228 protein-coding genes, 2 tRNA genes and 1 pseudogene (1 of these 231 only partly in view) are annotated in these 228780 nt (G+C 57.7%); 99 read left to right on the plus strand and 132 right to left on the minus strand.

Going from position 1 to position 228780, the window contains the following annotated elements; all coding sequences use genetic code 11:
- The 12 genes from PJL69_RS09330 to PJL69_RS09385 all read right to left on the minus strand — a co-directional run.
- Window positions 1-123: formate--tetrahydrofolate ligase (locus PJL69_RS09330; RefSeq protein ID WP_271309722.1), on the minus strand; the 123-nt coding region annotated here is incomplete at its 3' end.
- Window positions 124-310: 187 nt separating this feature from the next.
- Complete coding sequence (locus PJL69_RS09335; RefSeq protein ID WP_271309421.1) at window positions 311-907, minus strand: MOSC domain-containing protein; 597 nt, start codon at window positions 905-907, stop codon at window positions 311-313.
- A 185-nt stretch (window positions 908-1092) separates the two neighbouring features.
- Window positions 1093-3012 carry an ATP-dependent zinc metalloprotease FtsH gene (gene ftsH, locus PJL69_RS09340; protein ID WP_271309422.1) on the minus strand — a complete coding sequence of 640 codons (1920 nt, stop codon included), beginning with the start codon at window positions 3010-3012 and terminating at the stop codon, window positions 1093-1095.
- 124 nt (window positions 3013-3136) lie between these two features.
- Window positions 3137-4351 carry a tRNA lysidine(34) synthetase TilS gene (gene tilS / locus PJL69_RS09345; RefSeq protein WP_271309423.1) on the minus strand — a complete coding sequence of 405 codons (1215 nt, stop codon included), beginning with the start codon at window positions 4349-4351 and terminating at the stop codon, window positions 3137-3139.
- Complete coding sequence (ybgF, locus tag PJL69_RS09350; protein ID WP_271309424.1) at window positions 4342-5178, minus strand: tol-pal system protein YbgF; 837 nt, start codon at window positions 5176-5178, stop codon at window positions 4342-4344. The genes tilS and ybgF overlap by 10 nt, the downstream gene beginning before the upstream one ends.
- Window positions 5179-5184: 6 nt before the next feature.
- Window positions 5185-5694 carry a peptidoglycan-associated lipoprotein Pal gene (gene pal / locus PJL69_RS09355; RefSeq protein WP_271309425.1) on the minus strand — a complete coding sequence of 170 codons (510 nt, stop codon included), beginning with the start codon at window positions 5692-5694 and terminating at the stop codon, window positions 5185-5187.
- A gap of 113 nt (window positions 5695-5807) precedes the next feature.
- Entirely contained in the window at window positions 5808-7109 is a 1302-nt protein-coding gene (gene tolB, locus PJL69_RS09360; protein WP_441347478.1) for a Tol-Pal system beta propeller repeat protein TolB, read from the minus strand.
- Window positions 7110-7129: 20 nt separating this feature from the next.
- Window positions 7130-8224 carry a hypothetical protein gene (locus tag PJL69_RS09365; protein WP_271309427.1) on the minus strand — a complete coding sequence of 365 codons (1095 nt, stop codon included), beginning with the start codon at window positions 8222-8224 and terminating at the stop codon, window positions 7130-7132.
- 9 nt (window positions 8225-8233) lie between these two features.
- Window positions 8234-8734: a protein TolR gene (tolR, locus tag PJL69_RS09370; protein WP_271309428.1), complete on the minus strand. Its 501-nt coding sequence runs from the start codon at window positions 8732-8734 to the stop codon at window positions 8234-8236.
- Between the two features lie 3 nt (window positions 8735-8737).
- Window positions 8738-9415 (minus strand): protein TolQ, encoded by a 678-nt coding sequence (tolQ, locus tag PJL69_RS09375; protein WP_209100629.1) that lies wholly within the window; start codon window positions 9413-9415, stop codon window positions 8738-8740.
- Between the two features lie 112 nt (window positions 9416-9527).
- Window positions 9528-9914 (minus strand): tol-pal system-associated acyl-CoA thioesterase, encoded by a 387-nt coding sequence (ybgC, locus tag PJL69_RS09380; protein ID WP_209100630.1) that lies wholly within the window; start codon window positions 9912-9914, stop codon window positions 9528-9530.
- Between the two features lie 74 nt (window positions 9915-9988).
- A complete protein-coding gene (locus PJL69_RS09385) occupies window positions 9989-10615 on the minus strand; it encodes a hypothetical protein (protein WP_271309429.1) in 627 nt (208 codons plus the stop codon).
- 229 nt (window positions 10616-10844) lie between these two features.
- Between PJL69_RS09385 and PJL69_RS09390 the strand changes: the two genes are divergently transcribed.
- Both PJL69_RS09390 and PJL69_RS09395 read left to right on the plus strand, forming a co-directional pair.
- Window positions 10845-11228, plus strand: coding sequence for a DUF4345 domain-containing protein (locus PJL69_RS09390; protein ID WP_271309430.1), 384 nt, complete (start codon window positions 10845-10847; stop codon window positions 11226-11228).
- A gap of 8 nt (window positions 11229-11236) precedes the next feature.
- Complete coding sequence (locus PJL69_RS09395) at window positions 11237-12094, plus strand: DUF302 domain-containing protein (RefSeq protein ID WP_271309431.1); 858 nt, start codon at window positions 11237-11239, stop codon at window positions 12092-12094.
- An 11-nt stretch (window positions 12095-12105) separates the two neighbouring features.
- On the opposite strand, the gene PJL69_RS09400 is transcribed toward PJL69_RS09395, so the two are convergent.
- Together PJL69_RS09400 and PJL69_RS09405 are read right to left on the minus strand one after the other, a co-directional pair.
- The gene (locus PJL69_RS09400) at window positions 12106-13035 is read right to left on the minus strand and encodes a carbohydrate kinase family protein (protein ID WP_271309432.1); all 930 of its coding nucleotides are present in this window, start codon (window positions 13033-13035) and stop codon (window positions 12106-12108) included.
- Window positions 13036-13044: 9 nt separating this feature from the next.
- A complete protein-coding gene (locus PJL69_RS09405) occupies window positions 13045-13731 on the minus strand; it encodes a D-lyxose/D-mannose family sugar isomerase (protein ID WP_271309433.1) in 687 nt (228 codons plus the stop codon).
- 338 nt (window positions 13732-14069) lie between these two features.
- Here PJL69_RS09405 and PJL69_RS09410 point away from each other — a divergent pair, with 338 nt between their 5' ends.
- Window positions 14070-15425 carry a family 4 glycosyl hydrolase gene (locus tag PJL69_RS09410; RefSeq protein ID WP_271309434.1) on the plus strand — a complete coding sequence of 452 codons (1356 nt, stop codon included), beginning with the start codon at window positions 14070-14072 and terminating at the stop codon, window positions 15423-15425.
- A 36-nt stretch (window positions 15426-15461) separates the two neighbouring features.
- Here the strand turns inward: PJL69_RS09410 and PJL69_RS09415 are convergent, their stop codons facing one another.
- The 14 genes from PJL69_RS09415 to PJL69_RS09480 form a co-directional block, all read right to left on the minus strand.
- Window positions 15462-16712 (minus strand): glycerate kinase type-2 family protein, encoded by a 1251-nt coding sequence (locus PJL69_RS09415; protein ID WP_271309723.1) that lies wholly within the window; start codon window positions 16710-16712, stop codon window positions 15462-15464.
- Window positions 16713-16715: 3 nt separating this feature from the next.
- Window positions 16716-17723, minus strand: a complete 1008-nt coding sequence (locus PJL69_RS09420) for a LacI family DNA-binding transcriptional regulator (RefSeq protein WP_271309435.1) — start codon at window positions 17721-17723, stop codon at window positions 16716-16718.
- A 12-nt stretch (window positions 17724-17735) separates the two neighbouring features.
- Complete coding sequence (locus tag PJL69_RS09425; protein WP_271309436.1) at window positions 17736-18896, minus strand: dihydrodipicolinate synthase family protein; 1161 nt, start codon at window positions 18894-18896, stop codon at window positions 17736-17738.
- A 24-nt stretch (window positions 18897-18920) separates the two neighbouring features.
- Window positions 18921-19229, minus strand: a complete 309-nt coding sequence (locus PJL69_RS09430) for a Dabb family protein (RefSeq protein ID WP_271309437.1) — start codon at window positions 19227-19229, stop codon at window positions 18921-18923.
- The gene (locus PJL69_RS09435) at window positions 19226-20818 is read right to left on the minus strand and encodes a GMC family oxidoreductase (RefSeq protein ID WP_271309438.1); all 1593 of its coding nucleotides are present in this window, start codon (window positions 20816-20818) and stop codon (window positions 19226-19228) included. The genes PJL69_RS09430 and PJL69_RS09435 overlap by 4 nt, the downstream gene beginning before the upstream one ends.
- A gap of 9 nt (window positions 20819-20827) precedes the next feature.
- On the minus strand, window positions 20828-21589 hold the full coding sequence (locus PJL69_RS09440) for a 3-ketoacyl-ACP reductase (protein ID WP_271309439.1): 762 nt from the start codon (window positions 21587-21589) through the stop codon (window positions 20828-20830).
- Window positions 21589-22701: an ABC transporter ATP-binding protein gene (locus tag PJL69_RS09445; RefSeq protein WP_271309440.1), complete on the minus strand. Its 1113-nt coding sequence runs from the start codon at window positions 22699-22701 to the stop codon at window positions 21589-21591. The genes PJL69_RS09440 and PJL69_RS09445 overlap by 1 nt, the downstream gene beginning before the upstream one ends.
- A 6-nt stretch (window positions 22702-22707) precedes the next feature.
- Window positions 22708-23589: a carbohydrate ABC transporter permease gene (locus PJL69_RS09450; RefSeq protein ID WP_271309441.1), complete on the minus strand. Its 882-nt coding sequence runs from the start codon at window positions 23587-23589 to the stop codon at window positions 22708-22710.
- Window positions 23589-24482 (minus strand): carbohydrate ABC transporter permease, encoded by an 894-nt coding sequence (locus tag PJL69_RS09455; protein WP_271309442.1) that lies wholly within the window; start codon window positions 24480-24482, stop codon window positions 23589-23591. The genes PJL69_RS09450 and PJL69_RS09455 overlap by 1 nt, the downstream gene beginning before the upstream one ends.
- A gap of 87 nt (window positions 24483-24569) precedes the next feature.
- Window positions 24570-25820 carry an ABC transporter substrate-binding protein gene (locus PJL69_RS09460; RefSeq protein ID WP_271309443.1) on the minus strand — a complete coding sequence of 417 codons (1251 nt, stop codon included), beginning with the start codon at window positions 25818-25820 and terminating at the stop codon, window positions 24570-24572.
- Window positions 25821-25851: 31 nt separating this feature from the next.
- Window positions 25852-27387, minus strand: a complete 1536-nt coding sequence (locus tag PJL69_RS09465) for an aldehyde dehydrogenase family protein (protein WP_271309444.1) — start codon at window positions 27385-27387, stop codon at window positions 25852-25854.
- 3 nt (window positions 27388-27390) lie between these two features.
- Window positions 27391-28158, minus strand: a complete 768-nt coding sequence (locus tag PJL69_RS09470; RefSeq protein ID WP_271309445.1) for an enoyl-CoA hydratase/isomerase family protein — start codon at window positions 28156-28158, stop codon at window positions 27391-27393.
- The gene (locus PJL69_RS09475; RefSeq protein WP_271309446.1) at window positions 28155-29726 is read right to left on the minus strand and encodes an acyl CoA:acetate/3-ketoacid CoA transferase; all 1572 of its coding nucleotides are present in this window, start codon (window positions 29724-29726) and stop codon (window positions 28155-28157) included. Before PJL69_RS09475 ends, PJL69_RS09470 begins: the two co-directional genes overlap by 4 nt.
- Window positions 29723-30727, minus strand: coding sequence for a Gfo/Idh/MocA family protein (locus PJL69_RS09480; protein WP_271309447.1), 1005 nt, complete (start codon window positions 30725-30727; stop codon window positions 29723-29725). The genes PJL69_RS09475 and PJL69_RS09480 overlap by 4 nt, the downstream gene beginning before the upstream one ends.
- Window positions 30728-30929: 202 nt before the next feature.
- Here PJL69_RS09480 and PJL69_RS09485 point away from each other — a divergent pair, with 202 nt between their 5' ends.
- From PJL69_RS09485 to PJL69_RS09510, 6 genes are all read left to right on the plus strand, one after another.
- Window positions 30930-31838 carry a LysR family transcriptional regulator gene (locus PJL69_RS09485; RefSeq protein ID WP_271309448.1) on the plus strand — a complete coding sequence of 303 codons (909 nt, stop codon included), beginning with the start codon at window positions 30930-30932 and terminating at the stop codon, window positions 31836-31838.
- A 93-nt stretch (window positions 31839-31931) separates the two neighbouring features.
- Complete coding sequence (locus PJL69_RS09490; protein WP_271309449.1) at window positions 31932-34019, plus strand: hydantoinase/oxoprolinase family protein; 2088 nt, start codon at window positions 31932-31934, stop codon at window positions 34017-34019.
- The gene (locus PJL69_RS09495; RefSeq protein ID WP_271309450.1) at window positions 34016-35722 is read left to right on the plus strand and encodes a hydantoinase B/oxoprolinase family protein; all 1707 of its coding nucleotides are present in this window, start codon (window positions 34016-34018) and stop codon (window positions 35720-35722) included. The genes PJL69_RS09490 and PJL69_RS09495 overlap by 4 nt, the downstream gene beginning before the upstream one ends.
- Window positions 35722-36939, plus strand: coding sequence for an NAD(P)/FAD-dependent oxidoreductase (locus PJL69_RS09500; protein WP_271309451.1), 1218 nt, complete (start codon window positions 35722-35724; stop codon window positions 36937-36939). The genes PJL69_RS09495 and PJL69_RS09500 overlap by 1 nt, the downstream gene beginning before the upstream one ends.
- Window positions 36939-37715, plus strand: coding sequence for an HpcH/HpaI aldolase family protein (locus PJL69_RS09505; protein ID WP_333781873.1), 777 nt, complete (start codon window positions 36939-36941; stop codon window positions 37713-37715). Before PJL69_RS09500 ends, PJL69_RS09505 begins: the two co-directional genes overlap by 1 nt.
- 2 nt (window positions 37716-37717) lie before the next feature.
- Window positions 37718-38554, plus strand: coding sequence for an NAD-dependent epimerase/dehydratase family protein (locus PJL69_RS09510; RefSeq protein WP_271309452.1), 837 nt, complete (start codon window positions 37718-37720; stop codon window positions 38552-38554).
- 56 nt (window positions 38555-38610) lie between these two features.
- Here PJL69_RS09510 and PJL69_RS09515 read toward each other — a convergent pair whose 3' ends face one another.
- From PJL69_RS09515 to PJL69_RS09525, 3 genes are all read right to left on the minus strand, one after another.
- The gene (locus PJL69_RS09515; RefSeq protein WP_271309453.1) at window positions 38611-40053 is read right to left on the minus strand and encodes a methyl-accepting chemotaxis protein; all 1443 of its coding nucleotides are present in this window, start codon (window positions 40051-40053) and stop codon (window positions 38611-38613) included.
- Between the two features lie 198 nt (window positions 40054-40251).
- Complete coding sequence (locus PJL69_RS09520; protein ID WP_271309454.1) at window positions 40252-41151, minus strand: FAD:protein FMN transferase; 900 nt, start codon at window positions 41149-41151, stop codon at window positions 40252-40254.
- Between the two features lie 226 nt (window positions 41152-41377).
- Window positions 41378-41821, minus strand: a complete 444-nt coding sequence (locus PJL69_RS09525; protein ID WP_271309455.1) for an Lrp/AsnC family transcriptional regulator — start codon at window positions 41819-41821, stop codon at window positions 41378-41380.
- 129 nt (window positions 41822-41950) lie between these two features.
- Between PJL69_RS09525 and PJL69_RS09530 the strand changes: the two genes are divergently transcribed.
- Window positions 41951-42571 carry a LysE family translocator gene (locus PJL69_RS09530; protein WP_271309456.1) on the plus strand — a complete coding sequence of 207 codons (621 nt, stop codon included), beginning with the start codon at window positions 41951-41953 and terminating at the stop codon, window positions 42569-42571.
- Window positions 42572-42666: 95 nt separating this feature from the next.
- On the opposite strand, the pseudogene PJL69_RS09535 reads toward PJL69_RS09530, so the two are convergent.
- The 6 genes and pseudogenes from PJL69_RS09535 to PJL69_RS09560 form a co-directional block, all read right to left on the minus strand.
- Window positions 42667-43734, minus strand: a pseudogene (locus tag PJL69_RS09535) (ABC transporter ATP-binding protein).
- The gene (locus PJL69_RS09540; protein WP_271309457.1) at window positions 43734-44978 is read right to left on the minus strand and encodes an MGH1-like glycoside hydrolase domain-containing protein; all 1245 of its coding nucleotides are present in this window, start codon (window positions 44976-44978) and stop codon (window positions 43734-43736) included. Before PJL69_RS09540 ends, PJL69_RS09535 begins: the two are co-directional and overlap by 1 nt.
- Window positions 44979-44982: 4 nt before the next feature.
- Window positions 44983-46191 (minus strand): carbohydrate ABC transporter permease, encoded by a 1209-nt coding sequence (locus PJL69_RS09545; RefSeq protein WP_271309458.1) that lies wholly within the window; start codon window positions 46189-46191, stop codon window positions 44983-44985.
- Window positions 46192-47427, minus strand: a complete 1236-nt coding sequence (locus tag PJL69_RS09550; RefSeq protein ID WP_271309459.1) for a carbohydrate ABC transporter permease — start codon at window positions 47425-47427, stop codon at window positions 46192-46194.
- 71 nt (window positions 47428-47498) lie between these two features.
- Window positions 47499-48851 carry an ABC transporter substrate-binding protein gene (locus tag PJL69_RS09555; protein WP_271309460.1) on the minus strand — a complete coding sequence of 451 codons (1353 nt, stop codon included), beginning with the start codon at window positions 48849-48851 and terminating at the stop codon, window positions 47499-47501.
- Window positions 48852-48873: 22 nt separating this feature from the next.
- Window positions 48874-50019, minus strand: a complete 1146-nt coding sequence (locus PJL69_RS09560) for a LacI family DNA-binding transcriptional regulator (protein WP_271309461.1) — start codon at window positions 50017-50019, stop codon at window positions 48874-48876.
- 229 nt (window positions 50020-50248) lie between these two features.
- Between PJL69_RS09560 and PJL69_RS09565 the strand changes: the two genes are divergently transcribed.
- Window positions 50249-51184, plus strand: a complete 936-nt coding sequence (locus PJL69_RS09565; protein ID WP_271309462.1) for a sugar kinase — start codon at window positions 50249-50251, stop codon at window positions 51182-51184.
- A gap of 66 nt (window positions 51185-51250) precedes the next feature.
- On the opposite strand, the gene PJL69_RS09570 is transcribed toward PJL69_RS09565, so the two are convergent.
- The 4 genes from PJL69_RS09570 to PJL69_RS09585 all read right to left on the minus strand — a co-directional run bounded on the left by PJL69_RS09570 (window position 51251) and on the right by PJL69_RS09585 (window position 56541).
- Window positions 51251-53248: a TonB-dependent receptor gene (locus tag PJL69_RS09570; RefSeq protein WP_271309463.1), complete on the minus strand. Its 1998-nt coding sequence runs from the start codon at window positions 53246-53248 to the stop codon at window positions 51251-51253.
- A gap of 321 nt (window positions 53249-53569) precedes the next feature.
- The gene (locus PJL69_RS09575; protein ID WP_209098567.1) at window positions 53570-54358 is read right to left on the minus strand and encodes an ATP-binding cassette domain-containing protein; all 789 of its coding nucleotides are present in this window, start codon (window positions 54356-54358) and stop codon (window positions 53570-53572) included.
- Between the two features lies 1 nt (window position 54359).
- On the minus strand, window positions 54360-55484 hold the full coding sequence (locus tag PJL69_RS09580; RefSeq protein WP_271309464.1) for an ABC transporter permease: 1125 nt from the start codon (window positions 55482-55484) through the stop codon (window positions 54360-54362).
- A 106-nt stretch (window positions 55485-55590) separates the two neighbouring features.
- The gene (locus PJL69_RS09585) at window positions 55591-56541 is read right to left on the minus strand and encodes a sugar ABC transporter substrate-binding protein (RefSeq protein WP_271309465.1); all 951 of its coding nucleotides are present in this window, start codon (window positions 56539-56541) and stop codon (window positions 55591-55593) included.
- 184 nt (window positions 56542-56725) lie between these two features.
- Between PJL69_RS09585 and PJL69_RS09590 the strand changes: the two genes are divergently transcribed.
- Entirely contained in the window at window positions 56726-57757 is a 1032-nt protein-coding gene (locus PJL69_RS09590; RefSeq protein ID WP_271309466.1) for a LacI family DNA-binding transcriptional regulator, read from the plus strand.
- 18 nt (window positions 57758-57775) lie between these two features.
- On the opposite strand, the gene PJL69_RS09595 is transcribed toward PJL69_RS09590, so the two are convergent.
- From PJL69_RS09595 to PJL69_RS09605, 3 genes are all read right to left on the minus strand, one after another.
- Window positions 57776-58909 (minus strand): Gfo/Idh/MocA family protein, encoded by a 1134-nt coding sequence (locus PJL69_RS09595; RefSeq protein WP_271309467.1) that lies wholly within the window; start codon window positions 58907-58909, stop codon window positions 57776-57778.
- Window positions 58910-59023: 114 nt separating this feature from the next.
- Window positions 59024-59917: a sugar phosphate isomerase/epimerase family protein gene (locus PJL69_RS09600; protein WP_271309468.1), complete on the minus strand. Its 894-nt coding sequence runs from the start codon at window positions 59915-59917 to the stop codon at window positions 59024-59026.
- A gap of 20 nt (window positions 59918-59937) precedes the next feature.
- Complete coding sequence (locus tag PJL69_RS09605) at window positions 59938-61041, minus strand: Gfo/Idh/MocA family protein (RefSeq protein ID WP_271309469.1); 1104 nt, start codon at window positions 61039-61041, stop codon at window positions 59938-59940.
- 131 nt (window positions 61042-61172) lie between these two features.
- On the opposite strand from PJL69_RS09605, the gene iolD reads away from it, so the two are divergent.
- The 6 genes from iolD to PJL69_RS09635 all read left to right on the plus strand — a co-directional run bounded on the left by iolD (window position 61173) and on the right by PJL69_RS09635 (window position 68171).
- Window positions 61173-63041: a 3D-(3,5/4)-trihydroxycyclohexane-1,2-dione acylhydrolase (decyclizing) gene (iolD, locus tag PJL69_RS09610; RefSeq protein ID WP_271309470.1), complete on the plus strand. Its 1869-nt coding sequence runs from the start codon at window positions 61173-61175 to the stop codon at window positions 63039-63041.
- Window positions 63041-64021: a PfkB family carbohydrate kinase gene (locus PJL69_RS09615; RefSeq protein WP_271309471.1), complete on the plus strand. Its 981-nt coding sequence runs from the start codon at window positions 63041-63043 to the stop codon at window positions 64019-64021. The genes iolD and PJL69_RS09615 overlap by 1 nt, the downstream gene beginning before the upstream one ends.
- Window positions 64022-64032: 11 nt before the next feature.
- Window positions 64033-64890, plus strand: coding sequence for a 5-deoxy-glucuronate isomerase (locus tag PJL69_RS09620; protein ID WP_271309472.1), 858 nt, complete (start codon window positions 64033-64035; stop codon window positions 64888-64890).
- Window positions 64887-65720, plus strand: a complete 834-nt coding sequence (locus PJL69_RS09625; RefSeq protein WP_271309473.1) for a class II fructose-bisphosphate aldolase — start codon at window positions 64887-64889, stop codon at window positions 65718-65720. The genes PJL69_RS09620 and PJL69_RS09625 overlap by 4 nt, the downstream gene beginning before the upstream one ends.
- Before the next feature lie 315 nt (window positions 65721-66035).
- Complete coding sequence (locus tag PJL69_RS09630; RefSeq protein WP_271309474.1) at window positions 66036-66920, plus strand: LysR substrate-binding domain-containing protein; 885 nt, start codon at window positions 66036-66038, stop codon at window positions 66918-66920.
- An 81-nt stretch (window positions 66921-67001) separates the two neighbouring features.
- Window positions 67002-68171 (plus strand): winged helix-turn-helix domain-containing protein, encoded by a 1170-nt coding sequence (locus tag PJL69_RS09635; protein WP_271309475.1) that lies wholly within the window; start codon window positions 67002-67004, stop codon window positions 68169-68171.
- Here the strand turns inward: PJL69_RS09635 and PJL69_RS09640 are convergent.
- The gene (locus tag PJL69_RS09640; RefSeq protein ID WP_271309476.1) at window positions 68168-68542 is read right to left on the minus strand and encodes a hypothetical protein; all 375 of its coding nucleotides are present in this window, start codon (window positions 68540-68542) and stop codon (window positions 68168-68170) included. The two genes, PJL69_RS09635 and PJL69_RS09640, sit on opposite strands and share 4 nt — an antisense overlap.
- Window positions 68543-68615: 73 nt before the next feature.
- Between PJL69_RS09640 and PJL69_RS09645 the strand changes: the two genes are divergently transcribed.
- Complete coding sequence (locus tag PJL69_RS09645) at window positions 68616-69374, plus strand: alpha/beta fold hydrolase (protein ID WP_271309477.1); 759 nt, start codon at window positions 68616-68618, stop codon at window positions 69372-69374.
- A gap of 19 nt (window positions 69375-69393) precedes the next feature.
- On the opposite strand, the gene PJL69_RS09650 is transcribed toward PJL69_RS09645, so the two are convergent.
- Window positions 69394-69576 carry a CTP synthetase gene (locus PJL69_RS09650; protein WP_209098599.1) on the minus strand — a complete coding sequence of 61 codons (183 nt, stop codon included), beginning with the start codon at window positions 69574-69576 and terminating at the stop codon, window positions 69394-69396.
- 100 nt (window positions 69577-69676) lie between these two features.
- Window positions 69677-70429 (minus strand): YbaY family lipoprotein, encoded by a 753-nt coding sequence (locus PJL69_RS09655; RefSeq protein WP_271309478.1) that lies wholly within the window; start codon window positions 70427-70429, stop codon window positions 69677-69679.
- Between the two features lie 185 nt (window positions 70430-70614).
- Between PJL69_RS09655 and PJL69_RS09660 the strand changes: the two genes are divergently transcribed.
- From PJL69_RS09660 to PJL69_RS09680, 5 genes are all read left to right on the plus strand, one after another.
- Window positions 70615-71295 (plus strand): response regulator, encoded by a 681-nt coding sequence (locus PJL69_RS09660; protein WP_271309479.1) that lies wholly within the window; start codon window positions 70615-70617, stop codon window positions 71293-71295.
- Window positions 71296-71342: 47 nt separating this feature from the next.
- Entirely contained in the window at window positions 71343-72506 is a 1164-nt protein-coding gene (locus PJL69_RS09665; RefSeq protein WP_441347472.1) for an FIST N-terminal domain-containing protein, read from the plus strand.
- 3 nt (window positions 72507-72509) lie between these two features.
- Entirely contained in the window at window positions 72510-74723 is a 2214-nt protein-coding gene (locus PJL69_RS09670; protein ID WP_271309481.1) for a hybrid sensor histidine kinase/response regulator, read from the plus strand.
- Window positions 74724-74868: 145 nt separating this feature from the next.
- Window positions 74869-75438 carry a DUF4202 domain-containing protein gene (locus tag PJL69_RS09675; protein ID WP_271309482.1) on the plus strand — a complete coding sequence of 190 codons (570 nt, stop codon included), beginning with the start codon at window positions 74869-74871 and terminating at the stop codon, window positions 75436-75438.
- Window positions 75435-76136 (plus strand): CbiX/SirB N-terminal domain-containing protein, encoded by a 702-nt coding sequence (locus PJL69_RS09680; RefSeq protein ID WP_271309483.1) that lies wholly within the window; start codon window positions 75435-75437, stop codon window positions 76134-76136. The genes PJL69_RS09675 and PJL69_RS09680 overlap by 4 nt, the downstream gene beginning before the upstream one ends.
- Here the strand turns inward: PJL69_RS09680 and PJL69_RS09685 are convergent.
- Window positions 76133-77131 carry a LacI family DNA-binding transcriptional regulator gene (locus PJL69_RS09685; RefSeq protein ID WP_271309484.1) on the minus strand — a complete coding sequence of 333 codons (999 nt, stop codon included), beginning with the start codon at window positions 77129-77131 and terminating at the stop codon, window positions 76133-76135. The two genes, PJL69_RS09680 and PJL69_RS09685, sit on opposite strands and share 4 nt — an antisense overlap.
- Before the next feature lie 156 nt (window positions 77132-77287).
- On the opposite strand from PJL69_RS09685, the gene gap reads away from it, so the two are divergent.
- Genes gap through eda form a run of 4 tightly spaced genes read left to right on the plus strand, consistent with a single transcriptional unit; the run spans window position 77288 to window position 82252 of the window.
- Window positions 77288-78295 (plus strand): type I glyceraldehyde-3-phosphate dehydrogenase, encoded by a 1008-nt coding sequence (gene gap, locus PJL69_RS09690; RefSeq protein WP_271309485.1) that lies wholly within the window; start codon window positions 77288-77290, stop codon window positions 78293-78295.
- 5 nt (window positions 78296-78300) lie between these two features.
- The gene (gene zwf / locus PJL69_RS09695; protein WP_271309486.1) at window positions 78301-79755 is read left to right on the plus strand and encodes a glucose-6-phosphate dehydrogenase; all 1455 of its coding nucleotides are present in this window, start codon (window positions 78301-78303) and stop codon (window positions 79753-79755) included.
- A 35-nt stretch (window positions 79756-79790) separates the two neighbouring features.
- Window positions 79791-81605 (plus strand): phosphogluconate dehydratase, encoded by a 1815-nt coding sequence (edd, locus tag PJL69_RS09700; protein ID WP_271309487.1) that lies wholly within the window; start codon window positions 79791-79793, stop codon window positions 81603-81605.
- The gene (eda, locus tag PJL69_RS09705; RefSeq protein WP_271309488.1) at window positions 81605-82252 is read left to right on the plus strand and encodes a bifunctional 4-hydroxy-2-oxoglutarate aldolase/2-dehydro-3-deoxy-phosphogluconate aldolase; all 648 of its coding nucleotides are present in this window, start codon (window positions 81605-81607) and stop codon (window positions 82250-82252) included. The genes edd and eda overlap by 1 nt, the downstream gene beginning before the upstream one ends.
- A 5-nt stretch (window positions 82253-82257) precedes the next feature.
- On the opposite strand, the gene PJL69_RS09710 is transcribed toward eda, so the two are convergent.
- The 9 genes from PJL69_RS09710 to PJL69_RS09750 form a co-directional block, all read right to left on the minus strand.
- Window positions 82258-83646 (minus strand): MATE family efflux transporter, encoded by a 1389-nt coding sequence (locus PJL69_RS09710; RefSeq protein ID WP_271309489.1) that lies wholly within the window; start codon window positions 83644-83646, stop codon window positions 82258-82260.
- 3 nt (window positions 83647-83649) lie between these two features.
- The gene (locus tag PJL69_RS09715; RefSeq protein WP_271309490.1) at window positions 83650-85599 is read right to left on the minus strand and encodes a cation:proton antiporter domain-containing protein; all 1950 of its coding nucleotides are present in this window, start codon (window positions 85597-85599) and stop codon (window positions 83650-83652) included.
- On the minus strand, window positions 85596-86198 hold the full coding sequence (locus tag PJL69_RS09720; protein WP_271309491.1) for an NAD(P)H-dependent oxidoreductase: 603 nt from the start codon (window positions 86196-86198) through the stop codon (window positions 85596-85598). The genes PJL69_RS09715 and PJL69_RS09720 overlap by 4 nt, the downstream gene beginning before the upstream one ends.
- 155 nt (window positions 86199-86353) lie before the next feature.
- Window positions 86354-87577, minus strand: a complete 1224-nt coding sequence (gene nqrF / locus PJL69_RS09725; RefSeq protein ID WP_271309492.1) for an NADH:ubiquinone reductase (Na(+)-transporting) subunit F — start codon at window positions 87575-87577, stop codon at window positions 86354-86356.
- A gap of 13 nt (window positions 87578-87590) precedes the next feature.
- Window positions 87591-88199 carry an NADH:ubiquinone reductase (Na(+)-transporting) subunit E gene (nqrE, locus tag PJL69_RS09730; protein ID WP_209098630.1) on the minus strand — a complete coding sequence of 203 codons (609 nt, stop codon included), beginning with the start codon at window positions 88197-88199 and terminating at the stop codon, window positions 87591-87593.
- Entirely contained in the window at window positions 88199-88852 is a 654-nt protein-coding gene (locus PJL69_RS09735) for an NADH:ubiquinone reductase (Na(+)-transporting) subunit D (RefSeq protein WP_209098631.1), read from the minus strand. Before PJL69_RS09735 ends, nqrE begins: the two co-directional genes overlap by 1 nt.
- Window positions 88852-89661: a Na(+)-translocating NADH-quinone reductase subunit C gene (locus PJL69_RS09740; protein WP_209098632.1), complete on the minus strand. Its 810-nt coding sequence runs from the start codon at window positions 89659-89661 to the stop codon at window positions 88852-88854. The genes PJL69_RS09735 and PJL69_RS09740 overlap by 1 nt, the downstream gene beginning before the upstream one ends.
- Window positions 89654-90853, minus strand: coding sequence for an NADH:ubiquinone reductase (Na(+)-transporting) subunit B (locus tag PJL69_RS09745; protein ID WP_271309493.1), 1200 nt, complete (start codon window positions 90851-90853; stop codon window positions 89654-89656). Before PJL69_RS09745 ends, PJL69_RS09740 begins: the two co-directional genes overlap by 8 nt.
- 3 nt (window positions 90854-90856) lie before the next feature.
- Window positions 90857-92200 (minus strand): Na(+)-translocating NADH-quinone reductase subunit A, encoded by a 1344-nt coding sequence (locus tag PJL69_RS09750; protein ID WP_271309725.1) that lies wholly within the window; start codon window positions 92198-92200, stop codon window positions 90857-90859.
- Between the two features lie 229 nt (window positions 92201-92429).
- On the opposite strand from PJL69_RS09750, the gene PJL69_RS09755 reads away from it, so the two are divergent.
- Together PJL69_RS09755 and nqrM are read left to right on the plus strand one after the other, a co-directional pair.
- Window positions 92430-93452: an FAD:protein FMN transferase gene (locus tag PJL69_RS09755; RefSeq protein ID WP_271309494.1), complete on the plus strand. Its 1023-nt coding sequence runs from the start codon at window positions 92430-92432 to the stop codon at window positions 93450-93452.
- A 13-nt stretch (window positions 93453-93465) separates the two neighbouring features.
- A complete protein-coding gene (nqrM, locus tag PJL69_RS09760) occupies window positions 93466-93714 on the plus strand; it encodes a (Na+)-NQR maturation NqrM (RefSeq protein ID WP_209098634.1) in 249 nt (82 codons plus the stop codon).
- Between the two features lie 80 nt (window positions 93715-93794).
- Here nqrM and PJL69_RS09765 read toward each other — a convergent pair whose 3' ends face one another.
- On the minus strand, window positions 93795-93977 hold the full coding sequence (locus tag PJL69_RS09765) for a hypothetical protein (protein ID WP_271309495.1): 183 nt from the start codon (window positions 93975-93977) through the stop codon (window positions 93795-93797).
- 80 nt (window positions 93978-94057) lie between these two features.
- Here PJL69_RS09765 and PJL69_RS09770 point away from each other — a divergent pair, with 80 nt between their 5' ends.
- A complete protein-coding gene (locus tag PJL69_RS09770) occupies window positions 94058-94579 on the plus strand; it encodes a CBS domain-containing protein (RefSeq protein ID WP_271309496.1) in 522 nt (173 codons plus the stop codon).
- Window positions 94580-94751: 172 nt separating this feature from the next.
- Here PJL69_RS09770 and ctaD read toward each other — a convergent pair whose 3' ends face one another.
- Together ctaD and PJL69_RS09780 are read right to left on the minus strand one after the other, a co-directional pair.
- Window positions 94752-96425, minus strand: a complete 1674-nt coding sequence (gene ctaD / locus PJL69_RS09775) for a cytochrome c oxidase subunit I (protein WP_271309497.1) — start codon at window positions 96423-96425, stop codon at window positions 94752-94754.
- A 722-nt stretch (window positions 96426-97147) separates the two neighbouring features.
- Window positions 97148-97498, minus strand: a complete 351-nt coding sequence (locus tag PJL69_RS09780; protein ID WP_271309498.1) for a hypothetical protein — start codon at window positions 97496-97498, stop codon at window positions 97148-97150.
- Between the two features lie 150 nt (window positions 97499-97648).
- Between PJL69_RS09780 and PJL69_RS09785 the strand changes: the two genes are divergently transcribed.
- A tRNA-Gly gene (locus PJL69_RS09785) sits at window positions 97649-97723 on the plus strand.
- A 180-nt stretch (window positions 97724-97903) separates the two neighbouring features.
- Window positions 97904-97978 (plus strand) — tRNA-Gly (locus PJL69_RS09790).
- Window positions 97979-98052: 74 nt separating this feature from the next.
- Here the strand turns inward: PJL69_RS09790 and PJL69_RS09795 are convergent.
- The 3 genes from PJL69_RS09795 to PJL69_RS09805 form a co-directional block, all read right to left on the minus strand.
- Complete coding sequence (locus PJL69_RS09795; protein ID WP_271309499.1) at window positions 98053-99402, minus strand: 8-oxoguanine deaminase; 1350 nt, start codon at window positions 99400-99402, stop codon at window positions 98053-98055.
- A gap of 158 nt (window positions 99403-99560) precedes the next feature.
- Entirely contained in the window at window positions 99561-100352 is a 792-nt protein-coding gene (hisN, locus tag PJL69_RS09800) for a histidinol-phosphatase (protein ID WP_271309500.1), read from the minus strand.
- 54 nt (window positions 100353-100406) lie between these two features.
- Window positions 100407-100775 (minus strand): helix-turn-helix domain-containing protein, encoded by a 369-nt coding sequence (locus PJL69_RS09805; RefSeq protein WP_209098642.1) that lies wholly within the window; start codon window positions 100773-100775, stop codon window positions 100407-100409.
- 332 nt (window positions 100776-101107) lie between these two features.
- Here PJL69_RS09805 and PJL69_RS09810 point away from each other — a divergent pair, with 332 nt between their 5' ends.
- A complete protein-coding gene (locus PJL69_RS09810) occupies window positions 101108-102070 on the plus strand; it encodes an NADPH:quinone oxidoreductase family protein (RefSeq protein WP_271309501.1) in 963 nt (320 codons plus the stop codon).
- On the opposite strand, the gene PJL69_RS09815 is transcribed toward PJL69_RS09810, so the two are convergent.
- Window positions 102063-102956 (minus strand): LysR family transcriptional regulator, encoded by an 894-nt coding sequence (locus tag PJL69_RS09815; RefSeq protein ID WP_209098647.1) that lies wholly within the window; start codon window positions 102954-102956, stop codon window positions 102063-102065. The genes PJL69_RS09810 and PJL69_RS09815 overlap by 8 nt on opposite strands.
- A gap of 159 nt (window positions 102957-103115) precedes the next feature.
- Between PJL69_RS09815 and PJL69_RS09820 the strand changes: the two genes are divergently transcribed.
- On the plus strand, window positions 103116-103325 hold the full coding sequence (locus PJL69_RS09820) for a DUF1127 domain-containing protein (protein ID WP_271309502.1): 210 nt from the start codon (window positions 103116-103118) through the stop codon (window positions 103323-103325).
- Between the two features lie 240 nt (window positions 103326-103565).
- Complete coding sequence (locus tag PJL69_RS09825; RefSeq protein ID WP_209098651.1) at window positions 103566-104342, plus strand: Bax inhibitor-1/YccA family protein; 777 nt, start codon at window positions 103566-103568, stop codon at window positions 104340-104342.
- Between the two features lie 71 nt (window positions 104343-104413).
- On the opposite strand, the gene PJL69_RS09830 is transcribed toward PJL69_RS09825, so the two are convergent.
- The gene (locus tag PJL69_RS09830; protein ID WP_271309503.1) at window positions 104414-104941 is read right to left on the minus strand and encodes a GNAT family N-acetyltransferase; all 528 of its coding nucleotides are present in this window, start codon (window positions 104939-104941) and stop codon (window positions 104414-104416) included.
- 112 nt (window positions 104942-105053) lie between these two features.
- A complete protein-coding gene (gene rpmG, locus PJL69_RS09835) occupies window positions 105054-105221 on the minus strand; it encodes a 50S ribosomal protein L33 (RefSeq protein WP_007814563.1) in 168 nt (55 codons plus the stop codon).
- Between the two features lie 219 nt (window positions 105222-105440).
- Between rpmG and PJL69_RS09840 the strand changes: the two genes are divergently transcribed.
- Entirely contained in the window at window positions 105441-106472 is a 1032-nt protein-coding gene (locus PJL69_RS09840) for an alkane 1-monooxygenase (protein WP_271309504.1), read from the plus strand.
- A 39-nt stretch (window positions 106473-106511) separates the two neighbouring features.
- The gene (locus PJL69_RS09845) at window positions 106512-106913 is read left to right on the plus strand and encodes a hypothetical protein (RefSeq protein WP_271309505.1); all 402 of its coding nucleotides are present in this window, start codon (window positions 106512-106514) and stop codon (window positions 106911-106913) included.
- Window positions 106914-106916: 3 nt separating this feature from the next.
- Here the strand turns inward: PJL69_RS09845 and xseA are convergent, their stop codons facing one another.
- Entirely contained in the window at window positions 106917-108443 is a 1527-nt protein-coding gene (gene xseA, locus PJL69_RS09850) for an exodeoxyribonuclease VII large subunit (RefSeq protein WP_271309506.1), read from the minus strand.
- A gap of 83 nt (window positions 108444-108526) precedes the next feature.
- On the opposite strand from xseA, the gene purD reads away from it, so the two are divergent.
- Both purD and PJL69_RS09860 read left to right on the plus strand, forming a co-directional pair.
- The gene (gene purD / locus PJL69_RS09855) at window positions 108527-109789 is read left to right on the plus strand and encodes a phosphoribosylamine--glycine ligase (RefSeq protein WP_271309507.1); all 1263 of its coding nucleotides are present in this window, start codon (window positions 108527-108529) and stop codon (window positions 109787-109789) included.
- 75 nt (window positions 109790-109864) lie between these two features.
- Window positions 109865-110476, plus strand: coding sequence for a LuxR C-terminal-related transcriptional regulator (locus PJL69_RS09860; protein ID WP_209098659.1), 612 nt, complete (start codon window positions 109865-109867; stop codon window positions 110474-110476).
- A gap of 17 nt (window positions 110477-110493) precedes the next feature.
- Here PJL69_RS09860 and PJL69_RS09865 read toward each other — a convergent pair whose 3' ends face one another.
- Window positions 110494-111228, minus strand: coding sequence for an FG-GAP repeat domain-containing protein (locus PJL69_RS09865; protein ID WP_271309508.1), 735 nt, complete (start codon window positions 111226-111228; stop codon window positions 110494-110496).
- A complete protein-coding gene (locus PJL69_RS09870; protein WP_209098661.1) occupies window positions 111228-111551 on the minus strand; it encodes a 2Fe-2S iron-sulfur cluster-binding protein in 324 nt (107 codons plus the stop codon). Before PJL69_RS09870 ends, PJL69_RS09865 begins: the two co-directional genes overlap by 1 nt.
- Window positions 111552-111776: 225 nt before the next feature.
- Between PJL69_RS09870 and PJL69_RS09875 the strand changes: the two genes are divergently transcribed.
- A complete protein-coding gene (locus PJL69_RS09875; protein WP_247743507.1) occupies window positions 111777-112340 on the plus strand; it encodes a peptidoglycan-binding domain-containing protein in 564 nt (187 codons plus the stop codon).
- Between the two features lie 52 nt (window positions 112341-112392).
- On the opposite strand, the gene PJL69_RS09880 is transcribed toward PJL69_RS09875, so the two are convergent.
- The 5 genes from PJL69_RS09880 to PJL69_RS09900 all read right to left on the minus strand — a co-directional run bounded on the left by PJL69_RS09880 (window position 112393) and on the right by PJL69_RS09900 (window position 116486).
- Complete coding sequence (locus PJL69_RS09880) at window positions 112393-113817, minus strand: Do family serine endopeptidase (protein ID WP_271309726.1); 1425 nt, start codon at window positions 113815-113817, stop codon at window positions 112393-112395.
- 217 nt (window positions 113818-114034) lie between these two features.
- Window positions 114035-114532: a hypothetical protein gene (locus PJL69_RS09885; protein ID WP_271309509.1), complete on the minus strand. Its 498-nt coding sequence runs from the start codon at window positions 114530-114532 to the stop codon at window positions 114035-114037.
- 11 nt (window positions 114533-114543) lie between these two features.
- Complete coding sequence (hemP, locus tag PJL69_RS09890; protein WP_209099140.1) at window positions 114544-114699, minus strand: hemin uptake protein HemP; 156 nt, start codon at window positions 114697-114699, stop codon at window positions 114544-114546.
- Between the two features lie 240 nt (window positions 114700-114939).
- Entirely contained in the window at window positions 114940-115527 is a 588-nt protein-coding gene (locus PJL69_RS09895; RefSeq protein WP_209098665.1) for a transglycosylase SLT domain-containing protein, read from the minus strand.
- Between the two features lie 77 nt (window positions 115528-115604).
- Window positions 115605-116486 carry an AEC family transporter gene (locus PJL69_RS09900; protein ID WP_271309510.1) on the minus strand — a complete coding sequence of 294 codons (882 nt, stop codon included), beginning with the start codon at window positions 116484-116486 and terminating at the stop codon, window positions 115605-115607.
- 83 nt (window positions 116487-116569) lie between these two features.
- On the opposite strand from PJL69_RS09900, the gene hspQ reads away from it, so the two are divergent.
- The gene (hspQ, locus tag PJL69_RS09905; protein ID WP_209098669.1) at window positions 116570-116896 is read left to right on the plus strand and encodes a heat shock protein HspQ; all 327 of its coding nucleotides are present in this window, start codon (window positions 116570-116572) and stop codon (window positions 116894-116896) included.
- Window positions 116897-116947: 51 nt separating this feature from the next.
- On the opposite strand, the gene PJL69_RS09910 is transcribed toward hspQ, so the two are convergent.
- The 4 genes from PJL69_RS09910 to PJL69_RS09925 form a co-directional block, all read right to left on the minus strand.
- Window positions 116948-117334 (minus strand): rhodanese-like domain-containing protein, encoded by a 387-nt coding sequence (locus tag PJL69_RS09910; RefSeq protein WP_271309511.1) that lies wholly within the window; start codon window positions 117332-117334, stop codon window positions 116948-116950.
- Window positions 117335-117338: 4 nt separating this feature from the next.
- Window positions 117339-118916: a gamma-glutamyltransferase family protein gene (locus tag PJL69_RS09915; protein ID WP_271309512.1), complete on the minus strand. Its 1578-nt coding sequence runs from the start codon at window positions 118914-118916 to the stop codon at window positions 117339-117341.
- Between the two features lie 167 nt (window positions 118917-119083).
- The gene (locus tag PJL69_RS09920) at window positions 119084-119518 is read right to left on the minus strand and encodes an ATP-binding protein (protein ID WP_209098675.1); all 435 of its coding nucleotides are present in this window, start codon (window positions 119516-119518) and stop codon (window positions 119084-119086) included.
- A 33-nt stretch (window positions 119519-119551) separates the two neighbouring features.
- Window positions 119552-119881, minus strand: coding sequence for an STAS domain-containing protein (locus PJL69_RS09925; RefSeq protein WP_209098677.1), 330 nt, complete (start codon window positions 119879-119881; stop codon window positions 119552-119554).
- A gap of 188 nt (window positions 119882-120069) precedes the next feature.
- Here PJL69_RS09925 and PJL69_RS09930 point away from each other — a divergent pair, with 188 nt between their 5' ends.
- A complete protein-coding gene (locus tag PJL69_RS09930) occupies window positions 120070-121242 on the plus strand; it encodes a thiolase family protein (protein ID WP_271309513.1) in 1173 nt (390 codons plus the stop codon).
- A gap of 59 nt (window positions 121243-121301) precedes the next feature.
- On the opposite strand, the gene PJL69_RS09935 is transcribed toward PJL69_RS09930, so the two are convergent.
- From PJL69_RS09935 to rpiA, 5 genes are all read right to left on the minus strand, one after another.
- Entirely contained in the window at window positions 121302-121499 is a 198-nt protein-coding gene (locus PJL69_RS09935; protein ID WP_271309514.1) for a DUF2065 family protein, read from the minus strand.
- Window positions 121496-122383, minus strand: a complete 888-nt coding sequence (hflC, locus tag PJL69_RS09940; protein ID WP_271309515.1) for a protease modulator HflC — start codon at window positions 122381-122383, stop codon at window positions 121496-121498. The genes PJL69_RS09935 and hflC overlap by 4 nt, the downstream gene beginning before the upstream one ends.
- A 1-nt stretch (window position 122384) precedes the next feature.
- A complete protein-coding gene (gene hflK, locus PJL69_RS09945) occupies window positions 122385-123518 on the minus strand; it encodes an FtsH protease activity modulator HflK (protein WP_271309516.1) in 1134 nt (377 codons plus the stop codon).
- A gap of 83 nt (window positions 123519-123601) precedes the next feature.
- Window positions 123602-124957 carry a glutathione-disulfide reductase gene (gene gor / locus PJL69_RS09950; protein ID WP_271309517.1) on the minus strand — a complete coding sequence of 452 codons (1356 nt, stop codon included), beginning with the start codon at window positions 124955-124957 and terminating at the stop codon, window positions 123602-123604.
- A gap of 14 nt (window positions 124958-124971) precedes the next feature.
- The gene (rpiA, locus tag PJL69_RS09955; protein ID WP_209098690.1) at window positions 124972-125760 is read right to left on the minus strand and encodes a ribose-5-phosphate isomerase RpiA; all 789 of its coding nucleotides are present in this window, start codon (window positions 125758-125760) and stop codon (window positions 124972-124974) included.
- A gap of 226 nt (window positions 125761-125986) precedes the next feature.
- Here rpiA and PJL69_RS09960 point away from each other — a divergent pair, with 226 nt between their 5' ends.
- Window positions 125987-126694 carry a glutathione S-transferase family protein gene (locus tag PJL69_RS09960; protein WP_271309518.1) on the plus strand — a complete coding sequence of 236 codons (708 nt, stop codon included), beginning with the start codon at window positions 125987-125989 and terminating at the stop codon, window positions 126692-126694.
- Window positions 126694-128067, plus strand: a complete 1374-nt coding sequence (locus tag PJL69_RS09965; protein WP_271309519.1) for an L-serine ammonia-lyase — start codon at window positions 126694-126696, stop codon at window positions 128065-128067. Before PJL69_RS09960 ends, PJL69_RS09965 begins: the two co-directional genes overlap by 1 nt.
- 57 nt (window positions 128068-128124) lie before the next feature.
- On the opposite strand, the gene PJL69_RS09970 is transcribed toward PJL69_RS09965, so the two are convergent.
- Window positions 128125-128949 (minus strand): lytic transglycosylase domain-containing protein, encoded by an 825-nt coding sequence (locus PJL69_RS09970; protein ID WP_441347473.1) that lies wholly within the window; start codon window positions 128947-128949, stop codon window positions 128125-128127.
- A 347-nt stretch (window positions 128950-129296) separates the two neighbouring features.
- Here PJL69_RS09970 and PJL69_RS09975 point away from each other — a divergent pair, with 347 nt between their 5' ends.
- The 25 genes from PJL69_RS09975 (at window position 129297) to PJL69_RS10095 (ending at window position 152579) form a co-directional block, all read left to right on the plus strand.
- Window positions 129297-129506, plus strand: a complete 210-nt coding sequence (locus tag PJL69_RS09975; protein WP_271309520.1) for a Flp family type IVb pilin — start codon at window positions 129297-129299, stop codon at window positions 129504-129506.
- 85 nt (window positions 129507-129591) lie between these two features.
- The gene (locus PJL69_RS09980; RefSeq protein WP_271309520.1) at window positions 129592-129801 is read left to right on the plus strand and encodes a Flp family type IVb pilin; all 210 of its coding nucleotides are present in this window, start codon (window positions 129592-129594) and stop codon (window positions 129799-129801) included.
- Between the two features lie 84 nt (window positions 129802-129885).
- On the plus strand, window positions 129886-130089 hold the full coding sequence (locus PJL69_RS09985) for a Flp family type IVb pilin (RefSeq protein ID WP_271309521.1): 204 nt from the start codon (window positions 129886-129888) through the stop codon (window positions 130087-130089).
- 337 nt (window positions 130090-130426) lie between these two features.
- Window positions 130427-131296 (plus strand): Flp pilus assembly protein CpaB, encoded by an 870-nt coding sequence (cpaB, locus tag PJL69_RS09990; RefSeq protein ID WP_271309522.1) that lies wholly within the window; start codon window positions 130427-130429, stop codon window positions 131294-131296.
- Window positions 131297-131524: 228 nt separating this feature from the next.
- The gene (locus PJL69_RS09995; protein ID WP_209098702.1) at window positions 131525-132928 is read left to right on the plus strand and encodes a type II and III secretion system protein family protein; all 1404 of its coding nucleotides are present in this window, start codon (window positions 131525-131527) and stop codon (window positions 132926-132928) included.
- Window positions 132929-132942: 14 nt separating this feature from the next.
- Window positions 132943-133596, plus strand: a complete 654-nt coding sequence (locus PJL69_RS10000; RefSeq protein WP_271309523.1) for an OmpA family protein — start codon at window positions 132943-132945, stop codon at window positions 133594-133596.
- Between the two features lie 286 nt (window positions 133597-133882).
- Window positions 133883-135121 (plus strand): AAA family ATPase, encoded by a 1239-nt coding sequence (locus PJL69_RS10005; protein WP_271309524.1) that lies wholly within the window; start codon window positions 133883-133885, stop codon window positions 135119-135121.
- A gap of 14 nt (window positions 135122-135135) precedes the next feature.
- A complete protein-coding gene (locus tag PJL69_RS10010) occupies window positions 135136-136605 on the plus strand; it encodes a CpaF family protein (RefSeq protein WP_271309525.1) in 1470 nt (489 codons plus the stop codon).
- Between the two features lie 6 nt (window positions 136606-136611).
- Window positions 136612-137580, plus strand: a complete 969-nt coding sequence (locus tag PJL69_RS10015) for a type II secretion system F family protein (protein ID WP_271309526.1) — start codon at window positions 136612-136614, stop codon at window positions 137578-137580.
- 12 nt (window positions 137581-137592) lie between these two features.
- Window positions 137593-138564 (plus strand): type II secretion system F family protein, encoded by a 972-nt coding sequence (locus PJL69_RS10020; RefSeq protein WP_271309527.1) that lies wholly within the window; start codon window positions 137593-137595, stop codon window positions 138562-138564.
- Window positions 138565-138585: 21 nt separating this feature from the next.
- Entirely contained in the window at window positions 138586-139152 is a 567-nt protein-coding gene (locus tag PJL69_RS10025; RefSeq protein WP_271309528.1) for a tetratricopeptide repeat protein, read from the plus strand.
- Between the two features lie 30 nt (window positions 139153-139182).
- Window positions 139183-140031 (plus strand): tetratricopeptide repeat protein, encoded by an 849-nt coding sequence (locus tag PJL69_RS10030; protein WP_271309529.1) that lies wholly within the window; start codon window positions 139183-139185, stop codon window positions 140029-140031.
- A gap of 12 nt (window positions 140032-140043) precedes the next feature.
- Window positions 140044-140568 carry a prepilin peptidase gene (locus PJL69_RS10035; RefSeq protein ID WP_209098718.1) on the plus strand — a complete coding sequence of 175 codons (525 nt, stop codon included), beginning with the start codon at window positions 140044-140046 and terminating at the stop codon, window positions 140566-140568.
- Between the two features lie 119 nt (window positions 140569-140687).
- Window positions 140688-141995, plus strand: coding sequence for an ATPase (locus PJL69_RS10040; protein ID WP_271309530.1), 1308 nt, complete (start codon window positions 140688-140690; stop codon window positions 141993-141995).
- A gap of 84 nt (window positions 141996-142079) precedes the next feature.
- Window positions 142080-142337 carry a membrane protein insertion efficiency factor YidD gene (gene yidD, locus PJL69_RS10045; RefSeq protein WP_271309531.1) on the plus strand — a complete coding sequence of 86 codons (258 nt, stop codon included), beginning with the start codon at window positions 142080-142082 and terminating at the stop codon, window positions 142335-142337.
- 102 nt (window positions 142338-142439) lie between these two features.
- Window positions 142440-142943 (plus strand): hypothetical protein, encoded by a 504-nt coding sequence (locus PJL69_RS10050; RefSeq protein WP_271309532.1) that lies wholly within the window; start codon window positions 142440-142442, stop codon window positions 142941-142943.
- Between the two features lie 257 nt (window positions 142944-143200).
- The gene (gene ttcA / locus PJL69_RS10055) at window positions 143201-144070 is read left to right on the plus strand and encodes a tRNA 2-thiocytidine(32) synthetase TtcA (RefSeq protein ID WP_271309533.1); all 870 of its coding nucleotides are present in this window, start codon (window positions 143201-143203) and stop codon (window positions 144068-144070) included.
- A gap of 158 nt (window positions 144071-144228) precedes the next feature.
- A complete protein-coding gene (locus PJL69_RS10060) occupies window positions 144229-145686 on the plus strand; it encodes a putative bifunctional diguanylate cyclase/phosphodiesterase (RefSeq protein ID WP_271309534.1) in 1458 nt (485 codons plus the stop codon).
- Window positions 145687-145836: 150 nt separating this feature from the next.
- Entirely contained in the window at window positions 145837-147657 is a 1821-nt protein-coding gene (gene yidC / locus PJL69_RS10065; protein ID WP_271309535.1) for a membrane protein insertase YidC, read from the plus strand.
- Window positions 147657-148400 carry an MOSC domain-containing protein gene (locus PJL69_RS10070; protein WP_271309536.1) on the plus strand — a complete coding sequence of 248 codons (744 nt, stop codon included), beginning with the start codon at window positions 147657-147659 and terminating at the stop codon, window positions 148398-148400. The genes yidC and PJL69_RS10070 overlap by 1 nt, the downstream gene beginning before the upstream one ends.
- Window positions 148400-149053 (plus strand): ribosome biogenesis GTP-binding protein YihA/YsxC, encoded by a 654-nt coding sequence (yihA, locus tag PJL69_RS10075; protein ID WP_271309537.1) that lies wholly within the window; start codon window positions 148400-148402, stop codon window positions 149051-149053. Before PJL69_RS10070 ends, yihA begins: the two co-directional genes overlap by 1 nt.
- Before the next feature lie 3 nt (window positions 149054-149056).
- Complete coding sequence (locus tag PJL69_RS10080) at window positions 149057-149422, plus strand: DUF2946 domain-containing protein (RefSeq protein ID WP_271309538.1); 366 nt, start codon at window positions 149057-149059, stop codon at window positions 149420-149422.
- A gap of 72 nt (window positions 149423-149494) precedes the next feature.
- The gene (locus PJL69_RS10085) at window positions 149495-150895 is read left to right on the plus strand and encodes a PepSY-associated TM helix domain-containing protein (protein ID WP_271309539.1); all 1401 of its coding nucleotides are present in this window, start codon (window positions 149495-149497) and stop codon (window positions 150893-150895) included.
- A 43-nt stretch (window positions 150896-150938) separates the two neighbouring features.
- Complete coding sequence (locus tag PJL69_RS10090; RefSeq protein WP_271309540.1) at window positions 150939-151784, plus strand: NAD(P)-dependent oxidoreductase; 846 nt, start codon at window positions 150939-150941, stop codon at window positions 151782-151784.
- 99 nt (window positions 151785-151883) lie between these two features.
- The gene (locus tag PJL69_RS10095; protein ID WP_271309541.1) at window positions 151884-152579 is read left to right on the plus strand and encodes a CDP-alcohol phosphatidyltransferase family protein; all 696 of its coding nucleotides are present in this window, start codon (window positions 151884-151886) and stop codon (window positions 152577-152579) included.
- Between the two features lie 15 nt (window positions 152580-152594).
- Here the strand turns inward: PJL69_RS10095 and PJL69_RS10100 are convergent, their stop codons facing one another.
- From PJL69_RS10100 to PJL69_RS10110, 3 genes are all read right to left on the minus strand, one after another.
- Window positions 152595-153047, minus strand: a complete 453-nt coding sequence (locus PJL69_RS10100; protein WP_271309542.1) for a methylated-DNA--[protein]-cysteine S-methyltransferase — start codon at window positions 153045-153047, stop codon at window positions 152595-152597.
- 170 nt (window positions 153048-153217) lie between these two features.
- On the minus strand, window positions 153218-156145 hold the full coding sequence (ileS, locus tag PJL69_RS10105) for an isoleucine--tRNA ligase (RefSeq protein ID WP_271309543.1): 2928 nt from the start codon (window positions 156143-156145) through the stop codon (window positions 153218-153220).
- Between the two features lie 418 nt (window positions 156146-156563).
- Complete coding sequence (locus PJL69_RS10110; RefSeq protein ID WP_058239525.1) at window positions 156564-156761, minus strand: hypothetical protein; 198 nt, start codon at window positions 156759-156761, stop codon at window positions 156564-156566.
- 306 nt (window positions 156762-157067) lie between these two features.
- Between PJL69_RS10110 and PJL69_RS10115 the strand changes: the two genes are divergently transcribed.
- A complete protein-coding gene (locus PJL69_RS10115) occupies window positions 157068-157475 on the plus strand; it encodes a group III truncated hemoglobin (protein ID WP_271309544.1) in 408 nt (135 codons plus the stop codon).
- A 119-nt stretch (window positions 157476-157594) separates the two neighbouring features.
- On the opposite strand, the gene PJL69_RS10120 is transcribed toward PJL69_RS10115, so the two are convergent.
- Genes PJL69_RS10120 through PJL69_RS10130 form a run of 3 tightly spaced genes read right to left on the minus strand, consistent with a single transcriptional unit; the run spans window position 157595 to window position 160451 of the window.
- Complete coding sequence (locus PJL69_RS10120; RefSeq protein ID WP_271309545.1) at window positions 157595-158590, minus strand: YcjF family protein; 996 nt, start codon at window positions 158588-158590, stop codon at window positions 157595-157597.
- Window positions 158587-159042 carry a GNAT family N-acetyltransferase gene (locus PJL69_RS10125; protein ID WP_271309546.1) on the minus strand — a complete coding sequence of 152 codons (456 nt, stop codon included), beginning with the start codon at window positions 159040-159042 and terminating at the stop codon, window positions 158587-158589. The genes PJL69_RS10120 and PJL69_RS10125 overlap by 4 nt, the downstream gene beginning before the upstream one ends.
- A complete protein-coding gene (locus tag PJL69_RS10130) occupies window positions 159039-160451 on the minus strand; it encodes a YcjX family protein (RefSeq protein ID WP_271309547.1) in 1413 nt (470 codons plus the stop codon). The genes PJL69_RS10125 and PJL69_RS10130 overlap by 4 nt, the downstream gene beginning before the upstream one ends.
- Window positions 160452-160558: 107 nt before the next feature.
- On the opposite strand from PJL69_RS10130, the gene truA reads away from it, so the two are divergent.
- Both truA and PJL69_RS10140 read left to right on the plus strand, forming a co-directional pair.
- Window positions 160559-161323 carry a tRNA pseudouridine(38-40) synthase TruA gene (truA, locus tag PJL69_RS10135; RefSeq protein ID WP_271309548.1) on the plus strand — a complete coding sequence of 255 codons (765 nt, stop codon included), beginning with the start codon at window positions 160559-160561 and terminating at the stop codon, window positions 161321-161323.
- 150 nt (window positions 161324-161473) lie between these two features.
- Window positions 161474-162595 (plus strand): beta-ketoacyl-ACP synthase III, encoded by a 1122-nt coding sequence (locus tag PJL69_RS10140; RefSeq protein WP_271309549.1) that lies wholly within the window; start codon window positions 161474-161476, stop codon window positions 162593-162595.
- A gap of 403 nt (window positions 162596-162998) precedes the next feature.
- Here the strand turns inward: PJL69_RS10140 and PJL69_RS10145 are convergent, their stop codons facing one another.
- Together PJL69_RS10145 and PJL69_RS10150 are read right to left on the minus strand one after the other, a co-directional pair.
- Window positions 162999-163874: a helix-turn-helix transcriptional regulator gene (locus tag PJL69_RS10145; RefSeq protein WP_271309550.1), complete on the minus strand. Its 876-nt coding sequence runs from the start codon at window positions 163872-163874 to the stop codon at window positions 162999-163001.
- Window positions 163875-163877: 3 nt separating this feature from the next.
- Complete coding sequence (locus PJL69_RS10150; RefSeq protein WP_271309551.1) at window positions 163878-164333, minus strand: hypothetical protein; 456 nt, start codon at window positions 164331-164333, stop codon at window positions 163878-163880.
- A gap of 400 nt (window positions 164334-164733) precedes the next feature.
- Between PJL69_RS10150 and PJL69_RS10155 the strand changes: the two genes are divergently transcribed.
- The gene (locus tag PJL69_RS10155) at window positions 164734-165336 is read left to right on the plus strand and encodes a thymidine kinase (protein ID WP_209098764.1); all 603 of its coding nucleotides are present in this window, start codon (window positions 164734-164736) and stop codon (window positions 165334-165336) included.
- Between the two features lie 49 nt (window positions 165337-165385).
- On the opposite strand, the gene PJL69_RS10160 is transcribed toward PJL69_RS10155, so the two are convergent.
- Genes PJL69_RS10160 through PJL69_RS10175 form a run of 4 tightly spaced genes read right to left on the minus strand, consistent with a single transcriptional unit; the run spans window position 165386 to window position 168013 of the window.
- Window positions 165386-166339: a 2-hydroxyacid dehydrogenase gene (locus PJL69_RS10160; protein WP_271309552.1), complete on the minus strand. Its 954-nt coding sequence runs from the start codon at window positions 166337-166339 to the stop codon at window positions 165386-165388.
- A complete protein-coding gene (locus PJL69_RS10165) occupies window positions 166336-166674 on the minus strand; it encodes a tRNA-binding protein (RefSeq protein ID WP_271309553.1) in 339 nt (112 codons plus the stop codon). Before PJL69_RS10165 ends, PJL69_RS10160 begins: the two co-directional genes overlap by 4 nt.
- Entirely contained in the window at window positions 166667-167482 is an 816-nt protein-coding gene (gene proC, locus PJL69_RS10170; protein WP_271309554.1) for a pyrroline-5-carboxylate reductase, read from the minus strand. The genes PJL69_RS10165 and proC overlap by 8 nt, the downstream gene beginning before the upstream one ends.
- A gap of 30 nt (window positions 167483-167512) precedes the next feature.
- Window positions 167513-168013, minus strand: coding sequence for a YbjN domain-containing protein (locus PJL69_RS10175; RefSeq protein WP_209098773.1), 501 nt, complete (start codon window positions 168011-168013; stop codon window positions 167513-167515).
- A gap of 261 nt (window positions 168014-168274) precedes the next feature.
- On the opposite strand from PJL69_RS10175, the gene PJL69_RS10180 reads away from it, so the two are divergent.
- The gene (locus PJL69_RS10180; RefSeq protein WP_271309555.1) at window positions 168275-169099 is read left to right on the plus strand and encodes a PhzF family phenazine biosynthesis protein; all 825 of its coding nucleotides are present in this window, start codon (window positions 168275-168277) and stop codon (window positions 169097-169099) included.
- 61 nt (window positions 169100-169160) lie between these two features.
- Here the strand turns inward: PJL69_RS10180 and PJL69_RS10185 are convergent, their stop codons facing one another.
- On the minus strand, window positions 169161-169400 hold the full coding sequence (locus PJL69_RS10185) for an accessory factor UbiK family protein (protein WP_058239539.1): 240 nt from the start codon (window positions 169398-169400) through the stop codon (window positions 169161-169163).
- Between the two features lie 110 nt (window positions 169401-169510).
- Here PJL69_RS10185 and lgt point away from each other — a divergent pair, with 110 nt between their 5' ends.
- From lgt to PJL69_RS10215, 6 genes are all read left to right on the plus strand, one after another.
- Window positions 169511-170407: a prolipoprotein diacylglyceryl transferase gene (gene lgt / locus PJL69_RS10190; RefSeq protein WP_271309556.1), complete on the plus strand. Its 897-nt coding sequence runs from the start codon at window positions 169511-169513 to the stop codon at window positions 170405-170407.
- Window positions 170404-171462: a class I SAM-dependent methyltransferase gene (locus PJL69_RS10195; RefSeq protein ID WP_271309557.1), complete on the plus strand. Its 1059-nt coding sequence runs from the start codon at window positions 170404-170406 to the stop codon at window positions 171460-171462. The genes lgt and PJL69_RS10195 overlap by 4 nt, the downstream gene beginning before the upstream one ends.
- The gene (pgeF, locus tag PJL69_RS10200) at window positions 171459-172217 is read left to right on the plus strand and encodes a peptidoglycan editing factor PgeF (protein ID WP_271309558.1); all 759 of its coding nucleotides are present in this window, start codon (window positions 171459-171461) and stop codon (window positions 172215-172217) included. Before PJL69_RS10195 ends, pgeF begins: the two co-directional genes overlap by 4 nt.
- A 244-nt stretch (window positions 172218-172461) precedes the next feature.
- Window positions 172462-172602: a hypothetical protein gene (locus PJL69_RS10205; RefSeq protein WP_209098786.1), complete on the plus strand. Its 141-nt coding sequence runs from the start codon at window positions 172462-172464 to the stop codon at window positions 172600-172602.
- Between the two features lie 206 nt (window positions 172603-172808).
- Entirely contained in the window at window positions 172809-173300 is a 492-nt protein-coding gene (purE, locus tag PJL69_RS10210) for a 5-(carboxyamino)imidazole ribonucleotide mutase (RefSeq protein ID WP_209098788.1), read from the plus strand.
- On the plus strand, window positions 173293-174372 hold the full coding sequence (locus PJL69_RS10215; protein ID WP_271309559.1) for a 5-(carboxyamino)imidazole ribonucleotide synthase: 1080 nt from the start codon (window positions 173293-173295) through the stop codon (window positions 174370-174372). Before purE ends, PJL69_RS10215 begins: the two co-directional genes overlap by 8 nt.
- 114 nt (window positions 174373-174486) lie before the next feature.
- On the opposite strand, the gene PJL69_RS10220 is transcribed toward PJL69_RS10215, so the two are convergent.
- Complete coding sequence (locus tag PJL69_RS10220; protein WP_271309560.1) at window positions 174487-175653, minus strand: alpha-D-ribose 1-methylphosphonate 5-triphosphate diphosphatase; 1167 nt, start codon at window positions 175651-175653, stop codon at window positions 174487-174489.
- Window positions 175619-176491: a lipase family alpha/beta hydrolase gene (locus PJL69_RS10225; protein ID WP_271309728.1), complete on the minus strand. Its 873-nt coding sequence runs from the start codon at window positions 176489-176491 to the stop codon at window positions 175619-175621. The genes PJL69_RS10220 and PJL69_RS10225 overlap by 35 nt, the downstream gene beginning before the upstream one ends.
- 111 nt (window positions 176492-176602) lie before the next feature.
- Here PJL69_RS10225 and PJL69_RS10230 point away from each other — a divergent pair, with 111 nt between their 5' ends.
- On the plus strand, window positions 176603-177052 hold the full coding sequence (locus PJL69_RS10230) for an NUDIX domain-containing protein (protein WP_271309561.1): 450 nt from the start codon (window positions 176603-176605) through the stop codon (window positions 177050-177052).
- A gap of 6 nt (window positions 177053-177058) precedes the next feature.
- Here PJL69_RS10230 and PJL69_RS10235 read toward each other — a convergent pair whose 3' ends face one another.
- From PJL69_RS10235 to PJL69_RS10255, 5 genes are all read right to left on the minus strand, one after another.
- On the minus strand, window positions 177059-177910 hold the full coding sequence (locus tag PJL69_RS10235) for a DMT family transporter (RefSeq protein WP_271309562.1): 852 nt from the start codon (window positions 177908-177910) through the stop codon (window positions 177059-177061).
- 185 nt (window positions 177911-178095) lie between these two features.
- Complete coding sequence (locus PJL69_RS10240; protein WP_271309563.1) at window positions 178096-178650, minus strand: chalcone isomerase family protein; 555 nt, start codon at window positions 178648-178650, stop codon at window positions 178096-178098.
- Window positions 178651-178783: 133 nt separating this feature from the next.
- The gene (gene rsgA / locus PJL69_RS10245; protein WP_271309564.1) at window positions 178784-179872 is read right to left on the minus strand and encodes a ribosome small subunit-dependent GTPase A; all 1089 of its coding nucleotides are present in this window, start codon (window positions 179870-179872) and stop codon (window positions 178784-178786) included.
- 244 nt (window positions 179873-180116) lie between these two features.
- Window positions 180117-181001, minus strand: a complete 885-nt coding sequence (locus PJL69_RS10250) for an alpha/beta fold hydrolase (protein WP_271309565.1) — start codon at window positions 180999-181001, stop codon at window positions 180117-180119.
- Window positions 181002-181004: 3 nt separating this feature from the next.
- Window positions 181005-182504, minus strand: coding sequence for a malonate--CoA ligase (locus tag PJL69_RS10255; RefSeq protein ID WP_271309566.1), 1500 nt, complete (start codon window positions 182502-182504; stop codon window positions 181005-181007).
- Between the two features lie 242 nt (window positions 182505-182746).
- Here PJL69_RS10255 and PJL69_RS10260 point away from each other — a divergent pair, with 242 nt between their 5' ends.
- The 6 genes from PJL69_RS10260 (at window position 182747) to PJL69_RS10285 (ending at window position 187079) form a co-directional block, all read left to right on the plus strand.
- Window positions 182747-183034 (plus strand): co-chaperone GroES, encoded by a 288-nt coding sequence (locus tag PJL69_RS10260; protein ID WP_209098815.1) that lies wholly within the window; start codon window positions 182747-182749, stop codon window positions 183032-183034.
- Window positions 183035-183072: 38 nt separating this feature from the next.
- Complete coding sequence (groL, locus tag PJL69_RS10265) at window positions 183073-184710, plus strand: chaperonin GroEL (RefSeq protein ID WP_271309567.1); 1638 nt, start codon at window positions 183073-183075, stop codon at window positions 184708-184710.
- Window positions 184711-184886: 176 nt separating this feature from the next.
- Window positions 184887-185102: a DUF1289 domain-containing protein gene (locus tag PJL69_RS10270; RefSeq protein ID WP_271309568.1), complete on the plus strand. Its 216-nt coding sequence runs from the start codon at window positions 184887-184889 to the stop codon at window positions 185100-185102.
- A 68-nt stretch (window positions 185103-185170) separates the two neighbouring features.
- Window positions 185171-185911 (plus strand): helix-turn-helix domain-containing protein, encoded by a 741-nt coding sequence (locus tag PJL69_RS10275; protein WP_271309569.1) that lies wholly within the window; start codon window positions 185171-185173, stop codon window positions 185909-185911.
- Window positions 185912-185978: 67 nt separating this feature from the next.
- Complete coding sequence (locus PJL69_RS10280; RefSeq protein WP_271309570.1) at window positions 185979-186359, plus strand: VOC family protein; 381 nt, start codon at window positions 185979-185981, stop codon at window positions 186357-186359.
- A gap of 132 nt (window positions 186360-186491) precedes the next feature.
- Window positions 186492-187079, plus strand: coding sequence for an NAD(P)H-dependent oxidoreductase (locus tag PJL69_RS10285; protein ID WP_271309571.1), 588 nt, complete (start codon window positions 186492-186494; stop codon window positions 187077-187079).
- A gap of 255 nt (window positions 187080-187334) precedes the next feature.
- Here PJL69_RS10285 and PJL69_RS10290 read toward each other — a convergent pair whose 3' ends face one another.
- Window positions 187335-187859 (minus strand): GrpB family protein, encoded by a 525-nt coding sequence (locus PJL69_RS10290; RefSeq protein ID WP_271309572.1) that lies wholly within the window; start codon window positions 187857-187859, stop codon window positions 187335-187337.
- A gap of 124 nt (window positions 187860-187983) precedes the next feature.
- Complete coding sequence (locus PJL69_RS10295) at window positions 187984-188643, minus strand: DUF2161 domain-containing phosphodiesterase (protein WP_271309573.1); 660 nt, start codon at window positions 188641-188643, stop codon at window positions 187984-187986.
- Window positions 188644-188760: 117 nt separating this feature from the next.
- Here PJL69_RS10295 and PJL69_RS10300 point away from each other — a divergent pair, with 117 nt between their 5' ends.
- Entirely contained in the window at window positions 188761-189762 is a 1002-nt protein-coding gene (locus PJL69_RS10300) for a TraB/GumN family protein (protein WP_271309574.1), read from the plus strand.
- 103 nt (window positions 189763-189865) lie between these two features.
- Complete coding sequence (locus PJL69_RS10305; RefSeq protein WP_271309575.1) at window positions 189866-190780, plus strand: manganese-dependent inorganic pyrophosphatase; 915 nt, start codon at window positions 189866-189868, stop codon at window positions 190778-190780.
- An 88-nt stretch (window positions 190781-190868) separates the two neighbouring features.
- Here PJL69_RS10305 and PJL69_RS10310 read toward each other — a convergent pair whose 3' ends face one another.
- The 12 genes from PJL69_RS10310 to PJL69_RS10365 all read right to left on the minus strand — a co-directional run bounded on the left by PJL69_RS10310 (window position 190869) and on the right by PJL69_RS10365 (window position 204330).
- Window positions 190869-191765: an alpha/beta hydrolase family protein gene (locus PJL69_RS10310; RefSeq protein ID WP_271309576.1), complete on the minus strand. Its 897-nt coding sequence runs from the start codon at window positions 191763-191765 to the stop codon at window positions 190869-190871.
- The gene (locus PJL69_RS10315; protein WP_271309577.1) at window positions 191765-192226 is read right to left on the minus strand and encodes a MarR family winged helix-turn-helix transcriptional regulator; all 462 of its coding nucleotides are present in this window, start codon (window positions 192224-192226) and stop codon (window positions 191765-191767) included. Before PJL69_RS10315 ends, PJL69_RS10310 begins: the two co-directional genes overlap by 1 nt.
- Window positions 192227-192371: 145 nt before the next feature.
- Entirely contained in the window at window positions 192372-194309 is a 1938-nt protein-coding gene (locus PJL69_RS10320) for a beta-galactosidase (RefSeq protein ID WP_271309578.1), read from the minus strand.
- Window positions 194306-195166 (minus strand): SMP-30/gluconolactonase/LRE family protein, encoded by an 861-nt coding sequence (locus tag PJL69_RS10325; protein ID WP_271309579.1) that lies wholly within the window; start codon window positions 195164-195166, stop codon window positions 194306-194308. The genes PJL69_RS10320 and PJL69_RS10325 overlap by 4 nt, the downstream gene beginning before the upstream one ends.
- Window positions 195163-195768, minus strand: a complete 606-nt coding sequence (locus PJL69_RS10330; protein ID WP_271309580.1) for a 2-dehydro-3-deoxy-6-phosphogalactonate aldolase — start codon at window positions 195766-195768, stop codon at window positions 195163-195165. The genes PJL69_RS10325 and PJL69_RS10330 overlap by 4 nt, the downstream gene beginning before the upstream one ends.
- A gap of 4 nt (window positions 195769-195772) precedes the next feature.
- Window positions 195773-196663 (minus strand): 2-dehydro-3-deoxygalactonokinase, encoded by an 891-nt coding sequence (locus PJL69_RS10335; protein ID WP_271309581.1) that lies wholly within the window; start codon window positions 196661-196663, stop codon window positions 195773-195775.
- 3 nt (window positions 196664-196666) lie between these two features.
- Window positions 196667-197428, minus strand: coding sequence for an SDR family NAD(P)-dependent oxidoreductase (locus PJL69_RS10340; protein WP_271309582.1), 762 nt, complete (start codon window positions 197426-197428; stop codon window positions 196667-196669).
- On the minus strand, window positions 197428-199137 hold the full coding sequence (locus PJL69_RS10345) for an IlvD/Edd family dehydratase (RefSeq protein ID WP_271309583.1): 1710 nt from the start codon (window positions 199135-199137) through the stop codon (window positions 197428-197430). Before PJL69_RS10345 ends, PJL69_RS10340 begins: the two co-directional genes overlap by 1 nt.
- Window positions 199134-201200 (minus strand): alpha-galactosidase, encoded by a 2067-nt coding sequence (locus tag PJL69_RS10350; protein WP_271309584.1) that lies wholly within the window; start codon window positions 201198-201200, stop codon window positions 199134-199136. Before PJL69_RS10350 ends, PJL69_RS10345 begins: the two co-directional genes overlap by 4 nt.
- The gene (locus PJL69_RS10355; protein WP_209098849.1) at window positions 201197-202045 is read right to left on the minus strand and encodes a carbohydrate ABC transporter permease; all 849 of its coding nucleotides are present in this window, start codon (window positions 202043-202045) and stop codon (window positions 201197-201199) included. Before PJL69_RS10355 ends, PJL69_RS10350 begins: the two co-directional genes overlap by 4 nt.
- 1 nt (window position 202046) lies before the next feature.
- On the minus strand, window positions 202047-202973 hold the full coding sequence (locus PJL69_RS10360; RefSeq protein ID WP_209098851.1) for a carbohydrate ABC transporter permease: 927 nt from the start codon (window positions 202971-202973) through the stop codon (window positions 202047-202049).
- 100 nt (window positions 202974-203073) lie between these two features.
- Entirely contained in the window at window positions 203074-204330 is a 1257-nt protein-coding gene (locus PJL69_RS10365; RefSeq protein ID WP_271309585.1) for an ABC transporter substrate-binding protein, read from the minus strand.
- Window positions 204331-204477: 147 nt separating this feature from the next.
- On the opposite strand from PJL69_RS10365, the gene PJL69_RS10370 reads away from it, so the two are divergent.
- Both PJL69_RS10370 and PJL69_RS10375 read left to right on the plus strand, forming a co-directional pair.
- Window positions 204478-205272, plus strand: a complete 795-nt coding sequence (locus PJL69_RS10370) for an IclR family transcriptional regulator (RefSeq protein WP_209098855.1) — start codon at window positions 204478-204480, stop codon at window positions 205270-205272.
- Complete coding sequence (locus PJL69_RS10375; protein WP_271309586.1) at window positions 205269-206327, plus strand: ABC transporter ATP-binding protein; 1059 nt, start codon at window positions 205269-205271, stop codon at window positions 206325-206327. The genes PJL69_RS10370 and PJL69_RS10375 overlap by 4 nt, the downstream gene beginning before the upstream one ends.
- A 92-nt stretch (window positions 206328-206419) precedes the next feature.
- Here the strand turns inward: PJL69_RS10375 and PJL69_RS10380 are convergent, their stop codons facing one another.
- On the minus strand, window positions 206420-207607 hold the full coding sequence (locus PJL69_RS10380; RefSeq protein WP_271309587.1) for a helix-turn-helix transcriptional regulator: 1188 nt from the start codon (window positions 207605-207607) through the stop codon (window positions 206420-206422).
- A 174-nt stretch (window positions 207608-207781) separates the two neighbouring features.
- On the opposite strand from PJL69_RS10380, the gene PJL69_RS10385 reads away from it, so the two are divergent.
- Both PJL69_RS10385 and PJL69_RS20340 read left to right on the plus strand, forming a co-directional pair.
- Window positions 207782-208180, plus strand: coding sequence for a CBU_0592 family membrane protein (locus PJL69_RS10385; protein ID WP_271309588.1), 399 nt, complete (start codon window positions 207782-207784; stop codon window positions 208178-208180).
- 46 nt (window positions 208181-208226) lie between these two features.
- The gene (locus PJL69_RS20340) at window positions 208227-208676 is read left to right on the plus strand and encodes a PACE efflux transporter (RefSeq protein ID WP_441347474.1); all 450 of its coding nucleotides are present in this window, start codon (window positions 208227-208229) and stop codon (window positions 208674-208676) included.
- A gap of 111 nt (window positions 208677-208787) precedes the next feature.
- Here the strand turns inward: PJL69_RS20340 and PJL69_RS10390 are convergent, their stop codons facing one another.
- From PJL69_RS10390 to PJL69_RS10420, 7 genes are all read right to left on the minus strand, one after another.
- Window positions 208788-209345 carry an adenylate kinase gene (locus PJL69_RS10390; protein ID WP_271309589.1) on the minus strand — a complete coding sequence of 186 codons (558 nt, stop codon included), beginning with the start codon at window positions 209343-209345 and terminating at the stop codon, window positions 208788-208790.
- A 154-nt stretch (window positions 209346-209499) separates the two neighbouring features.
- A complete protein-coding gene (locus PJL69_RS10395) occupies window positions 209500-209853 on the minus strand; it encodes an H-type lectin domain-containing protein (RefSeq protein ID WP_271309590.1) in 354 nt (117 codons plus the stop codon).
- Between the two features lie 111 nt (window positions 209854-209964).
- A complete protein-coding gene (locus PJL69_RS10400; RefSeq protein ID WP_209098861.1) occupies window positions 209965-210360 on the minus strand; it encodes a F0F1 ATP synthase subunit epsilon in 396 nt (131 codons plus the stop codon).
- A gap of 11 nt (window positions 210361-210371) precedes the next feature.
- Entirely contained in the window at window positions 210372-211796 is a 1425-nt protein-coding gene (atpD, locus tag PJL69_RS10405; protein WP_209098863.1) for a F0F1 ATP synthase subunit beta, read from the minus strand.
- A gap of 16 nt (window positions 211797-211812) precedes the next feature.
- Window positions 211813-212685 carry a F0F1 ATP synthase subunit gamma gene (locus tag PJL69_RS10410; RefSeq protein ID WP_271309591.1) on the minus strand — a complete coding sequence of 291 codons (873 nt, stop codon included), beginning with the start codon at window positions 212683-212685 and terminating at the stop codon, window positions 211813-211815.
- 12 nt (window positions 212686-212697) lie between these two features.
- The gene (gene atpA / locus PJL69_RS10415) at window positions 212698-214236 is read right to left on the minus strand and encodes a F0F1 ATP synthase subunit alpha (RefSeq protein ID WP_209098867.1); all 1539 of its coding nucleotides are present in this window, start codon (window positions 214234-214236) and stop codon (window positions 212698-212700) included.
- The gene (locus PJL69_RS10420) at window positions 214236-214796 is read right to left on the minus strand and encodes a F0F1 ATP synthase subunit delta (RefSeq protein WP_271309592.1); all 561 of its coding nucleotides are present in this window, start codon (window positions 214794-214796) and stop codon (window positions 214236-214238) included. Before PJL69_RS10420 ends, atpA begins: the two co-directional genes overlap by 1 nt.
- 449 nt (window positions 214797-215245) lie before the next feature.
- Between PJL69_RS10420 and PJL69_RS10425 the strand changes: the two genes are divergently transcribed.
- Window positions 215246-216838 carry a hypothetical protein gene (locus tag PJL69_RS10425; RefSeq protein ID WP_271309593.1) on the plus strand — a complete coding sequence of 531 codons (1593 nt, stop codon included), beginning with the start codon at window positions 215246-215248 and terminating at the stop codon, window positions 216836-216838.
- Window positions 216839-216873: 35 nt separating this feature from the next.
- Here PJL69_RS10425 and PJL69_RS10430 read toward each other — a convergent pair whose 3' ends face one another.
- The gene (locus tag PJL69_RS10430) at window positions 216874-217614 is read right to left on the minus strand and encodes a class I SAM-dependent methyltransferase (RefSeq protein WP_271309594.1); all 741 of its coding nucleotides are present in this window, start codon (window positions 217612-217614) and stop codon (window positions 216874-216876) included.
- 61 nt (window positions 217615-217675) lie between these two features.
- On the opposite strand from PJL69_RS10430, the gene gloB reads away from it, so the two are divergent.
- The 3 genes from gloB (at window position 217676) to PJL69_RS10445 (ending at window position 222000) form a co-directional block, all read left to right on the plus strand.
- Complete coding sequence (gene gloB, locus PJL69_RS10435; RefSeq protein ID WP_271309595.1) at window positions 217676-218443, plus strand: hydroxyacylglutathione hydrolase; 768 nt, start codon at window positions 217676-217678, stop codon at window positions 218441-218443.
- 267 nt (window positions 218444-218710) lie between these two features.
- Window positions 218711-221038 (plus strand): ATP-dependent Clp protease ATP-binding subunit ClpA, encoded by a 2328-nt coding sequence (clpA, locus tag PJL69_RS10440; RefSeq protein WP_271309596.1) that lies wholly within the window; start codon window positions 218711-218713, stop codon window positions 221036-221038.
- Window positions 221038-222000 carry a M23 family metallopeptidase gene (locus PJL69_RS10445; RefSeq protein ID WP_271309597.1) on the plus strand — a complete coding sequence of 321 codons (963 nt, stop codon included), beginning with the start codon at window positions 221038-221040 and terminating at the stop codon, window positions 221998-222000. Before clpA ends, PJL69_RS10445 begins: the two co-directional genes overlap by 1 nt.
- Window positions 222001-222021: 21 nt before the next feature.
- Here PJL69_RS10445 and PJL69_RS10450 read toward each other — a convergent pair whose 3' ends face one another.
- The 3 genes from PJL69_RS10450 to PJL69_RS10460 all read right to left on the minus strand — a co-directional run bounded on the left by PJL69_RS10450 (window position 222022) and on the right by PJL69_RS10460 (window position 226135).
- Window positions 222022-224259: a peptidoglycan -binding protein gene (locus tag PJL69_RS10450; RefSeq protein ID WP_271309598.1), complete on the minus strand. Its 2238-nt coding sequence runs from the start codon at window positions 224257-224259 to the stop codon at window positions 222022-222024.
- 3 nt (window positions 224260-224262) lie between these two features.
- On the minus strand, window positions 224263-225516 hold the full coding sequence (locus tag PJL69_RS10455; protein ID WP_271309599.1) for a biopolymer transporter ExbB: 1254 nt from the start codon (window positions 225514-225516) through the stop codon (window positions 224263-224265).
- Window positions 225517-225610: 94 nt separating this feature from the next.
- Complete coding sequence (locus PJL69_RS10460; RefSeq protein WP_209098885.1) at window positions 225611-226135, minus strand: gamma-glutamylcyclotransferase; 525 nt, start codon at window positions 226133-226135, stop codon at window positions 225611-225613.
- Between the two features lie 69 nt (window positions 226136-226204).
- On the opposite strand from PJL69_RS10460, the gene PJL69_RS10465 reads away from it, so the two are divergent.
- Entirely contained in the window at window positions 226205-227203 is a 999-nt protein-coding gene (locus PJL69_RS10465; RefSeq protein WP_271309600.1) for a DUF2125 domain-containing protein, read from the plus strand.
- A 9-nt stretch (window positions 227204-227212) separates the two neighbouring features.
- Here PJL69_RS10465 and PJL69_RS10470 read toward each other — a convergent pair whose 3' ends face one another.
- Together PJL69_RS10470 and PJL69_RS10475 are read right to left on the minus strand one after the other, a co-directional pair.
- On the minus strand, window positions 227213-228013 hold the full coding sequence (locus PJL69_RS10470; protein WP_271309601.1) for an extensin-like domain-containing protein: 801 nt from the start codon (window positions 228011-228013) through the stop codon (window positions 227213-227215).
- Between the two features lie 44 nt (window positions 228014-228057).
- Window positions 228058-228780, minus strand: the 3' portion of a protein-coding gene (locus PJL69_RS10475) for a prephenate/arogenate dehydrogenase family protein (RefSeq protein WP_271309602.1). It continues 213 nt past the right edge of the window; the window shows 723 of its 936 coding nt (coding positions 214-936); the start codon falls outside the window, past its right edge; it ends in the stop codon at window positions 228058-228060.

The raw sequence follows: 228780 nt of genomic DNA on the forward strand, positions 1-228780 counted from the left end.
TTTGGCCTTGTCGTGGCCGTAAGGCAGCAAATCAGCGCTGCTGATGCCCAGCTTTGCACCAATCTCCTGGATCGGTTGTTTCTTGGCTTCGCGGGCAATTTCGATGTCGGTTTTGAAACTCATGGCGGGTCCTGTCACAAGAGTATTGACGCTTTCTGCCCCTCTTGTAGCGCTCACAATCAGAACACCGGCATGCAATTCCGACATTTTCCGCGCTTGTTGCGTCGGCATCAAACACGGCTGTTTCTTTTTGGAAACGCAACGTCAGCATCGGCGACACAGCGCACTGATACGCCGCGTTAGCGCTGCTTTACGCCCGGGCCTCATCCAGATGCGCCCAAACCGGCTGATCAGGGACAAAGAGCTGCACCACATCGCCAACGGCGAACTGTCCGGGCCGCTCGACCCACGCGGTCACGCCCCGGCGTCCTTCTGCGGCGGTTTTGAATTTCGGCCCATGCCCCGGATGACTGCCTTCAATCACCCGCCCCGGCAACACGCAGGGTCGGTTTTCCATATCAATCGTGATGGTGGCCCCATCAGGCCCTTGCAAGCGTGCATTGGGCGGGACATGCGTGAAATCAGGAATGCCTTCCAACACGATTGAGGCGCCAAGCCAGGCAGGATCCAGCGCCGCCAACCCCATATCCTGCGCAATCAAATCAAGCTCTTCTTTGGACAACACAGAGAGCTGGCGTACATTTGCAATCTCAGTGCCCTTTTCATACAGCGCCTTGACCCGCACACAGGAGGGACGGGTGATTCCACTGTGCGCTTCGCCCTCAGCCCCTCCGATGACAAGCGAGAGCGTCTCAACAGATGTCGCACTCAGGTCTTTCCCCGCCGGAGCAACCTGCCCCAGCCAGACAATTTTTGCGGAAAATTTCGTGGGTTTCAGCGCCGGCATTGAAGGCTCCCTAAAGTCGTTTTGCGCAGCCTACGCGGATGCCGAAAAAAGGGCAAAACAACCTTCTTGATGAGTCTCATCAGCAAAACACACGCCAAATGCGCGACGTCAGCGCGATAAGACACACGCAGAAAAAAGCCCGGAGCGTTTTCACACTCCGGGCTTTATTTCATCAGCGGATCTGATCACGCTGTTGGTTCTGGCTCCATGCCACCGTCACCGCTAGGTTTGCTGCGTGGCTTGGTTTTCGGAATGGCTGTTACGCTTGGCGCGTTGCCTTCATCCGTATCACTGCCGTCATCATCGCCGGACTGAGGCGGATCGCCATCCATCACGCGTTTGATTTCGTCACCAGTCAGCGTTTCGTATTCCAGAAGCCCCTGCGCCAGACGCTCCCACTCTTCGTTGTAGTCACTCAAAAGCTTGTGGGCTTTGTCGTAGCCATCTTGGATCAGGCGCTTCACCTCTTCCTCGATCAGCTCTTTGGTATGCGCCGACACAGAGAAACCACCGGTGTTGCCCTGATACCCTTCGTGGGCTTCGGCGTAATCGATGTTGCCAACCTTATCAGACATACCCCAGCGCATCACCATCGCGCGGGCCAGTTGGCTGGCTTGCTGAATGTCACCTGCTGGACCGTTGGAAACGTGATCGTCGCCATATTTGATGATCTCAGCAGCTTTGCCTGCCATGGTCATTGCAAGCTTCTGCTCACACTCAGACTTGTGCCAGTTCAGCCGGTCCATCTCTGGCAGGCTCACAACCATGCCCAAGGCGCCACCGCGCGGAATGATGGTCGCTTTATAAACCGGATCACATTCCGGAAGTTTCAGACCCACCAGCGCGTGGCCAGCTTCGTGATAAGCTGTTTTCTCTTTTTGATCCTGCGTCAGAACCATAGAGCGGCGCTCCGCCCCCATCATCACCTTGTCTTTGGCTGATTCGAAATCTTCCATAGTGACAAAGCGGCGGCCAACACGTGCGGCCATAAGAGCCGCCTCATTCACAAGGTTCGCCAGATCCGCACCGGAGAAGCCAGGTGTCCCCCGCGCAATAATGCGCAGGTCCACATCGGGGCCAAGCGGGGTCTTGCGCGCATGCACGCCAAGAATTTTTTCGCGGCCTTTGATGTCTGGGTTGCCCACAGTCACGTTGCGGTCAAAACGGCCCGGGCGCAGCAGCGCAGGGTCAAGCACATCGCGGCGGTTGGTGGCCGCGAGGATGATCACACCTTCGTTGGCTTCAAAGCCGTCCATTTCAACAAGCAGTTGGTTGAGCGTTTGCTCACGCTCGTCGTTGCCGCCGCCATAACCGGCGCCACGATGGCGACCCACGGCGTCAATCTCGTCGATAAACACAATACAAGGCGCGTTTTTCTTGGCCTGTTCAAACATGTCACGCACGCGGCTTGCACCCACACCCACGAACATCTCAACGAAGTCAGAGCCGGAGATGGTGAAGAACGGCACGCCCGCCTCGCCAGCGATCGCACGTGCAAGAAGTGTTTTACCAGTGCCGGGAGGGCCCACAAGCAGCGCGCCTTTAGGGATTTTGCCGCCAAGGCGGGAGAATTTCTGAGGATTGCGCAGGAACTCGACGATTTCTTCGAGCTCTTCCTTGGCCTCATCAATGCCCGCGACATCATCAAAGGTCACGCGGCCCTGCTTCTCGGTCAGCATCTTGGCTTTGGATTTGCCAAAGCCCATTGCACCACCTTTGCCACCGCCTTGCATGCGGTTCATGAAGTAAACCCAGACACCAATCAGCAGAAGGAAAGGCAGAAGGCTAATCAGGAACGCCTGAAAACCAGAGGTTTCCTGGCTCTCTGCGCGTACAGGAACGCCTTGGTCGATCAGAAGGTTCGTCACTTCCGCATCCGAAGGCATCACTGCCATGTAATTGGAGCCGTCCTTGGTGGTATAGCGCACTTTCTCGCCATCCAGCGTGACGCTGGCCACCTGATCGCTTTGAACAGAAGCTACAAAGTCAGAATAGCTGATTTCACGGCTCTGCAGTGTGCTGCTGTCACCGCTGAACAGATTGAACAAGGCAAGGATCAGCAAAAACAGCACGACCCAGAAAGCTACATTTCGCGCATTGCCCAAGGCAAGTCTCCCTTTCAGTACGCCCGTTCCCTATCACGGGCGCGTACACAGTTAAATAGAGATCGCTGCCCCGTTATCAATGCGATATTTGACAAAGAGCCTCGCAAGTCGTGCCATTTTGACACTAAGGCGCCAAAACCTGCGCTTCCCAGCCGTTCGCAAGCCCAGCAAGCGGTGCAGAAATGAGCGTATCCCCATGCCAAACAGCAGGCGAGGAGAGCACACTTTGGCGTGGCCGCGCACTCAATCGCCAGTCGGGCACCTGTGCCATTCCTGCCTCTCCAAGCGCCGCGATCTCCAAACCCGCTGAAACTTCGCCACCTGCTCGCGCGAGGCGCCAGCGGCCATCCCAAACGGCGTTCACACCCGTACGAAGGTCTTTCACAGCGTTCCATTCACGACTGATACGCAGCATGCCCGCCTTTGGGATCACCAAACACCCATGCAAAGCTTTGGGCGCATGTGCGTCCAACACCTCGCTCAACGCTTTAAAGCGGGGGCGATAGCTATTGCCAGACACCCAACCCAAAGCCTTTGAAATCAGACGTGCCTGAAGCGCATCGGGCAAGGCTTTCAATCCTGCGTGATCAAACAGCACGTCCCCAACATCATAGGACATCACATCCTGCTCCGCCCGCTCAACGGCCCAATCCGCCAAGCCACGTTGCGCCCGCATGTGATCGCTCGTTTGTGTCAGCCGTGCGACACTCAGCCCCAGAGGTTCCAGCGTTCCCATCATCTGCCGGGCTTTGACACGATCATATGTCTCATCGTCATTGCTTGGATCATCCGCCCAAGTCAGCCCCCTCTCACGCAGGTAGGCACGTAGGGTTTCACGGCGCACCTTCAGAAGCGGACGCACCCATGTGATGTCTCCTTCTTTGCGCGCGGGCTCCATAGCAGAAAGCCCGTCAACGCCCGAGCCACGTGCCAGCCGCATCAGGAAGGTTTCGGCTTGATCATCCGCCGTGTGCCCAAGTGCAACACACCCAAGACCCTGCGCCTCGGCCCAATCTCGCAACAATCTCCTCCGTCCCTCACGTGCGGCCTGTTGAAGATTGCCCTGTCGATCCCAGTCCCAGCGCAATGCTGTATGCTTCAATCCATGGCACGCAGCGTAATTTGCGACGGAGGCAACCTCTTCCACGGATTCAGGCCGCAGGCCATGATCAACGCTCGCAACAAAAAGCTCCGCCTGCCCCCAAACGCGCAAAAGATCCATCAGCGCCATGGAATCACCGCCACCGCTGACGGCGACACCAATCCTTTCAGGCACTGTATGGCCAAAGCCCTCTTGCAGTGCCTGTGTCAGGGCAGCCGCGAGAGAGGTCAGGGACACTGCAGGTTGGCCATCTCGGCCTGCGCCTCAGAGACAAAAACGCCGCCGGGGAAACGCACACCAACTTCATTGAGCGTCACGCAGGCTTCATTGGCCTGTCCAAGCGCGCCGAGGGATTTGCCCAAACGGAACAACGCTTCGGGCGCGGTGCCCGCAACAGGCGCACCGGAGTAGGCCTCCAGAAACGCGCGCGCCGCACCGGTTTTGTCTTCTGCCCCTTCAAGTGCCTGGCCCCGACGCAAATGCGCCTCAGACTCCAAAGGACTGCCCGGATAAGTCTGCACAAAGGACGCAAATTGATCTGCGGCAGAGGTGTATTCACCATTGTCCAGCGCCGTCATGGCACGATTGAAATCCGTCTCTTCACCAACGGCAAGTTCTGTGGGCTCCCCATCACCGGAGCCATCGTCTTCGCCTGCCGCGGGGGTCGCGGCCGCGATAGCGCCGCCCAAAGTTGTGGTCTCACCCAGCTGGCTCAGATCGCCGCCTTCCAGCTCAACAAGCCGAAACTCCAAATCACCGATCCGGTTGGTGCCATCCTCCACAACGCGCTCAACGCGGTATTGCAGCTCTTCGGTTTTGTTGGTCAGCACCTGCAACTGCTGCTCAATGACATCCACACGCTCCAGTGTGGAGGCCCCTGCAGTCACTGTACCTGGCGCGCCCGTGGTGGAAAGTTCGCGCTTAAGTTGCTGGATTTCCACATAAAGAACCGAAAGCTGCTGACGCACATCCGCAAGCGTTTCCTCACGCGTCTGCGTGCTGCCCATGACGGGGGCCAATACAAGCGCAAGTGCGCTCAGTCCTGCAAATACCTGCGCTCGCATCGTCACTTACCCCGAAACATTCGCCGTCAGCACAGTCACCGCACGGCGGTTTTGCGCATAACAACTTTCCTGAGAGCAAACCTCGATCGGGCGCTCTTTGCCATAGCTCACAGTGCGCACCCGGTTGGACGCAACACCCTGCGCGACAAGCAATTCTTTCACCGCGCTCGCACGGCGCGCACCCAGCGCAAGGTTGTATTCACGTGTGCCCTGTTCATCCGCGTGCCCTTCAACCACCGCAACGTAGTCGGTGTTTTCAAGCAGCCAGTTGGCCTGCGCCAGAACTGTCAGGCGTCCTTGTTCACCAAGTGTGGACTGATCCACCGAAAACAACACCCGATCCCCGACCGCTTCTTGGAAATAGGCAATCGAGCGCGGATCTGCGCTGCTGCCGACCCCGGCCCCTGCGCCATCGGGTCCGAAGCCGTCGCTGCCCGTGTTAAACCGATCCGAATTCGTACAAGCGCCCAGCGCCACTGCGGCCACCAAAAACGCCGCTTTTGTCCAAGTCTTCATGAAATCGCCTCGCCTCTTATCCCGAAAGTTCTTTCGTCTCTTACCTGTTGTCGCACCCGTGTATCACAAGCGCGCTTTCTATAAAACGTCACCATGACACACTCGCACAAGCGTTATTGCAGCGGTGACCAGCTGGGGTCCGAGCCACCACCAGAGATGCTCACCGGCTTCAGATTGCGCCCTGACACATCCACAGAATAAAGCGCGGACACCCCGCCAGAGCCTTTGGTTTCACGTGTGAACATGATCACCCTGCCATTTGGCGACCAGGTTGGCCCCTCATCAAGGAAAGAGGCCGTCAACAGACGCTCTTCGCTGCCATCCACCCGCATCACGCCGATGTGGAATCGGCCATTGTGCTGTTTGGTGAAAGCGATCAGATCGCCGCGTGGGCTCCAGACGGGCGTGCCATAGCGCCCTTTGCCAAAGCTGATCCGCGTGGCCTCGCCCCCGTTTGCGCCCATGATGTAGAGCTGCTGCGTGCCAGACCGGTCGCTTTCAAATACGATCCGGCTGCCATCCGGGCTGTAGCTCGGGGCCGTTTCGATGGAGGGCGTGGAGGTCAGGCGCTGGCGCTTGCCACTCGCAATGTCCATTTTGTAAAGGTCGGTGTTGCCACCTTCTGTCACTGACATCACAACGCTGCGACTGTCGGGTGAAAATCGGGGGGCAAAGCTCATCGTGCCGCTGTCATTGGACAGCACCCGACGCTGCACCGAGCCGACATCCAGCACATACACCTGCGGGAAGCCGGTTTCATAGCTTGTGTACAGCACACGATCGCCTTTGGGGGAGAACCGAGGCGCAAGTACAATGGCGCTGCTGTCTGTCAGATATTGCAGGTTGGCGCCGTCATAATCCATCACGGCCAGACGTTTCTTGCGGTCGCTCTTGGGGCCAGTTTCACTCACAAACACCACGCGGCTGTCAAAATAGCCGCCTTCGCCCGTGATCCGCGAATAGACTTCATCAGCCACTTTGTGCGCCATGCGCCGCCAGCCATCGATCGTGCCTTTAAACCGCAGACCACCGCCCAGCTCCGTGCCCGCAAACACATCATAGACCCGGAAACGCACCTCCAACTGATTGCCACTCACCGACACACCGCCGGAAATCAAAGCTTGTGCATTAATGGCCTTCCAATCGGCATATTGAATGGGGCTGTCAAAATTGGTGATTTTCGAAATATGGGCGCTGGCCGGGATTTGGCGGAACAATCCGGTGCCGTTCAGATCCGCCGCAATCACTTGGCTCATGTCGCGTGCGATCTGATTGGAGCCCTGTGTCTCAGCCACAAATTCCGGCACCGCATAGGGCAAGGGCTCAATCACACCATCGGTGATCTCAATCCGCAAAGGCGTGCTCTGCGCCGCCGCCTTATGCGCCCATAGGCTCAGGGCCATCACCCCGATCATCACTGTGGCAAAAAGTCTGCTCATCGGCGCCTCATATTATCTGGGTTAAATGTAATCTCAACATCTCGCCAATGGTCATATTTTTCCACTGGCAAATCATATCCGTCTTTCTGACAGCGCAAAACCGCGCGTCTTGCGGCCTGAAAAGCCGTCTGCGCCGCAGCGGCATCGCCACCTTCCGCACTCAACATACGAATGTCGCCCTGCACCTTGCCGTCGCGGTCAAGCGACAGGCCCACCACCACGGTCACATCTGCCGCGCGCGAGCCCACATCCACGACCCAACACTGCTGCACTGCAACGCGCAACCCATCACGCTCTCCTTGGCTCAGCGGTGGGCCCGATGGGGCAGCAGCGGTCTCTGCGGTTTCAGCGGCACTTGCCTCCGCCAAAGCAGCAGCAATCGCATCCTCATTTGCATCTGGCGCAGGCGTTGGTTCCGGACGCGCAGCAGGTCGCACACGTGGGCGCAAAGACCGGCTTGGCGCCGCGCTGGCCAGCTCTTCCTGCTTGGGTTCGGTGGCAATCTCTGTGCTCGCTGCCTCTGGCGCTGTCTCTTCCTGCACCTCTTCGCGGCTCTCCGCAGCCGCATCTGGCTCGGTCGCTTCTTGCACCACATCAGCAATTGCCGTGTCAGGCTCTGGAGGCGCCACAGGCTCCGGGGCGACACGTTCTGCAGGCTGCGTCACCGGGCGCACCGGCGCGTCAGGAATGACAACCGCGCTATCGCTTTCGGGCGTGGGCAATTCAGGCACGTCCTGCACCACATCTTCCGGCTCAATTGGGGCCGGAGGCGTCACTTCGGTAAGTTCAGGCGAAATATCCGGTTCACTTGCCGGAGCTTCTGGCGGCGTGACCTGCTCGGGTGCTTCATCAGGCTGCGATGTCACCTCTGGCGTTGGGGCCACCTCTTCTGGCGGGGTGGGCAAGGCCACCTCTGTCGCCGTCTCCGGCGCAACTTGCCCCTGCACAAGCGCATCAAACTCCGCAGACGAAATCACAGAGACATCCGTCACCTCCATCGGAGGTGGATCGGGGTTCAACACCCCACCAAACAACACCCAACCGATCAGACCGGTGTGGGCAATGCCAGAGATATAGTGGCCGATATGCACGCCTGCGCCCTAGTTGTCCGTGCCTGCAGTCGCAGCGGGCTCGATGCCGTCCAGCGCCGGACCGCCCACATCGGTCACAAGACCAACATCGCTAAATCCGCCCGCATTCAAAGCCCCCATCACCTGCACCACCGCTTCATAAGGAATGGCCCCATCTGCGCGCAGGTAAACCCGCTCAGAGCTGCGCTCTGCCGCCACCGCGCGCAGTTTGGGCACAAGCTCGTCTGCTGCCACAGGCGTGGTCATGATGGTGATGCCCAGATCCTTGTCGATGGTCACGGTCAGCGGCTCTTCCTGCTCGCCCGGCAAAGGGTTGGCGGCGGTTTTTGGCAATTCCACCGGCACGCCCACCGTCAACAGCGGTGCCGCCACCATAAAGATGATCAGCAAAACCAACATGACATCCACAAAAGGCGTGACGTTGATCTCACTCATCGGCTGGCTGCTGCGCCGATTGCGGCGACGGCGTTTGCCGCCTCCCACGCCCGATTTCATCACGCCCGCGCCCATGGCTTAAGCGTCCAACTGGCGGCTGAGGATCGTGGCGAATTCATCAGCAAAGGCTTCATAGCCTGAAACGATCCGGTCGCTGTCCGAGCTAAGCTTATTGTAAAAAATCACCGCCGGGATCGCCGCCAGAAGGCCAAGACCCGTGGCCAGAAGCGCTTCTGCAATACCCGGCGCAACCACCGCAAGGTTGGTGTTCTGTTGCGCGGCAATCTCGATGAAAGCATTCATAATGCCCCACACCGTGCCAAACAGCCCCACAAACGGTGCAGTCGAGCCAACCGTAGCAAGAATTGGCAAACCATGCTGCAGCTCATCAGCTTCTTTTGCAATCGCCACATCCATTGAGCGATCAATCCGGCTGGTGGCATTGGCAATCAATCCACCATCCTGACGGTGACTGCGCTGCCACTCCACCATGCCAGCCGCAAACACCCGCGCAGAACGCCCGCGCGGCTCCGGCCCCAGCTCCTCAAACAGCTGATCCAGCGGCTCGCCCGACCAGAAGGACCGGTCAAACCGTGCTGCCTCGCGCCGCGCCTTGCGATACATGATGTGTTTTTGAATGATCACTGACCAAGACCAGAACGACGCTACAATGAGCATCACCATGACCAGCTTTACGGTGAGGGTTGCGCGCGCGAAAAGCGCCCACATCGAGAAATCGACTGCTGCGTGTTCCATTATGCCTGCTCTTGCCTGAGGCCCTCTTTCGGAGCCTTGTTTGAAAGCAAACTTAGCGGGTTTCCACTGAGAAATCTAATGAATTGGCCGCAATCGCAAAAATTTGCGCGCCTTAATGGATCATTTGGCGGATATTTGCCGGCAAACGCACAGGTTGGCCTGCCTCATTCACGCAAACCACCGTGACCACCGCCTGAAAAAGCAGCTCTTCGCCACGCTTTACCCGCTGATCCATGGTCAGGCGCACACCAGTCACGTTACGCACTTCGGTTTCAACCGTCAGTTCATCGTCCAGTACGGCAGAGCCAAGGTAATCCGCCTCAACCCGACGCACCACAAAAACGATGCCCTCGGCCTTCATCTCTTTCTGATCCAGCCCGAGCTCGCGCACCCATTCGCTGCGCCCGCGTTCAATGAACTTCAGGTAGTTGGCGTAATAGACAATACCCGCCATGTCGGTGTCTTCATAGTAGATGCGGATTGGCAGGGTGTAGATCATTGAACTTGCTCCAAATTCAGCTGCCCTATGGGTAGGCGCACACCACGGCCATTGCAAGCGGCTACCGCTCAAGATCACTCCAGACGCAACCGCGCAAACAGGCGCAGCGCATGGCTCGCATCCGCTGCGGCCACGGGCATCATGCGATCATAGGCCGCCGCGATCACGGCCGCGATCTCAGGGCGCAGCACCGTCGCACCGCTCTCAGGCACCACGGCCAGGGGAGAGGTCTGAGAAAAAGCCTCAGGCCCCCAGGTCACAATGGTCTGCACCGCTTCCCCAAGCGCCAGCGCTTCTGCGGGCAGCTTCGCCATATCTGCGCTCATCCGCAGGAAAACAAACGCCGCCTGGATCGCCCCATCATCGTCAAATCGGAAGGCCCGATATTGAGTGGCATCAGCGGTCTGCAACCGTGCCACCAACTCGGCAAGATCTGGGATCAGCCGATCCAGATCCGGCACGGCCAACAGCTCATCCCATTCGCGGAAGAAAAACATCATCAGATTGCTGCCGAGTTCCGGGTCGGTCTCTGCCATCTGATGGCCCACCAAAGTGGCCACCGCTTCAAATGCCCCTTTCACCGTGCGCAGGGTCTCGTCTTCGACACCAAACACCACCGGCGCAATTGGCCGCCCCCAACGGGCAAATCCATAGCTGCCGTCACGACGGGTAAAGAGTTTTTCGACGTCCTGCGGTGTCATATGCGGGCCTCCTGCGTTCACATCCGCTTCATGCCGCCCGCCCCAACAGAAAGCAAGAGCTGGACCTGTGGGCGATGCGCCACAACAGAGAGAGTGTGAGTGAGCGACATGTCAAAGACACCGAGGACCTAGTGCAGCATGTCACCAAAAAACAACCCAGCGTTGACAGGCTGCAGCAAGCAGCCCATCCTGACCGTATTGTAAAAACATTATTTGATCGGATCCGGCAATGAATGCGAAACTCTTGCTCATGCTTGCAGCCCTAGGGCTGGTGCCAATCGCCTTATCTTACGGCATCGCGCCGGGCAGCTCCCTCCCCTATTTGCTGGGCTTTTCAGTTGAAACGACAAACCACACCCATGTGTTCCGTGCGATCATGGGACTCTACCTTGCAAATGCAGCGTTCTGGCTGATTGCTGCCGTTACGCCAGCATTGCAACACGCTGCCCTCTGGGTTCTGTTTCTTTTCATGGCGGGGCTGGCAGCTGGGCGCATATTGAGCATCCTTGTGGACGGAATGCCCAACGCCGTTCTGATGTTCTACCTTCTGGCAGAGTTGGCCTTTGCGATCTTGGCTGCGTTGACACTCTCAAAGATCAACACGGCTGAGTAGGGCAAGAGATGTTTTTCCAAAACCGCACAGCCCGTCTTGCCGCAACGCTTTGGCTTTTGTGCGGCGCCGCTCATGCGCAATCTCAGGCGTTGCAACAAGATGTGGATACACACATCGCGCAATTGCAAGAAGGTGCGCGGAACGCCGGATTTCTGGAAGTTGCGGACATTGATCATGCGCGTTTGGCTGCGGCTGAGGGCGTTGACATGCCGCCAGCAAGGGCACTCATTTATTCTGACCCAAAAACAAACACCTCCGTTCTTGCAGAAAACCTGCGTGCGGGGCTGGATCTACCTTTCCGCGCGCTCTCCTTCGCGCAAGATGGTGGGACACATGTCATCTATACCAGCGCAGCGTTTCTGAAACTTCGCCACGGGTTAGAAAATACAGCGACGCTCAAAACCATCGACGCCACACAAACGCAAGTTTTTCGTGATCTTGGTGCGCAGCCTGCGCCTGTCACCGGCCTGAGCAAAAACTACGGCATCGTTGAGCTCACATCTGATCTAAGCGTTTCAGACGCGGTGGAAAGCCTCACCAAAGCCATACAGGCGCAAAGCGACACAATCTGGTTCGGAGAAATCGACTATCAAGCAGAAGCCGCCGCGCTGGATGTACACATAAACGAAGCGGTACTGCTGCTTTTTGGTGGCCCCGCGCCCGGAGGTGTCGCAATGGCAGACTTCCCTGCCATTGGCTTGGATGCCTTTTGTCAGAAACTGCTTGTCTACTCAGACGGCGGCAGTGGGTCTGTTGTTTTGTTCAATGACATCGCGGCGCTGGCCGAGATTCATTATGGCGAAAGCAGCACACCACACCGCCAGTTAAACAACAGGCTTACAAAAACTTTCAAAGGCGCGCTTTAAAGCGACCCATTTCACCCCAGCTCACTGGCCCAAGGTGGGTTCGCGCCTGCACGCGCCACCGTCACAGCCGCAACTTTCGCACCATGAGCCATCGCAGCCTCCGCCTGCGCTGCGGAAAGCGCGCGCACCGCCGTTTTGCTCAGTGCGCCAAGCTCTGACAGCTTCGCCAAAACACCGCTGTTAAACGTGTCGCCTGCCCCGACCGTGTCCACCACCTCGGTCTTTTCGGCTGGAACAACAATCGGGTCACCTGCATGCAGATACCCCCGCGCTCCGTCACTGCCGCAGGTCACAATCACAAAGGCAGACCCCTGCGCCAGCAACTGTGCGGCGCGCGCGTCCATACCGGCAAGGTCTGGCATCAGCCATGCAAGGTCTTCATCTGAAACCTTCACCACATCTGCCTGTGCCAGCATCTTGTCCAACCGAGCGCGATACGCCGCCTCTTCCCGAATGAAACCCGGACGGATGTTTGGGTCAATCATGACCGCACGGCTCTGCCCCTCGCGCGCCAGCACATCGGCATAGGTGTCTGCGCACGGCTCCACGGCAAGGCTGATCCCACCAAAAAACAGCGCTTCCACAGTGTCTTCTATAGGCGCCACATTCTCAGGCGCAATCATCCGCCCGGCAGTGTTCTCATCGTAGAAATCATAGGTCGCATGGCCCCCTGACAGATTGACAAACGCCATCGTCGTGGGCCGATCCAAGCGCACAACTGCGTCGGTTACGACATGGCTCTCTTCAAGGCGCGCGATAAGTTGCGCCCCAAAACGATCCTCTGAAATGCCACTCAGCAAACCCACAGAAGCGCCAAGACGCCCCAGCCCCACCGCCGTGTTAAAAACCGCACCGCCGACATGCGGCACAAAGCCTTCACCACCACTCACAGTGGCTTCGGGGATCATATCAATCAGCGCTTCACCGCAACACAGGATCATAGCCAGCCCTCACCCAAGCCACTTGGTATAGTCACTCACCAGCAGGTGCATGGGGTCAACATCCTCATCAATCTCGGCAAAGCGCCCAATTGGCGCGCGAAAAACATTGTCGGTCTCATCATCATTCACGGTCGAGACTTCCCCGATCAGCACGTCACCACCTTCGCCCCAAAACGCGTGCCAATCTCCCGGCATCAGCGTCAGACTTTCTCCCGGTGCAAATTTGATCTTCTCACCCGGCGCAAACGGACGCGCAATGCCATCACACATCACCATCCCGCCGCGATCTTCGGCAAAATTTCCATCGTCGTCAGAGCCATAGAGCTCCACCACCATGGTTGCGCCGCCGCGGTTGATGATGTCCTCGGCCTTGATTACGTGCGTGTGCATTGGGGACAGCTGATCCTGCCGCGAAATCAGCAGCTTTTCGGCGTAACACATGCCTCCGCCACGCTGCAGATCCGCCAGCCGTCCATTGCGCAACGTGAAAAGGAACAGCCCCATTTCCTCAAAATTGCCCGCGCCATAGTCCGTGATATCCCATCCACAACGGGCGTCTATCAGCGCTTTGGCGGCCTCTTTGTGCGCCACAAATTCATCTGGCCGCCAATAGGCAAAAGGGGGCAACTTAAACCCGTAAGATCGGATCATGTCATCGGCCGCGGCCATGATTTCGTTGATGGTTGAGCGTTTCATGTGTGTGTCTCTCCTCCGGGCCCGCGCATGCCACGTGAGGCCAGCGTCATAAAAGCGATATTAGCGCTAACAGTCCACCCTTTTCCGCCAGCACACACGCAGAACTGAAACAGCCTGTTTTGCTTGTGTAGGCCCCGAAACAAGTTTCGTTTCCAAACGCTCAAAAACACACTTGCCGAAACCCATTTCGCCCAGCAGGTTACCAGTAACACCTGTGCCAAACGCGTGCAGGTCAGTGTCGTTGCCCATTTGATCCCAGCGCGGTCAGGTGGCGACGATATCCCTCAGTAAACCTTGTCAGCTTTCGCCCATCAGGGCGCGCAATAGGAGAGAGCCACATGACAAAGATTGTCCTCGTCGGCGCAGGCAGCCTGCAATTTGGAACCGGGATGCTGGGCGACATTTTTCAAAGCGCCAACCTGAAAGACGCAGAGATCATTCTGCATGACATCAATCTCGCGGCAGCGCAGCGCACGCTCAAAGTGGCTGAAGACTACATCGCCGCTCATGGATTGAAACAAAGCTTGTCCGCAACAACAGATTTGAATGCGGCCCTGAGCGGCGCCCGTTTTGTGGTGATCTCGATTGAAGTTGGCGATCGCTTTGCGCTCTGGGATATGGATTGGAAAATCCCGCAGCAATACGGCATCCCGCAGGTTTACGGCGAAAATGGCGGGCCCGGTGGCTTGTTCCACAGCCTGCGGATCATCCCGCCCATTCTTGAAATCTGTCAGCAGGTTATGGATATCTGCCCAGACGCAACCGTATTCAACTACTCAAACCCCATGAGCCGCATCTGCACCGCCGTGCACCGCAAGTTTCCTGAGCTCGAATTTGTGGGAATGTGCCATGAAATTGCGTCATTGGAGCGCCATCTCGCCCCCCTGCTGGGCGTTGCGCGCGACGAGATTTCCTATCGCGCTGGCGGGCTGAACCACTTTTCGGTCATGACCAGCTGTACCTACCTCAAAGATGGTAGCGATGCTTACCCCGATGTGCGCAGCAAAGCAGAAAGTTACTTCGCAGCGATGCCAGGCTATTCCGAAATCCTGCAAGCGTCGCGCAAAACCGGTGCCTCCATTGAAACCGAAGGTTGGATGGATGTGGACCTGAGCATGATCGACACGGTACGGCCATGGTCTGATCGCTGGCTTTTTGCCGAGATCTTGGAAAAGTTCGGCGCATTGCCCATCACCTATGACAGCCACTTTGGCGAGTACATTCAGTGGGCGCATGACTGCTCTGATCATCAGGGCATTCTGGATTTCTACACCTATTACCGCAACTTCCTTGGCAAGACCGACCCTGTGATCGAGCCTGTCTTGAAAGAACGCGTTGTGCCCATCATGGACGCACTGCTTGGCGCCCCCACCTATGAAGAGGCCGCCGTCAATATTCCCAACAAGGGTTTCATCGCCAATCTGCCGCACTGGATCTGTGTCGAAGTGCCCGCCAATATTGACACCCAAGGCCTGCATGGCATTGCCGTCGATATTCCGGCAGGCGTGCGCGGCCTTCTGTCAAATCAAATTGGCATCCACGACATGACCGCCGAAGCGATCCTGCAAGGCAGTCGCGATCTGGTGGTACAAGCGCTCCTCGTGGATCCGATCGTGACCAAATCCAAAGGCATCCCAGCTCTGGTCGATCACATGATTGCCGAGCAAAGCCCATGGCTTGATTATCTGACCTAAGCAAAGTTGCGCCGCAGTTCTGTCTGCGGCGCGCGCTCATAACGGGTTGATCAAAATCGCCCGAAAATCGTTTACGTTGGTCAGTGTTGGTCCGGGCACGACCTGCGCGTCTAATTTGGCAAAAAAGCTGTGCGCATCGTTTATAGCCAAAGCCTGCGCCACATCCACGCCGCGCGCTGCAGCCTCCGCAAGCGTTTCGGGCGAGATCACCGCCCCAGCCACTTCCGCAGCTCCGTCTACGCCATCGGTGTCACATGCCAGCGCGTGAATCCCCTCCGCCCCGTTGAGCGCCTCTGCCAGTGCCAGCGCATATTCCGCGTTTGGTCCCCCTACGCCGTCACCGCGCCGTGTCACTGTAAGTTCCCCGCCAGACAACAGAAGCAAAGGCCCTTTTGCCGTCGCGGCACGCTCTTTTGCCAAAGCCGCATGCGCCGCCGCAACCTCGCGCGCCTCGCCTTCCAACGCATCGCCCAAAATCTCCACCGTGCATCCCGCCTCTTCTGCAACAGCCTTTGCCGCAAGCAGTGACTGCATCGGGGAGGCAAAGAGCACATTTTCGGTGGTCGACAGCCGCGCATCATCCGGCGTGACCACGCCGCCATGCGCACGCGCAGCGGCCTCAACATGTGCGGGCAGTGAAACGCCAAAGGGTGCCACCGCGGCCAGCGCGGCATCCAGATCGGAAGGCTCGCCAACCGTCGGGCCAGAGCCAATCATGCCCGGATCATCCCCCGGCACGTCCGAAATCAGGAAAGCCACCACTTTGGCCGGATAGGCCGCTGCCGCCAACTGCCCACCTTTGGCCTGACACAGGTGTTTGCGCAGGGCGTTCATCGCCGAAATCGGCGCACCAGAGGCCAGCAAATCTGCGTTCACCTGCTGCAATTCGTCCAAGGTCACGCCAGGCACAGGCGCCGTCAGCAAAGAGGAGGCCCCGCCAGAAATCAGGCAGATCACCGTGTCCTCAGCGTCAAGTCCCCGCATCAAATCCAGCATTTCCAGCGTGGCCGCCTCGCCTGCCGCATCCGGCACAGGGTGCGCAGCAGAGGCGATGCGAATGCCGGAACAAGGCCGCTCATAGCCATAGCGCGTGATCACCAGCCCCTCGCAAGGCCCCCAGGCCGCTTCCAGCGCCTCCGCCATGCGCGCGCTTGCTTTGCCAGCGCCCACAACAATCACGCGTCCGGCCGGTTTTTCTGGCAGGGCTGCAGGCAGCGCCGCCATTGGGTCCGCAACAGCGACGGCTTTGGCAAACAACGATCTCAGGAAGTCAGTTGGGGTCTCAATCACTTAGCTTTCTCCACTGGAGGCCCGCACCTTCAAAGACACGGGCAGGCGCACATCCGGCGCAGGAGCCGGGCCTTGGGTGAGCCACCCCAGCAGGGTATCGCTGATATGGGTGGCAAATTCGGGAATGCGGCAACTCACCGAACTCAACGGGGGCGCACTATGTGCACATTCTTCGATGTCATCAACGCCAACAACCCTTAAATCAGACCCAATGGCCCGCCCTTGCGCCGCTGATGACGCAACCAGCCCGAGCGCAACCAAGTCGTTGAAACAGACAACCCCATCCACATCTGGATATTGGCTTGCCAAAACCTGCGCCTGTTCGCGTCCAAACTGCCGCGTTGATGCGCCTGCCAGCACAATAGGCTCTTGCCCACGCTCAGCCATCACCTTCAGGTACCCAGACGCTCGCTCCTGCGTCACAGGCCGCCCTTCAAGACCACCCACAAAAGCGATTTTGCGCGCGCCCTGTGCCAACAAATGCTCAGTCGCAAGCCGACCGCCCTCAGCATAATCCGGCGCCGCAAAAGGAAACAGATCAAGCCGATCATCCACCCGGCGGAACACCTGTATCGCAGGCAAACCAGCGCGTGCAATTGGCTCGAGCGCCTGCCCGCTGTCATCATAGGCCGGACAGATCACAAAGGCAGACACACCATGCTCAATCAGCGCTTTGATCATTTTCTGCTGCTGCGCCGGGTCCTCTTCGGTATTGGCCACCACCGCCGCATAATCCTGTTGGCTGAGGCTGCGTTGCAGAGATGCGGCAAGCTCGGAAAAAAACGGGTTGCGCAGATCATTGATGACCAGCCCAATCAACCCCGTAGATCCAGAGCGCAGTTTGGCCGCCGCACGGTTATAGACATAACCGATTTCAGCCATCACTTTCTGCACATGGTCACGCGTTTCCGCTTTTACCAAAGTGCTGCCCTGCAACACGAGGCTGACAGTGGATTTAGACACCCCAGCCTCGCGAGCCACATCTTTGATTGTTGGTCTGCGTTCCATGGCCGCTACGTGTCAGATACCATGCACGGAAAGCAAGGCTTTCATACGTGTTTCTGCCAGCTCTGGTTGGGTCAGCAAACCAGCTGTGTCTGCCAAACGAAACACCTCTGCATAGTGGGTTATGTCGCGGCTCGCCTGAAACCCGCCCGGCATAATGAAATGGCTCTGTGCGCCATTCAACCATGCCAGATAGGCGATGCCCGCCTTATAAAACCGGGTGGGTGCGCGGAAAATCTCGCGTGACAGCGGCACAGTGGGCGCAAGCAGAGCGTGATAGCGTGCTGTGTCACCCATCGCCAAGGCTTCCAGCGCCTGACTTGCCGCTGGTGCGATGGCGGCAAAGATGCCCAGCAACGCATGAGAATGATGGCTGCCATCCCCCTCAATCAGCGGCGCGTAGTTAAAATCATCCCCGGTATAAAGCCGCACCCCGCCGGGCAGACGCGCACGGAACGCCTCCTCATGCGCCTGATCGAGCAGCGAGATTTTGATGCCATCCACTTGGGTCGGATTCTCGCAGATCAGGTCCAGCACAAAATCATTGGCCTCAGCAACGGTGTCGCAGCCCCAATAGCCCGCCAATGCCGGATCAAACATCTCCCCCAACCAATGCAGGATCACCGGTTGCGCGGCCCCGTCAATCAACCGGCGATACACCGTGCGATAGACCTCTTTATCGGCCCCAATCGCAGGCAGCGCGCGTGTCGCCATCAGGATCAATTGCCCACCCGCTGCTTCAATCACTTCGGCCTGATGCTCATAGGCTGCGATGATCGCATCGGCAGAGGTCAGCTCAGGCAGCGCGCAATGATCGGTCCCGGCGCCACAGGCCACGCGCGGATTTTGCGGATGCGCCTTGGCCGCAACCATGGTGCGCTCAATCAGCTCACTTGCAGTGGCCCAATCCACGCCCATGCCACGCTGCGCCGTGTCCATCGCCTCTGCCAAACCAAGCCCCTGATCCCAAAGGCCCTGACGAAACGCCAGTGTCGCGTCCCAATCCACTGCCGGGCGACCTGTCCAGGGGTCTCGCTCAGCGAGAGGATCAGACACCACATGCGCTGCAGCAAATGCCGTGCGGGTCAGTTCCACTTGTGGTGCGCGCGGCACAAGCGGTGTGCCTTGCAGACGATAGTCTTCGATGCGCCCGTCCTGTGTCGGCAGCTTCAGCATGAAATCACTCCTCCGACCATCGGCTCAGGCTTCCACATCCAAAACCAGGACACCATCGAGCCCGCCTTCGGCATGCGCCACGATCTCCGCGCCCCAACGCTTGTGCTCTGCATCCTCCGAATAAGCGGCAAGGTCGTCAAAACTCTCAAAATCAATGGTGAAGCCATGCATGTAGCCACGCTCAATCTTCTCTGGGCTTGTTGACCGCCCACCATGAAACCCAGATGCCCCTGCGAGCCGCCCTGTGACGCTGGCCAAACCGGCATAGATTTCTGCGATGGTCTCCTCAGACACATCTGCGCGAAACCGGGTGAGAACGATATGTTTGATCATTTTGTAAGCCCTTGATCTTCTTTGATCATATCGGCGGCCTTTTCGCCGATCATGATGGATGGTGCGTTGGTGTTTGATGAATTGACGGTTGGCATGATTGAAGCATCCGCCACGCGCAGCCCCTCAAGACCGTTAAATCGCAAGCGAATGTCGACCACCGCCGCGTCATCCGGCCCCATGCGGCAGGTCCCTGCACAATGGTGGCTGGTTTTGGAATGCTGGCAGATGAAGTCAAACGCTTCCTGCTCTGTGGTCACGTCCGGCCCCGGCAAACGCTCTGCCAGAACGTAGGGCTTGAGTGCGTCCTGCGCGAGAATGTCCCGCACCAGTTGCAACCCTCGCAGCGACATTTCCCGGTCATAGGGATCAGCCAGATAGTTGGGGTCAATCAATGGCGCTTTGCTCGGATCTGCGCTTTGCAGCCTGACTGAGCCGCGCGAGCGGGGACGTAAGAAGCATGCGTTCAGGGTCACGCCGCCATTGGGCATCGCCGCCACGCCCGCCTCAATCCCTGTGCCAAGGCCAAGATGCATCTGAATGTCTGGCGACCGCGCGCTTTCATCTGCATACCAAAAACCGCCGGTTTCAAAGAGACTGCTCGCCACAGGCCCTTTGCGCGCAAACAGATACTGCAGCCCAGCGATGGCCGACATATGCAACTTGGCAAAGCGATCATAGGTGTGCGGCCCGCTGACCTCACAAATCGCGTAAAGATCCAGATGGTCCTGAAGGTTGGCTCCCACATTTGGCTGATCCAAAATCACTTCAATGCCGAGTGCTGAGAGGTCGTCCGCTGGCCCAATGCCGGAAAGCTGCAGCAGTCGTGGAGATCCAATCGCACCAGACGACAGCACAACCTCGCGCGCGGCATGCAGCTTGGTGCCATCCATCAACTCTACCCCCGTCACCCGCCCGCTCTCAACAGTCAGGCGGCGCACCTGTGCACCCGTCTGAACCGTCAAGTTAGCGCGATTGCGATTGGGCGCGAGAAACGCCATAGCCGCCGAAGAGCGCCGCGCATTGCGCTGGGTCAGCTGATAGTACCCGACCCCATCCTGCTTCTCGCCATTCATGTCACCGGCTGCAGGAATGCCAAGTTCTCCCCCCGCCGCAATAAACGCATCACAGATCGGCAATGGGGCCGCAGGCTGGCTCACACCCAGCGGCCCGCCCTGTCCGTGAAATTGGTTGTTGTGCGTGTCGTTATCCTCGGACTTGCGGAAATAAGGCAGCACATCGTCATAGCCCCAGCCTTCACAGCCCATTTGGCGCCAATCGTCATAATCCTGCGCCGCACCGCGGGTGTAAATCTGCGCATTGATCGCAGAGCCACCGCCGATCACCTTGGCCTGCGTATAGGGAAAAATCTTATTTTTCATGTGTTTCTGCGGCACGGTTGTCCAACCCCAGCTGCCGATGCCCTTGGTCATCTTGGCAAAGCCGGCTGGCAGATGGAAAAACGGATGCCGATCCGTGCCCCCTGCCTCAAGCAGCAAGACAGACACATCCGCCACCTCGCTCAGCCGCGCCGCAATCACCGACCCGGCAGAGCCACCGCCAACAACGATGAAATCAAAATCCGTCTTCATCTCTATTCCTCACAGCCGCGCAATCGACAGGCCGCCATCCACGGCAATCACCGATCCGCTACAATAGGCCATCTGCCCCAACGCCAGCGGCACCACCGCTTGCCCAATATCGCCGGGCTGTCCCCACCGCGCAGCCGGGATCAACCCATCCGCAATCCGCGCGTCGTATTTGCCCTTCACAGCCGCTGTCATATCCGTCGCAATCACGCCCGGACGCAGTTCAAAAACACCGATGTTTTCCGCCGCCAGTCGCGCAGCAAAGAGCTTTGCCACCATCGACGCCCCCGCCTTGGAGACGCAGTATTCCCCACGTTCTGGCGAGGCCATTTCCGCACTCACCGAGGTCACAAAACTGATGGAGCGATAACTCGCCCCGTCCAGCGTCACCATGCGCCGCGCCGCTTCTTGCGCCAGAAAGAAGGCTCCGCGCAGGTTGATGTTCTGGACAAAATCCCAGTTCTCAGGCTTCAGATGGAGCAGGTCACCGCGCACGGGCGCGCCCACACCGGCATTGTTTACAAATGTTGTGACCGGCCCCAGTGCCGCCTCCACCTGATCAAACAGGGCCGGGATCGCAGCGAGATCACTCACATCGTGTGGGATATAGAGCGCCGCGCCACCAAGAGCTGCCAGACCCGCTGCAACCTCTGGCGCGTCCGCGTCTGGCAAGGAGGCAATGGCAATCTGAAAGCCCGCCTCCTGCAGCGCCTGGGCAATGCCCAACCCGATGCCTTGCTGCCCGCCCGTGATCAGAGCAACACCTGCATCCATCAGGGGGCAATCCGCATCTCTGTGTCCGGGTCAAAGGCCACGGCCTTCTCCATATTGACCGCAAAGGTGAACTGCTGCCCCGCCGCCACAGGCACGTCAGAGCGCATGCGCGAAATCACATCGCGCCCGCCAAGCTGCATAGACACAAAGGTGTCCGAGCCTGCCGGTTCGGTCACATCGATTCGGTTGGACAGCTCTGCAACGTTGCTCGATTTGCGATCGGCGCTGTCGGGGTCCGTGATGGTTTCTGGCCGAATGCCCAGCAAGATCTCCCGCCCCTCATAGGTCGCCAGATTGTCCTGACTGAAAGGCAGCACCGCCTGCCCCCCATCTGACAGCACAACCTGCGCAGCGGGGCGACCACCCTGCATCACCACCTTTGCCGGAAGAACATTCATCGCAGGTGAGCCCATGAAGGTCGCGACAAAGATATTGGCCGGGTTGTCGTAGATCTCTTGAGGCGTGCCAAGCTGCTGAACACAGCCACCGTTCATCACCGCAATCCGGGTCGACAGCGTCAGCGCCTCGATTTGGTCGTGGGTCACATAAACAATTGTGGTGCCAAGCTTCTGGTGCAGCTTCTTGATCTCCGTGCGCATATCCACACGCAGCTTTGCATCAAGGTTTGACAGCGGCTCATCAAACAGGAACACATCCGGATCTCGCACCAGCGCGCGCCCCATGGCCACGCGCTGCCGCTGACCACCAGACAGCGCACCGGGCTTGCGATCCAGCAGTTGCTCTATCTGCAACAGCTTGGCCACATCATGCATCGCCCTTTCACGCTCGGGCTTTGGCACACCGTGCATTTCCAGACCGAAGGTGATGTTCTGTCCCACGGTCATATTTGGGTAGAGCGCATAGCTCTGAAACACCATCGCGATATTGCGATTGGAGGGATGCACCCCATTCATCACCCGATCTTTGATGCGAATCTCTCCGCCGGTGATGTCCTCCAGCCCCGCAATCATATTAAGCAATGTGGATTTGCCACAGCCCGATGGGCCGACCAGCACAAGGAACTCGCCCTCTTCTACCGAGATGTCCACATTATGCAGCACTTCGACCGCGCCATACGATTTGGTTGCCTTATCAATGTCGAGAAAGCCCATGACGTCTTATCCTTTAACTGAGCCCGCCATCAGGCCACGCACGAAGTACCGTCCGGCCACGATGTAAACGAAGAGAGTGGGCATCGCCGCCAGGATCGCCCCGGCAAAATGCACGTTGTATTCTTTGACACCCGTGCTCGATTGCACGAGGTTGTTGAGCGCCACAGTCATCGGCTGACTGCTCGCATCGGCAAAGGAAGCTCCAAACAGGAAGTCATTCCAGATGTTGGTGAACTGCCAGATCACGCTCACCACCGCGATTGGCCCAGAACTTGGCAACAGAATGCGCCAGAAGATCTGAAAGAACCCGGCCCCATCAATCTGCGCCGCACGGATCAGCTCGGTTGGGAACACCGCGTAATAGTTGCGGAAGTAAAGCGTGGTGAAACCAATGCCAAAAACGATGTGGACAAAGGACAGACCATAGGTCGATCCGGCCAGCCCCATCAGCCCGAGCATCCGCGCCATTGGGATCAGAACGATCTGAAACGGAATGAAACAGGCAAAGAGCATCAGGCCAAAGAGGATCGTATCGCCTTTGAAGCGCCATTTGGTCAGCACATAGCCATTGAGCGCGCCAAGCACGGTGGAAATTGTCACCGCAGGCACGACCATTTTGATGGAATTCCAGAAGTATGGCTTCAGGCCCGTAGGCTCCACACCAATCTGCGCGCTCGCCCAGGCCTGCTTCCACGGCTCAAGCGTAAAGGCACTTGGCAGGCTCATCATGCCACCGCCAGTGATCTCATCCAGTGGCTTTACCGAGTTCACCAGCATCACATAGAGCGGCAGCAGGTAGAACAGCGCAAACAGGATCAGCACCACGTAAATCAGCGTGCGCGTGAAACGCCCGGTGCGGATCGCTGTGTCTTGGGTCGCAACAGACATCACCGTTTCTCCCGCAGTTCAGAGTAGAGATAGGGGATCATGATTGAGGCAATCGCCATCAGCATGATGGTCGCGGATGCCGCACCGATCCCCATTTGGTTGCGCGTAAACGTGTAGGAATACATGAAGGTCGCAGGCAGCTCAGTGGCCCGCCCCGGTCCACCACCGGTCAGCGCAATCACCAGATCGAAGGTCTTGATCGCAAGGTGGCTCAGGATCACAAAGGCGGACAGAAACGCAGGCCGCAGCTGCGGGATGATGATCCGGCGATAGAGATTCCAATTGCTCGCGCCATCCATCTGTGCGGCTTTCAGGATCTCATTGTCGATCCCGCGCAAACCAGCCAAGAACATCGCCATCACAAAACCGGACGTCTGCCAGACAGCGGCCAGAACCACGGTGTAAATCGCAAAGTTTCGGTTCTTGATCCAGTCAAACTTGAAGCTTTCCCAGCCCCAGGTGTGCATCACATTTTCAAGCCCGATCCCCGGATCAAGGAACCACTTCCAGGCGGTCCCGGTCACGATGAAGCTCAACGCCATCGGATAGAGGTAAAGCGGGCGCAACAGCCCCTCTCCTCGGATTTTCTGATCCAGAAAGATCGCCAGCCCAAGGCCAATTGCCGTGCAAAGCGTGATGTACAGCAGGGCAAATATGCCCATGTTTGTCAGCGAAATCTCCCAATGGCTCAGGCGCCAGAGCTTGGAGTAGTTCTCCCAGCCAACCCAGCCATACGACGGCAACAGGCGACTGTCCGTAAAAGAAAGATAGACGGAAAACAGAATGAACCCGTAGACAAACACAAGGATCACCGCCAGCGAGGGCGACAGCACCAATTTGGGAATCCAATTCTGTAGACGGGTTTTAAAGTCCGCCTCAGCAGTCTGCGCCATGACGCGACCTCCATTGGGAAAGAAAAAGTCTGAGAAAGACGGCGGGGCCTAAAGTGACAGCCCCGCCAGGGGAGGTAACCCTATGGATTACTTCGCGATATCCACCGCATCCACCAGCTCCTGTACTGCAGTTTCACTGTCGTACTCGCCGTTGAAATGCGCTGTCACCACGTCATAAACCGCGTTTTTGACAGAGGCAGGGGCCGCGTGGCCATGCGCCATGGAGCCAAACAGGTTGCCGCTGCTGGCTGCTGCTGCGAGGTCTTTCATGCCCTGTTTGCCGCAAGCGTCAAAGTCCGCATCAGACACGTCGGTACGCGCTGGCACAGAGCCTTTCACCACGTTGAATGCAGACTGGAAGCTTGGCGACAGGATCGCACTTGCAAGCGCGGCCTGCTCGGTGGACACTTCGCCCCCCTGATCAAACATCATGAACTGGTCAGCGTTAAAGGTCACCTGCTCCGCCGTGCCCGGGAAACGGAAGCAAAGGAAATCCTCGCCTGGCACTTTGCCCGCGTTCAGGAATTCGCCCTTCGCCCAGTCACCCATCATCTGGAAGCCTGCTTCGCCGTTGATCACCATCGCGGTTGCAAGGTTCCAGTCGCGGCCAGAGAAGTTGTCATCCACGTTGTCACGAATGAAAGCCATACGATCAAACGCGGTTTTCATGGCGTCGCTGCCCAGAGTCTCGCTGTCCAGATCAATGAAGGCCGCTTTGTAACCATCCGGGCCCAATGCGCCCATCGCAACCGCGTCAAACACGGTGGCATCCTGCCAGGCTTGACCGCCATGCGCGATTGGTGTGACACCTGCCGCTTTCAGAGCTTCCACAGCGGAAACAAACTCATCCCAATTGGTTGGCTGGGCGATCCCATTGGCGTCAAGCACAGCTTTGTTCGCCCAGACCCAGTTGGTGGAATGCACGTTCACAGGTGCGGAAACCCATTTGCCATCCGCTTTTGCAAAAGCCTTCAGGGCATCAGGAACGACCTCGTCCCAGCCTTCTTTGGCAGCCACATCATTCAGGTTTGCCAGCGCGCCTTGATTGGCCCAGTCCAGAATATCAAAGCCCAGCGCCTGTACGGCGGTTGGCGGGTTGCCTGCTGTCACGCGCGCGCGCAGCACAGTCATCGCCTGCTCACCGCCACCGCCAGCAACAGGCATGTCCTGCCAGCCAACGCTTTGGCCTTCCAGATCCTGTTTCAAAACGTTCAGCGCGGCCGCTTCACCACCAGAGGTCCACCAGTGCAGCACCTCAACATCTGCAGCCTGCACCATGCTGGTGCTGGCCAGCAATGCGCCCACAACAGCAGCCTTAGTTTTTGTAAAAATTCGCATGTTATCCTCCCAATCTGCGAAGTTTCTTTCGTTATTCCTCGTTTGTGTCGGTCACCCAACGCGCCCGGGTATTCCCGATCCGCATCACAACCGATTTCACCTCCATAAATTCCTCAAAGCCATAGCGCCCGATTTCTCTGCCCTGGCCGGATTGCTTTGCCCCGCCGAAGGTGACCTCAGGAAAGCCATCCATCCACGTGTTGGTCCAAACCGTACCGGCCTCGGCGCGGCGGCTAAATTCCAGACAGGTATGGACACTGTCGCTCCATACGCCCGCAGACAGCCCGTAATCCGTACTATTGGCCAATGTGACCGCCTCCTCCAGCGAGTCAAATGTCATCACCGACAACACTGGACCAAAAATCTCGTCTTGTGCAGCCCCAATGTGAGCGCTCACATCAATTAAAACAGTTGGTTGATAAAACTGATCGCTCAAACCATCCACATTCAACGGCCCACCACCCAGCACGACCTTCGCACCGGCGACTTGTGCGGCTTCCACATGTTTGTGAATTTGCACATTGTGCGCTTCGGTCACAATCGCGCCGACCTGTGTGGCCTCATCCATAGGGTCGCCAAAACGCACCTTCCGCGACAGCGCCACAACACGCTCCACAAAGGCCTCCGCAATATCTTTGTGCACGATCACACGGCTTGATCCGTTACAGCACTGTCCGACATTGAAATAGGTGCCAAACACCACCGCATCCGCCGCAGCCTCCAGATCCGCATCAGGAAAGATCACCTGTGCGTTTTTTCCGCCCAGCTCCAGGGCCACCTTCTTCAACGTATCGGCGGCAACCTCACTGATCATTTTACCAACGCGGGTGGACCCGGTAAAACTCACCATCGCAACCGATTTATGCGCCGCCAGCACGCTGCCCACCGGCTCACCATAGCCCAGCACGATGTTACACACACCCGCCGGCAATCCAGCCTCAATCAGCAACTCGCCCAACATCACCGTGGTGCTTGGCGTCATTTCTGAAGGCTTCACCACACAGGTACAGCCCGCCGCCAGCGCAAAGGGCAGCTTCTGGCTCAAGATCCAGAACGGAAAATTCCAAGGTGTGATGATCGACACAACGCCAATGGGCTGCTTCAGGACCATGGCAACCATGTCTTCGCCCAGTGTGTCGTGACTGTCGCCATGCACTGTCCGCGCCAGACTCGCCGCATAGCGCCAAAGATCGGCCGCGCCCGTCACTTCCCCGCGGGCCTGTGCAATCGGCTTGCCGCTTTCCAGCACCTCAAGTTCGATCATACGGTCCGCATTGGCCTCGATCAGATCCGCAACTTTCAACAGAACAGTGGCACGCTCTTTGCCCGATATCCCGCTCCAGACCCCTGCGTCAAACGCACGCTCTGCCGCCAAAACCGCCGCCTCTGCCTCTGCGGCGCTGCCTTGTGCCGAACGGCTCACCACAACACCGTGGCTTGGAGAAATCCGCTCAAAGGTCGCCCCATCGGCGCTCCCTTGCCAAGCGCCGTCAATCAAGTGACGCCCCTCAAAAGGCTCCGCAGCAGGCACAAAGCCAATCGACGGCCGTATCGCAAGCTCGCTCATTGATTATTTCCCCGTAAACTGCGCGTCGCGTTTTTCCATAAACGCAGCAACGCCTTCTTCTCTGTCGTCACTCGCTGCGATCGCTGCACTGCCCAGCGCATCAATCATCGCGGCACTGTCTTCGCCGCTCCCGGCCAAAATCATCGCCTTGGCAATCTCCGTCGCACGCGGCGACAGCGCCATATGCGCCTGCGCCAGCGTCTGAGCCGCGAACAGGGGATCCTCCGCAATTTCATAGACAAAACCTGTCTGCATCGCCCGCGACGCCTCTATCCGGCGGCCAAAGAGGGCCATCTCTTTGACAAGGCACTCCCCCATCAGGCGCACCAAACGCTGCGTACCGGACCACCCGGGCACGATCCCCACACGTGCCTCGGGTAGGGCCAACAACGCCCTGGGAGACGCAATCCGAAGATCACACGCCGTGGCCAGCTCCAGTCCGCCCCCAAAGGCATGTCCGTTCAACGCCGCAATCGACGGTTTGGACAATCTTGCAATCCGGTCAAAAAGCCGATGCCCCCCGCGCACCCAATGGCGCGAGAACTCCGCCGGGGTCAGGCTGCCCCAGGCCGCAATATCTGCCCCGCTGCAAAACGCCTTCTGCCCAGCGCCTGTCAGGATCAGGACACGCACCTCTGGGTCACGTTCGATTTCTTCAACGTGCCTTTCCAGATCCTCCAGCATCTGAACATCAAGCGCATTGTATTTCGCCTCATTCTGAAGCGTCAGCGTGGCAACCCCACCTTCAACCTGCAGCGCAACCCCGCTCACAGCACCAGCCCTATTGGCGCTTGGCTCAGCAGCGCCTTATCCATGACCGTCGAATTTTCCGCCACACGCACCCGGCCTTCGGTCGGCCCGACAATATCAGCCTGCGCATCAATACCTGGCATGATTTCAGTGGCCACCAATCCCTGGTCCGTGAGCCGGATCACACACCGTTCAGTGATATAGAGAACCTCCTGACCGGTCTCCCGCGCCCGCGCGCCAGAGAAGGTCACATGCTCCACTTGATCCACCATCTTAGTGAATTTACCTGGCGTTGCCACCTTCAGCGCATCTTCAGACAGGTCCATCTGGGCCCCTGCTTCAAACCAGCCGGAAAAGACGATCTTCTTCGCCCGCGCCGTGATGTCCACAAACCCGCCGCAACCAGCTGTCAGGTAAGGTTTTTTACCCAGCTTGGAGACATTCACATTGCCCTGCACATCGACCTCAAGGAAGGACAAGAAAGACATGTCAAACCCGCCGCCTTGAAAATAAATAAACTGTTGGGGGCTTGGTACGAATGCATCTGCATTGGAAGCACATCCAAATGCAAATCCCGTGAGTGGTACGCCCCCAACAGCGCCTTGTTCAATGGCCCATGTCACCGCCTCTGGATGGCCCTCTTCCAGCAAAATCCGCGGCACCATTGCGCTGATGCCAAAGCCTAGATTGGCGGTTTGCCCTTTGGTCAGCTCCATCGCCGCGCGCCGCGCAATCACTTTCTCCACGCCATACTCTGCCAATGCAAAGCTGTCCCATGGGCGCATAACCTGTCCGCTGATCGCAGGATCATACGGCGTTTCGCAGGTCTGCTTCTGATCGGCGTCGATCACGACCAGATCCACCAGATGCCCCGGCACCCGCACATCATGTGGCCGCAGACTGCCGCTGGCTGTCACGCGTTGGACCTGCGCAATCACCAGCCCGCCATTGTTGCGCGCCGCAATCGCCTGCTCCAGCCCACCAAGATAGGCACCCTCATGCTCATAGGTCAGGTTACCGCGTTCGTCCGCGGTGGTGGCCCGTAGAATGCACACATCCGGTGCGATGTTTGGAAAATGCAGCCAAGTCTGCCCGCCAAATTCAGCGCGGCTGACAATCGGAGCTGCGGCGCCTTTGTCGTTCATCGCGCAGCCTTCACGCACAGGATCCACAAAGGTCTGCAAACCAACCTGCGTCAGTACGCCGGGCCGCTTGGCCGCCGCTTCGCGGTGCATGTCAAACAGAATGCCGGAGGGCACGTTATAGGCCGCGACCCGGTCTTCAACGATCATCTTCCAGATCGCTGGCATCTCAAGGCTTGATGGCCCGGAAGGGTAAGAGCCGGCAATCACGCGAGACAGCAAACCGTCCTGGGCAAGGTAATCCATGCCTTTGACACCATACATATCCCCGGCGGCAATCGGATGAATCGAGGTAATGTTCTGCGGATGCCCTTCCGCTTCAAACCGTGCCCCAATCGCCTTGAGCACCAGATCGGGACAGCCGAGCGACGAACTCGAAGAAACCGAAACGACCGCGCCATCTTTGATCCGCGCCACTGCTTGGCTTGCTGAAACCAGCTTGCTCATTGAATGTCTCCATAATCCACATCGACGGCCTGACCCAGTTTTGCTGCATCCCGCACCGCCATCGCCACGGCGAGCGACTTCACACCATCAGGCCCGTCCGCCGCCGCACGCCCTGCGCCCGCAACCGCGCTGTAGAAATCTGAAACGCCCTGTTCGTAAAGGTTATGACGAGAGACTTCGACCGGCACACGGCCCGCCGCCGTCACCAGTTCAACCTCGCCCACAGGCTCTTGCGTCATCACACCATTGGCAAAAATTGAGCCTTCCGTGCCATGCACCTCAAGCCCGCTGCCTGCAAAGGGATGAGTGAAACTCTCGTGGCTCATCACCATGGCACCGCTCGGCATGGTCCAGACGGACATCGCGCTGTCCTCAACCCCCTCACCCATGCCAGAGGCCACCATCTGTGCAACCACACGCTTAGGGTCTTCGCCCAACAAAAAGCGCACCACATCAGCATCATGCACGGTGATGTCGGGGATCACCCCCCCACCGGCGGCTGCGTCGTTGATGCGCCAGCCCTGCAGATGTGGTGGCAGATGCACCGCATGAAACAGACGGACCGACAGCACCTTGCCGATCTTGCCTTCCGCAATCAGCGCCCGCATGGCGCGATGGGAGCCAGAGCAACGCAGGTGGTGATTGGTTGCAAATGTTACACCAGCCTCTTCTGCCGCTTGCACCATGCCCGCTGCTTCCGTGATGCGCATGGCCAATGGTTTTTCACACAACACATGTTTGCCCGCCTTGATGGCCGCCATCGCCTGGGGCAGGTGCTTTTCATTGGTGGAAGACACATAAACAGCCTCACACCTGTCATCCGCCAGCGCCTCTGCCAGATCTGTGGTGACATTGGGCACGCCATGTTCCGCCGCCCAAGCGGCGCCATGCGCGGCCGATCCACTCACCACCCAAGCAATCTCGCCACCATCCTGCGCCCGCACTGCTCCAAGCATGTACTGAGACGCAATTGTGCTCGCCCCAACAAAAACCCAACGCATCAGAATCTCGCCTCCCTTTTCGGATCAGCGCCAATGTTTTGGAACGATCCAATCCTCAAATTGCAGCATAATTGGAACGTTCTAAATTTTGCAACGACTTTTTCTCTATTTTTGTCGCTCATCCAAATTCAGACAAAAACGACAGTGCTTTCAATAAACTGCCCGCTGTTTTAAAACGCTCAAGTCGGCAAACGGAGGCCACATGGCACAAATCAGCTTCAAACAGCTTCAGGCCTTTGTGGCAGTCGCCGATCTCGCCAGCTTCCGCCGCGCTGCTGACAAGCTCAACACAACCCAACCCAATATCTCCAGTCGAATCTCCAGCCTCGAGACACAAGTGGGCCACCGACTGATGGCGCGGGACGCGGGCTCCGTGCGCCTGTCGCCAATGGGGGAGAAAATGCTCATCGAAGCACGGTCTGTGCTGCGCGCTATGGATGGGTTTTTGCTCGCGGCAGAGGATGATAGCCTGTTTGACGGCACCCTGCGCATCGGTGTGACAGAGATGATTGTCCATACCTGGCTTGGCGCATTTTTTAAGGCGCTCAAGGCACGCTTTCCAAACATTGACGTTGATCTGACGGTCGACCTCTCGATGAACCTGTCCGATGCAATTTCCGAGCAACGGCTCGATCTTGCACTGCAAAATGGCCCCTTTCTCAGAACCACCACCGGCAACACAGACCTTGGGCCCCTGCCCATGATGTGGGTTGGCGCCCCCAGCCTCAACATCAGCACCAAAGTGCTTTCGCTGCGCGATCTGGCGCAACATCCGGTCCTCACCCACGCGCGCGGAACGATTCCCTACGAGCAGATGCAAGACCACTTCGCGGCCTTTCAAGACATTTCTGTGCGCCATGTCTCTTCCTCCAATCTCGCTGCCTGCCACCAGATGACACGCGACGGACTGGGCGTGGCCTGCCTGCCAGAAGCGATGGTGCGTGAGGATCTTGCCAACGGCATTCTGATGCCTCTGCGCTACCTCTGGGTGCCCGATGCGCTGCAATTCTTCGCCCGATTTGACGCCGACACCTGCCCCAGCTTTGTGCGCGCAGCAGCCGATTTGGCGCAGATCGAAGCGCAAAAACACGCAGACGCCGCCACAGGATAAATTTTCTTTATCTTATGCATCCAATCTAATAATTGGATTTCATGATCGCACTGCCTCTAACCTGCGCCCAAGTTGACAGGAAAGAGGCACCCCATGCCCACAGAAGCGGCCCGCTTGGGCGTAGACATTGGCGGCACATTCACCGACGTGGTGCTGGAAATTGACAACGCGCGGCACTCCACCAAAGTGCTCACCACCTATGCCGCACCGGAGAACGCAATTGTTGACGGCATGCATCAGGTCTGCGCCAAAGCAGGCGTCTCCCCTGCCGCGATCTCTCAAATCATCCACGGCACCACACTGGCCACAAACGCGCTGATCGAACGCCGCGGAGCCAAAACCGCGCTGATCACCACCAAGGGCTTTCGCGATGTCATCGAAATGCGCACCGAAAGCCGCTTTGAACAATATGATCTGAACCTCACACTGCCCGAACCACTGCTGCCACGCAACCGCCGCTACGTGGTGAGTGAGCGTATGGATGCCAACGGCAACCGCCTGATTCCACTGGATCTGCAAGAGGTTGAAGCCCTCGCAGAGGAGCTGCGCGCGGCCGAATATGAAAGCATCGCCGTGGGCCTTCTGCATTCCTATGTGAATGACACACACGAGCGCCTCATCGCCGAGGTTCTGGCCGAAAAATTACCCGGCGTGATGGTCTCTCTGTCCTGTGAAGTGTCCCCGCAAATGCGCGAGTACGAACGCTTCAACACCACCATCGCCAATGCCTATATCAAGCCGCTGATCAAATCCTATCTGGGCCGCCTGAAATCCCGCCTTGCTGACGAAGGCGCAGCCTGCCCCGTATTCCTGATGCACTCAGGTGGCGGTATTATGTCCTTGGAAAGTGCTGCGGATTTCCCAGTACGCCTTGTGGAAAGTGGCCCCGCCGGGGGCGCGATTTTTGCCGCAGACATCGCCGCCAAACACGGCCTGGGCAAAGTGCTCAGCTTTGACATGGGCGGCACCACTGCCAAGATCTGCCTGATCAAGGACCAGACCCCCAAAACCGCCCGCGTGTTTGAAGTGGCGCGCACCTATCGCTTCAAAAAAGGCTCTGGCATGCCCATCTCGATCCCGGTAATCGACATGGTTGAAATTGGTGCCGGCGGCGGCTCCATCGCCCATGTGGACGCCATGAACCAGATCCGCGTCGGCCCGGAAAGCGCTGGCTCAGAGCCGGGTCCGGCCTGCTATGGGCGCGGCGGCGAAGAACCGGCGGTGACGGATGCAGATCTGATTCTTGGCAAGCTTGACCCAGAGAATTTTGCAGGCGGCTCCATCCCGCTGCATCCGGTAAACTCCGAACTGGCACTCACCGATGCCATTGGCAAAACGCTTGATATGGATGCATTGGAAGCGGCCTTTGGCGTGGCGGAAGTGGTCGATGAAAACATGGCCAACGCTGCCCGCGTGCATGCTGTCGAAAATGGCGAAGACCTCAGCGATTACACCATGATCGCCTTTGGCGGCGCGGCTCCGCTGCACGCCGCACGACTCTGTGAAAAGCTCGGCGTGTCCCGCTGTCTCGTGCCCCAAGGTGCGGGCGTCGGCTCTGCCATCGGTTTCCTGCGTGCGCCCTTCAGCTTTGAGGCAAACCGCTCCGTCTTTATGCGCCTCGGCGCGTTTGACGCGGCAAAGGTCAAAGCGCTTTTTGCCGACATGTCTGATGAAGCCACACGTTTCGTGCGGTCCTGTGATGCCGAAGCTGAGATCCTACGCGACCATAAAATCTACATGCGCTACGCAGGTCAGGGCTGGGAAATCCCCATCACTTTGACAGCACTGCAGGCAGAAAACCCGGAGATGGAGACCTTCCAACGCCTCTTTGAGCGCGACTATGAGGCCCTCTTTGGCCGCGCTGTCGAGGGCATGGAAATGGAAATCACGGTCTGGTCGGTAAACGCCTATACCGCGCAGGAGGCGGCAACCCCTCTGGCCGACGTCACCACAGTGCAGGCTACGCAATCAGACAACACGCGGCCCCTGTTTGATCCTGCCCTTGCGCAAACTGTCGACGCCGCCGTGATCGCGCGCGCAGATCTGCCCACAGGCCATATCGCCCAAGGCCCTGCCCTCATCACTGAGGATGAAACCACCGTCGTTGTGCCAAGCAGCCGCGAAGTTTTGACCCACACAGACGGCACTCTGGATGTGCGCCTGAAGGAGACACGCAAATGACACAGCACAGCAAAGTCGCGTATCAAGTCATGTGGAACCGCCTGATCTCAGTGGTGGAAGAACAGGCACAAGCCCTTGTCCGCACAGCCTTTTCCACCTCCGTACGCGAGGCAGGCGATCTCTCCGCCGGGGTCTACAATGCGTCCGGCGACATGCTCGCACAGGCCGTCACCGGCACGCCGGGCCACGTGAACGCCATGGCCGATGCCGTGGGGCACTTCATCCGCCGCATCGGGCCAGACAACATGTTTGAGGGTGATGTTTACCTCACCAATGATCCGTGGGAAGGCACAGGCCACAAACACGACATCACCGTTGTGACCCCCTCTTTCTTCGGCGGCAAGCTGATTGGCTTTTTTGCCTGCACGGCCCATGTCACCGACATTGGCGGGCGCGGCTTTGGCGCCGATGCCAATGACGTCCACGAAGAGGGCCTGTACATCCCGATCATGAAATTCGCCCACAAAGGCGACGTGGATCGCACCCTCCTCAGCATCATTCGCGGCAACGTGCGCGAACCTGATCAGCTGGTGGGCGACATCTATGCGCTCGCCAATTCCAATGACATTGGCCATCAGCGCCTGATCGACATGGTCAAAGAATTCGCGCTTTCTGACCTCACCGGTATCTCGGATTTCATCCTGACCAACTCGCGCGCTGCCACGCTGGCACGAATCAATGCGCTGACACCCGGCACGGCCTCGGGCCACATGCGCATTGATGGCTATGACAAGCCCATCGACCTGCATGTCACCCTGACCATCGAAAAAGACCGCATCCTCAGCGATTGGAACGGCACCTCGGGGCTCGACAAAAAAGGCATCAACGTGCCGTTGGTCTACACCAAGGCTTACGCCTGCTACGCGCTCAAATGCGCCATCGCTCCAGAGATCCCCAACAACGCGGCCTCCCTCGCCCCATTTGAAATCACCGCGCCGGACAACAGCATCGTTAATGCAAAGTTTCCCGCCCCCGTCGCGCTGCGCCACGTGATTGGCCACATGGTGCCAGACACGGTCTACAACGCGCTGGATCAGCTTTTGCCCAATATGGTGCCTGCCGAAGGCGCCGGATGCCTGTGCAACTTCCAGCTCTCCTTGCGGCCCCGCACCGATGCGCCTGCACCCAAAGATGCAACCCGCGCAGAAGTGCTGACCTTTAACTCCGGTGGATCCGGTGCACGCCCCACGCTGGACGGCATGAGCACCACCGCTTTCCCGTCTGGCGTTATGACCATGCCGGTTGAAGCCACAGAACAGGTCGGCCCGGTGATCATCTGGCGCAAAGAGCTGCGCCCGGACAGCGGCGGCGCGGGCGAATTCCGCGGTGGCTTGGGCCAGTATATGGATGTTGGCGCCCGCGAAGGGCACGAGTTTGACATCTCCCTCATGCTGGATCGTGTGAACCACCCAGCCCAGGGCCGCCGCGACGGCCAACCCGGTGGCGCAACCCACATCACACGCGGCGATGGCTCCGCCATGCCGGGAAAAGGCAAACACTTCGTTTCACACGGAGAAGTTGTCCAAATGGCCTTCCCTGGCGGCGCAGGCTACGGTAACCCTCGGGCGCGTGACAAGGAGAGCATCAAGCGCGACCTGGCCCTAGGCTACATCACTCCAGAGCACGCAGCACAGCACTACAACATCTCGGCCGATGAAATTGCCGAGGCCCTGGCGCGGGCAAATCTGGGGGACACGCTTTAATGGCAGCACAGACTTGGGCAACCAAACCAACCAAAACATCCTATGATGTGGTGATCATCGGCGGGGCCATCATGGGCTCTGCCACCGCATGGTTTCTTTCCGACAACCCTGATTTCACAGGCTCTGTTTTGGTGGTTGAGAAAGACCCATCTTACGAATTCAGCTCCACCGCTCATACAAACTCCTGCATCCGGCAGCAGTTTTCCAACACGCTCAACGTGCAGATTTCGCAGTTTGCAGCGGATTTTGTCAAAAACCTGCGCAGCCACATGGGTGGCGATGCACGTGTCCCTGAGCTTGATATCCAAAGCTACGGCTACCTCTATCTCGCTGACAATGACGGCTTTGCGCAAACCCTGCGTGAAAACCAGAAAATTCAGCGCGCTGCCGGGGCTGACACAGAACTGCTGACCGCAGAAGAGATCGCAGCCCGCTATCCGTTTTATAACGTGGATGACATCGTTTTAGGCTCCATCAACACCAAGGACGAAGGCTATTGGGATGGCGGCGCAGTGTTTGACTGGTTCCGCCGCTCCGCTCGCGAACGGGGTGTGGAATACGTTCAAGGCGAAGTGGTCGCCATGGCACGCGAAGCGGGCAAAATCACCTCTGTCACGCTGGCCTCCGGGGATGTGGTCGCTTGTGGTCAGGTCGTGAATGCCTCCGGCCCGCGCGCCGCACGCACCGCCGAAATGGCTGGCATCCAGATCCCTGTAGAGCCCCGCAAACGCTTCACCTGGATTTTCTCCGCTGAACAGCCCCTGCCAATGGAGCTGCCGCTCACCATCGATCCCTCCGGTGTCCACTTCCGACAGGATGGCCCAGAGACCTATTTGGCAGGCGCCGCCCCTGATCCAGATCCAGCCGTGGATTTTGATGATTTCCACATGGATCACAATCGCTGGCAGGATCACGTCTGGCCGATCATCGCGACCCGCATTCCTCAGTTTGAGGCCATCAAAGTGGTCACCGAATGGGCTGGCCACTATGCGTTTAACACCTTGGATCAAAACGCCATTCTGGGCCCCCACCCGGAGGTCGAGAACTTCCTGTTCCAAAACGGCTTCTCCGGACATGGGCTGCAGCAAAGCCCTGCAATGGGCCGCGCCATGGCCGAATGGATCACCTACGGCACCTATCGCGCACTGGACATGTCCCCGTTTGCGTTCGAACGTGTGTTGACCAACACACCAATCGTCGAAAAGGCCGTGATCTGATGGTAGCCCCGAACCCTTTCCTCTCCGCTCTGCGCGCAGGCCAGGCGCAAATTGGCATCTGGCTCAGCATGGCCACAGCGCAATCCACAGAGATTGTGAGCCATTCCGGCTTTGACTGGGCGCTGATTGACATGGAGCATTCCCCCAATGATCTTTCCACGGTGAAAGATCAGCTGCGCGTGCTTGAAAGCGCCGCAACCACCGCGCTTGTGCGTCCAGATTGGAACAACCCGGTCAAAGTCAAACGCCTGCTGGATATGGGCGCGCCGGGCCTGCTCTTTCCAATGGTGAACAGTGCAGAGGAAGCCGCCGCAGCGGTTGCCGCAACGCGTTTTGCGCCACGCGGCATTCGTGGCGTCGGCAGCACCACCCGCGCCACCGCCTACGGACGCGACAAAAGCTACTTTGCCGAAGTTGAAAAACAGACCGCCGTCTTGGTGCAAGTGGAAACCCTTCAGGCACTCGACAATATTGATGAGATCGCCGCGGTTGATGGCGTTGATGGCGTGTTCTTCGGGCCGGCAGACATCGCGGCGGAAATGGGCCATCTTGGTCAGGCCATGCATGACGATGTCTGGGCCAAAATTCTGCCGCTTGCGATGCGCCTAATCAGCAAACGCATTCCCGTTGGTACGGTGGTTTCTGACGTCACATTTGCACGCAGACTGCTCAGCGCGGGGTTCACCTTTGTCGCTTGCGGCTCGGATACGGGCCTTCTCGCCCAAGCAGCGGACCAACGTCTCGCTGACCTAAAAGCTCAAACTACAGGAACTTAAACATGAAAAAGCTCGTCCTCACCGGTGCCGCTGGCCGCCTTGGATCCTACCTGCGTGAGCCGCTTTCCAAAATGGCGGACGAGCTTGTCTCCACCGATATTGCCGATGACATTGGCAAACTTTACTCTGGCGAACGCTATGTTCAGGCCGACCTGGCCTCTCTAGATCAGATCAGTGACGTGTTGGAAGGCGCGGATATGGTTGTGCATTTTGGTGCAATCGTCGACGAAGCCCCTTTCGAAGAAATCCTCGGCCCCAACATTATTGGGGCCTACAACGTCTGGGAGGCCGCCCACCGGCACGGCGTGCGTCGCGTTGTCTACGCAAGTTCCGTGCACGCGGTTGGCATGTATCCGTCCTCTGATTGCATTGGGGTTGACGTGCCCCACCGCCCCGACACATTCTACGGCCTCGCCAAATGTTTCGCCGAAGATCTCGGGCGCATGTATTGGGAAAAGCGTGGGCTGGAAAGCGTTCATATGCGGATTTTCTCCTGCGCCAAAGTGGTCAGCCCCCGCTCGCTGTCCACATGGCTCAGCTATGATGATCTGATCCGCCTTGTGACCCGCGCCATCGACACACCCACAACCGGTTTCTCCATCGTCTATGGCATCTCAAACAACGACCGCATGCCCGTCAACAACGCTGGCGCCTCCCATCTCGGCTATCGCCCACAAGACAATGCCGAACAATTCGCGCCTGAAATCCTTGCAGCCGCGCCTCCAGCTGATCCGCATGATCCCGCACAAGTGTGCATCGGCGGCCCCTTCGCGGCTGTTGATCTGGGGGAAAGCGGTCTGGCGAATATGACCATAGTCGACGATCGCAAGACACTGTAAAGCGATCAAAAAAGGGCGCCACCAGCGCCCTTTTCTCCATCACACCCTGCGCTGTCTTACGCCGCGCGCGTGCTCGCAAAAATCTCTATCGGCGTATCTTCTTCTGTGGCGCGGGTTTCGAACTTCTTGACGATTTCAGACACCTGCGATGTATCACGGCGCATATTGTCCACAACGGCAACCACCTCTTCTACCAAGGCCGCATTCTGCTGTGTGGCCTCATCCAACAGACCAAGCCCGTTTGCGATCTCAGACAGCCCATCTGATTGCACACTGGTGGACTGAGCAACCTCTGTGCTGAGCGCAGATACATTTTCCACGTCCTGAACAATGTCTTCCAGCACACTGCCAGCCTGATCAACCAGCGTGACACCCGTTTCCACCAACTCAGAAGACGTCTTGATCAGTTCACTGATTTCCTTCGCGGCATCCCCAGCTTTCTGTGCCAGACCGCGCACTTCAGATGCCACAACAGCAAAGCCACGCCCCGCCTCTCCTGCTCGTGCAGCCTCAACGCCCGCATTCAGCGCCAACAAATTGGTTTGAAACGCGATGTCATCAATCACACCGGTGATCTGGGAGATCTGTGCAGAGCTCTGCGCAATCTCGCGCATTTTTCCAACGGTTTCCCCCATGACACTGCGGCCTGTCTGGGCCTGCGCATGGGTCTGACGCATCATGGCATCTGTCTTTTGCGTCGCATCAGAGGACGACTGCAACTGTGTGCTGATGTCAGAAATAGATGCCGCCGTACGCTCAAGCGTGGCCGCCTGTGTTTCTGTACGACGCGCCAGATCTCCCGCGCTTTCATTCATTTCTGAAGCTGTCAGATTCAGATCGTCGGTGGCATATTTGATTGTCTTCACCACCGAACGCAATCCGCGCTGCAACTCATTGAACGCAAACCGCAGCGGCTCAAACTCCTGCGGAAAATCACTGACCTGAGGTGCCGGAATATCCTCTGACAGATCTTTGGCCGCAACCCGCTTCATACCGCGCTCAAGATACTCAAACGCAACCGCCTGTTTGGTTTTCCGGGCATGGGTGAAGGCCGTCGCAGCGGCGGCCAGATCCAGCTGAAGCAACCGCGAAAGCAGCGCCGCCTCTTGTGCAAGCCGCGCCTTGCCGCGTGCAAAAATCACCAGCCCAGATTGCGCAACCAGTTCCGCCTGCAGCAGCGCCGCCGCAGCAGCATGCCCCGCCATAAAGGCTTCAATACGCCAACCCATGTCGAGAAAGTGCACGTCATTCAAACGCCGGATAGATGCGGGGTACTGCCCCTCCAGACCTGATTTCAAAAGCCGCGCCCAATGGTCTTTCATTGCCGCTTTCGCACCCGCAAAGACAGCCAGATCCACGTCAGGCGGAATTTCGGAATAAAATGCATCTATGGCGGCATCCAAAGCAGGCGTGACCTTGATGGCAATCTTGCGCAACAAAGCCAGATCATCCTTATCCAAACGCATTTCTGTCGTGAATTCTTCCAACGCGTTGGCCATATCGGCGAGCCCCTTCTTCCCGGACGCTTAAGTCTTTCGCATCTCTTAAGGGGGAGTTGGTTAACGGAAGCCTTAACCAAATCGAAAACACGTCAAAAACCTGTGGAAAACTCGCATGGATAGGCCAAGCCAAAAAAACACCGCCTGCGAAAGACGCAAGCGGTGTCAAATTCTTCGGTGTCTGTCGACAGGAAACGCTTAGGCGATGCTCTCGATACGCGCGCCAGCAAACTGAGCCACCATTGCGGCGGCTGTTGCGTCATCCACGAGGCACAGCGCGGTGGACAGGCCATCCGCCACAGCGGCAGAAGGAGCAGACGCGGCTGCCAGAGACAGCGCGCCTTCTTGACCGTCTGGGCGGAAGATATGCGCGTCGTTGCCAGACAGCACAGTTGCCATCGGCGCAGAGGTTGCCAGCGCACGATCGGTCAGCTTCACACGTGCCACGATCTCACCGGCTGGGGTGCTGACACCTGCGGTCCATTGTGCGCCATCCGCGCGATGGCCAAGAGCGGCCACTTCGCCCATGTCCAGAAGAACGTCTTTGAGGCCGGCATCTTTGAGGATCGCTGCGATACGATCGGTCACATAACCCTGCGCAACACCGTTCAGCGTCAGCGCCATGCCTTCTGCGCCAAAGCGCACTTCATTGGCATCAAACGCAACCTTGTCCCAGCCAACGCGTGCTTTCGCATCAGTCACGTCGCCCTGACCACCTTTGGCCAGCCACAGCGGCTGTACAGTTGGGTCAAATGCGCCGCCGCTGGCTTTGTTCAGCGCGTCGCTCAGTTCCAGAACCTCGATCAGCTCTGCAGAAGGCGCAGCCAGAACACCGTCACGATTCAGGCGTGTCAGTTCGCTATCGCGATACAGCGAGAAAATGCCCTCCAGACGGTCCAGCTCTGCAGTCACATCTGCAATGATCGGCGCCGCATCTGCGTCGCTCAGGCCAACCAGCGACATCTGCGCTGGTGCACCCAGCGCAACACCTTGCCATTTGGCAGTTTCGGTTACGGTAGCAGCGTGGCTCAGGCCAGCGGGCAGCGCCGCAGAGGCGGCGGCGATGGTCAGAAATCGGCGGCGATGCATCCGGGTCATGAAAAGCTCTCCAGAATCGAGTCAAAATCGTGGTGCGCCATGCGCATTTGGCGGGGACATATCATTCAATTGACGGACTGCCCACCCCACTCACACGCAAATTCGCGGGAAATCGGCCTTCTTGGCCGCTGTTTGCTATAATCCAGACAGCTAAAGCAATCGTATAGATCCGCTCCTCAAATCACATGGCATTTGTTGACAGCAGACAGTGATCCGCAAGAGCCGCCTAAAACGGTGGTGGCCTCATCCGCACCGGGCTCGATTTTATGATCGACGTGTGGGTGCTCGCCAACCGGCCAAAAGTCTCCAACAAAGGATCAAGCTCAGCAATATCTCGCAATAGAACCCGCGCGACAAACCCATCTTCCCCCGTGACCTTGTCACATTGTACGATCCGCTCTGTGGTCTCAATCTGCGCTTGTAACAAATGCCGCTTCCCCGGTAGCGGGCGAAAGCGCACAACCGCCTCAAGGGAGTAGCCCAACGCTTTGGGGGAAACCTCAATCGCAAATCTTTGGATGATCCCCCGATCCTGCAATCTCTGCACCCGGTCCCGAATGGTAGGCGCGGACACGCCCGCCTCTTCGGCCAAGTCTTTCCAGCTGACCCGCGCATCGCGCGCCAATGCAGCCAATATATCCCGATCAAGATCGTCCAGCGTATCTTCCATAGGAAAGCAAATACCGCGAAATGCCTCCGTTTATACAGTAAAATCCGCCAGTCTCCTTTGTCTGAGACAACACAGATCCAGACTCAGTTGGTAGTTTATCCACTTCTCGTATCAGCAATGGGGAAAACGATGAACTGGGCAGTTTGGGCGTCATTCGCTACAATCTCGGCCGCCAATATTGTGACGCCGGGACCCGCAAACCTGAACACGCTGCGGCGGGCGCTGCAACTTGGCGGTAGGCGCGTAACCCCAACAATCCTTGGCAATGCGCTTGGCCTCGCGGTCGGAGGGGCCATCTGCGCCTTGGGCATTATCTCCGCAGTCATTGCCTTCGACTTTCTGTTGCCCTTCTGTCGCCTAATTGGAGTGACCTATCTGATCTGGCTCGCACTCAAACTCCTATTGAAATCCGAAACACTGTTGATGGAACCTGGCCCCAAAGTCCCGGTGTCATTCGCTACCCTATTTGGGGAGGCGTTTCTGCTTGCGGTCACAAACCCAAAAGCGCTGCTCTTTTATATGGCGCTCTTTCCTCAGGTGCTGGATCTGAACCGCGCGCTAACGCCTCAGGTCAGCATCCTGCTACTCACCTACAGCGGCCTCTCCATCATGTCGCTCAGCACTTACGCCGTCTTTGCCAACGCCTTACGCAAGCGCTACATGACACAGAAACGCTACACCCGCTTTCGTCAGATTTCAGGCCTCATCCTGCTTGGCTTCGCACTTAAACTTCTACTCGACACTGCGTGAAGAACCCCTATCTCCGCAATTCGTTAACGCTAAAATCCACTGTCGCGATACCGCCGCAATACCGACGCGATACAGACGTTCCATTTTGACAAGTGTTAACGCCCATCCCCGATCCGCTGACCATCCGCGTCAAAGAAATGACAGGCCGCCTCCGGGAAGCACAGCCCCACCTGATCACCAACCCCGTGAGGCACGTCGCCGCCGGTGACACGCACCACCAGTTTGTCCTCCTGCCCCACGTCCAAAATCAAAAACGTATCCGCGCCAAGGTACTCAACAACCTCAATTGTGCCCTCACATTGACCCGCGCCAGTGGCGCAGACTTCGATATGTTCAGGGCGCACGCCAATCTTGGCCGCAGCACCGGTTTTGCCAAATGGCCCAGCACCGCCAATCGCCAGCCTATACTCAGGATCGCCCGCTGCTGCCTGACAGTCCAGAATGTTCATCTTGGGGCTGCCGATGAACTGCGCAACAAACAAATTCCCTGGCTTTTCATAGAGTTCGCGCGGCGTCCCGACCTGCGCAATGTGGCCAAATTCCAACACCACAATACGATCCGCCAGCGTCATGGCTTCGACCTGATCGTGGGTCACATAGATCATCGTGCGCTTCAGACTCTGATGCAGTTTCGCGATCTCTTAGCGCATTTCCACGCGCAGTGCGGCATCCAGATTGGAAAGAGGTTCATCAAACAGAAACGCCGTTGGATCCCGCACAATAGAGCGCCCAATGGCCACCCGCTGCCGCTGCCCACCGGACAGATCCTTGGGACGGCGCTCCAGATAGTCCGTCAGTTTCAGGATCTCTGCCGCCTGCCCCACCTGGCGTGCGATCTCATCCTTGCTAACACCCGCTACTTTCAGGGAAAATCCCATGTTCTCCGCCACAGTCAGATGCGGATATAGCGCATAGGATTGAAACACCATCGTCAACCCGCGCTTGCTTGGCGGATGATCCGTCACATCATTCCCGTCGATCTCAAGCGCGCCCCGGCTGATGTCTTCAAGACCACCAATCATGCGCAGTAACGTCGACTTACCGCAGCCGGAGGGGCCGACAAAAACCACGAATTCCCCGTCCTGAATGTCCAGATCGATCCCTTTGATGACCTGAATGTCACCAAACCACTTTTCAACCGCCTTTAGAGTGATACTGCCCATCAGACCCTCCCTGCCCATGCCAGCCAAACCGCTGCTGTCCACGTGAATGAACCACCACCTGCAGCGTCTCCGCTAAAGGGATCAAAATACTCGGCAAATCCATGCTCTGCGATCAGCGCTGCTGTTTTCTTGGCCAAGGTTTCCGCCTCTGCCACATGCCCCATGTCCTTCAGCCCCATGCCGATCAGCATGTTCACGATGGCCCAGGTGGGGCCACGCCAATACCGCCGCGCATCAAAGGTTTCCGCATCGGGATCATTGCTTGGTACCGGATAGGGCACCTGCGCCAAAATCTCTCGCAACCGCGCCAGCATCGCCGGGTTTTCAACTCCCGCAAACCAGCAAAGATAGGAGGCATTTGAAATGCAACCAGCCCACTCACCACTGTGGACATCCCGACTGTCAAATCCGCCAAGATCGGCGTTCCACAAAGTTGCAACGCCCGCTTCCAACCGCTTGATATCAGACGTAATCTGCGACACGTCCTGACCAAGCGCTTCGCCCACCGCGTGCAAATCTCTTGCCGCACGTAGAGTGGTAAATGTCATCGTCGGATCCGCCACCCGAAACGGGCTTTCCGCCAGCATCGCCGCCTGATCCCACTTCAATCGCCGCCCCAGCTGCACCAGCTTGATATAGCGGTCATAGTCAAATTTGGTTGGGCGATCCTCGCTATTCACATGGGTCGTATCCCGCCGAGTATATTCCCCCACATCAGAGGCATCCATGCGCGCCATGGTATTGTCCCAGTCAGGCGCATTATCCCGGCCAGTTTCCCAAGGGTGCGTTGTACAAACTGCGCCCATATGCAGACGCCAGCGCATGATCCAATTGTGCCAGGCGAGCATTTTGGGATAAAGCGCCGCCATGCGCGCCTGACCCATTTCGCGATCCTGCTCCCAAACCAGCCGCGCCATCGTCGCAGCAATCGGAGGCTGAATGATCCCGGATGACGGGATCGGCCCATTGCAGCCCCACACATCCGGCCCCGGAAAATAGCCCGGATCGTTTTTGTGAAACAGAATATGGGGCACCATGCCATCGGCCCATTGCCCCTGAAACAACGTCTCAAGCTCCACCCATGCACGTTCCAAATCAAACTGCGCAAATCCCAGCGCTGCAATCGCGCTGTCCCAGTTCCACTGGTATGGATAAAGCCCATCCGTTGGCACAGTGTACCCACCACGATCATTGGTGATCAGGATCTGTTGCGCTTGATCCATAAGAGAAATTTCGGAAGTCATCGTCTTATCCTTTGACAGACCCAGCCGTCAGGCCTTTGGTCATGAAGCGTTCAAGTCCCAAGAAAAGCACCATGATCGGCACCGTGGCGATCACCGCCCCGGCCATCAGGTGTTGTCTGGGAATTTCAGAAGAGTTGAGCATCGCTACCCCACGGGTGAGCGTGAATTTGGAAGGGTCATCCAGCAACATGAAGGCGAGCAGAAACTCGTTCCAGGCGATCATGAAGACATAAAGCGAGACCGACGCGAGCGCAGGCAGGCTGAGCGGCAGAGTGATTTTCCAGATCACCGCAAGGCGCGACAGCCCATCCATCAGACCAGCTTCCTCAACCTCGGTTGGCAACCCGCGGAAATACCCCTGCAACATATAGAGCGCGACCGGGATCGTGGTGACCGGATAAATCATCACAATCCCAAGGATCGAGTTGCGCAGCCCCGTCATCGAAAAGGCGATGTAGATCGGCAAGGCGAGAACGATCATCGGCACCATGTAGATCAGCAGGATCGATCGCGAGAACGCTTTCTGCCCTTTGAACCGGAACCGCGCAACCGCATAGGCCCCGGGCACGCTGAACGCCAAGGTAATCGCCACCGTCAGCGCCGAGACATAGAACGACGTCCAGAGATAGGTGCCAAAGTTGAAATCACGAAACAGCTCAACATAGCTGCGGAACAGCTCAGCACCCTTGCTTATCTCAATAGAGAAATCGAGCGGGTTCTGCAGCAGTGCTTGCTGTGATTTCAGGCTGGTCATCACCATCACGTAAAAAGGGATCAGCACAATCGCGGTGAAGAAGATATAGCCAAACCCCGTCAGAAACCGGATCACCGCAGCCTCGTACTCATGCCGTGTCAGCGTGCCAAACGGTGTGTCCTGCAAGATCGCGGCCATGGCCAAATGCATGCCCCCACCCAGCGCGATCATGGCCACCAAAACTGCCGAGGACGAAACGCCCTCACCGGTCACAACCGGCCCAACAGGTGACGCCATCGCAAGTGCCATAACCGCGCTGATCGCAAGCCTTGCCGGCGCATGCTGTGCTGGAAAGCGCACATAGATCAGCCCAGCGACAGCGCCCCATACCAGACAGAGCAACAGCTGCGGGCGGAACGCCGCCCCGGTGGCAAATGACATCGCCACCGCAACTGTTGTCGCCATAACAATCAGCCAAAGCGCCCCTAGCACGGGGCCAGTGATAAACCCTTTGCGCATTTAGAGGCCCTCCTCACGGCTGATGAATTTGAAGAAGAAGAAGGAAAAGCACAGCAAACACAGCAGGATCACCACCGCCACCGCCGCCCCCGCGCCAATGTTGGAAATCGCAAAGGCCTGTTCATAAACGTTCACCGTCAGGGTCCGCGTGCCCGCGTTGCCGCCCGTCAGCAGGAAAATGTCGTCGAACTTGTTGAACGTCCAAATGAACCGCAGCAGGAACAACACCGACAGGATGCCCAAGAGCTGTGGCAGGCTCAGCAACCAGAACTTCTGGAAGGGCGACGCGCCATCCATATCCGCCGCCTCATACATTGAGGAGTCGATGCTCTGCATGCGTGCAAGGATGAAGAGGAAGGACAGAGGAAAGTACCGCCAGATCTCAAACACCGTCACCATGATCAGTGCCAGCGGACGCTCGCCAAAGAAGTTGATTGCACTTTCTGTGACGCCCATCTGAATGAGCAACGCATTCGCCGAGCCTGAGAAAGGATCAAACAGCGTGACCCATGTAAATGCCACCGCAATCACCGGCGCCACATAGGGGAAGAGGTACAACCCTCTTATAAACCCCTGCCCCGTAAAGCTTTTGTTCAAAAGCAGCGCCGCAAACAGCCCCATGACAAGCGCGTCAATGGTGCCAAAGACGGTGTAAAACATCGTGACGCCAAAAACGGTCCAGAACTCACCACCATCAAACAGGCGCTTGTAGTTCTCCATCGACAGCGCCGGGCTGGTCAGCACGCTTTTGCCTGCGCCGGTCATCGTGGGTTCACTGTCTTCAACCGCCGCTTCCAGCGCATCTTCGTCCAGATTGGAGGTGATGGGCAAACGCAACCGCTCCCGCTCCCCACCTTCCATATCGCCAAAATCACAGAACAGGTCACGCCCCGTAAGCGTGCACACCTCTGGAAGATCTCCAATGATCTCAACGCCTTCAGGCACGTGGTCGCGCAGGGTTACACCCTTTATGGCTTCCTCTTGAGAAGAGTTGCGCACGCGGTACTCCACGCGCATCTCGTCGCCACTGCCACGCAAGCTTTCGCGCACAATTGGCCCAGGCGGGCGCAGATCAGACAGCGCAAAGGGTTTGAAGCTGATCCAAATGACAGCCAGCAGGGGCAGCACCACGACCAAAGCCACACTGATCAGCGTCGGGGCCAGTAAGCCCCAAGCCAGCCGTGCCTCGCGTTTGGCCAATGCGCCCGTGCCCGTTGGCGGAAGTGCCGTAGACATGGGGAACCTCTAAAGAAAAGAGCGCAAACGGCCTGCCCGCAGATGCGCAGGCCGCTGCAAAATGTCTGTGGTTATTGAACCTTAGACAGTTCGTCGTTCATCGCGGCCACCGCAGCAGCAGCGTCGATTTCGTCATCGACATACTGGCGTACGATGCGGTTGATCGCCTGACTATTGATGATCTTGGACGCCAGCGACAGCTGACCTTCCGCGACACCCCAACGCTGCGCCACATCAAGGCCGCCAACGATTTCGTCGATCATCGCCTGATCATAGAGCTCACCCAGCGGTGCCTTACGATCCACACCAACCGGCAGTTTGGACCATGCTTCGCTGAAAGCTGTTGGGTTGTCCGCCGTACCGCGACGCACCGGGAACTTGCCTTCTGGCGCAATCGACAGTGTCTGCGTATAGCCGTCATCCATTGCAAACTTCACAAAATCCATCGCCGCATCGGTATCTGCATCCGACGTAATACCGAAATAGCGCACATCACCCCAAGCGGCTCCATCAGGGTTGGACGGGCCAGAGAAGTTGGTCACAATTCCAGTCATCCCCGCCAGTTTGTTGGAAGTTGGATCGTCGGTGATGGTGGGTGGCGCGCTGTCACGCAGACCGGCCAGCTCATCCAGAATGAAGGGCGACCAGATGATCATCGCAGCCTTGCCCGCGAAATAGAGTTCGCGAGACTGCTTCCAATACAATTCCCCCGGAGGCGACGCTTTGGAAATCGCTTTGTAGAAATCCAGAACCTCAGTGGTCTTGGCTTCATCCAGCGGCTGGAAACCATCCGCACCCACAGGGCTCACCCCATTGGCCAGAAACACATGCTCCAAAACCTGGCTCATGAAGTTTTCATCCACCTTGGTTGCGGCCACAAAACCATACATCTCTGGCGGATTGTGCAGCTTCTCCAACGCCGCCAAAACAGTCGCATAGCTGCTTGGCGCAACGAGGCCCGCCGCATCAAACAGGTCTTTGCGGTAAACCACCATCTGGGTCCAGCCGTCCACCGGAACCGAGGCGGTTTCGCCGTTGAAATCTGCCATGGCCACCGCACCCGGTGCAAAGGTGCCCACGCCCAGATCTTCGACCACCTCGGAGGCGGCTTCTGTATCCAGAATGCCTGCTTCTGCCCAAGGCAGAGCGTATTGCAGCGTGTGATAAATCACATCCGGCAAATCGCCCGCGGCAAAGGCTGCGGTCGCGCGCGTACCCAAATCGCTTTCGCTCACAGGGATCACCTCAACCGTGGTCCCAGTCGCGGATTTGAATTGCTCCGCCATGTCCTGCTGTTTTGCAAGCCGCTCGGGTTGCTCCTCGGTGGTCCAGAAACGGATCGTATCCGCTTGCACAGACATTGCCGTCAAAGCCAGCGCCAGTGACGTGCTCATCAGCAGCTTTGCATTAAAGTGACGTGACATGATTGTCCTCCCGTATCGTTGATCACGTATTATTGGTCTTTGTATTTTCGATCTTTTCTGCGAGCTGCACCGACGTCAGCGCGGGTGGCCCGTCAGACTGTCGCTCCACAAGAATGGCATCAGAAACCTCGCGCAGCGTTTCAGGCGCCTCGCCACGGATCTGGCGGATCAATAGCTCCGCCAATCGCGCGCCCGCGCGGCGCGTATCGACCTGATACGTGGTCAGTCCGGGGCGAACATATTCCGCCTCCGGCACCCCGTCGTATCCGATGACCGACACATCCTTTCCGACAAGAAGCCCCAGATCGTTCAGAGCGTCATAACCACCCAACGCGGCCATGTCGGTGGCAAAAACCACTCCGGTTGGCGGGTGCTTAAGCTGCATCAGGGCACGCACCTCTCGCGCCCCTTCTTCACGTGTCCGCGCCCCTTCGCGCAGCAAACTCGCATCATAGGGCAACCCGCTGGCCACAAGGCCGGCCTTAAACCCTTCGCGGCGCAGATGTGTGTAGTTAAAATTCGCCGTACTGCCGACATAGCCAATCCGCTCATGGCCCAAACCAGCCAGCCGCGTCACGGCACTGCACATCGCCGCTTCACCAAGAATATCATACCAAGAGCCTTTTTGCTTGGCTGTTGGCACGCCGTGCTCCGTGCGCCCAAACAACACATGTGGCACCCCGCGGGCGCGCAGCAGCGCAACCCGCGCATCCCGCACCTCGGTTCTGGGCAAGATAAACCCATCCGCTTTGCGCTCATCAATCAAGCGACCCAGAACATCCCGCATGTCAGCATCAGACGTCGCGGTCGAAACAGTCAGGGTCCAACCGAAACCGCTCGCGGTTTCGCACGCTCCCATCAGAAACTCCTGCAAAAACGGATTGTGCCGATCTGGCTCATCCATTTGCAGCACAAGCGCCAAGGCCCGGACGCGCCCCGTGCGGATCGCCTGCGCGTGGCTCAGCGGCTGATAGCCCAGCTTTTGGGCTGTGCTCGCCACACGTTTGCGGGTGCTTTCAGAGATGTCAGCATACCCATTCATCGCGCGCGACACGGTGCTCTTGGACATGCCCAAATGTGCCGCCAGATCATTGATCGTCACCCGCCGCGCGGTGCGCACCTCTGGTGCTGGTGGGGCAGTTTCTGAAGGGTTTCGAATCGCTGACATGCTTTAACTATTTTTTCCGAAACCGGTTTCGGCAAGAAGTATCGCGGCCTCACGTTGTGCACGACGCATAAGATTTAGACGCAAACACCTGCCGACATCCTGTTTTACAGGCACTGTTCAAACGCTGGAGGTAGGCAAGATCTCATTGCCGTTACGCCAAAGCGCTTGCCTTCAGATCTTTCAGGCGTAGCGTATCCCGAAACACATTTCGCGCGATCGGACACACAACATGCCAACCAAAAATCATCCATTCACATCAATCGCATGTGTCGGCGAAGTGATGATCGAATTGGCTATGGAGGGGGCAGACCACGCGCATGTGGGGGTTGCAGGAGACACGTTCAACACAGCCTACTACCTGCGCACCCTGCTGTCAGAAACTGAGACGAAAATCTCCTATGTCACAGCGCTCGGGGACGATGCCTTCTCTGACCGCATTCGCGCAACCATCACATCACATGGCATCAATGCGGACTGCATCGAAACACGCACCGGCCAGATGCCAGGGCTGTACGCCATCCAAACCGACCCCGCAGGCGAGCGCAGCTTCAGCTACTGGCGATCTGCCTCAGCTGCGCGCACGCTTTTTGCCGAGCCGTGCCACGTGCCGCTCTCAACGCTCCAGAATTTCGACATGATATTCTTGAGCGGGATCAGCATGGCGATCCTGCCACCAGACACCCGCACGCACATCCTAAATTGGATCGACAATTACCGCGCAAATGGCGGGGTTGTGGCCTATGACAGCAATCATCGTGCACGCCTCTGGGAAAGCGCGGCTGCGGCACGGCACGTCAACTCGGAAATGTGGAAACGCACAGACATCGCCCTACCGTCATTGGACGATGAAATGGAGCTGTTTGCGGATGTCACTGAAGACGCGGTGATCAAACGCATGCGTGACTACGGCGTGACATCTGGCGCCCTCAAACGTGGGACGCAGGGGCCTTGTGACATTCTCAGCGGAGCGCTATGCGCGCAGTCCGCACCGGCTGTTACAATGATTGATAGCACCGCGGCAGGGGATAGTTTCAACGCCGGTTATCTTGCCGCGATTTGCAAAGGTGAAACCCATCAGGACGCGATGGAGCTTGGCCACAAGATCGCCGCGCACGTGGTCACGCAACCCGGCGCCATAGTCGATATAGCGCCCAAAATAGCCTAGACAGATGGCCCATTTGGGCACATGAAAGGGGCCCGAAACAGGCCCCTTCCGTACTTAAATCAGCGATCAAAACTTAGCGGTCAGGAAGACGCTCGCGTTGCGACCTGCGCCCTCAATCTGGCCAAGTGATTGATAGGACTTATCAAACAAGTTGCCCAGCTCTACAGACATGCTGACATTGTCCGTCAGATCAACGGTTCCGCGCAGGTTAAGCGTTGCCCAGCCAGCGGTTTCATTGGCAACAGCCCCGCTCGAGTTGCGCTGTGTTGCAGATGTTTCACCGCGCACAAAGGCATCCCAGGTGCCGCCAACGCTGGACAGGTTCCAATCGCCCCGTACACCCAGATCACCAGCCCAGTTTGGCGTACCTGAGTCCTTGGTGGAATAGCCATTGGCAAATGTGAACTCACGCGACACATACGCCAGGTTTGCATAGGGGCGGATGCCATTTGCCCAACCCGGGTCAAACTCTGCAGCAAGTTCAAAACCATAACTGCGTGCTTTGTTGACGTTCTGATAAACCGAAGTCCGAGGCGCGACATTGATCGAGGTGATGTAGTCGTTGGAGTCGGTATAGAAAAGTGCCGCATCCAACACGAGATTGCCGCGATCAATACGGGCCCCAATTTCATAGTTGGTGGCTGTTTCTGGTTTCAGGTCAGGGTTACCGATCACGGTGCCACCAGCGCCAACTGATGTCAGGAACAACTGGCTCAGTGAGGGGTATGTGTAACCCTGAGAGATGTTCGCACGCACAACAGCGCTGTCTGAGAGTTCATGAACAAGCCCGATAGAACCAAGCAGACGATCATCAGAGTTGGAGCGTTGCCCCTGATCGACCCCATTGACCAAATACTGGTCCAGTGTGCTGTCCACGTTGTAGTAGCGCAAACCAAACGTACCGGTGGTCGCATCAGAGAATGACACTTCATGCTGAGCAAACAACGAATATGTCTCAATAGTTGCGTCAGAATAGCGCGTGGTGGTGGTTGGAGGGCCAAAAGTGGACGTCGATGACTTATCCGAAACCATCGAATCGTTTTCATACTCCAACCCAACAACGGTCCGGTGGCCTTCTGCAAATTCCAGATTTGCAGTTGCTCTGAACCCTGACGTCTTCTGCTCGTCATCAGATGTGGACACACTGCCGACACCTGGCGCAACAGTGAGCTGACTCCGGAACAAACGATCAATGGTCTGCGTGTAGGCATCCACCTTCAGCATCGACATCCAAGGCGTTAGGTTCTCACCTTCATAAAATGCGCTATATTTGCGCAGATCACGCTCTGGCAAATCAATCGCAAACGCGGGGGTTCCGGTATAAACATCCGCCGCCAGATCAAAGTCCTGCGCCCGCACGCCAACATAGTGATTTCCGAAACGATAGCCCGCGAAGGCATTGATTTCGCGATCTTCGCCACCTGATGGAACCAACGGGCCATTCGGTGTCACACGGTCATTCAGATCCGACTTTGACAGGCCGACACGATAGTCAAAGTTGCCAACTGTGCCTGCGATGCTGGTCGCGGCACGATAGCCTTCGTTTTCGCCCAGATACCCGCCAGACAGGGTCACTTCCACAGGTTTGTCGGCGCCACGCTTGGTGATGATATTGACCACACCGCCGATGGCCCGGTTGCCCGACACAACAGACGACGGGCCACGCACCACTTCGATGCGCTCAATCTCGGTTGGCGCGATCAGCACCGGCGTGCCGTATGTGGTGTGGTCAGAAATGCGCTGCCCATCAATCAGAATGGCGACGCGCTGAGACGCTTCGCCACGAATGCTGATGCGCTCAATCCCGGATTCGGTCACGCGCACACCCGGCACGCCTTTCAACAGGCTCGCAACCGATTTGGGTGGGATCTTCTTGATATCTTCTTCGTCAATGACAGTCACAGACGCAGGGCTGTCAAACACTTCGGTGGGCAGGCCGGTGCCTGTCACCGTGATGGTGCCCAGTTCGAAATCCTCAGCGCTCTGTGCAGAGGCTGCACCTGCCAAAACGATGCTCAGAAGCGCACCGGACGTTTTCCCCAACGCAAAAACAGAGTTTTTCACGCAAATAGTCCCTTCTAACAAGGCGACGCCCAAACGCCGCAAGCGCCGATCCTATGAACGGCGCGTGAGTGGTTTAGCCTGGCATTTTGCTGGGTATGGTAGAGTCGACCGGGCTTTCCTGCGAAAGCATCGGCGTTCGCCCTCCGCCTAAAAGACGGCGCCCAAAAGAACCATTCTAAAATTGTCAGAAAATAAGCGCTGCGACTCTTATGACACGTTTTCTAAGTGCCAAGCACGTGCACGCCACCTAACGCTCGCCCAAAAAGAGAAAGCCCCGGCGACACAGCACCGGGGCAAACAAACCGCAATTGCGAACGGGCTTTAGACGGTGCCCCCCAGGCTGTCTTCCAGCGTCACAAGCTCCTGACCACCAGCCATCATATCCTGAAGTTCATCCGGCGTGATTTGCCCGCGCTGTGATGTCCCAAGGGTCTGCCCACGATTGAGCACGGTAAATCGATCTCCAACGGCCATCGCATGACGCACATTGTGCGTGATAAAAACAACCGCGACCCCTTGCTTGCGTACCTTGTCGATCGTCGCCAAAACATTCGCCGTTTGACGCACCCCAAGCGCGGAAGTCGGCTCATCAAGGATCAAGACCTTTGCGCCAAAATGCACAGCGCGCGCAATCGCCACGGTCTGACGCTCCCCACCAGACAGAGTGCCAACCGCCTGATCCGGGCCGCGCAGGTTGATGCCCATCTTGCGCATCTCTTCCATGGTCACCTGATTGGCATAGTCATGGTCAAAGAACTTCATCGGGCCGATTTTCTTGATGGGTTCATTGCCCATGAAGAAATTGCGGCTTACCGACATCAACGGAATCATCGCAAGATGCTGGTGCACCGTTGCGATGCCTGCAGCGATCGCATCCCGCGGATCGGCAAAAAACATCTCTTTGCCTTCAAACAGGATCTCGCCCTTGGTGGGTTTGTGCACACCCGACATCGTCTTGATGAACGTGGACTTGCCTGCGCCATTGTCACCAAGCAGACAGTGACATTCGCCGGGAAAGACATCGACAGACACACCCGCAAGTGCGATCACCCGCCCGAAGTGTTTCGCGATATCGTTCATTTGAATGATGGGGGCTTTTTCCGGGTTCATATCAATGCTCCCCCGTAATGATGCGACGAATATAGGTATTCAGGATCACGGCACCCAGCAGGATCACCCCAAGGAACACGCGGAACAACGAGCTTTCTACGCCAGCAAAAAACAGCCCCTGTTGTACGACCCCGAAAATCAGCGCGCCCAGCGCCGCGCCAATAACCGACCCATAGCCCCCCGTCAGCAAAGCCCCGCCAATCACAACAGCAATGATGGCTTCAAACTCCTTCAGCAATCCGCGATCAGACCCGGCACTGCCAAATTCCATCACCTGACACGTGGCAAACACCGTCGCGCAAAAGGCGGTGAACATGAACATCAGAATTTTGACCTTGTTCACCGGGACACCGGAGTTGCGCGCCGCTTCCGCATCGCCTCCTGCGGCGAATATCCAGTTGCCAAAGCGGGTCTTTGTCAGGATCACATGCCCAATGATCACCAAGACCAACGCCCAAACAATCAGCATTGGCAGCCCGTCCACCACCGGCTGACCCTTGCGTGTGCCCCGCTCAAACACCGCGATAATGCCCGCGTCACCCATCCACTGGAACGCACCGGTGAAGATCTTTCCGCCAAAGGCAGCCGCCAGCCAATCGCCTTCAGCCACTTCACTCACACCGCCAATGATGGTTTTGCGCTCGATGGTCTGGGGCAAATAAATCGCAAAGCCGCGCAGGATGAACAGAAACGCCAGCGTCACGATAAAGCTCGGCAGCCCCGTGCGCACGACGATGAACCCATTGAGCGCCCCAATGGAAACAGCAATTACAAACGTCAGAATGATCGCCATCCACACAGGCCAGCCAAGCGTGACACTGAAAATCGCGATCAGCATCCCGGCAAAGCCGATCATAGAGCCAACGGAAAGGTCAAACTCCCCAGCAATCATGAGCAGGCAAGCGCCAACAGCGATGATCATGAACTGCGCCGAGATCTGGCTCCAATTCATAATGCCCTGACTGTTGAACATGCCGCTGTCAAACGCGAACAAAAGGAAAAAGGTGAACACGGCAACGGTGCCGACGATCCCGCCCAGCTCTGGACGGATCAGCGCCTTCCGGAAACGCGAAATTTCCTTGATGCGCTCGTCAGCATTGGCCGTGGGTTGCGTCGCGTTGGACATGCGACATCTCCCATCTGCTAAAGATTTGGATTGGATTTTGTAGAGAGGGCGGAGGGCGCCGAACCAAAAGGCGCCCCTCGCCAGACGTCGATATCAACCGTATGGCTTAGCGATACTCGCCCGCAAAGGCTTCGACTTTTTCAAGACCGTCAGCTGTCACAAAGCCAGGCCCGGAGTTGATGTTGTTGCCCGGCAGGACGCCAAAGCGGTGGTAGTTGGTCAACACAACAACCGGCAGATACGCCTGCAAGAAGGGCTGCTGATCAATGCCCCAATTGATGACGCCCGCCTTGATGCCTTTCACAATCTCTTCGCCAAGATCGAAAGTACCAAAGTAAATATCGCCGGCCATACCATTCTCATCCAACGCCAAAAGGGTTGGATCCGCAGATGTCGGGCCAAGTGTCAGCACCGCATCGGTGTCTGGGTTGGAGTTCAGATAGGCCAGCACACGGTTTTTGATCTCGGCAGGGTCCTGCCCGCTGTCAATCATCTGATCGCCCAGTTCGACCCCCAGACCATCGGCAAACCCCTGACAGCGCTCGGTAGAAGACGGAGACGAAATATAGTGGTTCACACAGAGGAAGCTGCCCACGCCATCGCCCTTGGCGCGCAGACCAGCGGCGTAACCCGCGTCATACTCTGGCTGCCCAACATACATCAGCGCACCAACTTCACGAGCCTGATCAGGCGTACCGGAATTCATGATGATCACGTCAACGCCACTGTCCACAGCCGCACGGATCGGGCCAGACAACACATCGTAGTCGCTCAGCGTGGTGATGATCCCATTGGGGGCAGACGCCGCCGCTTGCTCAATGATGCGCGCCATATCCGCCAAATCGCCGGTGGGCGGATTGCGGTATTCAACGTCAACGCCCATCTGGTCTCCCGCAAGGGCAATGCCGTTCTTGATGGTGTTCCACCAGCTGTCACTGTCCGGCGCATGGCTTACGAGAATGTACTTTTCCCCTTCTGCCGCCGCCGTATTGGCCAGAGCAAATGGCGCTGCAACAACCGCCGCAGCCAAAGCCAGCTTCTTACTAAATGAAGTCATGTTTTCCTCCCAATATCACGTCTTCATGGCACGCAGGCGGCTCCTCCCCGCCTTCTCCAAGTAAAGTTTAAGCACAGGCCAATTCATTTTGCAACCGGTTGCAATTTTTGATCGACCATTTCATGCTGCACGCATGCAAAAATCAGAGTAGACACCCCAAAACATCAAACCGGGACGCACAGACATGGCCGTGACACTGAAAGAGGTTGCTGAACGCGCGGGGGTATCCCGATCAGCAGTGTCGCGCACATTCACCGACGGGGCCTCTGTCTCTGACAAGATGCGGCGCAAAGTGGAAAAGGCCGCGCGGGAACTCGGGTACAGTCCAAACGCGCTGGCCTCCTCTCTCACCACGGGGCGCACCAAACTTATCGGTCTGGTATCCAACAACTTTCACAACCCGATCTTTCTGCAAGTGTTTGATCTCTTCACACGTGGCCTACAGGAGCGCGGCTTGCGCCCACTGTTGGTCAACCTCACTGACGAGATAGACCCAGAAAACTCTGTGCGCATGTTGCGACAATATTCCGTGGATGGCGTCGTCGTTGCCTCTTCCACCCTGCCACCCGGTTTTGCCAAGGCATTCCGGGATGCTGGCGTGCCTGTCGTGCACTCCTTTGGTCGCGCAACCTCCACCCCGCAAGTGCATGTGGTGGGGGTCGACAACGCAGAATGCGGGCGCATGGCCGCGCGCGAACTGGTCAGACGCGGCTATCAACACATTGGTTTTATGGGCGGACCGGAAAACGCGACCTCGACGCAAGATCGCTTTGCCGGGTTCATGTCTGAAATGGCAGCGCACCCAGAGATCAAGGTCAGCCACTCCTACGCAGATCAATATTCCTTTTATGCCGGACGCTGTGAAATGCTGCGTCTCCTGAAAAAGCCGCACGCTGAAGCGTTCTTCTGCGGGGATGACGTGCTGTCCATCGGCGCGCTTTCCGCAATCAGTGACAGCGGGCTGTCCTGCCCTGACGATGTTGGCCTGATCGGCCTAAACGATATGGAAATGGCGCGGTGGGAAAACATCAACCTCACCACCATTCACCAACCCATTCGTCAGATTGTGACCTCTTCCATAGAGTTGATGGTGGCGATGCTGGATGAACCGCAGCGTTATCCAGAAACGCGGATCTTCCCCTGCTCGGTGGTGGAGCGCGGCACATTGCGCCGCCCCCAAATCCTTCATTCTAAATGTGAACTGGGCTCTCGCTAAACCTTCATTATCAGCCGCTTATCTAAACATCGGCGGTCGCGCATCCAGCCATGCGCCGCCGTCTTTGGCAGAGGCCACAGCTGTATACACCGCCGCCATGGAGCGCACCCCAGCCGCAGCATCAGGCAACCCATCACGCGCTTCGCCCGCAATCGCATCCGCCAAATCACAATAGATATTGGCCACCGCGAGCGGGAAACCTTCTGGATGGGCAATCGCCACGCGACTGAGCCGTTGCGCATCCTCGCAAAGCCCGGCTTCGCCTTTTTCGATCACCTGTGTGCGCCCACCCACTGGCGTGTAAATCAGCTGGTTTGGCTGTTCTGAAGCCCAGCGCAAACCACCCGTTTCCCCAAAGACTTGGATGTCAAAACCATGCTGGCGCCCAATGGCAACAGATGAGGTCCAGAGCCGGCCCACCGTGCCACCCATCATACGGAAATTGACCATAGCGTCATCTTCCAACTCTCTGCTGGAAATGGTCGAAGCAAAATCAGCTGACAGCCGCTCCACTTCATCATCCGCAATGAAGCTCGCCATATGCAAAGCATGAATCCCGCAATCCGCAAACTGCCCAGACACACCAGCCATCGCTGGATCATAGCGCCAGCGCACCCGAGGATTGTCCGCATCCGTGGCATCGCCATGATGACCGTGGCTGAAGTTCGCCACCACCAGTCGCACCTTGCCGATCTCCCCCGCCCGCACCATCGCGCGGGCTTGGCGCACCATCGGATATGCCGAATAGCAATAGTTCACCGCGCAGATCTTGCCGGAGGCCTTGGCGATTTTGACAATCTCTTCGCCTTCTTCAACGGTCATGGTCATCGGCTTTTCGCACAGCACGTTAAACCCGGCTTCAAGAAAAGATTTGGTGATCTCAAAATGCGTGGCGTTTGGGGTCGCGACCGTCACCAAATCTATGCGGTCATCCCTGCCCCTTTCACCAGCCAACATTTCCGTCCAGTCACCATAAGCGCGGTCCGCTGCAATACCAAGCCGCTGCGCATACGCCCGCCCGACGTCGGGCCGATGGTCCAATGCCCCAGCCGCAAATTCAAAGCGCCCATCCGCGAGCGCACCCAACCTATGAGCTGGCCCAATCTGGCTGCCTTCGCCACCACCAATCATACCCCATTTGAACGTTGTCATGAGCCTGTCTCCTCCTCATGAAGCCACCGAAGATGCGCCGGAAGTAGACCGACGATGCACCTCCGCAATACTGTCGCGTTACCGACGTGATACAGATGCGATACCGACGCCGTTTTAGGTGAAACCGATGCGCTCCAAATAGGTTCGGTTTTTGCGTGCATCGCCAACCGGATCCGGATCCAACAGCGGGTCACAGTCCTGCTCAACCGTGCACCAGCCTTCAAACCCAGCGTCCACAAGCACCTGTCGCACGGCCGGGAAATCTACATCCCCATCCCCCAAGTTACAGAAAATCCCCTGCCCGCATGCATCATAAAACCCAGTGCGATTGGCAATCACCTTTGCCTTCACCTTGGGGTCTATGTCCTTGAAGTGCATATAAGAAATTCGGTCGATATGTGTCTTCATGAAAGCAACCGGATCAAAGCCCGCGTAAGAATGGTGCCCGGTGTCAAAACAGATCTTCAACAGGCTTTCATCGACTTCACTCAGCAATCTTTCAAGCTCTGGCTCAAAGTCCATGAACCCAGCAGCATGTGCATGGATGCCAACCGTCAGACCATACTCTTCCACCCCAATCCGCGCCGACTCTGCGATGCGATCCCGAAACGCTGTCCATTCCGCCTTGTCCATCTGCTCAGCCTCACCCGCGCGCCCCGCCGTCGGTGCTCTGCGTGGTGAAATTGAATCAATTAAAACAAGATGTTGCGCACCATGCGCTTTCAGCGCTTTGGCTGTACGATGGGTGGCATCCAGCACATCCTCCCAGGCATGCGGGTCATGATAGGCCCGGAAAACCACACCGCCAATCAGCTCCAAATCATGCTCCGCCAATGCATCCGAAAGCAGTGACGGATCTTCTGGCATAAAACCTACCGGGCCCAGTTCGATCCCTTTGTAGCCCGCCTCAGCGCATTGCTTTAAAACAGTTTTCCAGCTTGGATTACGGTCATCTTCCGCAAACTCGACACCCCAGGAACAGGGCGCATTGCCAATTCTCATCGTCATCTTGCTCTCACTCCGAAAATTCAGAAGCTGTTGATATCTTGCCAGCTTTTGGCGGCATCAGATGCCAAAGCTGCCGCAATCACACGGTTTACTTCATGCCCATCACGGAAGGTTGGCCATTGGGCGCTCCCCGACTCAATCGCGCGCAGGAAATCCCGCGCCTCAATAATAATCTGGTCCTGATAACCCGTCCCATGACCCGGCCCCTGACAGAACGCTTCATAGTCCGGATGCGCCGGCCCCGTGAGCACCTTCACAAACCCGCGCGTCGCCTCCGGCCCCTCCATCCGATACAGCCACAGCGCATTTTGATCTTCCTGATCAAACCGGATTGCGCCTTTTGTTCCCGTAATTTCATAGGCATAGCCCATCTTGCGCCCGGTCGAGATCCGTGAGAAATACATGTGCCCCATCGCGCCGTTTTCGAAGCGACACATAAGCTGGGCGTGATCATCATTGGTCACGCGCCCACCGGGCCGCTCCGCGTGCACTGTCTCGACCTCTCCCATGACTTTCGCGATGGGCCCCATCAACGCCAAAGCCGCGTTGACCATATGTGGCGCCAAGTCCCCCATTGTGCCATTGGCCACCCCCGTGGTGCGCCACGTCGCTGGCGCGCTTGGGTCCGCATAAAAATCCTCAGTATGCTCCCCTCGAAACCACGTGATGTCCCCGATCGCACCTTCAGCAATCAGCTGGCGCGCAAATTGCGTCGCAGGGGTACGCACATAGTTAAAGCCGACCATGTTGACGATATCAGCCGCATCTGCAGCGGCCATCATCGCGGCGCTGTCGTCAATAGAGGCGCCGAGCGGTTTTTCACAAAAGACTGGTTTACCAAGGGAAAACGCCGCTTCAGCTATTTTCCGATGTGTCTCTTGCGGGGTCGCGATCACGATCGCCTCGACCCTTGGGTCCTCAACCAAGGTGCGCCAATCCGCCGTGCCGCGCGCAAACCCATAGGCGCAGCGATACCGCTCCGCGCTCTCAGCACTCGACGCACAGACCATCTCAAGTCGGGGACGCAAGGTTGTGTTAAACACGGCCCCCACAGCAGACATGGCAACAGCATGAGCTTTGCCCATGTAGCCGCCGCCACATATTCCAATACCAATCTCTGTCACCGCGCCCGCTCCGTGTCTGAAATTCAATTTGCAACCGGTTGCAAAACTTGTATCGTGGGAATCGAAAGCTCGCAAGCTGCATTCGAGGAAGGCCACCATTTCCTCGAAAATCTCCAAAAGGTTCGCGCCCCATGACGACAGAAAACTCCACGATCCGCCTCACGACTGCACAGGCCATCATTCGCTGGCTCTCCAATCAATTTATCGAGATTGACGGCCAGGAACTGCGTGTCTGTGGGGGCGGGTTTGGCATTTTTGGCCACGGCAATGTGACCTGCCTCGGAGAGGCCCTCAACACAATGCAGAAGGAGTTGCCGCTATACCGCGGGCAAAACGAACAAAGCATGGGGTTTGCCGCTGCAGCCTATGCCAAACAATGGCTGCGGCAGCGCTTTATGTTCTGCACAGCGTCCGCAGGTCCGGGCACAGCCAACCTGCTGACCGCCTCAGGTCTCACCCACGCCAACCGATTGCCCATGCTGATGTTATGTGGCGATACCTTCCTGACGCGCCTACCGGATCCGGTGCTCCAACAAATGGAGAACTTCAACGACCCGACCTTCGGCGTGAACGACGCATTCAAACCTGTGGTACGATACTGGGATCGCATCACCCACCCCGCGCAAGTGATTCAATCTCTGCCAAATGCGCTCGCCACCATGCTGGACCCGGCGGATTGCGGCCCCGCCTTTTTGGGTCTCCCGCAAGATGTTCAGGGCTGGGCCTATGACTTCCCCACGAAGTTTTTTGAGAAAAAACTGCATCGGATCCGGCGCCAGCCCCCTGATCGCGCAGAGCTTCAAGATGCCATCGCCGCACTTGCAAAGGCAGAGCGCCCGATGATCATTGCCGGTGGCGGGGTGCAATATTCGAAAGCCACCAAGGAACTGACAGACCTTGCAGAAAAACACCAGATCCCGGTCGTCGAAACCATCGCCGGGCGCGCCAATTTGCGCGCAGACCATCCGTTGAATTGCGGCCCAATCGGAGTCACCGGATCTGACAGCGCCAATGCGCTCGCAGCTAGGGCAGATGTGATCCTCGCGGTCGGCACCCGCCTGCAAGACTTCACAACCGGCAGCTGGACCGCCTTTGATGAAAACGCCCAGTTTGTGTCGGTCAACGCAGCGCGGCATGACGCTGGCAAACACATGGCCCTGCCTGTTGTGGGCGATGCCAAACTCTCGCTGCAGGCAATTGACGCTGCACTCAGCCTATCAACACCCAAAAGCTGGCTGGATTTCGCGCATTCAGAACGCAGCAAATGGGAGACATATGTCGCAAGCAACGTCGCGCATGGCAATCGACCAAACTCCTACGCGCAGGCGATTGGCGTGGTGAATGCGCTCTGCGATCCACGCGACCGCATCGTGGCCGCGGCAGGTGGTCTTCCAGCCGAAGTCACCGCCAATTGGCGCACACTGGATATCGGCACCGTCGATGTGGAATTTGGCTTTTCCTGCATGGGCTATGAAATCGCCGGTGCCTGGGGCGCGCGCATCGCGCAGTCAGAACGCGAACCTGACAAAGACACAATCACCTTCTGCGGCGACGGTTCTTATCTATTGATGAACTCAGACATCTATTCGTCAGTGTTGAGCCGCAAAAAGATGATCGTTCTGGTGCTCGACAATGGCGGATTTGCCGTCATCAACAAGCTGCAGAACAACACCGGAAACGCCAGCTTCAACAATTTGCTGTCCGATTGCCCCACCATCCCAGAGCCGTTTGGCGTCGACTTCGCTGCACATGCGGCATCCATGGGGGCAACCTCTGAGAAAGTGTCAAACCCTGCAGAGTTTGGCGAAGCGTTCAAACGCGCAAAGGCCAGCGACAAGACCTATGTGATCGTGATGGATGTGGATGCCTATGACGGCTGGACAACAGAAGGCCACACATGGTGGGAAGTGGGCACGCCCCAAGTTTCAGACAGCGATAGCGTGCGCGCAAAGCACCGCGAAATCGAAGCAGAACGCGCCAAACAGCGCCGGGGGGTGTGATGCCAGATCTGATTGATGCCATCAAATCCCGCAAATTCGTGGTCTTTGGCCGTGCTGGCATGGATATGTTTGCCGATCCCATTGGCACAAAATCTGAGGTCGCAGAAACCTTTCGCGCAGATCTCGGCGGATCTTCAGCCAACATTTGTGCAGGGCTTGTCAAACTGGGCTGCGAGGCCGCGCTGGTGACCTCCGTTTCAGATGATGCTGTGGGACGATTCGCCCAAAATCGCCTGACACACTATGGCGTGGACACACAGTACCTGCGCGTGTTGGGGGGCGAATACCGCCTGTCTCTTGCGGTCTATGAAAGCTGCATCGACGACTTCCAAAATGTCATCTATCGCAATGGCGCAGTGGATTTTCAGGTCACAAACGAAGATGTGGACCGTGTGAACTACGGCGTATTTGGCGCGCTCATAACCGCAGGCACTGTTTTTGCCGCCGAGCCGTCCCGCAGCTCCACTTTCCGCGCCTTTGAAAACGCCCGCGCCACAAACATGCCGGTGATTTTTGACATCGACTACCGCCCTTACTCTTGGCCCTCCCCTGAAGTGGCGGCCGAGGTGCTCTCCCGCGCAGGCGAGGCCAGCGATCTGATTGTCGGCAACGATGAAGAGTTCGGCTTCATGGCTGGCGGCATCGAAAAGGGCCTTGATAAGGCCCGCGCGCTGGCGGCATCCGGCAAGCTGGTGATTTACAAAATGGGCCAGGACGGCGCGATCACACTCTCAGGCGACGAAGAGATCCGAACCGGAATTTTCCCGGTGACCGCGGTGAAACCCAACGGCGCGGGGGACAGCTTTATGGCGGGCCTGCTCGCGGGCATCGCCGATGGTCTGCCTTTGCGCGACGCGGTGCTGCGCGGGTCTGCCTGCGCCTCCATTGTCGTTTCTCAGCCGGGCTGCGCCCCGGCCATGCCCACATCGGTCGAGCTTGAGGCGTTTCTCGCCGCGCACGCTGGCCCCACCCATCCTTAAAGGAGAGGCCCATGCACATCGCGCCTTATGACAACAACAACAAACCCATCGTCGACGTCGACCACGATCTGGTGCCGCTGAACTATTTCAACATCATCAAATTGAAGCGGGGCGAGGTCTTTGAATACTCGGTGCCCGGATATGAAACCTGCGTCGTGCCCGCCACAGGCACGGTCCACGTGGATGTCGAGGGGGCCTCGTATGAAAACCTCGGCAACCGCACCATTGATGTTTGGGATGGTGATCCAGAAGGCGTCTATGTGCCCGTAGGTGCAAAAGTGCGCATCACTTGCGTGACCGAAGCCACAGAAACCTTCATCGCCGGAGCCAAATACGACAAGGTTCTGGAACCTTTTGATGTGCGCGTGCCAGAGTTGGATCTCGTACAATATGGGTCCGATGACACAAAGACTCATCGCAAAATCAAACACATCCTTGGCGCAAGCCACCATGACAAAGTTGGCCGCCTTTTGGTGAGCGAGTTGTTTACCGTGGGCGCTGGTGGCTGGTCCGGCTTCCCGAGCCACAAACATGATACCGATCGCACTGACGAAACCGGCGAGTTGATCGAAACCCGCCACGATGAAACCTATAATTTCCGCTTTAAGCCAAACTATGGCTCGGGCCTTCAGATGCTTCAGCGCGAAGACAACAAACCCGGCGACGCCTATCATATCATGGACAGCTCAACGATCCTGATCGACAAAGGCTATCACCCCTGCGCCGCCCTGCCGGGCTATGAAATGTACTATTTCACAATCCTCGGCGGTCTCAGCCAACGCAGTTTGAAGCAGTATTTTCAGCCCACACATGCGGAACAACTGCATACCATTCCTGGCATCATGGATATGGTGGCGAAGTTCAAATGAGTCTGGTGACGCTGTCTGATGTGCTGCAACCCGCGTTGAAACAGGGGCACGCTGTGGCCGGGCTTGTGACGCTTGGTTGGGAAGACATGCGCGCCTATGTTGCTGCGGCAGAGGCCGAAAATGTACCTGTAATCTTGCAGGCGGGCCCATCCTGTCGCGAACACACGCCGCTGCCTGTGCTTGGCAAAATGTTCACCCATCTCGCGGAACAGGCATCTGTGCCGGTCGTGGCGCATCTTGACCATGGCTACACCCATGATGAGTGTCGCATTGCCATTGAAAGCGGCTTTTCCTCAGTGATGTTTGACGGCTCGCGTATGCCGCTTTCCGAAAACATGACTGAAACCGCAGCCATCGCGGAAATGGCGCACGCGGCAGGCGTCTCCTGCGAAGGAGAAATCGGTTTCGTTGGCTATTCTGGCGGCGAAAATTCCGCCGGAACAGATCCCGAAGAAGCCGCCCAATTCGCCCGCGAAACAAATGTCGACGCGATGGCGATTTCAGTGGGCAACGTGCACTTGCAACAGGACAAAGAGGGTGGGCTGGATGAGCCGCGCATTCGCGCTATCGAAGCCCTCACCAATGTTCCGCTGGTGATCCATGGTGGATCTGGCGTGCCTGTGGCCCAGCGCACAGCCTTGGCGCAAGGCTCCAAAATCTGCAAATTCAACATTGGCACCGAATTGCGTATGGCTTTCGGCGCGGCCTTGCGTGATGCGGTCAATGCAGATCCGGAACGGTTTGATCGTGTGCAAATTCTCAAAGACACGCACGAGCCGCTGGTGGCCGCGACCCGCGCTGTTTTGCGATCCTTCAAAGGCAAGTCTTGATCCCAATCGCCCTGCGAACAGGACGTTCACTGCGTCATCTCCTTGCTCACCGCCACCAAAATCGCTTGCGGTCCTTAGCCTGCGCGGACTGCGCACAATGATCACTGTCTCGCACCCGATCTGGCGAAATTGTCGCCCCATCTCGCGTCTGATCGCGACCACCCCAAGATTCTTCACGCGTTGCAACACGCAGCGCACCTGAAACTATTCCCAACATATCGCGCACTCCTTACGATGTGATGCGCCCAATATGGCTGGACAAAGACGCGGAATGCGACTCACTATGATTTTCATATTGTTAGCTGAGGTTACATTATGGATTGGTCCTCGCTCCCATCACTGTCAGCTCTGCGCGCTTTTGAAGCCGCAGCAAGGCACCAGAGCCTCAGCCGCGCCGCGCGTGAGCTGAACGTCACCCATGCCGCCATTGCGCAACACGTGCGCCATCTGGAGGCTGACCTGTCTGAACAGCTTTTGTTTCGCGCAGGCCGGGGCGTTGCCGCAACTGAGGCTGGACAAAAGCTGGCCCAAAAGCTGGGCGAAGGCTTCGCTCTCATTGCAGAAGGAGTCGACGCTTTGCGTGAACAGTCTGCGACCCGCCCCCTTACGGTCAGTCTCACCCCCTCATTTGCAATGAACTGGTTGATGCCGCGTATGGGCGGCTTCTGGCAGACCCACCCAGATATCACTGTTAGCCTCACGCCAAGTGCAGCCTTGGTAGAGCTGCGCCACGACGGCTTTGACATGGCGATCCGCTTTGGCAACGGGGTGTGGCCGGGGCTTGAAAGCACCCCGCTCACAAGCGGGGAATTCTGGGTGGTGGCCGCGCCGAATTTCTTGGAAGGGCGCCACCCCACCTCCCTACCGGAGCTACAGCAGGATCCGTGGTTGCTCGACGCTCAGATGCTGGAGCTGCGCCGGGTGATCGAGGAAACCGGTTTCGATCTGAGTGCGGTGAACCTCAATGTTTTGGACAGTAACGAATTGATCATCTCCGCCACCCTCGCGGGCCTGGGCGTTTCCGTGCATCCCCGCTCTATTGTCGAACGCGATGTCACCGCCGGCACGCTCATCCATATCTGTTCTTTGCCGCGTGCAGACCTTGGCTACCACATCGTCACGCTGCCTGGGCGAGACAGCGCGAACCTTCGCAGCTTTCGCAAGTGGCTTTTGAAAGTCGCTTCAGAGCCTTCAGGTTGAGCACCCAAATATCTCAAACCATCTCCCTACATCGCGAATTTTGTTCTTTATTTGTTCCTTAAGCGCCGCTAGCCTCTCCACATGGTTCTTCGCATCTCAAACCGTGACGCCCGCAGGCTTTGGCTATCTCTTCAGGGCCTGGCGGCCACACCCACCGGCCCCGCCAACCCGCGTGACACGATTCGCAAACTTGGGTTTGTGCAACTCGACAGCATTCAGGTGCTGGCCCGCGCCCATCACCACATCCTGTGGTCACGCAACCAGAACTACCGCGAACGCATGCTCGACACGCTGCTCTCCAAAGACCGTGCCGTGTTTGAACATTTCACCCACGACGCGTCTGTATTGCCCATCGAAACCTACCCGTACTGGCGCGCGCAATTTGCGCGGCGCAAGGCGCGTATGGACGCCAAGGGCTGGTATGCGGACGCTATGGCATCCTGCGCCGATCTCGGCATCAAAGAGCGCATCACCGCCGAAGGCGCACTCTCCACAGAAGCCTTTGACACCAAAATCGAAGGCCCGCGCGAGATGTGGTCCCGCCCACCGCACAAACGCGCGCTGGATTACATGTGGTATGCGGGAGAACTCGCAACCTGCTATCGCCAGAATTTCAAGAAATTCTACAACCTGCCCGAACGGGTCATCCCAGCCCCCCATCGCAACCAAGACGTGCCCATTGAAGAGCAAATCAACTGGCTATGCCATCAGGCGATGGCCCGCCTTGGATTTGCCACCCCCGGCGACATCAAACGCTTTTGGGAGGCCGTTGATACTGCGGATGTACGTACTTGGGTCACTGCATCCGATCTCATCCCAGTGGAAGTGCAAACAGCAAATCAGGAATGGCTCCCGATGCTGGCGACCCCGGATATCGAAACCCACTTGCAAACCGCACCCGCCCCCACATCCCGCTTGCGGATTCTCAATCCCTTTGATCCGGTGATCCGGGATCGCGAGCGGCTGTCGCGCCTCTTTGGCTTTGACTACCGTATTGAAATCTTTGTGCCCGCCGCCAAACGCGTTTGGGGATATTATGTCTATCCACTGCTGGAGGGGGATCGCTTTGTCGGGCGGATCGAATGTAAGGCGGATCGCAAGAAAGGCATCCTCACCATAGCGCAAATCTGGGCGGAGCCCGGCGTGCGCTGGACGGCAGCACGCGCCAAGAAACTGGAAGCTGAACTTGCGCGTATGGGGCGCTTTATCGGCACATCAGAGCTGCGCTGGCAGTGCGCACCGCCCGCCTAAAACACCTCGTGCCAGCGTAAGAACACAACCAGGCATGCTGTAAACAGGATCAGATTAAAGCTGACAGAGCCTAACACATCCAAAATACGATCAATACGCCGCCTGCCCACATCGATCGCGGCCAAATGCGCCTCTATCTCCCCAAATGCCCGCGTCACAGCCGCGCCATCAACCTGCACCATGAGCTTGGGGTGATGACCCACCTTGTGCGCCTGCGCAATCACCTCAGCCTGTCGATGCAGCCGTTTTGGTGCGCGCCGCCCGATCTTTCGCATGGCACGTTCAAGTGTCTTTGCACGCACACCATATTTTTCACGCGCCAAATCCAAGAGCTGGGCAACTTTTGCGTCGATTTCATCACCTGTCATCATGCGCCTAATCTAGCTTGCACCCGCGCGACACTCAACGCTGGAACCCCTGACCAAGCCGCGCTATCACGCTCTTATGTTGAATTCGATTATCCACGGCATCGCCACCGACGAACCTGACCTGCTGATCGTGCATGGGCTTTTTGGCTCCGGCCGCAACTGGGGCGCCATCGCAAAACGACTTTCTGCAAGCCGTCGCGTGATCTGCGTTGATCAGCGCAATCACGGCCAAAGCCCGTGGTATGACAGTCATACTTACGAAGACATGGCCGAAGATCTGGCAAAGGTGATCGAAGATATGGGCGCGCCGATGGATGTGCTTGGACATTCTATGGGAGGCAAAGCATCAATGCTGCTTGCCCTCACCCGCCCAGAGCTTGTGAACCGCCTGATTGTCGCGGATATCGCGCCGGTTGACTACACCCACGACCAAAATCAAAACATCGCCGCCATGCGCGCAGTTGACCTTTCCACCGTGACAAAGCGTTCAGATGCGATGGAACAATTGGCACAGTATCTGGACGACACAACACTTCAGACCTTCTTCACCCAGTCTCTGGATGTGAAAGAGCAGCGCTGGCGCTTAAATCTCGATGTGTTGGACCGCGAGATGCCAAAAATTCTGAAATTCCCTGCGGTCACTGCGTCCTACGAAGGCCCCACACTGTTTCTGAGCGGGGCCAACTCGGACTATGTGATCCCAGACTATCGACCAGCAATCCGGGAGAAGTTCCCAAAAGCGCGCTTTGCCAAAATTAGAGACACCGGTCATTGGCTGCACGCCGAAAAGCCACGCGAGTTTATTGCCTCGGTACAGGCTTGGCTGGATCTTTAACGCCTGCCCCAATCAGGCGTCAGCGCGCATAGAGCGCCTGAGCCACTTTCCAACTCGCAGGGAAGGCCAAAAGAAAGCCAACCAACGCAGCGCCAAACAATCCGAGCCCTGTGTTGATCCCAGCCACCAGTGCCGCGATCACGCCCACACCAGCGAGTGTGGATCCGATGAAGATATGAAGAATAAGGGCTAGTCTCAGCATGGGATTGGCTCCGTTCTGTTTGCTGCGACACACTTATCAGAAGCGCGGGCCAAGACCTTGATTTGGATCAGACTTGGCCCACATCCTCAGCACCTTGGGCTCACTCTGCAAGGAAGCGCATCAAAATATTGCCCTGACTGTCCATCAAAACTGTTCCCCCGGCCTGAACCCCGGCCGAAGCAACCTGTGTCAGTGTTTCAAAAAACGTCACTTCCTGCGTGTTCAGCTCTCCGAAACAGGCCTTGCGCGTACTGGCAAGCGGCCCAAAAGCCAATTTGCCATCCTCATAGGTATAGCTGCCAGTAAACTGGTTGCAGCCGCTGGTTCCGCTCACCTGACCATTTTCGCCAAAATCCATCTGGGGAATGCTGTCGCCCTGCACAACTGCCCCGTTCATTTCAACAACCAGCCAATTTCCAAGTGTCAGATCCACCTCACTTGCCTCAACCATACGCTGCACCACCACATCCACACGCTCCGGGGCCCCCTGTGTCAAAGCCGCAAAGTTCTGCGTACTGCGCCACTGCACCTCCTCACCCACACGGATCACAGCCCGTACCGAATATCGCCCGTTCTCCTGAACCATGCGGTCATCATAAGCCAAGCGAAACTCCGCAGGGATCCGGCCCTCGGGGCGCAAAGTCTGCCGCGCCAATACAATGGACGCCACATCCATTTTACTGACGTCCTCCAGCGTGACTTCAATCACGGCCTCTGGCGGCAACCCAATCCGCTCACGATAGCCTACACTGCCATGCAAATCCTGTATCTCGGCCACTGCACTGCCTCCGAGCATCGCCGCCACCAGCCCGCATCCACACGCTATCCCCCTAAACGTCTCAAAAATCTGCATGAAGCTCGCCTTTCGTTTTCTGAATACCGCTACGGCTTTCTGCAACCTAAACACAGCGCCATATCGTTTCCAAGCAATGGCCGCCCGCCCGGCAGTCCCCCGCCCATAAGAGCCGCCATGAAAATTTTTGCGCATACGACCTTTGGCCCTCTTGGTCGCCCCCCGTTCTCTGCTACCGTGGACCCATGACCGAGATCCCGTCCCCCCAGCCCCGTGCCACCAGTGCGCTTGTGGTGGATGATCATCCGCTGTTTTGCGACGCGTTGGTGATGACCTTGAAAGCCATTTCCCCCATCAAACAGGTGGCAACCGCTGCCAGCATGTCAGATGCACTGCGCTGGCTGTCGCAGAACCCAAAGCCAGACCTGATTGTACTGGATCTCAACCTGCCCGATGTCGACGGCTTCGATGGTTTGTTGCGCCTGCGCAGCTCAACCAAAGCGCAGGTACTTGTGGTATCGTCCATGGCCGACAGCCGCACCATCAGCGCCGCACTTCAGGCTGGCGCCTCAGGCTTTGTCCCCAAACACAGCCAACGCGACATGTTCCGCCGCGCGCTTGAGACGATTGCCGCCGGTCACGTTTTTGTGCCGGAAGGCCATGCCCCTTGCACCAACAGTGATGACAACACAAATGACGCCGTCGCCCGGCTCGCGTCTCTCACCACACAGCAGGCCCGCATTCTGGATCTTATCTGTGCAGGCAAGCTCAACAAACAAATCGCCTACGAGCTCTCCATCGCAGAGACCACCGTCAAGGCCCATGTGACGGCAATCATGCGCAAACTTGGCGTACACAGCCGCACACAAGCCGTGCTGATCGCCAAAGAAGCCAGCTTTGAGCAGCACTTGCGCAGCAGCGGCTAGCATGGCTACGGTATTCTCGTGACCGCGCCAGTGGCCACGGGAGGAGAATGCCAGCCATGGATGCCAGCACACCATTTGCAAACACCAAAATCGTGCGCACCGCATTCGCGGATTGCCGCGCGCCGGATGCCGTTGCGCAAATCGCCATGGCGCTTGGCCCGGAACCGCTCGCCTTGGTGATCTTCTTTGTGTCGCCCGCCACGGACCTCACCAACTTCGCAGCACAGACCCGGCAGGCTTTCCCAGAAGCGGATGTCATCGGCTGCACCACAGCCGGCGAGTTGGGCGCGGCTGGCTATACCGAAGGTGAAATTGTTGCCATTGGCCTGCCTGCGGCACATTTTGCGACCAAAACACTCTGCATCAAAGATCTGGGCGATCTGCGCGCGCAAGAGCGGATCCGTGCAATGATCCAAAACCGCAACGCACTCGCTGCTGACCACCCTGACTGGACCTCAGAGTTCGCATTTCTGATGGTGGATGGCCTCTCCACACGGGAAGACGCGCTCACCGCAGAGCTCGCCCTGGGCCTTGGCCCGGTGCCACTGTTTGGCGGCTCCGCTGGCGATGGCGAAAATTTTTCTACCACGCACATTCTACATGAGAGTGCCTTTCACACCAACGCAGCCGTACTCGTTCAACTGCGGTCAAACTGTCCGGTGCAGGTTTTCAAGACCGACCACCTCAATCCAACCGAGCAGCGTATGGTGGTGACCGCAGCAAACCCAACCCGCAGGCTCGTGCATCAAATCAATGCAGAACCCGCGGCGCGCGAATATGCCCGTATCCTCGGCAAAGACCCAGAACAGTTGTCCACTTTCACTTTTGCGGCCCATCCCGTTGTGGTGCGCATCGGCGATCAAACCCATGTCCGCGCCATTCAACGCGTCGCAGACAATGGCGATCTGGTGTTTTTCTCTGCCATCGACGAGGGCGTCGTGCTCACACTGGCAGAACCGGAGGATATGGTCGCGCATCTGGATCGGGAGCTTTCTACGCTGGCCGCCCAGCGTACCCCCGACATGATATTGGGATGTGACTGCCTGTTGCGCCGTGTCGAAGCCACACAAAAACAGGTCACAACAGAAATCTCCCGCGTGCTTGCCAAGCATAAGGTTGTCGGCTTCTCCACCTATGGTGAACAGATCAACTCGATGCATGTGAACCAAACCTTCACAGGCGTCGCCATCTACCCCCCAGAGGATGGCTAAGAGATGCCCCCTCTGTCTCTGATCGACCCCAAAGATCCGCTCGAACGTCAGAATCAAAAGCTGCTCACGATTGTGGAAACCCTGATGCGCCGCGCAGAGGCGAGCCCGGACACAACAGGCGTTGCCTATGCCCAGTTTGAGCGCGCAGTGATGCTGGAAGAGGAAGTCCGCGCCCGCACGAAAGAGCTGGAACACGCGCTTGATCTGCTAAACACCTCAAACGCCTCCCTTGCCAAGGCCAACGCAGAAGCCCAAGCCGCTCGCGCCAATCTCGCCAATGCAATTGAAACCGTGCAGGAAGGGTTCGCACTCTTTGATACGGATGAAAAACTGGTCCTGTGCAATAGCCGCTTTGGCAAACACATGCGCGACGTGCATCACCTTTTCAAACCGGGGCTGCCGTTTTCTGAATACGTGCGCATTGTATCGCAAAGCCCCTACTTGGAGTTGCCAGCAGGGACGTCACCTCAGGCATGGCAAGAGCGCCGAATGATCCGCCACCGTGAGCAGCATGTTGTGTTCAATGCACGCATGGCCGGTGACCGGTGGCTTCAGGTTTCTGAACACCGCACTCGGGATGGCGGCACGGTCGTTTTGCAAACCGATGTCACCGACATGATGCTGATGGAGAGACAGGAACGCGAACGCCTGCTCGACGATCAGGCACGCCTCGTGAAAGCCACGCTCGAACATCTCAATCAGGGCGTCGGCATTTTTGATCCCAGCGGTCGGCTTGTGGGGTGGAACAGGCGTCTGGGCGAGCTTCTTTCCATTCCGCTGCGCCGCTTTCGCCTAGGGCTGCCGTTTCAGACAGTCTACGAACAGCTGTCGCGAAGCGTCACGTTTCACAACACGGCTGCGGCGGTTGACCTGTTGGATTGGGCCGCGCATCAGGGCAGACGTGCGCCTCTTTCCTTTGAGGTAGCACTGGGCGAAGATCGCACCCTCGCCGTTTTTGCCCAACACATGCCCGACAGCGGTTTTGTGATTTCCTTCACAGACATCACAACCGAACGCCAGGCCCTGCACGCAATTTCCCAAGTCAACGAAACCCTGGAGCGCCGCGTTCAGGAACGCACTCTGGAACTGCAAGCCGCGCTGGCGGAGGCTGAACGTGCCAATGCGTCAAAATCGCGTTTTGTGGCGGCGGCCAGCCATGATCTGCTACAACCGCTTTCTGCCGCCAAACTCTATCTCGCATCACTGGACAATGATCTCGCAGACCACGACCAACGCGCACGTCTGGGCAAAGCGACTGGTGCGCTCCAAAGCGTCGAAGACATCCTTGGTGCGCTCCTAGACATATCCCGCTTGGACTCAGGGCGCGCAGCGGTGCATCTCGGGCGGATTTCACTCGGAGATATGCTGCAACAGATTCACAATGATCTCTCCCCCGCCGCCGTTGAGAAAGGGTTGCGATTTGACTTGCGCGTTGGGGATGTGGCCGTCACCTCTGATGCCACCTATCTGCGTCGAATCCTCCAAAATCTGATGGCCAATGCCCTGCGCTACACCCAAACGGGCCGCGTTCTCGTGGGTACACGGCGACGCGGCAGCAACATTGCCGTGGAAATCTGGGATACCGGGCCCGGCATTCCGCATGAGCAGCAAAAGAAAGTCTTTGATGAATTTCACCGTGTCCACGCCCCTGCAAGTCCTGCGGAGGGGTTGGGGCTCGGGCTTGCGATTGTTGATCGCGCTTGCCGATTGCTGAATCATCCGCTGGAACTCCGCTCCAAACCAGATCGTGGCACGCTGTTTCGGGTCACTTTCCCGCTCGCAGCCCCAAATGAACCGGCGCAAAGTGGCGACAGCCTCCCCTCAGAAAACACGGAGCCTTGGAACCACCGCATTGTCCTTCTCGTGGAAAACGATGACGCCCTCCGCCAAGCGATCACGATGACGTTGGAAAACTGGGGAGCAGATGTATTGCCCTGCCGTGGCGACGTCGAAGCGTTGGACTTGCTGCGCGAAATTGACATCGCTCCAGATGTCGTACTGGTCGACTATCAGCTCGACAACAACGCCACTGGCACCGACCTGATTGTGCTCTTACGAGAGCTATATGGACCTGTGCCCGCCTGTGTGATTTCGGCCAATCGCACACCGGATCTTGCCGTACTCTGTGCATCCCTCAAGGCACCGTTGTTACACAAACCCCTCGACCTGAGCGCGCTGCGCGATGCCCTCCAGCACGCGCCAAACCCGACGCACTAACGTGACACACCAAGACAGACAGACCACCGACGCGATACCCCCGCATTACCGACGCAATACCGACGGCAAACCGATGTTGTTTTGCCCTTTTACACAGCGCGACCACCGCCTAAATTCAATAGAAACGACCAGCCGGGAGCCAGCCATGACACGTCTTCAAACTGCCTTGGACGCCATTGACCAAGCCAACGCCAAAGATCCACGACTGGACGAGGGTCAGCCCGAAGCGCTGTTATATGGTCAACGCATGTCGCAGGAAGCCAATCGGCTGTTTCCCAATGCATCTGATGGTCTACAGATCGCCGCCCGCGGGCAGCACATCGAACGCTGGGTGCTGAAACGCGCAGACTTTCCAGAAGGACGTGCAGGCTATCTGAAGTGGCGCCGTGAATTGGGCGTGCACCATGCTGACCGCGTGTCCCAGATTATGGCGGATGCGGATTACTCTGATGAAGATATCGCAGAGGTCGGCGCGATGCTTCGCAAAGAAGGCATCAAACGCAACGATCAAGTTCAAGCCCTTGAAGATATTATATGTTTCACCTTTCTGAAGTGGTATTTCGCACCATTTGCGGCCAAACATCCGCAAGAGAAAGTGCGCGATATCGTCGAGAAAACCGCACGCAAAATGTCCGAAGAAGCCCGCCTGCGTGTGCTCACAGAATTCGACCTTCCAGCAGATCTTGCTGCTGCATTTGAGGCCCCCTCGGCATGATCAGACAACAACGCGAAGCTTTGATCGTCGCCCACGGACAACCCTCCGTCCCTGTTCCTCCTGAACTGTGGCTACAGGGCTTTGCTGCGGCGGTAGGCCGCCACCTACCCGATTGGAAAATCCGCGCTGCTACGCTCGCCATGCCCGACGCGCTTGAACGACAAGCTGCTGAAATGCCTCTGGGATCTCCTATTTTCCCGATGTTTATGGCAGACGGCTGGTTTGTCTCCAAAGTGCTGCCCAAGCGGTTGAATGGCGCGGATCTACAGATCTTGCCACCCCTAGGTTTTCATTCCGCGCTGCCTGACGTTGCCGCGCTCGGCGTCCGTAAGGCTCTGGACAGCCGCGGATGGCGACTTGAAGACAGCCACTTGTTGCTCGCCGCACATGGGTCCGCACGTGGCCCCAAAGCGGCGGAATCCGCAAATGCTTTTGCAAAGCTCCTGCAAACGCGCCTACCCGGCATGCAAATCTCCACCGGTTTTGTCGAAGAAGCACCATTTATCGCCGACGCCGCGCGCGACCTTCCAGCGCAAAGCCTTTGCCTGCCATTCTTCGCATTGGAGGGGGAGCACTGTCGGGAAGATATTCCAGAAGCCCTTGAAGACGCGGCGTTTTCAGGACACTCAATGCCTCCTCTCGGGACCTGGCCAGAAGCGGCACAAATGGTTGCCCACGCGTTTGGAAACGTCGATTAAAGCGACTGTCCGGTGGTGACTTGTGGCTCCAGCTTCACAGTACGCGCCGCCGCGCCCGCGCTTTGCGTCTCCAGAATGATCTCTGCCGCTTTCTGACCAATTTCGAAACGATGCGCATCTGTTGTGGCAAGCTCCATTGGCAAGCCACGCAGCAATTCCAAGTTGTTGAATCCCGCCAAAGCAAGCTCATTTGGCACAGAAATACCCTTTGACAGGCAGTGCATGTAGGCACCAACACACAAAACGTCGCTGGAAAAATAGATACACTCAAGCTCGGGTGTACGCGCCAGCAGCATTTCAGTCAGCTGATGCCCTGTTTCGATCGAGGAAACGCCAGAATAGAGCTCCTGATCGGAAAGAGAAATACCTTCTGCTTCAAGCGCTTGCTCAAACCCTTTGAGCCTTTTTTCCGCTCGGTAATCCTGCGGCATCTTCGTTCCGATAAAGCCAATCTTGCGGTAACCCGCCTTTAGGATTGCCTGCGCCATCACACGCCCAGCTTCGAGATGAGAGATACCCACACAGTGCTTTACGGGATCACCATCCACATCCATGACCTCGACAATCGGGCATTCCGCAGCTGCAAGCATTTTGCGCGCGGCTTCATTGTGTTCGAGCCCCGCGACCACAACACCCGTTGGGCGCCAGCTGAGCATTTCCCGAATGACCTCTTCTTCCTCAAGCAGGTCATACCCCGTAACGCCAATCACCGGTTTGAGCGCCGTGTCCTTCAGTTTGGAGCTGATGCCTGACAAAACCTCCGGAAAAACCGACGAATTCAGGCTCGGCACCACCACACCAACAAGGTTCACTTTGCTAGATGCAAGCGCCCCCGCGATCCGATTCGGCACATAGCCAACCTCACGCGCGATCTGTTCAACCTTATGACGCGTGGCCTCAGAGACGTCCTGTGCCCCCCGCATGGCCCGCGACGCGGTCATTTCACTCACACCTGCGAGCTTTGCAATATCTTTGAGAAGCAGCTTTTTCCCCATGCGCGGATCGTCTGATACTCGCCCCGACAAAGCAAGCCCGAAAGCGCAGTTTGCCGAAGTTCAACAGACCCCTTGATTCCATCATCGTTAGCGTATACCGATAGCGCTAACGGTGGCGCTACCACAAGCGCCCAATTGAGAATTTTGGAGAAAGACATGACCACCAAGATTGCCATCAACGGGTTCGGCCGCATTGGACGCGGCATTTTGCGCGCCCTGATCGAAAGCGGAGCCAACGATATTGAAGTCGTTGCAATTAATGACCTTTCACCAAATGAGCATCTCGTACACCTGCTGAAATATGACAGTGTGCACGGCCGACTGAATGCTGACGTCTCGCTGGAAGGGGACGTGATGAAAGTCGCGGGCCAAACAATCCGCCTCACGGCGATTCGGGATCCACAGGATCTGCCGTGGTCGGATGTTGATGTGGCATATGAATGTACCGGCATTTTTACCGCAAAAGACAAAGCCGAGCTCTTGCTGAAGTCTGGTGCGAAGCGTGTGCTGATCTCTGCCCCGGGTGCCAACGCCGACAAAACAATTGTCTTTGGTGTGAACGATGACACATTGACGGCCGAGGATGTGATCGTATCCAACGCGTCCTGCACCACAAACTGCCTGGCCCCTGTGGCGAAGGTTCTGGACGATGCATTCGGCATCAAGACCGGCTACATGACCACCATTCATGCCTACACTGGTGACCAGCCAACCCACGACACAAACCACAAGGATCTCTATCGCGCGCGTGCCGCGGCGCTTTCCATGATCCCGACATCAACCGGTGCCGCCCGTGCGATTTCTCTGGTTTTGCCCCATCTGAAGGGCAAGCTGGAAGGCTCGGCAATTCGGGTGCCCACCGCGAATGTTTCCATGGTTGATCTTGTGTTCGTACCCGCCAAAGACACCACGGTCGAAGCGGTAAACGCGGCAATCAAAGCGGCGGCAGAAGGCCCACTCAAAGGTGTTCTGGGCTACGAAGAAGCCCCCTTGGTCTCTGCAGATTTCAACCACGACAGCCATTCATCCGTCTTCGCACCAGCCCAAACAAGCGTCACCGAAGATGGCCTCGTGCGTGTGGTCAGTTGGTATGACAACGAATGGGGCTTCTCCAACCGCATGCTAGACACCGGCCGCCGCATGGGCGCGCTGTTGAAAGGCTAAAGCAGATGGTCGCGCGCGTTATCCCGGTAGCTCCTTTCGATCTGGTGATCTTTGGGGCCACCGGTGATCTGGCCCGGCGCAAGATTTTGCCGGGTCTGTTTCACCGATTTCGCGCCGGTCAAATGCCCGAAGATGCACGCATCATTGGCGCGGCGCGGTCCGATATGAACGACGCCGCGTTTCGTAGGCTGATCAGAGACGCCATCGAGGAGTTTGTCGATGAAAGCTTACGACCCAACGATACACTCGACGCTTTCTTAGAACACCTCGCTTACTTTCATGTGGACGCCACCGGCGAGGACGGGTGGCAAGACCTGAGTGAAAGCCTGCGCGAAGACACCATTCGCACTTTTTACCTCTCGGTCAGCCCCTCCCTGTTCGGCGCAATTGCACAGCGTCTCAACCAACACGGCATCGCCACAGCTGACAGCCGCATCGTTGTTGAAAAACCCTTCGGCCACGATCTCAGCAGCGCCCGGGCCCTCAACAAAGACCTGCTGACGCATTTTGACGAACAGCAAATCTACCGCATTGATCACTACCTCGGCAAAGAAACTGTGCAGAACCTCATGGCGCTGCGCTTTGCCAACTCTCTGTTTGAACCGCTTTGGAACTCTACCCATATCGACCACGTTCAGATCACTGTGGCTGAGAGCATCGGTGTGGCCGGGCGCGGTGGGTACTATGATCAATCCGGCGCCATGCGGGACATGGTGCAGAACCATCTGATGCAGCTCTTGTGCCTGATCGCAATGGAGCCCCCTTCCAAATTCACGCCGAACTCGGTGCGCGACGAGAAGGTTAAAGTCATCGAGGCTCTTGAGCCTGTGGCGTTGAACGATATTGTGCGAGGCCAATATCTGGCGGGACGTGATGGTGACAGCTATCTTGAGGATGTCGAAAACCCCGACAGCCGCACTGAAAGCTTCATCGCGATGAAGTTGGCCGTCGGCAACTGGCGGTGGGCGGGTACTCCGTTTTATTTGCGCACAGGCAAACGACTGCGAGATCGTTGTTCTGAAATCGCGGTGGTTTTCCGTGATCCACCCCACAACATTTTTCCAAACAAGATGGAGGGGCGCAAAGGCAACGCCCTGATCATCCGCCTGCAGCCAGACGAAGGCATCACCCTGCGCACCACCATCAAAGAGCCGGGCCCCGGCGGTATGCGCCTCACCGAAGTTGCGATGGATATGTCTTTTGCTGAGGCGCTCGGCCAAGACCTGATTTCACAAGACGCCTACGAACGTCTCATCATGGACGTCATTCGCGGCGACCAGACATTGTTTATGCGAGGCGACGAAGTCGAAGCCGCCTGGGCTTGGGCAGACCCTCTGATCTCTGCCTGGCAAGACAGCAATCAGCGGCCGGTGCCTTACGACCCGGGCAGCTCTGGACCAGAAGAAGCACTGATGTTGATGCATCAAGGTGGGCGTCGCTGGCGCCCGGTCGGTAACTGAGGTCACATAGGCCCAACTTAGGAAGGATGGCACCTATGCCGCTCCACCCAACTGTAGAGAAAGTCACCGAGCGTATCATCGCGCGCAGCAAATCGCACCGCACCCCCTATCTTGAGCGCATGGCCAATGCAGCCAGTCAGGGCCCCGCGCGCGCGCATCTCAGTTGCTCTGGCCAAGCCCATGCCTATGCAGGCGCGGGCGAAGATCAGTCAGCGCTCGCGACTGGCACCGCAGGCAACCTTGGCATTGTCACGGCTTACAACGACATGCTGTCCGCCCACCAGCCGTTTGAACGCTATCCAACACTGATCCGCGATGCCGCACGCGCAGCCGGTGGTACAGCCCAAGTGGCAGGCGGCGTGCCTGCCATGTGTGACGGCGTCACCCAAGGCGCAGCAGGCATGGAGCTGTCCCTCTTTTCCCGCGATGTGATCGCGCTTGCCGCAGGGGTTGCCCTCAGCCACAATACGTTTGATGCCTCGGTCTATCTCGGTGTCTGCGATAAAATTGTCCCCGGCCTTGTGATCGCGGCGCAGAGTTTCGGCCACCTTCCTGCGGTATTCTTGCCTGCAGGCCCGATGACCTCCGGTATTTCCAACGACGACAAAGCCAAAGTGCGCCAACGCTTTGCCGCTGGGGAGGCTGACCGCGCAGAGCTGATGGCCTCAGAAATGGCTGCCTATCATGGGCCAGGCACTTGCACCTTCTATGGCACAGCGAACACCAACCAGATGTTGATGGAGTTCATGGGGCTGCACCTGCCCGGCTCCAGTTTTGTGACCCCCAACACCGAATTGCGCGATGCCCTGACCGAAGAAGGCGCCCGCCGCGCCCTCTCGCTCTCGGCACTTGGCAACAACTACACCCCAACCTGCGATATTCTGGACGAAAAAGCCTTCGTAAACGGCATGATTGGCCTGAACGCCACGGGCGGCTCCACCAATCTTCTGATTCACCTCATCGCCATGGCGCGCGCTGGTGGTATCGTGCTGACATGGGAAGACTTTGCTGAACTCTCAGACGTAACGCCCCTTCTGGCGCGCGTCTATCCCAACGGCCTCGCAGATGTGAACCATTTCCACGCGGCAGGCGGCTTGGGGTATATGATTGGCGAATTGCTCTCTGCGGGACTTTTGCACGACGACACCAATACCGTCGCTGGTGAGGGCCTTGGGAACTACACGCATGAGCCCAAGCTCATCGACGGTGCGCTCGTCTGGCAACCCGGCACAAAAGTGTCGCTGAACGACAAAATCGTGCGCCCAGCCACAGATCCGTTCCAGCCAACAGGCGGTCTGGCCCGCCTCACCGGCAACCTTGGCACCTCGGTGATGAAAATCTCCGCCGTTGCGCCAGAACACCGCTTTGTCGAAGCCCCGGCCCGTGTGTTCCACGATCAGGACGAGGTCAAAGCCGCATTCCAAGCCGGTGAGCTGACCGAAGATGTGGTGATCGTTGTCCGCTTTCAGGGCCCCAAAGCCAACGGCATGCCCGAACTGCACAGCCTGACACCTCTTATGTCAATCATGCAGGGCAAAGGGCTCAAAGTCGCCTTTGTCACCGATGGGCGCATGTCCGGGGCATCTGGAAAAATCCCAGCGGCCATTCACGTTTGTCCCGAAGCGCTCGATGGTGGCACCATCGCCAAGCTCCGCGACGGTGATATTGTCCGCGTGGATGCAGAAGCAGGTGTACTCGAAGTGCTCGCCGAAGGGTTGGAACAACGCACGCCTGCGAAGGCTGACCTCTCGGACTACCATACAGGCACGGGCCGTGAGCTTTTTGGCATGTTCCGAAATGCCGTTGGCTCCGCAACAACCGGTGCCTCTGTTTTTGAAGGATCTTTCTGATGACCATCACCCCCAAAGAGGCCAGCGCACGTGCGCGCGACATCTGTAATGCGGCGCCTATCGTACCAGTGCTGGTTGTCGAAGATGCCGTAAGCGCCAAGCCATTGGCCGAGGCTCTGGTCGCAGGAGGCCTCCCCGCCCTCGAAGTCACGCTCCGCACCCCTGCCGCACTGGAGGTGATCCGTGCGATGGCTGAGGTGCCCGGTGGCATGGTTGGCGCCGGCACGTTGTTAACGCCAGCGGATGTAAAAGCGGCAAAAGCCGCCGGCGCAACCTTCGGTGTCTCACCCGGTGCCACAGAGGCGCTGCTGGCCGCTTGTGAGGCCGAAGGACTGCCTCTGCTACCCGGTGCCGCAACCGCCAGCGAGGCGATGGCGTTGCTGGAGCGCGGCTATGACATGCTGAAGTTCTTTCCCGCAGAAGCCGCAGGGGGCGCAAAGTTTCTTGGGTCCCTCGCCAGCCCATTGCCGCGGATCTCTTTCTGCCCAACCGGCGGCGTGAACCCTAAGAATGCGCCGGACTACCTGTCGCTACCCAATGTGGTTTGCGCAGGTGGCAGCTGGGTCGCCCCGTCCAAGCTGGTCAAAGCAGGCGCGTGGGACGAAATCGAAGCTTTGGCAAAAGAAGCCTCTCAGCTCCCGCGCTAGCCCGCCTACCAGTTCCGACGGCCGCTCACATGGTGCAGCGTGCTTTCTTCCGCAAATGGATCAACCGGCGCAGGCACACTGAGCCGGTTGATGGTTTTTGAGGCCGCAATCAGACCAACAATCCCAAAGACGGCACCGCCAAAGGCTTGCCCAAGAAGAACGCCAGAGGCGCCCCAATACGCTCCGCCCAACAAGACAAAGGGGTAGGTCCCAAGCGTATGGCGCCCCCAGTTCACGTAGGTCGAATAGATCGGATGACCGAGGTTGTTGAAACACGCGTTGCACACAAAAATCACCCCGTTGAAGAACTGCAAAAGCGCCAAGGGGCCACAGAAAAGGAAGATCAGCGTTCGCATCTCTCCTTCCGCCTCAAAAATATCGGCAATCGGTACGCGCAAAACGAACAAAACCACAGCCGCCAGCAGTGTGTAAGCGCTCAGGAACTGCAACCCGGCGCGCAGCGTGCCACGCACCCTGTCAAACAGGCTCGCACCGAAGTTCTGTCCCACAATCGGCCCGATAGCCCCTGACAGGGCAAACACCACTGCAAAGGCCACGGGCAACAACCGCCCGATGACAGCCATAGCAGCCACAGCATCTGTACCATAGCGCGCCATTTCACGCGTCACGATGGCGGTTCCCAGAGGCGACGCCACATTGGTCAGCACCGCAGGCCCCGCAATACCGCCAACCGCCCTTGCATCCCGCAAGAGCAATGCTGCCGCTGGTCGTGTGTAGCCATTGTGAATACGGATCACACACAAAAGCGCATAGGCGCACATCACGATCCGCGCGGTCACCGATGCATAGGCAGCGCCGTCCAGTCCCAAGCCAAACCCAAATATCAATAACGGGTCGAGCGCCGCATTCACCACGCCGCCAAACACAGTCCCCATCATAGAGCGACGCGCATCACCATAGGCGCGCAACACCGCCATGCTCGCCATGGCTATGCCCATCAAGGGCATGGTTGGCAGCACAATGCTGACATAGCGTTTGGCCAGCGTTAGTGTCTCGTCCTTGGCACCAAGCCAGCTGATGATCGGATCCAGAGAGTTCAGAACCACGATCGGTACGAGGAGCCCGATCAACGCAACGACCACCGCCACCGATGTCGCGTATTCACGGGCCGATTGCGGCTGATCTGCTCCGATGGCGCGCGCCACCAGAGAACCCGCTGAGATCGACAAACCAATGTTGATGGCATTGGTGAAGAACAGCAGCGTGCCCGCATACCCCACAGCCGCCGCCAGAGCTTTGTTACCCAACATCGAAATGAAAATCATGTCGACAAAATCAACGGCAAAGATCGCCATAAGCCCCACCGAAGAGGTCAGCGACATGACAGTCACATGGCGCATCAAAGAGCCTTCTAAAAACACAGCTTTTGCCATGGCTCAGTTTTTCTCTTCTTTGTTGTCCACGGCCAGATTTGCGGGAGGCGGCGTCCACCCCTCAGCGCCCTCAACACCAAACCCAGCGCTTGCGCTTTGAAGCTCTTCCTCCATCTGCGCATTCAGCTCTTTGGCAAGGGCCACAAATTCCTCATTCTCTGAAAAGGCCACGCCGGGCCTATGCACCGATGCCGTCGCCACCAGCAGTTTACGGTCGGCTTTCTTGAACTTCTGCGCCAGTCGCTCCGCCTGGTATGGGTGTATTCCAAGCGCCTCATAGGCACTGCGTCCGGCACGCACGGCACTGTCGAATGTTTCCCGGATGATGTCATGCGCCCCGGCCTGATACAGATCGTACACATGCGGCCGATCGTAAGCACGCGCCACGATATGCACATGCGAATGGTGGCGTGACACGTGCTCCGTCAGATGGGTCACCTGCTCTTTGCCATCAATTGCAATGATCAACATCTTGGCATCCTCAATCCCCGCAGCGTGCAGCAAATCAGCCCGCGTGCCATCTCCGAAGAAAACCTTCACATCAAACTTACGCAATGCTTCCAATTGCTTGGCGGAATAGTCCACCAACACCGGCTGCTCACCAATCTGGCGCAGCATCCGAGCCACAATGCCGCCAAAGCGCCCATAACCCACCACGATGATCTTGCTGCGATGATCAATGTCATCTGCCGCCTGCTCTTGGGCATCAATCAAACGCGGCAGTATCAGGCGTTCATACGCGATAAACAGTGCTGGTGTGAGCAACATCGACAACGCCACCACCAAGAGCGCGATCTGCGCAATGTCCTGCGGGATCACGTTGTTGGCGACCGTAAAGCTCAGCAAAACAAATCCAAACTCACCGGCCTGCGCCAATCCAAGCGTGAACAGCCAGCGATCAGCACCAGCGAGTTTGAACACCCGCGCCAAGACATACAGCACGCCCGCCTTAAGCAGCATCACCCCAAGCGTGACCCCAACCACCAACACGAAGTTATCCGCCAAGAGACCGAAGTTGATCGCCGCGCCAACTGTCATGAAGAACAGCCCAAGCAGCAGGCCGCGAAACGGGTCGATATCGCTTTCCAGCTCATGGCGATACTCACTGTTGGCGAGCACAACACCCGCCAAGAATGTGCCAAGCGCTGGCGACAGCCCCACAAGCGACATCAACAACGCAATCCCCACCACAAGTGCCAGCGCCGTGGCGACAAACACCTCCCGCAGGTTCGCCATCGTGACGAACCGAAACAGCGGACGCGTCAGAACGCTACCGATAAATCCGATCGAACCAACAGCTGCCAGTGTGATCAGGCCCACCTGCCATCCCGGCCGCCCTTCAACAAGGCTCATGCTGCCATGGTCATCGTGCCCGCCATGGGCATCACCCCCATGCGCACCATGGCTGTCCGTTGCCTGTACGGCATGCTCTGCAACCTCAGGCAAGGCCAGAAGTGGCAACAGCGCGAGCATCGGGATCACCGCGATGTCCTGAAACAACAGCACTTGGAAAGAGCCCTGCCCGCCTTGGGACTGCATCAAGCCTTTCTCATTCAAGGTTTGCAAAACAATCGCTGTGGAAGACAGCGCAAACACCATGCCAATCGCCAGCGAGACTGACCACTGAAGCCCAAATGCCATGGCAATCGCTGCGATCAAAATGGTTGTGACGCCTACCTGCATACCCCCAAGGCCAAGCAGCCTCTGCCGCATGGCCCAGAGCATTTTGGGGTCAAGTTCTAAACCCACCAGAAAGAGCATCATCACAACGCCAAATTCAGCAAAATGCTGGATCTGGATGATGTCGACACTCAGCCATTGCAGGATCGGCGAAATCGCTATGCCTGCAATCAGATAGCCAAGCACGGAACCTAAACCAAGACGCGCCGCCAACGGCACCGCGATCACACCGGCAATCAGAAAAACCGTCACAAGCATCAAGAAGCCAGTCATCCGATCACCTCGTTCAAATCGTCGGCCTGAATAACATCACACGCGCCCGCCTTGACCAGATCCACTTGATCATCGCGCAATGCGATCAACCAGCGTCGCCAACCCTCTGCATGCGGGCTGAGTCCATGAGCCTCGCGTTTTGCCAATGCCCCATAGAGAACATAAGGCGGCAGAAACGTCATATTGCAAAGTCGAGCCGTCTGCTCCATCGGCGTGAGCAAGGTGCGCAGGGCAAATCCGTTGTATCCTTCAGCGCCATAGGCTTCCTCCGGGGCGCCGCATGTGATTCCCATGGACCAGATCTTGCCACGCAGTTTGTCACCTCCTGATCCATAGGCAAAGCCGTGCTCCAGCACCAAGTCTTGCCACTCTTTGATGATGGAGGGCGTTGAATACCAAAACAGCGGGTATTGAAAGAGGATCGCATCACTGCGCAGCAATCGGGCCTGCTCGACCTCAACATCGATATCAAACCGGGGATAGGTCGCATAAAGGTCGACAAACTCAATGCCTTCCACCGCGTCAGTCGCAACATTCATCGCCTTGTTTGCCTCAGAATGTGGCGCGCCCGGATGTGCCTGATAGACCAATACCTTCATTCTTGCCTGCCCCCGCTTGCCGATGTCTGACCACCTTGCCACCGCTTGATGCGAAGACCAAGCCAACAGACCACGCTCAAACGCGAATTCAGTATCTTGCGTACAAAGAAAAACGCCGCCCAAGGGGCGGCGCTTCTATTCCGATTTGTCTTGGCTTAGCCACCAAAGTCATCAAGCATGATGTCTTCGCGGTCTACACCCAGATCAAGCAACATGTTGATCACAGACTGGTTCATGATGGGCGGACCACACATGTAGAATTCACAGTCTTCTGGGGCTGAGTGGTTCTTCAGATACTCTTCAAACAGAACGTTGTGGATGAAGCCGGTGTAGCCTTTCCAGTCGTCCTCTGGCATCGCGTCAGACAGCGCAACATGCCATTCGAAGTTGTCAAACTCTTCCGCCAGCTGGTCGAAGTCCTCAACAAAGAACATCTCTTTCTTGGAGCGCGCACCATACCAGAAGGTGATCTTGCGATCGCGGTTTTCGAGGCGCTTGAGCTGGTCAAAGATGTGGCTCCGCATTGGGGCCATACCAGCACCACCGCCAATGAAGACCATCTCTTTTTGGGTGTCGCGGGCGAAGAATTCCCCAAACGGACCAGAGATCGTCACCTTGTCACCTGGCTTCAGGTTAAAGATGTAGGATGACATCTGACCCGGAGGGATGCCCTGGCTGCCCGGAGGTGGCGATGCCACACGCACGTTCAGCATGATCAGGCCTTTTTCATCCGGGTAGTTCGCCATCGAATAGGCACGCTCAATCGGTTCAGGCACCGTGGATTCATACTGCCACAGGTTAAACTTGTCCCAATCTTCGTGATACTCTTCCTGGATCGCGAAATCCTTGTAGGAGAGCTTGTGCGCCGGAGCCTCGATCTGAATGTAACCACCTGCGCGGAAATTCACATCTTCGCCTTCTGGCAGCTCCAGAACGAGGTTCTTGATGAAGGTTGCGACGTTGTCGTTGGAGCGTACAGTACACTCCCACTTTTTCACCCCGAACACCTCTTCAGGCACTTCGATGTTCATGTCCTGCTTAACCGCAACCTGACAAGACAGACGGTCACCACAAGATGCCTCACGCTTGGTGATGTGGCTTTCCTCAGTCGGCAGGATAGACCCACCACCGGAATGCACACGCACACGACATTGGGCACATGTACCGCCGCCACCACAGGCAGACGGAACAAACAGTTTCTGCTCCGCCAGCGTTTGCAGCAGTTTGCCACCCGCAGGCACAGAGATTGTTTTCTCACCGTTGATGGTGATGTTCACGTCACCAGTAGACACCAGCTTGGAACGTGCAGCCAAAATGATAGTCACAAGTGCCAGAACGATCAGCGTGAAGAGAATGACGCCAAGAGTAAATGTTTCCATGTTCTTTGCCTCTTCAGAGTTTCACGCCAGAGAAGGACATGAAGGCCAGCGCCATCAGACCCGCGGTAATGAAGGTGATCCCAAGACCCTGAAGACCATCAGGAATGTCAGAATACTTCAGCTTTTCGCGCACACCCGCCATCGCGGTGATCGCCAGTGCCCAACCAAAGCCAGAAGACAGACCATAGGTGGTCGCCTCAGCAATGTTGTAGTCGCGTTCCACCATGAACAGCGAACCACCAAGGATCGCACAGTTCACCGTGATCAGCGGCAAAAACACACCCAGCGCGTTGTAAAGCGGTGGGAAGAACTTATCGAGCACCATCTCGAGGATCTGAACCATCGCCGCGATCACGCCGATGTAGCAAATCAGACCGAGGAAGGTCAGGTCTACATTTGGGAAGCCTGCCCATGCCAACGCACCAGGCGCCAGCAGATAGGTCAGCAGCAGGTTGTTGGTTGGCACGGTGATCGCCTGAACCAGCATCACCGAAATACCAAGGCCAAGCGCTGTAGAGATCTTCTTGGACACGGCGATAAAGGTACACATGCCAAGGAAGAAGGAGAGCGCGAGGTTCTCAACAAATACGGCCTTTACGGCCAGAGAGAGAAGCCCTTCCATTAGTGGCCCTCCACAACTTGAATTTTGTATTCACGTTCTTCGACCTGCTCTGGTTTCCAGGCGCGTACCGCCCAGATCAGCAAGCCGATGATGAAGAACGCAGAAGGTGGCAGAAGCAGCATGCCGTTGGGCACATACCAGCCACCGTTGTTCACGGTTGGCAGGATGGTGATGCCAAACAGGCTGCCCGCACCAAACAGCTCGCGGATGAAGCCAACCACCAGCAACAGCGCACCATAGCCGATGCCGTTTCCGGCGCCGTCGATGAAGCTGTCGATTGGTGTGTTCTTCATTGCAAACGCTTCGGCGCGGCCCATCACGATACAGTTGGTGATGATCAGACCCACAAACACCGACAGTGTTTTGGACACGTCATAGGCGTAGGCTTTCAACACCTGATCCACGATGATCACAAGCGATGCGATGATCACCATCTGCACGATGATCCGGATCGAACCCGGGATCTGGTTGCGCAGAACCGAAATGAACATCGAGCTGAACGCGGTCACGGATGTCACCGCCAGCGCCATCACAAAGGCCACCTGCAGGGAGGATGTCACCGCCAGCGCGGAACAAATGCCAAGCACCTGAAGCGTGATCGGGTTGTTGTCGACCAACGGGTCGATCAGAAGGTCTCTCTTGGTTTGCGCCATCAGATCTCTCCCGCTTTGAGGTTTTCAAGGAATGGCGCGAAGCCCGCCTCGCCCATCCAGAAACGCACCAGGTTGTCCACACCAACCGAGGTCAGCGTCGCACCCGCAAGCGCGTCTACATGAAAGTCTTGGCCTGCTGGCGGCACAGCTTTTGCAACTGTGATCTGGAGATCACCTGCGTCATCCGCCAGTTTCTTGCCGTTCCACATGGATTTCCAGCGTGGGTTGTCCACTTCCGCACCAAGACCAGGTGTTTCCGCGTGGCTGTAGAACTGCAGACCAAAGATATCGTTGCCGTTCTCTTCTAGCGCGATGAAGCCATAGAGCGTTGACCAGAGGCCGTAGCCGTGAATTGGCAGGATCACCTTGTCCAGAGACCCATCATCATTGCGCAGCAGGTAAACCGTCACGAACTTGGATTGGCGGCCGATGCCCGCCGGGTCATCGCTCAGCGCCACTGACAGCTCAGGATCAGACGCTGCCGCGCGATCATCAAAAGTCGCCGCGTCAAATGCGTCAGAGAATTCACCGGTCGCCAGCTCAAGCACCTGAGGTTCAAATACGCTGAAACCTTCCAGCACATCCATCCCAGGTTCATAAAGGCCGGCCACCTGCAGAACGTTGGCCTGCTTGTCTTTCAGCTTGTTCTGCTCCTGCAACGGACGCAGCGCAACCGAAACGGCAGACACCACCATAGAGGCCACAAGGCAGAGAGTTACAGCGATGAAAACGGTTTTGCCCACACTGTCGGGCGGGGCCGCCAAAAACCGTGCGATGGCCCCTTTGTTTTCGTTGGAAGCGTCAGGCATGTTGACGGGCCCTCCGTTTGATATTGGCCTGAACGACGAAGTAGTCGATCAGCGGCGCAAAGACGTTGCCGAATAGGATTGCGAGCATCATGCCTTCAGGGAAGGCCGGGTTGATCACACGGATCATCACCACCATGAAGCCGATAAGCGCACCATAGATGTAGCGCCCCACATTGGTGTGGCTGGCCGAAACGGGTTCGGTCACCATGAACACCATGCCAAAGGCAAAACCGCCCACAACAAAGTGCCAGTACCAAGGCATTGCAAACATCGGATTGGTGTCAGACCCGATCAGGTTCAGCAGAAGCGAGAAACCAACCATACCGCCCATGCAGCCCACAATCAGACGCCAGTTGGCGATCTTTGTGATCAGCAGGAAGGCCAGACCGATCAGACAGGCCAATGCCGAGGTCTCACCGATAGAGCCCTGAACGGTGCCGACAAAAGAGTTCATCCAGTTCATGCCATTGGCTGCCAGCTGTTCGTAACCTGCAGAGGCAGATACCGAAAGCGCGGTTGCACCGGAGAACCCGTCAACCGGGGTCCAGATTGTGTCACCCGACATATTGGCCGGATACGCAAAGTACAGGAACGCACGACCCGTCAGAGCCGGGTTCAGGAAGTTTTTGCCAGTGCCACCAAAGACTTCTTTGCCAACAACAACACCAAAGGAAATGCCAAGCGCCACCTGCCAGAGAGGGGCAGACGGGGGCATGATCAGCGCAAACAACATCGAGCTCACGAGGAAGCCTTCGTTCACTTCGTGACCACGCACCGTGGCAAAGACCACTTCCCAAATACCGCCCACAACCAACGTGGTGATATAAATCGGTAGGAAGTACAGCAGACCGTGGGCAAAGTTTGCCAGCGGATTGCTTGCATCAAAACCAATGCCCAGAGCAGACAGGATCACAGCGCGCCAGCCAGTTGGATCAAAAGTCTCATAGGCTGTGTTGACCTGAAGGCCCACATTGTAGAGGCCCATGATGATACATGGCACCGTTGCAAGCACCACGTAAGTCATGATCCGCTTCATATCCACGTAAGAACGTGCATGCGGTGCGGCGGTGGTTACTGTTTTTGGAGTGTAGAGAAAGCTCTCTACCATCTCATACATCGGGAAGAATTTCTCGTATTTGCCGCCCTTCGTAAAGTTCGGTTCAATACGATCAAAGAAACTACGCAATCCCATAAATCAGCCCTCCTTTTCGATCTTGGCTAGGCTGTCACGCAGCGCTTCGCCGTATTCGTATTTTGCCGGGCAGGAAAAACCCACCAGGCCGAGGTCCTCTTCATCCAGCTCAAGCGCACCCAGCTTTTGCGCTTCATCTGTGTCCATTACGAGCAGCGCCCGCAGCAGTTGAGTGGGCAGGAAGTCCTGCGGCATCAGCTGCTCAAATGTTCCAAGCGGCACCATTGCACGACGACCACCATTCAGGTTGGACGTCAGCGGGTACAGCTTTTTGGAGAATGCAGATCCCAGAACCGGCAAGATCGAAAACTTGCTTGGCATCGGGCGAATCCAGCCCATTGGGATTTGTTTGTGGTCTTCTTCGATGATCGTGACCTGTCGCGCATAGCGCCCCAGGAAGGCCTGCTCTTGCGAACCGGCGAAACCGCTCAGGATCGAACCAGACACCAGACGCACTGGCGCGTCACCTGCGATCTCGCCTTCGGTCAACTCAACCAGAGAGGCACCGTCAATTGTCCGCACCAGACGAGGCGATTTGCTCAGCGGGCCACACAGGGCAACCACACGAGACGAATCAATCTTGCCGGTTTCCAGCAGACGACCAATCGCAATCACATCGTGATATCCGATGGTCCAAACTGTCTTGGTCGCGCTTGGCGGCTCAAGGAAGTGCATGTGTGTTCCGGCCAGACCGGCAGGGTGCGGGCCAGAGAATGTCGCAACCGTCACACCGTTCGTGTCAGCGCCAGAGATCTGCGCACCTTGTGCATGACACAGGTAGGTTTTGCCTTCGGTCAGCTGCGTGATTGCCGCCAGACCTTTGGCAAAGGCGTCACCAGCATCCGCAATCACAACAGCCGGATCGCCAGCCAATGGCTCAGTGTCCATAGCGTTCACATAGATCGCGGCAGGCTGGCTATCCGTCGCGGGCACCTTGGAGTACGGACGCGTGCGGAAAGAGGTCCAAAGCCCTGCTGCGCAAAGGCGTTCCACCAAACCGTCGCGTGTTGCCACATCTCCAACAGCGGAGAAATCCACCGGTTCTGCAGCGGTTGCATCCACCTCGATCTCAACGCTGAGAAGCACTCGGCGCGGACCACGGTTGATAGCCTTCACACGGCCAGACACAGGCGAAACAACTTTCGCCTCTGGTGAGTCTTTATGCGCCAAGATCGGCGCCCCTGCTGCCACTACATCGCCTTCTGCGACTGCGATACGTGGCTTCAATCCTATGTAGTCGGCCCCGAGGACTGCCACGGTTTTGACCGCTGCTCCCTCGTGTATTCCTTCGCCGGGAGCCCCGGTGACTGGAAGATTCAGGCCTTTTCGTAGCGCAAAATGCTGCACGCCAATGTCATCCTGTCGTTGCTGGTTAGTGTTGCGAATGTCGCGAATGATTGCGGCTGCGTATACGCGGAGTCTCGCCAAACAGCCAGCACAATTCGACTATTTTTCTATTGTTTCTCGTCCCTCAGAGCAATAGTGTGCCGCCGACAAAACAAAGCGCCCGTTTTGAGCACTTTACGGTGGTCATATGGGTCGTCTTACCCGTTTAGCTCACAACAAAGTGTTAGCGATGCCCTCTCTTTCTCGACGCAGCTTCATTTTTATGGCTTTGGCCGTTGCTGCATGCAAACGCGGTGCGGCGGACATTCTGCTGACGGGGCGCACAATGGGCACAAGTTACTCCATTGTCGCGGTAAATTCGGCTGGCGTGGACGTCAGCGAACTGCAAACTGCCATAGAGGCCACGCTGCGAGATGTGGACATCAAAATGTCCAATTGGAACGCCGCATCCGAAGTCTCTGCAATAAACACTCATGCAACCGCGGAGCCCCTCCCACTTTCCGCAGACATGCAACACCTGATCCAAGCCGCACATGACGTACATCTTGCCAGCGAGGGGCAATTTGACATCACACTGGGCCCTTTGATTGATCTTTGGGGGTTTGGGGCCGTCAAACCTTCTGGAGCACTGCCGACCGAAGCAGAGATTGCTGCCGCATTGGTGCCAGTGGGTCAGGAAAAGATGCTGCGCGTCGAAAATGGCCTGCTGCACAAGGGCCATCCCGACGCTGCGATGTATCTGTCCGCCATCGGCAAGGGATTCGGCGTGGATCGCATTGGTGACACGCTCGCCCAGTTCGGTCTGACCAACTATATGGTAGAGGTCGGCGGCGATATCATCACCTCCGGCCAAAACGCACAGGGTCAACCATGGCAGATCGCGATTGAAACCCCCGACGCACTCACGCGAAGCGTGTATCGGATCATCGGCATCAAAGATCGGGGCATGGCCACGTCTGGGGACTACCGAAACTATTTTGAAAAAGAGGGCGTGCGGTACTCCCACATCATCGACAGCGACACCGGGCGCCCCATCACGCATAAGACAGCATCTGTGACGGTGCTTGCCGAAAACGCGATGCTTGCAGACGCCTGGGCCACCGCCTTGTTGGCGCTTGGCACGGAACGTGGCCTAAAGACCGCAGAAAAACACCAGATCGCGGCTTTGTTTATTGAACGCAATGCTAACACAGACCATGTAACCTTCGACGCGACGCCGAGCACAGAGTTCGACGCCACTCTCGCTAGCTAAAAGGCACACTCATATGGAAACTTTCCTCATCGCATTTTTTCTTCTGATGCTTGTCACCCTCGGCATGTCGGTTGGCGTGATCATGATGGGCCGCACGATCAAAGGATCCTGCGGCGGATTGAACGCCATCAGCGGTGCCGACAAATGTGTTGTTTGCAGCAAAGACATTGACCCGGACAGCCCGCTGCGCGAGCGCCTTCAGTGCCCCCGTGCCAAGAAGATGTTGGAACAGATGGATGTCGAAAAAAGCACCGACGCTTAAACCGACGCATTACTGACGCGATCCCGCCGGAATACAGACGCAATGCCGCATAGTTCTATGCGGCATTTTTTGTGGTCCGGTCAGCTGACAGAAAGCGGCACCAACGCCAGCACCAGCAGACAAGATGCTGCAATCAAACCAGAAACCCAAAGCTGCCAGCGCGGCCCCTCTTCTTTCCAAACACGCCGATATCGGTGCCCCGCCAAACAGGCGAGCACAAAGAGTGTCGTTGCAACAGCAGGCGAAAGAATGAGCTCAGGCAAAGAAAAGTCCCCAAAACGCGGATCTTGCGTATAGGCTGGAGGCATATAGCGACAATATTGAACAAGCAAGGAGCCCATTGATGCCAAGTTCCTATCAAGCCCCTAACCGGAAATCGGAAGAGAAAACCAAAACCCTAAGTCAAACAACGGACACAAACACATCTGCCACCACAGCAACGGTACGGAACGTGTTAGACCAAAAGGGAAAAGACGTCTTCTCGATCCGCCCACAGGACACATTGGGGCAAACGGTCAAGGTCTTGAAAGAACGCCGAATCGGCGCACTTCTAGTGACCGACGCCAATGGAACGTTGCTTGGGATCCTCTCCGAGCGGGACATCGTACGAAAACTCGCAGACACCCCGGGGCAAACTCTCCCGCAAAAAGTCGAAGATGTGATGACCACAAAGGTGCAAACCTGCGCGCCTGAGGATTCGCTTGTAGACGTGTTGCGGCGCATGACAGACGGGCGCTTCCGCCACATGCCAGTGCAAGATGAAACCGGCCTCGTCGGCATGGTCACGATCGGTGACGTTGTAAATCATCGCCTGATGGCGCTGGAGCATGAAGCGCTGCAACTGAAACAGCTCATCGTTGGCTGATCAGGATAGGCTCTAAGAGCTCTGAAAAAAATGAAGGCTCCCAGTTGGGAGCCTTCTCTCGTTTCAAACATGGGCAGGCAACGGGTGCTCACTTACATGTCATTGAAAGTTATAAACAAAAAGACCCCGGCGCTTCTATGCCGGGGCCTTTTTTTCTAATTACCCTCAAACCTTAGTGGCTGTGGCCTTTATCCCAATCTTCCTGCTTCGGCAGAATTTCAAAGGTGTGCTCTGGCGGCGGGCTCGGAAGAGTCCATTCCAGAGTGTCAGCGTATTCATTCCAATAGTTGTTCTCGGTCACTTTCGCGCCGCGGAACAAGGAGTAGAACACCACACCAAAGAAGAACAGGAAGGAGGCAAAAGACAGGAACGCGCCGTAGGAGCTGATCTTGTTCCAATATGCAAAGGCTTCCGGATAGTCGATGTAACGACGTGGCATGCCCTGACGACCCAGGAAGTGCTGCGGGAAGAAGGTCAGGTTTGCACCGATGAAGAACAGCCAGAAGTGCAGCTTGCCCGCCCATTCAGGGTAGTGGCGACCGGTCATTTTGCCGAAGTAGAAGTAAATACCGGCAAAGATGGCAAAGACCGCACCCAGGCTCATCACATAGTGGAAGTGCGCCACCACGTAGTAGGTGTCGTGGTAGTAGCGGTCCACAGAAGCTTGCGACAGCACGATGCCGGTCACGCCGCCCATGGTGAACAGGAAGAGGAAACCCAGCGCCCAAAGCATTGGAGTTTTAAACTCGATCGAGCCGCCCCACATAGTCGCAATCCAGCTGAAGATCTTCACGCCGGTGGGCACCGCAATCACCATAGTGGCGAGCATGAAATAGGACTGCTGTGTCAGAGACATGCCCACGGTGTACATGTGGTGCGCCCACACAACAAAGCCCAGCGCGCCGATAGCGATGATCGCCCAGACCATTGGCAGGTAGCCAAAGACCGGTTTGCGGGAGAAAGTCGCAATCACGTGAGAGATGATGCCAAAGCCCGGCAGGATCACGATGTACACTTCCGGATGGCCAAAGAACCACAGGATGTGTTGGTACAGGATCGGGTCGCCGCCGCCTGCTGGATCAAAGAAGGTGGTGCCAAAGTTCCGGTCCGTCAGCAGCATGGTGATTGCGCCCGCCAGAACAGGCAGAGCCAGAAGGATCAGCCATGCGGTGACAAAGATCGACCATGCAAACAGCGGGACTTTGAAAAGCGTCATGCCCGGTGCGCGCATGTTCAGGAAGGTCGTGATCATATTGATCGCGCCAAGAATCGACGATGCACCAGAAACGTGGACCGCGAAGATTGCGAGGTCCATGGACATGCCGCCTTCACCAGTTGAGAGCGGTGGATACAGCACCCAGCCGACACCAGACCCAAGCTGGTCATTGCCGCCCGGAGCCAACATAGAGGCCACGCCCAGCGAGGTACCAGCCACATAAAGCCAGAAGCTGAGGTTGTTCATGCGCGGGAACGCCATATCCGGCGCGCCAATCTGCAGCGGCATGAAATAGTTGCCAAAGCCGCCGAACAGCGCCGGAATCACCACGAAGAACATCATCAAGACGCCGTGGTAGGTGATCAGCACGTTCCAGAGGTGGCCGTTAGGAGTACAGGGTCCATCCCCGCCACCAAGAAAGCGTGCGCCTTCCAGACACATATACTGAACGCCTGGCTCCATGAGCTCCATGCGCATCAGAACTGTAAAGAAAACCGCAATGAAACCGGCAAGGGCCGACACGATCAGATAGAGTAGACCGATATCTTTGTGGTTGGTGGACATAAACCACCGAGTGAAGAATCCTCGCTCGTCATGGTGCTCGTGGCCTTGTAGGGCTGCGTCTGCCATGCCGCTCCTCCTGTTGAATTTTATACGGCGTGCGGAATCTTCTGACGCCGCTATCGCGATATTTGTAAAACTCTGCCCCCCGCCAAGCAATCATCCTATTTGACATAGATCAAAATAAATTGTCGCACCCCCCCAGCGATCGCCCTCCAATACCTGGCCAAAATTTTCCCGCTCTCCTAGACTTGCTTCAAGCTTCAGCCCCTACCGATAGAGTCCTCTTCGCAACAAAACGCGCAGTCGATCCGGACTTTTATTCTATTCTTTTCAATATGTTGAGTTGCTCTCTCCGCATCTCACATCGAAGAATCCCAGATGGCGCCAGCGCTATGTTTGGCAAAGCAGATGAAAACGATACGACGCTCAAACGCAATACCATCAACTGAGATCAACGCCACGATGGCATGCCCCAACGGCAAATCGACACCAATTGCCGGCTAGATTGACGCATGCGGGGCGTCGGCTGCACGCTACCGCGCATTGTCAGGGAATCGTATTCCCTTCAAACGCGTCCTCAGCTTCAGCGGCTTGGTCGCGAAAAACGCGCTAACTCAACAGACGGGGCCTATAGGCAGAACCCAATATCGCTGATCTGCCTTGCCAACGGGAGTGTCTGTGTTTCGCAATTGACCAGCACTCCAAACAAGATGGACACCACCAAAAGGCCGATTTTCAAATTTTCAAACAGCACCCTCATTTGACCATCCCTGTTCGCAAGCAAAGGCTCAGAGGCTCACGACCACAGTATCGTGGCCGGCATGGCCAAAATTCAGATCCAGCGAGAACACGGGCGGCACTTGTGTCTCAAACTTCAAACTCATGGGTATGTCGACAAGAGCGCCAGAGGGCACATTTGCCCAATTGGCGGTCAGCACATTCGCTCCTTTGACCTGTGCGGATTCAAGCACCACTGGCTCTGCCCCTTTGTTCAACAGAGTCAGACGCAAATGCACTGTATCTTTGCGACGTTTGATGACCTCAACACTTGTGGAGACCTGCAAGGCGCCGTGTCCCTCATGCGCCAAAGCAAGGGTCGGCATAGCCAAAATTGCTACAATAAAATCACGCTTTTTCATGGTATCCTGTCTTACAATTTCTACCGCGATTGCAAACCACAACGTTGCGTATCAGGGTTTCCGTCGCTCAATTGGTTTTTTTTTGGCACAAGTGCATTTTCCTCTTGCAGGCAGCGGCAACTCTTTATATTCCACGCCTCACCCAAGGACGCGGGCGTAGCTCAGGGGTAGAGCATTACCTTGCCAAGGTAAGGGTCGTGAGTTCGAATCTCATCGCCCGCTCCAATTTCTCCCACGGGAGAGCAGTGAACAAGGCGCGGATTATTCCGCGCCTTTTCGCGTTTCCAGCCCCAAAGTCAGCATAAAATTGACCCCACAAACTTTCTGCACGAAACGCGCAGATTTCTTGTTTTTTGCTCTTGCAGTCCCCCTGCGAGAGGGCTAAACCGCGCACATCCAAACGGTGCGGGCGTAGCTCAGGGGTAGAGCATTACCTTGCCAAGGTAAGGGTCGTGAGTTCGAATCTCATCGCCCGCTCCAATTGGAAAAGCCAAAAGGCGCAGAGAGAAATCTCTGCGCCTTTTGGCTTTTTAGTCTTATGGCTCTTCCTCAAACTATGAAGCCAATACCTGCGCCATGCGATTTTGACGCGCAATGGCCGCCCCCAAATCAATTGACGTGATTTGGCCATCCCGCACAATCTGGCGCCCCTCAACAAAAAGGTCGCGCACAACCGTTGGCCCGGCAAGCAACAGCGCGGCAGGATCCCAACTCCCCGCGCTCTCAATGCCCGAAACATCCCAAATCGCAATGTCTGCGCGCATTCCAACAGCGATTTGCCCACAATCCCTACGCCCAAGCACCTGCGCCCCGCCTCGTGTGGCAATTTCGAGTGCCTCACGCGCACTCATGGCATCCGCGCCTCGTGCAACACGCTGCAGCAACATCGCCTGACGCGCCTCAAGAACCAAGTTCCCAGCATCATTAGAAGCGGACCCATCCACCCCCAACCCAACATTAACACCGGCATCCCGCATAGGGCGCACTGGGGCGATTCCACTGCCCAGACGACAATTTGAACAAGGACAATGAGCAACACCCGTTTTTGTACGCGCAAACAACGCGATCTCACTGTCGTCAAGTTTCACGCAATGGGCATGCCAAACATCCTCCCCTACCCAACCAAGCTCTTCTGCGTATTGGCCCGGGCGACACCCAAAGTTCGCAAGAGAATAGGCAATATCTTCCTCATTCTCTGCAAGGTGCGTGTGCAACATCACCCGCTTGTCGCGCGCGAGAAGGGCGGCGTCGCGCATCAAGTCCCGACTGACTGAAAACGGGGAACAGGGGGCAACACCCACCCGGACCATACTGCCCTCAGAGGGATCGTGATGCGTGTCGATCAGTCGGATCGCATCATTCAAGATGTCTGCCTCGCGCTCCACCAACCTATCCGGAGGAAGCCCCCCGTCACTTTCCCCGATGCTCATCCCGCCTCGGGTCGGATGGAACCGCATACCGACGCTCTGAGCAGCGGCAATGGTATCATCAAGTCGTGAACCGTTTGGATACAAGTAAAGATGATCGGACGTCATCGTGCAGCCGGACAATGCAAGCTCCGCCAGCCCAACCTGAGCAGACAAATACATCTCTTCCGGGCCAAACCGCGCCCAAATCGGATACAGCGTCTTGAGCCAACCAAAGAGCAAAGCATCCTGCCCGCCTGGCACCGCGCGTGTGAGAGTTTGATACAGGTGATGGTGGGTATTTACGAGGCCAGGTGTCACAACACAGCCCTGCGCTGTGACAATCTCTTCATCACTTTCCGCAATAAGCCCCGGCCCAATTTCCGAGATGACACCGTTCTTTATCCGCACGTCATGCCTGGCAAGCTCGCGCCTGTCGTCATCCATGGTCAGCACAACTTGCGCCGATTTGATAAGATAGCTTTTCGTTGCAGCCACTTGCACGCTCCTATGACCAATCAATTGGCCCGATTCGGTGCAAATTTAACTGCATGACGACAGAAAGCGGGCAAAGGACCGCCATGCATCACGACAATAGCCGTGACGCTATAGCGCTTTCAAGTTTTTGATCACAAAGAGTTAAAGCGCTGTAATAGTCAGGTGTTCAGCAAATCAAGCGCCTGACGATGCAGCGTTTGATTTGCCGCTGCAAGCACGCGCCCACCGTCATGGGCTGGTCCGCCTTCCCAGTTGGTCACAACGCCGCCAGCGGCTTCAATCACCGCAATTGGCGCCTGAATATCATAGGCGTTCAATCCCGCCTCGATAACCAAATCCACCTGCCCCGCGGCCACCAGCGCATAGGCATAGCAATCCATGCCATACCGCGTCAGCTTGACTGTTGCAGCGACACGCTCAAACGCCGCACGTTCGTCCTGCGTGCCCACTTCAGGAAAGGTCGTGAATAAAATCGCTTCAGACAACGAGTTGGTGTCACGGGTCGCAAGCGCAGCCTCACCTTGCGGACCTTGTGCAACAGAGATGCCAAAGCCCCCCTTGAACCGTTCCCCAATGTAGGGCTGATCGACAACACCGTAGATCGGGCCAGTTTCATCAGACACTGCGATCAATACGCCCCAAGTCGGCGTGCCCGAAATGAAGCCTCGTGTCCCGTCGATAGGATCAAGAACCCAAGTCAGACCACTTGTACCGCTTTTGGTTCCGAACTCTTCGCCAAAAATCGCATCTTGCGGCCGCATCTCTTCAAGGACGGCGCGCATGGACTGTTCAGCCGCGCGATCCGCAACGGTTACAGGATCAAACCCACCAGAGAGCTTGTTGTCTGCCGTGAGTGTCGGCTTGCGAAAATGGGGAAGGATGGCTGCCCTTGCGGCGTCAGCCATAGCATCAGATACAGCAATCAGCTGTGCGCGATCCTGATCGTTCATATGTGTAACTCCGCCCTGAACATGCCAAACGGCTACCTCAGAGCGGAGACAGACTCAAGCGACGTCGCTCAAAACACGCGCCAACTCAAACAGGCGGCGACGCTGGTTTTCAGGAATAGAATAGTAGCTGCGGATCAGATCCAGCGCTTCTTTGTCTGCCATGATATCGGAAGGCACAGATTGAGTGGCGGCACCTTCTTTGTCCGCTTCCAGACCCTCAAAGAAGAAACTGACAGGCACATCCAGAGCGTCCGAAATATCCCAGAGACGAGACGCGCTGACACGATTGGCACCGGTTTCGTACTTTTGGATCTGTTGGAATTTGATTCCGACTTGCTCTGCTAGCTGTTGCTGGGTCATGCCCGTCAGCCAACGTCGCTGCCGTATTTTTTTCCCAACATGCACATCCACCGGGTGTGTCATGGCTCGTCTCCTTCGAATAAAAATTCTGGATAACGCTATAACCCTGAGCAAACGCTCAGAAGCGGCACCAGTATAAAACGTGAAACAATCGCGCATCCCTTTCGCGATTGATTAAGTCTAACAGTTTTCCCCTTACAATCAAGGGATAGAATGTGTGATACGATTATACATAAAGGCGAACACTCGCCCATTAGGTTAGATCCAATCGGATAGATAAGGGCCTGAAACACTCTTTTTACGTTACGTTTCGCCTCAACATTCACCTTTCCACACGACATCTTTGACTTGATTGTGATGTCATGTGACATCTCGCCATTGAGAGGAGAAGAAACATGCGTGCATTTCAAGTGGTTTCCCATGATGAGGGACCCAAACTGGTCGACATCCCAACGCCGACGCCCGGCACCGGCCAGATTCGCGTTAAAATTCACGCATGCGCCCTCAACTTTGGGGACTTGTTGATGATCAAGGGAACGTATCAAGACACGCCGCCGCCGCCGTTCACGTTAGGAATGGAAGTCGCTGGCATCGTTGATGCGGTAGGCCCGGACACAACAGGCCCTGAGATTGGTACACGTGTGTTGGTTTTTGGCGGCAGTGGCGGACTGGCGGACTATGGCATTTACGAAGCCGCCAGCGCGGTGCCGATCCCCAAAAACATGCAGTTTGAAGAGGCTGCGGCATTTCCAGTCGCCTATGGCACCAGCCACGTTGCACTGGATTATCGCGCGCGCCTTCAGCCTGGCGAAAACCTTCTTGTCCTTGGCGCCGCCGGCGGTGTGGGCCTAACGGCTGTCGAACTTGGCAAACTGATGGGCGCCAACGTGATCGCCTGCGCACGCGGCGCAGACAAGCTGCGTGTCGCCCAATCTTGCGGAGCGGATCACCTTATTGATGCAACCTCCGCTGATATCCGCGCAGAGGTAAAAGCGCTTGGCGGCGCGGATGTTGTCTATGATCCTGTAGGCGGAGAGCAGTTCAAAGCCGCATTCCGCGCCTGCCGTCCAGAGGCCCGCCTCCTGCCGATTGGCTTTGCATCCGGTGATATTCCACAGATCCCTGCCAACCACCTACTGGTGAAAAACCTCACGGTGATGGGGCTCTACTGGGGCGGTTATCTGAGATTCAAACCAGAGGTGATCACCAACAGCATGAGCACACTTTTTGGCTGGTACGACGCAGGCAAACTTACCCCGCATGTCAGCCACACCCTTCCGCTGGAAGAAGCCGCGCAGGCTTATGAGTTGCTGCGCAGCCGGAAGTCTACAGGCAAGGTCGTGGTGTCGATCAACTGACAACTCCAAGGCGTACAGCTGGCTCAGCCTGCGTATGCATGGGCTGGAACCCCTTCCGAATAAGATTGGCCAGATGGGCGATCACATCGCCCTTCGTCTGGTCTGCGCCGTACATGTTGATGTGCTGTTCGCCCAAATCGGGCAGCGCCCCGTCGTGATCAATCACTTCCAAATGACGCGGCTCTGTGCCCAACAGCATCTCCCCGATCCCCAGATCAGCTGCAATCGTGGCTTCGACCGTGCGATCAGAATCGGTCTCCAAGGCTGAATCCCATTCGATCCCCGCCTGATCAAACGCAGCGATGGCACGCTGACGGAACAGACAGTGTCGCGCAGATGCAAACTGTATGGGGCGCCGGCGCCAGCTCGCGCCACCAGGCGCGCCAATCCAGACAAGCGGTAGGGTGCAAAGCCCCTCCGCGCCATCCGGCGTACTGGACTCCGTAGTCAGGATCAAATCGATCTCCCCCTTATCGAACATCTGCTTCAGCTCGACGGTGTAAGAAGACAGCAAATTCACCTTCACCCGTGGAAACGCAGCATTGAACTGCTGCATCACACGGGGGATCGCGGGATAAACAATGTCATGCGGGACCCCAAGCGTGACATTGCCCTCAAACTCATCGTGAGACAAACGGCGCATGATTTCATCGTTCAGCGTCACCATCCGGCGCGCATAGCCCAACATCTGCTCACCATCTGGTGTGAGCGCGATGCCGCGCCCAGAGCGGTCCAGCAGGGAAACACCAATCAGCTCTTCTAGGCGCTTCAGCTGCATAGAAACCGCAGACTGAGTGAGATTCAGAAACCCTGCCGCCTTGGTCACCCCTCCCATATCCGCCACAGCAACAAAACTGCGCAACGTAGTTACATCAAGATTTCGCATCAGTTTCCTCCCCAAAATCACAGCTCATGATAAATCATCAACGTTTGTGATGCCTTTGGTCACAAACATTCACTTTTCAAATACACCCACACAGCCATATACATCAAGTAATTTGATGCAGACCACGAAAACAATCGCAATTCAAGAAAGGAGCGACTCATGGCTTTCATCTCCACATCCGCGACCCCTTCCGGTTCACGCCCTTCTCTATTCTCTCGCATTGCTCAGATCTTCGCGGTGCGTCGTCAACGCAGCAAACTCGCAAAACTCGATTCTCGCGCCCTTGAAGACATTGGCCTGACCGAAGCTGATGTCCAAGCAGAGCTGCGACGCTCCGCTTGGGACGTACCAGCCCATTGGAAAGGCTAACGCGCAAACACACGGCGCTTTGCATGTCGATCACGTGCACTTTAGGAAACCCATCATGATGGGCAACACGGCCAAACCCAAAGTTGAAAAAAATCGACGCAAAGCGCCTCAAAAAAGGCACGGCTTTCCGGCCCCTTGATGCCGGAAATCCTTGAATTCAGACGCCTGCTCACCGATATTTACACCGGACACCCCATAAACACGCGTTGTGGGGAAGGAACGACTTAATCGGAGGCTGAAATGGCTGAATTTGAAACACTGCGCGGCGCTGTTGGCGCACGCTCAGCGGATATTGACGCGGGCCTGCGCGCCCACATGAACAAAGTCTACGGCACGATGTCCGTCGGCATGCTGATCACATTCGCAGCGGCTTGGGCGATTTCCGGCCTGGCTGTTACGAATGATCCATCTGGCGCCGCCGCCCAATTGAGCGCAGACCAGTATCTGACCTCCTTTGGCTACGCAATCTACGGCTCCCCGCTGAAATGGGTGATCATGTTTGCGCCCCTGCTGTTTGTGTTTGGCTTCAGCGCAGCGATCAATCGCATGTCAGCTGCAACCGCACAGACTGTTTTCTACATCTTCGCTGCTGTCATGGGCCTGTCGATCAGCTCCATCTTCTTGATGTTCACCGGCGAATCCATCGTCCAGGTGTTCCTGATCACATCCATCGCTTTCGCAGGGCTGTCGCTTTACGGCTATACCACCAAGCGTGACCTTGGCCCCATCGGCACGTTCCTCATCATGGGTCTGATCGGCCTCATCATCGCATCGATCGTGAACATCTTCCTGGCATCTTCCGCCATGGCGTTCGCAATCTCAGTACTCGGCGTTTTGATCTTCGCGGGCCTGACAGCTTACGATACGCAGAACATCAAAAACACCTATCTCGCGCACGCACACCACGGCGACAGCGAGTGGCTTGGCAAATCTGCCATCATGGGCGCCCTCAGCCTGTATCTGAACTTCATTAACATGTTCATGATGCTGCTGCAGCTCTTCGGCAACCGCGAGTAAAGCGCTGCTTATTTGAATGACAAAGGGCCGGTCACTGTGACCGGCCCTTTTCTTTTGATACACAACCGAGATCACGCCAACATGGGATCGGCCAGCCTGCGCGTCATTTGAACCGCAGGGAAATGCACGCCGGGCGCAAGCGTCAACTCAATCTCAGCGGCCTCCTCAAACCCCATCGAAGCGTAGAACGCACGTGCTGTATATGTGCTCAGACAGCTCATGTGGCGCATGCCATGTGCCTCAGCAGAGGCCAAGGTCACATCAATCAACGCCCGCGCTACCCCGCGACGCAGCCAGTCAGGCCGTGTCGCCACGTGGCGCACATGACCAAGATTGGTGCCGCTGACACCACGTGCAGGAGACAGATCAGTCCAGCCACCAGCACCGACAACCGCATCGGTTTCAGCGCATTCCGCGAGGAAGTATGTGCCGCACGCCAGCAGAGACTCCTGCGCCTCACCAAATAAGGGCAGCGCGCCCTCCAATACATCTTGCGTGTAATGCTCGGTAAGAAGCTCGGGGTATGAACGCTGATACAGAGCGCAGAGCGCGTCTCTATCGCCAATTTTGGCAGGGCGAATGAAAAATGGGTGGGGCATTGGGGACCCTCCTGAAGGAAACTGTTTTATTGTTCTTTCAGGCGCGGCTCCCCTAAAGCAAAAAACCGCGCCTGGTGTGGCGCGGCTTTTGCATGTGTCTTAGAGGGGGATCTTACTTGATCTTGCCTTCTTTGTACTCGACATGCTTGCGCACCACCGGGTCGTATTTGCGTACGACCATCTTTTCGGTCATGGTACGTGCGTTTTTCTTGGTCACGTAGAAATGGCCCGTGCCCGCGGTCGAGTTCAGACGGATCTTGATGGTCGTCGGCTTCGCCATTGTGTTTCTCCTGCGCCGGGGTACAGCTACCCCGTGAAAATCTCTTGAAGCCCGCCTTTTAATGATGGCTCTGCCTGAGTCAATGGGATTTCCCCAGAATCCTCAAAGAAAAATGGCAAGCCCACCAATTTCCTATCTGGAAGCGCTTTCCAGCGCGTTATCGAAGGGATAATTTCCTCCAGATATGAAGGGCTGGCGCTCTGATATGGGGAAAACAGCATGACTTGGTTCTGGATTGCGACAACGATTCCCGTCGCCCTTTTGGCTTTTGCCGGGCTGGCGGGTGGCCTCTGGGCGGTTGCAGCAGTCGTTTATATGGGCGCGCTTGTGCATGTGATGGACCGTTTGGTCAAAGGCGCTGCCGCCAAATCCGGCGCGGATGGAGAATTCCCATCTGGCCTGCAACTGTCGCTTATCCTTGGCATACTGCACTTCCCCCTGATGGCCATCGCTGTTGCCGCGCTTGCAGGGCTGACCGGCCTTAGTCTTGGCGCTAAAATCTGCGTCTTTGCTGCCTTTGGATTGTTCTTTGGACAGGTCAGCAATGCCAACGCCCATGAACTCATTCACAACGCCGCCCGCTTTCCACGCTGGCTGGGCATGTGGGTCTATATTTCTCTTGTTTTTGGGCACCACACATCCGCACACACAAAAGTGCATCATATCTGGGTCGCGACCGACAAAGACCCCAACTCCGCACGCAAAGGTGAAAGCTTCTATCGCTTTTGGCCACGCGCATGGTTTGGATCTTTCAACGCGGGCCTCGCGGCGGAGAACACACTGCGCGCCCGCGCCACCCGTGAGACAACGCCTTGGCATCCCTATTTCGTTTATGTGGCCGGAACCGCCTTCTTTATCATTCTGGCTGCGTTGCTTGCTGGCTGGAAAGGCGTACTCGCCTATGGACTGCTCGCGACCTACAGCACCATGCAACTTTTACTCTCAGACTATGTGCAGCACTATGGCCTCAGACGCGGATTGAAAGAAAACGGCAAACCCGAGCCGGTTGGGCCGCAACACAGCTGGAACGCGCCGCAGCTCTATACATCGGCGCTGATGCTGAATGCGCCCCGTCATTCGGACCACCACACGGCCCCGACGCGTGATTACCCTGCTTTGCGTTTAGACCCAGAAAGCATGCCGATTCTGCCGCGCTCCCTGCCCATGATGGCCACCCTCGCCCTCTGGCCGCGTATGTGGCGACGCGTGATGGACCCTCGAGTGGCAAAACTGAACACAACACAAGATTGAGACTGGAACGATTGGCTGTTGTCAGGCAGCATTGCACCCATGAAACACGCCCTCGCTCTCACCGCTTTATACCTCACCCTGACAGGCCCCACTTTGGCACAAACCGCTATGTCTGGGGCAGAGTTTGAGGCCTATGTGACGGGCAAAACACTGTTCTTTGAAGCCGACGGCCAGCGCTATGGCGTAGAGGAGTATTTGCCCAATCGCCGTGTGCGCTGGTCCTTCTTAGATGGCCAATGCAAAGAGGGTGCATGGTTTGAGGACGGCGCGCAGATCTGCTTTGTCTATGAAGATAACCCTAGCCCGCAATGCTGGAGCTTTTATCAAGACAACGGCGGCCTCACCGCCAAGTTTGAAAACGAGGCAGAGGGCCGGGTGCTCTATGAAATTGACCCCGCAGGCGAAGAAATGCTGTGCCTTGGCCCCGAGGTCGGCGTGTAAGCGCTAAAACAGGCTTCCTTGCTCTGGCGTATCCGTTTTTTTGGGCTTTGACTTGGCAGGAGCCTTCGCAGGCGCAGCAGCAGGCGTACTCCCATGTAGGGCTTCCCCCGCACCAACTGTGACACGCCCATCCGCAAACTCAATTTCCAGAGAGCTGGCGGCGCTGGCAGCGGCAGAGGTCTTCACCAGCGCGCCATCACCCCGCACCACCGCATAACCACGCTCCAAAGTGGCGGTATAGCTCAGGGTTTCACGCATACGGTCCAGCGAGGCCAGACGATCCTTCAGCGTCTGGACCTGACGGGTGCCCGCATCGGTCAAACGGCGCGACAGCTCAGTGACCTTCTCGCGGCGACGGGTGATGTCACGCTGCAGACCAACGGGCGTCAGGCGGTCTGCACGGCGGCCCAGCGCTTCGCGGCGGTTTTCAATCATCCGGGTCAAGGTGGAGGCGCGCAGGCTACCGGCCTTTTCCGAAAGTACAACACGGCGGGTTTGCACACCGGCTTGCAATGCGCGCGGCAAGGCATCCGCCGCCGCATCCAGCCGCTGGCGCGGGGTTTGCAACAGCATGTCAGCACGCGGCAAAGCGCGGGAGAGATCACGCAGGCGTTGATCGCGTTGGCGCAGACCTTGCTCCAGCCCGCGTGTGAGGCGCGCGCCCTGCTCCTCAACCCAAGCCAGCAGCTCCAGCCGCACAGGCACGGCAAGTTCGGCGGCAGCCGTGGGTGTGGGTGCGCGCTTGTCGGACACAAAGTCGATCAGCGTGGTGTCGGTTTCGTGGCCGACGGCGGAGATCAACGGAATGTCGGAAGCGGCGGCGGCACGGGCAACCACCTCTTCATTGAACCCCCAGAGATCTTCGATACTGCCGCCCCCACGGGCCACAATGATAAGGTCAGGGCGTGGCATCGCCCCACCGGGGGAGAGCTTATTGAAACCCTCAATCGCATTGGCAACCTGCGGCGCGCATTGCTCACCCTGCACCGCAACCGGCCAGATCAGCACCTTGCGCGGAAAACGATCCCGCAGGCGATGCAGAATATCGCGGATCACCGCCCCGCTGGGCGAGGTCACCACACCGACGATTTCCGGCAGATAAGGCAGCGGCTTCTTGCGCTCAGGTGCAAACAGGCCCTCGGCCTGCAGCATCGCCTTGCGTTTTTCCAGCATCGCCATAAGCGCGCCAACCCCAGCGGGCTTCAGATCTTCGATCACCAGCTGGTATTTGGATTGCCCCGGAAAGGTGGTCAGACGCCCGGTCGCCACGACTTCCATACCCTCTTCCGGTCGGGTGGAAATCCGCGCGGCAACACCTTTCCACATCACGCCAGCAATCACCGAACGGTCATCTTTCAGGTCAAGATACACATGGCCGGAGCGCGGGAACGACACACGGCCAATCTCGCCTTTTATGCGGACATGGGCGAACTCACCCTCGATCATGCGTTTGATCGCACCAGACAGCTCAGAGACACTGAATTCTGGGGCGTTTTCGCCGTCTCTCGGGTCGTCAATAAGATCAGACATTGGGCCGCTGCTCAGTTCTCTTGTTTCCTGCGTCAGCGCACCTTAGAACGCCCACAAGCGAAGGCCAAGCGGAAGGCGGCGACATGAACATTCTTATTCTCGGCAGCGGCGGACGTGAGCATGCGCTCGCCTGGGCAGTGATGCAAAACCCCAAGTGCGACAAACTCATCGTGGCACCGGGAAATGCAGGAATCGCTCAAATCGCTGATTGCGCGGATTTTGATACCGAAGACGGCGGCGCCGTCGCCAGTTTTGTGGCAGAAAACGCGATTGACTTCGTGATCATTGGACCAGAAGCGCCCCTAGCGGCGGGTGTGGCCGATCGCCTGCGCGAGGCCGGCGTGCTGGTGTTTGGCCCTTCACAAGCTGCAGCGAAGCTGGAAGCCTCCAAAAGCTTCACCAAAGAGATTTGTGACGCCGCAAACGCGCCGACCGCTGGCTATGGCCATTTCACCGATGCAGAAGCCGCCAAAGACTATATCCGTGCCCAAGGCGCGCCCATCGTCGTAAAAGCCGATGGGCTGGCCGCAGGCAAGGGCGTGATTGTCGCGATGGATCTGCAAACCGCGCTGGACGCGGTGGATGACATGTTTGGCGGGGCCTTTGGTGGCGCCGGTGCGGAAGTGGTGATCGAAGAATTCATGGAGGGCGAAGAGGCCTCTTTCTTCATCCTCTGTGACGGCACGACAGCGCTGCCGGTCGGCACTGCACAGGACCACAAACGCGTTGGCGAAGGCGACACCGGGCCGAACACCGGCGGCATGGGGGCCTATTCCCCTGCGCCGGTTCTAACCGATGAGATCGCCCAGAAAGCGCTGGATGAGATCATTCAGCCAACCATTGATGAAATGGCAAAACGCGGGACACCTTATCAAGGGGTGCTCTATGCCGGGCTGATGATCAAGGACGGGCAGCCACGCCTTGTGGAATACAATGTGCGCTTTGGCGATCCGGAATGTCAGGTGCTGATGATGCGTCTGGGTGCGCAAGCGTTGGATCTGCTGCATGCCGCGGCAGAAGAGCGCCTGCATGAGGCACAGGTGAATTGGGCGGCTGACCATGCGATCACCATTGTGATGGCGGCCAATGGTTACCCTGGCTCTTATGAAAAAGGCTCCGTGATTGGCGGGCTGCAGGCGTTGACCTCTGATAGCAAGAACATGGTGTTTCACGCAGGCACCACAGCCGCCAACGGCCAGATCACCGCAACCGGTGGTCGCGTGCTGAATGTCACCGCACGTGGCGCTAGCCTGCAAGAAGCCCGGGATCGTGCTTACGCCATGGTCGACGGCATCGACTGGCCAGGCGGCTTCTTCCGCAAAGACATCGGCTGGCGCGCCCTCTGATGTGCCAAATCACAGCGTTGCGCCCTCTGGGCGCGCGCTCTATCGTCAGCCGCACGGAGAGGAGACCGCGCGGCCATGACACTTTCAGTTGAAGACGCCTTTGACAGCGGCAATTTTGTCGAACTGGCATTTTCATACGCACCGGTCGGCATTGTCGTCACGGAAAATCGTGTCATCCGCGACTGCAACGACACCTTTGCAGATATGTTTCGCTACGAACGTGCCGCGTTGAAAGACAGCACTTTCGCGATTCTGTACCCCACCCAAGAAGAGTTCAGCAACATCCGCAATCGCGGGGTGCAGGAACTGCGCGAAGGAAATTTCTATTGGGACGAGCGTGTCATGATGCGCCGTGGCGGTGAAATGTTCTGGTGTCGGGTACGCGGCCACACCTTTACGCCAGAAGAGCCCCTGCAGCGCGCGGTCTGGAGCTTTGCCGATATCTCTGACACGCGCCCCTATCAGGCGCTCACACGACGCGAGCGGGAGGTGTTCTCACTGCTGGCAGAGGGGCTCACCAGCAAAGAGATCGCACTCAAGCTGGAAATGAGCAATCGCACCGTCGAAGTCCACCGTGGAAAGCTGCTCAAAAAATTCGGCGTGTCCAACACCACCAGTCTGTTTCAATCGCTCGGCGCCATTGGAACGCGGCATATTTATTCCGCAAGCGATGGCACTGTCAGATAGTCAATCTGCCTTGAGGCTCAGCCCGGCGTGCAGGCCAGTGCAGCGTCTATCGACATCGTCCCTTTGAAAGGGCCAAGATTGCGCGTCTTCAACCTTGTGCCATCGAAAGTTGTTGCCACAACATGCCGCCATGCGACGTCGGCAGTGATCAACTCTGGTCCATCCCCGCACTCACGCACACCACCAGAGATGAAATCTTCACCAATGCGATGGTTGGTCAATCCAGGCAACGATCCAACCTCTGACAGCACGTCTTGCTCAAACCGCCAAATGCGCAACGTTTTGGCGAGATGCGGCCGATCAATATAGGCGATTTCAACGCGGCCATCCCCATCAAGATCCGCCGCCCCTATTGGTGCCAGCCAGCGGTTGCGCGTGCCAATATATGGCGTCGCCGCCCGCAATCCGCCCTGATCGTAAATCGCCAATCGCGCGCCCCGCCTTTGGTTGCTCTCCACCACAATCACTTCTCGATGACCATCAAGATCTACGTCAAACAAGCGAGGGGCAATGTCTTCAAAAACGTTGCTTTCTGGCAGGACAATTCTTACCGTTTGCTGCGCCTCCGTCACCATTTCCAGTGCGCCATACTCGATGGCATCACCAAGCACCCCATGAGCATAGCGTGTTGTTTCATCACTGTAGCGGGCTGAAACGATATCCGCTGTCGCAGTGCTCGCGCCCAAGCCGACAGCAGCAACAAAAAGCACTTGGCGCAGCGTGCGCCAAATCAAACGCTGCGCCAAAATCATCAAATCTGCTTCTCTGGCATTTTCACCACGAGGCCATCAAGCGCATCGGTGACTTTGATCTGGCAGGTCAAACGCGACGTTGCCGGATTTGGCTCATAAGCGAAGTCCAGCATGTCTTCTTCCATGTCATCCATTGCTGGCAGCTTTTCCACCCAGCCTTCAGCGACGTAAACGTGACATGTCGAACAGGCGCACGCCCCCCCGCAGTCGCCTTCGATGCCTGGAATGTTGTTGTCGCGGGCACCTTCCATCAATGTCAGCCCGTTGGCGACATCGACCACATGTTCGGTTCCATTATGCTCGACATAGGTAATCTTTGCCATGTCTGGCGGCTCCTTTTTAAAACTGTTCGCACTCTTAGTTAGTCAACGGACAGCTCCGCTTCTAGCCCCTTTTCCCCAGACAAATGCATGTCCTAGCGACAATTCGACAGTTTGCGTAGGTCGTTTACAGCCAATCTGATCCGGATCCCCCCACCCTCGGGCAAACGACAGAGTTTCGTCGTGAAAGAAAACGGGTTACAAAGGGTCAAACAAAGAGGCGCGAGCATGCCCGCAACCCGATATTTCAGACCTGTCGCGCTCGCGACAGCCCTCAGCGCGTTGATGCTTCATGGCGGCTGCGATCAAAGCTTTGCCACCTCACCTGACATTGCGGCCCGCAGCGCACCAGACATCCTCAGAGCAGGCCAAAGTGGCACACCGCCCACCGCACGCCCCGGCAGTTGTTGGGGGCGGGATGTGACCCCGGCCATTGTGGAAACCGTCACCAATCAAATCATGGTTCAGCCACCGGAAGTGCTCGCAGATGGCACAGTTCTCGCGCCAGGGATCTTTCGCACAGAGACGCAGCAGCGAATCGTCCGAGAGCGCCGCGAACTCTGGTTCGAAACTCCATGCCCCGAGACTTGGACAGAAGAGTTCACCGCATCATTGCAACGCGCCTTAAAGGTGCGCGGCCTCTATTTTGGCAGCATCACCGGCACGCCGGACAAACGCACCCGCGCAGCCATCCGGCGCTATCAAGAGGCCGGCGGGTTCGACAGCGCCATCTTGTCAATAGAGAGCGCACGGCGACTGGGATTGGTTGCTGTCCCCCGTGAGGCGAGCTGATCACACAAAAAAGGGCGCCCCGAAAGGCGCCCTTGATCCGTGAGTGTGTCACTTATTCCTGAATGTTCAGGGCGACAAAACGAGGCTCGCCAGAGCGACGCACCAAAAGCAGAAGCGATTTTCGGCCTGCGTCCTTGGCCTCGGCAATACGGGCTTCCAGATCATCGATCGAGCGCAATTTCTGCTGACCAGCTTCGGTCAGCACATCCCCTGAGCGCAGTCCTTTCTCAAAGGCTTTGGACGTTTCATCTACATCCGTCACCACCAGACCTTGCATATCCTCTGGCAGATCCATTTCTGCACGCATTTCATCGTTCAGCGTCATAAGTGTCAGACCTAGGATTTCTTTCTCCTGCGGTTCATCAGATGGCGCGGGCTGGCTTGCAGGAACGGCACCTTCTGCCTCTTCGCGGCGCCCCAAAGTCACAGCCAATGTCACTTCGGATCCATCACGCAGCACCACAACATCAACGGTCTTGCCAACATTGGTGTTGCCAACGCTGCGCACCAAGCCACGTACATCAGCCACGTCATCGCCATCAAAGGACAAAATAACGTCGCCAGATTGCATCCCCGCCTCAAGCGCCGGACCTTCAGGCACATCTGTCACCATCGCGCCAGCCGCAGCCTGCAATCCGTCGACAGCATCCACCATGTCCTCGGTCACATCTTGGATACGAACGCCAAGCCAGCCCCGGCGCGTTTCCCCGAATTCCTGCAACTGATCCACAACGCGGGTCACAACATTGGACGCCATAGAGAAGCCAATGCCAATTGAGCCGCCGTTGGGTGACAGAATCGCGGTATTCACGCCGATCACTTCGCCGTCCATGTTGAACAACGGGCCACCCGAGTTGCCTCGGTTGATGGCAGCGTCTGTTTGAATGTAGTCATCATAGGCACCAGAAAGCGCACGTCCGCGCTGCGAAACGATACCTGCAGACACCGAAAAGCCCTGGCCCAAGGGATTGCCCATAGCCATCACCCAATCACCAATGCGCGCGGCGTCGCTGTCGCCAAACTCAACAAACTCAAGCGGCGTGTCAGACTCGACTTTCAAAAGCGCGATATCCGTGTTGCGATCCGTGCCAATCACTTTCGCGGGCAGCTCTTCGCCGGAATAGAATTCCACCAAGATTTCATCTGCGCCCTCAATCACATGGTTGTTCGTGACCACAAATCCATCTTCAGAAATCACAAAGCCCGAACCAAGCGCGGAACTGCGGCGAGGACGATCCCCCTGTCCCTGTTGTCGATCTTGGAATTCGCGAAAGAAATCTTCAAATGGCGACCCTTCAGGAACAATGCCTTGTGGCCCCGTGCGGCCAGCGACAACGGTCGAGGTTGTGATGTTCACAACGGAGGGGCTGATTTGCTCAGCCAGCTCAGCAAAACTGACCGGGCGATCATTTTGCGCAAGAGCAGTAAGAGATTGTGCAACATAGAGCGCCGCCGCCAGCAGCGTCAGCAAAGTCATGCGCACAAATGAATGCGACGGACGCGTGTCCGTAAGTGTGTCAGAAAACACGGTCGGTTCTCCTTTGGTGTTTCATAACGAGTCAGGCAGGGCCTGTTATCACTACGAAGAATGTGCCCTTCTCGATCAGGTTTCAACCTCCCGACCCTCTCAGCGGCACAATTGACCGTGAACCAACGTAATGTGAAAGGCCACCAAAAGGCGCAGCCCTTCATCGTCAGTGAAGAGTGCGTGGGTCCGCAGCCTTGTGACTTTCGCGCGTTGACGGCCGACTCGGCATCGGGCGCCTTCTGTGCTTGGGCACAGATCGCGCAAAAGCAGCCAGCGCAATGCCAAATTCGGCAGCAAGCCCTGAAAAACAAAGCGCCATATCAGGCCGGACAATCAAAGATGCCAACATCGCTGCATCTTCGGTTTCCCCGTTAGACGCGGCTTCAACGATATGTGCAAACACCGCCTCATCTGCACCCAGGCAGTCACAATAAAGCCCATGTCGGCACAGCTGACGACGGCCAAATTGTTGTCCAATTTCCATGAGGTCAGCAAACACACCGCTCACATTGCGTGCGCGATCCTGCCCCAATGCCATACCCAAACTGGTGACCAGGGCTGCCTGCCCTTCCGGATCTCGCTCCCAGTGGCGCAACCAACGTACGGCGAGACGCTCAACATCATCCAGATCACCAAGCAAACCAACACGTTGAGCACCCCGCATCACTGGCGCGCTCATTTCGTCAGGATCAGCTTGCCCGCGCGTGTGATCCGCAGCGTATAAAGTTGATCATTCAGCCGGATATGAGCCAAGCCGTTTTCGCCGGTCAAAACCTGCGCGTCATGCACTGGCAGGGCGTTGGTGGTGTAGTCGATTGATTGTGATTGCATGGTCATGGGATGCGTCCTCATTGGCAGTTTCCGGCTTCCCATTGGGTGGCTGACTCTTTTCTGATTATTTTAGTCAGAAATGTCAATCCCGCAAAAATGTATTACACTTCCAGGATTCCAAAGCCTCCGCAACGCACACATGACGCAGTCAAAATCTTACCCTGGGCTCCAGCATGATCCTCAATACAAAACAGCGCCCCAAAGGGCGCTGCGTGTCGATCTCATGCAACGATTGTGCGCCTACCAGATACGCGAACAGTTCTTTAGCTGCTGTTGATATCGAGCCGAACGGCTCGCAACATCATCCGCGATCCGGGTCAGCCAGGGTTTGTTGCGATAATTCCCCCGAGCGTATCCCGTATGTCCCTCATGGTAGTTCAGGTATTGCGCGCGCGCATCATGCAGCGAAACGCCATTCCGGTCCCGCGACTCGGTCATATACCAGCCCATAAAATCAGTGGCGTCCCGAATGTCATCTCGCCGCGCACCTCGGCTGCGTGTTTCGCGCCGGTATTCATCCCAAGTGCCGTCAAGCGCCTGCGCATATCCGTAGGCACTGCTCTGCCGCCCCATTGGCAATACGCCCAATGCGTATTTATGCGGCGTGCGGGCATTCCCGATGAACTTGCTCTCCTGATAGAGTACAGCCATCTGAACGTGCACCGGCACACCCCACTTTCGCTGAGTTGCACTAAACGCGCGTTTAAAATGCGGGCGTTCTTTAAGAATCGCACAGGCGTTTTCCAAATTGCTGGGCGCACGGGTATCGGTGCCACCACAGGCGGCCACAATGCCCAAAAGCACCAGCGCGAAGAGAAGTCTGCTCATCTGCCTCTCGCTATGTCATATTATGTTTTTTGTCAGCCTAACGGATTTTCGCAGCGACGGGAAATCACAATCTGCCGTCATAACAGGAAGGTTAGCAAGAGTGGCAAACCAATCACCGAAACCAGCGTAGACACCACCACAAAACCTGCCACGGCATCCGCATCTGCCTCGTATTTTTCTGCCAGCAAATAGCTGCTCACGCCCACGGGCATCGCCATTTGCAAGACCAGCACGCCCAGCAGAAGGCCCGACAGACCAAAAACCGTTGCGAATCCCCACCCAATCGCGGCGCAGGCCAAAAACTTCACAATCGAAAGACACACCGCAATCAAAACGCGCCCGGGGGTCAAGCGAGCCACCGCCACCCCAAGCGTCAGCAGCATAAGCGGAATGGCCATCTGCCCGATCAAATCAAGTGTGTTGGTCACAAAACCGGGTGTTTCCCACCCCATGTAGAGAAACAACGCACCCAGCAAGGTCGCCCAGATCATCGGCTCTTGCACCATTTTGCCCAGCGCGCCTTCACCAGCCACTATCCAGATACCCCATGTGAAGGATAGCAGCGCCGTAGTCGCCAAAAGCACGACAGACGCTTCTAGCCCCGCCTGCCCAAAGGCAAACAGCGCAAGCGGCACCCCCAGATTTCCAGTATTTCCAAAAATGAAAGGCGCAAGGTAAGTGCGCAGGTCAAGTCTGACGAGTTTCAGCAGCAGCCAAGCAAAAGCACCGATTCCGAAATAGCCAGCAAAACCTGCTCCAGCCAGCCGCGCCAAATCTCCCAGATCTGCTTGCGTTTTCATCAGTGCTGTAAAAATCAAACAGGGCACCGCCAAATTTACGCCAAGGCGCGTCACAAACTGAATGCGATACTCAAAGCCAGCTTTGACCCAGGCAAATCCAATGCCTGCGACCAGAAACACCGGCGCCACAATTTCCAAAACTGTTAAGGTAAGGTTCACAGACTGTTTCCCAGCAAAATTCGGCTTACGTTGGACAAAGCCCCCTTGCAGGGTCTAGCTTTGAGGGGTAGGGGCTGCAACATATGATAAAAACACGCGCAAAATATTACCTTGGCCAAGTGGTCCGCCACCGCGTACACCCCTTTCGGGGCGTCGTGTTCGATGTGGACCCTGAATTTGCCAACACAGAAGAATGGTATGAAGCCATTCCAGAAGACAGCCGCCCGGCCAAAGAGCAACCATTTTATCATCTGCTCGCAGAAAATGACCAAAGCTACTATGTGGCTTATGTCTCTGAACAAAATCTGGTGGCAGATTACTCGGGCGAACCGGTCACACATCCCGATCTGGATGAAATGTTCGGCCCCTTCGAAGATGGCTCTTATCCCCTTCACTTTGCGCTGAACTAAGCGGCAGACAAGCTTGAAGACAACGCCGGGCCATAAGACCCGGCGTTTGTGCTATTGCGTTGCAATCGGCGCACCACGCGCTTTCCATGCCCCAAACCCGCCGTCCATCTCGGCGATATTATCGACGCCCATGTCCTGGAGCGCTTTCACCGAGAGCGCAGAGCGCCACGCACTCGCACAATAAAGAATCAGCGTTTTGTCTGTGGCCAACTCTGGCTTGTGATACGGGCTGTCGGGCGCAACCCAGAACTCCAACATGCCGCGCGGTGCATGAAATGCGCCGTCGATATATCCGTCTCGGGACAACTCTCTCGGATCTCGAATGTCCACAAACAACGCATCTCCAGCAGCGACCATCGCTTCAGCGTCTTCCTGTGACAGGGTGCGAATTTCGGCTTTTGCGTTTGCAACCAATGTTTTGATGGGTGTGATTGACATATGTTCAATATCCTATCGCTGCGCCGTCTTTGCGCGGATCTGAAGCCCCTTCAAGCACGCCCGACGGATGTATCCGTATGGCCTGCGCACCCCCTATCGGCATATCCGGGACCGCAATCTTATGACCCAGATCAGCAAGCCCTTGCTTCACAGAACCACTATAACCACGCTCAAGTTTGAGCGTGCCGTCCTCGGTAAAGGCACGCGGCGCATCCAGAGCCGCCTGTGGATCCATGCCAAAATCCTCGATATTTGACAGCACACGTGCATGGCCATTGGGCTGATAGTGCCCCCCCATCACACCAAACGGCATTTCCACACGCCCGTCACGACGCACCATCCCAGGGATAATCGTATGCATCGGGCGTTTGCCGCCTAGCATTTCGTTTGGATGCCCCTCTTTCAATGTGAAGCCCCCTCCGCGATTTTGCATCAAGATCCCAAACTTGTCAGATGCGATACCCGAACCAAACGCATGGAAAATCGAATAGATCATCGACACCGCCATACCGTCTTTGTCGGCGACAGTCAGATACACCGTGTCTTTGTGCACGGCTTCGGTCAATGGCGCGGCGGCGGGCATTGCGCGTTTCGGATCGATCAAGGCAGCGAGCTTCTCCGCTGTTTGCAATGACAACATATGCTGCGTGCGCGCCGTGGTGTCCGGATCTGCAATCAAGCGATCGCGTGCATCATAGGCAAGCTTTGCCGCCTCTGCTTCAATATGCGTGCGCATAACGCCGAACGGATCCATAGATGCCACGTCGAAATGACTGAGGATATTGAGCATCAAAATCGCCGTCGCCCCCTGCCCGTTGGGTGGATGCTCAAGCAGTTCAGCGCCCTTGTAATGTCCGGCAATCGGTGTTGCGTCATTGCCAGACGTGACCGCAAAGTCATCGAGCGTATGCACACCGCCCATCGCGTGCAACGTGGCAACCATATCTTCGGCAATTTCACCGGTATAGAACGCATCGCGTCCTTGCGCCGCGACGCGCCGCAAAACTTCAGCTTGGCCGGGCGCTCTGAAAATGTCACCTTTGCTCAGCGGCTGCCCGTCTTTCAAATAGTGGCGGCGTCCATGCCCCTGAAGATTGCTTTGCGTTTGCTGCCAGTCAAACGCACTTCTTGGCCCGACAGGAATACCCTCTTCAGCATAGTGGATCACCGGTGCGAGACTGTCAGAAAGGCCCAATTTTCCATATCGCTCAGAGAGCGTGCAGAACCCATCAATCGCCCCTGGGATCGTCACGGCCTCCACACCAAAGAGCGGGACAGCCTCAAGGCCACGCGCGCGCAATTCCGCCGCATTGGCGGCAGCTGGTGCTCGACCAGATCCATTGAAGGCAAACACCTCGTCACTTCCCGCCGGAGATATCAGCGCAAAGCAGTCCCCCCCAATGCCTGTCGATGCAGGTTCACAGATACCAAGCAACACGGACCCCGCGATCGCCGCGTCCATCGCATTGCCGCCCTTGCGCAGAATATCAACCGCCACCTGAGCCGCCAGCGGTGTGGACGTGGCACACATCCCATTGGTTGCCATCACCGCGGATCTTCCCGGAAAATGAAAATCTCTCATAAACTCTCCCTCACTTGTTAAGGGATGTTACGGCCCACAACCGACAATGCAACCAACTGCTGATCACGGAGTGCGGCGCTACGACGAAAGACGTAGCGATTTCCGATGGGTCGCGCCAAAGGCGCGCTCTGCCAGCTGGAAAAGCGGGGAGCAAATTACCAGGTGGATCAGTCCGGTACGGAAAACTTCAGCTGATTGTAGCCAGAGGAACGGCGGCGGTAGTCAATATCCTGCGCGAGCGACCGCACAAGCCCCCAACCAAAACCACCTTCTGGCAAATCGGCGATATCGCCACCAAGGTCAGGCATGATACCACTTGGAAGTTCATTGCCAGGCATTTCGACGCCATTGTCGCGGACTTCAACCTGCCAGCATTGATTGATGTAATTGCAACTGATGACAATTTGGCCGTCATTGCGCCCAGCCAGCGCATGCTCGACAACGTTGTTCAAAACTTCTGCGAGCACAAGTTCAAGCACACCAGCATTGCAAGCTGCGAATTCTTCCGCTGTCAGCTTCTGCCGGAGCGTTTCGAGGGCGTTGCGCACTTCTTGCGGCGTGCCCTTAAGCTCGATGTGAATATCAGCCTGCGAATTGGTCACTCTATTGTGTGCCCCAGCTTTGCAAATTTCAGTTCATTCTACGAAGGCTTCGTCAAGCGTCTCATGGATCCGGAACACCGTGTCCATACGCGTCAGACGAAACACTTTATCTACGTTCTCATTCAAGCCAGAGAGCTCCAGACGGTTCTCTCCTCCCAGCTGCTTCATCGCCGCGACAATCGCGCCCAAACCGCTGGAATCAATAAAATCGACTTCGGACAAATCCAGGATCACCCGACCGGTGGCCTGCTCAGTTTCTTCCCGCATACGATCTTTGAACTGAATCGCAACGGACGCGTCGATACGCGTTTCGTGAACCGATACAACCAATGCTCCGCCTTCTGTCTTGCTCGACAGATTCATAAGACGTCTCCTTCAACTTTCGTCCTCAGGAAACACTATTCGGAATTTCTTACCAAGTTATGAGCGCTTCTGTTCGTCAATTGTTTCGGCGGCGTGCCATTTCTGACTCAACAGCCTGAAACATCCTTGCAATATTTACCCTCCAAAGCCAAGCACAAGGAAATGCCATCACAGATGAGGAGCACGTGATGAAAAACGTTGTGATCGCAGGGGCCGCGCGCACCCCTATGGGCGGTTTTCAAGGCGCATTTGCAGATGTGACCGCCGCTGAACTTGGCGGAACGGCCATCAAGGCGGCGCTGAAAAACGCGCAAGCCAACACCGCTGATGAGGTCTTGATGGGCTGCGTTCTGCCGGCTGGTCAGGGACAGGCCCCCGCGCGCCAAGCCGGATTTAGTGCTGGGCTCGGCGAGGAGGTTCCCGCCACCACACTTAACAAAATGTGCGGCTCTGGCATGAAAGCCGCGATGATGGCATTTGATTCCATTGCACTTGGAGATCGCGACGTCATGATCGCGGGCGGCATGGAGAGCATGACCAACGCCCCATACGTTTTGCCCAAGATGCGCTCGGGTGCACGAATCGGCCATCACCAGGTCATCGACCACATGTTTCTCGATGGCTTGGAAGACGCCTACGACAAAGGCAGACTGATGGGCACGTTCGCCGAAGACTGCGCCGAGAGCTTCCAATTCACCCGTGAAGCGCAGGATGAATACGCACTTAAATCGTTGTCCAATGCACTTGAGGCGCAAAAATCTGGCGCCTTTGACGGTGAAATTGCCCCCGTCACCCTCACCACACGCAAAGGCACTGTTGAAATCGGTGAAGACGAACAGCCGGGCAACGCCCGACCTGAAAAGATCCCACATCTGAAGCCAGCTTTCCGAAAAGAGGGAACGGTGACACCGGCCAACAGCTCGTCGATTTCAGATGGCGCCGCGGCCTTGGTTCTGGCTTCTGAGGAAGCGGCACAGCAACAGAGCCTCAACATACGCGCGCACATCGTGGGTCATGCAAGTCATGCCCAAGCGCCCGGCCTTTTCACAACCGCGCCTGTCCCCGCCGCACAAAAGCTTCTTGAAAAGATCGGCTGGCAGAAAGAGGAGGTCGACCTTTGGGAGGTCAACGAGGCCTTTGCCGTCGTGCCCATGGCCTTCATGCATGAGATGGGCCTGAGCCGTGACATTGTGAATGTAAACGGTGGCGCCTGTGCGCTTGGCCACCCCATCGGCGCTAGCGGCGCCCGCATCATGGTGACATTGCTGAATGCTTTGGAAAAACGTGGCCTTAAGCGCGGCATCGCGGCCATTTGTATTGGCGGCGGCGAGGGCACAGCCATCGCGATAGAGCGCCCATAAGGGCAGCAAAAGGGGCCGCATGTGAAACACGCGGCCCCGTCCATTACCCTACATCGAGTTCACGCGCCGAGCGCTTTGGCTACCCAAACCAAGGCCAGCCCAAGGGCAAGTGCGGCAAGCCCCATGTAACGCCGTTGCTCAATCGGTAACGCCCGCAATGCCGCCAGCAGGCCCTCAATGATGGAAGGGGCCAGTGCGTACACCAGCCCCTCCACAATCAACACCAGCCCAAGGGCCAGAAACAGGGTTTCGATCACTGGCCAGCCGCCGGTGCCGCGCCCGTTGGAGAGCGCAGATATTCGAAGAATTCACTGTCAGGTGACAGCACCATCGAAGAGTTTGACCCCTGCAAGGAGCGCTCATAAGCAGTCAGCGACCGATAGAACTCAAAGAACTCCGGATCCGCGCCAAACGCATCTGCAAAAATGGCGTTCCGGTTGGCGTCCGCTTCACCGCGGATGATTTCCGCTTCACGACGCGCCTCAGAAACCAGCTCCACAACGGTACGATCCGCCTGCGCACGCACGCGCTGTGCGGCTTCGTTACCACGTGCACGTTCGTCAGTTGCTTCACGCTCACGTTCCGCCCGCATCCGCTCAAAGGTCGCTTCAAGGTTCTGTGGTGGCAGATCCGTCGCTTTCAGACGCACGTCAATCACATCCAGACCCAGCGCACGCGCCTGCGTGATTGCCGCATTCCGGATGCGCAGCATCAACGCCGCACGATCGGTGGACAGAATGTCTTTGGAGGACACAGTACCCAAAACCTCACGGGTTTCAGCGGTCAGAATACGATCAAGACGTTGATCTGCGATGCCAACGCCGCCATCACCAACAGCCTGACGGAACTGTTCAACATCTGCGATCCGGTACCGGGCAAACGCATCAACCACGAGACGGCGGTCATCTGCGGGCGTCACCTCGATTGGCCCCACATCAATCGAAAGGATGCGATCATCATAGCGCACCACTTCCTGAATGAGAGGGATCTTAAAGGCCAAACCCGGGTCTTCCTTCACAGAGACCACGCGACCAAATTGCAGCACCAGTGCTTTCTCACGTTCATCCACGATGAAAATCGAAGACAGAATGCCCGCAATAGCGATCACAATGACGGGCAGAAGATATGTGGACTTGTTCATATCAGTTGCTCCCCTTGCGCAGCTCATTCAGCGGCAGATATGGCACAACGCCTGATCCTGACCCGCCGTTTTCTTCGATGATGATCTTGTCCACTTCACCAAGAACACGCTCCATCGTCTCCAGATAGAGACGCTTACGTGTCACTTCCGGTGCTTTCGCATATTCCTCACGTACCGCGCTAAAGCGAGAGGCTTCACCTTCCGCTTCGTTTACGACCTGAGCACGGTAACCTTCAGCTTCTTCCAGAACTTGCGCCGCTTCACCACGGGCTTCCGCCAGAACACGGTTGGCATAGGCATCTGCCACGTTCTGCAACCGGTCACGCTCCTGTGCAGCCGCCTGAACATCGCGGAAGGCATCAATCACAGTCGACGGCGGATCAGCACGGTCAAAGTTCACACGCACGATATTCACGCCGCTGTCATAGCTGTCCAAAGTGTCCTGGATCAATTCTTGCAGACGATCTGCGATCACACCACGATCTCGGTTCAAGATGGGTGCCAGCTCAGACTGTGCAATGATCTCACGCATCGCTGATTCAGAAACAGCCTGAATGGTTTGGCGCGGATCACGCAGGTTGAAAAGATACTTCGCGGGGTCCGCAATGTTCCAGACAACCTGATAATCAACGTCCACAACGTTTTCATCGCTAGTCAGCATCAAGCCATCTTCGCCGCGACGCGCACCGCCCATATCTTCGGTCTGTTCGCGTGTCACTGGCAGAACTTCACGCGTGATCAGAGGCCAAGGCGCAAAGTTCAAACCTTCGGTGCCGGTGCGATAGTATTCGCCAAGGAACAACTCGACAGATTGCTCAAAGTTCTGCACGCGGTAGAGGCTGGCAGACAGCCAAAGCCCAACAGCAGCCACAGCGCCAACCAACAGCATCCCTTTGCTGATGCGCGGACCACCGGTTCCGCCGGAGCCGCCTTCACCGCCACCTTGACCACCGCGACCGCCCATAAGGACGCGCAGCTGATCCTGACCTTTTTTCATCAGGTCATCGATGTCCGGGATCTGTGGCCCATCACCCTGTGGCGGGCGCTGGCCATTTCCATTGTTGTTGCCGCGATTTCCGCCGCCGCCTTGGTTATTGCCGCCCCCTCCCCAGGGGCCGCCATTGTTACCTGCCATACGGGATCTTCCCTCTCTACGTATCGTCATTGGCGTACCCTACAAACCTGAGGGTTACGCCGGAAAAATCAACCCATTGCGCCTTACAGAGTGCGGACGGGTGCTTTCATGGTTACCAGTTCTTCCGACATGGTCGGATGCACTGCTACAGTCCGGTCGAAGTCTTCCTTGGTCGCGCCCATTTTTACGGCAATGCCCGCAAGCTGGATCATCTCACCGGCACCAGGCGCGACGATGTGACAGCCCAGAACCTTGCGCGTCGCCTTGCTCACGATCAGCTTCATCAACACGCGCTCCGCACGTCCGGCAAAGGCCTGCTGCATGGGCTTAAAGCTCGTTGCATAGACTTCAATCGGCTCCTGCTCCGCCGCTTCCTCTTCGCTGAGGCCCACAGTGCCCATTTCAGGCTGCGTGAAGATGGCGGTTGGGATCAGCTCATGATCCACGGTTGTAGGATTGCCTTTGAACACCGTTTCCACAAAAGCCATGCCCTCGCGGATCGCAACAGGGGTGAGGTTCACCCGATCCGTCACATCGCCCACGGCAAACACAGACGGCACACCGGTTTGACTGTAGTCATCAACAACCACTTCACCTTTGCGGCCAAGCGTCACGCCGATCTCTTCCAGCCCCATGTTGTCGGTGTTGGGCGCGCGCCCGGTGGCAAACATCACCTGATCAAACAACCGCTCATCCCCATTGGTTGCCTTCACCCAGATCTTGTCGCCCTCTTTGCGCATTTCCAAAACGTTGGTGCCGCAATGGATGTCGACGCCACGCTGGCGCATTTCTTCAGCGACCAGACCACGGGCTTCATCATCAAAGCCGCGCAGAATTTGCGCGCCGCGATAGAACTGGGTGGTCTTCACGCCAAGGCCATTCATGATGCCTGCAAACTCGCTGGCAATATAGCCACCACCCACAATCAGAATGCTCTCTGGCAGCTTATCCAAATGGAAAATCTCATTGGAGCTGATGCCCAACTCTGCGCCCGGCAAATCTGGCCATACAGGGCGGCCACCCATGGCCAGAAGCACATGTTTCGCGGTTTTCCGCGTGCCATCTGCGAGCTCGACCGTGTGCGCATCCACCATTTTGGCCCGCTGATCAAAGCTCTCAACACCACTGTTTTTCAAAAGGTTGCGATAAATGCCCTCAAGTCGGTCAAGCTCCGCATGCAGCTTTGTCTTGAACGCATCCCAGCTGAAGTCACCCGCCTGAATGTCCCATCCATAAGCCTGTGCATCCCCAACCATACCGGAGTATTCAGAGGCAAAAACCATCAGCTTTTTGGGCACACAGCCGCGGATCACACATGTGCCACCATAGCGGTCTTCTTCGGCGAGTGCGACTTTCACACCTTCCGCGGCGGCGACACGCGCAGCCCGTACACCACCGGAACCACCGCCGATGACAAAGAGATCATAATCAAAGGACATGATAAGCCTTTTTGTTAGTCCACGAGATCCGTGAAAAGATTGTCTGTTTCTGCGAAGTCGAGCATCGCTTCTTCGATTGTTCCGGCATTGATATCCCGCACTTCCACGCGCCCGTCGCCATAGCCAACAACAACAGCGTCACAGATATCGATAAAGAGACCATTTTCAACCACACCCGGCATTTGATTGATGGCCAAGGCGAGCTGTCGGGCATCGCCAATTCGGTTAAGGTGCAAATCAAGAATATGATTGCCCTCATCGGTCATGAAAGGCGAGGCACCGTTCATCCGCAGCGTGCTCGCACGCCCCAGAACGTCCATGCTCACAAGGGTTTCCTCGATCAATGCCTGAGTGGTCTGCCAGCCAAACGGCACCACCTCCAGCGGCAGAGGGAAAGCGCCCAGTGTTTCGACCTCTTTGCCAACATCGGCGATCACAACCATTTGATCAGATGCCGTGGCGACGATCTTCTCCTGCAGCAGGGCACCGCCCCCGCCTTTGATCAGGTTAAGATCCGCATCAAATTCATCTGCCCCGTCAATCGTCACATCCAGCCATTTGGCTTCGTCAAGACTGACGACCTCGATCCCCACTTCCCGCGCAAGCTCCGCCGTGCGTGTGGAGGTTGGCACACCTTTGATGCGCAGCCCTTGATCACGCACCATTTCACCAAGGCACCTCACGAGCCATGCCGCCGTCGATCCGGTTCCCAAACCAACGCGCATGCCATCTTCAACATAGTCAGTGGCGCGTTTGGCGGCGACAAATTTCGCCTTATCAATGGGCGACAACTCTCCGGTCATTGCGACAACTCCCTGCAACCTTTGCAGCTTTATAGGAAAGTTGGCCGCCGGGGGCGAGAGCCGATTGCTCTAAATTCCGCTCAATGCGGCGCATTTCATCGTTTGATTGCTCATATATCGCGCATCAAGGCAAGCGCGACGTTGACCTTGGCGGCGCTGCGTGTTTCCCATCGGAAACGTCGCTTTTGCGCAGCGCCCACGCGGCAAGCCCGGATACAACAAACAAATGACAGAGACCTTTTGCCTACACTACGCACCAGACAACGCTTCGCTGATCGTTCGGCTGGCTTTGGAAGAGCTTGGCCTGTCGTATCAAACCACCCTTGTGGATCGGCGCACCAATGCGCAGCGCGCACCCGCCTACCTGACATTGAACCCGAACGGCACAATTCCGGTACTGGAAACCCCAAACGGCGCTCTCTTTGAAACAGCCGCGATTCTTATGTGGCTCTCAGAACAAACAGATTCACTGGCCCCGGCCGTCAACACCCCACTGCGTGCGCCGTTCCTGAAGTGGATGTTCTGGTGCTCAAACACCTTCCAAATTGATCTGCGGCATTTCTTCTATCCCGAAAAATTCATCGGCGAAGACCCCCAGCATCAAACACAGCTGCGCAGCATATTCAGACAACGCCTGCAAAACGATCTGAGCATCTTAGAGGCAGGCATGTCGCAAGCCCCCGGTTTGGCAGGGGGCGCAGCCCCTACACTGCTCGATCTCTATATTCCCTGCCTGCTACGCTGGACAAAACTCTACGCCGACCTGCCAGAGCACCGCTGGTTTGACATAAACCGCTTCCCCACGCTCCTACAAATCTGTGAGCGTGCAGAAACCCGCGAAAGCACGCGGGCCGCGCAACGCGCCGAAGGCCTCGGCCAGACACCGTTTACCAACCCCTCGCTAGCCACACCGCCAGAAGGATCTGCCACCTGATGTTTCTCTCTGTCTTTGATATGTTCAAAGTGGGCGTTGGCCCTTCTTCTTCGCATACGATGGGTCCAATGGTTGCCGCCGCGCGCTTTCTTGACCTGCTGCGCGCCTCCCCCTTTGACGCACACGGCCTGCGCGCCAGCCTCCATGGCTCGCTCGCATTTACCGGCGTCGGCCATGCCACAGATCGCGCAACCATTTTGGGGCTCGCGGGCTTCCTTCCCGACAGCTACGACCACGAAAAGGCAGAATCCGCGCTGGAAAAGATTCGGACAACGGGGCATGTCCACCCCGAGGGCCTGCCCCCACTGGCATTTGAGCCCCGCGAAGATCTCAAATTTGACTTTGGCCCCAACCTGCCCGGCCATGCAAATGGCATGATCCTCATGGCCACTGACGCACAGGGGGACGTGATCCTTCAAGAAACCTACTACTCGATTGGTGGCGGCTTTGTCCTGACCGAAGGCGAACTCGAAGGCGGCGCAGCCACCGATGAAGGTACTCCAATCCCCTACCCGTTCAAATCAGCCGCTGAAATGCTGGAGATGGCAGAACACTCTGGCAAATCAATCGCAGAGATGAAGCGCTCAAACGAGATCGCCCGCGGCTGCACAGAAAGCCTCAACAAAGGCTGCGCGCGCATCTGGCAGGTGATGAACGACTGCATAGAGCGCGGCCTCACCACCGACGGCACGTTGCCCGGCGGCCTCAACGTGCGCCGCCGCGCCAAGGGCATTCATGACGCCCTACAGGCAGAACGCGGAATGAATCTTGTTGCGCCTCACACCATCAATGACTGGATGAGCGCCTATGCCATGGCGGTGAACGAAGAAAACGCCGCAGGTGGTCAAGTCGTGACCGCCCCAACCAACGGCGCCGCGGGCGTAATGCCCGCTGTGATCCGTTACTGGCTGGATCATGTGCCCAGCGCCAGCGCCAGCCGCGTCGAAGAATTTCTGCTCACCGCTGCCGCGATTGGTGGGCTTGTGAAATTCAACGCCTCCATATCCGGTGCCGAGGCAGGTTGTCAGGCTGAAGTGGGCTCCGCCTCTGCAATGGCAGCAGCAGGTCTCTGCGCCGTCATGGGCGGCACACCAGAGCAAGTGGAAAACGCCGCCGAAATCGCGCTGGAGCACCACCTCGGCATGACCTGTGATCCGGTCAAAGGTCTGGTTCAGGTGCCCTGCATTGAACGCAATGGCCTCGGTGCGATCAAAGCCGTCTCAGCCGCCTCCCTCGCCCTGCGTGGCGACGGCCACCACTTTGTGCCGCTGGATGCTGTGATTGAAACCATGCGCCAGACAGGCGCGGACATGCATGAAAAATACAAAGAGACGTCTCTGGGCGGACTTGCCGTCAACGTGCCCAACTGCTGAAGACGCGCGGGCCGCACATCTCAAGACCTGAGACCGGCGCCCGCGCATACTGCACGTCTACGGATTGGCAAAGACACATCCATCCGAAATCAGCTCGGGCGGCGTGACACACAACGCCCTGGCAACCTCAAAGGCGGCCAAAACCTTGGGCACATAGGCGCGCGTCTCCGCAAAGGGCGGCACGCCCTCGTGGGTGGCAATCGCGTTTTCCCCTGCGTTGTATCCCGCCAAAACCAAAATGGGATCTCCCGCGAATTTCTCCATCAGGAAATCCAGATACCGGATCCCCCCGCCAATATTGTCAGCCCCGTCAAACGCATCTGACACATCAAAGCGGGCCGCCGTGGCTGGCATCAACTGCATGAGCCCCTGTGCGCCTGCCGTGCTTTCGGCCTCCGCATCCCCGGCACTTTCAACCGCAATCACGGCAAGCGCCAATGCGGGCGAAACCTGCGTGCCGATGGATGACAGCAAAATATCGACGCCGTAGGTCTGTGCAATTCCTTGCAAGGTTGCCAACCTCGGCGTGGCCAACCGCTGCCCTTCCGGAGGATTGGACAAACGCATCAAAGCGGGCTCCAATCGGCCCGGCCCACTCGCAGACACGTCAGGCGACACATCCGCCCAGAACCATTCCAGCGGCTGCGCGCGCGGCCCACTCGGCGCAACGCCGCCACCAATCCCCGCCGTGGGCGCTGTGGCCACGTCTGGTGCGTCTGGTGTGATTTGAACCGTAATGCGCTTTGCCTGCCCCGCTGTGGGCGGCTTTACACGCTTGGCAGAAAAGTCTGGAAAGGGTTTCGGCCCCTCCGCACTCACAGCGGTCGCGACTCCTGCAAAAATCATCAGCGCCAAACACGCCGCTCGCCCCAAATAAACCATTTCGCAATCCTGCTCGCGGTACTTTCTTGCGAGTCTCGCAAATTTTGCCAGATCACACCAGTTTTAGACGCTTGATTCCGTCCAAATGACGCGGGATTCGCTCTACAAACACCCTTTCAAAACTGTAAGGGCCGCGGTGGTTAATTTTTTTTACAATTAAAAACAATAAGTTAATTCGACATCTCCAAGGATTCCCAGATGGTCCAAAATGGAGCCACTTGCGCCCAATTCCCGCCCCAATCCGCCAACATATTGCTCTCATACCAAGTTGGGATGGCGCAGGAGAGAGCGCCGACAAAGATCCGACAAGGTGGCACAAACATTTAGATCCTTTGGAGGGACACAACATGATCAAGTTCATCAAGAACTTCCGCAACGACGAAGACGGCGCCGTAACTGTAGACTGGGTTGTTCTGACTGCAGCCGTTGTCGGTCTGGCAATCGCAGCCTTCACTGTAATCGAAGGCGCAACAGCAGACCTGACAGGCGACGCAAACACCGCCCTGACAACCGACGCGGACGCGAACTCCAATGCCGCATTTGGCATCACCAACTAATCAGATCGCCAAACTCAGAAGCGAAGAGGCCCTTAAGGCAGTTTGCGTCTGAGTTCCTCGAACACTTTTTTACAGGAGCAATCCAATGATCAAATTCATCAAAAACTTCCGCAACGACGAAGACGGCGCCGTAACTGTAGACTGGGTCGTTCTGACCGCAGCCGTTGTGGGCCTGGCGATCGCAGCCTTCACTGTAATCGAAGGCGCAACAGCAGACCTGACAGGCGACGCAAACACCGCCCTGACAACCGACGCTGACGCGAACTCCAACGCCGCATTCGGCATCACCAACTAATCCCACGGAAGACCCGCGGGCCGGCACACCAAAGGGTAGCCACCGCCTGCGTTCTTCTAAAACTCTGTTGGCCGGAGTAGTCCAATGATCAAATTCATAAAGAACTTCCGAAAAGACGAAGACGGTGCTGTGACTGTTGACTGGGTCGTGTTGACCGCAGCTGTTGTGGGCTTGGCTATCGCCGCTTTCACTATAATTGAAGGCGGAACAGCTGACATTACGGCTGACGCATCTGCGCGCTTGGGGACAACCGATGCAGACTCCACCGCAGCGTTCGCTGACGAATAGGGTTACACCTTTCAGAGTTGAGAGGCGCCGTTTTCGGCGCCTCTTTGCATTTACAGGCCAGGCATTTACGGGCTGGCGTAACCGGATATTTGATGCTCCAGCCTGAAAGAATGGAATGCGGTCAGTCTGCTTGCCCCTCCGGCAAAACAAGCTGGATTGACGTCTGACGATCAAATCCCCCGATCTAAATCCAGGCAAAACCCAAGGCATCCAATACATCAGCAAGGCCACGAAACCTGTCATTTGGTACCCTGAATTCGCCACATTTGGACAGCATGTTTGGCAAGGAACCGGTCTGCGCACTTGAAAACGCAGACCCAAACACGAGGTGGGAACCATGCGCGCTCTTTTTGCAGGCGTTTTGCTTTTTGGTCTTGGGATCGCAGGATTCGCAGTCTACATGGCGCAAAACTACATCAAAGAAATCGACAAACAGGCCGAGCTGGCTCGCAAAAATGCGCAGCCGGATATTGAACTGGTCGACGGATTTACTGTGGCACGCCAGATGAAATTCGGTGAAAAACTCGCTCTGAAAGATGTTCGGCGGGTGAAATGGCCAAAGGCGGCCATTGTCGACGGGATGTTCACAGATCCTGAGGTACTTTTCCCCGATGGCGACAACAAACAACGCGTGATCTTACGCACCATGGAAAAGGGTGAGGTGCTGATCGCGGCAAAGCTCACCGAACCAGGACAGGAAGCGGGGATTCGCTCACGCCTCGCGGAAGGCGAACGTGCCTTTACAATTCGTGTGGATGTGACCAGCGGTGTCTCTGGCCTGCTACGCCCCGGCGACAGCGTGGATGTCTATTGGACAGGGCGCGTCGAAAATGATCGCTCAAACCGCGGCGAGTTCACCAAACTTATCCAACCAAACGTCAAATTGATCGCGGTGGATCAGTCCGTAAACGAAGAGATGAAGGGTGGAGGCATTGCACGCACGGTGACGGTTGCAGTCACAACGGAAGAGGTTCCAGCGCTGAACTTCGCCCAGAGCTCCGGCCGCCTCTCGCTTTCGCTTGTTGGCGCTGGCGACGATACTGTCGCAGAGGTGATCGAAGTAGACCAAAGGCGTCTTCTTGGTATCGAAGATGCGCCAGTCCAAGAAGTACAAGAAGTCGTTCAAGTTGAGCCTGAACGTGTATGCACGATCAAGACACGCAAGGGCGGCACCGTCTCGACCATTCCAATTCCCTGTACGAATTGACGCGTCTCACGCTTGCAAACAAAGAAAGGGCACCACACTGTGGGTGCCCTTTCTTTTTGACCTGACTGTGTTTCGCATCTTTGTCTGTGTCGGCAAATACACAGCTCAAAACATCAAAAAAGCAACGAAAGTCATTGATTCTTGCAATAAACTCTCAACTAGCGCACACTAAGCTCAATAGTGGGCAAAAGACCCGCAAACTGAGGCGTGATCGAGAGGCAGGTCACAATGACAATGAAAAGACTATTTGGCGCGGCCCTGCTGGGCGTCGCCATCGGGGTTTTGCCATTTGTGGCACCTCCTTCTGCCGAGGCAGAAACTTTACGCGTGCTGCGCAGCGGCACGTCATCAACGCTTGGCGTTCCGATGAACCGCGCAGTTGTGGTGGAAAGCGAAGTACCCTTTGCGGAACTATCGATTGCCAACCCGGCCATCGCGGATATCTCATCGCTGTCTGACCGTACCATTTACGTATTGGGCAAATCTCCGGGGCTGACAACGCTGACCTTGCTGGATGCAACCGGAAAGCTCATCACCAACGTGGAAGTGCGTGTCGCGCCGGATCTCAGCGAATTCAAAGAGCGTCTGAAACAAATCCTGCCCAACGAAACAATCGAAGTACGCACCGCCAACGATGGCATCGTGCTTTCAGGAACAGTCAGCTCCGCACAGCGCTTGCAACGTGCACTTGATTTGGCCGAACGCTACGCACCAGAGCGTGTCTCCAACCTGATGGTAGTGGGTGGCGTTCAGCAGGTCATGTTGAAAGTGCGCTTTGCTGAAATGCAACGCAGCGTCTCCAAAGCACTCGATTTTGGATTGAACGGCGTCAAAGATGGCTCACGCCGCTTTGGTACAAGCAACTTTCTTGCACCGCTCAACGAAAATGGGCAGGTGCCTTTGAATGCCGGCACTTTTGGCGCTGGCACTTTCAGCCTAGACATCGGCGCGTTTGAAATCGAAGTCCTCCTTCAAGCTCTTGAAAGCAAAGGGCTGACACGTACTCTGGCGGAACCGAACCTTTCCGCGCTTTCAGGCCAAGAAGCGAAATTCCTCGCAGGCGGTGAATATCCAGTGCCCGTCGCACAGGATGACGGCGAGATCACAGTTGAGTTCAAACCCTTCGGTGTAGAGCTGAACTTCATCCCCCGCGTGGTGGACGGCGATGTCATCAATCTGGAGCTTGCGACCGCTGTATCCGCCATCGACAATGCCAATGGCTTTACCAACAACGGCCTCACCATTGCTGCATTCACTCGGCGCGAAGCCTCCACAACAGTTGAGTTGCGCGATGGGGAAAGCTTTGCGATCGCTGGCCTGCTCGAAGACGACTTCCGTGACAACAACTCGCAAGTTCCATGGCTTGGCGATGTGCCGGTTCTGGGCACCCTGTTTCGCAGCGCGGACTACAACCGCTCTCAGTCAGAACTGGTTGTGATCGTAACGGCGCATTTGGTCACCCCAACACGCGGCGATGCACTTGCGCTGCCCACTGATCGGGTCAAGCCACCAACGGAACAGGAGCTCTTCCTGTTCGGTCACACAACCGGCAATGTGAAAAAACAACGCGGCGCAGCAGCTGAGGTCGCCAAACAAGACTTCACCGGCTCTTATGGCTACGTGATGGATTGAGGGAAGGATTCGCAATGTTGAAAAGAATCATAGCCCTGTCCGCACTCTTGGTGTCCGCCTGCTCTGATGGAGACAACAGCGCGGTGCCCTCCTGGTTCCGCGAAGCGGGCTCCGTCGTTGACAGCGGCACATTTGGCTCAGCAACCGTCAACAATCTGGGCATTCAAAACGGTGAGCGCAGCTATGCATTGAGCTTGGCAAATCGCTTTGCAGAAGAAGTGCCCGATATGGTCAACTTCGACTTTGACAGCGCAACACTTGATCCGCAGGCGCGGTCCATCCTGGATTTGCAGGCCAACTGGATCAAACAGTTTCCGGAAGTGCGCTTCAAAGTCTATGGCCACACCGATGCTGTCGGCTCAAGCGCTTACAACAAACAGCTCGGCCTGCGCCGCGCGCGCGCTGTTGTGTCCTATCTAAGTGCTCAAGGCATTGACCGGGACCGGCTTGAAGCCGTGGTCTCTCTGGGCAAAACGCAGCCGCTGGTCGTGACCCAAGGGCGTGAACGCCAAAACCGCCGCACCGTTACCGAAGTCACCGGATTCGTGGATCGCCATCCAACGGTGATGGATGGTAAATACGCGCAAATCATCTATCGCGACTATATCGCCAGTGCGGTTGCGGCCCCGGGTATCGAAGGTCTCACATCCTCAGGTGGTGGCGAGTAGGAAGCATTCCACAACCTCAAAACACTATTTCTCAAAAACCGGCCCCTGTTGGCCGGTTTTTTTGTGGAAACACTCCCTCCATATCCCGCACATCGTCGCACAATTCCGCACAATTTCGGCTTTTTGGCCCCAATGTTGCCCCAGTTGGGAAAGATGTTGGGGACCAAGGCAAGGTGCGTCTGCGTGGAATCACAGCACCTGGGATGAAACACATCCACACGCAAAGAGGTGGGCACCTCTAAAGAATGACACGCGCTTTTGGCGCCAGTGAACTAGAGGCAAAAAAATGAGTAGCGAGCCGCTGCAAACAGATCAAAGTCCAATCTTGGCATGTACGATTTGCCGAGACGTGCAGAATTTTGAACTGTTGATCGTCGACATGGAAGAGGCACTAGGGGAACAGTGGGGTGACCTGAGCTTCGAAGACGCGATTCCCTTCATGGAACAGCCGGACGCCGCACATCTTGAATTCATCGTTCTGGCCATTGACGACATGGATGAGGACGCGCTCGACGATCTCAGCGAAATCATCACAGAGGCGCGCAATCGCAAAATCCGCACCCTGCTGATCGCCGAAGACGTGACACCAGCCTCCCTGCATCACCTCTTGCGGCAAGGAGCGGATGAGTTCATCCCCTACCCTCTTCCACCCGGTGAGTTGCAAACCGCCATTGAAAAACTGCGCGCTGTGTCTCAGCAAAGCGAAGTCAAGCAAACGCCGCATGTCACCTTGTCTGCAAGCCAAGAATCTCGCGAAGGCGTGCTGATCGCCGTGCACGGGCTGGCAGGCGGCACGGGGGCAACAACCCTTGCCACAAACCTTGGCTGGGAACTCGCCTCAATCAAGGACAATGCGCCAAGCGTGTGCCTGATCGACCTCGACCTTCAGTTCGGCACAATGTCCACCTATCTGGATTTGCCCCGCCCGGATTCGGTTTTCGAACTGATCACCGACACCGAAAGCATGGACAGCGACAGTTTTGGACAGGCGCTTCAAACCTACGAAGACACTCTGCACGTCCTCACCGCCCCGGCGGACATCATTCCCCTCGACTTGGTCGGGCCAGCAGACATAGAGCGCGTGCTTGAAATGGCGCGCAAACACTACGACTACGTGATTGTTGATATGCCCTCCACGCTTGTGCAGTGGTCCGAAGTGGTGCTTCAGGCGGCGCATATTTACTTCGCCACAATGGAAATCGACATGCGTTCTGCGCAAAATGCGATGCGCCTCAAACGCGCCCTTCAAGCCGAAGATCTGCCATTTGAAAAGCTGCGCTATGTGATGAACCGCGCGCCGAAGTTTACCGATCTTGCAGGTAAGAGCCGTGTGAAACGTTTGGCAGAAAGCCTCAGCATTTCGATCGATCTGCACCTGCCTGACGGCGGCAAGCAAATTGTGCAAGCCTCTGATCATGGGCAACCACTGGCCGTTTCCGCAGCGAAAAACCCGCTGCGCAAGGAAATCGCCAAACTGGCCGCCAGCCTGCACGCCCTCGATCAATCTGACGAAAAAGCCGCTTAAAAAGGGATCAGCCCATGTTCTCCCGATACAAGAAAGCTGACGCCAAACCGAGCGCGGCCGTCGCTCAAAAAGCGGCAGCACCCCAGCAACCAACCACCAAGACTGAATCGCAGGCGTCCGCGCCAACCGCTGCGGTGGATGCTAAAAAGGTCATGCGTCGCCCTATGGCGCAGGCGGCAGGCGAAGTGGCGGCGGGTGACAAGGAGCGCCGACGCAAGGAACGCTTGGGTGAAATCAAACTGGAACTTCACCGCGAGCTTCTCGACAATTTGAACCTGGCCGCGCTGGACAAAGCGTCTGAGCGCGAATTGCGCGCAGAGATCACGGCAATCGCTACAGAAGTGCTGCAGGAAAAAGCCATCGTTTTGAACCGCGAAGAGCGGTCAACGCTGTTTCAGGAGCTCTATGATGAGGTCACGGGCCTCGGTCCTCTGGAAACCCTGCTGCAAGACGAAACCGTCAACGATATTCTGGTCAACGGTCCCAAACAGATCTTTGTGGAGCGCGCAGGCAAACTCGAACTCACCGACATCGTGTTCAAAGACGAGCGTCACCTGCTGCGCATCATCGACAAAATCGTCTCTGCCGTGGGTCGTCGCGTTGATGAATCCAACCCTTATGTGGACGCCCGTTTGGCGGATGGCTCCCGTTTCAACGCCATGGTGTCGCCGATTGCGGTGGATGGCTCGCTGGTGTCCATTCGTAAGTTCAAAAAAGACAAACTCGGCATCGACGATCTGGTGCGCTTTGGCGCGTTTTCCGAAGAAATGGCGGCCTACCTTCAGGCCGCCGTGGCCACCCGCCTCAATGTGATTGTGTCTGGAGGTACTGGCTCCGGGAAAACCACCACGCTCAACGCGCTCAGTTCATTTATCGACAACGCCGAACGCATCCTGACAATCGAGGATACGGCGGAACTTCAGCTGCAACAGACTCACGTTGGCCGGATGGAAAGCCGCCCGCCAAATGTGGAGGGCAAAGGCGAGGTTTCCCCACGCGACTGTCTGAAAAACGCCCTACGGATGCGCCCGGATCGCATCATCGTGGGCGAGACCCGTGGCGAGGAAGTGATCGACATGTTGCAGGCCATGAACACCGGCCACGACGGCTCCATGACCACGATCCACGCCAACAACGCGCGCGATGGTATCTCCCGTCTGGAAAACATGATTGCCATGGCCGGGATTGAAATGCCGATCAAAGCGGTCCGCAGTCAGATTTCCTCGGCTGTGAACCTGATTGTACAGGCGTCACGTCTTCAGGATGGCTCACGTCGCATGACCTCGATCACGGAAATCACCGGGATGGAAGGGGATGTGATCTCAATGCAGGAAATCTTCCGCTTCCAACGCACGGGGCTCACACCAGAAAACAAAATTATCGGCCACTTCACGGCCACAGGTGTGCGCAGTCACTACTCAGAACGTTTCCGCCTCTGGGGCTATGACCTGCCACCTGAAATCTACGAACCGTCTGCGGGGTAAGACGACATGCCATTCTCACCCGAACTTATCGTATATGGTCTGATCTTTGTCGGCGTCTTTGTCTTGGTCGAAGGCGCCTACCTGACCATCTTTGGGAAATCGATCAGCCTCAACAGTCGCGTCAATCGACGCCTGGAAATGCTCGAAAAGGGCGGCAAACGCGAAGAAGTGCTGGACCAGCTCCGAAAGGAGATGAAGCAACACAGCGAAAACCGCGGCATTCCACTCTACTCGCTTCTCGCAGAAAAAGCGCAGAAAGCCGCCATTGCCTTCACGCCTCAACAGCTCATGATGATCATGGTGCTGGTGTCAGGCTTTGCCTTTGCGGGCCTCAGCGTGGGGACTGAAACCGGCATGCTCACCCGTATCGCCATAAGCGTGATGATGGGTGTCGGAGGAGTGTACGGCTGGGTCGCCATGAAAGCAGGCAAACGCATTGCCCTAATCGAAGAACAGCTGCCCGACGCCATCGAACTGATGGTGCGCAGCCTGCGCGTCGGCCACCCGTTCACCTCAGCCATTCAGATTGTGTCCAGAGAGATTGAGGATCCGCTGGCCACCGAATTTGGCATCATCTCGGATGAGGCCGCCTATGGGCGGGATATCGGAGATGCGCTCAAGGACATGGCCGAACGTCTGGACATGCAGGATTTGCGCTTTCTCTCTGTCGCGGTGACCATTCAACAGCAATCCGGCGGCAACCTCGCAGAAATCCTCGCAGGTCTGTCCAAGGTGATCCGTGCGCGCTTCCGTCTCTTTCGCCGCGTGAAAGCGATCACAGCAGAGGCCAAATGGTCTGGCAACTTCCTATCGGCTTTCCCCGTGCTCGCACTGATCGCCATCAATGTGATGGATCCCAACTACTATGACGACGTGAAGGATCACTGGCTCTACATTCCTGGCTGTATCGCTGTGGGGGTCTTCTTGGGTTTGAACCTGATCGTCATGAAAATTCTGACCAACATCAAAGTTTAAGGAACGCTTGAAATGACAACGATGGAAGCCCTGAACTTGATGCTGTCCGACATGCTCGGGCCACAAGGTCCACTGATCGCGGTTCTGGTACTTGGCGGGTTCTTTGCCTTGCTGCTTTACACAATGGCGGCCGCCCGCAGAGATGACCCCATTGAAAAACTCAAGCGCGCGCAAAACGCAGGCGCAAAAGCATCAGACAGCCAGCAAGAGAAACTGCGCCGCAAAGGCGCCAACGCCAAACTCGACAAATACAAAGCGTTCCTTGAACCCCAAAGCGAAGAGGAACTGAGTTCTGTACGCCTGAAACTGATGCAGGCCGGCTATCCATCGCGCGATGCCGTGCGTGCTTATCACTTGGCGCAATTTCTGCTTGGCATGGGCGGGCTGGCCCTTGGTCTGAGCTACTATCTCTTTGTCAAAAAGACGCCGGAATCCACGGCCACAGACATGATCATGTGGGTGCTTGGACCGGGCGGCGCTGGGTATCTGCTGCCCAAATACTGGGTCACCCGTCGCGTCGAAGAACGCAAAGAAGAAATCACCGCAGGCTTCCCCGACAGCCTGGACATGATGCTCGTCTGCGTTGAGGCTGGTCAGTCTCTGGACCAATCTATCGTACGCGTCGCAGCCGAGTTGCGCGCCTCTTATCCGGCATTGAGCCAGGAGTTTCAGATCGTCGCGCAGGAAATGAAAGCGGGTAAAGACAAAACCCAAGTGCTCTCTGACATGGGTGAACGCTGCGGCGTGCAAGACGTGTCGTCTTTCGTTACGGTTCTCATTCAGTCTGCCACCTTTGGTACGTCAATTGCCGAAGCCCTGCGTGTCTATGCGGGCGAAATGCGTGACAAACGCGTGATGCGCGCGGAAGAGGCGGCAAACAAGTTGCCAACAAAGATGACATTGGCCACAATGATGCTCACAGTTCCGCCGTTGTTGATCATTCTGGTCAGCCCTTCCGTGATCGGGATCACGCAACTCGGCTAATAAGGCAAACGAGCAATCACAATGACAGGTCTTAGGGCTTACGCCCTGATCGCTGCAGTAACATTTTCATTGGCCGCCTGTGATACGGGCGGCCTTGGTGCGTCCAAAGACAGCCCCTATGCCCCCAGCGTTGATCGTTCCGAAGCTGCGGTCGATGGTCTGCTCGTCGGCTGGCGCTTGATGGAGGCAGGCGAATATGAGCTCGCGATGGATGCGTTTGTGCGGGCTGGTCTTGAGCACGGGCGCACGCCTGAAGTGATTTCTGCCGCAGGCAGCGCAAACCTCGCCATGGGGCGCCTGGGGCAGGCGGAAAGCCTGCTGCGCGAAGCGGCTGGCGCAGACGAAACAAATCCCGCCACATGGAACAACCTTGGCATCGTACTCATCGAACAACGCAAGTTTGTCGAAGCTGAACAAATCTTGCGAAAGGCCTACGCGCTCGACAATGGCGAAAGTGACGCAATCCGCGATAATTTACGCTTAGCGCTCGCAAATTCGAATCATTCCGGCTATGCTGGCGAAAATCCACAAGAATATAAGTTGGTTCGACGGGGCAGCAGTGACTATCTCATCCGTCAGACACCGTAGGTAAGGCACGAGCAGCAAAAGGACGCACAAATGCGCCACACTGTGTTGGGGACGTTATGTTTTGTGAGCATCGCCGCATTGGCAGCTTGCTCAGATACGGATCAGGAAAGCGTTGAGCGCGCCATTCAGGATGTGAACGCGGTTGACGAAAGCAACCTGTCAGATGTGATGCTGACAGTGGCAGACCCCAACGAGGGGATCTCCTACTTCCAGCGCACGTTGAAAGACAATCCCGACCGCATCGACATTCAGCGTGGTCTGGCAATTTCGTATGTACGCGCAAAGCGTTACACCGAAGCTGTGCCAGCTTGGTCCCGTGTCACCAAACACAAAGACAGCACCGCAACCGATCTGGTTGATCTGGCGGATTCCCAAATTCGTGCGGGCCAGTGGGACGCGGCAGAAGAAACACTCAACAGCATTCCCCCGACCCACGAGACCTTCAAACGGTATCGCCTCGAAGCCATGATCGCAGACAGCAATCAGGATTGGAATCGCGCCGACAGTTTCTATGAAATTGCAGTTGGTCTGACCACGCGCCCCGGCGGCGTTATGAACAACTGGGGCTACTCCAAACTGACCCGCGGCGATTATGCAGAGGCTGAGCGCCTGTTTGGCGAAGCCATCCGTCAGGACAGCACGCTGTTCACCGCCAAAAACAACATGGTGCTCGCACGTGGTGCGCAACGCAAATACACCCTGCCTGTCATTCCCATGGTTCAGACTGAACGCGCGCAGCTTCTGCACACGCTGGCGCTGTCGGCGATCAAACAAGGGGATACGGAAACCAGCAAGGTGCTGCTGCGCGAAGCAATTGAAACGCATCCACAGCACTTTGAGGCTGCCGTCCGCGCCCTGAATGCGCTCGAAAACAGCTAAGGCGCACACAATATGCAGGTTTCCAGCAGCTTTGCGCTCCTGTCGCTGATCTTGGCGCTGCCGATCTGCCTGTATATTTTCTATGCGGACATGAAATTCAAACGGATCAGTAACAAGGCCGTCTGGGCCTTGTTCGCCGTTTTCGTGGTCGCTGGCCTGTGCACACTTCCCCTCATGGAAATGGCATGGCGCTTTGCCAATTACGCCGTGGTATTTGCCATCCTATTTCTGATGTGGATGTTGCGCCAGATGGGCGCTGGAGACGTCAAAATGGCCGCTGTGGCAGCACTTTTTGTGGATCGTGCAGATGCGGCAGATGCGTTGTGGCTTGCCTTCGCCTGCTTGATCGCGGCCACCTTTGCCACTCTGATCGTGCGCTTTTCGCCACTGCGCAATTTGGCACCGGATTGGGCCGCATGGCGGCTGAAACCCTCAACAGACGGCGTATCGGTGGGCAAAGGAAACCAAATGACCCTACCCATGGGCACAGGCATCGGGCTGATGCTCTGCACCTATCTGCTGCTGGGCGCGCTTTAAGCCAGGCGCAAGCTTCACCATCCCGGCCCGAAGCGGCCCAAAAAACGCCACCTTTTGATTGTCTATGAGATGGAAACAGCAGTGGGGCCATACGTGGCCCGATCAGGAGTGTTCCAGTCATGAACATGCACACCACCAATGTGATGGCCCCGCCCGCCCCCAAGCGGCTCGAAGACATGCAGCTGCCCGTCGTCATGATGCGGGATATTTTGCTGAAAACCATCTTCCGCAAAAATGTCGATATGGTCACAGACATCTCCAAGGCCATCTGTCTGCCAGTCGCGGTCACACAACAGCTGGTGGATTTGGCCCGGGAACAGAAACTGCTGGAAGCCACCGGCACACTGAATGCCAACAGCGGCAATGAGATGGGCTATCAGTTGACCGATGCGGGCAAAACCCGCGCCATGGATGCGCTGGCCCAATCCGAATACTTCGGCGCCATGCCAGTACCGCTGGATGTCTACCGCGAACAGGTCAAACGCCAGTCGATCCGCAATATCCAGATCACCCGTGACCAGCTGACCAATGCCATGGGCCATCTTATTTTGCCCCCCACCCTGCTCGATCAGCTTGGCCCAGCCGTGGGTTCAGGCCGTTCCATTCTGATGTATGGCCCTCCGGGCAACGGTAAGTCCTCAATTTCAAACGGCATTCGCGACGCGATGGGGGATAAGGTCTATGTGCCACACGCCATCGAATACGCAGGTCAGGTCATCACCGTTTATGACCCGATTGTGCACTCCGCAGCCGAGGCCGAAGAGCAGGACATGTCCAGCTTGCGCCGCACCGCCCGCTTTGACAGCCGCTATGTCAAATGCGACCGCCCCACGGTGATCACGGGGGGCGAGCTGTCCCTCAACATGCTGGATCTGGTCTACAACCCAACCGCACGCACCTATCAGGCCCCTCTGCAACTGAAGTCCACCGGCGGCATCTTCATCGTGGACGACTTGGGCCGACAGGAAGAGCCGCCGCAAGCGCTGGTCAACCGCTGGATCGTACCGCTTGAAGAAAGCAAAGACATTCTGGCACTGCAATCGGGCGAAAAGTTCGAAGTGCCGTTTGACACGCTGGTGATCTTCTCCACCAACTTCCATCCCAATGAAATCTTCGACCAGGCGGCGCTTCGCAGGATCTTCTACAAGATCAAAATTGACGGACCCAGTCAGGAGAACTTCCTCAAAATCTTCGCACTGGTCGCCAAGAAAAAAGGCCTGCCGCTGGATGAGGCCAGCCTCGTCCATCTGCTGAAAACAAAATACCCCACAATTGACAACACATATGCGAACTATCAGCCCGTCTTCCTGATCGATCAGATCATCTCGATTTGCGAATTTGAAGGCATTCCCTATCAAATGCGCCCTGATCTGATTGATCGCGCGTGGTCCAACATGTTTGTCAAAGACGAACACATCGTAAAGTAAGTCCTCACCCGTGGACCTCGGAAGGGGAGGACAGCTTTGCTGTTCTCTCTTTTTCTTTGCTACGGTTCTCCGTAAAATGGCTGCATGTCACTTCTCGCCAAGATTTTTGCGCTGCCTGTCCGGGCGTATCGCCTGCTTTTCAGCCCATGGGTTGGGTTCAATTGCCGCTATCAACCAACGTGTTCGGCCTATGCGCTTGAAGCGCTCGAAAAACATGGCGCACTCAAAGGAAGCTGGCTAACCCTACGCCGCATCGGGCGCTGTCATCCCTTTGGCAGCTCTGGCTATGATCCGGTGCCCGATGCAAAAGCCTCAAAAAGCTGCGGGTGTTCTAAACCCTAAATTTCGCCGATTTGCGGCCCGCCACACGGCAGCTCTGGACACGCCGCTGGAGTCTACCTAGCGTTGTGGCACACGTATTTTTGATTTGCTTGGAGTTTTTATATGCGAATTTCACATATGCTTGCGGCTTCTGCCGTTGTCGCCCTCACGTCCACAGCCAGCTTTGCTGACAAATTTGTCGGCTATGGTGCCATTGATGGCTGGAACGTGCACATCGATACCGAAAAGAAATCCTGCCTCGTAGAAACCAAAGACGCGCTGGACAACGTCATTCAAATGGGCCTCACCACCGATCGTGGCATTGGCTACATTGGCGTGTTCACCAAAGCTGAAACTGACATCAAACGCGATGACAAAGAAGCGGTTGCCATCAAACTCGGCGATGAGATTTATTTTGGCGAAGCAACAGGCATGCGCGGCAACATCACCAAAGGCTACAGCGGTGGCTATGTGCTGACAGACAACCCAGCTGTTTTTGAGGCTATCGCGCGCGAACAGACCATGTTTGTTTTCCCTGAAAAACACTATGGCTTCACAGTGGATCTGACAGGCACTGCAAAGGCGCTCAATCTTGCCCGCAAGTGCAATGCAGAGCAGACCCAGTAACACATGCTGCGGTCGACGGGCCGTGGTCTAAAGGTTAACAAAGGGCTGCCTTAACGGCGGTCCTTTTTTCATTCTGTCCCCTCAAAATAGGCCCTCCGCCGCCCATAAACGCTCAAAGACTGGCCTTTTTGACACGATCAAATGCCGCTTTAAAGAAGTCTTGCCCTTTGCTCAATTATCGTCTTGCGCCACACGACTCGCCTGTGGATAACTTTGGGGACGATTGACCTTTGCAAAAGACTTCGCATAAGGCGCACATGCTTGATGACCTAGATGATATTCACCCGCTCTTTCACGGCGCGCCTTCTTCGACCAGTTTCAAGAAGTTGCGCAAACGAATCGTACGGCAAACCCGCGAGGCAATCGAACAATACGGCATGATCGAACGCGGCACGCGTTGGCTTGTATGCCTCTCCGGCGGCAAAGATTCCTATACCCTGTTGGCTGTGTTGCACGAATTGCAATGGCGCGGCTTGCTGCCAGTTGAGCTTCTGGCCTGCAATCTCGATCAGGGACAGCCTGGGTTTCCCGCCACCGTTTTGCCAGACTTTCTGGAGCGCATGAAAGTGCCCCACCGCATCGAATACCAAGACACATATTCGATTGTGAAAGACAAAGTTCCGGCCGGGCGCACCTATTGTGCATTATGTTCAAGGCTGCGTCGCGGCAATCTCTATCGCATCGCGCGCGAGGAAGGCTGCAGTGCCGTCGTATTGGGCCACCATCGCGATGACATTCTCGAAACCTTCTTCATGAATCTGTTTCATGGCGGGCGTTTGGCCACCATGCCCCCTAAATTGGTTAACGAAGAGGGCGATCTGTTCGTCTACCGCCCGCTTGCGCATGTGGCCGAAGAGGACTGCGAAAAGTTCGCGAATGCCATGAATTATCCGATCATTCCATGTGATCTCTGCGGCTCGCAGGATGGGCTACAACGCCAGCAGGTAAAACAAATTCTGGATCAGTGGGAGGCCAATAGCCCGGGGCGGCGTCAGGTTATGTTCAAGGCCCTGACCAACATCAGGCCCAGCCATATGATGGATCCGAACCTCTTCGATTTTGCGGGATTGATGCGTGATCCGATAAAATTTGAACAAAACTCCGACAGTATTCCTAAGCTGCGTTAACGGATCACTTAAGAGAATCGATGAGAGTAGTCCGAGTTTTATTACCGCATAGGGAACGTCAAATGCAGTCAAGGCTGGGACATCTCATCGGCTCTTTTCGGGTATTTTTCGCTCAGGAGTCGGTGTTAAGACGCGCTGTTCCGCTTGTGATCCCAGCCGTGACTCTCGTGTCTTGGCTGGCGTTTGGGGAACTGGGCCTGCTGATCTGTGCCTTCTTGCTGCCCTTGCCGTTCTTGGCGTTCTCTCCCTTTTCTGAAAGCTCAAAACGCCGCTCTGCCAACGAAGTTGACGGCCTGACGGGCCTGCTGACCTCTGCTGGCATCGAACGCAAGATGCAAGACAAGCTGGAAACGCTGCAACAGGATGGCCGCGTCACCGCCTGTTTCTCGATCAAGATCGACAATTTCGCGCGCCTGCGTGAAAACCACGGGGACCAAGCCGCAGAGGACGTGCTGCGCAATGTCGCCAACCGTCTGAAGAGTGCGCTGCGGTCTGGCGATATGGTCGCGCGCGCGGGCGACGCCGCCTTTATCGTTGCGCTGGAGCCTGTGGCCTATGTGGATGTGGAAAGCGGCATTCAGATGGCCACGCGTTTCCAGACCGCGCTGGAAGAACCCATTCCACTGCAAATGGCATCCATCTATGTAAGCGTCTCCGTTGGCTTTTGCTTGTCCTCGCGGCTTAACAACCCAAGCGCATCAGCCATGGTGCAAGCCGCCGATATGGCGATGAACGAGGCGCAGTTGACCGGGGCTTCAAACATCCGCGCCTACTCAACTGACATGGGCCGTAAGGTTATTTCCCGCCGCAAAACCCAGAGCGAGGCCGCACGTACCCTTCAACGCGACCAAATTCGTGCGTGGTTTCAGCCGCAGGTCTCCACTGACACCGGCCTTGTGACCGGGTTTGAGGCGCTGGCACGCTGGGACCATCCAGAGCGTGGCATTCTTGCGCCTATTCAGTTTCTCGACGTGCTTCAGCAAACCGGGCAGATGAGCCAGCTTGCCGATTTGATGCTGCGCCAATCTCTTGATGCACTGCGCGCTTGGGATGACGCGGGCTTCAATGTGCCTGCGGTGGGCGTGAACTTCGCCGGCGAAGAACTGCGCAGCCCCACACTTCGGGAGCGTATCCAGTGGGAACTTGACCGCACGGAGTTGCAGCCCGAACGCCTCGGCATTGAAGTGCTGGAAAGCGTTGTGGCCGGCGCGCCTGACGATATGGTCGTGCGCAATCTTGAAGCAATCTCTGCCCTGGGCTGCTCCGTCGATCTGGATGATTTTGGCACTGGACATGCGTCGATCTCTTCTATCCGCCGTCTTCCTGTCAAACGCATCAAGATTGACCGCTCTTTTGTCACCAATGTGGACCGCGATCAGGAACAACAACGCATGATCGCAGCAATTGTGACCATGGCGGAGCGTCTGGGCCTCGAAACCCTGGCCGAAGGGGTCGAGAACTCCTCCGAACATGCGATGCTGGCGCAACTGGGCTGCTCGCATGTGCAAGGTTACGGCATCGCGCGCCCCATGCCCTTCCACGAAACCCTGAAATGGATGACTGCCCATCAGGAGAAAATCGGCCCTGCCCTGCAGATTGGCAACAAACCGTCCTAAGCGCGCGCACTGTTCCAATTGTCCCGACCGACACGCACTGTCAGGCCACGAACCGGCAGCTTTGGACCGTTTACAGTCGAATCCCCTTGACCTTTGCCCCCCACCTCTGTTGAACCTCCCCAACGTTTCAACGACAGATGGCTTGCGGCAATGGACGATCAGAACAAGAACCTCATCCTCGCGACGGCGCTCAGCTTTGGCGTCATCCTGATCTGGTTCACCCTGTTTCCCCCACCTGAAGCGGTGGAGGACCCCAACGCCCCCGCCATCACCGAACAAAGCGCGGATGCATCGACCCCAGCGGCGGCACCAAGCACCTCCGGGGCGGACACAGCGTCAACGGCTGCCACCAACGCAGAACCGACAGACGCCGCAGATGCGCCACGTCTTGAAATTGCAACAGATCGCGTGTCTGGCTCGATTTCCCTGCTGGGTGGCCGCATCGACGATCTCAAGCTGAACGACTATCGTGAAACGCTAGACGACGGCTCCCCCATCGTGACGCTGCTGTCTCCGAATGGCGAGCCAAACGCCTATTACGCGCTCTATGGCTGGGCGCCCGGCGCAGGTCTCAACCTTGATCAAGTTCCTGGCTCCAACACCCTCTGGTCTGTTGAGAGCGGCGAGGTCCTGAGCGCAGATGCCCCTGTGACCCTCTCTTGGGACAACGGCGCCGGCCTCACCTTCCGCCGCACCATTTCGGTGGATGACAACTATATGTTCTCTGTCGATCAATCGGTTGAAAACACCGGTGCAGGCTCTGTCTCGCTCGCCCCCTACGGCGTGCTGGCCCGCTACGGCCAGCCGGAGGATCTGAAAAACTTCTTCATCCTGCACGAGGGCATGGTCTCCATGGCGGACGGCGAACTGGCCGAAATCGACTATGACGACATGACCGATTTCACCTTTGATCAGCGTGAAGGCGCGCCTGCTGAGGTGACACAGGTAGAGACCAACGGCTGGACGGGCTTCACCGACCACTACTGGATGGCCACTCTGATCCCGGCACCCGGTCAGGGTTTCAAATCCGTCGCCAAATATGACGCGAACCGCGATATCTACCAGACCGAAGCGGTGATGCGCACGCTCACCGTGGCCGAAGGCGAAACCGCAACCACTTCCAGCCAGCTCTTTGCGGGTGCCAAAGAATGGGCCACCATCCGCGCCTACCAAAACGAAGGTGGTGTTGAGGGTTTTGTAGAATCCATCGACTGGGGTTGGTTTGCCTTCCTGACCAAACCGATCTTTGCCCTGCTGCACTGGCTGAACGTCCAGATCGGCAACATGGGCTGGGCCATCATCGGCCTGACCGTGATCCTGAAAATCATCGTCTTCCCGCTGGCCTATAAGTCTTATGCCTCCATGGCGAAGATGAAAGAACTCCAGCCACAGATGGAAAAGCTGAAAGAAGCGGCCGGTGACGACCGTCAGAAGATGCAGCAATCCATGATGGAGCTCTACAAAAAAGAAAAGGTCAACCCAGCGGCCGGCTGTCTGCCGATCCTGATTCAGATCCCGATCTTCTTCTCGCTCTATAAAGTGATCTTTGTCACGCTGGAGTTGCGCCACGCCCCATGGCTTGGCTGGATCACCGACCTGTCCGCACCGGACCCAAGCTCGATCTTCAACCTGTTTGGCCTGCTGCCGTTTGGCATTCCGGAACTCGGCTTCTTTGAGATCCTCAGCCTCGGCATCCTGCCCATCCTGCTCGGCATCTCCATGTGGCTTCAGCAAAAGCTGAACCCGGCACCCACCGATCCAACACAGCAAATGATCTTTGCTTGGATGCCATGGGTCTTCATGTTCATGCTCGGCAGCTTCGCCTCCGGCCTCGTGGTTTACTGGATCACCAACAACGTGATCACCTTCATTCAGCAGTATGCGATCATGCGGCACCACGGCTACAAGCCCGACGTGTTTGGCAACATCAAATCCAGCTTCAAGAAGAAGCCAAAAGAGGACGCAAAGTGATGGGCACAGTCGCCGCACTTTGGAGACATCCAATCAAGGCCCACGGACGCGAGTCCGTGGGTCACATTTCTTTGGTCGCAGGCCAAACCTTCCCTTGGGATCGCCGCTATGCCGTGGCCCACGAGCGGGCCAAAACGGAGGGCGGAGAATGGGCCTCCTGCCGCAACTTCTCCCGTGCCGCCGGGGCCCCTGCCCTGATGGCGATCACCGCCAAAGTCGATGAAGACAGCGGCAAGATCACCCTCAACCACCCAGACCTCTGGGAGTTGACCTTTGATCCCGCCACACAGGGCGACAAGCTGATCGAATGGGTCCGCCCAATCATGCCCAAAGAGCGCGCTGCCAGCACCAAACTGGTGCCTGCGGGTGACGTTGGCATGACCGACAGCGATTTTCCGTCCATCGCGATCCACGCCACCGCCAGCCACCGCGCGGTAGAGACCCAGCTGGGGCATGCGCTCTCCACAGAGCGTTGGCGCGGCAATATCTGGCTCGATGGTTTTGAGGCTTTTGCCGAATTTGACTGGATTGGCAAAACCCTGCGGATTGGCGATGCGGAAATCGAGGTGCGCGAGCGCATCACACGCTGCCTTGCCACCACCTCAAACCCGGACACCGGCGAACGCGATGCCGACACACTTGGCGCGCTCAAAGCCGTGCTGGGGTACCAAGATTTTGGCGTCTATGGCGTTGTCACCAAATCCGGTGACGTTGCCATCGGCGCACCTGCGGAGCTACTCTGATGCAACTGCCCTTCCCCTTTGTCGAAGATCCAGAGCCGATCGCGCTGGAGCGTGGTCGCAAACTGTTCAACGGCGCCAACTCCGAATTTCTCAAGGGTGTGGTGGCCATGGATGGCCTGCCCGCCGGGGATCGTGTGGAGGTCTGCTTTGCGGGCCGTTCCAACGTCGGCAAATCCAGCCTGATCAACGCGCTGACCGGACGTACCCGCCTTGCGCGCGCGTCCAACACGCCGGGCCGCACACAGGAAATCAACTTCTTCACCCTGACCGACAGCCACTATCTTGTGGACCTTCCGGGCTACGGCTACGCCAACGCGCCCCTGCCGGTGGTTGAGAAATGGCAGCGCCTGCTGAAGCAATATCTGTCAGGCCGCGTCAACCTGCGCCGTGCGTTTGTGTTGATCGACACCCGCCACGGCGTGAAAGACGTGGACGAAGAGATCATGTCCCTTCTGGACAGCTCCGCCGTGACCTTTCAGGTGGTGATGACCAAAGCGGACAAGGTGAAAGAAAAAGACCGCGAAAAGATCTTCAAACAAGTGCGCGAGAAGCTCTCCAAACACCCGGCAGCCTATCCTGAAATGGTCCTGACAAGCTCTGAAAAAGGCGACGGCATTGGCACATTGCGTGCCATCATTGCAGGGCTAAAATAACACATGCACCGGCTTGTGCCGCTCATCCTGCTTTTGGCGATTGGCTTGTCCGCCACCATTCCCAAAGGGTGGATGCCAAAAGTCATGGATGACGGCCACATGGTGCTGATCCTCTGTACAGCGGATGAAATGGTCGAATTGCTCGTCGATGCCAATGGCGAGCCCGTGCCTCTGCATGAACAAACCGGCGAAGAGCGCAGTCCCTGCGCCTTCTCAGCTGTGGCCGATGTCGCGATTGTGGCAGATGGCCCCCATCCCCTGCCGCTAAAAAGCTCCCTCACGGCGCTTTGGCAGCATCAGGGTTTCACCCATGAAAGCGCAGGCTTTCACCGCCGTTATGACGCGCGCGGCCCCCCTTCGCTCTCCTGACACCCCTTCAAAACCTAGCTTTATCCACACCGCCCCGATTGCACGGGCTGCGGTCCGTCAGGAGATATCTTCATGGCTCACAACAGCCACATCAGCGGCAACGCCGCATCCAACCCCCTGTCACAGAAACTCTATTTCGCCGTATGGCGCTGGCATTTCTATGCCGGCCTTTACGTGATACCCTTCCTGATCATGCTCGCCGTCACCGGATTGATGATGATGTACATCACCCAATTTGACGGGCGCGACGGAGAGAAAATCGCCGTCACACCGCAAGCGACCGCGCTCTCGATCTCAGAACAGGCAGCGGCTGCCACCCACGCTACCCCCGGCACTGTGATGGAATACATCGGCCCCAAAACCGACAGCCTAGCCGCCATCTTCCGTGTCAAAACAGACACCAACCAACAGCTTGTCGCCGTTGATCCCTACACCGGCGCCGTTCTGCAAAGCTGGGACCGCCGCACCGGTTGGTATGATTTTGCCGACAACGTGCACGGCTCGCTCCTGCTGGGCGACACAGGCGATCGCCTGATTGAGATCGCCGCAGGGCTTGGCCTCGTTCTGGTGCTCACTGGCATTTACATCTGGTGGCCCCGTGGCAACGCGGCCTCCGTTCTGGTGCCAAACCTCGCCGCCCGTGGCCGCGCCCTTTGGAAAAGCCTGCACGCGGTTGTCGGCTTCTGGATCTCTGCCCTGATGGTGATCTTCCTGATCTCCGGTCTGGCATGGACCGGCATCTGGGGCGGCAAATTTGTTCAGGCCTGGTCCACCTTCCCGGCAGAGAAGTGGAACAACGTTCCTTTGTCAGACAGCACCCACGCCGCCATGGGCCACGGCAACCAGAACGACGTACCTTGGGCGCTGGAGCAGGCCCCAATGCCTGCTTCTGGTTCCGATCTCGGCGTCACCGGCACACCCGAAGGCGCGCCGGTTGACATCAACAGCCTCGTGGCCCTTGGCCGCGCGCTGGGTCTGGAGGGCCGCTTCCGCGTCGCGTACCCGGGGGATGAAACAGGCGTCTGGACCATCAACCGCGACAGCATGAGCAGCGACAGCACCGACCCGATGGGCGATGTCACCGTGCATGTGGATCAATACACCGGCAAAATCCTCGCCGAGGTGCGCTTTGCCGACTATTCCGTCGCTGGCAAATCCATGGCGGTCAGCATCCCCTTCCACATGGGCCTCATGGGGCTTTGGAACCTGATCCTGAACACGGTCTTCTGCCTTGCGGTGATCTTCCTCTGTGTTTCCGGCGTGGTCATGTGGGTGAAACGCCGCCCGGGCAAAGCCTTGCGTCTCGCAGCCCCACCCGCACCGCATGAAATGCCGCTCTGGAAAGGCGCGCTCCTGATCGCCGCCGTGGTCTCCATCGCCTTCCCGCTTGTCGGCCTCACCCTGCTGGCCGTGCTCGCCTTTGACGTTATAGTGCTCTCAAACGTTCCAGCGCTCAAACGCGCGTTCTCTTAATCACGTGAGCCCCCGCCGGCATCACGCAGGCGGGGGCCACAACTTGACCAATCCAGATTTCGCCACCGGCATCGGCATCGCAGGCTGTGGCCGCATGGGCGCGCCGATGCTCACCGCGCTCCGCGCCGCCGGGTTTGACGCCAAAGGCTTTGACGTGCGGCCGCCCTCCGACTTCGGCGCGCTTGCACCGTATCTTCTGCCCCTCCCCGATTTCACAGCCCGGCTCACCACCCTGATCACAGTGGTGCGCGACATTGAACAAACTGACGATGTGCTCTTTGGCGCGCAAAACCTGATCGCAACCGCGCCGGACCTCGCCACCATCATCATTTCTTCCACGCTCTCGCCCCGCTATGTCCGCGCCCTGCGGGAACGTGTCCCACCACACATTACCCTGATTGATGCGCCCATGTCCGGCGCCGCCATTGCCGCCAAAGAGGCCCGACTTTCTTTCATGCTTGGCGGCGACCCGCAGGACATTGCCTGCCACCGGTCTCTGTTTGAGGCCATGGGCACGCATTTTCACCACATAGGCGCGTTTGGCGCGGGCATGCAGGCCAAAGTGCTCAACAACCTGCTGGCCGCCTCCAACACCGCCATGACCCGCCTTGTGCTGGATTGGGCCGACCAGAGCGGCATCGAGGAGCGCGCCCTGCTTGATCTCATTCACACATCGTCTGGCCAGAACTGGCTCGCCTCGGGATTTGAGGAAATCGAATTCGCGCGCGACGGCTGGGAAGCGGACAACACAATCGGCATCCTCACCAAAGACGTGGCCTCCGCGCTGGACGCTGCGCCAGACGGTGCAGATACGGCGCTGCCAGATCTGATAAAGACCCAGATTCGGGCTCTCAAACCCCGCCCCAGAAAGCCGCCCTCATCGCAGTGACCACGAAGTGGCACCCACAGCAAAAAATCTATCACAACTGCCTGACTGGATGCGCCCTCCACCGTTGCCAAATGTCACGATTTGCTGCATGACAACGACATGACACTTCACACACGCGCGCTCTCCGTTCATTTCTTCACTGCTACCGGGGCGGTTTTCGCCATGCTAGCGATGCTCGCCGCAGTTGATAGCAAATGGAGCCTCATGTTCCTCTGGCTTGTAGTGGCCTTCATCGTGGATGGCATCGACGGCCCGCTGGCGCGCCACTATGACGTAAAGAAAAACGCAGCCGAGTTTGACGGCGTGCTGCTTGATCTGATCATCGACTATCTGACCTATGTGTTCATCCCCGCCTTCGCGCTCTTCAAATCAGGGTTGATGGATGGCTGGACAGGCTGGTTTGCGATCATCGTGATCACGTTCGCTTCGGCGCTTTATTTCGCCGACACCCGAATGAAAACAAAGGACAATTCCTTCTCTGGCTTCCCCGGATGCTGGAACATGCTGGTGATTGTGATCTTCGCGGTGGAGCCAAACTTCTGGGTCAGCCTTGCACTTGTGACAGTCTTGGCGGTGGCCATGTTCCTGCCGATCAAATTCATTCACCCCGTGCGCACCGAACGCTGGCGCTGGATCTCCCTGCCCACCGCATTCGCATGGACGCTTTTTGCAGGCTGGGCAGCGTGGGTCGATTTCCATCCGGAAAGCTGGGCGCTCTGGGGGCTTGTGGCCACCTCGGCCTACCTGCTCTGTGCGGGCGCAGCCCAGCAGTTGCTCTATCGCGAGCGGCTTTGATCAGGGGCCATCTGCCTAGATCAACAGCCCACCAGCGCGCTCATGCTTTAGCAGCCAAACCTTGGTCTCCACGCCACCGCGCCCTGAAAAACCGCCAAGTCCATTGGCGCCAAGCACCCGATGACATGGAATGATCACTGGAATCGGGTTGCCGCCACATCCCTGCCCAATGGCCTGTGCGGGCACACCCAATTCTTTGGACAGCGCGCCATAGGTGCGGGTCTCCCCCAGCGGAATGGCCAACATAGCCTCACAGACTTTCTTCTGAAACTCAGAAGCTTCGACCCGCAGAGGCACATCAAAGCCGCGCGCGGGGTCCTCAAAATAGGCCACCAGCTGAGCCGCCGCCTCTCTTAACAGGGACGTATCATCCCCACCACCAGTGCCCCATTCTGCACGCACAATCGCCCCGTCCTCTTCGGTCAGAGTCATCAGTCCAGTCGGGGTATCCACAGAGATTTGCAACATGGTGCGACGATGCGCGCTTCAATCACAAATCACAACGAAAAAGGGCGCCGTCTCCGGCGCCCTTAAAAGCAGTTTGCGTTTTGTATCATGCAAGCGGATCGCTTTTCGCGTTCAACCGAATGGGAGAGGCAGCGAACAAGCGATGCAGATCAAACGCAAACTGCCATAGATCAGATCTCAAAACCCATTTCTTCAAGGGCTTCGCTACAGCGCTTGCACACGCCGGGGAATTTGTACTGCCCCACATCGGGCAGGATCTTCCAGCTGCGCTGACATTTCTGCCCAACCGCCTTTTCAAACACCACACCAACACCGTCAACTTCCGGCATACGGAAGGCCTCTGCCGGCATCGGATCATTGGTGACCGAAATGTCAGAGGTGATGCAGACATCCGCAAACTCAACGGTTTTCAGAGACTCAACCACCTCAGCGTCGCGCACATGCACAACCGGGGCCGCTTCCAAGGACGCGCCAATCACCTTGTTGGTCCGCTGCACCTCAAGCGCCGCAGTCACAACCCGGCGCACTTCGCGAACTTTGGCCCATTTCGCGGCCAGTGGCTCATCAATCCAGTCCGCAGGGGTGTCTGGGAAATCCATCAAGTGTACCGAAGCATCCTCAGCGCCAAAGCGTTCCAGCCAGACCTCTTCCATGGTGAACACCATCACCGGGGCCAACCATGTGGTCAGGCGATGGAACAGGATGTCGAGCACAGTGCGCGCAGAGCGGCGGCGCAGCGTGTTGCCATCACAATAGAGCGCATCCTTGCGGATATCGAAGTAGAAGGAAGACAGCTCCACAGTTGCAAAGTTGAACACCGCAGAGACAACGCCCTGGAAGTTGAACTCTGCATAGCCTTTGCGCACCTGGTGGTCGAGCTCCGCCAAACGATGCAGCACCCAGCGCTCCAGCTCCGGCATATCCGCCGGGTCCACACGATCCGCTTCTGTGAAATCGCTGAGCGAGCCCAACATAAAGCGCATGGTGTTGCGCAGACGGCGATAGCTGTCTGCCACACCTTTCAGGATCTCATCCCCGATACGCTGATCCGCGGTGTAGTCGGTCTGTGCCACCCACAGGCGCAGAATATCCGCACCGTACTGCTGCACCACTTTCTCAGGCACAATGGTGTTGCCCAGAGATTTGGACATCTTGTTGCCTTTGGCGTCCAGCGTAAAGCCATGCGTCACCACATTGCGATAAGGCGCACGGCCCAGCGTGGCAGATGCTTGCAACAGCGAGCTGTGGAACCAGCCACGGTGCTGGTCGGTGCCTTCCATGTAGACGTCGGCGATCCCGTCCTCGGTGCCATCCTCACGGTCGCGCAGTACAAATGCGTGGGTGGAGCCAGAGTCAAACCACACGTCGAGCACGTCAAACACCTGCTCCCACTCATCCGCGTTATAGCCTTCGCCAAGGAACCGCTCTTTCGCGCCCTCAAGATACCAGCAATCCGCGCCCTCTTCTTCAAAGGCCGCCTTGATGCGGGCGTTCACCTCAGGATCGCGCAGCAGGAAGCCCTCATCGGTGGGCAGCGCGCCTTTCTTCACAAAACAGGTCAGCGGCACGCCCCAGGCACGCTGACGGGACAGCACCCAATCCGGACGATCCTGGATCATGGAATACAGACGGTTGCGGCCCTTCTGCGGGGTCCATTTCACCAGCTCGTCGATGGAGCGCAGCGCACGTTCGCGGATGCTGTCGCCCATTTCGCCTTTGCCGTCATCCAGCTTGCGATCCACGCTCGCAAACCACTGCGGCGTGTTGCGATAGATGATCGGCGCTTTGGAGCGCCAGCTGTGCGGATAGCTGTGCTTGATCTTGCCACGCGCCAGCAGGCCGCCCACTTCCACCAGCTTGTCGATGATGGTTTTGTTGGCATCGCCCTCACCGCCCTTGCGGTTCAGGATGTATTTGCCACCAAAGAACGGCAGATCCGCGCGGAACCCACCGTCATCCATGACATTGTAGGTCAGCACGCTCTCCAGCATGCCGAGATCACGGTAGAGCTCAAATTCCTCCATACCGTGGCTTGGCGCGCAGTGCACAAAACCGGTGCCTTCGGTGTCGGTCACAAACTCAGCCGCACGGAAGTCGCGCAGATCGTCCCACTCGCCGTTGCCACCTTCGGCCCCATGCAGCGGGTGGGCCAATCCAACGCCCTCAAGATCGCTGACAGGCACATCGCCGACACGGGTCCACATGCTGTCATCCAGACGCGCACGGGCCATCACGTCGCCCGCCAGATTGTCGGCCAGCACGAACTTGTCGCCGACCTTGGCCCAGCTTTCTTCCGGCGTGCCGGTCACTTCATAGAGGCCATAGGCAATGTCTTTGCCAAACACGACCGCCTTGTTGGACGGGATCGTCCAAGGCGTTGTGGTCCAGATCACCACATAAGCGCCGGCCAGCTTGTGATCAGCCGGCTCTGCCACCTTAAACTTCACCCAGATCGTGAAGCTTTCCTTGTCGTGATACTCAACTTCCGCTTCCGCCAGCGCGGTTTTCTCAACCGGCGACCACATCACAGGTTTGGAACCCTGATAGAGCGTGCCGTTCATGAGGAACTTCATGAACTCATCGGCAATCACCGCCTCAGCGTGATAATCCATGGTGATATAGGGGTTTGGCCAGTTGCCGGTGATGCCAAGACGCTTGAACTCTTCGCGCTGGATGTCGATCCAGCCCTCGGCAAATTTGCGGCATTCCTGACGGAATTCGACAATATCCACCGCGTCTTTGTCTTTGCCCTTCTTGCGATACTGCTCTTCGATCTTCCATTCGATCGGCAGGCCATGGCAATCCCAACCCGGCACGTAACGCGCGTCATGGCCCATCATCTGATGGGAGCGCACGATCATGTCCTTGATGGTCTTGTTCAGCGCGTGCCCGATGTGCAGGTGGCCGTTGGCGTAGGGAGGGCCGTCATGCAGCGTGAACGGCGTGCGGCCTTCTTTTTCGCGCAGGCGGTCATACACGCCAATGTTTTCCCAACGTTCCAGCCACGCAGGCTCACGCTTGGGCAGCCCAGCGCGCATCGGGAAATCAGTTTTCGGAAGGTTCAGCGTATCTTTGTATTCGGGTGTATCGGCACACATGTGTCCGGTCCTTTTCAGGCGGTCGTATTCGGAATGGTCGAAGGGCGGCGCGGTCTTCCATACGCCTTGTCCCGGCGGCTCGATCAGTTAGAGCGCCGGGCTGATAATTCGAATAATAATCGCGATTATCTGCGTCATGAGCGCCTTATAGGCCGCAGCAAGCACAGGGTAAAGCCATAAGACCAAGGCGCCCATTCAACGCAACATTCCGCACCGAGAGCGCATCTCACCCCCGACTAAACAAAAAGAGGGCACGCAAAGCGTCCCCTCTTCTCGCGTATATGATTGGCTGGCTGGATCTGGCTGCGTGGCTGGCCCACAGGTTGCCCCGGGTGCTGGCTGCGTCGCGTGATCTGGCGCGCTGGTCACTTTCTCTAAGCGGCCCGTTTGTACAGGCCCACCGCGAGTGGATGGCAAATCAGGCGGCTTGACCTTCAAAGCTGCCACACCAGTCGTTGCTCTTCACAACTGGCCAATGTGCGTCACCGTGCATTTCCTCTTCGGTCAGGAAAGTAGGCGCGCTGAAACGGCACAGACCACCGGTTTCCTTCGCGGATGTCTCTTTTACTGCGGCGTTGTCAAAAAAGGCGCATACGTTGCAAGCTTTATCAGTCATCTTTGTCTTCCTTTTGCTGTTCAGATCCACAACTGGCTGGCGTTCTGCTGGCTGTGTCGAACCTGATGGCTGATGAGACCCTGGCGAATCTCTAATTTGAACTACACCAATAGGTATATAAGAACGATTCTAAACGCAAGGGTATTTTTGTTTGTTTTCAATTGGTTGACTAATTCACTCAACAACATTTCCTGAGAAAAACACTTGCTGCATGCCCTATAAAAACACTCACGAAATGCCGCATGGACACAGACGTCCTTGTGGGGCAGACACAGCCCATGCATGCACAGGCAAAAGGATCCCCCAATGGCACCCCTGCCTCCGAAGTTTGACATAACCCGCCCTGAAATCGCCCGCGTCGTCGCCGCCTTCTATGAAAGCGTGCGCCAACATCCCGGGCTTGGCCCCGTCTTTGCTGTGCATGTCGCGGACTGGCCAAGCCACGAAGCCAAAGTCACTGACTTCTGGGCCAATGCGATCCTTTATGAACGCAGCTACGATGGCAATCCGCTGAAGGTGCACCGCGACGCAGGCAACGTCCGCCCCGGCATGTTTGAAACCTGGCTCGCCTTGTTTGAGATGACCCTGCGCACCGAGCTGACCCCGGATCAGGCCGCCGCTTGGTCTGAATTGGCCCATCGCATCGGCCGCTCTTTGCGCGCTGGTGTGGTGGAAAAAACCAAAGGCCCCGGCGGCATCCCTATCCTGCGCTGAGCCAAGGCGCTCCACGGCAGCACACGGCATGCCATCGGCTTCCGCTTGCCCAGATATCCCCGCCGGAGGCATCCCACCCCACCAATGGCGCGGCGAGCCGCTTGTCACGCAGACATCGCTCAGCCGCCTTTGGAAAACAACCCGGTCAGCGCCCGCTTCACCAGCCCGGCCACGCTCGGCTTCTGCCCTGCACCGAAAGGCAACGGCCGGCACACTTCCATCGCGGCAACCCCCACCCGCGCGGTCAGCGCACCATTCACAATGCCTTCTCCAAAGCGACGGCTCAATTTGGCCATCGCGCCACCACCCGCCATCGTGCCAATCAGATCATCCCCCGCCGCAACCGCGCCCGTCGCCACCAAATGTGTCATCACGGCGCGGAACAATCGCCAGCTGCCCAGCGTGCCAGACCGTCCACCGTATATCTCTGCAATCCGCCGGATCATGCGCACATTTGCGGTCAGCGCCGCCACCACATCGGCCAGCGCCAGTGGCACCAGTGCAGTCACCGCCGCCACCTGCCGCGCCGCCGCCTCCACTTCGCGTTGCGCCGCCGTGTCCAAAGGCGTCATCAAACTCTGTTCCGCCAGCGCGACCAACGCATCTGCATCCAGCACCTCTTCGCGCCGTTTCGCCAGATCGTCCCGCGCCCAGGCCAGATCCTCCCGCCCGCGATAAAACCGCAACAGCTCATCCACAATGCCGCGCGCCTGCCCCATGTCATGGGCCCGCGCCGCCGCCTCCACACGCGCCTTCAGCCCGTCCACACGCCGCAAACGCGCCAGCCCCGCCAGTTCTTTCAGCACAATCAGCAGCGCCACCAGCAAGGCCGCGCCACCAACAGCCATCACCGCCCATCCCAACACGGGGAAACGCGCCACCAATCCGGTGGCAAAATCCCAGGCGGCAACGGAAACCGCTGCGCCAAGGAACATCCCCACCAGCGCCCAGAACAGCCGTGCCAGCCGCGAAGGTTTGCGCGCAGCAAGCCGTGCGGCCACCTGCATCGCCTGCCCGCTTGGCGCCTCAATCGCCAGATCAGGCACCGGCGCAGCCTCCGCCACTTCCGGGGCCGGACGATCTTCCAGATCAATCAGGACTGGACCTTTGCTCATTCCATCTCTCCCCGCGTACGCCGCCAAATGTAACGTATGTCAGGCAATTTCTCGGCATTGCCCTGCCCGTCGGTCTTCTCGGCAATATGGAACCCAGACGCCGCATAAAACCGCTGCGCTGCCTCGTTCGCTTGAAAGCACCAAAGCTGCAACTCTTCAGCGTCCCTCTGCACCTGCTTCAACAAGGCTGACCCCACTCCGCGTCTGCGTGCGTCTGGAGCAAGATACAACGCATGCACCCAACCTTGCTGTGCGGCCACAAAACCGCAGACCTTCCCCGCATCCTCAGCGACCCAACACCCGGCAGTTTGTACCAGACCTGCACAGAAACGCTGCGTGTCTTCTAAGCTGTGCAGCACAGGCATCCACGGCGTGTCTTCAATCCAGCCTTGCAGGATCGCGCCCATCACAGGCCCATCAGATGCTTGGGCACGGCGCAGGGCCGCCGTCACAACACATCTCCCAGTAAAAACTGTGCCGCGCGGTCGATCCGGATATGGGGCGGGCCTTCGCCGGGGCGCAGGGTGTTGGCCGCAGGGGCAAAGCGCATGATCTGGTAATCCTGATCGAGCCACGTCGCAGCCCCCGTCTTCGCCGCATGCAACAACACCGTCGGATCCTCCGGCAATGTGCCCGGATAAAACGCAGCCTGCCGCCCATCTGCCAGCAATCGCCCGCGCACACAGTCCAGCGTCGCGCCGTCATGGGGCACGCTTTCTTCAACCGTCGCCCGCAAGGACGCCAGCGAAAGCGCCTCGGTCTGCGCGCCTGCAAATTTCGCCCGATCCGCCGCCTCTCGTGTCAGCGCCTGCATGATCGCTGTCAGCTGCGGATGCTGGCTGTGATGCAGATGATCCGCCTTGGTGGCCGCAAACAGGATCTTCTCCACCCGCTTGCCGCCCAAAAGCCGGGTCAACCAGGCGTTGCGGCCGGGGCGAAACGCCGTCAGCGTGCCCGCCAGCCCACCACGCAGATCCTCCAGCGCCTGTGGTCCCGCATGGATCGCCCCCAATGCATCCACCAGCACCACCTGCCGGTCGATCCGCGCAAAGTGATCGCGGAAAAACGGCTTCACCACCTGCGCCTTATAGGCTTCAAACCGTTTCTCAAACACACGCCACAGACTGCCCCGCGCGGGCTTTTCCGCCTCCCGCAGCGGCGCAAATGTGAGCACAGGAGAGCCCGCCAAATCCCCGGGCAGCAAAAATCGCCCCGGCGTGCAATCGGAATAGCCCGCCTGCCGCGCGCTCTGCAGATATTCAGTGAAGGCCGCCGCCAGATCTTGCGCCTTTGGCTCATCCAGCGCCGCCGTGCCCTCTGTCACTGAGAGCAGCCCAAGATATTCCGCCGCCTCTTCGCGCCCTGCGATCCGCGTCAAAACTTCCGCACTCCACTGCGCAAAACTCTTGTCCATCAGGCCCAGATCGAGCAGCCATTCACCGGGATAATCCACAATATCCAGATGCACCGTCCGCGCGCCCTGCAATCCGGCCAGCAATCCGTTGGGCCGCACCCGCAACGACACCCGCAATTCGCTGATCGCCCGCGTGCTTTCAGGCCACTGTGGCTGTGCCCCCGTCATCTGCGCCAGATGACGCTCAAACTCAAACCGCGGCACCAGCTGATCTGGCTGCGGCTGCAAAAACGCCGCCTCAATGCGCCCCTCCGCTGCTGCTGCCAACTGCGGCATACGCCCGCGATCCAGCAGATTGGCCACCAGCGATGTGATAAAAACCGTCTTGCCAGAGCGCGCAAGCCCGGTCACGCCCAGCCGCACCACCGGTTCAAACACACTGCTGACCCCGTCAGCCACCGCTTCAACCTGCCGCGCGATCCCATCTGTAAGTGTGCTTATAACCAATGGCTTGGGCCCTTTGCCTGTTTGCCCCAACCTATGCAGCGGCTCCCCGCATTTCCAGTGGTGAGAATGGCTTCAAATTTCCCCCCAAGTGCGGTAGCTGGACGACCATGCCCAGATATGCCCTCCAAGTCGAATACCACGGCGCCCCTTTCGCAGGCTGGCAACGCCAGGCCGATCAACCCTCTGTTCAGGGGGCCATTGAGGCCGCCCTGGCCAAGCTTGAGCCGCGCGACCACACCATCGCCGCCGCAGGTCGCACCGATGCGGGCGTGCATGGCCTTGCGCAGGTGGCGCATTGCGACATGGAAAAAGAATGGGATCCCTTCCGGCTGTCTGAGGCGCTGAATTTTCAGCTAAAGCCAGCCCCGGTGGCCATCGTCAATGCCGCCAAAGTGGATGATGACTGGCACGCCCGATTTTCCGCCACCGAACGGCGCTACCTTTTCCGCATCCTCATGCGCCGCGCCCCCGCCACCCATGAGGCCGGGCTGGTCTGGCAGGTCAAACATGATCTGGATGTGGCCGCGATGCAGGCCGGCGCAGACCGTCTGCTTGGCAACCATGATTTCACCACCTTCCGCAGCTCCATCTGTCAGGCCGCCAGCCCACAGAAAACCCTCGATGAGCTGCGGGTTGAGCGCGTGGAGACCATCGGCGGCCCGGAAATCCACTTCCACGTGCGGGCGCGCTCCTTTCTGCACAATCAGGTGCGCAGCTTTGTCGGCACGCTGGAGCGGGTCGGCGCAGGCGCATGGACCCCGGATGATGTGACCGCCGCACTTGAGGCACGCGACCGCGCCGCCTGCGGGCCAGTGTGCCCGCCACAGGGGCTCTATCTGGCAGGGGTCACCTACCCCGACGCCCCCTTCTAAGCAGCTGCGCCCTTAGCGACCGAAGGTCCGAGAGGCCCTCCACCCCTTCAAAATCAGGGCGCAGCGCGCAAAGTGACCAAGGGGAAACTCTTGACCTTTGCGCCCAATTCCATGCTAGCTGCGCGGCACAGGAAACTCTTGAGGGCCATCATGTTCAAGCCAGCCATCACCGGCACCGGTGTTTTCACACCTGACCAAACCATCACCAACGATGAGCTGGTCGCAAGCTTCAACGCCTATGCCGACAAAATGAACGCCCAGAACGCGGCCGCCATTGAGGCCGGCGAGATAGAGCCGATGCAGCATTCCTCAAGCGAATTCATCTACAAAGCTTCCGGCATCAAACAGCGCCATGTGCTCGACAAAGAGGGCGTGCTGAACCCTGACGTGATGCACCCCCAGCTGCGCCAACGCGCGGATGATGAACCCTCTGTGATGACCGAAATGGCCGTCGACGCCTGCAAGAAAGCGCTGACACAGGCTCAGATTGACGCCTCAGAAATTGATCTCGTGATCTGCGCCGCCTCCAACATGGAGCGCGCCTACCCCGCCGTGGCCATCGAAATTCAAAAAGAACTCGGCGCGGGCGGCTTTGCCTTTGACATGAATGTCGCCTGTTCTTCCGCCACCTTTGGCCTTCAGGCCGCCGCCGATATGGTGCGCGCAGGCTCCGTACGCAAGGCCATCGTGGTGAACCCGGAAATCTGCACCGGCCATTTGGAATGGCGTGACCGGGATTGTCACTTCATCTTTGGCGATGTGGCCACCGCAACCGTCGTGGAACGCAGCGAAGATGCCAAAGGCGCGTTCTTTGAAATCATCTCCACACGCTGTGCCACGGAATTCTCCAACAACATCCGCAACAACAACGGCTTCCTGCGCCGCTCCCGCCCAGATGGCGTCGCCGATCGTCGCGACATGCAATTTATGCAAAACGGCCGCAAAGTGTTCAAGGAAGTGGTCCCCATGGTCTCCGCTCACATGCTTGCCCACCTCGCAGACGAAGGCATTGCACCTGACAACCTGCGCCGCCTCTGGCTGCATCAGGCCAACAAATCTATGAACGACTTCATCGGCAAAAAAGTCTTGGGGCGTACCCCTGAAAACGGTGAGCAGCCTAACATTCTACAAGACTACGCCAACACCTCTTCAGCCGGATCGATCATCGCATTTTCAAAGTTCTCTGATGATCTCGAATCCGGGGACTATGGGGTCATTTGTTCGTTTGGCGCGGGCTACTCAGTGGGTTCCGTGCTCGTCAAGCGGCATTAAGTCGCTGCGATTCGAACTGGTTTGTGTACCACCGTGCACAAACTACCATAAATGACAGCCAAAAGTGCGATACCTATCATAATTGACAGCTCTCTCATCTGTGATGAGCGGGTTTCCCCCACCAGACTCACGCTACGTAATGCGATAGCATAGTCCATGGAGGGAGCTGTTGTTTCGCCGCGGTGCTACCCCAGGCGCCCTGAGGCAATAGGTTCGAGAGGTGATAGTTTACTGATCCCCTTCTACTCTGTGCTGTCCCGTGCAGAGTTGTATTGCACACCCGTGCACATATTATCCTTGTATGTCTTTTTATGACGTGTAGGTGCCTCGGTTTTACCGGGGCACCTTTTTTTCGGGGGCCTCACATCAATGATGACCCGAAATAATACTTTAACATCAATGACTAATCGTACCTGATCCGATGTGTAGCACCGGGAGGTACATCCATTTCCACAAGGATCCCGGCTTCTTCGTTGTGCATCCGATTGAGCGGATCTTTCACAAGCCCTGCACTCATGGCGAGCGCGGCCAAGTCTGCGCGATTGGCCAGACCGGTCTTGGCCAGAATGTTCTTCATCCGTTGCCGCACCGCAGAAACAGAAATATCCAGCTTTTGTGCAATCATTTTATCTTGCAGCCCCGCACCGATCATCTCCAACAGCTCACGCTGCTTGTCAGAAATTTGGTTTCGCTGGGTGAATTCCGCCGCAAAATGAGCGAGATACCGCTGATGCCCCATCATTGCGACAGTATTTAGGACCCATCCGTGGGTCTGAATGATGTGACGCATCTCGCGTTTGGAGTGATCTCCACAGAATGTGATCAAAGCCGCCTGCGGAGGCACATTCAAACGCAAAGGAATGGAAAACCCGGCCCGCATCCCATGCTCCGCAGCTTCTTTCAAAACCTGATACCGCTGCTGCGGGATATGGTGAAATTCATCTGCAAACTCCAAGCCAACCGCGATAGGTGTCAGACAGTTGATCGCATGCGTTCGGAAATAGCTCCACTTAGACACTTCCGGATCATTGTTATGCGCATTGAGCCAGCTGCTGTCGTAAGACGTGCGAATGAAAAGGGTACGCTGCCAGTTGGAGAAGTTATTGGCACAGATAAAATCAATACACGGCAGGTTCAGCGTGCGCCCCACCTCCACGATCAACTTCCAGACTTCCGCAGACGTCTGGGTGGTTTCCAGATCAGCCAGAAACCCGTGCAACAGTTCCGGTGTGTGACGTTCCGCCGCCAATAACGGCCTGCGCCCAGTCTCCTCGACCATCGGTTAAGAAATTTCCTCTTCCAAATGCAACTTCATATCCACCAGCACCTGCTGCAATGCAGCTGTTTCCCGCAGCAGACGCTTGGCCTCTGACACTGTGATCACGCCATCTTCAATCGATTGGTTGTATTCCGCCATCAATAAGGCAAATCGCTGACTCAGCAAAATCACGTCTGAGTTCACCCCGCCTTTGCCATGCGCCGGACGGCAACCATCATGGTTCAACGAGTTGCCCCGCAGCTCAGCCAAGGCAGAGGTGACATGCGGATAGGACGCCGCTTCCTCAAGCGCAGCCACAGCATCAATCGGCATGAAACGCTCCGCGTGCTCAGCGTGGCTTGAGTAATAGCGTCCAAGCGTGGCCTTTGATTTCCCGGTCAGCGCACAGGCAGCTTCTATGCCCACATCCTTCACCAACGCCTCAGAATGCTTCTTCAGATAACTGTGCACAACACTCATTTGGTCTTCCCAACCCATTGATTGATCAAGCGCACTTCATCCCACAGTCCCACATGCGGGGAAAGGTACTTTTGTTTTCCCAGTATCGAATAAACCCTTTTTTTGGCATGTGAGAAAGGCCGGAAGCGTTTCCTCCGGCACTATCAGGCTTCGGTGAGTGGTACCGAACCAGAGGAAAGCGGTGGAAATCTGCGTGGAAATCCACCGTCGGCCAAAGGCCGCGCGACCCGGTAAACATCCCCATTTGGCCCTGCCAAAGTGCACCGGGTCGCGTTTCTGCAGCGCGTGTTTGCCTCGCCCCACACCCGATTTGGCATCTCTGCACCGCTCTCTTACTTTTTGGCACAGCCACAAACGCAGACCCTTGCGCCCTTTGCGCGTTGCGGCCTATCACGCGCCTATGGCCAAGCTCTACTTTCAGTACTCCACAATGAACGCCGGCAAATCCACCGTGCTTTTGCAGGCATCCCACAACTACAAAGAGCGTGGTATGCAGACCTATCTGCTCACCGCAAGGCTGGATCACCGCGCAGGCGCAGGCCGCATCGCCTCGCGCATCGGCATTTCAGAGCCCGCTGACACGTTTGAAGCCACCTCTGACCTCTACGCAAAAATTGAAACCCGCAAGGCGCAAGGTGAGATCGCCTGCGTCTTTATCGACGAAGCCCAGTTTCTGAGCGAGGCACAGGTCTGGCAACTGGCGCGGGTTGTCGATGATCTGAAAATTCCCATCATGTGCTACGGCCTGAGAGTTGATTTTCAGGGCCAGCTGTTTCCCGGCTCTGCCGCGCTGCTGGCTCTGGCAGACGAAATGCGCGAAGTGCGCACCATCTGCCACTGCGGCAAGAAGGCCACTATGGTCATACGTCAGGACGAGGCAGGCAACGTGCTGCGCGAGGGCGCTCAGGTCCAAATCGGCGGCAATGAAAGCTATGTTTCCCTCTGCCGCCGTCACTGGCGCGCCGCGATGGGTGATGTGGCCAAAGACGCAACCAATACCTAGGGTACCCCCAGCCACACACCCTCAAGGGGCGTGGCCCAAGGTCAAACCGTCACACCAGATTGGGCGGTGTCTGCCCCCGATCAAAGGCGATCAGGTTGTCCACAGCCATCATCCCCATCTGTCTGCGCACCTCCAATGCAGCCGTGCCCAGATGCGGCAGCAGCGTCACATTTTCCAGCTTGCGCAACGCCTCTGGCACTTTGGGTTCAAACTCATAAACATCCAGCCCAGCGCCACCGATCTCTTCGGCTTGCAGCGCCGCAATCAAAGCAGCCTCCTGCACCACTTCCCCGCGCGAGATATTGATAAAATGCGCATGCTTCGGCATCGCGTCAAACACCTCAGCATCAAACAGATGCTGTGTATCTGCCCCACCCGGCACCGCCGCCACCAGCACATCGACCTGCCCGGCCAGTTCTGTCAGCTCCGCCACGCGATCCGCCGGGAACGGCAGATCTTTTTCAGAGCGGTTCCAGTATTTCACCGCCATGCCAAAGCCAAAATGACAACGCGCCGCAATTGCCTGCCCAATCCGGCCCATGCCCACGATGCCCACGGTTTTGCCGCTCAGGTGCAGACCTAGCATCTGCGTGGGGTGCCAGCCGCGCCATTGGCCTGACCGCACCAACCGCTCGCCTTCGCCCGCACGCCGCGCGCTCATCAGCATCAGGGTCATCGCCACATCCGCCGTCGCATCGGTCACCGCGCCCGGCGTGTTGGTCACCACCACCCCTGCCGCCTTGGCCGCCTGCGTATCAATGTGATTGAACCCAACCCCGAAATTCGCAAGCATTTTGGTGCGTGGCGTGCCCACATCCGCAAACACACGGGCATCAAACGCATCGCCCAGCGTGGGCAACACAAGATCAAAATTGCGCAACGCATCGCGCAGCTCATCCGCCTGCATCGGCAGATTGTTGAGCCGCACCGTCACCGAAAACTGCGCCCGCGCCGCCGCCAGAACATCGTCAGGCAAGGGCCGTGTGATCAAAAGGTCCTTCAATGCATCCGCCCCCCATTTGGCACCAGCCCATCCGGGCCAATCAAAGTGATCTCACCCGCCGCATCCGGCAGTCCAAGCACCAGAATTTCCGACATGAATTTGCCGATCTGGCGCGGCGGGAAATTCACAACCGCCATCACCTGTTTGCCGATCAGCCCATCGGGATTGTAATGCGCCGTGATCTGGGCAGAGCTTTTGCGCACGCCAATCTCATCGCCAAAATCCACCCAAAGCTTGATCGCGGGTTTGCGTGCCTCCGGGTAATCTTCGGCCCGCACCACTGTACCCACACGAATGTCGACCTTTTGAAAGTCGTCAAAACTGATCTCACCCATTGGCCAGCTCCCGGCTACGGTCTGCCGCAGCCCCCACGGTTTTGATCATCAACGGCAGCAACCCTGTCGCGGTGTCCATCAACACCTCAAGCCCGGCCTGCGTGGTGCCATTGGGACTGGTCACATTCACACGCAACTGTGCCGGGCTGTCTTCTGCCGTCTCGGCCAGCGCGCCCGCACCCGCAACCGTTGCCTTGGCCAATGCCATAGACAGCTCGGGCGACAAGCCTTGCGCTTCCCCCGCAGCCGCCATGCACTCAATCATATGAAACACATACGCCGGGCCAGAGCCGCTCAGCCCCGTCACCGCATCCATCTGGTTTTCGGCCTCAAGGCGCACCACCTGCCCCACAGCAGATAACAGCGCTTCAGCGGCAATCAAACCAGCCTCCCCGGCAGGGCTATTGCCCACAATCGCGGTGATGCCCTTGCCCACCGCCGCTGGCGTGTTGGGCATGGCGCGCACAATCGGGGTGTCTGCGCCCAAAATCTCTTCGTAGGTGCCAATGGAAATCCCGGCGGCCACCGAAACAAACAACGTCTCGCCATTGCCCATCGCCGCCAGCACAGGCAGCGCGTCGGCCATCATCTGTGGCTTTACAGCAATCAAAACAACTGCAGGCGCGGCGGGCAGCGCAGCATTCACATGCACGCCGCTGTGCTGAACCCAATCACTCGGATGCGGATCCTGCACCCACACAGAAGTCGCAGGCAAACCATCCGCCAGCCAGCCCTGCAACATCGCAGAGCCCATCTTGCCACACCCCAAAAGCACCAGCCCGCGTGCGGCAACCAATTCCATGTCCATGAAAGCCCCCTATCCGTTTGGGGGCAAGTGTTACGCCCGGCCGTAGGCCTCTGCAATGGCAACTTGCATCGCATCTTTCACAGTTCGCTCGCCCCAGACAACAAGCTGGAAAGCCGGGTAGAAGCGCTCGGCATTTTGCACCGCACTGCGGATCATCGTGTCAATCTGATCCGGGCTCGCCACCTGACCGCCCGTCAATACCAGCCCATAGCGGTAAATCATCAACTGCTGCTTTTCCCAGTAAGTAAACGCACCGGCCCAGCATTCATCGTTCACCGCATTGATGGTCTCATAGAGCTGGGGCAGCTTCTCTTTGGGCGGCTCCGCCTCATAGGAGCACACCATGCGCAAAGTCTCATCATAGGCGGACCAGGCCAGGGTGATGGAATAGGTCTTCCATTGTCCCTCAACCGCCATCGCGATCTGATCGTCCGCGATCCGCTCAAAATTCCAGTCCCGCACCTCTGCGATATGCTCAACGATATCGATTGGATGCAGGTCTTCTTCCAGAAACTGCTCTGACAATGCCATGGCGCCACCTCGTTTTGCTATCGCGCGGGGATTGGCAGCTCCCCTAACGCTTGGTGCCTGCTCTAGGACCTGTGGAAAACTCCACCATCCTTACAACATATGGTGCGGTGCCCTTAAGGATGTGTAAAGCAAAATATCTGTGGATAACGCAATAAGTTGTGGATTAAAGTGATCTAAGCACAAGTCTTCGCCATCTGGTGCAAGACCCAAAGAGGGGCTGTGCCAAACACCCGGTTTTTCCTGAGACTCCAAGAGGATAGCATGCAGCCCGCCCAATTTCCCTTTACACAGGTGGATGTGTTCACCGACAGCCCTAGCTACGGCAATCCGCTGGCTGTGGTCAGCGACGCCGCCGCCCTCAGCCCCACGCAAATGGCCCAGCTCGCCCACTGGACCAACCTCAGCGAAACAAGCTTTCTGCTGCCCCCATCAGAGCCTTCTGCGGACTACCGCGTGCGGATTTTCACCCCCCTGCAAGAGCTGCCCTTTGCGGGCCATCCCACCTTGGGCAGCGCACAGGTCTGGCTCAATCAGGGCGGTGTACCCAAAGGCCGCGACATTGTACAAGAGTGCGGCGCAGGCTTGATCCGCATTTGTCGCGAGGGCGATCACCTCTTCTTCAGGGCACCGCCCCTCACGCGCAGCGGCGCATTGGATGCAGACACCCGCACCCGTGCCATCAAGGGCCTCGGGCTCACTGACACCGATATCTTGGATGCTGCATGGGTCGACAATGGCCCCGGCTGGGCCGCACTTTTGCTGCAAGATCGCGCCACCGCCATGGCCATCACCCCCGACTACAGCATGTTGAACGGCCTGCGCATCGGCGTTGTCGCCCCGGCACAGGACACCGATTTTGAGGTCCGCGCCTTCTCCGCAGGCGGGTTTGAAGACCCCGTCACCGGCAGTCTCAACGCAGGCATCGCCCAATGGCTCATTGCCGCCGGCCACGCTGCGCCCAACTACATCGCCGCCCAAGGCACCGCCTTGGGGCGCAAAGGCCGCGTGCATGTGCAAAGCGATGGGGCCGAAATCTGGGTCGGTGGCGCGGTACAAAGCTGTGTGGAAGGCACCATCCGTCTCTGACACAAAAAAGGGCCAGCCCATCGGCCAGCCCCATTCGGTCTGTCATGTAAAGCCTTACGCCTTACTTACCTTCCAGCGCCTCGATCCGGGCCTTCAGGGCTTCGTTTTCTTCGCGGGCCTTCTGCGCCATGGCGCGCACCGCGTCAAACTCCTCACGGGTTACAAAATCGCGATCCGCCAGCCAGCGGTCCATCAGCGACTTCATCGCGTTTTCCGCCTCATCCTTGGCGCCCTGAGCCACACCCATGGCGTTGGTCATCAGCTGAGACATGTCGTCCATGAATTTGTTCCGGGTCTGCATCGCTCTCTCCGCATTGTGATCCTGCCCCCTATATGGGCACCAACGCCCGCAGACACAAGGTTGACTTTGTCGCGTGCACCCGGCCATTTGGGCCACAAACGGAGAGGCACATGAGCGGACAAATTCCCTTCCCCAACATCTCACCAGAGATCTTTGCGATTTCCGCCTTTGGCATGGAATTTGCCCTGCGCTGGTACGCGCTGGCCTATATTGTCGGCATCCTGATCGGCTGGCGCATTGTGGTCGCCACCGTCAAACGCGCCACGCTCTGGCCCAACAACACGGCGCCCATCACTGCACAACAGGTCGAAGACCTGCTCAGCTGGGTCATTCTCGGCGTGATCCTTGGCGGCCGCCTCGGCTATGTGCTGTTTTACAAACCCGCCTTCTATCTTGCCAATCCGGGCGACATCATCCGCATCTGGGACGGCGGCATGGCCTTTCACGGCGGCATGTTGGGCGTGATTCTCGCAGGCTTCCTCTATTGTCGCAAATATGACCTGCGCCCGATGCAGGTGGGCGACGCCATGGCACTTGGCGTGCCGATCGGCCTGTTTCTGGGGCGGATTGCCAACTTCATCAATGCAGAGCTCTGGGGCCGCCCCACCGATCTGCCATGGGGCGTGGTGTTCCCCGGCCATGCCGCTCAGGATTGCGGCCAGCTCGCCGCCTTTTGTGCGCGCCACCCCTCCCAGCTTTATGAAGCGCTGATGGAAGGCGTGATCCTTGGCAGCCTCATGCTCTGGCTCGCCTATCGCCGTGGCGCCCTCAAACGCCCCGGCACCCTAATCGGCACCTTCCTCGCAGGCTACGGCACCGCGCGTTTCCTTGTTGAGTTTGTCCGCCAGCCCGACGCCCAGTTCATTTCGCCGGGCAACCCACTCGGCCTTGCGTTGCAGATGAACGGCTACGGCTTCACCATGGGCCAGCTGCTCTCGCTGCCGATGATCGCCCTCGGCCTCTACCTGATCCTGCGCGCGCGTCCCGTGCCTGCCCCCGCCACATGAACAAACTCACGCAGCACCTCCTCGCTCGGATTGAAGCCCACGGCCCCATGACCGTGGCGGATTTCATGGGTGAGGCGCTGCTGCATCCCACCTTGGGCTACTACACAACCCGCGACCCTCTGGGCGCTGACGGTGATTTCACCACCGCGCCGGAGATCAGCCAGATGTTTGGCGAACTCATTGGCCTGTCGCTGGCACAGGCTTGGCTCGATCAAGGCGCCCCTGCCCCCTTCACACTGGCCGAACTCGGCCCCGGGCGCGGCACGCTCATGGCCGACATCCTACGCGCCACCCGCGCGGCGCCCGGCTTTCACGCTGCCGCCCAGATCCACCTTATTGAAGCCTCCCCAACCCTACGCGCCAAACAGCGCGCGACCCTCAGCGCAGAGGTCACATGGCACGACAACCTCGACACGCTGCCAGATCAGCCGCTCTTCCTTGTCGCCAATGAGTTCTTTGACGCGCTCCCAATCCGCCAATATCAGCGCGGCGCGGAAGGCTGGCACGAGCGCCTCGTCGCCATGCGTGACGGTACACTTTCATTTGCCCTCGGCCCGGAATTGCCCCAGCCGCACCTCACGCACCGCCTGAAAGACACGATCAAAGACAACATCGTCGAAACCTGCCCTCAAGCCGCGGCCATCGCCGATCAGATCGGCACCCGCATCGACAATACAGGCGGCGTGGCACTCGTGATTGACTACGGCGACTGGCGCGCGCAGGGAGACACATTGCAAGCCCTGCAAGATCACGCTTTCATCGACCCGCTGACCGCGCCGGGCGAAAGCGACCTCACCGCCCATGTGGATTTTGAGGCTTTGGCGCAGGCCGCCCCCTGCGCCCACAGCCACCTCACACCCCAAGGCGTGTTTCTGGAGCGCCTCGGCATCACCGCCCGCGCACAGGCACTGGCCACACAGCTCACCGGCGCGGCGCTTGACAGCCACATCGCCGCACATCGCCGCTTGACGCACCCCGAGGAAATGGGAAACCTGTTCAAAGTCCTCGCGCTCTTCCCCGAAGGCGGCACACCCCCAGCAGGATGCACCACATGACACTTGAGATACTCACCTCTGATTTGCTTGGCCCTGTGCATCATGGCTTCTTCACCCGCCGTGGCGGTGCGTCCTCCGGCATCTTTGAGGGCCTCAACTGCGGTGTCGGCAGCTCCGATCAGTCCGAAATTGTCGCCATCAACCGCCAGCGCGTGGCCGAGGCGATGGAGGTCGACATCGCCCATCTGGCCTCCGTACATCAGGTGCATTCCCCCGATGCCTACACCGCCACAGGCCCAATCACAGGCGAGCGCCCCCGCGCCGACGCGATTGTCACCAATCAGCCCGGCCTCGCGCTGTCCATTCTGACAGCGGATTGCCAGCCCGTGCTGTTTTCCGACCCCAAAGCCAGTGTGATAGGCGCAGCCCATGCCGGTTGGCGCGGCGCCCGCGATGGCGTGATGGAAGCCACACTTGATGCGATGGAGGCCCTCGGCGCCACCCGCGCAAACATCAACGCCGTCATTGGCCCCTGCATCAGTCAAAGCGCCTATGAGGTTGGCCCCGAGTTTCTCGACAATTTTCTCTCTGAAGACGCAGACAACCGCCGCTTCTTTGCCCCGGGCGAGGGCGACCGCATGCTGTTTGATCTGCCCGCTTACGGCCTGCATCGCCTGAAACAGGCAGGGGTTGGCGCTGCGGAATGGATTCGCCATTGCACCTATGCAGACCCGGCCAGATTCTACTCTTACCGGCGCACCACCCACGCCAAAGAGGCCGACTACGGCCGCCTGATCTCCTGCATTCGCCTCTAAAAGCGCGACAAATTTAACTAAAATGCAGCGCTTCTTTGCGCCCAAAAACACACCACGCCTCTCGCAGAGGCCATAAACAAAGGCCGCTTCTGCGAAACAATGCCCCGCGACCCTTGGGATTATCGACTAATTTTCCTAAAATCCGACCAATCTCGCCGCATCTCTGCCCCAATTCAGCAAGAAACTGATCTCAAGTTGGAAACAATAGACCCAACAAGGGTCAGAACGACCAAGGAGAGCAGAGATGAAAACCCAGAGCCGTTTTATCAAATCCGTTGTTGCCGCATCCAAGGCTGACGCCCCTCAAATGCCTTGGGCCCGTGGCCAACGTCGCGCCGCCTTCATTGCCAAACGCAAAGGCCTGACGCTTAAAAAAGTCGCCTAACAGGCGCACCCTTCCCAATTCATGCAAGACGCCTCGCGCCAGTCGCGGGGTGTTTTGCATTTTACCCCGGCAAACTCAGCCATCTGCGCAATTCATGACACAGTTTTTGCGTCTCATCCTCCTATTTTCGCAAAGCCCACCGGCTCCGTTGCTTAAATCCCGAAACCGTCTATAACGCTGGCCAAATTCTCATGTCAGAGGCGCATATGACGGACACACCTCAAGTCGGCATCATCATGGGCAGCCAATCCGATTGGCCCACCATGAAAGAAGCAGCCACCATTCTGGAAGAGCTGGGCATTTCCTACGAGAAGAAGATCGTTTCTGCCCACCGCACCCCAGATCGCCTCTGGTCTTATGGCAAAGAAGCCGCCGATCGCGGCCTGCAAGTCATCATCGCTGGCGCAGGCGGTGCGGCCCATCTGCCCGGCATGATGGCCTCCAAAACGCGCGTTCCTGTGGTGGGCGTGCCGGTGCAAACCCGCGCCCTCTCTGGCGTGGATAGCCTCTATTCCATCGTGCAAATGCCCAAAGGCTTCCCCGTGGCCACCATGGCCATTGGCGCAGCGGGTGCCGCCAACGCGGGCCTCATGGCCGCTGGCATTCTGGCCCTGCAAGATCCAGACCTCGCCACCCGCCTTGATGCGTGGCGCGATGCCCTCTCGGCCTCTATCCCGGATGAACCCCAAGATGACTAAGCCTCTTCCTCTCGGTTCCACCATTGGCATCCTTGGCGGTGGCCAGCTCGGCCGCATGCTCTCTGTGGCGGCCTCCCGTCTGGGCTACAAAACCTGCATCTATGAGCCCGGCGGCGATTGCCCTGCCAGCCATGTGGCCAACTACCATTTCCAGAAAAGCTACGACGATGCGGAGGCCCTGCGCGCCTTTGCAGAGGCTGTGGATGTGATCACCTATGAGTTTGAGAACATCCCCACTTCCGCGCTCGACATCCTGGAGGCCCATGTGCCGATCCGTCCGGGCCGCGAGGCCCTGCGTGTCAGCCAGGACCGCCTGACGGAAAAGACTTTCCTGCGCGATCTGGGCCTGAAAACCGCGCCTTTCGCCGATGTCACCAATGCCGACACCATGGCCGCCGCCGTGGCCGAAATCGGCGCACCAGCGATCCTGAAAACCCGCCGCTTTGGCTATGACGGCAAAGGTCAGGCCCGCCTGAAAACCGATGCTGATGCCGAGGTTGCGCTTGCGGATATGGCCGGCGCACCTGCGCTGCTGGAAGGCTTTGTGGACTTCTCCCACGAAGTTTCCGTGATTGCCGCGCGCGGCATCGACGGTCAGGTCGCCTGCTTTGATCCGGGCGAAAACGTGCACTCTGACGGCATCCTGCGCACCACCACAGTGCCCGCCCGCCTCACCGCTGCCCAGCGTATGGACGCGGTGCTGCTGGCTGCCAACATCCTGAACGCGCTGGAGTATGTCGGCGTCATGGGCGTCGAACTCTTCGTCACATCCGACGGCCTCATCGTCAATGAAATCGCCCCACGTGTGCACAATTCCGGTCACTGGACCCAAAACGGCTGCGCAGTGGATCAGTTTGAGCAACACATCCGCGCTGTGGTGGGCCTGCCTCTGGGCGACGGCCAGCGCCACAGCGATGTGGTCATGGAAAACCTAATCGGCGACGACATGGACCAGCTGCCAACCTTGTTGACCGAGCGCGACACCGCTGTACATCTTTACGGCAAGTCAGAGGTCAAGGCAGGCCGTAAAATGGGCCACGTCAACCGCGTCAAAGCCGACACAGCCAAATAACACGTCAAGGCGCACTCAAAGGGCCCTGTCACAGGGCCCCGCCTTCTCATTCGCCAAATATCCTGGGGTAGCCACATCATAGATGTGGCAGGGGCGAAGCCCCCTCTTTTCCCCTCACGCTGCCATAAACCGCGCTGCAACCTCACCTGCCATATGGCTCACTCGGCTCGCCACCAGCGTTGCGCCAATGCGCCCGTCCGGCCCCATAACAATCAAATCCGCGCGTTTGCCCGCCTCCAGCGTGCCGCGATCTGTGAGGCCCAGCACGGCTGCAGGCCGCTCAGAAATCAGCGCCCAGCCAGTGGCCAAATCACAGATCCCGTCCTCAACCATGCGCAACACCGCCTGCTTGGGCGCCGGATAGTGATAGTCAGACGCCAACGCATCCACCAATCCGTCAGCTACCAGATCCGCCGCTGTCACATTGCCCGAATGGCTGCCGCCACGCACCACATTGGGCGCGCCCATCACCACCGGGTCGCCAGCCGCCTGCGCCGCCTCTGCCGCCTCCCGCGTCTCGGGAAACTCACTGATGCGCAGCCCACGCGCCCGCCAAAAGGTGCGTGTTTCAGCCGTATCATCATCATGACTGCCCAGCCGCACACCACGCGACGTCAATCGCGCCGCCAGCCCGGCCACCGCCTCTGGCACCGCGTCTCGCGCCTCATGTAGCTCTTTGAGCAGCGCCAGATGCGCCTCGGGGCTGCGCCCGCTTTTCAGCGCCTGCCCAGTCAATCTGGGGGGCTTATTGCCCTTCTCCAGCGCCGCATGCGGCAGGTGATCATTGAACACCACATAGGGCACGTCATGCGCCGCGACCGCCGCCTCAAACGCCGCGTAGTCAGACAACAAATGGCTCTCAAACCGCAGCTGCACACGCATATCCGTCAACAGCCCCTCAGCCGCTGCCAATGCCTCCAGAAAGCGCTGCGCAAAAGCAGGGCTGCGCATGCCGCCCTCCCAGCTCCAGAACTGTGCCAAAACGGCGGTGGTGATGCCATTGGCCGCAAGCTCCGCATCCGCAGACAAAAGCCCCTCGCCAAGGTTCTTCATCGCCCCACGCCGTGGTGCCAAATGGCGCTCAAAGCCATCGCCATGCAAGTCAACGATACCCGGCAATATCTGAAAACCGCTCAGATCCACCTGACGGCCACCCCCACTTTCGGCAATCACGCCATCCTTGAGCGCCAAAGCCCCCTGCGCCAGCCCGTCTGGGCGCAAAACCTCTGCGCCCACCAGCTCCAGATCACGTGTCATCGGCACCGGCACCCTCTGCATCATCCGCGTCCAGATCCCCGTCTCCGTCCCAGTCGGTGTATTTCTCGATCCAGTCAAAGAAATCGTCACCTTCACTTTCGGCACAGCCCTCGGCGGTACAGTCATCATCCACCAGACGCTGCAACTCACGCAACGCCGCCTGCGCATCGCCCCAATGCAACTCCGGATCAAACTGCCCATGGGTCAAAAACTCACGGGTCTGTGCGATCACCATGGGGTTGTTCATCATGAATGTATGCGTCACCGGCAATTCAATATGGTCATTCATCCCGGCCACTTTCGTGCTCTCAACCGAGACTTTGCCATCATCGGGCCCTTCAATCAGGCTTGAGAAATACGGGTTGAGCGACCGTGTGCCGGCAATCACCCCCAATTCAAAATCCACCGGCGGCAGATCACTGGGCAAGCCATCCGTGCCCAGCTCCATCCCCGCCGGACCATTCAGCCACTCAAACGGGGCCAGATTGCGCAGCTCATCCACCACCTCACTGCCTTTGTTGGGTGGCCCCAACATCACCACACGGCCGAGGTTTTCCGGCTTATGATTTACAAACCACACGCGGGTCAGAATGCCGCCCATGGAATGGGTCACAAAATGCACTTTGCGTTCGCCACATTGCGCCACCGCATCGGGCAGGGTGCTGTGGGCCAGATCCGCAATCTCATCCTCGGTGGAGGGGTAGCCCTGACGCAACACCTCAAAACCATAGCGCTCCAGCGCCAGCTCCATCACCAGAAAGGAGCTCTCCGTGCGCGCCAGCCCGTGCAACAGAACCACACACTCCTCTGCAACCGTCTCTTCTTTCTCACCGGGCGACGTGCCCAGCACAGGCACCGCCATCAGCGGCAACAGCGCGGCCAAGGCAGCTATTTTGTAGATCAATCTGGTCATGGTCTTGAGATAGGCTTTCCGCGCGCTCTACAAAAGAAGAAACCTAACGGAACTTTATTTATGTCCTCGCCCCGCCTCGCCGCCCGCGCCATCATCCTGCAAGACGACAAGCTGCTGCTTGTGAATGCCTACCCGGAGGGACAGAGCGATCTCTGGTGCGTGCCCGGCGGCGGGGTAGAGCGCCACAGCTCGCTGAAAGAAAATCTCGCCCGCGAAGTCTGGGAAGAATGCGGCCTCACAATCGCCGTGCATGATCCATGCCTGATCAATGAATTTCATGATCCAGAGGGCAGCTTTCATCAGATCGACATCTACTTCCGCTGCACCATCACCAAAGGCACGCTGTCTGACGATTGGAAAGACCCGGAAAACATCGTCACCACCCGGCGGTTTTTCACGCAGGAAGACTTGGTGCGGGTGCCGTTTAAACCTGACAGCCTGCCGGATGTGGCTTGGGGCGATGGCCTCACGTATGATCCACTTGAACCGATTGTGAGACCCACAAAATAGCGCGCTTCACGCCTTGCGCATGGAAACCAGCACGCCACCAATCACCAGTGCTGCCGCGCTGACAAACCGCAACGTCAGCGGCTCCGCCAGAAACACCATGCCCCCCGCCATGGCGATCACCGGCACCGTCAGCTGCGCCACCGCCGCGCGGCTCGCGCCCAACCCCGGCAGGATCGCATACCACAAAGCATATCCAAGGCCCGAGGTGATCACGCCAGACATCACCGCCAGCGCCACGCCCTGCCCGCCCAGCGCCTCTGCACCACTGATCCCAATCTCTCCAGTCAGTCCCCAGCTCAGCAAAACCGCCACCGGTGCTGCCAGAATGAAATTCATTGCCGTGGCTTGCGTCGCATCGGCTTCTTTGCGCCCCTGCAGCGAATAGATGCCCCAGCCAAACCCCGCCAATGCCATCGCGGCGGCATGCGCCACCGAAACGGCGCCACCTGGACCCGGCGCAAGCAGCCAAATCAGTCCCGCCAGCGCCAGCCCAGCGCCCAGCCAACGGGTCATAGGCACCTCTTCACGTGCCAGCACCGCGCCGCCAAACATGGTGATCTGCACCACACCAAATAGGATCAGCGCCCCAAGCCCTGCATCCAGCCCACGATAGGCCACGGAAAATCCGAAAATATAGGCCAGCAGCCCGGCAACGGCCACGCCCCGGCCAAAGCCGCCAATCGCAAAGCCGCGCTTCTGCCACGCGACTAATGCCGCCAGGGCCAACGCGCCAGATGCAAGCCGGATCACGCCAAAACTCATGGCATCCATGCCCATACCGCCCACAGCGGCGCGGTTCAAAACGGAATTTGCGGCAAAAGCCGTCATGGTCAGGGCGGTCAAAAGCAGAAGTCTCATGCTGCCCTGAGTGACACGCGTGGCCGGGACGAGCAAGCCATCCCGACCACGCGCAGCCCCAAGTGTCGCGACCGGACCAAAGCCGCACACAGGGGGCCGGGCCTACTGCAAGGTTGCGGGGGCTATCGCGATACCGCATCGAGCGGAACGCGGCACCGCCACGCTGGGGGGAGCTGTCAGCCCCGCTACCTTTGCTCAGCCATCACTTGACGCGCAAACTGCTTGTCGCGCGCTTTGTCTCCCAACCAGATCGCCATATAGCGATCGCGAATATTGTCATGCCGCAGGGTGCAGGTCTGCGCCCCATTCACCCAGAACCGCAGCGCATCCGCACTGCGTGGCGAGGCCACAATCCGGTCTCCGGGTCGAATGTCGCGGTAGCACGTGGTCAATTTCTTTAAGATCTCGGGATGATCGGCCCGATCCCCTTCAATCCGCTCCAACTCATCAAGCGAGGCCCGCAGTAGGATGGTACGGCGGATCTTGCGCTGATACTCGATCTTCAGCGCGTATTTCCCGTCACGGTCAAATCCTTGACCACGCGGCGCATAAATCTCTGCGTCATAGACTTTCAACCCGAGATACCGAAACTGCCCAGCGCCCAGCGCCTGTGGCTGTCCCAGCAGGCTCTGCACCTCCGGTGCCACCTCCGCTTTACTCTCCGCCACCCAGCCAAGTGTCACCGCAGCACTCAGGCACAGCATCAGCACCCGTTCTCTTATGGGCAACCTCACGTGCATCTGCGCCTCCCTTGCCAACAGTCTTTTCACCCTGCTCCCGCACAATTGCCGTGCGGCGCGTTATGAAGATGTTACGCAAGCAAAAGGCGCCCGGATCACTCCGAACGCCCCCGTTTTTGCACTTTGCAAATGTCTATTTCCGCCCTTTGCTCCCCTTATGCGCCTTGGTGACGGTCTTGATCATCTTGCCGAAGTTTTTGTCATAGGCGCGCCGTTCTGCCAGCGAGGCAGTGTTATGCCGCTCCTCGGCCTCCAGCTTGCGCCACCGCTCCAGCCGATCCGCATCCAGCGTGCCCGCCGCAATCGCCGCGCGCACCGCACAGCCCGGCTCGCTTTCATGGGCGCAGTCGCGGAACTTACACTGCGTTGCCAGTTCGACCACATCGGCAAACAGATCCGCCAAGCCATCACCTGCCTCCGCAAGCTGCAACTCGCGCATCCCCGGCGTGTCCAGAATAGCCAGCCCAGCCTCGGTGAAATGCAACTGCCGCGCCGTGGTGGTGTGCCGCCCGCGGCTGTCATCCTCGCGGATCGCCCCGGTCTCGGCCTGCTCACTGCCAAACAGCGCATTCACCAGTGTGGATTTCCCCACACCTGAGGTGCCAAGGAAGGCCACCGTCTGCCCCGGCGCGCACCAATCGGCGAGCTTTGCGGCGGGTTCTTCGCTTTTGGCATTCAGCAATACTACCGGCACCCGATCCGAAATCCGTTGCGCCTCTGCCACAAAGGGTGCTGTGTCGTCGCACAGATCCGCCTTGGTCAGCACAATCACCGGCGTCACATCCGCCTCAAAGGCCAACGCCAGAAACCGCTCCAGCCGCGCCACGTTGAAATCATTGTTGCAGCTGGTCACCACAAAGGCCGTGTCCACATTGGCCGCAATCATCTGAATGCTGCGGTCGTGCCCGGCGGCGCGGCGTTTGAACAAGCTCTTGCGTTCAAGCACTGCGCTGTGGCTTGGCAGTTCGGCATTGTACAAAAGCCAGTCCCCCACCGTGGCCTCAGGCCCCGGCGGGATCAACGCCTCAATACCGTCGCCGCGCACGCGCAGCCCATTGCGATGCACTTCCACCACCCGCACTGGCGGAGAGGCTTCCAGAATATCGAGGTCGGTCTGCTGGGCAAAAAACGGCTGCCAGCCCAAAATATCCAGCGGCGCGCGCTTGGGGCTGTCAGAAGCGGTGCCACTGCTGGGCAAAAATTGGGAATAGTCCCGTGTCATTGGTCATGAACTCTCATGGATCAGCCACATGCTGCGCATCTGGCCGAAAGGTAACAGAAAATAGTGGCAGCACAAACGCTCAGCCCCGCGCCAAGGCGCTTGGGTCGCTGATCTGTTCGTGCATCGGGTGGGCACTCTGCCACCCGCCATGTTCAGGCATCCTGATACCGAGCCATAAAACCTCCATCTGAGTTGGCGTCAGCTCTACGCCTTCAGGCCGCGCAGGTCAATTCAACACGCTCATTCAAGCAGCGTGCCGCGCCACAAAATCCTGCATCATCGCCACCAACATGGGCGCTTGTTTCGGCGTGATCACATGCCCCATGCCTTCAATCAGATGATGGTCACACTGCGGGATCAGCCCGGCAATCTCCGCCCCGGCCTCTGGTGGGATCAACGTGTCATTCTCCCCGTGAATGACCTGACACGGCACCGAAACTTTGGTCAGCGCGTGCCGCCGATCTTTGGACGCAATCACCGCCAGCACCTGCCGGTTCACACCTTCAGGGTCAAACCCCCGGTCATAGGCCAGCCCCGCCTGCGCCTGCAGCTCTTCTTCTGTCATCGGATAGGCTGGGCTGCCCCAGAACGCATACTCACGGATCGCATTGCCCACAAAATCCGCGCGATCCACCGGATGCGCCAACAGCGTCGCCAGCCATTCCGCATTGCCGCCGCGCTCCGCAAAGGGGCGCGCCGTGGCCATCACAATTGTTGCACTCAACAGCCGCGCCGCATGATCCAGGCAGAGGATCTGCACAACCGCCCCGCCCATCGACATGCCAAACACATGCGCCTTTTCAATACCCAGCGCATCCATCACGCCAATGGTGTCCGCCGCCATATCATTCAGGCTATAGGCCGCAGGCACCGCGCCCTCCGCCAAAGCCTGCGCCGTGATCTCTTCCGCCTGACTGGGCACGCCCTCCTTGGGGCAACGCTGCGACAACCCCACATCACGGTTGTCAAACACCACCACGCGAAACCCCGCATCGGCCAGCCCAGCCACAAAATTCTCGGGCCAATGGATCAGCTGCGACCCCAACCCGCGAATAAGCACCAAAGGCACGCCATCGCGCGGCCCGTGATCCTCAACTTCAATCTGAATACCATTTGCCGTGATCTGCATCACTCACCCCTTATACTCTTGACGCAACACGTTTTTCTGCACCTTGCCCATGGTGTTGCGCGGCAGGGCTTCCATGATCTGATAGGCACGCGGGTGTTTGAATCGCGCAAGCCGCGCGCCCACCTCCGCCTCAATCGCCTCTACATCCAGCGTCGCATCGGGCAGCGCCACCAAAGCCGCAATCACGCTTTCGCCAAAATCAGGATGCGGCACGCCAAACACCGCGCTTTCTGACACCCCGTCGAGATCGTTGAGCACATCCTCCACCTCTTTGGGGTAGATATTATATCCCCCTGAGATAATGAGATCTTTCGCCCGCCCCACAATGGTGACCCGCCCGTCCGGCTCCATCACCGCCAGATCGCCGGTGATGAAAAAACCATCCGCGCGCAGCTCCTCAGCGGTTTTCTCCGGCATCTGCCAATAGCCCTGAAACACATTGTCCCCCCGCACCTCGATCATGCCGATCTCCCCATGGGGCAAAGCCTCCCCGCTCTCAGGATCAGTGATCTTCACCTCCGTGCCCGGCAGCGCATAGCCCACGGTGCCCGCCACCCGCGCGCCCGCGTAAGGGTTGGAGGTGATCATATTGGTCTCCGTCATGCCGTAGCGCTCCAGAATGCGATGCCCAGAGCGCGCCTCAAAGGCCTGATGCGTTTCCGCCAGCAAAGGCGCGGAGCCAGAAACAAACAGCCGCATATTGGCGCAAAGGTCTTTGTCAAACCGCGCATCACCCAGAAGCCGCGTGTAAAACGTCGGCACACCCATCATCAGCGTGGACTGCGGCAGTTCGCGCAGGATCTCTTCCAGATCAAACTGTCCCAGCAGCCGCACCTGCGCCCCCGCCAGCAGCGCGGTGTTCATTGCCACAAACAGCCCATGGGTGTGGAAAATCGGCAAAGCATGGATCAGCCGGTCTTCTGCTGTGATCTGCCACAATGCGGTCAGCGCCTGCGCATTGGACAGAAGGTTCTGATGGGACATCATCGCCCCTTTGGAGCGCCCGGTGGTGCCAGAGGTATAGAGAAGCCCCGCCAGATCATCCGGCCCACGCGCCACAGTCTCAAACTGCGCCGGCTGTTCATCCGCCGCTGCGCTCAGGCTCCCGCCCTCCGCTGTCAACGTCAGCACCCGTGCGCCCACATCCGCCGCAATCTCCCGGATTGCCTCTGCATCTTTGGCGTCACAGACAATCAGCTTCGGCGTTGCGTCCTCACAGAAGTAGCGCACTTCCTCCTGCGTATAGGCCGTATTCAGCGGCAGATAGACCGCCCCCGCCTGCAAAGCCCCGCCGTAAAGCGCCAGCGTGTCGCGCGTCTTGGGCGCCTGCACCACAACCCGCTCTCCCGGGGCAACGCCCGCAGCTGTCAAAACATGCGCCATCTGCGCCGCCCGCGCGACAAACCCTTGATAGCTCAGCGAAACCCCATCGTCACACGCCAGAAACTCAGCCGTATTTTGCGCATGTGGGGCAATCAAAGCATCATAAAGTATGTTGGTCACGCCGGATCATCCTTCGTCGGTTTGGCTTCCGGGCCGACCTTTGGGCATCCCGACAGGATTTTCAAGAACCATAAAACAAAGCCTGCGCCCCCATTTTCCGCCCAAAACAAGAAACTTCTGTAACAGCCGTTGACTCCCTCGCAATCGCCCCCTACCTCTTTCGCCGTTAGCACTCGCCGCTTGGGAGTGATAACGGCTCCGCTGAGGAGTCAGGGAGACAACTCAATTAGGGAAACCTAGTCATGGCATTTACACCACTGCATGACCGCGTACTCGTACGCCGCGTTGAAAGCGATGAGAAAACCGCAGGCGGTCTGATCATCCCAGACAGCGCAAAAGAAAAACCTGCTGAAGGCGAAATCGTATCCGTGGGCGCTGGCCTGCGTGACGACAAAGGCGCCCGCGTCGAGCTCGACGTGAAAGCAGGCGACAAAGTCCTGTTTGGCAAATGGTCCGGCACCGAAGTCACCGTCGACGGTGAAGAGCTGCTGATCATGAAAGAATCCGACATCATGGGCATCATTGCCTGATCGTCTGACCCAAGAATTCCAAATTAGGAGCCTATAAAATGGCAAAAGACGTCAAATTCGACACCGATGCCCGCAACGCAATGCTGCGCGGCGTGAACGTTCTCGCAGACGCCGTCAAAGTGACCCTCGGCCCAAAAGGCCGTAACGTTGTTCTGGACAAGTCCTTCGGCGCACCACGCATCACCAAAGACGGTGTGTCCGTGGCCAAAGAGATCGAGCTGGAAGACAAGTTCGAAAACATGGGCGCACAGATGGTGAAGGAAGTTGCTTCCCGCACCAACGACGAAGCAGGCGACGGCACCACCACCGCGACTGTTCTGGCTCAGGCGATCGTCAAAGAAGGCCTGAAGCAGGTTGCAGCTGGCCTGAACCCAATGGACCTGAAGCGCGGCATCGACCTGGCAACTGCAAAAGTAGTTGAAGGCATCAAATCCGCATCCCGCGAAGTGGCTGACTCCGCAGAAGTTGCTCAGGTTGGCACCATCTCCGCAAACGGCGAAGCCGAAATCGGCCAGCAGATCGCAGACGCGATGCAGAAAGTTGGCAACGAAGGCGTGATCACCGTTGAGGAAAACAAAGGTCTGGAAACCGAGACCGATGTTGTTGAGGGCATGCAGTTCGACCGCGGCTACCTCTCCCCTTACTTCGTGACCAACGCAGACAAAATGATCGCTGATCTGGACGACTGCATGGTGCTGCTGCACGAGAAGAAACTGTCTTCCCTGCAGCCAATGGTTCCACTGCTCGAGCAGGTGATCCAGTCCCAGAAGCCTCTTCTGATCATCGCAGAAGACGTGGAAGGCGAAGCGCTGGCAACTCTGGTTGTGAACAAACTGCGCGGCGGCCTGAAAATTGCTGCTGTTAAAGCACCTGGCTTCGGCGACCGCCGCAAAGCCATGCTGCAGGACATCGCGATCCTGACCGGCGGTCAGGTTATCTCCGAAGATCTGGGCATGAAGCTCGAGAACGTCACCATGGACATGCTCGGCACTGCCAAGAAAATCGAGATCACCAAAGACGAAACCACCATCGTTGACGGTGCAGGCGAGAAAGCAGAGATCGAAGCACGCGTGGCTCAGATCCGCACTCAGATCGAAGAAACTTCTTCCGACTACGACCGTGAGAAGCTGCAAGAGCGCGTTGCCAAACTGGCAGGCGGTGTTGCTGTGATCCGCGTCGGCGGCATGACCGAAGTGGAAGTGAAAGAGCGCAAAGACCGTGTGGACGATGCTCTGAACGCAACCCGCGCAGCTGTGCAGGAAGGCGTGATCGTCGGCGGTGGTGTTGCTCTGGTTCAGGCTGGTAAAGCACTGGAAGGTCTGGAAGGCGCAAACGCTGACCAGAACGCAGGTATCACCATCGTGAAGAAAGCCATCGAAGCGCCTCTGCGTCAGATCGCTGAAAACGCTGGTGTGGACGGTGCAGTTGTTGCAGGCAAAGTGCGCGAAAGCACCGACACCTCCTTCGGCTTCAACGCACAGACCGAAGAATATGGCGACATGTTCTCCTTCGGTGTGATCGACCCAGCCAAAGTGACCCGCACCGCTCTGGAAGACGCGGCCTCCGTTGCAGGCCTGCTGATCACCACCGAAGCGATGGTTGCAGACAAGCCAGCCAAAGAAGGCGCAGGCGCACCTGCAATGCCTGACATGGGCGGCATGGGCGGCATGATGTAAGATTAAGTTCCGCAAGGAATTTGATCTTAAGCGATCGTGCAAAGGCGTCCCTCGGGGCGCCTTTGTCACGTAAGCCTCCGCCAGACAAACAAAAAGGGTCGCCTCCGGGCGGCCCTTTTCTTTAAATGATGCATATGAGCCCTCTTAAGGCTTAAACCGCAAGCTCTGAAACAAGCATGACTTTGAAGGTCACAAATATGAAAAAGCGTAAAAGCCCCTGCACAGATGTTTGTGAATTTACCGGCCCAAATGGCTGGTGTCTTGGCTGTGGCCGCACACGTCAGGAATGCGCGAAGTGGAAAAAAATGAAACCCTATGAAGCAAAAATCATTGAGAAGGACCTGACCCGCCGCATGGCAAAGATCGCCGCAACACCATCTAAAGCGTCGTAGACTCTATGGGCAGCCGTAGGCTGTCATTTCACATTTTGTTGGAAAACGTCTCCCCCTGCGAGCTCCCCATGTACGACCCCAAAGGCAACAGCAAAGACAAAACCACTGACGGCGTCCTGTTCACCGAAACCGCGCCGCCGGAGCACCTGCGCAGCCTCGTCCACCGCTTCATATCGCTGCGCACGTCAGAGCCTCTGCCTGCCGACTACCGCTTTCACGCCCTGCCCGACGCCTGCACCTACATCGTTTTTGACCAACACACCCCGGAGATCACCGGCGTCACCCGCCTCAGCGCCTCCGCAGAAGAACTGAACCTGGGGCGCAGCTTTTACTTCCTCAACATCCGCTTCCTGCCCGGCGTCTGGCAACGCGACCGCGCGCCCATCTCCTATGGCCTGATCGACCAGCCCTACGCCGGCGCGCTGCCCCTCAAAGACATCAACACCGCCCTCATCGGCCAAGCTCCCGACGCCCAGCAGACCGCGCTTATCTCCTTTGTCGAAGACCTCCACACCCGCGGCATCCTGATCGCCAATCCGGTCACGGAGAAGATCTTCGCCCAAATCGACGCCATACATTCCGTCGCAGACATGGCCGCCACCGCACAGCTCTCCCCGCGCCAGCTCCAGCGCGTACTCAAACAAACAACGGGCTTTGCGCCCCATGACTTCCTCAAAGTCCTGCGCCTGCAACAATCCCTTGGCGGCGAACCCTCGCGCTCCTACGCCGACCAATCCCATTTCATCCACGCCTTCCGCCGCGCCACGGGCTACACACCGGGCCAATACGCGCGCAAATTCGATGTCTGAAATCTACAATACGCCACCCGTCGCGCCGCCTAAGCTCCCTGTATGACCACATTCACAGGAGCGCCTCATGCCCAAAATGAACACCATCGGCTGGTTTGACATCTACGTCACCGACCTCCCCCGCGCCGTCGCCTTTTACGAAAACGTCTTTGACTGCAGTTTGGAAGACATCGGCGACCCCACCGGCGAAACCCAAATGCGCGCTTTCCCCACCGACATGAGCCTCTACGGCGCAGGCGGCGCCCTCTCCAAATCGCCCCACGCCCAACCGGGCGCAGGCGGCACCATCGTCTATTTCAACACCGAAGACTGCACAGCCGAGGAAACCCGCGTCACAGCCGCAGGCGGCCAAGTCCTGCGTCCCAAGTTCTCCATCGGCGAATTCGGCTTTGTCTCGCTCTGCCAAGACACCGAGGGCAACATCTTTGGCCTGAGCTCCACGGCTTAGACAGCAACAACGATATAGAAACGCGGGCGGGGCGTAGCACAAAGCCCCACCTTTCCTGCCAAGCCGCCCCCTCGCAATCCACACACCCCTCCCCTATCTCTCTGAGAACACAGCCAAACCGGATCAAACGACATGCATGTTCTCACAGTGGTCGACCACCCCAACCCCGCCTCATTCAGCCATGCGGTTGCCGCCGAATTCATGCGTGGCGCGCAGGCGGCGGGTCACACCACAGAGCTGGCAGATCTTAACGCAGAGGGGTTCTCCCCGCTCTGGTCCATGGCTGATATCGAGAGCACAGACACCCCCCCGCCCGACGTGCGGCGCGAGCAGGAGCGCATCGAACGCTGCGAAGCCATCTGCCTTGTCTTTCCGCTGTTCTGGTGGGGCATGCCGTCGATGATGAAGGGCTGGATGGATCGCGTCTTTTCCTGGGGCTGGGCCTATGATCAGCTTGATGATCCCGACCAAAGCCTGCTGAAACCCCGCACCGGCGTGTTGCTCATCCCCGCAGGCGCGCGCTCTGATGACATGGAAGAAAAAGGCTATACCGCCGCGCTCGACACCCTCTGGACCCATGGTACCTTTGGCTACTTTGGGCTCTCCCCGCGCAAGATCGAACTTCTGAACGGCGCAACCGGCTCCGCCCCCCGCCGCGCCGCTCTCCTTGAGCGCAGCTACCAGACGGGCCTCACCTTGGAGTCGCCCGCCCAAAACTGACCAAAAGTGATCGACCGGCATCAGGCGTTGTAGATTTTTGGGACGATGCTTGACTAGCAAAACCAATCAAAGCCCGGATGACCAATCCGGGCCGCGCCCGACCCTCCCCATGGGAGGGCGCATTTGCAAAGGTCTTCATTTCTCAAAACGGCGGAGTCTCTTGGCCAGATAAACTGCCATGCATCACCGCTCCTCCGCGCCCACCCAGGCTCAGGCGCGGCCCTCCCGATCCTCTTATGACTTAGAAAACTGCGCTCAGCTCTGATCCAGCCCCTGCGCCCAGGCCAAGGCCTCCGCCTCAACCCGCTGCACAAAGGCGTCTTTGCCGTCAATATACGACTCCCAGTCGCCGCGACCCTCCGCGATCAGCGCGCGCTTCAACGCGCCATAATCCGCCGCCACCGCCGGATGTGCGCACAGGTAGCCGCGAAACGCCAGATGGCGCACCACATGGGCAGAGCCTCTTTCAAACACATGCAGGTGATGGCTGCGCTGCCCCGCACCGTCCATCTTGCGAAAATACCGCCGCCCCGGAATGCCGAGCTCTCCCATCGCCTCATAGCCCAGCGCCTCAAACTGCGCAGCGGCCGCATCAACCGCCGCCAGATCCGCGACCTCGCCCAACAGATCGAGGATCGGCTTGGCCACCAGACCGGGCACCGAAGTGCTGCCAATATGATGCAACTCGATCGCCTCAGCTCCCAGCGCCGCGTGGATGGCCTCCGCCTCTTGCGCAAAGCCCGCCGCCCATGCGGGATCATGTTCCACAACCAAAACCATGTCGCTGTGTTAACCTTTCAAGTCCAAAAAATTCCACCGTCGCGAAACAGTCGTAATACCGACGCAATACCGACGTGCCAACAGGGCCCCTTTTTCAGATGAAGGCACCGTCCCGGCGCAACACTTAACCCGCATCTGCAAGCGCCGCGACGCCAGATGCGCTCAACATGTAGACGCCTTTTTCGACCTTCTCAAACCAACCATAGTGGTTGTCCCGCATCAGGGTTGTGGCGTTCTCCACACCTGTGCCGCCGGCCACATCCCGCCCCCGGCTGGCACCATTTTCATTGAGAAAAACCGCGCATTTTTCCGCGTCCTGACGGTAAACCGTCACCGTTGCGCCGCGCGTCCCGCCCACATTCGGATCGCCTTCAAGCCGCGAAAACGCTTTTAATAGCTTAGACTTACGCGTTTTTGACTTGCGTGGCTGAAACGGCACCGGATCACAATGGGCTTCCACGGCGCCGTCTTTCAGCCGCACCGACAGCACCCCAAGCCCCAGCCGCTTGCACAAGCCAATATTGCCGGAAAACGCCTTCCATCCGGCGCGCCCCTTCCAGCGCGGCACCGCCACATAGACCGCATCCGTCACCGCCTGACGCGCCACTGCCTGTTGCAGCAACGCGAGGGAGAAACCAGTCTTTAACTCTATGATGACAGGCTCTTCCCCTGCCCGCAGCGCCACCACATCCGCTGCCCCCACTTCGGCCTTCACCTCAAATCCCCGCGCCTCCAGCCAGGCTTTGATCGGGGCATAAAGTTCTGTTTCTGCGATCCTGCTCATACCTCTTGGTAGCGCCAAATGCGTCGAAAGCCTACCGCGCTGTTGCCGCCAGCAGTCTCCCCCCTTGAGCGCACGGATCAAGCTGTTAATTTGGCGTCAAATCCTATGAGGCACATGATGCGCGTTCTTTATACACTATTGTTTATGCTCGGCTTTTCCGGGACAGCCATGGCCAATTGCGAAGGCCCAAACCTGTTTGATCAACGGCCCGAGGCTGAACGCACAGCCATGCAGAATGCCGCCGCAGAGGCCCCCTTTTCCGAAGGTCTGCTCTGGCGGGTGGAGAAAGACGGTGTTGTCTCCCACATCATCGGCACCTTCCATCTGCACCTGCCCCGACATGCAGCCACCGTGACGCGCCTGCGCAGCCTCACCCCGCCACCCCAACAGCTCTTTATGGAGATGACATCCGAAGACCAGCTCGGCTTTCAACGCCATCTCACCCAGCACCCAGAGCTGTTTTTGATCGAAACGGGCCCCTCTCTGATTGACCGGCTGGGGCCAGAACACTGGACCGTGGTCGCTGAGCAACTCAAAGAGCGCGGCATGCCTCCTTTCATGGCCGCACGCTACCAACCGTGGTTTTTGGGCCTCACACTCATGGTGCCCCCCTGCGCCTTTGATATTGTAAAATCAGGCAAAAAAGGGCTCGATCTTCAGATTGAAGCACTTGCTCAAGAACGTGACCTGCCCCGCATGTCACTCGACACAACCGAACGCCTGATCAGCCTCTTGGCCAGCGATCCGATTGAGGCACAGGTGGATGATCTGCGCTGGTCTCTCACACTGGGCACCGACCTCTCAGCGCCAGAGATGATCCCAACCGTAATCGATATGTATCTCTCTGAAACCATTCAGCTTATCTGGGAGTTAAACCGGGCTGACATGCTCGCGGCCGCTAAGGGTGACACAGACGCGGAACGCATCGCTGACTTGCTCCAACAGGTTGAGAAAGACCTCATAGTCGCCCGGAACACCGACTGGGTCAAAGTGCTCGCACCGGCCTTGTCCGAAACCCCCTCGCTGATCGCATTTGGCGCGTTGCACCTGCCCGGCAAACACGGCGTCCTTTCACAGCTAAACGCCGCAGGCTTCACCATCACGCGTCTCGATCTCTAGGCCAAATTGCCGCCATTCAGCCTGCCCCCGTGACAAAGTCAGCGCGCCCTTTTATAAGGCGCGCAACTTCACAATTTTCCCCATTTCCTAAGGACCTCCAGACATGACCATTCAGGTTTTTGGCCACAAATCCCCAGACACCGATTCCACCGGCTCCCCGATCATCTGGGCGTGGTATCTCTCTGAAATCAAAAGCACCCCAGCCGAAGCAAAGCTGCTGGGCGAGCCCAACACCGAAGCCGCATGGCTGCTGAACCGCTGGGACCTTACCAAGCCTGAGATCATCGGCGACGTCGCAGATGACGCCGCCGTGGTGATTGTTGACACCAACAACCCGGCCGAGCTGCCCGCCAACATCAACGGCGCTGACGTTCAGGCGATCATCGACCACCACAAGCTGGTCGGCGGTCTGGAAACCAAAGGCCCGATCGACATCACCATCCGTCCCGTGGCCTGTACCGCGACCATCATGCACGATCTGATGGGCGACATCGAGATGCCAGACTGGATCAAAGGCACCATGCTGACCTGCATCCTGTCTGACACGCTGGAATTCCGCAGCCCAACCACCACCGATCACGACAAAGCCGTGGCCGAGAAACTGGCCGCCGATCTGGGCATCGACATCCCGTCTTATGCTGCTGAAATGTTTGCCGCAAAATCCGACGTGTCTTCTTTCTCCGACGCAGAACTACTGCGCATGGACTCCAAAGAATACGAAGTCGACGGCACCAAGTTCCGCGTCTCCGTTCTGGAAACCACCTCTCCTGCCATCGTGCTGGACCGCAAAGCTTCCTTGATGGAAAGCATGACCACCGTGGCCTCTGAAGATGGCGTGGATCAGGTTTTGCTCTTCGTAGTGGACATCCTGAACGAAGAAAGCACACTGCTGGTGCCAAACGATCTGGTGAAAACCGTTGCTGCGAAGTCCTTTGACGCAACCGCCGAAGGTGACAGCGTTGTGCTGCCGGGCGTTGTGAGCCGCAAAAAGCAGATCATTCCAAACCTCAAAGTCTGATCGCGCGCATATCTCAAAACGAAAGGCCGGTGTGTCCCTACACCGGCCTTTTTCTATGCCGCAACCAACCCGTAGGGCACCTCACCAATCATTTCGCCACAGCCCGCTCCGGCAACGCCCCCTCCGCCAGCCAGTCCCAAAGCTCGGCCCAAAGCGCCTCCCGGCCTTTGCGAAACGCGCCTTCATGGCCCAGCTTCTTGACGCCCAGCGCCGCGGGTGTGCGCAAAGCCAGATGCTTCTCTGCACGGGAATAATAGGACAGCGTGTCCTCAGAGGCGGCCCTCGTCGCTATCGGATCATCGCTCAAACACCAGGAGCACATCGGGGCGGTCACCTGATCGTAGTGATGCGGGTATTTGCCTGATACGAGATCCGGCAACAGATAGCTCCTCCGACAGCTCCACCGCCGCCACGTTCGGAATACCTTAGGCGGCAAAGCCTCTCCGCCCCAGATGCCGCCTGCGGGAATAAATCCATATCGCGCAAGGCAATAGCTGCCATAGCCCCACCACCAGAACAGCTCCAGCGGCCAATTCGCAGGCTTGTGCAGCCGCCAATATCCGCTACCCACCGCCACAAAAGCGTGCCGCACCGCCAGTGTATTGTTCTGCGCAAATCCGACAAACTGCCCGCCAACGCTATGGCCCAATGTGGTCAGTGGCAGCCCCTCCGCCTCCTGCGCCAACCAGCTTAGCGCCGCCGTCATATCCAACCGCCCCCAATCGGGATAGTCGATCTCAGAAGCCGCGAGATCTCCACCGCCGCTGTCGCCAATCCCACGAAAATCATAGGACAGAACCAGCGCGCCCCGCGCCGCAAGATAGGCCGCCGCATGACGATAAAACCTGCGCGGATATCCGGTGCCTGCCGAAATCAGGATCGCCACCTGCGGCGCAGCCCCTCGATAGAACGTGCCAGCCAGCGCCGTGCCATCCTCGGTGGTGAGTGGTACATCGTCGACGGCAACTTCACGCATATCCAACATCACGCTCGCTCCTCAGTAAAATCTACCTGTTCAATGATCTCTTCGGCATTCTCAGCCATATGGGTCAGAAAGCGCTCGATCACCTCCTGTTCGGCCGCGTCAAACGGTGTTAGCAGCAGCCCGTTGATGTGTTGAACCAAAGGCAACGTACGCTGCAGTAAGTCCTGCGCAGAGGGTTCAAGGTATACTCGCACCACGCGCCCATCAGCATCCTCACGCGCGCGGCGGACAAAACCGCGCTCCACCATACGGTCAATCAGCCCGCTGAGGCTCGATTTGCGCATCGAAAGTGTTTTGGCTAGGTCGGTCGCCGTTTGACCGTCCTCTTTGGACAAAAGCGCCAAGACACCATGTTGCGGCATCGACAGCCCAGCCATGGCTTGCGTCTTCCGCTCAGACGCCCGCGCCAGCGCCGCATAGGCTTTGTTGATCAGAAAAAACAGACGGGGTTGTCTGGCCATGTTTATTCGCATCCGAATTTGTTCGGGATAATTCGTATACGAACTATGTGCTTTGACAAGCTATCTTTACGGTGACGTAACGCCAATAAAAAAGGGCGAGAGAAAACCCCTCGCCCTTTCTGTGAATCAATTTGGGAGCCCTGGATCAGCTCCGGCTCAGATCGCTTACCGCAATCGGCTTGCCACCTCGAAGCACCACAACGCCGCAGGCTGGCACCGTCACATCCCCAAGAGTTTCTGCAAAGCCATTGTAGTTAATCACAAATTCCAGCTCCCCAAATCGGCGTTTGCGCAGGCCCTCCGGCACGAGGCTGACAGCGAAACCAGCCTTCTCAGCCGCCATAGCCACAAGCCGATCCCACAACGCATCATCAGGGAAGCTGCCGAGATACCAACGGTCCCCCTGCCCCATCAGCACCGGCGCGCCCGCTTCGGTTGCCAGCAACACTTCTGCTGCGCCGCTCAACCGCTCGTGCCAGTGATCGGCCATTCCGCCCCCCGCTACCGGCATCCCGGCATGGGGTGGCATGCTTTCAATCAGCTCAACGCGCACATCCAGCCCCGGCAACTCAGGGCGGCCACCCGCGGGTATAAAGAAGTCTTCGGTAATGGCCCCGGTGCGCGGCCCGTAAATGCCCAGCGCGCCTGCGGCGCTCACCGCCTCCACCAAGGCCGGATCCACCGTCGCCACCCCCGGCGCAAACACCGCTTTGTAGCCCGTAAAGTCACGACAAGAGGCACTTACGATATCCACCGACAGCCCCGCACGGCGCAGCCCGCGATAGGCCGAAAACACCAGTCGGAAATAGTCAAACCCGGCGCCCTGCGGCTGTGTGTGCCAGGCCCAATCCGAAGAATAATCAAACACCAGCGCCACCTCGGCCTGCTGTGTCTCTTGCGCGGGCAAAGCGGCCAAGATCTTGGCCACCGCACGCGCCTCATCCATACCCGGAGCCTCACGGCCATCGGGCGTTTGCAGCCCCGCGTGCATCTGCTCCTGCGCAAACGGTGCCTGCCGCCAGCGGAAGTAGCTCACCACCTCTGCCCCATGGGCAAAGGCCTCAAGCGACCACAGCGCCACCATCCCCGGCAAAGGCGCGGGATTGTATGGCGCCCAGTTCACAGGGCCCGGCTGCTGCTCCATGACCCACCAACGCCCCTTGCCCACCGCACGATAAAGATCGTGGTGGAAGGCCTGCATGTCCGGATCGCCTTGGCGCAGGAACCGCGCCTTGTGATCCTCTGACGCCTCCAATCGGTCTGACAGGAAGCCAATCGGATAGCTGTCCCAGCTCGCGATATCGAGGTCTGCGCCAACATCAAAGTGGTCAAATTCCAGGATGCGACCCATGTAGTTATGGATCAGCGGCGCATCGGTATGGGCGCGCAGGATATCGGTCTGCACCTTGTTAAACGCCACCACCTGATCAGAAGAAAACCGGCGGAAGGCCAGCACATGCGCAGGGTTCGGCTCGGTCACCGTGAGGTTGGGCAAGTCGATCTGATCAAAGGAGAAATACTCCATCGACCAGAAAATATTGCCCCAGGCCGCGTTCAGCGCCTCAACAGTGCCATAGCGCGCCTTGCACCAGGCTTGGAACGCGATTTTCGCGGGCTCTGAATAGCTGATGATCGTGTCATGACAGCCGTATTCATTGTCGGTCTGCCATGCGGCCACATGCGGGTTCTTCCCATAGCGCTCTGCAATGATCTTGGTGATCCGCGCGCTTTCCGCCTTAAACCCTTCATGACTGAAGCAGTAATGCCGACGCGAGCCAAACTTGCGCGGGTTGCCATTCTCATCAACCGCCAGCATGTCGGGATGCTTGTCGATCATCCAACGCGGCGGTGTGGCTGTTGGCGTGCCCAGCACAACCTTCAAGCCCGCACTGCCCAGCACGTCAATCGCGCGGTCCAACCACTCGAGCGTCAGCGTGCCCGCCACAGCCTCCATCCGGCTCCAGGCAAATTCGCCAATCCGCACCCAGGTGATGCCTGCTGCGATCATATCGGCGGCATCTTTCGCCCACATTTCCTCCGGCCAATGCTCCGGATAATAACAGACGCCAAGCTCTTGTTTCATAGGATCACCCGCGGTTCCGCGACGCCCTGACCGGCGTTTTCCTGAACAAATGTCATGCCATTCTCCGGCGCAGCTGCCAGCACATCTGCCGCCAGATCCTCCGCCGCTGTGGTGATATAGAGATCACGCAGCTCAGGCCCGCCAAAGGCCGGGCACGAGGCTTGCAGCGCACCCACCTCCACAGCTTTTACAAAGCGGCCCTCAGGATCATAGGCCGCCACACGCGACGCACCCCATTGCGCGATCCAGACGTTGCCTTCGGCATCCACCACCGCGCCATCCGGGTTCAAACCTTCCGCCTTCAGGTCAAGATACACCTCCGCCGCGCTCTGAGGCCAGCCGGTTTCCGGGTCCACGCTTTGGCGCCTCACCTGACCTGTCGGCGTATCGGTGTAATAGGCACAGGCCCTTGTCTGATCAAAACAGATCGCGTTGGAAATGGTGATATCGCCAACCACCTGACGCAGTTCCCCTTTGTAGAAGCGATAGATCGCGCCCGCCTTGGCCTCAGCAGATTTCCCCATGGTCCCGATCCAGAAGCCACCCCAGGGATCCGCGCGCCCATCGTTGGAGCGCGTCACCGGATTGTCCGCTTCCAGCGCGATCACATGTTCGCGCAGACCGGTTTCCAGATCCATCCGCCACAGCGCCGTCTCTGAGGCAACAATCAGCGTGTCCTCGTCAACCCAGCCTGCCGCAGAGAAATGCTCATCAAATTGCCATTCCTGCGTGACGCCCATGCGCTGGGTCAGCAGGCGCTTGCCTTTGATGTCAAACCAATAAAGCTGTTCCCGCACCGGATGCCAAAGTGGCCCTTCGCCCAGCTCACAGACCCGGTTGTCAAACACTGCACTCATGACATCGCCTCATCAAAAGCCGCCACAATCGCATCTGCCTTAGCCCGCACCTCAGCTGCGCTGTCGCCCGGCTTGTAAATCGCAGAACCGATGCCAAACCCGCTCGCGCCTGCCGCGACCCACTCTCCAAAGTTGTCCGGTCCCGCACCGCCCACAGCATAGACCGCGCGGTCTTTGGGCAGCACGGCGCGCATCGCCTTAAGGCCTGCTGGCCCCGCCATGTCACCGGGGAAAAGTTTTAGCCCTGTTGCGCCGGCCTTCAGCGCGGCAAAAGCTTCTGTCGGGGTGAACACGCCGGGCCAGCTTTCCATGCCAAGGCTTGCGGTATGAGCAATCACCTCCACATCGCAATTGGGCGAAACAATCAACTGCCCGCCAACCGCTTTCACCGCGTCCACCTGCGCCACCTCCAGCACCGTGCCCGCACCGACAAGCGCTTGATCGCCAATGGATTTCGCAAGCAATCCGATACTCTCCAGCGGCTCAGGCGAGTTCAGCGGTACCTCGATTTTATCAATACCCGCAGCAAGAATTTCACCTGCAATCGCTTCCACTTCGCCCGGGGTCACCCCGCGCAAGATCGCAATAATCGACCGGCTCATGTTGTTATCCCAAAAGGTTGCGCGCGGCGATCAGCCCCGCAAGTGTCATTTCCTGGCAATCCACCACAGAGACAAACCCGCCCTGCGCCTTCAGCGCCTCAGCGTAGATCCCCGAGAGCGCCGCATCGCCAATCACCGCGATCTGCTGCCCCAGCCAATAGGGGCGCGATGCCGCCAACTCCGCGCCCAGAAGCAGGCCGGAGAGGCGCGCACGGCCAACCGACGCGGGCGTCGCCTCCAGCAGGTCACTGGCCCGGATCGCAAACAGCTCAGTGGCAAGGTTTTCCGGGCGCGACAGCGTTACATCCATGCCTGCGCGAAAGGCGTCTTCGTCCCAGCCTTCGCCCACTGAATGCTGCAGCACCGATTGTTTGGACAGCAGCGCAAACAGCTCTCCGGTCATAAAGGTGCGGAAACTCACGACCTCGTCCGCGCTCACATGCACCCATTTCGTGTGGGTCCCCGGCAGGCACAGAACTCCGTCCCAGTTCTGATGGTTTGCTAGAAAACCTGCCACCTGTGTTTCTTCGCCGCGCATCACATCGGCGGGGCTCACCTGTTTCAGACCCGGCACCACATGCACCCGCAGGCGCGGATCTGTGTCTGGCACACGAATGATCTTTTCCGCCAAAGCGGGCGCAGGCACCGCGCTATAGGGGGCCTCGACCCAGCCCTGCCGCGCACCAACCATGCCACAGGCAATCACATCGGTCACGCCAGCGCCCTGCCAGTCACCAACCAGCGCCATCAGGGCCGGTTCAAACTCTGCCTTGCTGAGCTTGGACATGCCCTTTTCGGACTCGGCAGTGGCCAGCACCTTCTCGCCTGCCATGGCAAAGGCCCGCAACCGAGACGTGCCCCAATCCACCGCGATCCATTCTGCTTGCACGCTCATCACTTACCCCGAAACCACAACGCCGCCATCAACCGCCATACACTGACCGGTCATCATCCGGCTGGCATTGGAGGCGAGATACAGCGTCGGATCGATCATATCCTCGGGCTTCAAATGCTCTTTCAGGCACTGACGCTCCATATGCCCGGCCAGCGCCTCTGGATCAGCCCACATATCCAGCTGTTTCTGTGTCAGCACCCAACCCGGGGCCAGTGCATTTACGCGAATGCCTTTGGGGCCAAGTTCACGTGCCAACGCCCGTGTCATCCCGGTGATCGCTGCATTGGCACTGGCATAGATCGGATAACCCGCATTGCCCATGATATAGCTGATCGAGCTGAAATTGATGATAGAGCCACCCTCTGTCATCTGCCGCGCCGCTTCCTGACAGGCAAAGAAATAGGCCTTCTGGTTTACAGCCTGCATCCAGTCATAAAACTCTTCATCGACCTCATCGAGCGTGTGGCGGCGATCATTGGCGGCATTGTTGACCACAATGTCCAAACCACCATGTTCTCCGACCGCCTGTTGAATGGTCTCCTGCAGGCGTGGAATGTCAGAGATATCGCCCTGCATAAACAGCGGGGTCACCCCGTGTTTCGTTTCCATCTGAGCGATGAAATCATCCGCAGCAGAGCGCCCGATGATCGCAACCTTTGCGCCCTGCGCCATAAAGCCGTCAGTCAGAGCCGCGCCAATGCCGCTTGCGCCGCCGGTAATGTAAACAGATTTGCCTTTTAGGTCAGGAAAAATGGTGCCTGTCATCAGTGGCTCTCCCGTGTGACCAAACGCGTGTCTTTGCCAACGAGGAAGTCGAGATCCGCCCCTTTGTCCGCTTGCAACACGTGGTCATAATAAAGTTTCGCGTAGCCGCGTGTATAATGCTCAGGATCGGGTTGCCAGTCTGCGCGACGCGCTTCTAGCTCTGCCTCATCCACCAACAACTCCAGCACACCATTTTGTGCAGAAACCTTGATCCGATCACCGGTTTTCACCAGCGCCAGCGTGCCGCCTGCCTGCGCCTCGGGGCTCACATGCAGGATCACAGTTCCAAAAGCCGTGCCCGACATACGCGCATCAGACACGCGGATCATATCGCGCACGCCCTCTTTCACCAGTTTGCCAGGGATTGGCATGTTGCCCACTTCCGGCATCCCCGGATAGCCTTTCGGGCCACAGCCTTTCAGAACCAGAATGGTGTCGGGCGTCACCGGCAGATCAGGTCGATCAATGTTGGCCTTAAGGTCTTCGATGTTCTCAAACACAAAGGCCTCACCCTCATGTTCCAAAAGCGCATCCGTGGCCGCAGAGGGCTTCACAATCGCCCCATTGGGCGCAAGGTTGCCCCGCAACACGCGCAGACCCGCAGCAGGTTTGACCGGGTTGTCCAATGGGCGGATCACGTCGTCATTATAGATCTCGGCACCGTCATGATAGGTGGCGATATCTTTGCCCAGCACAGTGTTGGCCGGACGCACGTGCTCCTTCAGCTGGCTAAGCACGGCAGGCACGCCGCCCGCGTAGCAGAAATCTTCCATCAGGTATTTGCCCGACGGCATACAGTTTACAAGCAGCGGGATTTCAGAGCCGATCTCAAAATCTTTCAGCGTCAGATCCACACCCACGCGGCCCGCGAGCGCCAGCAAATGCACCACAGCGTTGGTGGATCCACCGACGGCTGCATTGGCCAGAATGGCGTTTTCAAAGGCTTCTTTTGTAAGGATGTCCGACGGTTTCAGATCTTCATCCACCATCTCGACAATGCGCTTACCCGTCAGATGCGCCAGCGCCATCCGGCGCGCATCCACCGCAGGCAGCGCTGCATTGGTGGGCAACGACATACCCATGGCTTCCACAAGGGACGCCATGGTTGAGGCCGTGCCCATGGTCATGCACACGCCCGCGCTGCGGCTCATCCCGCTTTCCGCGTTCATGAAATCCTGCAGGGTCATCTCGCCCGCGCGCACTTCCTCAGAAAACTTCCAGACATCCGTGCCAGAGCCAATATCCTTGCCTTTGAACTTGCCGTTCAGCATCGGACCAGAGCTCACAACGATGGTCGGCAAATCCACCGACGCCGCCCCCATCAACTGTCCCGGCGTGGTCTTGTCACAGCCCCCCAACAGCACAACACCGTCAATGCCGTAGGCGCGGATGCTTTCCTCCACGTCCATCGCCAGCAGATTGCGAAACAGCATCGCGGTGGGTTTCATCTGGGTTTCCCCCAGCGACATCACCGGGAATTCGACAGGAAAGCCACCGGCCTCCCAGACGCCGCGTTTCACGCCTTCTGCCAGCGTGCGCAGGCCAGAGTTACAAGGCGTCAGCTCCGACCAAGTGTTACAGATCCCGATGATCGGCCGCCCGTCAAAGGCATGATCGGGAAACCCCTGGTTCTTCATCCAGCTGCGGTGAATGAACCCGTCCTTGTCTAGCTTGCCATACCAATGCTGGGAACGACGTTTCTTGGTCATACTCGTTTTCCTTCAATCACCCACATCTGATCCGGGAAAGACCAGGGCAGGATTAGGCCATGTTGCATGAGGAACTGGCCGCTCAATGTCAGCGGGCCGTCCTTTATCGGCAGTGCGCGACGGGACAAATGATGCGCCTCATCGCGATTGATAAGTTCAATTTCGTAGTGCGCGTCTGGCTCTAGTGCGGTCAGGCGCAATGGGCGCGGCACGCTCTGGCGCCCGGTCTCTGCCTTACCGGCAAACATCACAAAGCGCGTCTTATCCCGTGCCAGTTGCAGCTCGGCAATCACACTTGGATCGGCTGCATCAAGGCGCAGAATATCGGCTTCCATGCGCCAGTCGCGATTGGCTTTCCACCATGCGGTCACGCGGGTCAGAACGGCGGCTTCTTCCTCTGTCAGCTCACGGGGATCCATCTCAAACCCCATGTGCCGCTGCGCCGCCACCCAGGCACGGAAGTGGATGTCATGCACCCGCCCCGATGTGTGGCAGTGGCGCGGGCCCACATGGCTGCCCGCAATCGCCGCTGGCAGCATCAGCGCGCCATCGTGTTGAATACGCAGGCGCTCACGCGCGTCATTGCTGTCGCTCAGCCAGACCCGCTGCGTGTGCTGCAAAATCCCTGCATCAATCCGACCACCACCAGAGGAACAGCTTTCGATCTCCACGTGAGGGAAAGCTGCGCGCAACGCGCCCAACAGCGCATAGATCCCATCAGCCTGCGCCGCATCTGCCACCGGCAACAGACGGTTGTGATCCCACTTGATATAGTCAATGTCGTGGCTCTCAAGGAGCGCGCTGATCTTGCCAAACAGATGGGCGCGCACCTCTTCATTGGCGAGATCCAGCACCCGCTGTTGGCGCCCCTCGATCTGATCCGCAGGCCCCAAAATCCACTCCGGGTGCGCCCGCGCCAGATCACTGTCGAGGTTGACCATCTCCGGTTCAAACCACAGCCCAAAAACCATGCCCAGCGCCTGAGCATGGTCAATCAGCGGGGTCAGCCCGTCTGGCCACTTGCGCGGATCAATATCCCAATCTCCAAGGCTCGACGTGTCGTCATCACGTTTGCCAAACCAACCGTCATCCAGCACAAAGCGCTCCGCGCCCAGCGCGGCGGCACGGTCTGCGATTTCCTTCAGCACATCCACATTGTGATCGAAGTACACGGCTTCCCAGCAATTGTAGTGCACCGGACGCGGGCGCTCTGGGTGTGGCCAGGTGACAACCTCATCGCGCAAGTGTCGCTGAAACGCCACCGCGCAGCCATTCAAACCCGTCTCTGACACTGCAAAATAGAGCTTCCCGGTTTCAAACCGCCGGCCGGCCCGCTGTGTCCCGGTGGCATGGCCCCACTGGATCTGACGCCGTCCATCGGGCAATTCTTCGGCATACATCACATGCCCGCCAGACCAGCCATAGTGCATGGCAAAAACTTGGCCTTGCGTGTTCGTGGCCCCCGCCTCTGGGAAATAGGCAATGGGGGGATGCTCATGTCCTGAGCGCCCAGTGCGCGCATCTCGCATCACGATACCGGCGCACCATGGGCTGCGTTCCATCTGAAACTCGCCCACCCAGCGGCCAGAGAAGTGCAATATCTCCGCCCCCATCTGCGGCCCCGGCAGCACAGGCGCCGCCAAATGATGCAGGGTGATCTCCTCCTTTGCGATCAGTGATGTCGATGCGGCAATCACGCCGCCTTCAACAGCAAACTGAAACGTCAGCGTCAGCCCGGTCTCTGCATCTTCACACACAAACCGCACCCCATCCGCTTCACTCAGCTTGAAACGCGGATACAGCGCTGCCCCGTCGCGGTAAGCCACCAGCCCGGCCTGCCCCTGAAAACTGTTGCCCGCCTCCGGGCACAGCGACAGATCCGGCAACCGATCAATCATCCCGCCGGTCACATCCCGCTCAGTGGCGGCGGCGCAGGCCGCTAGATCTGCCCCGGCAGGCAAAGGTGCCCCCCAATAGAGCGCGCCGGGCACGCCCCCATCAGAGGCCAGAACCAAAGTCTGACCCGGCGCATCAATGCGCCAGGTTTGCAAAGCTTGCGTCACTTCACAGCTCCCAGTGTGAGACCGGCAATGAAGTGCCGTTGCATCAGAAAGAACATCGCCACAGGGGGCAATGCCGCCACAATCGAGCCTGCGCTCATCAGGTGATACGCCGCGCGATACTGCGCGTTAAACGAGGTGATCCCTGCGGTGACAGGCTGGCTCTCCGCCCCCTGCGTCAGGACCACTGCCCAGAAGTAGTCGTTCCAGATAAACGTGAAGATCAGCACTGACAGCGCCGCCAGCGCCGGTTTCATCAGCGGCAGAACCACATACCAAAAGATACGCCATTCGCTTACGCCTTCTACACGTGCCGCCTCAATCAACTCAAACGGCAGCGCCCGGATGAAGTTGCGCATGAACAGCGTGCAAAACCCCGTCTGGAATGCCACATGGAACAGCACGAGACCGGTCTTGGTGTTGTAGAGCCCCATCTCCAGCGTCAGGTCGCGCACTGGCACCATCAGAATCTGAAACGGTACAAAGTTCCCCGCGACAAACATGAAGAAGATCCAGAGGTTCGCCCGGAATTTATAGATCCCCAGCGCAAAACCCGTCATCGCGCTCAACGCCACGGCGCCAATCACCGTTGGAATGGTGATCAGGAAAGAGTTCAGCAGATAGCGTGGCATGTCAGAGTCAAAGAAGACCCGGCCATAGTTCGCCGCCCCTTCAAAGCTAGACGGCAGCCCCCAATAGTTGCCAGAGGTGAAATCCGCATCCGGCTTGATGGAGAACAGCGCCACCGCCAGCAGTGGTGCCAACCAGAACAAAAGCGCAATCGGCAGCATGGTTTTGTAGGCCAGCTGTGCGGCCTGTGGCTGTTTTTCGATCGGTTGTGGAAACATCTCAGTGCCCCTTCTCTTCGCGATACATCGACCACAGGAAGTAGGTGATAAAGCAGAGCATGATCAGGAACAGCACCACAGCAATCGCCGCGCCATAGCCCATGCGGAAGCCGTATTCCGACAGCGCCACTTCGAACATGTAGTACGCCAGCACGCGCGAGCTGCCAAAGGGGCCGCCCTGCGTCATGATGGAAATCAGGTCAAACGAACGCAGCGCACCGATGATCGTCACCACGAAAGCAATAAACGTCGCCGGGCGCAGTTGTGGCAGAATGATATGCCAGAGCATTTTCCAGCCCTTTGCCCCATCCAGACGTCCTGCCTCGATCTGTTCCGGGTCCACCGCGTTCAGGCCGGTGAGATAAAGGATCATGCAATAAGCCGTCTGCGGCCAAAGGCCCGCCGCGACGATGCCATAGGTCACCAGATCTTCGTTGCCAAGCACGTTGATTGGCCCCATGCCAACCCAACCCAGCATTGTGTTCAACAGGCCGAAGTTCGGATCGTAAAACCAGCTGAACACCAGACCAACCACCACTTGGCTGATTACAAAAGGAAAGAAGAACAGCGACTTATAAACGCGGATGCCCGCAACCGTCTGGTTCAGGAACAGCGCAATGAACAGGCCGGCAGGAATGGCAAGCAGGTAGAGAAACAGCCACAGCACGTTGTTTTTCAACGACACGAAAAAGGCGTCTCGATCTACGTATTCCCAATAAAGGTCTTCATAGTTGCGAAAGCCCACATAGGTCTTTTCGCCCAGCCCGTCCCATTCATAAAGCGACAGGTTGAAAGATTGGAAAACCGGCGCGATCACATAGACCGCAAAAAACAACATGCCCGGCGCCAGGAAAATCCAGGGCGCGATGCGCTGTTGATTGCGGTGGAACCAGCTTTCGGTTTCAGGAATTTCAGAAGAAACGGTCATAACATAACCCGCGGTTTGAGGGCTGAGAGGCGGAGAAATCCCCCGCCTCTCTTTCTAAAAAGTGGTCAGGTGGCAAGGGTGCCAACCCAACCCCTTGATCTTATTTGTAGATACGACCGCGTGCGCGCTCGAGTTTCGCAAGGATCTTGTCCAACTGATCTGGCTTCACCATGAACTCCTGGAACCCTTCCATGGAAACTTTGGCCATTTCAGCAGGCGCGTCACGATCCCAGAACTGCGCCACACCACCGGTGGAATTGGTGGACAGCATCTCAAAGCCCTGCTGCAGGAACTTGTCATCATCCACGCTGGAGCCTGCGTTCACAGGCAGCTGGCCAAGGTTTTTGCCATTGTTGATGATGGTCTGCTCATCCGCAGAAGTCGCAAAGCGCAGGAACTCACGTGCCGCCTCTTTGTTCTTTGCGTTTGCAGGGATGTGGAAGGTGTCTGTTGGCGCATCTTCAGACAGCGCGACATCCGGGTTGATCTTCACAAACTGGTAGAAATCCAGCTGATCATCAGACAGACCGGCCTCGCGCAGCGGTGCCACCGCGAAGTTGCCCATCAGATAGGCCGCAGCTTCCCCGTTCACCATGAACGGCAGCGCTTCCTGCCAGCTGTAGGTCTGGTGGTCCTTGATGAACGCGCCCATGTCCACGAGCTCTTTCCAGTTCATGAAGGTCTGCTTCACGCGCTCGTCTTCCCAAGACACGTTGCCAGCCGCCAGATCCATGTGGAAATCAAAGCCGTTGGTGCGCATGTTCAGATAGTCAAACCAGCCGCCAGCGGTCCACAGGTATTTGGTGCCGATGGTGTAGCAGGCGCGGCCAGACTCAACGATCTTGGCGCAGTTTGCCTTCTCTTCATCCCAGGTGGTTGGCTCAGAAAGGCCCAGCTCATCAAAGATGTCTTTGCGGTAGTAAACACCCCATTGGTAGTAGGTGTAGGCCACGCCCCACTGCTTGTCATCAATGGTCAAAGCGCCTTTGGTGGAGGCCAAACCTTCTGCGATGGCTGGCTCTGCATAAAGATCGGATACATCTTCAAACAGGCCCGCTTCTACGTAGGGGCGCATACGGTTGGCAGCATACCAGGTGGCAACGTCCGGCGCGTTCGCGGTCAGGAAGTTGCGGATCTGGGTTTTGTAGGCTTCACGATCAATCACGGTGGTTTCGATGTTCAGGTCGGGGTGCTTCTCACCGAACCGTGCAATCATCGCTTCCATCGTGGCGCGTGGCGCCGGGTTTGACGTGTCCAAGAAAATAGTCAGGTCGCCAGAAAGCTCTGCGGACGCTGGTACGGCAAAAGCCGACGCGAGCGCAGCCGCTGCGGCGGTGGTTTTCATTTTGGAAAGCATTGTGTCCTCCCTGTGCTCCAAAATTATGTAAGTTTTAGTTCCATTATTTGAAACCGTGTTTTACATATTGAAAACTACACACAGTCTCGGCTAGATTGTCAACAGATTCCTGCCCACCAGCAGGAAAGTGGAGGAGAACAACAGTTCATGGCAGGCGACGGAACAGTCGGCAAAGCACTGGACGTGCTGGATCAAGTGGCCGCATTTGAGCGGCCTGTGCGCTTTGGGGAGCTGCAAGAGCAAAGCATCTACCCAAAGGCAACGCTCTATCGCTTCCTACAGACCCTAACCAATCAGGGCATGCTGGCCTATGACAGTGATCGACAGACCTATTCGCTGGGCATCCGCCTTGTGCGCCTCGCCCATGCGGCCTGGACACAAAGCTCTCTCGCGCCCATCGCGCGCCCGCATCTGGACGCGCTGTCACAGGCGTCTGGGGAAACCGTGCATTTGGCGCAACTCGATGCCTCTCAGGTGCTCTATGTCGATAAACGCAACGCACGCGACCCAGTGGCCATGTATTCGCAGGCTGGTAAAGTCGGCCCGGCTTACTGCACCGGCGTCGGCAAGGCGATGATGGCCTTTCTGGATGAAGAGACGCTGACGGCCACGATCGCCCAGCAGAGCTTTCATCGCTTCACCCCAACAACTTTGGTCACAGCCGAAGAGCTGCGCGCAGAGCTCGATAACATCCGCGCGCGTGGCTATGGCTTTGACCGTGAAGAGCATGAACCCGGCATCGTCTGCGTGGCCGTGCCGGTTCTATCCCCCAATGGACGCATGCTGGGGGCGCTCTCCGTCACCGGCCCGACCAGCCGAATCTCTCTTGAGCAACTAGAAACATGGGCGCCCCGCGTGATGGACACTGCCGCCCAAATTGGCCGGGAAGCCCAGGCTTGGCGCTTCCCCGAAACCAGACAGCAAAAGGTAGCGACCACATGACAGGCGTAACTCTGCAAGGAGCCATCAAACGGTATGGCGAAACCCAAGTGATCCACGGCGTGGATCTGCAGATTGAAGATGGCGAATTCTGCGTCTTCGTTGGCCCCTCTGGCTGCGGCAAATCCACCCTGCTGCGCATGATCGCTGGTCTGGAAGAGACCACAGAAGGCACCATCAACATCGGCACCCGGGACGTGACCCATATGGACCCCGCCAAACGCGGCGTCGCCATGGTGTTTCAGACCTACGCGCTTTACCCGCATATGACCGTGGCAGAAAACATGGGTTTCGGGCTGCGCATGAACGGGCATCCCAAGGCCGAAATCGAGGAGAAAGTGCAAAAAGCCTCCTCGATTCTCAAACTCGACCAATACCTCAAGCGCAAACCAAAGGCGCTTTCGGGTGGCCAACGCCAGCGTGTCGCGATTGGCCGTGCCATTGTGCGCGGGCCGGAAGTGTTCCTGTTTGACGAACCGCTTTCCAACCTCGATGCAGAGCTGCGCGTCGACATGCGTGTGGAAATCGCCCGCCTGCATCAGGAAATCGGTGCCACCATGATCTATGTGACCCACGATCAGGTCGAAGCCATGACCATGGCCGACAAAATCGTGGTACTGCGCGATGGCCGCATTGAACAGGTCGGCGCGCCTCTGGATCTCTACCGCGATCCCGACAACCGCTTTGTCGCAGGCTTTATCGGCTCCCCGTCGATGAACTTCCTTGAGTGTGATGTTGTGGATGGCAAACTGACCAACCCGGCGTTCGTGGCTCCCATCACCTCCCCCATCGCCCTGCCCGCCGGTCAAACCAAAGTGACATTGGGCATTCGCCCAGAGCATCTGGAACTCGACCACAATGCAGACCAGCTCACCATTGAGCTGACAGAGGCACTTGGCGGCGTGTCTTATTGCTACCTCGGCGGCATCGGCGACACCCGCCTGATCGTCGAAGAACGCGGCGACCACCGCAGCTCAGAGCGCGAAAAGGTCGGCCTGACGATCCCATCCGAGCGGATCTATCTGTTTGATCCAGACACCGGCGCCCGCATCCGCTGAGAGGCACTTAGAAGGCAGAAGCGTGGTTGATCGCGACGACGCCTAACAGTGATCTGGCACAATATTGCTACGCGCTCTGAGCGATGTTCTCTTCAGAGCGCGTATTGCGAAGAAGCAACCGGCAGTGGCAAATTCAGGACCTTGGCCACCATTTCTCCTTGGCGTGACACATCCATTTTATCAAAGGCAATTTTAAGATATTGGCGCGCGCTCGCTTCTGTTATGCCCGCGTTTTTTGCGGCATCTTGCAGAGACAAACCGCCCGAAATCATCGTTACTAGCCGTGCTTGACTGGCGGTCAACCCAAACGCCTTGCACAGGACTTCTTGCCGCGTTTCCATGGGCCGTTCTGAATCTCGGATGGTCAATATCGCCAGTGGTTCACTTTTCCCAGCCCATCCCCCGTGCGTGAGTTCACCCAGAAGCGGAGAGACATAAAGCTGCAAGGGAACCATACTTTTGTTGCGCACAATCGAAACCGCTTGACCGGAAACTGCATTTCGGTTCCGAGCCTGTGAAATGACAAAATCAATGGCTGCGGACAGATGTCGTTCATTCGCTTTGCTCGACAAAAGCACTCCATCAACCACGAACAATCCGTCTAGATCCCGAAGGATGTCCTGAGCCGTCGCATTGCTGAACATAATACGAGACGAACTGCCAACAACGATCACGCCGATCGCCATGTTATCAAGCGTATTTGCGGCAACATTCTTTTCAAAATCGATCGAGCCGATATCCCGCTGTAAAATAATCGCCCGGTTTAGATGGGGGATAAGTTCACTCAGCAAGCCGCAATCTGACCTTTCAAACCGACTTTGTGACTTGTTTCTCAACGCAAGGAAATATGAGAGCGAACGTGTGTCTTCAATGAGATTTACGCCCAGTGAATACTCGACGCCGCCCGGTTCCAGAATTTCTTGATAGACTTGAGTGCCATGCAGTTCTTCATCGCTTAAGTGCATCCTGCAATGTACAGGTTCAAACGGGTTCTGCGCAAAATAGGGCAGTCGGGGATCCGTTGGCATTAACTCATCATATCGGCGGTAGTGGCTGTCACTCCATTCGTAGCCATAGAGTCGGCTAAAGGAGAGCCTATGATTGCCTAGGTCATGGTGGCCAATTTGTGCCCCCTGAGCCTCAAAAAGTCCTGCGGCGGATTGCAAGAATGCAGACCATTTTGCCGGATCGCACGCAGCTTCGTATAGAGCGTCCACAGTCTTCAACACTTGACGCAGTCGCTCGCTGGTCGGTTGGCTGTTCAAAATCCCAAGCTCCATAAAATGGTGTCCGGTTTACCCTCAGGCAACGTCGAAGCAGATTCGAAATCTCGTCATTGAAATATAGCATTTATTTGCGCTGCAAGTTCACATTTGGGAACTGCCAGCCTTCAATTTCAGAGGTACGGTCGCCCACAGCTTCAACGAAAGATTGCGTTTATTGAGTTCCCCGTAATGGATTTTTTACAGACCAGCTTCGAGACCATGCTGACCTACCCCAGCCTTCTACAGATGATCGGTGTCGTGGGTTTTTTGACCTACGTGATCGGTTTTGGCTTGGTCCAGAATGAGAAAGTGTGCGGCAACGGCATAGTTTACCCTGCCTCCAAGGTCTTTGCTGCAATATGCGTGTTGATCAGCCTCGTTGGCGCATTCAACCTCGCATCATGCCTGATTCAGCTGAGCTACATTGTTATCGGTCTCTACGGCATAGTAATACGCCATAAAAAAAACAGACTGGACAACCCGGCAAAAACTGAAGCGAAGCACGCTACAGTGCCTGAAAACATCGTCTTGTTGACCGAAACTTCAAGCCAGACCCTACCAGAGAAAGAACTGGGTCGGTGTGGTTAGTGGGGCACTCTCAGCATGCTGCTGAAAGCCAGCCAAGTGTCTTGCGATGACTCTAAGATCCCCCACAGAGCGTGTGATCCAAACCCTATGCTTCGAGGCCGGAGGCGTTGCTCTGGTTGCCCCGGCATATGCTTACCTGACTGGCACCTCCATGGCAGGCGGGCTTGCAACAATTGCACTCCTATCGATTGTGATCCTAGTCTGGGCACCCGTTTTCAATACGCTTTTTGACTATGTCGAACGGAAGTGTGTCGGGCGTCTGGCGAGCGATAGACCATTGGGCGCGCGCATTCTCCACGCGACCCTTCATGAAACAAGCTCAATTCTAATCACCTGCCCGTTGCTTATCTGGACCGGGGGATACTCATTGACGTCAGCACTTTTCATCAATGTCAGTCTGACAATCGCATACGTGGTCTATACTTTTACTTTCCACATATTTTATGACCGCTGGCGTCCTGTTCACCCCTCCACCGACTTTGCACGTGATCTTTGAAATGTCCTGCGATCGGCACGCACGGATCTATATGCTTAGCCCAGGCACCCACGCGCGCATCCGCTGAGCGAGGTTGGGATAAGACACCGCAGCGCCCAGCTATTAGCGTCATTAAAGCGCCGCGAGCGCGCGGCACACCACCTGCACCGATGCGTCAACTGGGCCACTGGAATCGATGCGGCAGGTAAGTTTGTTTTGCGAGGCAATCCAGCGCTCATGCATCTCAATGTTGCGGCCATGAAATGCAGGATCATCATAGCCCTTGGCCCATTCAATGAAATCGCAATGGATCTGATACATATCTCCACCTTCTTTGATGCGCGCCCCAAACCGGCCGGCTTCCCGCGCGACGAGGCGTTGGATCCGCACCTCCGCTGCAAGGGTTGTGAACACCAGTAGGTCAGCCTGAGCAATCAACGCCTCGCCCCAGCCGTTGCAGGACCCCGAAAGAACCCAGCCAACGCCCCCCATCGCCTCCTTCATCAGGCGCACTCGCTCCTGCGGCGGGTTCTTCACTGAAAAAGGCGGATCAACGGGTGCCCAGTAGTGATCATCCGCATCCACATGGGTCAATCCTGTGGCTTCCGCAACATTCTGCGCCAGCGTACTGGACCCACTGCCGGAGGCTCCAAAAATGTATACTTTTAGGTGTTTGTAAGATGTCTTCATATCTGAGTGACCCCGAAAAAATCAACAGATGCAACCAATTGGCACGAAAGGCAGGCGCGCTCTTTAGGGGAAAGCGCTCAGCATAAAGACACCAAATCGTCAGTTGATCCCTAGAATAAATCTCGGGCTCAAAAGGTCTCTAGACCCGCCCAACTCACTCCGAAATCACCCAGTCATCCGCATAGGCCAGCTCACCAATCGCCATCCAGGACATGCGCACGCGGGCAATACGGCTGTCGCCCCAGGTGCGGAACACAAGCTGAAACCCAAGATTGGTGATCTCTTCCGCCACCACCTCTGAGCGGATGTTTGGCCCGCTGTCCATGTCCCACAACGAAAGCGACACATGCACCGCAGGCGGCACGCGGTATTTGGAGCGAAATTTGATCAGCTTGCGGCGCTCACGCGCGCCATCGCCGGTCCACATCTGGCCGTTGTCTTCAAACTCGGAAAAGAGGACCTCGTCCCCCTGATCCACACCGACATAGCTGTTGCGTATTCTCTTCATCGTGTTCTGTGTGCAGTTCAATCAAGGCATCATCAAGCCAAAATATGGTTACAAAAACGCAAAAGGCCCCGCCGTGATGGCGAGGCCTCCAACCAGTCTATCCGCTTGGGATCAGACCATATCTTCCAGAAGATGCTCCAGATCGGAGAGGAACTTCTCCGCGCCGTCCTTGTGCTCTTCGCCCGCTTCCGCAGCCGCCTTGCGAGCGTCAGCAATGACGTCCTCAAGATCCGCTTTGGTCACGGTTTCACCGCTATGTGCGTGCTCCGCGATCACCGAGATCGACTCTGCAGAGATTTCCGCGAAACCGCGGGTCACCACAAAATCCTTCTCGCCATCCGCCGTCTGAACCCGCACCACGCCGGGGCGCAGTGAAGTCAGCAGAGGCGCATGGCCTGGCATTGCGGTGAGGTCACCATCAGCGCCAGGGATCTGCACGGCGGTCGCCTGAAGCGAAGCAAGGCTCCGCTCAGGGCTGACCAGGTCAAATTGCATCTCGTTTGCCATGTCGGGCCTCCTTAGGCCGCTTCAGCAGCCATCTTCTCGGCTTTAGCAATCACTTCGTCGATGCCGCCAACCATGTAGAAGGCGCCCTCTGGGAGGTGATCGTATTCGCCAGCCACAACGGCTTTGAACGACGCGATAGTGTCTTCCAGCTGAACCTGAACACCGTCAGAGCCGGTGAAGACTTTCGCCACGTCGAACGGCTGAGAGAGGAAACGCTGGATCTTACGCGCACGCGCAACAGTCAGCTTATCTTCTTCGCTCAGTTCGTCCATGCCGAGGATGGCGATGATGTCTTGCAGCGACTTGTAGCGCTGAAGGATCTGCTGAACGTCAGAAGCAACCGCATAGTGCTCTTCACCCACAACGGACGGATCCATCAGACGGGAAGAGGAGTCCAGCGGGTCCACAGCTGGGTAGATACCCAGTTCGGAAATCGCACGGGACAGAACGGTGGTTGCGTCCAAGTGGGCAAAGGTGGTTGCCGGTGCAGGGTCGGTAAGGTCGTCCGCTGGAACGTAAACCGCCTGAATCGAGGTGATCGAACCGGATTTGGTGGAGGTGATGCGTTCCTGCATCGCGCCCATATCGGTTGCCAGAGTTGGCTGGTAACCCACAGCAGACGGGATACGGCCGAGAAGCGCGGACACCTCAGAACCTGCCTGTGTAAAGCGGAAGATGTTGTCCACGAAGAACAGAACGTCGGTACCGGATTGGTCACGGAACTGTTCCGCCAGGGTCAGACCGGTCAGAGCAACACGGGCACGCGCACCGGGAGGCTCGTTCATCTGGCCGTAAACCAGAGCCACTTGGGACTCTTCGAGGTTGTCTGGCTTAATAACGTTGGATTCGATCATCTCGTGGTACAGGTCGTTCCCTTCACGGGTCCGCTCACCAACACCCGCGAACACCGAGTAGCCGGAGTGCACTTTTGCGATGTTGTTGATCAGTTCCATGATCAGAACGGTTTTGCCCACACCAGCGCCGCCGAACAGACCAATCTTACCACCTTTGGAGTAAGGCGCGAGAAGGTCGATCACTTTGATGCCGGTCACGAGGATTTCGGACTCGGTGGCCTGCTCAGCGAACTCTGGTGCTGGCTGGTGGATGGCGCGAGTTTCTTTCGCTTCCACTGGGCCGCCTTCGTCAACCGGCTCACCGATCACGTTCAGAATACGACCGAGGGTCGCGTTGCCAACCGGGATAGAGATCGGAGCGCCAGTATCTTCTACGACTGCGCCACGAACCAAACCTTCGGTTGCGTCCATTGCGATGGTACGAACGGTGTTTTCACCAAGGTGCTGGGCAACTTCCAGAACCAGTTTCTTACCATTGTTTTCGGTGTTCAGTGCGTTCAGGATCTCCGGCAGAGAGTCGTCGAACTGCACGTCGACAACAGCGCCGATGACCTGGGTCACCTTACCTTTTGCGTTTGCCATGTTTCGTCTCCGGTTCTTAGAGCGCTTCCGCGCCCGAGATGATTTCAATTAGCTCGTTGGTGATCACAGCCTGACGTGAGCGGTTATACTCGATGGTCAGCTTGTCGATCATGTCGCCTGCGTTGCGGGTTGCGTTGTCCATTGCGGACATCCGCGCACCCTGCTCAGAGGCACCGTTTTCCAGCAGTGCAGCGAAAATCTGTGTGGCCACGCCGCGCGGCAGCAGGTCAGCCAGAATGGCCTCTTCGCTGGGCTCGTAGTCATACAGGGTTGCTGCGCCACCTTCCTCAGCCTCAAACGCGGCCGGGATGATCTGCTGTTCGGTCGGGATCTGGCTCACGACGTTCACGAACTTCGCATAGAAGATCGTTGCGACATCAAAATCGCCCGCGTCAAAGCGCACGAGAATGTCACGGGCAATGCCCTGAGCGTCGTCGTAGCCCACGCGTTTCACCTCGGTGAGGTCCACGTGGCCTACAAAGTCATCACCCAATTCGCGTTTGATCGCGTCACGGCCCTTCTTGCCAACAGTCAGAACCTTGACGGTTTTGCCTGCAGCTTTCAGTTCCGCAGCTTTCGCACGCGCCAACTTAGCAATGTTTGCGTTGAAGCCACCGCAGAGGCCGCGTTCAGCGGTCATCACCACCAGAAGATGGGTCTGATCGCTGCCAGTCCCTGCAAGCAGCTTAGGTGCAGAGTCAGAGCCGCCAACCGAGGCCGCGAGACCACCCAGAACGGCGTTAAACCGTTCTGTGTAAGGACGCGACTGCTCAGCAGCTTCCTGCGCGCGGCGAAGTTTCGCCGCGGCAACCATCTGCATGGCTTTTGTGATCTTCCGAGTGTTTTTCACACTCTCGATCCGGTTTTTTAGGTCCTTCAGACTAGGCATTGTCCGAACCCCTTATGAAAAGTCAGCGGCGAACGCGTCCAGAACGGCTTTCACTTTGTCAGCGGCCTCGCCTTTGATCTTCGGATCTTCGTCGGTGATCCACTGAAGCAGGTCGGCGTGCTTGCTGCGCAGGAAGGTCAGCATGGCTTCTTCAAAGCGGCCAACGTCAGACACTGCCACTTTGTCGAGGTAGCCGTTCACACCCGCGAAGATCACACAGACGATTTCTGCGTTGGTCAGCGGAGAGTACTGAGGCTGCTTCATCAGCTCGGTCAGACGCGCACCACGGTTCAGCAGCTGCTGAGTTGCGGCGTCAAGGTCGGAACCAAACTGAGCAAAGGCTGCCATCTCACGATACTGCGCGAGGGACAGTTTCACCGGACCAGCAACCGAGGACATCGCGGATGTCTGCGCGGAGGAGCCCACACGGGAAACCGACAGACCGGTGTTCACAGCTGGACGGATACCTTGGTAGAACAGTTCTGTTTCCAGGAAGATCTGACCGTCGGTGATGGAGATCACGTTGGTTGGAATAAACGCGGAAACGTCGCCACCTTGGGTTTCGATGATCGGCAGCGCGGTCAGCGAGCCTGCACCGAAGTCTTCGTTCAGCTTCGCGGAACGCTCAAGCAGACGGGAGTGGAGGTAGAAAACGTCACCAGGATACGCTTCACGTCCGGGTGGACGACGCAGCAGCAGGGACATCTGACGATAAGCAACAGCCTGCTTGGACAGGTCATCATAGATGATCAGCGCGTGCTTGCCGTTGTCACGGAAGTACTCGGCCATCGCGGTTGCGGCATAAGGTGCCAGGAACTGCATTGGTGCCGGGTCAGACGCGGTCGCGGCCACAACGATGGAGTATTCAATCGCGCCGGTTTCTTCCAGCTTCTTCACCAGCTGCGCAACGGTGGAGCGCTTCTGGCCAACCGCGACGTATACGCAGTACAGCTTCTTGCTCTCATCGTCGCCTGCGGCGTCGTTGTAGGATTTCTGGTTCAGGATCGCGTCCAGAGCAACGGCAGTTTTACCGGTCTGACGGTCACCAATGATCAGCTCACGCTGGCCACGGCCGATTGGGATCATCGCGTCAACGGACTTCAGGCCAGTCGCCATTGGTTCGTGAACAGATTTACGCGGGATGATGCCCGGCGCTTTCACGTCTGCCACACCACGGGTGGAGGACTCGATTGGGCCCTTGCCGTCCAGCGGGTTGCCCAGACCGTCTACAACGCGGCCCAGCAGGCCTTCTCCGGTTGGAACGTCCACGATGGAGTTGGTGCGCTTAACAGTGTCACCTTCTTTGATGTCACGGTCAGAACCGAAGATAACGACACCCACGTTGTCATTTTCCAGGTTCAGCGCCATGCCCTGAATACCACCTGGGAATTCAACCATCTCACCAGCTTGAACGTTGTCCAGGCCGTAGACGCGCGCAATACCGTCGCCGACGGAAAGCACACGGCCGACTTCGGCCACTTCGGCCTCTTGGCCAAAGTTTTTGATCTGCTCCTTAAGGATCGCAGAGATTTCGGCTGCTTGGATACCCATTATCCGACCTCTTTCATTGCATTCTGTAGGGATGCGAGCTTGGAGCGGATCGAGGTATCGATCATCTTCGAGCCCACTTTAACAACAAGACCGCCAACGAGGCTTTCGTCGACAGTCGCATCAATCTTGACATCTTTACCAACGCGCGCGGCCAGGGTCTTGGCCAGCTTTTCGCTTTGGGTTTTGGTCAGTGCTTTGGCCGTGGTCACCTCTGCGGTCACCTCGCCTTTGTGATCCGCAAGCATCGCTTGCAGATGCGCAATCAGTTGCGGCAGCACGAACAGACGGCGTTTCTGTGCCATCAGGCCCAGCACGTTTACCAGAACTTCCTGAACACCGATTTTCTGGGCGACTGCTGTGATTGCTGCACCTTGGTCTTCGCGGCTGACCAAAGGGGAATTGATCAGATCGCGCAGGTCGGCGCTGTCGGCCAATGCCGCGCTCAGGCCGTCGAGGCTGCTTTCCAATTCGCTCAGCGCGTTGTTCTCTTGTGCGATCTCAAAGACCGCGGCGGCATAGCGCTCGGCGATGCCGGAGGAGATCGAAGCTGGTTCGGACACGTCCACCCTTCCGCTTGCTGGCCTCCCTTCCAGCATACAAATGTATGCAAGAAGCGAGGGCGTTACTTAACCCCGAAACTAACGGGGCGTTAAAATCCGTCGAGGGTGTAGCAGAGGTGCGGCGACCTAGCAACATTTTTGCTAGGTATTTCCGAGCGATCAGAAAAGCAGGAAAAGCTGCGTTTTCACCCCGATGTTATACACAGGCAAAGGTGCATCACGCAGCGGCAGCCAAACATGTCTCACAGAGTTGTTTTTTTGTGAAAATTGCGGTGCTGTCGCTGCTTTTTCCCATATCTTAATACGCCATTTACGACATCTGCGACAATTCATCACGCCCATCCACTTAGGATCGCTCGACCAGCGCATGTATCAACGAAATTTCAATCTACTCCGCGCTCAATGGATCACTGGGGGACTGAGTCCGATTCTAAAATACTGAGGTGGTTATGGGACCGTTAGTACTATTGTCGCTTTTGGGCATTGGCGCAGCCACGGCTGTTGTCGATGTGATGGGATCAAAAAACGATTCAGAAGCGGACGAGGCAACAGAGTCTGAAACGGACGAGTCTTCGGACACAGATCAAGACACAGACACCGACCTGATTGATCAGATCACCCCACCCTCCGAAAGCGTGACCCCCAGCTCTGAATCTTCAGACGCTGCAGAAGACGACACCAAAGACGGCATCACCGGCTCCGAGGGCGGCGAAGCCCTCACCGCGCGCGGCACAGACAACATTTTTGCAGGAGATGGCGCTGACACGCTGATCGGGTCTGGCTCTGGCGATCTGCACGGCGAGGACGGCAACGATGCGCTCAAAATCGGCGGAACCGTCGATGGTTTCGGCGGAGATGGCGACGACTATATGCACATCTCACAGGCCGCCCGCGGCTTTGGTGGCGACGGCGATGACACATTCTTCCTAAAGGCTTCCCAATCCGCAGAGGGTGCAGCGGCACAGGCCGATGGCGGCGATGGCGACGACACCTTTCTGATGCGCCCCTTGTCCGGCCTGCCAGAAGACACGCTGCCCCATGTCCTCACGGGCGGCGCCGGTGCCGACATTTATGCCCTTGATATCGATGACGCGACAGGGATCCGCGACGGGGAGGAAAGCGACAATCCCGTTGTGGCGCGGATCACCGATTTCAACACCGAAGAAGACATGCTGCTGGTGGACATCGGCGTCAGCGCCAAAATGTCTGATCTGAACAGCATTCCAACGCCATCCATCACGACCACCACAGACCCGGACGGCGCCTTTACAGACGTGCATATCAGCTGGGAAAACCCGCTGAACCCAGACAATGTCGAAACCCGTACTTTGCGACTAGAAGGGGTCACCGACTTCTCTGCGGAGGATGTCGAGCTCACCAGCATCGTCGATCCAAACGGCGACAGCTTTGAACAGCAGGCAGAGAACGCACAAGCCCACAAACTTTTTGCGCTGAAACCCGTCGAAGGCTCCGCTGCTGACGATACGATAGCCACCTCAGAAAACGCGCTCGTTGATCTTCAAGACGGCAATGACACACTGAGCCTTGGCAGCGGCACGCATGTCGCCCATGGCGGCGACGGGGATGACACCATAACCGTGTCAGAAGACAGCGATGGCGCCGCACATCTTATTGGCGGAGACGGCGATGATGTGATCACCGCCGATCTGGTAAAGAACAGCGATACTGTGCTGCTGGGCGGTGAGGGCGATGACACCATCACATTTGGTATGGGCCATTATGTGGATGGCAACGCAGGCGAAGACACGCTGGTGCTCAATGTGCATGCAGACGCGGTCGATCAAGGGCCCGCCGTGCTGCGCACCCTCACGGGCAACCATCTGACCATCAACATTCCTGCCGACCTCGAAGGGGAGGTGGATATCGTCAACCACACCTATGGCAACGGGTTCGAAGTGTCCTACTCAGAGATCTTCGTGGGGGATGTTCCCGTGCTCAAACTTCTGGAAGAGGATTTCCAGAATGGTGTCGGCATCGCGGAAAATGATTTACGCCTGACAATTCTGCGCCAAGACGCCTGAATCCAAAGCGCACCGGCCGTCTTGTGGTGCCTGATTTAGGCGGGCACCGCTTCGGGGCTGGGTGCCAAAACGCCAAGTGGCCGCTTAACGCGCGTCCCTACACCCGGCCCGTTGGGCGCCTGGACCCGTTTGCTGGCTTCCACAATCAGAACACCGCCCGCCATCACCGGCGAAACGGTCTTGCCAAAGCTTTCAAGCAACGCCCCGGTCTTGCGCCAGAACCGTTTGTGGCTGGGGGGTTGATACAGGGTGGCCCGATGCCGCTCAGGCATGAACCCATGCTGCTTTAGCAATCCCTCAAGCTGCCCTGTGGAATAGGGGCGGCCAAATCCGAAAGGCGTCTTATCGCTGCGCGACCACATGCCAGAGCGGTGCGGCACGATAAAAACAGCGCGCCCCCCAGGCCCCAACACACGGCTGGCTTCCTCAAGCACATCACTCGGCCGCTCGCTCGTCTCAAGCCCATGCATGATCACCAAACGATCCGCATGCCCTGTGGCGATCGGCCATAACGTTTCCTCACACAAAACAGAGACATTCGCCATGCCAGCGGGCCACGGCATCACCCCCTGCGGTCCCGGCATCAAGGCCACGACCCGACGCGCCTCTGCCAGATAGGGCCGCAACAAAGGCACCGCAAAACCAAAACCGACAACCGTTTGCCCCGTCGCCTCAGGCCACAACTCCAGCAGTTCATCACGCACAGCCTTCTGCGCCGCGCGCCCCAAAGTGCTGCGGTAGTAGAAATTGCGAAGGTCTTGCACATCAAGATGCATTGCGCCCGGCTCTCTGATCGGCAAATCTACTGCTAACATAACCATGCAGAGGCGAATTTCCATGCCCCATCAGATCGTCACCATTCCTTGCCTGTCAGACAACTATGCCTTTTTGGTGCATGATGCGTCCACAGGCGCCACTGCTTTGGTTGACGCACCAGAACCCGGTCCGATTCTGGCAGAGCTGTCGGCGCGCAATTGGCACCTGACCCACGTGCTACTGACCCACCATCATTGGGATCACGTGGACGGTCTGGCCGACATTCTCGCCGCCCATCCTGCACAAGTCATCGGCGCCAGCGCAGACGCCCACCGCCTCCCGCATCTGGATCTCGCACTGGCAGAGGGCGACAGCTTTGAGTTTGCGGGCGAAACCGTTTCAATCATTGATGTATCGGGGCACACAGTCGGCCACATCGCCTTCCACTTTCCCGATACACAGGCCGTGTTCACCGGCGACAGTTTGATGGCAATGGGCTGCGGTCGTCTGTTCGAAGGCACCCCCGCACAGATGTTTGCCAGCCTCAGCAAGCTTGCCGCCTTGTCAGACACCACAACCGTCTGCTCCGGTCATGAATATACCGCATCAAACTGCGCCTTCGCGGCCTCATTGGCAGAAGACAACCCGGCGCTAGCCAGCCGAATCCTGGAAGTCGACGCCCTGCGTGCGGAGGGCAAATTCACAGTTCCGTCCAATCTGGGCATCGAAAAGGCGACGAATCCTTTTCTGCGCAGCCATGAACCCGCCCTGAAGACTGCGATTGGCATGGCTGATGCGCCAGCCGAGTTGGTTTTCACCGAAATTCGCAAACGCAAAGACAATTTTTGATCCTCCAAGGGCCAAGAGAGCGGGCCGCCTTGAATTTGCAAGCGGCCCCACCAAATACCTTGTCTAACAAGCCAATCCGCAGCCCAATCCTTCAGCAATTCACGACAGAGTGACCCAACCTGAGGCTGCATCATGCGACAATCTGTGCCAAAATTTACAGAAAGTCCTTGAAGACCGCCGTCAATCGACCAAACTTTAACTGTACAGACCCTATGATGAGGCGCGGGCGTTCCGCCCTCATCTAAACCCGGAGGGAGCAGTCACACCGTGCCGTCATTTTCTAACACGCTCGAACACGCCATTCACGCCGCCCTTGCACAGGCCAACCAGCGCAAACATGAGTTTGCCACGCTGGAGCATCTGCTCCTGTCGTTGCTGGATGAACCTGATGCCCTGCGCGTGATGCAGGCATGCGGCGTGAACATCGACGAATTGCGCAGCGACCTGATCGAATTCATTGACGATGACCTGTCCAATCTGGTCACCGACATCGAAGGCAGCGAGGCGGTGCCCACCGCCGCATTCCAACGCGTCATCCAACGCGCAGCGATTCACGTGCAAAGCTCGGGCCGCACCGAAGTCACCGGTGCCAACGTGCTGGTCGCGATCTTTGCAGAACGTGAATCCAACGCCGCCTACTTCCTGCAAGAACAGGACATGACCCGTTATGATGCGGTCAACTTCATCGCCCATGGCGTGGCCAAAGATCCCGCCTTTGGCGAGGCCCGTCCCGTAACAGGGTCTGACGATGAAGGCGAACAGCGTATCGAAGGCACCGCCGAAGGGGGCGAAGGCAAAGAAAGCGCGCTTGCGAAATACTGTGTCGATCTGAATGCCAAAGCCACCAAAGGGGACGTCGATCCGCTGATTGGCCGCGACCATGAGGTCGAACGCTGCATTCAGGTGCTCTGCCGCCGCCGCAAAAACAACCCGCTTCTGGTGGGCGATCCCGGCGTGGGCAAGACCGCCATCGCCGAAGGGCTTGCGCGCAAAATTGTGCAAGGCGAAATCCCTGAGGTGCTGAGCGAAACCACCATCTACTCGCTCGACATGGGCGCACTACTGGCAGGCACCCGCTATCGCGGCGACTTTGAGGAGCGCCTGAAGGCCGTGGTGACCGAACTTGAAGATCATCCAGACGCGGTGCTCTTCATTGATGAAATCCACACTGTGATCGGCGCGGGGGCCACCTCTGGCGGCGCGATGGATGCCTCCAACCTGCTGAAGCCCGCGCTTCAGGGCGGCAAACTGCGTACCATGGGTTCCACCACCTACAAAGAGTTCCGCCAGCACTTTGAGAAAGACCGCGCCCTGTCCCGTCGTTTCCAGAAAATCGACGTGAACGAGCCAACTGTGCCCGACAGCATCAAGATCCTCAAAGGGCTGAAAGAGTATTTTGAAGAGCATCACAGCGTGAAATACACCGCCGATGCGATCAAAACCGCTGTGGAGCTGTCCGCACGCTACATCAATGACCGCAAACTGCCCGACAAAGCCATCGACGTGATTGATGAGGCCGGGGCCGCGCAGCACCTGCTGGCCGCCTCCAAGCGCCGCAAAACCATTGGCGTGAAAGAGATTGAGGCTGTGGTCGCCAAAATCGCACGCATCCCGCCCAAAAACGTCTCCAAAGACGATGCCGAAGTGCTCAAGGATCTGGAAAAATCCCTCAAGCGCGTAGTGTTTGGTCAGGACAAAGCCATCGAGGCGCTCAGCTCCGCGATCAAACTGGCCCGCGCCGGTCTGCGTGAACCTGAAAAACCCATCGGCAACTACCTCTTCGCCGGGCCAACCGGTGTCGGTAAAACCGAGGTCGCCAAACAGCTGGCCGATACGCTGGGTGTGGAACTGCTGCGCTTTGACATGTCTGAATACATGGAGAAACACGCGGTCTCCCGCCTGATCGGCGCGCCTCCGGGCTATGTCGGTTTTGATCAGGGCGGCCTGCTCACCGATGGCGTAGATCAGCACCCTCATTGCGTGCTGCTGCTTGATGAGATCGAAAAAGCCCACCCCGATGTCTACAACATCCTTTTGCAGGTGATGGACAACGGCGAGCTGACCGATCACAACGGCCGCACCGTGAGCTTCCGCAACGTGGTTCTGATCATGACCTCCAACGCGGGTGCTTCCGAGCAGGCGAAAGCTGCCATCGGCTTTGGTCGTGACCGTCGCGAGGGTGAGGACACCGCCGCGATTGAGCGCACCTTTACGCCGGAATTCCGCAACCGTCTGGACGCGGTGATCTCCTTCCAGCCGCTGCCAAAAGAGACCATCCTGCAGGTTGTCGAGAAATTCGTGCTGCAGCTTGAGGCCCAGCTGATGGACCGCAACGTCACCATCGAGCTGACACCAAAAGCCGCACAATGGCTGGCAGACAAAGGCTATGATGACAAAATGGGCGCGCGTCCGCTTGGCCGCGTGATCCAGGAGTACATCAAAAAGCCCCTCGCCGAAGAGTTGCTCTTTGGCAAGCTCGCCAAAGGCGGCGTGGTCAAGGTGAAGGTCAAAGACGGCGAACTGGTGCTTGATCTTTCGGGCCCCGACAGCCCGCGCATCACCGGCGACAAGCCACCGCTGCTGACCGCAGACTGATGCGCCTCACAGGGCTTACACTTGTTGGTGCGCTCGCAGCTTTCCCCGCTGCGGGCGCGCCGTCGTTTTCGCTCCCGGTTGACTGTGAACTGGGCGAAACCTGCTTCATTCAGAACTACGTCGATCAGGACCCGTCAGAGGGGTATCAAGATCACGCCTGCGGCGCGCTGTCTTATGACGGTCACAAAGGCACAGACTTTGCCCTCCCGACCCTGAAAGCCATGTCAAAGGGCGTCGATGTGCTGGCCGCGGCTGAAGGCGTGGTCACCGGCACACGTGACGGAATGGAAGATCGCATCATCACGCCTGAAGGCATCGCCGCACTCAACGGGCGCGACTGTGGCAATGGCGTCGCCATTGACCATGGGGATGGCTGGGTCACGCAATACTGCCATATGAAGCGCGGCTCCGTCAGCGTTGCCACAGGTGACAAAGTCACACGCGGGCAGCCCTTGGGCGAAATCGGCCTGTCTGGCCGCACCCAGTTCCCCCATCTGCACATCTCTATCCGCCACAACGACGCGGTGGTTGATCCCTTCTCCTCTGAAACCCTCGGCACCTGCGGCGGCGCGCATATATCACTCTGGGCCGATCCAATCCCTTATGTGCCCGGCGGGTTGATCCGCATTGGCTTTGAGGTCGACATCCCCGCCTACGACATGATCAAGGATGGCATGGCCGGGCGCGACAGAATGCCGGCACAGGCCAAGGCGCTTGTGCTGTTTGCCCATGCTTTCGGCAGCCGTCCGGGCGACACGATGGTGTTCACAATCACCGGACCACAGGGCGAAGTCTTCAACGACACAGTGATTTTGGAGCGCACACAGGCACAGTATTTCCGCGCAGGTGGGCGTCGCACACCCCAAGGAGGCTGGCCCAAAGGCACCTATCAGGGCGAAATCGAGCTCAAACGAGGCAGCACCGTGCTCGGCCAGTCCTCAACAACGCTGGTCATCGAATGACCGCCCTCAAAAGGGCCGTCTCTATTTCTCTGTAAATTTCAGCTCAATCCGCCGGTTGCGCGCCCGCGCCTCCTCAGAGTTCGCAGGGTCAACAGGCTGATACTGACCAAAGCCATTGGCCGACAGGCGCGTGGGCGGCAGGCCAAGCACCTCAATCAGATAGCGCACCACAGACAGCGCCCGCGCTTGGCTCAGCTCCCAGTTATCAGCAAAGACGCCGCCTGAAATCGGCACATCATCGGTATGGCCATCCACCCGCAGGATCCAGTTGATCTCTGCCGGAATGTCATCCACGACGCCCTGCAGAATACCCGCCACCTTGGCAACCTCACGCTGCCCCTCCGGTGACAGCTGCGCACCACCCGGCGGGAACAGCACTTCCGAGGAGAACACAAAGCGGTCGCCCACAATCTGCACCCCTTCCTGCGCGCCAAGCACATTGCGCAAGCGCCCAAAGAACTCAGAGCGATACTGCGCCAGATCCTGCGTCTCAGCTGCCAGCGCCGCAGCCTCTGCTTCCATTGCGATCTTCTCTTCTTCCAGTCGCTTGCGCTCTGCCTCTTCCAGCTGCCGCCGCCGCCGCTCTTCAGCAGCGGCCCGTGCCAGCGCCGCGTTCAAATCAGATCCCAGCGCCTCAAGCTGCACCTGCGCAGCCGCATCCCGATCTGCATATTCATCCAGAATGCCCTGCAACTGCCCAAGTTGCGTGCGCAGCGCCGCGATCTGCTGGTTCAACACCACAATCTGGCGCGCGCTTTCTGCGGATCGCGCCTCTTCTTCTGACAACGCTTTATTGGCTTCTGACAGCAACAAATCACGCCGGTCCGCCTCGCTCAACGCTTCCGCCTGTGCGGCCTCCGCCGCCCGCTGCGCAGCGAGTGCCGCCGCCAGCGCCTCCTGAACGTCGCCACGATCCCGCAACTGCTGCTCTGCCGCCACTTTCGCTGCCAGAGCCGCCGCCAGTCGGGCGCGCAGATCCGTACCGCCATCCTGCGCCTGCACCTGTGCCGCAACCGCCGCCGCGAGCTGATCCTCGAGCTCCGCCACACGTGTGGTCAGACCCTCAACCTGCGCGGCGCGTTCTGTGCCAGCCGTTTCCGCCGCCAGTTTAGCAGCCAGCGCCTCCGCCAACTGCGCTTCAAGCGCGGCCAGATCGCCAGAGCGCTGCGACACCTGCGCCTCTGCCGTCGCCCGCGCAGCCACTTCCGCCACCAGACGCGCCTGCAAATCGCTGACCGTGCGGCGGTTTTCCTCAAGCCCCAGCAACACCGCCGCCAGTTCCGCTTTCAGCGAGGCCGCAGCATCGTCACTATTCTCTAGCTCTGACTCAAGCGTTGCAATTTTCAGCACCGCCTCCGCCAGATCCGCGCCCACGTCCTGACCGTCCACAAGCGCTGCGGCCAGTTTCAGATCCAGATCTTCACGCGCCGCCTCTGCCGCCGCCAATAGCGTGAGCGTGTCCTCGGCTTCTTGGCGCTGCGCCTCAAGTGCCAGCGTCATCGCCGTCAGTTCCGCATCTGCGTTTTCCAGTCGATTGCGCAATTCTTCCGCCGCCGCAGCCTCCAGCAGGCGCTGCTGCTCTTCTGCGGTCAACGCCTGATCCAGCCGATCCGCTTCCGCACCCAGCTCGTCTATCTGCAACTGCCCCTCAGCCACCTCAGTGCGCAGACTGTCAATCAACGCCTCCATGGCATCAGCTTCCGCAGCCGCCAGCCGCGCCGCTTCAACGCCCGCGTCAATCTCATCACGCGCCGCCGCCAGCGCGAGGTTCAGCGCCGCCCGCTCATCCACAAGCGCGTCTCGCACCTCTTCCAGCGCCGCGACCGTGGCCTGCGCATCATTACGCTGTGCCAGCAAAGTTGCCACCTGCGCCTCAAAGCTCGTGATCTGCGCCCGCGCCCGCTCAAGTGCGGCGCCTTGCGCATCTCGCGTGGCCGTCAGCGCCGCAATCAGCGCCTCCTGCTCTCGCACCTGACTGTCACGATCGGTCAGCGTCGCGGTCAACCCGCCAAGCTCGGCCTCCAGATCCCGCGTGCGCGTGCGCTCAAGCCCCAGCGCATCCGCCAGCGCCGCCACTTCGCCCTGAAGCGCGTCCAACTCGTTTTCCTGCCCGGTGATGGTTTCTGTCAGCACAAACTGCACGATCATGAAAATCGTCAGTACAAACATCAAGACCAGCAAAAGACCGGTCATCGCATCCACGAATCCCGGCCAAATGGAGGCTTGAAACCGCTGTCCTGTACGCCGCGAGAGGGCCATGGCTTAGCCCTCCTGCCCACCTTTTGAAATCGGTGGCCGCTTCAGTTGCACCTTGTGGCTCTGCGTCGCAGGCTCTGCCTCCTGCGCTTTGGCCACCCGCCGCAGCACGCGGGAAATACCGCTCAGCTCGGTGCGCAGCTCTGCCATGCTTTCCTGACGCCCGGCAGAAATCTCTTCCAGAATGCGCAGCATCTGCACATCCATCGAGCGCAGCCGCATCCGGCTTTCCGCATCTATGCCACCTTCGCCCAAGCCACCGCCTTCGCTGAGCTTCGCAAGCAGCGCCTCCTGCCCCTCCGCCAACCGCAGCAACACGTCGTTTGCAGGGGTCTGTGCCTCAACCCGATCGGCCATGCGCTCCACCGCCGCAATCAAGGCGCCCATTTCGCCATCGCTCATGGCGCCCTCTTCACCGCGCACCTGTGCCGTGGCCATCATGGTTTCGCGCAATTGATCCAGCTGACCAGACATATGTTCAAACGCCGCGCCCAGCACCTGAATGTCACCGCCGTCGCCCTCTCCCGATGAGAAACCAACCCGCGTGATCGAACTCAGCCACTCTTCAAGCTGACCATAAAACCGGTTCTGCCCGTGGCTCGCCAGCAGCTCCAACAAGCCAACCACCAAAGACCCCGCCAACCCAAGCAGAGAGGAGGCAAAAGCAACACCCATGCCGCCAAGCTGGCTCTTCAGGCCTTCCATCATCTTGCCCACGGCATCCAGTGGCGCGGTGCCATCGGTCAGATTAAGGCTCTGAATGGTGTCCACAACCGCCGGAACGGTGGTCGCCAGCCCGTAAAACGTGCCCAGCAGGCCAAGGAAAATCAGAAGGTTCACAACATAGCGCGTGATTTCGCGCGCTTCGTCCACGCGGGTCGCAACCGAATCCAGGATAGAGCGCGATGACGAGGAGGAAATCTGCCCATGCGCCCCCCGCTCCCGCAGCAGGCTCGCCAGCGACACCAAGAGTGTCGGCGGGCTGTTTGGGTCATACCCATCGCGCAGCCCGGCAAAGCCCTCGATCCAACGCACCGAACGAAACAAGGAGAGCACCTGCGCAAATGTGGCGGCCACACCAAACAGGAACACCAGAATGATAAATCCGTTCAGTTCTGGATTGGCCTGAAACACGGGCAACACACTTGGCAACGCCAAGTATCCAACGCCCGCCACACAGACCAAGACCACCAGCATCTGGAGGATCTGGAGTGTGGGTTTAGAGAAATGCGGCTCGACTTTGCGGTCCGGCTGATCCATGAGGACGGATCCTGACACTTGTTTTTTCTGCGCTCACCCTACTGAGTGTTCCTGCAAGTGCCAAGGCATTTCCCACCCTCAGATCACGCAGGTCTTAGGCTGTGGTCATTCTGCTGACTTCGCGGGACAACCAGGCCAGATCTGCATCTTCAATACCCAGTTCAAACAGATGGCTGGCGGTGTTGTGCAAATAATCGGTATTTGGCCCGCGCCCGCCCACGGCGGTGGAAATAATCTGTGCCTGCTCCGCCAGAGAAAGGTGACAATACTGCACGTGATCCGGGTCGATCACATAGGTCACAGCCTCCACCTTGCGCCCATCAGTCAGGGTCAGCGGCAGGGTCTTTTCCAAATAAGCAGAGCTCACCAGCTCACGCTCCCGCAGATAGTCCAGCGTGCGCGCCTCATGCCCGTCTGCCACCTTCAGCGCCAGCCCCTGACAATGCGCGCCCACCTCTGCATCCAGCGCCAGCACTAGACCAGGGTGATCTACCGTGCCGCGATGATGGATTGAGCGCATGCAAAAGCTGCGATGCCAGCCATCAAGCCGCGCCACCGCCTGCTCGGCGACCTCAAAACCGGGGTTCCACAAAAGCGACCCGTATCCAAATACCCACATATGCTGCCTCTGGTCCTACTGGCTTTGCGCCTATAAACACGAAACTGCATCGAGGAGAAAGGGCCAGCCATGATGAAACGTCTGATAGGTTTGATCGCACTGGCCGCAATGGCCTGGTCTGGCTTTTGGCTCGCCGGATATTGGGGCGTTTCCAAGGGTGTCCCTGCATGGTTTGAGGCGCGCCAGTCCGATGGCTGGGTCGCGGAATATGACGCACTCTCCGTGCGCGGTTTCCCCAGCCGGTTGGACAGCACGCTCACCAATCTCAGCCTGGCAGATCCGGACACCAGCATCGCCTGGGATGCCCCCTTCTTTCAGTTTTTCGCGCTCACCTATCGGCCACACCATGTGATCGCCGTCTGGCCCAACACACAGACCGTTTCCACACCGGATGAAAAGTTGACGGTGAACACCACCGACATGCGCGCCTCGCTGGTGCTCACACCGGGCACCGATCTGACGTTAGAGCGCAGCAATCTGGCCATTGAAGGTCTGGCAATCCAATCCTCAAAAGACTGGGAACTGCGCGCCAGCGCCGTCAAACTTGCCATGCACCGGCAAGAGGACAGCCCGGCGCGCTATCGCCTTGCGCTTCAGACCGACGACCTTGCCCCCACATCCCTGCTCAACCTGCCGGACGAAATTGACCTGCCACGCAGTTTTTCCAGCTTTCAGGCAGACCTGACTGCAGAGTTCACCCGCCCATGGGATCGCACCGCCATCGAAGAGGATCGACCACAGCCCATCGCACTCGATCTCACTCTGGCCGAAATCATCTGGGGCGATCTGGAGCTTAACGCCGCCGGTGCCGTAACCATCGACGACTTTGGCATCCCAACCGGCGAGCTGACCATCCGCGCGGTCAACTGGCGCGACATGCTCGCCGTGGCCCGCCAGTCAGAACATGTGCCCACCTCCATTGTGGACACTTTGGAACAAGCGCTTGGCTTTGTTGCAGGGCTGTCTGGCAATGCCAACACACTCGACATTCCGCTCACGTTCAAGCGGGGCACGACACATTTTGGACCACTGCCCATCGGCCCTGCCCCACGAATTGTTCTGCAATAGTGTCTTGATCTAACGGCAGTAAGGCCCGCCCCGATGGCGCGCGATGTCAAAATGGAAATGGTCGCGGTGATAGCGATCTGAATTGGGGCCAAGCACCGTGCCAAAGGGCCCGCAGGCACTCTTGTGCATCTTCTTGAGAATGCGGCCTCGCTTGCCTTTGCCCCAGTCGCGCAGCACGGAAATCGTGTCTCCGTTCTCAAGCACCAGCGCAGAGATATCAATCGCCTTGCCCTTGCCATGCTCGCTGATCTTTGCGCCCTTTTTGTGGTTACGCGTCCGGCAGGAGTACCCCGCCGCCACCTTCAGCGTATCAATGCCGCCACCGTAGTTGCGCACCGCTTTCTTGGCACCTTTGTCGACCCATGTCTTCAGCGCTTTGGCTGTGTCACAGGTCATCACCGCGGGCGTGCTGAGCGCCACGCCATCCACTTCATAGAGTTTGACCGCCCCACGCCGAATGCCACACCCCGGCAGTTTCGCAGGCACCGGCGGCACCTCTTTGCCAATCAGCTTACGATCCCGGCAGATCTTGCCAATGCCTGCGGCCTTGCGCGCACGTTTTTCCTCACGCGTCACACGGGCGGGGATCGGTTGGGTGGTTGGCTCGAGCGCTGCCAACGAGCTTTGCACAGAGGCAGAGACCGGCACGATATTGGCGACAGCATTGCCTGAGCCGGGCCGCACCACCGGCCGCAGAGAGCGCGCAGGCGCAAAGCTGGGCAGCGCCGCGGGAAACACCATCAGCCGCGTGACGGGGCGCAAACTCCGCTCAGGCGCATTGGCCTGCGCCACCGACGTGATCGTCAGCACCGCGCCCAAACACAGGACACCCAGAAGATATCCCGCCCCGCACCTCATGCGCTTGGCGCGCCCCGGCCAAAGTCTGGAGCAGCGGTATCTTGTCCTGCCTCAATGATCCCACGCCGTATCGCGCGCGTGCGCGTGAAGTAATCATGCAAATGATCCCCATCGCCGGTGCGGATCGCCCGTTGCAGCGCAAACAGCTCTTCGGTGAAGCGCCCCAAAATCTCCAGCGTCGCGTCTTTGTTGGTCAGAAACACATCGCGCCACATGGTCGGATCAGAGGCGGCAATCCGGGTGAAGTCCCGAAACCCCGCCGCAGAATATTTGATGACTTCACTGTCCGTCACCCGGCGCAGATCGTCGGCAACGCCCACCATCGTATAGGCAATCAGGTGCGGCGCATGGCTGGTAACGGCCAGCACCAGATCATGGTGGTCGGCGTCCATCTCATCAACATTGGCCCCCATGCCTTCCCACAGCGCGCGCAGCTTGGCGACCGCCTCAGGCGCACTGCCCTCCACTGGCACCAACAGGGACCAGCGGTTGTCAAACAGCTCCGCAAAACCACTTTCCGGGCCAGAATGCTCGGTACCCGCCAGCGGGTGGGCAGGCACAAAATGCACGCCATCGGGCAGATGCGGGGCCACCGCGTCAATCACATGGCGCTTCACAGAGCCCACATCTGTGACCGTAGCGCCCGGCGCCAATGCCGGTGCAATCTCTGCGGCCACAGCGCCCATCGCCCCCACCGGCACACAAAGCACCACCAGATC

Origin of the sequence: Shimia sp. MMG029, from assembly GCF_027947445.1 — a bacterium.
Lineage (GTDB): Bacteria > Pseudomonadota > Alphaproteobacteria > Rhodobacterales > Rhodobacteraceae > Shimia.

Coding starts and splice junctions, on each gene's coding strand:
- PJL69_RS09335 (WP_271309421.1), bottom strand. CDS start 907: ATGCCGGCGCTGAAACCCACGAAATTTTCCGCAAAAATTGTCTGGCTG.
- ybgF (WP_271309424.1), bottom strand. CDS start 5,178: ATGCGAGCGCAGGTATTTGCAGGACTGAGCGCACTTGCGCTTGTATTG.
- pal (WP_271309425.1), bottom strand. CDS start 5,694: ATGAAGACTTGGACAAAAGCGGCGTTTTTGGTGGCCGCAGTGGCGCTG.
- tolB (WP_441347478.1), bottom strand. CDS start 7,109: ATGATCGGGGTGATGGCCCTGAGCCTATGGGCGCATAAGGCGGCGGCG.
- tolR (WP_271309428.1), bottom strand. CDS start 8,734: ATGGGCGCGGGCGTGATGAAATCGGGCGTGGGAGGCGGCAAACGCCGT.
- tolQ (WP_209100629.1), bottom strand. CDS start 9,415: ATGGAACACGCAGCAGTCGATTTCTCGATGTGGGCGCTTTTCGCGCGC.
- ybgC (WP_209100630.1), bottom strand. CDS start 9,914: ATGATCTACACCCTGCCAATCCGCATCTACTATGAAGACACCGACATG.
- PJL69_RS09385 (WP_271309429.1), bottom strand. CDS start 10,615: ATGACACCGCAGGACGTCGAAAAACTCTTTACCCGTCGTGACGGCAGC.
- PJL69_RS09390 (WP_271309430.1), top strand. CDS start 10,845: ATGAATGCGAAACTCTTGCTCATGCTTGCAGCCCTAGGGCTGGTGCCA.
- PJL69_RS09395 (WP_271309431.1), top strand. CDS start 11,237: ATGTTTTTCCAAAACCGCACAGCCCGTCTTGCCGCAACGCTTTGGCTT.
- PJL69_RS09400 (WP_271309432.1), bottom strand. CDS start 13,035: ATGATCCTGTGTTGCGGTGAAGCGCTGATTGATATGATCCCCGAAGCC.
- PJL69_RS09405 (WP_271309433.1), bottom strand. CDS start 13,731: ATGAAACGCTCAACCATCAACGAAATCATGGCCGCGGCCGATGACATG.
- PJL69_RS09410 (WP_271309434.1), top strand. CDS start 14,070: ATGACAAAGATTGTCCTCGTCGGCGCAGGCAGCCTGCAATTTGGAACC.
- PJL69_RS09420 (WP_271309435.1), bottom strand. CDS start 17,723: ATGGAACGCAGACCAACAATCAAAGATGTGGCTCGCGAGGCTGGGGTG.
- PJL69_RS09425 (WP_271309436.1), bottom strand. CDS start 18,896: ATGCTGAAGCTGCCGACACAGGACGGGCGCATCGAAGACTATCGTCTG.
- PJL69_RS09430 (WP_271309437.1), bottom strand. CDS start 19,229: ATGATCAAACATATCGTTCTCACCCGGTTTCGCGCAGATGTGTCTGAG.
- PJL69_RS09435 (WP_271309438.1), bottom strand. CDS start 20,818: ATGAAGACGGATTTTGATTTCATCGTTGTTGGCGGTGGCTCTGCCGGG.
- PJL69_RS09440 (WP_271309439.1), bottom strand. CDS start 21,589: ATGGATGCAGGTGTTGCTCTGATCACGGGCGGGCAGCAAGGCATCGGG.
- PJL69_RS09445 (WP_271309440.1), bottom strand. CDS start 22,701: ATGGGCTTTCTCGACATTGATAAGGCAACCAAATCGTATGGCGCGGTC.
- PJL69_RS09450 (WP_271309441.1), bottom strand. CDS start 23,589: ATGTCTGTTGCGACCCAAGACACAGCGATCCGCACCGGGCGTTTCACG.
- PJL69_RS09455 (WP_271309442.1), bottom strand. CDS start 24,482: ATGGCGCAGACTGCTGAGGCGGACTTTAAAACCCGTCTACAGAATTGG.
- PJL69_RS09460 (WP_271309443.1), bottom strand. CDS start 25,820: ATGCGAATTTTTACAAAAACTAAGGCTGCTGTTGTGGGCGCATTGCTG.
- PJL69_RS09465 (WP_271309444.1), bottom strand. CDS start 27,387: ATGAGCGAGCTTGCGATACGGCCGTCGATTGGCTTTGTGCCTGCTGCG.
- PJL69_RS09475 (WP_271309446.1), bottom strand. CDS start 29,726: ATGAGCAAGCTGGTTTCAGCAAGCCAAGCAGTGGCGCGGATCAAAGAT.
- PJL69_RS09480 (WP_271309447.1), bottom strand. CDS start 30,727: ATGCGTTGGGTTTTTGTTGGGGCGAGCACAATTGCGTCTCAGTACATG.
- PJL69_RS09485 (WP_271309448.1), top strand. CDS start 30,930: ATGGCACAAATCAGCTTCAAACAGCTTCAGGCCTTTGTGGCAGTCGCC.
- PJL69_RS09490 (WP_271309449.1), top strand. CDS start 31,932: ATGCCCACAGAAGCGGCCCGCTTGGGCGTAGACATTGGCGGCACATTC.
- PJL69_RS09495 (WP_271309450.1), top strand. CDS start 34,016: ATGACACAGCACAGCAAAGTCGCGTATCAAGTCATGTGGAACCGCCTG.
- PJL69_RS09500 (WP_271309451.1), top strand. CDS start 35,722: ATGGCAGCACAGACTTGGGCAACCAAACCAACCAAAACATCCTATGAT.
- PJL69_RS09505 (WP_333781873.1), top strand. CDS start 36,939: ATGGTAGCCCCGAACCCTTTCCTCTCCGCTCTGCGCGCAGGCCAGGCG.
- PJL69_RS09510 (WP_271309452.1), top strand. CDS start 37,718: ATGAAAAAGCTCGTCCTCACCGGTGCCGCTGGCCGCCTTGGATCCTAC.
- PJL69_RS09515 (WP_271309453.1), bottom strand. CDS start 40,053: ATGGCCAACGCGTTGGAAGAATTCACGACAGAAATGCGTTTGGATAAG.
- PJL69_RS09520 (WP_271309454.1), bottom strand. CDS start 41,151: ATGACCCGGATGCATCGCCGCCGATTTCTGACCATCGCCGCCGCCTCT.
- PJL69_RS09525 (WP_271309455.1), bottom strand. CDS start 41,821: ATGGAAGATACGCTGGACGATCTTGATCGGGATATATTGGCTGCATTG.
- PJL69_RS09530 (WP_271309456.1), top strand. CDS start 41,951: ATGAACTGGGCAGTTTGGGCGTCATTCGCTACAATCTCGGCCGCCAAT.
- PJL69_RS09540 (WP_271309457.1), bottom strand. CDS start 44,978: ATGACTTCCGAAATTTCTCTTATGGATCAAGCGCAACAGATCCTGATC.
- PJL69_RS09545 (WP_271309458.1), bottom strand. CDS start 46,191: ATGCGCAAAGGGTTTATCACTGGCCCCGTGCTAGGGGCGCTTTGGCTG.
- PJL69_RS09550 (WP_271309459.1), bottom strand. CDS start 47,427: ATGTCTACGGCACTTCCGCCAACGGGCACGGGCGCATTGGCCAAACGC.
- PJL69_RS09555 (WP_271309460.1), bottom strand. CDS start 48,851: ATGTCACGTCACTTTAATGCAAAGCTGCTGATGAGCACGTCACTGGCG.
- PJL69_RS09560 (WP_271309461.1), bottom strand. CDS start 50,019: ATGTCAGCGATTCGAAACCCTTCAGAAACTGCCCCACCAGCACCAGAG.
- PJL69_RS09565 (WP_271309462.1), top strand. CDS start 50,249: ATGCCAACCAAAAATCATCCATTCACATCAATCGCATGTGTCGGCGAA.
- PJL69_RS09575 (WP_209098567.1), bottom strand. CDS start 54,358: ATGAACCCGGAAAAAGCCCCCATCATTCAAATGAACGATATCGCGAAA.
- PJL69_RS09580 (WP_271309464.1), bottom strand. CDS start 55,484: ATGTCCAACGCGACGCAACCCACGGCCAATGCTGACGAGCGCATCAAG.
- PJL69_RS09585 (WP_271309465.1), bottom strand. CDS start 56,541: ATGACTTCATTTAGTAAGAAGCTGGCTTTGGCTGCGGCGGTTGTTGCA.
- PJL69_RS09590 (WP_271309466.1), top strand. CDS start 56,726: ATGGCCGTGACACTGAAAGAGGTTGCTGAACGCGCGGGGGTATCCCGA.
- PJL69_RS09595 (WP_271309467.1), bottom strand. CDS start 58,909: ATGACAACGTTCAAATGGGGTATGATTGGTGGTGGCGAAGGCAGCCAG.
- PJL69_RS09600 (WP_271309468.1), bottom strand. CDS start 59,917: ATGACGATGAGAATTGGCAATGCGCCCTGTTCCTGGGGTGTCGAGTTT.
- iolD (WP_271309470.1), top strand. CDS start 61,173: ATGACGACAGAAAACTCCACGATCCGCCTCACGACTGCACAGGCCATC.
- PJL69_RS09615 (WP_271309471.1), top strand. CDS start 63,041: ATGCCAGATCTGATTGATGCCATCAAATCCCGCAAATTCGTGGTCTTT.
- PJL69_RS09620 (WP_271309472.1), top strand. CDS start 64,033: ATGCACATCGCGCCTTATGACAACAACAACAAACCCATCGTCGACGTC.
- PJL69_RS09625 (WP_271309473.1), top strand. CDS start 64,887: ATGAGTCTGGTGACGCTGTCTGATGTGCTGCAACCCGCGTTGAAACAG.
- PJL69_RS09630 (WP_271309474.1), top strand. CDS start 66,036: ATGGATTGGTCCTCGCTCCCATCACTGTCAGCTCTGCGCGCTTTTGAA.
- PJL69_RS09635 (WP_271309475.1), top strand. CDS start 67,002: ATGGTTCTTCGCATCTCAAACCGTGACGCCCGCAGGCTTTGGCTATCT.
- PJL69_RS09640 (WP_271309476.1), bottom strand. CDS start 68,542: ATGATGACAGGTGATGAAATCGACGCAAAAGTTGCCCAGCTCTTGGAT.
- PJL69_RS09645 (WP_271309477.1), top strand. CDS start 68,616: ATGTTGAATTCGATTATCCACGGCATCGCCACCGACGAACCTGACCTG.
- PJL69_RS09650 (WP_209098599.1), bottom strand. CDS start 69,576: ATGCTGAGACTAGCCCTTATTCTTCATATCTTCATCGGATCCACACTC.
- PJL69_RS09655 (WP_271309478.1), bottom strand. CDS start 70,429: ATGCAGATTTTTGAGACGTTTAGGGGGATAGCGTGTGGATGCGGGCTG.
- PJL69_RS09660 (WP_271309479.1), top strand. CDS start 70,615: ATGACCGAGATCCCGTCCCCCCAGCCCCGTGCCACCAGTGCGCTTGTG.
- PJL69_RS09665 (WP_441347472.1), top strand. CDS start 71,343: ATGCCAGCCATGGATGCCAGCACACCATTTGCAAACACCAAAATCGTG.
- PJL69_RS09670 (WP_271309481.1), top strand. CDS start 72,510: ATGCCCCCTCTGTCTCTGATCGACCCCAAAGATCCGCTCGAACGTCAG.
- PJL69_RS09675 (WP_271309482.1), top strand. CDS start 74,869: ATGACACGTCTTCAAACTGCCTTGGACGCCATTGACCAAGCCAACGCC.
- PJL69_RS09680 (WP_271309483.1), top strand. CDS start 75,435: ATGATCAGACAACAACGCGAAGCTTTGATCGTCGCCCACGGACAACCC.
- PJL69_RS09685 (WP_271309484.1), bottom strand. CDS start 77,131: ATGGGGAAAAAGCTGCTTCTCAAAGATATTGCAAAGCTCGCAGGTGTG.
- gap (WP_271309485.1), top strand. CDS start 77,288: ATGACCACCAAGATTGCCATCAACGGGTTCGGCCGCATTGGACGCGGC.
- zwf (WP_271309486.1), top strand. CDS start 78,301: ATGGTCGCGCGCGTTATCCCGGTAGCTCCTTTCGATCTGGTGATCTTT.
- edd (WP_271309487.1), top strand. CDS start 79,791: ATGCCGCTCCACCCAACTGTAGAGAAAGTCACCGAGCGTATCATCGCG.
- eda (WP_271309488.1), top strand. CDS start 81,605: ATGACCATCACCCCCAAAGAGGCCAGCGCACGTGCGCGCGACATCTGT.
- PJL69_RS09710 (WP_271309489.1), bottom strand. CDS start 83,646: ATGGCAAAAGCTGTGTTTTTAGAAGGCTCTTTGATGCGCCATGTGACT.
- PJL69_RS09715 (WP_271309490.1), bottom strand. CDS start 85,599: ATGACTGGCTTCTTGATGCTTGTGACGGTTTTTCTGATTGCCGGTGTG.
- PJL69_RS09720 (WP_271309491.1), bottom strand. CDS start 86,198: ATGAAGGTATTGGTCTATCAGGCACATCCGGGCGCGCCACATTCTGAG.
- nqrF (WP_271309492.1), bottom strand. CDS start 87,577: ATGGAAACATTTACTCTTGGCGTCATTCTCTTCACGCTGATCGTTCTG.
- nqrE (WP_209098630.1), bottom strand. CDS start 88,199: ATGGAAGGGCTTCTCTCTCTGGCCGTAAAGGCCGTATTTGTTGAGAAC.
- PJL69_RS09735 (WP_209098631.1), bottom strand. CDS start 88,852: ATGGCGCAAACCAAGAGAGACCTTCTGATCGACCCGTTGGTCGACAAC.
- PJL69_RS09740 (WP_209098632.1), bottom strand. CDS start 89,661: ATGCCTGACGCTTCCAACGAAAACAAAGGGGCCATCGCACGGTTTTTG.
- PJL69_RS09745 (WP_271309493.1), bottom strand. CDS start 90,853: ATGGGATTGCGTAGTTTCTTTGATCGTATTGAACCGAACTTTACGAAG.
- PJL69_RS09755 (WP_271309494.1), top strand. CDS start 92,430: ATGCCCTCTCTTTCTCGACGCAGCTTCATTTTTATGGCTTTGGCCGTT.
- nqrM (WP_209098634.1), top strand. CDS start 93,466: ATGGAAACTTTCCTCATCGCATTTTTTCTTCTGATGCTTGTCACCCTC.
- PJL69_RS09770 (WP_271309496.1), top strand. CDS start 94,058: ATGCCAAGTTCCTATCAAGCCCCTAACCGGAAATCGGAAGAGAAAACC.
- ctaD (WP_271309497.1), bottom strand. CDS start 96,425: ATGGCAGACGCAGCCCTACAAGGCCACGAGCACCATGACGAGCGAGGA.
- PJL69_RS09780 (WP_271309498.1), bottom strand. CDS start 97,498: ATGAAAAAGCGTGATTTTATTGTAGCAATTTTGGCTATGCCGACCCTT.
- hisN (WP_271309500.1), bottom strand. CDS start 100,352: ATGAACGATCAGGATCGCGCACAGCTGATTGCTGTATCTGATGCTATG.
- PJL69_RS09805 (WP_209098642.1), bottom strand. CDS start 100,775: ATGACACACCCGGTGGATGTGCATGTTGGGAAAAAAATACGGCAGCGA.
- PJL69_RS09810 (WP_271309501.1), top strand. CDS start 101,108: ATGCGTGCATTTCAAGTGGTTTCCCATGATGAGGGACCCAAACTGGTC.
- PJL69_RS09815 (WP_209098647.1), bottom strand. CDS start 102,956: ATGCGAAATCTTGATGTAACTACGTTGCGCAGTTTTGTTGCTGTGGCG.
- PJL69_RS09820 (WP_271309502.1), top strand. CDS start 103,116: ATGGCTTTCATCTCCACATCCGCGACCCCTTCCGGTTCACGCCCTTCT.
- PJL69_RS09825 (WP_209098651.1), top strand. CDS start 103,566: ATGGCTGAATTTGAAACACTGCGCGGCGCTGTTGGCGCACGCTCAGCG.
- PJL69_RS09830 (WP_271309503.1), bottom strand. CDS start 104,941: ATGCCCCACCCATTTTTCATTCGCCCTGCCAAAATTGGCGATAGAGAC.
- rpmG (WP_007814563.1), bottom strand. CDS start 105,221: ATGGCGAAGCCGACGACCATCAAGATCCGTCTGAACTCGACCGCGGGC.
- PJL69_RS09840 (WP_271309504.1), top strand. CDS start 105,441: ATGACTTGGTTCTGGATTGCGACAACGATTCCCGTCGCCCTTTTGGCT.
- PJL69_RS09845 (WP_271309505.1), top strand. CDS start 106,512: ATGAAACACGCCCTCGCTCTCACCGCTTTATACCTCACCCTGACAGGC.
- xseA (WP_271309506.1), bottom strand. CDS start 108,443: ATGTCTGATCTTATTGACGACCCGAGAGACGGCGAAAACGCCCCAGAA.
- purD (WP_271309507.1), top strand. CDS start 108,527: ATGAACATTCTTATTCTCGGCAGCGGCGGACGTGAGCATGCGCTCGCC.
- PJL69_RS09860 (WP_209098659.1), top strand. CDS start 109,865: ATGACACTTTCAGTTGAAGACGCCTTTGACAGCGGCAATTTTGTCGAA.
- PJL69_RS09865 (WP_271309508.1), bottom strand. CDS start 111,228: ATGATTTTGGCGCAGCGTTTGATTTGGCGCACGCTGCGCCAAGTGCTT.
- PJL69_RS09870 (WP_209098661.1), bottom strand. CDS start 111,551: ATGGCAAAGATTACCTATGTCGAGCATAATGGAACCGAACATGTGGTC.
- PJL69_RS09875 (WP_247743507.1), top strand. CDS start 111,777: ATGCCCGCAACCCGATATTTCAGACCTGTCGCGCTCGCGACAGCCCTC.
- PJL69_RS09880 (WP_271309726.1), bottom strand. CDS start 113,817: ATGACTTTGCTGACGCTGCTGGCGGCGGCGCTCTATGTTGCACAATCT.
- PJL69_RS09885 (WP_271309509.1), bottom strand. CDS start 114,532: ATGCGGGGTGCTCAACGTGTTGGTTTGCTTGGTGATCTGGATGATGTT.
- hemP (WP_209099140.1), bottom strand. CDS start 114,699: ATGCAATCACAATCAATCGACTACACCACCAACGCCCTGCCAGTGCAT.
- PJL69_RS09895 (WP_209098665.1), bottom strand. CDS start 115,527: ATGAGCAGACTTCTCTTCGCGCTGGTGCTTTTGGGCATTGTGGCCGCC.
- hspQ (WP_209098669.1), top strand. CDS start 116,570: ATGATAAAAACACGCGCAAAATATTACCTTGGCCAAGTGGTCCGCCAC.
- PJL69_RS09910 (WP_271309511.1), bottom strand. CDS start 117,334: ATGTCAATCACACCCATCAAAACATTGGTTGCAAACGCAAAAGCCGAA.
- PJL69_RS09915 (WP_271309512.1), bottom strand. CDS start 118,916: ATGAGAGATTTTCATTTTCCGGGAAGATCCGCGGTGATGGCAACCAAT.
- PJL69_RS09925 (WP_209098677.1), bottom strand. CDS start 119,881: ATGAATCTGTCGAGCAAGACAGAAGGCGGAGCATTGGTTGTATCGGTT.
- PJL69_RS09930 (WP_271309513.1), top strand. CDS start 120,070: ATGAAAAACGTTGTGATCGCAGGGGCCGCGCGCACCCCTATGGGCGGT.
- hflC (WP_271309515.1), bottom strand. CDS start 122,383: ATGAACAAGTCCACATATCTTCTGCCCGTCATTGTGATCGCTATTGCG.
- hflK (WP_271309516.1), bottom strand. CDS start 123,518: ATGGCAGGTAACAATGGCGGCCCCTGGGGAGGGGGCGGCAATAACCAA.
- gor (WP_271309517.1), bottom strand. CDS start 124,957: ATGTCCTTTGATTATGATCTCTTTGTCATCGGCGGTGGTTCCGGTGGT.
- rpiA (WP_209098690.1), bottom strand. CDS start 125,760: ATGACCGGAGAGTTGTCGCCCATTGATAAGGCGAAATTTGTCGCCGCC.
- PJL69_RS09960 (WP_271309518.1), top strand. CDS start 125,987: ATGACAGAGACCTTTTGCCTACACTACGCACCAGACAACGCTTCGCTG.
- PJL69_RS09965 (WP_271309519.1), top strand. CDS start 126,694: ATGTTTCTCTCTGTCTTTGATATGTTCAAAGTGGGCGTTGGCCCTTCT.
- PJL69_RS09970 (WP_441347473.1), bottom strand. CDS start 128,949: ATGGTTTATTTGGGGCGAGCGGCGTGTTTGGCGCTGATGATTTTTGCA.
- PJL69_RS09975 (WP_271309520.1), top strand. CDS start 129,297: ATGATCAAGTTCATCAAGAACTTCCGCAACGACGAAGACGGCGCCGTA.
- PJL69_RS09980 (WP_271309520.1), top strand. CDS start 129,592: ATGATCAAATTCATCAAAAACTTCCGCAACGACGAAGACGGCGCCGTA.
- PJL69_RS09985 (WP_271309521.1), top strand. CDS start 129,886: ATGATCAAATTCATAAAGAACTTCCGAAAAGACGAAGACGGTGCTGTG.
- cpaB (WP_271309522.1), top strand. CDS start 130,427: ATGCGCGCTCTTTTTGCAGGCGTTTTGCTTTTTGGTCTTGGGATCGCA.
- PJL69_RS09995 (WP_209098702.1), top strand. CDS start 131,525: ATGACAATGAAAAGACTATTTGGCGCGGCCCTGCTGGGCGTCGCCATC.
- PJL69_RS10000 (WP_271309523.1), top strand. CDS start 132,943: ATGTTGAAAAGAATCATAGCCCTGTCCGCACTCTTGGTGTCCGCCTGC.
- PJL69_RS10005 (WP_271309524.1), top strand. CDS start 133,883: ATGAGTAGCGAGCCGCTGCAAACAGATCAAAGTCCAATCTTGGCATGT.
- PJL69_RS10010 (WP_271309525.1), top strand. CDS start 135,136: ATGTTCTCCCGATACAAGAAAGCTGACGCCAAACCGAGCGCGGCCGTC.
- PJL69_RS10015 (WP_271309526.1), top strand. CDS start 136,612: ATGCCATTCTCACCCGAACTTATCGTATATGGTCTGATCTTTGTCGGC.
- PJL69_RS10020 (WP_271309527.1), top strand. CDS start 137,593: ATGACAACGATGGAAGCCCTGAACTTGATGCTGTCCGACATGCTCGGG.
- PJL69_RS10025 (WP_271309528.1), top strand. CDS start 138,586: ATGACAGGTCTTAGGGCTTACGCCCTGATCGCTGCAGTAACATTTTCA.
- PJL69_RS10030 (WP_271309529.1), top strand. CDS start 139,183: ATGCGCCACACTGTGTTGGGGACGTTATGTTTTGTGAGCATCGCCGCA.
- PJL69_RS10035 (WP_209098718.1), top strand. CDS start 140,044: ATGCAGGTTTCCAGCAGCTTTGCGCTCCTGTCGCTGATCTTGGCGCTG.
- PJL69_RS10040 (WP_271309530.1), top strand. CDS start 140,688: ATGAACATGCACACCACCAATGTGATGGCCCCGCCCGCCCCCAAGCGG.
- yidD (WP_271309531.1), top strand. CDS start 142,080: ATGTCACTTCTCGCCAAGATTTTTGCGCTGCCTGTCCGGGCGTATCGC.
- PJL69_RS10050 (WP_271309532.1), top strand. CDS start 142,440: ATGCGAATTTCACATATGCTTGCGGCTTCTGCCGTTGTCGCCCTCACG.
- ttcA (WP_271309533.1), top strand. CDS start 143,201: ATGCTTGATGACCTAGATGATATTCACCCGCTCTTTCACGGCGCGCCT.
- yidC (WP_271309535.1), top strand. CDS start 145,837: ATGGACGATCAGAACAAGAACCTCATCCTCGCGACGGCGCTCAGCTTT.
- PJL69_RS10070 (WP_271309536.1), top strand. CDS start 147,657: ATGGGCACAGTCGCCGCACTTTGGAGACATCCAATCAAGGCCCACGGA.
- yihA (WP_271309537.1), top strand. CDS start 148,400: ATGCAACTGCCCTTCCCCTTTGTCGAAGATCCAGAGCCGATCGCGCTG.
- PJL69_RS10080 (WP_271309538.1), top strand. CDS start 149,057: ATGCACCGGCTTGTGCCGCTCATCCTGCTTTTGGCGATTGGCTTGTCC.
- PJL69_RS10085 (WP_271309539.1), top strand. CDS start 149,495: ATGGCTCACAACAGCCACATCAGCGGCAACGCCGCATCCAACCCCCTG.
- PJL69_RS10095 (WP_271309541.1), top strand. CDS start 151,884: ATGACACTTCACACACGCGCGCTCTCCGTTCATTTCTTCACTGCTACC.
- PJL69_RS10100 (WP_271309542.1), bottom strand. CDS start 153,047: ATGTTGCAAATCTCTGTGGATACCCCGACTGGACTGATGACTCTGACC.
- ileS (WP_271309543.1), bottom strand. CDS start 156,145: ATGTGTGCCGATACACCCGAATACAAAGATACGCTGAACCTTCCGAAA.
- PJL69_RS10110 (WP_058239525.1), bottom strand. CDS start 156,761: ATGACTGATAAAGCTTGCAACGTATGCGCCTTTTTTGACAACGCCGCA.
- PJL69_RS10115 (WP_271309544.1), top strand. CDS start 157,068: ATGGCACCCCTGCCTCCGAAGTTTGACATAACCCGCCCTGAAATCGCC.
- PJL69_RS10120 (WP_271309545.1), bottom strand. CDS start 158,590: ATGAGCAAAGGTCCAGTCCTGATTGATCTGGAAGATCGTCCGGCCCCG.
- truA (WP_271309548.1), top strand. CDS start 160,559: ATGCCCAGATATGCCCTCCAAGTCGAATACCACGGCGCCCCTTTCGCA.
- PJL69_RS10140 (WP_271309549.1), top strand. CDS start 161,474: ATGTTCAAGCCAGCCATCACCGGCACCGGTGTTTTCACACCTGACCAA.
- PJL69_RS10145 (WP_271309550.1), bottom strand. CDS start 163,874: ATGGTCGAGGAGACTGGGCGCAGGCCGTTATTGGCGGCGGAACGTCAC.
- PJL69_RS10150 (WP_271309551.1), bottom strand. CDS start 164,333: ATGAGTGTTGTGCACAGTTATCTGAAGAAGCATTCTGAGGCGTTGGTG.
- PJL69_RS10155 (WP_209098764.1), top strand. CDS start 164,734: ATGGCCAAGCTCTACTTTCAGTACTCCACAATGAACGCCGGCAAATCC.
- PJL69_RS10165 (WP_271309553.1), bottom strand. CDS start 166,674: ATGGGTGAGATCAGTTTTGACGACTTTCAAAAGGTCGACATTCGTGTG.
- proC (WP_271309554.1), bottom strand. CDS start 167,482: ATGGACATGGAATTGGTTGCCGCACGCGGGCTGGTGCTTTTGGGGTGT.
- PJL69_RS10175 (WP_209098773.1), bottom strand. CDS start 168,013: ATGGCATTGTCAGAGCAGTTTCTGGAAGAAGACCTGCATCCAATCGAT.
- PJL69_RS10180 (WP_271309555.1), top strand. CDS start 168,275: ATGCAGCCCGCCCAATTTCCCTTTACACAGGTGGATGTGTTCACCGAC.
- PJL69_RS10185 (WP_058239539.1), bottom strand. CDS start 169,400: ATGCAGACCCGGAACAAATTCATGGACGACATGTCTCAGCTGATGACC.
- lgt (WP_271309556.1), top strand. CDS start 169,511: ATGAGCGGACAAATTCCCTTCCCCAACATCTCACCAGAGATCTTTGCG.
- PJL69_RS10195 (WP_271309557.1), top strand. CDS start 170,404: ATGAACAAACTCACGCAGCACCTCCTCGCTCGGATTGAAGCCCACGGC.
- pgeF (WP_271309558.1), top strand. CDS start 171,459: ATGACACTTGAGATACTCACCTCTGATTTGCTTGGCCCTGTGCATCAT.
- PJL69_RS10205 (WP_209098786.1), top strand. CDS start 172,462: ATGAAAACCCAGAGCCGTTTTATCAAATCCGTTGTTGCCGCATCCAAG.
- purE (WP_209098788.1), top strand. CDS start 172,809: ATGACGGACACACCTCAAGTCGGCATCATCATGGGCAGCCAATCCGAT.
- PJL69_RS10215 (WP_271309559.1), top strand. CDS start 173,293: ATGACTAAGCCTCTTCCTCTCGGTTCCACCATTGGCATCCTTGGCGGT.
- PJL69_RS10220 (WP_271309560.1), bottom strand. CDS start 175,653: ATGATGCAGAGGGTGCCGGTGCCGATGACACGTGATCTGGAGCTGGTG.
- PJL69_RS10225 (WP_271309728.1), bottom strand. CDS start 176,491: ATGGCGGTGCCTGTGCTGGGCACGTCGCCCGGTGAGAAAGAAGAGACG.
- PJL69_RS10230 (WP_271309561.1), top strand. CDS start 176,603: ATGTCCTCGCCCCGCCTCGCCGCCCGCGCCATCATCCTGCAAGACGAC.
- PJL69_RS10235 (WP_271309562.1), bottom strand. CDS start 177,910: ATGAGACTTCTGCTTTTGACCGCCCTGACCATGACGGCTTTTGCCGCA.
- PJL69_RS10240 (WP_271309563.1), bottom strand. CDS start 178,650: ATGCACGTGAGGTTGCCCATAAGAGAACGGGTGCTGATGCTGTGCCTG.
- rsgA (WP_271309564.1), bottom strand. CDS start 179,872: ATGACACGGGACTATTCCCAATTTTTGCCCAGCAGTGGCACCGCTTCT.
- PJL69_RS10250 (WP_271309565.1), bottom strand. CDS start 181,001: ATGCAGATCACGGCAAATGGTATTCAGATTGAAGTTGAGGATCACGGG.
- PJL69_RS10260 (WP_209098815.1), top strand. CDS start 182,747: ATGGCATTTACACCACTGCATGACCGCGTACTCGTACGCCGCGTTGAA.
- groL (WP_271309567.1), top strand. CDS start 183,073: ATGGCAAAAGACGTCAAATTCGACACCGATGCCCGCAACGCAATGCTG.
- PJL69_RS10270 (WP_271309568.1), top strand. CDS start 184,887: ATGACTTTGAAGGTCACAAATATGAAAAAGCGTAAAAGCCCCTGCACA.
- PJL69_RS10275 (WP_271309569.1), top strand. CDS start 185,171: ATGTACGACCCCAAAGGCAACAGCAAAGACAAAACCACTGACGGCGTC.
- PJL69_RS10280 (WP_271309570.1), top strand. CDS start 185,979: ATGCCCAAAATGAACACCATCGGCTGGTTTGACATCTACGTCACCGAC.
- PJL69_RS10285 (WP_271309571.1), top strand. CDS start 186,492: ATGCATGTTCTCACAGTGGTCGACCACCCCAACCCCGCCTCATTCAGC.
- PJL69_RS10290 (WP_271309572.1), bottom strand. CDS start 187,859: ATGGTTTTGGTTGTGGAACATGATCCCGCATGGGCGGCGGGCTTTGCG.
- PJL69_RS10295 (WP_271309573.1), bottom strand. CDS start 188,643: ATGAGCAGGATCGCAGAAACAGAACTTTATGCCCCGATCAAAGCCTGG.
- PJL69_RS10300 (WP_271309574.1), top strand. CDS start 188,761: ATGCGCGTTCTTTATACACTATTGTTTATGCTCGGCTTTTCCGGGACA.
- PJL69_RS10305 (WP_271309575.1), top strand. CDS start 189,866: ATGACCATTCAGGTTTTTGGCCACAAATCCCCAGACACCGATTCCACC.
- PJL69_RS10310 (WP_271309576.1), bottom strand. CDS start 191,765: ATGTTGGATATGCGTGAAGTTGCCGTCGACGATGTACCACTCACCACC.
- PJL69_RS10315 (WP_271309577.1), bottom strand. CDS start 192,226: ATGGCCAGACAACCCCGTCTGTTTTTTCTGATCAACAAAGCCTATGCG.
- PJL69_RS10320 (WP_271309578.1), bottom strand. CDS start 194,309: ATGAAACAAGAGCTTGGCGTCTGTTATTATCCGGAGCATTGGCCGGAG.
- PJL69_RS10325 (WP_271309579.1), bottom strand. CDS start 195,166: ATGAGTGCAGTGTTTGACAACCGGGTCTGTGAGCTGGGCGAAGGGCCA.
- PJL69_RS10330 (WP_271309580.1), bottom strand. CDS start 195,768: ATGAGCCGGTCGATTATTGCGATCTTGCGCGGGGTGACCCCGGGCGAA.
- PJL69_RS10335 (WP_271309581.1), bottom strand. CDS start 196,663: ATGAGCGTGCAAGCAGAATGGATCGCGGTGGATTGGGGCACGTCTCGG.
- PJL69_RS10340 (WP_271309582.1), bottom strand. CDS start 197,428: ATGACAGGCACCATTTTTCCTGACCTAAAAGGCAAATCTGTTTACATT.
- PJL69_RS10345 (WP_271309583.1), bottom strand. CDS start 199,137: ATGACCAAGAAACGTCGTTCCCAGCATTGGTATGGCAAGCTAGACAAG.
- PJL69_RS10355 (WP_209098849.1), bottom strand. CDS start 202,045: ATGTTTCCACAACCGATCGAAAAACAGCCACAGGCCGCACAGCTGGCC.
- PJL69_RS10360 (WP_209098851.1), bottom strand. CDS start 202,973: ATGACCGTTTCTTCTGAAATTCCTGAAACCGAAAGCTGGTTCCACCGC.
- PJL69_RS10365 (WP_271309585.1), bottom strand. CDS start 204,330: ATGCTTTCCAAAATGAAAACCACCGCCGCAGCGGCTGCGCTCGCGTCG.
- PJL69_RS10370 (WP_209098855.1), top strand. CDS start 204,478: ATGGCAGGCGACGGAACAGTCGGCAAAGCACTGGACGTGCTGGATCAA.
- PJL69_RS10375 (WP_271309586.1), top strand. CDS start 205,269: ATGACAGGCGTAACTCTGCAAGGAGCCATCAAACGGTATGGCGAAACC.
- PJL69_RS10380 (WP_271309587.1), bottom strand. CDS start 207,607: ATGGAGCTTGGGATTTTGAACAGCCAACCGACCAGCGAGCGACTGCGT.
- PJL69_RS10385 (WP_271309588.1), top strand. CDS start 207,782: ATGGATTTTTTACAGACCAGCTTCGAGACCATGCTGACCTACCCCAGC.
- PJL69_RS20340 (WP_441347474.1), top strand. CDS start 208,227: ATGACTCTAAGATCCCCCACAGAGCGTGTGATCCAAACCCTATGCTTC.
- PJL69_RS10390 (WP_271309589.1), bottom strand. CDS start 209,345: ATGAAGACATCTTACAAACACCTAAAAGTATACATTTTTGGAGCCTCC.
- PJL69_RS10395 (WP_271309590.1), bottom strand. CDS start 209,853: ATGAAGAGAATACGCAACAGCTATGTCGGTGTGGATCAGGGGGACGAG.
- PJL69_RS10400 (WP_209098861.1), bottom strand. CDS start 210,360: ATGGCAAACGAGATGCAATTTGACCTGGTCAGCCCTGAGCGGAGCCTT.
- atpD (WP_209098863.1), bottom strand. CDS start 211,796: ATGGCAAACGCAAAAGGTAAGGTGACCCAGGTCATCGGCGCTGTTGTC.
- PJL69_RS10410 (WP_271309591.1), bottom strand. CDS start 212,685: ATGCCTAGTCTGAAGGACCTAAAAAACCGGATCGAGAGTGTGAAAAAC.
- atpA (WP_209098867.1), bottom strand. CDS start 214,236: ATGGGTATCCAAGCAGCCGAAATCTCTGCGATCCTTAAGGAGCAGATC.
- PJL69_RS10425 (WP_271309593.1), top strand. CDS start 215,246: ATGGGACCGTTAGTACTATTGTCGCTTTTGGGCATTGGCGCAGCCACG.
- PJL69_RS10430 (WP_271309594.1), bottom strand. CDS start 217,614: ATGCATCTTGATGTGCAAGACCTTCGCAATTTCTACTACCGCAGCACT.
- gloB (WP_271309595.1), top strand. CDS start 217,676: ATGCCCCATCAGATCGTCACCATTCCTTGCCTGTCAGACAACTATGCC.
- PJL69_RS10445 (WP_271309597.1), top strand. CDS start 221,038: ATGCGCCTCACAGGGCTTACACTTGTTGGTGCGCTCGCAGCTTTCCCC.
- PJL69_RS10450 (WP_271309598.1), bottom strand. CDS start 224,259: ATGGCCCTCTCGCGGCGTACAGGACAGCGGTTTCAAGCCTCCATTTGG.
- PJL69_RS10455 (WP_271309599.1), bottom strand. CDS start 225,516: ATGGATCAGCCGGACCGCAAAGTCGAGCCGCATTTCTCTAAACCCACA.
- PJL69_RS10460 (WP_209098885.1), bottom strand. CDS start 226,135: ATGTGGGTATTTGGATACGGGTCGCTTTTGTGGAACCCCGGTTTTGAG.
- PJL69_RS10465 (WP_271309600.1), top strand. CDS start 226,205: ATGATGAAACGTCTGATAGGTTTGATCGCACTGGCCGCAATGGCCTGG.